This window comes from Trinickia symbiotica (assembly GCF_003028655.1).
GTDB lineage: Bacteria > Pseudomonadota > Gammaproteobacteria > Burkholderiales > Burkholderiaceae > Trinickia > Trinickia symbiotica_A.
This window is the reverse complement of sequence record NZ_PYUC01000001.1, coordinates 1-230,686: the sequence shown is the minus strand read 5'-3', so window position 1 is coordinate 230,686 and position 230,686 is coordinate 1. Positions and strand designations below refer to the sequence as shown.

General features: G+C 63.5%; 193 protein-coding genes and 5 pseudogenes (1 of these 198 cut by a window edge). 104 read left to right on the top strand and 94 right to left on the bottom strand.

Annotated features, from left to right (window positions below):
• The 6 genes from C9I57_RS00995 to C9I57_RS00970 form a co-directional block, all read right to left on the bottom strand.
• Positions 1–314, bottom strand: the 5' portion of a protein-coding gene (locus C9I57_RS00995) for a nucleotidyltransferase family protein (protein WP_107149221.1). It extends 271 nt beyond the left edge of the window; the window shows 314 of its 585 coding nt (coding positions 1–314); its start codon is at positions 312–314; its stop codon lies off the left edge, out of view.
• Between the two features lie 136 nt (positions 315–450).
• The gene (locus C9I57_RS00990; RefSeq protein WP_107148787.1) at positions 451–2,673 is read right to left on the bottom strand and encodes a xanthine dehydrogenase family protein molybdopterin-binding subunit; all 2,223 of its coding nucleotides are present in this window, start codon (positions 2,671–2,673) and stop codon (positions 451–453) included.
• Positions 2,670–3,689 (bottom strand): FAD binding domain-containing protein, encoded by a 1,020-nt coding sequence (locus C9I57_RS00985; protein ID WP_107148786.1) that lies wholly within the window; start codon positions 3,687–3,689, stop codon positions 2,670–2,672. Before C9I57_RS00985 ends, C9I57_RS00990 begins: the two co-directional genes overlap by 4 nt.
• Before the next feature lie 51 nt (positions 3,690–3,740).
• A complete protein-coding gene (locus C9I57_RS00980) occupies positions 3,741–4,469 on the bottom strand; it encodes a 2Fe-2S iron-sulfur cluster-binding protein (protein ID WP_107148785.1) in 729 nt (242 codons plus the stop codon).
• Between the two features lie 189 nt (positions 4,470–4,658).
• On the bottom strand, positions 4,659–5,951 hold the full coding sequence (locus tag C9I57_RS00975; protein ID WP_107148784.1) for an aspartate carbamoyltransferase: 1,293 nt from the start codon (positions 5,949–5,951) through the stop codon (positions 4,659–4,661).
• 124 nt (positions 5,952–6,075) lie between these two features.
• Positions 6,076–6,294, bottom strand: coding sequence for a tautomerase family protein (locus C9I57_RS00970; RefSeq protein WP_107148783.1), 219 nt, complete (start codon positions 6,292–6,294; stop codon positions 6,076–6,078).
• Between the two features lie 271 nt (positions 6,295–6,565).
• Here C9I57_RS00970 and C9I57_RS32990 point away from each other — a divergent pair, with 271 nt between their 5' ends.
• Positions 6,566–6,739: a hypothetical protein gene (locus C9I57_RS32990; RefSeq protein WP_219909847.1), complete on the top strand. Its 174-nt coding sequence runs from the start codon at positions 6,566–6,568 to the stop codon at positions 6,737–6,739.
• 113 nt (positions 6,740–6,852) lie between these two features.
• Complete coding sequence (gene dapA, locus C9I57_RS00965; protein WP_107148782.1) at positions 6,853–7,761, top strand: 4-hydroxy-tetrahydrodipicolinate synthase; 909 nt, start codon at positions 6,853–6,855, stop codon at positions 7,759–7,761.
• Here the strand turns inward: dapA (C9I57_RS00965) and C9I57_RS00960 are convergent.
• From C9I57_RS00960 to C9I57_RS00940, 5 genes are all read right to left on the bottom strand, one after another.
• On the bottom strand, positions 7,683–9,431 hold the full coding sequence (locus tag C9I57_RS00960; protein WP_107148781.1) for a tetratricopeptide repeat protein: 1,749 nt from the start codon (positions 9,429–9,431) through the stop codon (positions 7,683–7,685). The two genes, dapA (C9I57_RS00965) and C9I57_RS00960, sit on opposite strands and share 79 nt — an antisense overlap.
• Before the next feature lie 121 nt (positions 9,432–9,552).
• Positions 9,553–9,864 (bottom strand): high-potential iron-sulfur protein, encoded by a 312-nt coding sequence (locus C9I57_RS00955; protein WP_107148780.1) that lies wholly within the window; start codon positions 9,862–9,864, stop codon positions 9,553–9,555.
• A gap of 106 nt (positions 9,865–9,970) precedes the next feature.
• Positions 9,971–10,732, bottom strand: coding sequence for an SDR family oxidoreductase (locus C9I57_RS00950; protein WP_107149220.1), 762 nt, complete (start codon positions 10,730–10,732; stop codon positions 9,971–9,973).
• A gap of 182 nt (positions 10,733–10,914) precedes the next feature.
• Complete coding sequence (locus tag C9I57_RS00945; RefSeq protein WP_107148779.1) at positions 10,915–11,976, bottom strand: alkene reductase; 1,062 nt, start codon at positions 11,974–11,976, stop codon at positions 10,915–10,917.
• 114 nt (positions 11,977–12,090) lie between these two features.
• Positions 12,091–12,393 (bottom strand): ArsR/SmtB family transcription factor, encoded by a 303-nt coding sequence (locus C9I57_RS00940; RefSeq protein ID WP_107148778.1) that lies wholly within the window; start codon positions 12,391–12,393, stop codon positions 12,091–12,093.
• 756 nt (positions 12,394–13,149) lie between these two features.
• Here C9I57_RS00940 and C9I57_RS00935 point away from each other — a divergent pair.
• Both C9I57_RS00935 and C9I57_RS00930 read left to right on the top strand, forming a co-directional pair.
• Entirely contained in the window at positions 13,150–14,007 is an 858-nt protein-coding gene (locus C9I57_RS00935; RefSeq protein WP_107148777.1) for a DUF3800 domain-containing protein, read from the top strand.
• Positions 14,008–14,400: 393 nt separating this feature from the next.
• On the top strand, positions 14,401–14,643 hold the full coding sequence (locus tag C9I57_RS00930) for a helix-turn-helix domain-containing protein (RefSeq protein ID WP_107148776.1): 243 nt from the start codon (positions 14,401–14,403) through the stop codon (positions 14,641–14,643).
• A gap of 233 nt (positions 14,644–14,876) precedes the next feature.
• Here C9I57_RS00930 and C9I57_RS00925 read toward each other — a convergent pair whose 3' ends face one another.
• The 3 genes from C9I57_RS00925 to C9I57_RS00910 all read right to left on the bottom strand — a co-directional run bounded on the left by C9I57_RS00925 (position 14,877) and on the right by C9I57_RS00910 (position 17,387).
• Positions 14,877–15,425 carry a serine/threonine protein kinase gene (locus C9I57_RS00925; protein WP_107148775.1) on the bottom strand — a complete coding sequence of 183 codons (549 nt, stop codon included), beginning with the start codon at positions 15,423–15,425 and terminating at the stop codon, positions 14,877–14,879.
• A gap of 528 nt (positions 15,426–15,953) precedes the next feature.
• Positions 15,954–16,787 carry a helix-turn-helix domain-containing protein gene (locus C9I57_RS00915; protein WP_107148773.1) on the bottom strand — a complete coding sequence of 278 codons (834 nt, stop codon included), beginning with the start codon at positions 16,785–16,787 and terminating at the stop codon, positions 15,954–15,956.
• 42 nt (positions 16,788–16,829) lie between these two features.
• Positions 16,830–17,387, bottom strand: a complete 558-nt coding sequence (locus C9I57_RS00910; RefSeq protein ID WP_107148772.1) for a carboxymuconolactone decarboxylase family protein — start codon at positions 17,385–17,387, stop codon at positions 16,830–16,832.
• A gap of 252 nt (positions 17,388–17,639) precedes the next feature.
• On the opposite strand from C9I57_RS00910, the gene C9I57_RS00905 reads away from it, so the two are divergent.
• On the top strand, positions 17,640–18,158 hold the full coding sequence (locus C9I57_RS00905) for a class IV adenylate cyclase (protein WP_107148771.1): 519 nt from the start codon (positions 17,640–17,642) through the stop codon (positions 18,156–18,158).
• 102 nt (positions 18,159–18,260) lie between these two features.
• Here C9I57_RS00905 and C9I57_RS00900 read toward each other — a convergent pair whose 3' ends face one another.
• Positions 18,261–18,962 (bottom strand): FadR/GntR family transcriptional regulator, encoded by a 702-nt coding sequence (locus C9I57_RS00900; RefSeq protein WP_107148770.1) that lies wholly within the window; start codon positions 18,960–18,962, stop codon positions 18,261–18,263.
• Between the two features lie 298 nt (positions 18,963–19,260).
• Here C9I57_RS00900 and C9I57_RS00895 point away from each other — a divergent pair, with 298 nt between their 5' ends.
• The 12 genes from C9I57_RS00895 (at position 19,261) to C9I57_RS33580 (ending at position 34,468) form a co-directional block, all read left to right on the top strand.
• Positions 19,261–20,814: a sugar ABC transporter ATP-binding protein gene (locus tag C9I57_RS00895; RefSeq protein ID WP_440130164.1), complete on the top strand. Its 1,554-nt coding sequence runs from the start codon at positions 19,261–19,263 to the stop codon at positions 20,812–20,814.
• Positions 20,807–21,838, top strand: coding sequence for an ABC transporter permease (locus C9I57_RS00890; protein ID WP_107149218.1), 1,032 nt, complete (start codon positions 20,807–20,809; stop codon positions 21,836–21,838). Before C9I57_RS00895 ends, C9I57_RS00890 begins: the two co-directional genes overlap by 8 nt.
• A 37-nt stretch (positions 21,839–21,875) precedes the next feature.
• The gene (locus C9I57_RS00885; protein ID WP_107148769.1) at positions 21,876–22,823 is read left to right on the top strand and encodes an ABC transporter substrate-binding protein; all 948 of its coding nucleotides are present in this window, start codon (positions 21,876–21,878) and stop codon (positions 22,821–22,823) included.
• Positions 22,824–23,054: 231 nt separating this feature from the next.
• Complete coding sequence (locus C9I57_RS00880; RefSeq protein ID WP_107148768.1) at positions 23,055–24,413, top strand: MFS transporter; 1,359 nt, start codon at positions 23,055–23,057, stop codon at positions 24,411–24,413.
• A gap of 21 nt (positions 24,414–24,434) precedes the next feature.
• Positions 24,435–24,755 carry a hypothetical protein gene (locus C9I57_RS00875; RefSeq protein ID WP_107149217.1) on the top strand — a complete coding sequence of 107 codons (321 nt, stop codon included), beginning with the start codon at positions 24,435–24,437 and terminating at the stop codon, positions 24,753–24,755.
• 255 nt (positions 24,756–25,010) lie between these two features.
• On the top strand, positions 25,011–27,599 hold the full coding sequence (gene mprF / locus C9I57_RS00870) for a bifunctional lysylphosphatidylglycerol flippase/synthetase MprF (RefSeq protein ID WP_107148767.1): 2,589 nt from the start codon (positions 25,011–25,013) through the stop codon (positions 27,597–27,599).
• Positions 27,600–27,610: 11 nt separating this feature from the next.
• Positions 27,611–29,044 (top strand): virulence factor family protein, encoded by a 1,434-nt coding sequence (locus tag C9I57_RS00865; RefSeq protein WP_258187471.1) that lies wholly within the window; start codon positions 27,611–27,613, stop codon positions 29,042–29,044.
• Positions 29,045–29,323: 279 nt separating this feature from the next.
• Complete coding sequence (hmgA, locus tag C9I57_RS00860; protein WP_107148765.1) at positions 29,324–30,658, top strand: homogentisate 1,2-dioxygenase; 1,335 nt, start codon at positions 29,324–29,326, stop codon at positions 30,656–30,658.
• Positions 30,659–30,835: 177 nt separating this feature from the next.
• A complete protein-coding gene (locus C9I57_RS00855) occupies positions 30,836–31,348 on the top strand; it encodes a (2Fe-2S)-binding protein (RefSeq protein WP_107148764.1) in 513 nt (170 codons plus the stop codon).
• Positions 31,345–32,352, top strand: a complete 1,008-nt coding sequence (locus C9I57_RS00850; protein WP_107148763.1) for an FAD binding domain-containing protein — start codon at positions 31,345–31,347, stop codon at positions 32,350–32,352. Before C9I57_RS00855 ends, C9I57_RS00850 begins: the two co-directional genes overlap by 4 nt.
• Positions 32,349–33,665, top strand: a complete 1,317-nt coding sequence (locus tag C9I57_RS33585) for a xanthine dehydrogenase family protein molybdopterin-binding subunit (RefSeq protein WP_308835226.1) — start codon at positions 32,349–32,351, stop codon at positions 33,663–33,665. Before C9I57_RS00850 ends, C9I57_RS33585 begins: the two co-directional genes overlap by 4 nt.
• Positions 33,608–34,468 carry a xanthine dehydrogenase family protein molybdopterin-binding subunit gene (locus tag C9I57_RS33580; RefSeq protein ID WP_308835223.1) on the top strand — a complete coding sequence of 287 codons (861 nt, stop codon included), beginning with the start codon at positions 33,608–33,610 and terminating at the stop codon, positions 34,466–34,468. The genes C9I57_RS33585 and C9I57_RS33580 overlap by 58 nt, the downstream gene beginning before the upstream one ends.
• Here the strand turns inward: C9I57_RS33580 and C9I57_RS00840 are convergent.
• Entirely contained in the window at positions 34,440–35,216 is a 777-nt protein-coding gene (locus C9I57_RS00840; RefSeq protein ID WP_107148762.1) for a DeoR/GlpR family DNA-binding transcription regulator, read from the bottom strand. The two genes, C9I57_RS33580 and C9I57_RS00840, sit on opposite strands and share 29 nt — an antisense overlap.
• A gap of 274 nt (positions 35,217–35,490) precedes the next feature.
• Between C9I57_RS00840 and C9I57_RS00835 the strand changes: the two genes are divergently transcribed.
• The 9 genes from C9I57_RS00835 to C9I57_RS00795 all read left to right on the top strand — a co-directional run bounded on the left by C9I57_RS00835 (position 35,491) and on the right by C9I57_RS00795 (position 45,739).
• Positions 35,491–36,330: a transketolase gene (locus C9I57_RS00835; protein ID WP_107148761.1), complete on the top strand. Its 840-nt coding sequence runs from the start codon at positions 35,491–35,493 to the stop codon at positions 36,328–36,330.
• A complete protein-coding gene (locus tag C9I57_RS00830) occupies positions 36,323–37,303 on the top strand; it encodes a transketolase family protein (RefSeq protein ID WP_107148760.1) in 981 nt (326 codons plus the stop codon). Before C9I57_RS00835 ends, C9I57_RS00830 begins: the two co-directional genes overlap by 8 nt.
• 44 nt (positions 37,304–37,347) lie before the next feature.
• Positions 37,348–38,145: a GolD/DthD family dehydrogenase gene (locus C9I57_RS00825; protein WP_107148759.1), complete on the top strand. Its 798-nt coding sequence runs from the start codon at positions 37,348–37,350 to the stop codon at positions 38,143–38,145.
• A gap of 71 nt (positions 38,146–38,216) precedes the next feature.
• On the top strand, positions 38,217–39,248 hold the full coding sequence (locus C9I57_RS00820; protein WP_219909846.1) for an ABC transporter permease: 1,032 nt from the start codon (positions 38,217–38,219) through the stop codon (positions 39,246–39,248).
• 118 nt (positions 39,249–39,366) lie between these two features.
• Positions 39,367–40,308, top strand: a complete 942-nt coding sequence (locus tag C9I57_RS00815; protein ID WP_107148758.1) for a sugar ABC transporter substrate-binding protein — start codon at positions 39,367–39,369, stop codon at positions 40,306–40,308.
• Between the two features lie 86 nt (positions 40,309–40,394).
• On the top strand, positions 40,395–41,930 hold the full coding sequence (locus C9I57_RS00810) for a sugar ABC transporter ATP-binding protein (RefSeq protein WP_107148757.1): 1,536 nt from the start codon (positions 40,395–40,397) through the stop codon (positions 41,928–41,930).
• An 82-nt stretch (positions 41,931–42,012) separates the two neighbouring features.
• Positions 42,013–43,482, top strand: coding sequence for an FGGY family carbohydrate kinase (locus C9I57_RS00805; protein WP_107148756.1), 1,470 nt, complete (start codon positions 42,013–42,015; stop codon positions 43,480–43,482).
• 31 nt (positions 43,483–43,513) lie between these two features.
• Positions 43,514–44,308: a glucose 1-dehydrogenase gene (locus tag C9I57_RS00800; protein ID WP_219909845.1), complete on the top strand. Its 795-nt coding sequence runs from the start codon at positions 43,514–43,516 to the stop codon at positions 44,306–44,308.
• 237 nt (positions 44,309–44,545) lie between these two features.
• Positions 44,546–45,739, top strand: a complete 1,194-nt coding sequence (locus tag C9I57_RS00795) for a glycosyltransferase family 4 protein (protein ID WP_107148755.1) — start codon at positions 44,546–44,548, stop codon at positions 45,737–45,739.
• A gap of 33 nt (positions 45,740–45,772) precedes the next feature.
• Here C9I57_RS00795 and C9I57_RS00790 read toward each other — a convergent pair whose 3' ends face one another.
• Positions 45,773–46,798, bottom strand: coding sequence for a GNAT family N-acetyltransferase (locus C9I57_RS00790; RefSeq protein ID WP_107148754.1), 1,026 nt, complete (start codon positions 46,796–46,798; stop codon positions 45,773–45,775).
• A gap of 120 nt (positions 46,799–46,918) precedes the next feature.
• On the opposite strand from C9I57_RS00790, the gene C9I57_RS00785 reads away from it, so the two are divergent.
• The 22 genes from C9I57_RS00785 to C9I57_RS00680 all read left to right on the top strand — a co-directional run bounded on the left by C9I57_RS00785 (position 46,919) and on the right by C9I57_RS00680 (position 80,463).
• Complete coding sequence (locus C9I57_RS00785) at positions 46,919–48,091, top strand: GNAT family N-acetyltransferase (protein ID WP_258187432.1); 1,173 nt, start codon at positions 46,919–46,921, stop codon at positions 48,089–48,091.
• A gap of 503 nt (positions 48,092–48,594) precedes the next feature.
• A complete protein-coding gene (wecB, locus tag C9I57_RS00780; RefSeq protein WP_107148753.1) occupies positions 48,595–49,815 on the top strand; it encodes a non-hydrolyzing UDP-N-acetylglucosamine 2-epimerase in 1,221 nt (406 codons plus the stop codon).
• A gap of 62 nt (positions 49,816–49,877) precedes the next feature.
• Positions 49,878–52,175 carry a cellulose biosynthesis cyclic di-GMP-binding regulatory protein BcsB gene (locus C9I57_RS00775; RefSeq protein ID WP_258187431.1) on the top strand — a complete coding sequence of 766 codons (2,298 nt, stop codon included), beginning with the start codon at positions 49,878–49,880 and terminating at the stop codon, positions 52,173–52,175.
• Between the two features lie 11 nt (positions 52,176–52,186).
• Positions 52,187–54,361: a glycosyl transferase family protein gene (locus C9I57_RS00770; protein ID WP_107148751.1), complete on the top strand. Its 2,175-nt coding sequence runs from the start codon at positions 52,187–52,189 to the stop codon at positions 54,359–54,361.
• A complete protein-coding gene (locus tag C9I57_RS00765; protein WP_107148750.1) occupies positions 54,358–57,117 on the top strand; it encodes an NfrA family protein in 2,760 nt (919 codons plus the stop codon). Before C9I57_RS00770 ends, C9I57_RS00765 begins: the two co-directional genes overlap by 4 nt.
• Positions 57,118–57,175: 58 nt before the next feature.
• The gene (locus tag C9I57_RS00760) at positions 57,176–57,940 is read left to right on the top strand and encodes an alginate O-acetyltransferase AlgF (RefSeq protein WP_181321679.1); all 765 of its coding nucleotides are present in this window, start codon (positions 57,176–57,178) and stop codon (positions 57,938–57,940) included.
• A 48-nt stretch (positions 57,941–57,988) separates the two neighbouring features.
• Positions 57,989–59,032, top strand: coding sequence for an alginate O-acetyltransferase AlgX-related protein (locus C9I57_RS00755; RefSeq protein WP_107148748.1), 1,044 nt, complete (start codon positions 57,989–57,991; stop codon positions 59,030–59,032).
• Positions 59,032–60,234, top strand: a complete 1,203-nt coding sequence (locus C9I57_RS00750) for an alginate O-acetyltransferase AlgX-related protein (RefSeq protein ID WP_107148747.1) — start codon at positions 59,032–59,034, stop codon at positions 60,232–60,234. The genes C9I57_RS00755 and C9I57_RS00750 overlap by 1 nt, the downstream gene beginning before the upstream one ends.
• Positions 60,235–60,243: 9 nt before the next feature.
• The gene (locus tag C9I57_RS00745; protein ID WP_107148746.1) at positions 60,244–61,881 is read left to right on the top strand and encodes an MBOAT family O-acyltransferase; all 1,638 of its coding nucleotides are present in this window, start codon (positions 60,244–60,246) and stop codon (positions 61,879–61,881) included.
• Between the two features lie 13 nt (positions 61,882–61,894).
• Positions 61,895–62,131 carry an acyl carrier protein gene (locus C9I57_RS00740; protein WP_107148745.1) on the top strand — a complete coding sequence of 79 codons (237 nt, stop codon included), beginning with the start codon at positions 61,895–61,897 and terminating at the stop codon, positions 62,129–62,131.
• 10 nt (positions 62,132–62,141) lie between these two features.
• Complete coding sequence (locus C9I57_RS00735; protein ID WP_107148744.1) at positions 62,142–63,659, top strand: D-alanine--poly(phosphoribitol) ligase; 1,518 nt, start codon at positions 62,142–62,144, stop codon at positions 63,657–63,659.
• Positions 63,659–64,582, top strand: a complete 924-nt coding sequence (locus C9I57_RS00730; RefSeq protein ID WP_107148743.1) for a hypothetical protein — start codon at positions 63,659–63,661, stop codon at positions 64,580–64,582. Before C9I57_RS00735 ends, C9I57_RS00730 begins: the two co-directional genes overlap by 1 nt.
• Before the next feature lie 1,246 nt (positions 64,583–65,828).
• On the top strand, positions 65,829–70,325 hold the full coding sequence (locus tag C9I57_RS00725; protein ID WP_219909843.1) for a YadA-like family protein: 4,497 nt from the start codon (positions 65,829–65,831) through the stop codon (positions 70,323–70,325).
• Between the two features lie 107 nt (positions 70,326–70,432).
• The gene (locus tag C9I57_RS00720; protein WP_107148741.1) at positions 70,433–70,873 is read left to right on the top strand and encodes an outer membrane protein assembly factor BamE; all 441 of its coding nucleotides are present in this window, start codon (positions 70,433–70,435) and stop codon (positions 70,871–70,873) included.
• Positions 70,874–70,910: 37 nt separating this feature from the next.
• Complete coding sequence (locus C9I57_RS00715; RefSeq protein ID WP_258187430.1) at positions 70,911–71,642, top strand: DUF4019 domain-containing protein; 732 nt, start codon at positions 70,911–70,913, stop codon at positions 71,640–71,642.
• 76 nt (positions 71,643–71,718) lie between these two features.
• The gene (locus C9I57_RS00710) at positions 71,719–73,509 is read left to right on the top strand and encodes a tetratricopeptide repeat protein (RefSeq protein ID WP_107148739.1); all 1,791 of its coding nucleotides are present in this window, start codon (positions 71,719–71,721) and stop codon (positions 73,507–73,509) included.
• Positions 73,510–73,581: 72 nt separating this feature from the next.
• Positions 73,582–74,832, top strand: coding sequence for a DNA topoisomerase IB (locus C9I57_RS00705; RefSeq protein ID WP_107148738.1), 1,251 nt, complete (start codon positions 73,582–73,584; stop codon positions 74,830–74,832).
• A gap of 231 nt (positions 74,833–75,063) precedes the next feature.
• Positions 75,064–76,110, top strand: a complete 1,047-nt coding sequence (locus C9I57_RS00700; RefSeq protein WP_107148737.1) for a 4-hydroxythreonine-4-phosphate dehydrogenase PdxA — start codon at positions 75,064–75,066, stop codon at positions 76,108–76,110.
• A gap of 79 nt (positions 76,111–76,189) precedes the next feature.
• Positions 76,190–77,122 (top strand): dihydrodipicolinate synthase family protein, encoded by a 933-nt coding sequence (locus tag C9I57_RS00695; protein ID WP_107148736.1) that lies wholly within the window; start codon positions 76,190–76,192, stop codon positions 77,120–77,122.
• Positions 77,123–77,170: 48 nt separating this feature from the next.
• Entirely contained in the window at positions 77,171–78,103 is a 933-nt protein-coding gene (locus tag C9I57_RS00690) for a YncE family protein (protein ID WP_107148735.1), read from the top strand.
• Positions 78,104–78,176: 73 nt separating this feature from the next.
• Positions 78,177–79,469: an MFS transporter gene (locus C9I57_RS00685; RefSeq protein WP_107149213.1), complete on the top strand. Its 1,293-nt coding sequence runs from the start codon at positions 78,177–78,179 to the stop codon at positions 79,467–79,469.
• Positions 79,470–79,482: 13 nt separating this feature from the next.
• Positions 79,483–80,463, top strand: a complete 981-nt coding sequence (locus tag C9I57_RS00680) for an amidohydrolase family protein (RefSeq protein WP_258187429.1) — start codon at positions 79,483–79,485, stop codon at positions 80,461–80,463.
• A gap of 14 nt (positions 80,464–80,477) precedes the next feature.
• Here C9I57_RS00680 and C9I57_RS00675 read toward each other — a convergent pair whose 3' ends face one another.
• The 3 genes from C9I57_RS00675 to C9I57_RS00665 are packed head-to-tail and all read right to left on the bottom strand — an operon-like array spanning position 80,478 to position 84,008.
• Entirely contained in the window at positions 80,478–81,632 is a 1,155-nt protein-coding gene (locus C9I57_RS00675) for a porin (RefSeq protein ID WP_107148733.1), read from the bottom strand.
• Between the two features lie 34 nt (positions 81,633–81,666).
• Positions 81,667–82,638, bottom strand: coding sequence for an aliphatic sulfonate ABC transporter substrate-binding protein (locus tag C9I57_RS00670; protein ID WP_107148732.1), 972 nt, complete (start codon positions 82,636–82,638; stop codon positions 81,667–81,669).
• 47 nt (positions 82,639–82,685) lie between these two features.
• Complete coding sequence (locus C9I57_RS00665) at positions 82,686–84,008, bottom strand: LLM class flavin-dependent oxidoreductase (protein WP_107148731.1); 1,323 nt, start codon at positions 84,006–84,008, stop codon at positions 82,686–82,688.
• Between the two features lie 141 nt (positions 84,009–84,149).
• Between C9I57_RS00665 and C9I57_RS00660 the strand changes: the two genes are divergently transcribed.
• Positions 84,150–85,202, top strand: coding sequence for a LacI family DNA-binding transcriptional regulator (locus C9I57_RS00660; protein WP_107148730.1), 1,053 nt, complete (start codon positions 84,150–84,152; stop codon positions 85,200–85,202).
• Positions 85,203–85,217: 15 nt separating this feature from the next.
• Here the strand turns inward: C9I57_RS00660 and C9I57_RS00655 are convergent, their stop codons facing one another.
• Together C9I57_RS00655 and C9I57_RS00650 are read right to left on the bottom strand one after the other, a co-directional pair.
• On the bottom strand, positions 85,218–86,483 hold the full coding sequence (locus C9I57_RS00655) for an MFS transporter (RefSeq protein WP_107149212.1): 1,266 nt from the start codon (positions 86,481–86,483) through the stop codon (positions 85,218–85,220).
• 200 nt (positions 86,484–86,683) lie between these two features.
• Positions 86,684–87,622, bottom strand: coding sequence for a LysR family transcriptional regulator (locus C9I57_RS00650; RefSeq protein ID WP_107148729.1), 939 nt, complete (start codon positions 87,620–87,622; stop codon positions 86,684–86,686).
• Positions 87,623–87,774: 152 nt separating this feature from the next.
• Here C9I57_RS00650 and C9I57_RS00645 point away from each other — a divergent pair, with 152 nt between their 5' ends.
• Positions 87,775–88,947 carry an L-rhamnonate dehydratase gene (locus C9I57_RS00645; protein ID WP_107148728.1) on the top strand — a complete coding sequence of 391 codons (1,173 nt, stop codon included), beginning with the start codon at positions 87,775–87,777 and terminating at the stop codon, positions 88,945–88,947.
• Between the two features lie 37 nt (positions 88,948–88,984).
• Here the strand turns inward: C9I57_RS00645 and C9I57_RS00640 are convergent, their stop codons facing one another.
• Positions 88,985–89,959, bottom strand: coding sequence for a threo-3-hydroxy-L-aspartate ammonia-lyase (locus tag C9I57_RS00640; RefSeq protein ID WP_107148727.1), 975 nt, complete (start codon positions 89,957–89,959; stop codon positions 88,985–88,987).
• 179 nt (positions 89,960–90,138) lie between these two features.
• On the opposite strand from C9I57_RS00640, the gene C9I57_RS00635 reads away from it, so the two are divergent.
• Positions 90,139–90,531 carry a hypothetical protein gene (locus C9I57_RS00635; RefSeq protein WP_107148726.1) on the top strand — a complete coding sequence of 131 codons (393 nt, stop codon included), beginning with the start codon at positions 90,139–90,141 and terminating at the stop codon, positions 90,529–90,531.
• A gap of 201 nt (positions 90,532–90,732) precedes the next feature.
• Here C9I57_RS00635 and C9I57_RS00630 read toward each other — a convergent pair whose 3' ends face one another.
• The 11 genes from C9I57_RS00630 to C9I57_RS00580 all read right to left on the bottom strand — a co-directional run bounded on the left by C9I57_RS00630 (position 90,733) and on the right by C9I57_RS00580 (position 103,382).
• Positions 90,733–91,413, bottom strand: coding sequence for an SDR family NAD(P)-dependent oxidoreductase (locus C9I57_RS00630; RefSeq protein ID WP_107148725.1), 681 nt, complete (start codon positions 91,411–91,413; stop codon positions 90,733–90,735).
• Positions 91,414–91,454: 41 nt separating this feature from the next.
• Positions 91,455–92,246, bottom strand: coding sequence for a DeoR/GlpR family DNA-binding transcription regulator (locus C9I57_RS00625; RefSeq protein ID WP_107148724.1), 792 nt, complete (start codon positions 92,244–92,246; stop codon positions 91,455–91,457).
• 139 nt (positions 92,247–92,385) lie between these two features.
• Positions 92,386–93,591 (bottom strand): sialidase family protein, encoded by a 1,206-nt coding sequence (locus tag C9I57_RS00620; protein WP_107148723.1) that lies wholly within the window; start codon positions 93,589–93,591, stop codon positions 92,386–92,388.
• A gap of 72 nt (positions 93,592–93,663) precedes the next feature.
• On the bottom strand, positions 93,664–95,091 hold the full coding sequence (locus tag C9I57_RS00615) for a sodium:solute symporter family protein (protein ID WP_107148722.1): 1,428 nt from the start codon (positions 95,089–95,091) through the stop codon (positions 93,664–93,666).
• A 96-nt stretch (positions 95,092–95,187) separates the two neighbouring features.
• Positions 95,188–97,518: a 4-hydroxythreonine-4-phosphate dehydrogenase PdxA gene (gene pdxA / locus C9I57_RS00610; RefSeq protein WP_107148721.1), complete on the bottom strand. Its 2,331-nt coding sequence runs from the start codon at positions 97,516–97,518 to the stop codon at positions 95,188–95,190.
• Positions 97,515–98,684 carry an iron-containing alcohol dehydrogenase gene (locus tag C9I57_RS00605; RefSeq protein WP_107148720.1) on the bottom strand — a complete coding sequence of 390 codons (1,170 nt, stop codon included), beginning with the start codon at positions 98,682–98,684 and terminating at the stop codon, positions 97,515–97,517. The genes pdxA and C9I57_RS00605 overlap by 4 nt, the downstream gene beginning before the upstream one ends.
• 57 nt (positions 98,685–98,741) lie before the next feature.
• Complete coding sequence (dapA, locus tag C9I57_RS00600; RefSeq protein ID WP_107148719.1) at positions 98,742–99,629, bottom strand: 4-hydroxy-tetrahydrodipicolinate synthase; 888 nt, start codon at positions 99,627–99,629, stop codon at positions 98,742–98,744.
• A 230-nt stretch (positions 99,630–99,859) separates the two neighbouring features.
• The gene (locus C9I57_RS00595) at positions 99,860–101,206 is read right to left on the bottom strand and encodes a type II toxin-antitoxin system HipA family toxin (protein WP_107148718.1); all 1,347 of its coding nucleotides are present in this window, start codon (positions 101,204–101,206) and stop codon (positions 99,860–99,862) included.
• A 5-nt stretch (positions 101,207–101,211) separates the two neighbouring features.
• Positions 101,212–101,472: a helix-turn-helix domain-containing protein gene (locus tag C9I57_RS00590; protein WP_107148717.1), complete on the bottom strand. Its 261-nt coding sequence runs from the start codon at positions 101,470–101,472 to the stop codon at positions 101,212–101,214.
• Positions 101,473–101,582: 110 nt separating this feature from the next.
• The gene (locus C9I57_RS00585) at positions 101,583–102,845 is read right to left on the bottom strand and encodes a multidrug effflux MFS transporter (protein ID WP_107148716.1); all 1,263 of its coding nucleotides are present in this window, start codon (positions 102,843–102,845) and stop codon (positions 101,583–101,585) included.
• A gap of 30 nt (positions 102,846–102,875) precedes the next feature.
• A complete protein-coding gene (locus tag C9I57_RS00580) occupies positions 102,876–103,382 on the bottom strand; it encodes a DUF1993 domain-containing protein (protein ID WP_107148715.1) in 507 nt (168 codons plus the stop codon).
• Between the two features lie 327 nt (positions 103,383–103,709).
• Between C9I57_RS00580 and C9I57_RS00575 the strand changes: the two genes are divergently transcribed.
• Together C9I57_RS00575 and C9I57_RS00570 are read left to right on the top strand one after the other, a co-directional pair.
• Entirely contained in the window at positions 103,710–105,338 is a 1,629-nt protein-coding gene (locus tag C9I57_RS00575; protein WP_107148714.1) for a S53 family peptidase, read from the top strand.
• A 150-nt stretch (positions 105,339–105,488) separates the two neighbouring features.
• Entirely contained in the window at positions 105,489–107,159 is a 1,671-nt protein-coding gene (locus C9I57_RS00570; protein ID WP_258187428.1) for a S10 family peptidase, read from the top strand.
• Between the two features lie 15 nt (positions 107,160–107,174).
• Here C9I57_RS00570 and C9I57_RS00565 read toward each other — a convergent pair whose 3' ends face one another.
• Positions 107,175–108,743, bottom strand: a complete 1,569-nt coding sequence (locus C9I57_RS00565) for an ABC1 kinase family protein (RefSeq protein WP_107149211.1) — start codon at positions 108,741–108,743, stop codon at positions 107,175–107,177.
• A 255-nt stretch (positions 108,744–108,998) separates the two neighbouring features.
• On the opposite strand from C9I57_RS00565, the gene C9I57_RS00560 reads away from it, so the two are divergent.
• The 4 genes from C9I57_RS00560 to C9I57_RS00545 all read left to right on the top strand — a co-directional run bounded on the left by C9I57_RS00560 (position 108,999) and on the right by C9I57_RS00545 (position 114,494).
• Positions 108,999–110,030: a rod shape-determining protein gene (locus tag C9I57_RS00560; protein ID WP_181321705.1), complete on the top strand. Its 1,032-nt coding sequence runs from the start codon at positions 108,999–109,001 to the stop codon at positions 110,028–110,030.
• 230 nt (positions 110,031–110,260) lie between these two features.
• Positions 110,261–111,130: an MOSC domain-containing protein gene (locus C9I57_RS00555; protein WP_107148711.1), complete on the top strand. Its 870-nt coding sequence runs from the start codon at positions 110,261–110,263 to the stop codon at positions 111,128–111,130.
• Between the two features lie 95 nt (positions 111,131–111,225).
• The gene (locus C9I57_RS00550) at positions 111,226–112,017 is read left to right on the top strand and encodes an alpha/beta fold hydrolase (RefSeq protein WP_107149210.1); all 792 of its coding nucleotides are present in this window, start codon (positions 111,226–111,228) and stop codon (positions 112,015–112,017) included.
• A gap of 185 nt (positions 112,018–112,202) precedes the next feature.
• Complete coding sequence (locus tag C9I57_RS00545) at positions 112,203–114,494, top strand: amylo-alpha-1,6-glucosidase (RefSeq protein WP_107148710.1); 2,292 nt, start codon at positions 112,203–112,205, stop codon at positions 114,492–114,494.
• A 91-nt stretch (positions 114,495–114,585) separates the two neighbouring features.
• On the opposite strand, the gene mdeB is transcribed toward C9I57_RS00545, so the two are convergent.
• Complete coding sequence (mdeB, locus tag C9I57_RS00540; protein ID WP_107148709.1) at positions 114,586–117,318, bottom strand: alpha-ketoglutarate dehydrogenase; 2,733 nt, start codon at positions 117,316–117,318, stop codon at positions 114,586–114,588.
• Positions 117,319–117,469: 151 nt separating this feature from the next.
• Here mdeB and C9I57_RS00535 point away from each other — a divergent pair, with 151 nt between their 5' ends.
• Together C9I57_RS00535 and C9I57_RS00530 are read left to right on the top strand one after the other, a co-directional pair.
• The gene (locus C9I57_RS00535; RefSeq protein ID WP_107148708.1) at positions 117,470–117,991 is read left to right on the top strand and encodes an Lrp/AsnC family transcriptional regulator; all 522 of its coding nucleotides are present in this window, start codon (positions 117,470–117,472) and stop codon (positions 117,989–117,991) included.
• Positions 117,992–118,048: 57 nt separating this feature from the next.
• Positions 118,049–118,258: a hypothetical protein gene (locus C9I57_RS00530; RefSeq protein WP_440130163.1), complete on the top strand. Its 210-nt coding sequence runs from the start codon at positions 118,049–118,051 to the stop codon at positions 118,256–118,258.
• Between the two features lie 5 nt (positions 118,259–118,263).
• Here the strand turns inward: C9I57_RS00530 and C9I57_RS00525 are convergent, their stop codons facing one another.
• Together C9I57_RS00525 and C9I57_RS00520 are read right to left on the bottom strand one after the other, a co-directional pair.
• The gene (locus C9I57_RS00525; protein ID WP_107148706.1) at positions 118,264–119,505 is read right to left on the bottom strand and encodes an NAD(P)/FAD-dependent oxidoreductase; all 1,242 of its coding nucleotides are present in this window, start codon (positions 119,503–119,505) and stop codon (positions 118,264–118,266) included.
• Positions 119,506–119,535: 30 nt separating this feature from the next.
• Positions 119,536–120,318, bottom strand: a complete 783-nt coding sequence (locus C9I57_RS00520; protein ID WP_107148705.1) for an ABC transporter substrate-binding protein — start codon at positions 120,316–120,318, stop codon at positions 119,536–119,538.
• Between the two features lie 356 nt (positions 120,319–120,674).
• Between C9I57_RS00520 and C9I57_RS00515 the strand changes: the two genes are divergently transcribed.
• The gene (locus tag C9I57_RS00515) at positions 120,675–121,319 is read left to right on the top strand and encodes a helix-turn-helix transcriptional regulator (protein WP_107148704.1); all 645 of its coding nucleotides are present in this window, start codon (positions 120,675–120,677) and stop codon (positions 121,317–121,319) included.
• Positions 121,320–121,413: 94 nt separating this feature from the next.
• Here the strand turns inward: C9I57_RS00515 and petA are convergent, their stop codons facing one another.
• The 5 genes from petA to C9I57_RS00490 all read right to left on the bottom strand — a co-directional run bounded on the left by petA (position 121,414) and on the right by C9I57_RS00490 (position 125,052).
• Positions 121,414–122,016: a ubiquinol-cytochrome c reductase iron-sulfur subunit gene (gene petA, locus C9I57_RS00510; RefSeq protein WP_107148703.1), complete on the bottom strand. Its 603-nt coding sequence runs from the start codon at positions 122,014–122,016 to the stop codon at positions 121,414–121,416.
• Between the two features lie 120 nt (positions 122,017–122,136).
• On the bottom strand, positions 122,137–122,439 hold the full coding sequence (locus tag C9I57_RS00505; protein WP_107148702.1) for a hypothetical protein: 303 nt from the start codon (positions 122,437–122,439) through the stop codon (positions 122,137–122,139).
• 169 nt (positions 122,440–122,608) lie between these two features.
• Positions 122,609–123,037, bottom strand: a complete 429-nt coding sequence (locus tag C9I57_RS00500) for a carboxypeptidase-like regulatory domain-containing protein (protein WP_258187427.1) — start codon at positions 123,035–123,037, stop codon at positions 122,609–122,611.
• 173 nt (positions 123,038–123,210) lie between these two features.
• The gene (locus tag C9I57_RS00495; protein WP_107148700.1) at positions 123,211–124,230 is read right to left on the bottom strand and encodes a DUF2891 domain-containing protein; all 1,020 of its coding nucleotides are present in this window, start codon (positions 124,228–124,230) and stop codon (positions 123,211–123,213) included.
• 84 nt (positions 124,231–124,314) lie between these two features.
• Positions 124,315–125,052 (bottom strand): TetR/AcrR family transcriptional regulator, encoded by a 738-nt coding sequence (locus tag C9I57_RS00490; RefSeq protein ID WP_107148699.1) that lies wholly within the window; start codon positions 125,050–125,052, stop codon positions 124,315–124,317.
• A 224-nt stretch (positions 125,053–125,276) separates the two neighbouring features.
• Between C9I57_RS00490 and C9I57_RS00485 the strand changes: the two genes are divergently transcribed.
• From C9I57_RS00485 to C9I57_RS00470, 4 genes are all read left to right on the top strand, one after another.
• On the top strand, positions 125,277–126,461 hold the full coding sequence (locus tag C9I57_RS00485) for an isovaleryl-CoA dehydrogenase (RefSeq protein WP_107148698.1): 1,185 nt from the start codon (positions 125,277–125,279) through the stop codon (positions 126,459–126,461).
• Positions 126,462–126,551: 90 nt separating this feature from the next.
• Positions 126,552–128,159: a carboxyl transferase domain-containing protein gene (locus C9I57_RS00480; protein WP_107148697.1), complete on the top strand. Its 1,608-nt coding sequence runs from the start codon at positions 126,552–126,554 to the stop codon at positions 128,157–128,159.
• A gap of 91 nt (positions 128,160–128,250) precedes the next feature.
• Positions 128,251–129,036: an enoyl-CoA hydratase/isomerase family protein gene (locus tag C9I57_RS00475; RefSeq protein ID WP_107148696.1), complete on the top strand. Its 786-nt coding sequence runs from the start codon at positions 128,251–128,253 to the stop codon at positions 129,034–129,036.
• A 13-nt stretch (positions 129,037–129,049) separates the two neighbouring features.
• Positions 129,050–131,059 (top strand): acetyl/propionyl/methylcrotonyl-CoA carboxylase subunit alpha, encoded by a 2,010-nt coding sequence (locus C9I57_RS00470; RefSeq protein ID WP_107148695.1) that lies wholly within the window; start codon positions 129,050–129,052, stop codon positions 131,057–131,059.
• A gap of 205 nt (positions 131,060–131,264) precedes the next feature.
• On the opposite strand, the gene C9I57_RS00465 is transcribed toward C9I57_RS00470, so the two are convergent.
• On the bottom strand, positions 131,265–132,239 hold the full coding sequence (locus C9I57_RS00465) for a cysteine synthase A (protein WP_107148694.1): 975 nt from the start codon (positions 132,237–132,239) through the stop codon (positions 131,265–131,267).
• Between the two features lie 58 nt (positions 132,240–132,297).
• Positions 132,298–132,435: a hypothetical protein gene (locus tag C9I57_RS32590; RefSeq protein WP_181321678.1), complete on the bottom strand. Its 138-nt coding sequence runs from the start codon at positions 132,433–132,435 to the stop codon at positions 132,298–132,300.
• An 87-nt stretch (positions 132,436–132,522) separates the two neighbouring features.
• Here C9I57_RS32590 and hmpA point away from each other — a divergent pair, with 87 nt between their 5' ends.
• Entirely contained in the window at positions 132,523–133,734 is a 1,212-nt protein-coding gene (hmpA, locus tag C9I57_RS00460; protein WP_107148693.1) for an NO-inducible flavohemoprotein, read from the top strand.
• A 72-nt stretch (positions 133,735–133,806) separates the two neighbouring features.
• Here hmpA and C9I57_RS00455 read toward each other — a convergent pair whose 3' ends face one another.
• Positions 133,807–134,196: a hypothetical protein gene (locus tag C9I57_RS00455; RefSeq protein ID WP_018442000.1), complete on the bottom strand. Its 390-nt coding sequence runs from the start codon at positions 134,194–134,196 to the stop codon at positions 133,807–133,809.
• A gap of 354 nt (positions 134,197–134,550) precedes the next feature.
• Here C9I57_RS00455 and C9I57_RS00445 point away from each other — a divergent pair, with 354 nt between their 5' ends.
• Positions 134,551–135,264 (top strand): DUF4396 domain-containing protein, encoded by a 714-nt coding sequence (locus C9I57_RS00445; protein ID WP_107148691.1) that lies wholly within the window; start codon positions 134,551–134,553, stop codon positions 135,262–135,264.
• A gap of 65 nt (positions 135,265–135,329) precedes the next feature.
• On the opposite strand, the gene C9I57_RS33095 is transcribed toward C9I57_RS00445, so the two are convergent.
• A complete protein-coding gene (locus tag C9I57_RS33095) occupies positions 135,330–135,464 on the bottom strand; it encodes a hypothetical protein (protein ID WP_258187426.1) in 135 nt (44 codons plus the stop codon).
• Positions 135,465–135,995: 531 nt separating this feature from the next.
• Here C9I57_RS33095 and C9I57_RS00435 point away from each other — a divergent pair.
• The gene (locus C9I57_RS00435; RefSeq protein WP_107148689.1) at positions 135,996–137,159 is read left to right on the top strand and encodes an AAA family ATPase; all 1,164 of its coding nucleotides are present in this window, start codon (positions 135,996–135,998) and stop codon (positions 137,157–137,159) included.
• A gap of 19 nt (positions 137,160–137,178) precedes the next feature.
• Here C9I57_RS00435 and C9I57_RS00430 read toward each other — a convergent pair whose 3' ends face one another.
• Positions 137,179–137,961 carry a CDP-diacylglycerol diphosphatase gene (locus tag C9I57_RS00430; RefSeq protein ID WP_107148688.1) on the bottom strand — a complete coding sequence of 261 codons (783 nt, stop codon included), beginning with the start codon at positions 137,959–137,961 and terminating at the stop codon, positions 137,179–137,181.
• A gap of 1 nt (position 137,962) precedes the next feature.
• Positions 137,963–138,862, bottom strand: coding sequence for an aminomethyltransferase (locus C9I57_RS00425; protein WP_107148687.1), 900 nt, complete (start codon positions 138,860–138,862; stop codon positions 137,963–137,965).
• 250 nt (positions 138,863–139,112) lie between these two features.
• Here C9I57_RS00425 and C9I57_RS00420 point away from each other — a divergent pair.
• The 3 genes and pseudogenes from C9I57_RS00420 to C9I57_RS00410 form a co-directional block, all read left to right on the top strand.
• Positions 139,113–140,408: pseudogene (locus C9I57_RS00420) on the top strand (quaternary amine ABC transporter ATP-binding protein); the annotation flags it as partial.
• Entirely contained in the window at positions 140,401–141,306 is a 906-nt protein-coding gene (choW, locus tag C9I57_RS00415; protein ID WP_018441988.1) for a choline ABC transporter permease subunit, read from the top strand. The pseudogene C9I57_RS00420 and the gene choW, both read left to right, overlap by 8 nt.
• Before the next feature lie 23 nt (positions 141,307–141,329).
• Complete coding sequence (locus C9I57_RS00410; RefSeq protein WP_258187425.1) at positions 141,330–142,346, top strand: GlxA family transcriptional regulator; 1,017 nt, start codon at positions 141,330–141,332, stop codon at positions 142,344–142,346.
• A gap of 42 nt (positions 142,347–142,388) precedes the next feature.
• Here C9I57_RS00410 and C9I57_RS00405 read toward each other — a convergent pair whose 3' ends face one another.
• Positions 142,389–143,477, bottom strand: coding sequence for a GlxA family transcriptional regulator (locus tag C9I57_RS00405; RefSeq protein ID WP_107149208.1), 1,089 nt, complete (start codon positions 143,475–143,477; stop codon positions 142,389–142,391).
• A 320-nt stretch (positions 143,478–143,797) separates the two neighbouring features.
• Between C9I57_RS00405 and C9I57_RS00400 the strand changes: the two genes are divergently transcribed.
• From C9I57_RS00400 to C9I57_RS00375, 6 genes and pseudogenes are all read left to right on the top strand, one after another.
• Positions 143,798–145,183 (top strand): L-serine ammonia-lyase, encoded by a 1,386-nt coding sequence (locus C9I57_RS00400; RefSeq protein WP_107148685.1) that lies wholly within the window; start codon positions 143,798–143,800, stop codon positions 145,181–145,183.
• A gap of 87 nt (positions 145,184–145,270) precedes the next feature.
• On the top strand, positions 145,271–146,515 hold the full coding sequence (locus C9I57_RS00395) for a sarcosine oxidase subunit beta family protein (protein WP_107148684.1): 1,245 nt from the start codon (positions 145,271–145,273) through the stop codon (positions 146,513–146,515).
• 17 nt (positions 146,516–146,532) lie between these two features.
• Positions 146,533–146,832 (top strand): sarcosine oxidase subunit delta, encoded by a 300-nt coding sequence (locus tag C9I57_RS00390; RefSeq protein ID WP_181321677.1) that lies wholly within the window; start codon positions 146,533–146,535, stop codon positions 146,830–146,832.
• Positions 146,829–149,852: a sarcosine oxidase subunit alpha family protein gene (locus C9I57_RS00385; RefSeq protein WP_107148683.1), complete on the top strand. Its 3,024-nt coding sequence runs from the start codon at positions 146,829–146,831 to the stop codon at positions 149,850–149,852. Before C9I57_RS00390 ends, C9I57_RS00385 begins: the two co-directional genes overlap by 4 nt.
• Positions 149,842–150,465 carry a sarcosine oxidase subunit gamma gene (locus C9I57_RS00380; protein WP_107148682.1) on the top strand — a complete coding sequence of 208 codons (624 nt, stop codon included), beginning with the start codon at positions 149,842–149,844 and terminating at the stop codon, positions 150,463–150,465. The genes C9I57_RS00385 and C9I57_RS00380 overlap by 11 nt, the downstream gene beginning before the upstream one ends.
• A 109-nt stretch (positions 150,466–150,574) precedes the next feature.
• Positions 150,575–151,563, top strand: a pseudogene (locus C9I57_RS00375) (aldo/keto reductase).
• A gap of 54 nt (positions 151,564–151,617) precedes the next feature.
• Here the strand turns inward: C9I57_RS00375 and C9I57_RS00370 are convergent.
• Complete coding sequence (locus tag C9I57_RS00370) at positions 151,618–152,589, bottom strand: AraC family transcriptional regulator (protein WP_107148681.1); 972 nt, start codon at positions 152,587–152,589, stop codon at positions 151,618–151,620.
• Positions 152,590–152,765: 176 nt separating this feature from the next.
• Here C9I57_RS00370 and C9I57_RS00365 point away from each other — a divergent pair, with 176 nt between their 5' ends.
• The 5 genes from C9I57_RS00365 (at position 152,766) to C9I57_RS00345 (ending at position 157,377) form a co-directional block, all read left to right on the top strand.
• Positions 152,766–153,818 carry an NAD(P)-dependent alcohol dehydrogenase gene (locus tag C9I57_RS00365; protein WP_107148680.1) on the top strand — a complete coding sequence of 351 codons (1,053 nt, stop codon included), beginning with the start codon at positions 152,766–152,768 and terminating at the stop codon, positions 153,816–153,818.
• 14 nt (positions 153,819–153,832) lie between these two features.
• Positions 153,833–154,291 (top strand): (2Fe-2S)-binding protein, encoded by a 459-nt coding sequence (locus tag C9I57_RS00360; protein WP_018441977.1) that lies wholly within the window; start codon positions 153,833–153,835, stop codon positions 154,289–154,291.
• 1 nt (position 154,292) lies between these two features.
• Positions 154,293–156,584, top strand: a complete 2,292-nt coding sequence (locus tag C9I57_RS00355) for a xanthine dehydrogenase family protein molybdopterin-binding subunit (protein WP_258187424.1) — start codon at positions 154,293–154,295, stop codon at positions 156,582–156,584.
• A gap of 153 nt (positions 156,585–156,737) precedes the next feature.
• On the top strand, positions 156,738–156,971 hold the full coding sequence (locus C9I57_RS00350; RefSeq protein ID WP_026229908.1) for a FitA-like ribbon-helix-helix domain-containing protein: 234 nt from the start codon (positions 156,738–156,740) through the stop codon (positions 156,969–156,971).
• A complete protein-coding gene (locus tag C9I57_RS00345) occupies positions 156,958–157,377 on the top strand; it encodes a type II toxin-antitoxin system VapC family toxin (RefSeq protein ID WP_107148679.1) in 420 nt (139 codons plus the stop codon). The genes C9I57_RS00350 and C9I57_RS00345 overlap by 14 nt, the downstream gene beginning before the upstream one ends.
• A 113-nt stretch (positions 157,378–157,490) precedes the next feature.
• Here C9I57_RS00345 and C9I57_RS00340 read toward each other — a convergent pair whose 3' ends face one another.
• The 8 genes and pseudogenes from C9I57_RS00340 to C9I57_RS00305 form a co-directional block, all read right to left on the bottom strand.
• A complete protein-coding gene (locus tag C9I57_RS00340) occupies positions 157,491–159,023 on the bottom strand; it encodes an outer membrane protein assembly factor BamB family protein (RefSeq protein ID WP_107148678.1) in 1,533 nt (510 codons plus the stop codon).
• Between the two features lie 206 nt (positions 159,024–159,229).
• Complete coding sequence (locus C9I57_RS00335; protein ID WP_107148677.1) at positions 159,230–159,871, bottom strand: DsbA family oxidoreductase; 642 nt, start codon at positions 159,869–159,871, stop codon at positions 159,230–159,232.
• A 17-nt stretch (positions 159,872–159,888) separates the two neighbouring features.
• Positions 159,889–160,890, bottom strand: a complete 1,002-nt coding sequence (locus tag C9I57_RS00330) for an LLM class flavin-dependent oxidoreductase (RefSeq protein ID WP_107149205.1) — start codon at positions 160,888–160,890, stop codon at positions 159,889–159,891.
• A gap of 253 nt (positions 160,891–161,143) precedes the next feature.
• On the bottom strand, positions 161,144–162,031 hold the full coding sequence (locus tag C9I57_RS00325; protein WP_107149204.1) for an MBL fold metallo-hydrolase: 888 nt from the start codon (positions 162,029–162,031) through the stop codon (positions 161,144–161,146).
• Positions 162,032–162,066: 35 nt separating this feature from the next.
• The gene (locus C9I57_RS00320) at positions 162,067–163,434 is read right to left on the bottom strand and encodes an MFS transporter (protein ID WP_107148676.1); all 1,368 of its coding nucleotides are present in this window, start codon (positions 163,432–163,434) and stop codon (positions 162,067–162,069) included.
• A gap of 61 nt (positions 163,435–163,495) precedes the next feature.
• Positions 163,496–164,513, bottom strand: a pseudogene (locus C9I57_RS00315) (succinylglutamate desuccinylase/aspartoacylase family protein).
• Between the two features lie 159 nt (positions 164,514–164,672).
• A complete protein-coding gene (locus C9I57_RS00310; protein WP_107148675.1) occupies positions 164,673–165,548 on the bottom strand; it encodes a LysR family transcriptional regulator in 876 nt (291 codons plus the stop codon).
• A gap of 361 nt (positions 165,549–165,909) precedes the next feature.
• The gene (locus C9I57_RS00305) at positions 165,910–166,602 is read right to left on the bottom strand and encodes an alpha/beta hydrolase family protein (RefSeq protein WP_107148674.1); all 693 of its coding nucleotides are present in this window, start codon (positions 166,600–166,602) and stop codon (positions 165,910–165,912) included.
• Between the two features lie 335 nt (positions 166,603–166,937).
• On the opposite strand from C9I57_RS00305, the gene C9I57_RS32585 reads away from it, so the two are divergent.
• Complete coding sequence (locus C9I57_RS32585) at positions 166,938–167,093, top strand: hypothetical protein (protein ID WP_181321676.1); 156 nt, start codon at positions 166,938–166,940, stop codon at positions 167,091–167,093.
• A gap of 177 nt (positions 167,094–167,270) precedes the next feature.
• On the opposite strand, the pseudogene C9I57_RS00300 reads toward C9I57_RS32585, so the two are convergent.
• A pseudogene (locus C9I57_RS00300) lies at positions 167,271–167,611 on the bottom strand (zinc-binding dehydrogenase); the annotation flags it as partial.
• 101 nt (positions 167,612–167,712) lie between these two features.
• Between C9I57_RS00300 and C9I57_RS33780 the strand changes: the two are divergent.
• Positions 167,713–167,978 (top strand): annotated as a pseudogene (locus C9I57_RS33780) (short-chain dehydrogenase/reductase); the annotation flags it as partial.
• 216 nt (positions 167,979–168,194) lie between these two features.
• Here C9I57_RS33780 and C9I57_RS00290 read toward each other — a convergent pair.
• Together C9I57_RS00290 and C9I57_RS00285 are read right to left on the bottom strand one after the other, a co-directional pair.
• Positions 168,195–169,118 (bottom strand): DMT family transporter, encoded by a 924-nt coding sequence (locus C9I57_RS00290; protein WP_107148673.1) that lies wholly within the window; start codon positions 169,116–169,118, stop codon positions 168,195–168,197.
• 93 nt (positions 169,119–169,211) lie between these two features.
• Positions 169,212–169,442: a hypothetical protein gene (locus C9I57_RS00285; RefSeq protein WP_107148672.1), complete on the bottom strand. Its 231-nt coding sequence runs from the start codon at positions 169,440–169,442 to the stop codon at positions 169,212–169,214.
• Positions 169,443–169,518: 76 nt separating this feature from the next.
• Between C9I57_RS00285 and C9I57_RS00280 the strand changes: the two genes are divergently transcribed.
• A complete protein-coding gene (locus C9I57_RS00280) occupies positions 169,519–170,142 on the top strand; it encodes a TetR/AcrR family transcriptional regulator (protein ID WP_107148671.1) in 624 nt (207 codons plus the stop codon).
• 83 nt (positions 170,143–170,225) lie between these two features.
• Positions 170,226–171,200 (top strand): DMT family transporter, encoded by a 975-nt coding sequence (locus C9I57_RS00275; protein ID WP_107148670.1) that lies wholly within the window; start codon positions 170,226–170,228, stop codon positions 171,198–171,200.
• Between the two features lie 144 nt (positions 171,201–171,344).
• Here the strand turns inward: C9I57_RS00275 and C9I57_RS00270 are convergent, their stop codons facing one another.
• The 5 genes from C9I57_RS00270 to senB all read right to left on the bottom strand — a co-directional run bounded on the left by C9I57_RS00270 (position 171,345) and on the right by senB (position 176,573).
• Positions 171,345–171,824, bottom strand: coding sequence for a RidA family protein (locus tag C9I57_RS00270; RefSeq protein WP_107148669.1), 480 nt, complete (start codon positions 171,822–171,824; stop codon positions 171,345–171,347).
• Between the two features lie 125 nt (positions 171,825–171,949).
• A complete protein-coding gene (locus C9I57_RS00265) occupies positions 171,950–173,320 on the bottom strand; it encodes an MFS transporter (RefSeq protein ID WP_107148668.1) in 1,371 nt (456 codons plus the stop codon).
• Between the two features lie 175 nt (positions 173,321–173,495).
• Positions 173,496–174,341 carry an S-formylglutathione hydrolase gene (gene fghA / locus C9I57_RS00260; protein ID WP_107148667.1) on the bottom strand — a complete coding sequence of 282 codons (846 nt, stop codon included), beginning with the start codon at positions 174,339–174,341 and terminating at the stop codon, positions 173,496–173,498.
• 21 nt (positions 174,342–174,362) lie between these two features.
• On the bottom strand, positions 174,363–175,469 hold the full coding sequence (locus tag C9I57_RS00255; RefSeq protein ID WP_107148666.1) for an S-(hydroxymethyl)glutathione dehydrogenase/class III alcohol dehydrogenase: 1,107 nt from the start codon (positions 175,467–175,469) through the stop codon (positions 174,363–174,365).
• An 87-nt stretch (positions 175,470–175,556) separates the two neighbouring features.
• Entirely contained in the window at positions 175,557–176,573 is a 1,017-nt protein-coding gene (gene senB / locus C9I57_RS00250; protein WP_107148665.1) for a selenoneine biosynthesis selenosugar synthase SenB, read from the bottom strand.
• On the opposite strand from senB, the gene senA reads away from it, so the two are divergent.
• The gene (senA, locus tag C9I57_RS00245) at positions 176,572–177,783 is read left to right on the top strand and encodes a selenoneine synthase SenA (RefSeq protein ID WP_107148664.1); all 1,212 of its coding nucleotides are present in this window, start codon (positions 176,572–176,574) and stop codon (positions 177,781–177,783) included. The genes senB and senA overlap by 2 nt on opposite strands.
• 77 nt (positions 177,784–177,860) lie before the next feature.
• Here the strand turns inward: senA and C9I57_RS00240 are convergent, their stop codons facing one another.
• The 7 genes from C9I57_RS00240 to C9I57_RS00210 are packed head-to-tail and all read right to left on the bottom strand — an operon-like array spanning position 177,861 to position 185,395.
• Positions 177,861–178,904 (bottom strand): aromatic ring-hydroxylating oxygenase subunit alpha, encoded by a 1,044-nt coding sequence (locus C9I57_RS00240; protein WP_107148663.1) that lies wholly within the window; start codon positions 178,902–178,904, stop codon positions 177,861–177,863.
• A 3-nt stretch (positions 178,905–178,907) separates the two neighbouring features.
• Entirely contained in the window at positions 178,908–180,023 is a 1,116-nt protein-coding gene (locus C9I57_RS00235) for a GNAT family N-acetyltransferase (RefSeq protein ID WP_181321675.1), read from the bottom strand.
• Positions 180,020–181,180, bottom strand: a complete 1,161-nt coding sequence (locus C9I57_RS00230) for an ATP-grasp domain-containing protein (RefSeq protein WP_107148661.1) — start codon at positions 181,178–181,180, stop codon at positions 180,020–180,022. The genes C9I57_RS00235 and C9I57_RS00230 overlap by 4 nt, the downstream gene beginning before the upstream one ends.
• Positions 181,181–181,187: 7 nt before the next feature.
• Complete coding sequence (locus C9I57_RS00225; RefSeq protein ID WP_107148660.1) at positions 181,188–182,540, bottom strand: F390 synthetase-related protein; 1,353 nt, start codon at positions 182,538–182,540, stop codon at positions 181,188–181,190.
• Complete coding sequence (locus C9I57_RS00220; RefSeq protein ID WP_181321674.1) at positions 182,527–183,375, bottom strand: MBL fold metallo-hydrolase; 849 nt, start codon at positions 183,373–183,375, stop codon at positions 182,527–182,529. The genes C9I57_RS00225 and C9I57_RS00220 overlap by 14 nt, the downstream gene beginning before the upstream one ends.
• Entirely contained in the window at positions 183,372–184,388 is a 1,017-nt protein-coding gene (locus C9I57_RS00215; RefSeq protein WP_107148658.1) for an NAD-dependent epimerase/dehydratase family protein, read from the bottom strand. The genes C9I57_RS00220 and C9I57_RS00215 overlap by 4 nt, the downstream gene beginning before the upstream one ends.
• Positions 184,389–184,390: 2 nt before the next feature.
• Positions 184,391–185,395, bottom strand: coding sequence for a 3-oxoacyl-[acyl-carrier-protein] synthase III C-terminal domain-containing protein (locus C9I57_RS00210; RefSeq protein ID WP_107148657.1), 1,005 nt, complete (start codon positions 185,393–185,395; stop codon positions 184,391–184,393).
• Between the two features lie 189 nt (positions 185,396–185,584).
• On the opposite strand from C9I57_RS00210, the gene C9I57_RS00205 reads away from it, so the two are divergent.
• Positions 185,585–185,806 (top strand): dodecin family protein, encoded by a 222-nt coding sequence (locus tag C9I57_RS00205; protein ID WP_107148656.1) that lies wholly within the window; start codon positions 185,585–185,587, stop codon positions 185,804–185,806.
• A 103-nt stretch (positions 185,807–185,909) separates the two neighbouring features.
• Here C9I57_RS00205 and C9I57_RS00200 read toward each other — a convergent pair whose 3' ends face one another.
• The 8 genes from C9I57_RS00200 to C9I57_RS00165 form a co-directional block, all read right to left on the bottom strand.
• Complete coding sequence (locus tag C9I57_RS00200; RefSeq protein ID WP_107148655.1) at positions 185,910–186,107, bottom strand: CsbD family protein; 198 nt, start codon at positions 186,105–186,107, stop codon at positions 185,910–185,912.
• Positions 186,108–186,175: 68 nt separating this feature from the next.
• Positions 186,176–187,426, bottom strand: a complete 1,251-nt coding sequence (locus C9I57_RS00195; protein WP_107148654.1) for an MFS transporter — start codon at positions 187,424–187,426, stop codon at positions 186,176–186,178.
• A complete protein-coding gene (locus C9I57_RS00190; protein WP_258187422.1) occupies positions 187,423–189,357 on the bottom strand; it encodes an IucA/IucC family protein in 1,935 nt (644 codons plus the stop codon). Before C9I57_RS00190 ends, C9I57_RS00195 begins: the two co-directional genes overlap by 4 nt.
• An 11-nt stretch (positions 189,358–189,368) precedes the next feature.
• A complete protein-coding gene (locus C9I57_RS00185; protein WP_107148653.1) occupies positions 189,369–190,541 on the bottom strand; it encodes an NAD/NADP-dependent octopine/nopaline dehydrogenase family protein in 1,173 nt (390 codons plus the stop codon).
• Positions 190,538–191,578, bottom strand: a complete 1,041-nt coding sequence (locus tag C9I57_RS00180) for a PLP-dependent cysteine synthase family protein (RefSeq protein WP_107148652.1) — start codon at positions 191,576–191,578, stop codon at positions 190,538–190,540. The genes C9I57_RS00185 and C9I57_RS00180 overlap by 4 nt, the downstream gene beginning before the upstream one ends.
• The gene (locus tag C9I57_RS00175; RefSeq protein WP_258187421.1) at positions 191,575–193,032 is read right to left on the bottom strand and encodes a Y4yA family PLP-dependent enzyme; all 1,458 of its coding nucleotides are present in this window, start codon (positions 193,030–193,032) and stop codon (positions 191,575–191,577) included. Before C9I57_RS00175 ends, C9I57_RS00180 begins: the two co-directional genes overlap by 4 nt.
• A gap of 14 nt (positions 193,033–193,046) precedes the next feature.
• Positions 193,047–195,305 (bottom strand): TonB-dependent receptor, encoded by a 2,259-nt coding sequence (locus C9I57_RS00170; protein ID WP_107148650.1) that lies wholly within the window; start codon positions 195,303–195,305, stop codon positions 193,047–193,049.
• Positions 195,306–195,683: 378 nt separating this feature from the next.
• Positions 195,684–196,703, bottom strand: a complete 1,020-nt coding sequence (locus C9I57_RS00165) for a GlxA family transcriptional regulator (protein ID WP_107148649.1) — start codon at positions 196,701–196,703, stop codon at positions 195,684–195,686.
• 367 nt (positions 196,704–197,070) lie between these two features.
• Between C9I57_RS00165 and C9I57_RS00155 the strand changes: the two genes are divergently transcribed.
• The 11 genes from C9I57_RS00155 (at position 197,071) to C9I57_RS00105 (ending at position 210,485) form a co-directional block, all read left to right on the top strand.
• Positions 197,071–198,357, top strand: coding sequence for a serine hydroxymethyltransferase (locus C9I57_RS00155; RefSeq protein ID WP_107148647.1), 1,287 nt, complete (start codon positions 197,071–197,073; stop codon positions 198,355–198,357).
• A gap of 15 nt (positions 198,358–198,372) precedes the next feature.
• On the top strand, positions 198,373–199,344 hold the full coding sequence (locus C9I57_RS00150) for a dipeptidase (protein ID WP_107148646.1): 972 nt from the start codon (positions 198,373–198,375) through the stop codon (positions 199,342–199,344).
• Positions 199,345–199,391: 47 nt separating this feature from the next.
• The gene (locus C9I57_RS00145; RefSeq protein ID WP_107149202.1) at positions 199,392–199,919 is read left to right on the top strand and encodes a DUF5943 domain-containing protein; all 528 of its coding nucleotides are present in this window, start codon (positions 199,392–199,394) and stop codon (positions 199,917–199,919) included.
• 90 nt (positions 199,920–200,009) lie between these two features.
• Positions 200,010–202,073, top strand: coding sequence for an NADH:flavin oxidoreductase (locus tag C9I57_RS00140; protein ID WP_107148645.1), 2,064 nt, complete (start codon positions 200,010–200,012; stop codon positions 202,071–202,073).
• Positions 202,074–202,075: 2 nt separating this feature from the next.
• On the top strand, positions 202,076–203,986 hold the full coding sequence (locus C9I57_RS00135; protein ID WP_107148644.1) for a (Fe-S)-binding protein: 1,911 nt from the start codon (positions 202,076–202,078) through the stop codon (positions 203,984–203,986).
• 5 nt (positions 203,987–203,991) lie between these two features.
• A complete protein-coding gene (locus tag C9I57_RS00130) occupies positions 203,992–205,188 on the top strand; it encodes an electron transfer flavoprotein subunit alpha/FixB family protein (protein WP_107148643.1) in 1,197 nt (398 codons plus the stop codon).
• Complete coding sequence (locus tag C9I57_RS00125; RefSeq protein WP_107148642.1) at positions 205,185–205,970, top strand: drug:proton antiporter; 786 nt, start codon at positions 205,185–205,187, stop codon at positions 205,968–205,970. The genes C9I57_RS00130 and C9I57_RS00125 overlap by 4 nt, the downstream gene beginning before the upstream one ends.
• 71 nt (positions 205,971–206,041) lie before the next feature.
• Positions 206,042–207,283: an aromatic ring-hydroxylating oxygenase subunit alpha gene (locus C9I57_RS00120; RefSeq protein ID WP_107149200.1), complete on the top strand. Its 1,242-nt coding sequence runs from the start codon at positions 206,042–206,044 to the stop codon at positions 207,281–207,283.
• Between the two features lie 47 nt (positions 207,284–207,330).
• A complete protein-coding gene (locus tag C9I57_RS00115) occupies positions 207,331–208,497 on the top strand; it encodes a hybrid-cluster NAD(P)-dependent oxidoreductase (protein ID WP_107149201.1) in 1,167 nt (388 codons plus the stop codon).
• A gap of 169 nt (positions 208,498–208,666) precedes the next feature.
• Positions 208,667–209,521: a glycine betaine ABC transporter substrate-binding protein gene (locus tag C9I57_RS00110; RefSeq protein ID WP_440130171.1), complete on the top strand. Its 855-nt coding sequence runs from the start codon at positions 208,667–208,669 to the stop codon at positions 209,519–209,521.
• 160 nt (positions 209,522–209,681) lie between these two features.
• Positions 209,682–210,485: a COG4705 family protein gene (locus tag C9I57_RS00105; RefSeq protein WP_107148640.1), complete on the top strand. Its 804-nt coding sequence runs from the start codon at positions 209,682–209,684 to the stop codon at positions 210,483–210,485.
• Between the two features lie 6 nt (positions 210,486–210,491).
• Here C9I57_RS00105 and C9I57_RS00100 read toward each other — a convergent pair whose 3' ends face one another.
• The 4 genes from C9I57_RS00100 to C9I57_RS00085 all read right to left on the bottom strand — a co-directional run bounded on the left by C9I57_RS00100 (position 210,492) and on the right by C9I57_RS00085 (position 212,922).
• Positions 210,492–210,692 carry a hypothetical protein gene (locus tag C9I57_RS00100; protein WP_107148639.1) on the bottom strand — a complete coding sequence of 67 codons (201 nt, stop codon included), beginning with the start codon at positions 210,690–210,692 and terminating at the stop codon, positions 210,492–210,494.
• A gap of 459 nt (positions 210,693–211,151) precedes the next feature.
• A complete protein-coding gene (locus C9I57_RS00095) occupies positions 211,152–211,484 on the bottom strand; it encodes a DUF4148 domain-containing protein (RefSeq protein ID WP_107148638.1) in 333 nt (110 codons plus the stop codon).
• A gap of 225 nt (positions 211,485–211,709) precedes the next feature.
• Entirely contained in the window at positions 211,710–211,994 is a 285-nt protein-coding gene (locus C9I57_RS00090) for a DUF3331 domain-containing protein (protein WP_107148637.1), read from the bottom strand.
• A 307-nt stretch (positions 211,995–212,301) separates the two neighbouring features.
• Positions 212,302–212,922 (bottom strand): LysE family translocator, encoded by a 621-nt coding sequence (locus tag C9I57_RS00085; RefSeq protein ID WP_107148636.1) that lies wholly within the window; start codon positions 212,920–212,922, stop codon positions 212,302–212,304.
• 412 nt (positions 212,923–213,334) lie between these two features.
• Between C9I57_RS00085 and C9I57_RS00080 the strand changes: the two genes are divergently transcribed.
• Positions 213,335–215,545: a glycoside hydrolase family 3 C-terminal domain-containing protein gene (locus tag C9I57_RS00080; RefSeq protein WP_107148635.1), complete on the top strand. Its 2,211-nt coding sequence runs from the start codon at positions 213,335–213,337 to the stop codon at positions 215,543–215,545.
• 148 nt (positions 215,546–215,693) lie between these two features.
• On the opposite strand, the gene C9I57_RS00075 is transcribed toward C9I57_RS00080, so the two are convergent.
• Complete coding sequence (locus tag C9I57_RS00075; RefSeq protein WP_107148634.1) at positions 215,694–217,181, bottom strand: DHA2 family efflux MFS transporter permease subunit; 1,488 nt, start codon at positions 217,179–217,181, stop codon at positions 215,694–215,696.
• Between the two features lie 241 nt (positions 217,182–217,422).
• Here C9I57_RS00075 and C9I57_RS00070 point away from each other — a divergent pair, with 241 nt between their 5' ends.
• Entirely contained in the window at positions 217,423–217,872 is a 450-nt protein-coding gene (locus C9I57_RS00070) for a MarR family winged helix-turn-helix transcriptional regulator (protein ID WP_107148633.1), read from the top strand.
• A gap of 113 nt (positions 217,873–217,985) precedes the next feature.
• Here C9I57_RS00070 and C9I57_RS00065 read toward each other — a convergent pair whose 3' ends face one another.
• Positions 217,986–218,954, bottom strand: a complete 969-nt coding sequence (locus C9I57_RS00065) for a LacI family DNA-binding transcriptional regulator (RefSeq protein WP_107149199.1) — start codon at positions 218,952–218,954, stop codon at positions 217,986–217,988.
• A 243-nt stretch (positions 218,955–219,197) separates the two neighbouring features.
• On the opposite strand from C9I57_RS00065, the gene C9I57_RS00060 reads away from it, so the two are divergent.
• From C9I57_RS00060 to hpaI, 3 genes are all read left to right on the top strand, one after another.
• Positions 219,198–220,745, top strand: coding sequence for a UxaA family hydrolase (locus C9I57_RS00060; protein WP_107148632.1), 1,548 nt, complete (start codon positions 219,198–219,200; stop codon positions 220,743–220,745).
• An 85-nt stretch (positions 220,746–220,830) separates the two neighbouring features.
• Entirely contained in the window at positions 220,831–222,171 is a 1,341-nt protein-coding gene (locus C9I57_RS00055; protein ID WP_107148631.1) for an MFS transporter, read from the top strand.
• A complete protein-coding gene (hpaI, locus tag C9I57_RS00050; RefSeq protein ID WP_107149198.1) occupies positions 222,158–222,958 on the top strand; it encodes a 4-hydroxy-2-oxoheptanedioate aldolase in 801 nt (266 codons plus the stop codon). Before C9I57_RS00055 ends, hpaI begins: the two co-directional genes overlap by 14 nt.
• Positions 222,959–223,001: 43 nt before the next feature.
• Here hpaI and C9I57_RS00045 read toward each other — a convergent pair whose 3' ends face one another.
• Positions 223,002–223,301 carry a 2Fe-2S iron-sulfur cluster-binding protein gene (locus tag C9I57_RS00045; RefSeq protein WP_107149197.1) on the bottom strand — a complete coding sequence of 100 codons (300 nt, stop codon included), beginning with the start codon at positions 223,299–223,301 and terminating at the stop codon, positions 223,002–223,004.
• A 305-nt stretch (positions 223,302–223,606) separates the two neighbouring features.
• Here C9I57_RS00045 and C9I57_RS00040 point away from each other — a divergent pair, with 305 nt between their 5' ends.
• Complete coding sequence (locus tag C9I57_RS00040; protein ID WP_107148630.1) at positions 223,607–223,897, top strand: DUF1488 domain-containing protein; 291 nt, start codon at positions 223,607–223,609, stop codon at positions 223,895–223,897.
• A 105-nt stretch (positions 223,898–224,002) separates the two neighbouring features.
• Here the strand turns inward: C9I57_RS00040 and C9I57_RS00035 are convergent, their stop codons facing one another.
• The 5 genes from C9I57_RS00035 to C9I57_RS00015 all read right to left on the bottom strand — a co-directional run bounded on the left by C9I57_RS00035 (position 224,003) and on the right by C9I57_RS00015 (position 230,073).
• Positions 224,003–225,331, bottom strand: a complete 1,329-nt coding sequence (locus C9I57_RS00035) for an NCS2 family permease (protein ID WP_107148629.1) — start codon at positions 225,329–225,331, stop codon at positions 224,003–224,005.
• A gap of 182 nt (positions 225,332–225,513) precedes the next feature.
• A complete protein-coding gene (locus C9I57_RS00030; RefSeq protein ID WP_018442194.1) occupies positions 225,514–226,269 on the bottom strand; it encodes a slipin family protein in 756 nt (251 codons plus the stop codon).
• Positions 226,266–227,714, bottom strand: a complete 1,449-nt coding sequence (locus C9I57_RS00025) for an NfeD family protein (RefSeq protein WP_258187420.1) — start codon at positions 227,712–227,714, stop codon at positions 226,266–226,268. The genes C9I57_RS00030 and C9I57_RS00025 overlap by 4 nt, the downstream gene beginning before the upstream one ends.
• A 268-nt stretch (positions 227,715–227,982) precedes the next feature.
• Positions 227,983–228,918 carry a cation diffusion facilitator family transporter gene (locus tag C9I57_RS00020; RefSeq protein ID WP_107148628.1) on the bottom strand — a complete coding sequence of 312 codons (936 nt, stop codon included), beginning with the start codon at positions 228,916–228,918 and terminating at the stop codon, positions 227,983–227,985.
• A 240-nt stretch (positions 228,919–229,158) separates the two neighbouring features.
• A complete protein-coding gene (locus tag C9I57_RS00015; protein ID WP_107148627.1) occupies positions 229,159–230,073 on the bottom strand; it encodes a glutaminase in 915 nt (304 codons plus the stop codon).
• Positions 230,074–230,686 lie beyond the last annotated feature (613 nt).

Here is a 230,686-nt window from a genome sequence, read left to right as displayed (position 1 = left end):
ACGACCCATCCATCGGCGTCAGCGCTCGCGTGGACCCCGGCGGCCAGGCTCGCGCCCATGCCGCGCTCCGCCTCGCTCGAAAAGATCACATCGCAGCCCGCGTCATTGAGCAAATGGGCGAGCGCTTCGTCGCCTGTTCTCACGACAGCGACGACGCGCGCAACGCTGGCAACCAGCCGATGCGCCGCGGCACGCGCGACGGGCGTGCCATCGGGAAGCGGTGCGAGGAGCTTGTTTTGCTGACCGGTCGGATCGAATCGTGTGCCGCGTCCCGCGGCGAGGAGCAGACCGGTGGCGAGGGAGGCATAGGTCATCGGGGCATCCGGTTGTTCGGCGATGGAGGGCGGTGCCGCCGATCCCGCATGGCGCCGCCCGCCGCCGCAAGCATACCGCATGTACCGATGTGCATAGTGTGTGAGTTCCGATTCCTAAGCAGAACTAAACAAGACGTCAGGCCGTCATCTGCATCATGACTTTATCGAGGGTAATTGGCAGATCGCGTACGCGCACCCCCGTCGCATGATAGACGCCGTTGGCGACGGCTGCGACGATCCCGGTGATGCCGATCTCGCCGATGCCACGCGCGCCGAGCGGGTTGAAGTTCGTATCGGGAACGTCGAGCACCATCACGTCGATCGTGCCGATGTCGCCATTGACGGGCACGTGGTACTCGGCGAGGTTGCCGTTGACAAAGCGCCCATAGCGCGGATCGAGCGCGCTCTCTTCTTCGAGCGCGGCGCCGATGCCCCAGACGAGTCCGCCCATGAGCTGGCTCTTGCCCGTCTTCTCGTTCAGCAGCCGGCCGACATCGTAGACGGCGACGACGCGCGGCACGCGGATCACCCCCAGTGCCGCATCGACGTGGATCTCGGTGAAGATCGCGCCGAACGAATGCGATTCGAAACGTTTGCTGTCATCGCCGCTCTTTGCGGTGGCCGCGGCCTCGATCGGGCGTGAGCCGGCACGCGCGATGATCGCGGCTGCCGGATCGCGCTTCGTCGGCTGCGATCGGCTCACCACCCAGCCGTCGACGACCGTCACGTCTTCGACGGCGAGACCGTGCAGCGGCGACGCTTCGTCGGCGCGTGCCAGCGCAATCAACTGCGCGCGCGCCGCGCTCGCGGCCTCGTGTACCGCGGGGGAAACGCTTGCCGCCGATTGCGAGCCGCCCGAGATCGGCGCGCGCGGCAGCGACGAATCGCCGAGCCCGAAGCTCACGCGATTGACCGGAAAGCCGAGCGCATCCGCGGCAACTTGCGTCATGATCGTGTAGGTTCCGGTGCCGATATCCTGCGTGCCCGAGACGACGACCGCGGTGCCGTCGGGCATGATGCGCGCGATCGCCGACGCCTCGCTGCGGTGGGCCGGGTAGGTGGCCGTCGCCATACCCATGCCGATCAGCGTATCGCCGTCTCGCAGCGAGCGCACCGCTTGCGGGCGCTTCGACCAGCCAAAGCGCTCGGCGCCGACGCGATAGCACTCGCGAAGATGCTTGCTGGACCAGGGCTTGCCTTCCTGCGGCGAGACTTCGGCATAGTTTTTCAGGCGCAGCTCCACCGGATCCATCTTCAGCGCGTAAGCGAGTTCGTCGAGGGCCGATTCGAGTGCGTACGTCCCTGTGGTCTCGCCCGGTGCACGCATGAAGGTCGGGACGCCGACGTTCATCGGGACGAGACGATGTGTCGTGTCGAGATTGGGCGTGGCGTAAAGCATGCGCGTGACGACGCCCGAGGTCTCCGTCCAATCTTCGAGCACCGACGTGCTCGCGAACGTATCGTGCCGCAACCCGGTGATCGTGCCGTCGTTGCGCGCGGCGACGGAGATATGCTGCTCCGTGTGCGGCCGCCCGCCGACGGGACCGAACATCTGGGGACGCGTCAGCGCGAGTCTGACCGGCCTGCCTGTCTGCCGGGACGCCATCGCGCAAAGCACGACATGCGACCAGACCGAGCCCTTGCAGCCGAACCCGCCGCCGACGAACGGCGAAATGACATGGACGTCTTCCTGCGCGATGCCAAGCGTCGTCGCTACCGCTTGCTGCGAGCTCGCGACGCCTTGCGTCGTGTCATAGAGCGTCAGGCGGGGCCCGTCCCACAACGCGAGAACAGCATGCGGCTCCATTGGATTGTGGGTCTCCATCGGCGTGGTGTACACCGCATCGATGCGCACCGGCCCTTCGCGCAGCCCGCTTTCGACATTGCCTCGCTTCGCGTCGGGCGGGCCGCCGAACATCGAAGGAGGCGGATGTGCGTTGGCCTTAGCCGCTTTGAAATCGAGCGCCGGTGCGGCCTGCCGATATGAAACGCGCAGCGCATCGGCCGCGTGGGTGGCCTGCTCGAACGTCTCCGCCACTACGACGGCAATGGGTTCATTGTTGTAATGCACCTCGTCGTCCTGCAGCAACGAAAGCCGCCTCAGCGAGGGCGGGGTTAGCTTCGGCCGACCGTTGTTTGGCAGACGTGGCGCGTTGCGATAGGTCATCACGAGGATCACGCCGGGCAGGCTTTCCGCGACGCTCGTATCGATCGAAGCGATGTTGCCGCGCGCGATGGTGCTCGTGACGAGCACGCCGTGCGCAAGCTTGCCCGCCGGAAACTCCCCGCCGTATTGAGCCTGGCCGGTGACCTTGAGCACACCGTCGGTGCGATTGAGCGGTTGACCGATCATGTTCATGCGACTACTCCGGTAATGCCCGGGCTGCTGCGTCCCGCGGCTACGTTGACGGCACGTACGATGGCCCGCTCGGCAAGCGTGACCTTGAAACGGTTGCCCGCAAGCGGCTTAGCATCACGCAATTCGGCCGCCGCCGCTTCGCGCAATCGCTCGTCGTTGAGCGGCCCGCCGCTCAACATGCGCTCGGCGACGGTCGCGCGCCACGGCTTGTGCGCGACGCCGCCCAACGCGATGCGCACGTCCGAAACGTTGCCTCCCTGCAGTTGCAGTGCCGCGGCGACGGACACGAGCGCGAACGCGTAGCTCGCGCGATCGCGCACCTTCAGGTAATAGGCATGCTCGGGGAAGGCGGGCGGCGGCAAATCGACGAACGTGATGAGCTCGCCAGGACGCAGCGTCGTATCGCGTTCAGGGTGATCGCCCGGCAGACGGTGAAAATCCGCGAACGGAATGGCTCGCTCGCCGTCGGCGCCCGTCACGCGTACCGTTGCGTCGAGGGCGGCAAGCGCAACGCTCATATCGGATGGATTCACCGCGATGCACTGCGAGCTGGCGCCGAGAATCGCCTGAGTGCGTTGATATCCGTCGATGGCGCCGCAGCCGCTGCCGGGCATGCGCTTGTTGCACTCGGCGAACGCCGTGTCGTAGAAATAGGGGCAGCGCGTGCGCTGAAGGAGATTGCCGCCTACCGTCGCCATGTTGCGCAACTGTGCGGAGGCACCCGAGACGAACGCCTGCGAGAGCAGCGGATACTGCTGGCGGACGAGCGCGTGATCGGCCGCGTCGCTGTTACGCACGAGCGCGCCGATGCGCAGGCCGCCATTGGGCAATCGGTCGATCGCGTCGAGTCCGCTGCCGAGATGGGTGATGTCGACGAGCTTGACGGGCCGTGCCACGCCGCCCTTCATCAGATCGAGGAGATTCGTGCCACCGCCGATGAACATCGTGCCGGGCTCGCGCGCCGCGCGTATGGCGCCCGCGACATCGGACGCACGTTCGTAGGAAATCGCTTCCATCAGAATTCCTTCGTTGTCCTATCGTTCAGCATCGACCGCGGGGGCCGAGCGTCATGCCGTACGTTGACGTCGATAGACGTCGATCACCGCAGCCACGATGTTGGGGTAGGCCCCGCAACGGCAGACGTTGCCGCTCATTCGCTCGCGAATTTCCGCTTCTGTGAGCTCGGTCGGCTTCGCGCGGACGTCTCGCGTGGCCGCGCTCGCGGCGCCGGCCCGAAACTCTTCGATGAGCGCCGTCGCGGAGCAGAGCTGGCCCGGCGTGCAGTAACCGCATTGAAAGGCATCGCGTTCGATGAACGCCTGTTGAACCGGGCTCAGCGTGCCGGCTTGCGCAAGCCCTTCGACAGTCGTGATCGATTCGCCCTCGTGCATGACGGCGAGTGTCAGGCAGGAATTGATGCGGCGGCCGTCGGCCAGCACGGTACAGGCGCCGCACTGTCCGCGGTCGCATCCTTTTTTCGTGCCCATGAGGCCGACGTATTCGCGCAGTGCGTCGAGCAGCGTGACGCGGGGCTCGAGCTGCAGCTGATGAAGGCGGCCGTTGATCGTCAGCTTGACCGGCATGACCGGCGAGCGGACCGTTGCCGTTGCGCCGGTTGGCGCTGGCGCGGAAGCATCGTTCATCTGGGATTCCTTGGCGTGCAAGTGAGGCGCCGCGCCGACAGTGGCGGCCGCGGCGGCCGATTGCAAAAAACGGCGGCGCGCCAGGTCAGGGTGGCGTTCGGTCTGGCTTACGGCCTTGGCGTCGTCGGAGGGGGGGAGAGGCGGCTTGGACATGGCGGTCGGCTCGCTCCATTGGGCGTCGATGCGATGAAGCACGGCGGAAATGGACGCTGAGTTTGCGTCCCAACGAGTCGGAGTTGCAGCAAGTCAGATGCCCGGACCGCTCGCGCTTGGGCGCGCGCATGCGCCGCGCTGGATACCATGCCAGCGCGGTCAGCGGTGCTTACCAAGCGATTATTTCAATCAATCGATACCATGAAACACGGCGTCGTCAGGACCGATATACGCGGGCGGCCGCCACGTCGCGTCGCGCATCGAGTGCTGCACCTGGTTTTCAACGCCGAGCAGCACCGCGAAGATTGCCATGCGGATCGGAATGCCATTGTCGGTCTGGCGAAAGATGGCGAGCCGCGGATCGTGATTGAGATCGGTGCTCAGGTCGTTCGCGCCGGGCCGGCTGTCGCGCGGCAGCGGGTGCATGATCAGGGTGTCGCGCCCGCAGACGGTTTCGACGAGCGCTTCATTGATCTGGAAGTCGGGCGTGTAACCTTCGAACGATTCGTCGGCGAAGCGCTCTTTCTGGATTCGTGTGGCGTAGACTACATCGGCGCCGCGCAAGCCCGACGCCAGCTCGTTCGTCTGCTCGACGACATGCCCGTTGCGCGAGATCTGATCGACGATGTAGGCGGGCATCTCCAGCGTCGGCGGAGAAATCAGCGTGAATTTGATGTCGCGATAAAGCGCGAGCAGCTTGACGAGCGAGTGCACGGTCCGGCCGTATTTGAGGTCGCCGACGAGCGCGATATGCGCGCCGTCGACGATCTTGCCGAGCCGCGAGAATTCGCGCTGGATCGTGTAGAGGTCGAGCAATGCCTGACTCGGGTGCTCGCCCGGGCCGTCGCCGCCATTGATGACGGGCAGATTCGTCGCGCGCGCGAATTCGGCCACGGAGCCCTGCTCGGGGTGACGCACGACGAGTGCGTCGACGTAGCCGCTCATGACGCGGCTCGTATCGTAGATCGACTCGCCCTTGGCCATCGAAGAGAAAGTGAAGCCCGTCGTATCGCAGACGGAGCCGCCGAGCCGGCAGAACGCGGCGCCGAACGATACGCGCGTGCGCGTGCTCGCCTCGAAGAACAGGTTGCCGAGCACGGCCCCTTCGAGCACGCGCGAGATCTTCTGGCGGCGCGCGATCGGCTGCATGATGTCGGCGACATGGAACAGCGACTCGACGGCGTCACGCGAGAACTGATCGACCGATAGCAGCTGTGGTTTCCCCTCGAAGAGAATTTTGCTCGCGAGTGACGCAGAGTCTACGCTTTGCGTATAGTTTTCGTCGCGCTCGATGTTGCCGACGATTTCGGACACGAATCGCCCGACGATTTCCGGCATCGATCTCGATTCCTGCGAATCGTCGGGCAGCAGCCACGTATCGAGCGCTCGACGGCTCACGCCGATGCGGTTCGCGAATGCCTCGCGCGTCATATTCATGCGTCGCATGGCGTCGCGAAGGAATGCCTGCTGGGGAACGCTCATGGGTGGCCTCGCCGTCGTGATTGTACGCGCTGCGTATATTACGTCGGCGTTGGCGGAAGTCAAGAACGGGTGGCGGATGTTCGCTGGTGCGCCCCGGCATCGAGGGTCACCCGCGTTTCGACGATTATTTCGATTTCGCCGGCAGTCCCATTTTCTCCAGCGTCAACGTTTCGTCGGCGCGGCCCCAGCCGCCGTCGGCGACTTCCTCGACGAGCACCATCGAATAGGGGCGGACGCCTTCGCCGAAGTATTCGACGAACATCGCCGTCGTGCGATGGATGATCTCCTCTTTGCGCGCGTGATCGAGGATGCCTTCAGGGAACTTGTAATTTGCAAATGGCATGGGTTGCTCCAATTTGGGTGGTGCCAGGATAACGAGGCATGGGCGCGCATCGCCTGACGATGAGCCTTATCGGGCGATACCGCTTGCCTGCGTGTCGTCTGCGAGAGCGTCGACGAAGCATTGTTGCCGTTGCGTCTTGGCCGATAAAGGGATTGCGATGGGTAACTCCATTCAACGCGCGTCAATAATTCGCGTGCCGCGTGTTGCGTGCCGCGTCGGAGCGGCGGCTCACTGGAAACGAATTGATGCGCGTCTGACACGGAAATTAAATTTGCACTGGATCAACCGTGGCGCACCAGATAAACTGCGCCGAATGGAACCCGCATACCCGCTTCTCCTCGTGATCGCCATGCCGCAGATGCTCGCCGTGCCCGGCGCAGCAGGCGTCGCGTCGCGTGCGATCGCGCTTGCGGTTTCCAAAGCCAAAAAACAGCTGCTCGTCTGACCGGCGCGCTGTTGCCGTCGGACTTACGACGGGACAGCGACAAACCGGCTTTCACCCCGCGCCTTCCCCTCACTGTTCGACGGATTCCTTCGGTCATCTTTCGAGGTGAAGACATGTCGATTTTTTCCGGTATCTGGATCCCGCTCGTTACGCCGTTCTCGCGCGGCGCCGTTGATCACGTCGCGCTGGCGGCGCTCGTCGATCGCTATCGCAAGGCCGGCGTAGCGGGCTTTGCCGCGTTGGGCACCACCGGCGAGCCCGCGGCGCTTTCGCTCGACGAGCAGGATGCGGTGCTAGAAACGATCTTGCAGGAGGCGGAAGGCGTGCCCGTCATTGCCGGCCTCGCCGGAAATCAGACGGCACAACTGCAGAACCGCGTGCGGCGCATGAACGAACGGCCCATCTCAGGCCTTCTCATCAGCGCGCCTTACTACGTTCGTCCTTCGCAGGCGGGGCTCGTCGAACATTTCGAACGACTGGCCGATCTGAGCACGAAGCCGATCGTCCTTTACGACATTCCGTACCGGACCGGCGTGCGCCTCGAACTCGATACGTTGCTGACGCTTGCCGCGCACCCGCGCATCGTGGCGATCAAGGATTGCTCGGGCTCTGTCGATACGACGCTCGCGCTGATCCGCGACGGGCGCTTGCAAGTGTTGGCCGGCAACGACGACGCGATCTTCAACACGCTTTGCATGGGCGGCAACGGAGCGATCGCGGCGAGCGCGCATCTGCGGACCGAGCACTTCGTGGCGATGCATCGCGCGCTCGCCGAGGGGCGGCTGGCGGATGGCCGCGCGATCTTTCACGAGCTCGCGCCCCTCGTGCGTGCGCTCATGTCCGAACCGAACCCCGCTCCCGTGAAGGCGGCGCTTGCGGCGCTTGGGCTGATCGACAATGAGTTGCGCGCGCCTATGACGCCGGCGAGCGAGGCGTTGACCGATCAGCTTGCGCGGCTCTTGAGTGCCAAGGCTTCGGCCACCGCATCGATGACGCTCGCCCAATCGCCGAGCGCGGGCTGACGAAAGAGACGGGCGCTCGGATACCACGGGCTGTCCGAGCGCTCGAGCATCCAGCGCCAGCAGGTGTCGAGCCGGTTCATGATCCAGACCGGCTTGCCCATCGCGCCGGCGAGGTGAGCCGTCGACGTATCGACGGAAATGACGAGATCGAGGTTGTCGACCAATGCGGCCGTGCCGGCGAAATCGCTGAGCTCGCCGGTCCAGTCGACGATCGGCTGGCTTGTTTCGCGGCCTGCACGCGCGGCTTCGAGCTGAGACGCGGGTGGCCCCTTCTGCAGGCTGAAGAAGCGGACGCCAGGCACATCGATGATCGGGCCGAGCTGCTCGAACGAGAGCGAGCGCCGCGAGTCGTTTCTCCGCAGCTCCGGGACATGCGGCCGGCTGCCTCCTGCCCAGACGAGCCCGACGTTGAGCTTCGCATCGTTTCCGGCTCCGTTTTCGGCTTCATCGCCGATTTCGGCAATGCGGGCGCGAAATCGTTCGGACTCCTTCGGATCGGCAACGAGATAGGGCGTCTTTGCCGGGATCGTCGATAAGTCAGTATGCAACGCAAGCGGCAGGCTCAGAAGGGGGCAGTGGCAGTCGAAGGAGGGCAGCGTCTGCCCCGCTTCGACGAGCTGTGCGACACCTTCGAGTCCCGTGAGCAGCCGCATGAGTTCGGGCTGCACTTCCAGAATGACCTGAGCGCCTTGCCGTGCAACGAGAGCCGCATATCGGCAAAACTGCAGTGTGTCGCCAAGGCCTTGCTCCGCATGCAGGAGAATCGTCTTGCCGTCGAGCGGCGCATCGCCGAGCCACAGCGGTGCATTGAATGCGCGCTTGCCCGCCTTGATGCGCTTGCGTTCCCAACGCCATTCGTACTCGGCCCAGCCCGCGTCGAACCGGCCCATCTGCAGCAGACAAAGCGCGCGATTCCAATGTGTTTCGACGGCATCCGGCCCGAGGGCGAGTGCACGGTCATAGCAGGCGAGCGCGTCCTCATGTCGGTTCATGTCGATGAACGTCAGGCCGAGGTTGTTCCATGCGTCGGCGAATTTCGCGGACGCCGCGAGCGCGCGTTCGTAACTCGCTTGCGCGTCCGTCGGCCGGTTCATGTCGCTCAATGCGTTGCCGCGGTTGCTCCAGGCCTCGGCATAGTCGGGGCGCAGCGCAAGCGCCTGCTCGCAGCTCGCGACGGCATCGGCGGGCCGTCCGAGATCGCGCAGCGCGCAGCTGCGGTTGCTCCACGCCTCGGGAAAATCGGGCCTTCCCGCGATCGCTTTCTCGAAGCTCGCGAGCGCATCGAGCGGACGCTCAAGGGCCGCGAGCGCCATGCCGCGATTGTTGAGCGCATCGGGAAAGCCCGGCTTCAGCGATAGCGCGCGATTGGCGGCTGCGAGCGCTTCCTCGTGCCGCCCGAGCGAATTCAGCGCAAACGAGAGATTGGAATAGAGGGGCGCCTGCGTCCCATTGATCGAGAGAGCCTGCTTCAGGAGTTCCGCGCCTTCCTCGATGCGGCCGGTTTGCAACGACAGTGCGCCGAGCAACTGCAATGCATCGAAATGGCGCGGACGTTCGGCGAGGATTTCGCGATAGAGCTCCTCCGCATCAGCGAATGCGCCGTTTTGCTGAAGCGCGACGGCTTGCTCCAGCAGTTTGTCGAGATGCCGCTGTTTGCTGGGCTTGCTCATGAACCGGGAGCCCCGTGGACTTCTGTGAAGGACATACCTAATAGTAGTTTTTGAATGTGAGCCGGATCGTTGAGGCGACGATCATGGGCTGGGCGGAACGCGAGCGATCTCTAATAGCACATTAGGAGTTCGTATAGGCGTTACACCAACCGGCGGCTGCCACCTGCTTGTTGCCGAAAATAATGCAGCCTCCGTAGGGATCGCCAGACTGGCCCTGAAAGAGCGAGCAGTTGGCGCAAGTCTGTCCGGGCTTGTACGCCGGAGACGTCGCGACATCGACCTTCGTCGCATCCAGCTTGTAACTGTACTGCTTGGCCTGCGGATCGCTTTCATCAAGCTTGGGCGCGGTATCGGCGAGGGCTTGGCGTTGCCAAGTCAGTGCGGAAACGGCGGCGACGCTGCCGATGAGAAACGTGCGACGCGATGCTTTCATAGTGGTAACCCCGCTTATGTGGTCGCTTATGTGGGTGGTTGTCAGGCTCAACAAAAACACATGAAAGGCGCCGCGCTCGATGGGGGCAAGGCGGGGCCTAACCGCGTCATTGCGCCGGCAACGATCGCAAATCGACCGTCGGCGTCTGGCCGTAGGCATCGCTGAGCAGATAATCGACGAACTTCGTCGCCGCCTGCTCCGGCGACGTCAGCTGTCCCGAACGCTTGAGATCGACAAATTTTTTGCGCGAGGGAAAGTGCGCTTCGTCGACATTGCGAATTTCGGCTTGCATATCCGTATCGACGACACCGGGTGCAATCGTCGCAATGCGCAGCGCCGGTTCGGCGTCGAGTGCGATGCTTCGCGCATGATGGTCCAGGGCCGCCTTCGTCGCGCAATAGATGCTCCACCCGGCGTATGCGTTGCGCGCCGCGCCGCTCGAGACGTGGGCGATGCGACGATCGGGCGCGCCTGCGGTTGCCGCGGCGAATGCACTTGAAAGCATGAGCGGCGCCGCGACGTTCAGCACGACGGCGCGTCCCACGTCCGAGGGCGATTGCGCGCTGCATGGGCCGATCGGCTGTGCGGTGCCGGCGTTATTGACGAGAAGCGCCAACCTGGCGCCTTGCAAGAATCGCTGCACGCTTCCATCGGCGAGCCATCTTTCGACGTCTTGCGCATCGGAGAGATCGACTTCGACTTCCTCGAATGCGTCCGGAAATCGTGCGGCAAGCGCGGGATGCCGCTTGCGAGCAGCACCGAGCACGGCGAAGCCGCGGGCTAAAAGGACTTCGGAGAGCGCGGCGCCTAGTCCGCGCGTATGGCCCGTGACGATGGCCTTGTAGGCAAACGAGGTGGGGGAGGTCATGGCGAAACGCTGCATCCGCGAATTTGTCGAGAACAAAAGGATAACTGTTCCGATGGGCGGATGTGGCGCAATGTGCATGCAACCCGCGGCTGCTTGAACGGCAACGGGCTCCGCCGGCCTCCTCCGTTATGGAAGGAAGACGCCGGCGGAACCGGGTGCAGACTAAGATGCTATGTGCCTGCTCAGGCAGCTACCGCCAGCGACGGATAGTCGATATAGCCGACCGGGCCTTCCGCGTAGAAGGTATCAGGATTCGGCGTGTTCAACTCGGCATCGAGCTTGAAGCGCTCCGGCAGATCGGGGTTTGCGATAAAGAGCTTGCCCCAGGCCACCGCGTCGGCTTCTCCGGCATCGAGTACCTTCTGCGCCGTTTCTTTCGTGAACCCTTCGTTCGCGATATAAACGCCGCCGAATTCTTCCTTCAGGAACGGCCCCAGACGATCGTCGCCGAGCGATTCGCGTGCGCAGATGAACGCGATGCCCCGCTTGCCGAGTTGGCGCGCGACATAGCCGAACGTTTCGCGCGGGGTCGAGTCGCCCATCGAATGAATGTCGCGGCGCGGCGCGAGGTGAACGCCGACGCGTTGTGCACCCCAGACGGCGATACATTCGTCCACGACCTCGAGCAGGAGGCGCGCGCGGTTCTCGATCGGGCCGCCGTAAAGGTCGGTGCGACGATTCGTGCTGTCTTGCAGAAACTGATCCAGCAAGTAGCCGTTCGCGCCGTGAATCTCGACGCCGTCGAAGCCCGCGGCTTTCGCGTTTTCCGCGCCTTTGCGGAAGGCGGCGACGACGTCGCGAATCTCATGCAGCTCGAGCGCGCGTGGTGTCACGAACGGGCGTTTCGGGCGCACGAGGCTCACGTGCCCTTCAGGCGCGATAGCCGTCGGCGCGACCGGCAGCTCGCCATTCAGGAACATCGGATCCGAAATGCGGCCGACGTGCCAAAGCTGCAGAAAGATGCGTCCGCCCGCGGCATGCACGGCATCGGTCACGACCTTCCAGCCTTCGACCTGCTCGTCGGACCAGATGCCGGGCGTCGCGGCGTAGCCGACGCCTTGAGGCGTGACGGAGGTTGCCTCGCTGAGAATGAGCCCCGCCGATGCGCGCTCAGCGTAGTACTTCGCCATCAGCGCATTGGGCAGGCGCTCGTCGCCTGCGCGCTGACGCGTGAGCGGGGCCATGATGATGCGATTCGGCAAGGTCAGGTCGCCGACGACTAGCGGATCGAAAAGTGTTGGCATAGCAATATCACCTCGTTGCGGACTGTACGCCCGCCGTATGACGTCGAATTACGTCGATGGAACGATGACGAACAACCGACACGCGACGAAAGGACTCAAGGCCGGAGGACGGCCTTACAAATCCGATCGCAGCGAGTCGAGAAACGCTTGAATGACGGCCTCGTTGCGCTTGAAGAAGCACCACTGGCCGATGCGCTTCACCGTCACGAGGCCGGCGCTTTGGAGCGTGGCCATGTGTCCGGAGCAAGTCGATTGCGAAAGGCCGACGCGCGCGTTGATCTGTCCCGCGCAAACGCCCTGGTCGAGCGGAAGCTCCTGGGTCGGAAAGTTCGCCTCCGGGTCCTTGAGCCACGCGAGAATCTCCCGACGCACGGGGTTCGCAAGCGCCTTGTGAATGGCATCGATGTCTATCTTCATATCAAGCGAAGAACTACAAGCCCAGCGGGGACTGCATCGCTGTTGGCAGAAGTATATATCGGAAATGTCCGATATGCTTTGGGGGCATTCGAGGGGCGGCCGGAGTTTGTGTGAGCGCACAAAAAAGGCCGTAGTTTCACCGAGAAAGAGAAATTTTGAGTCGCCGGTGCGCATCGAGGTATCGAGTGCGGTGTCTCGTAAGTGCAAATGACGACTGCAGGGCTAAGTGTCCGCACTCGGCCCCGAACCGGCCTCCAAGCCCGCTTGACAAGTGCGGCTTCTGGGGCGCAACGGCCGTTGAGCTGCCAGCCCCTGGATGGGAACACCCTTAGGAAGGACTAGGTCGCGGGTTCTTTTTTCCGGCAAGCGTTGAAAAAAAACAAAGGGAACCTCGACCCCAAATAGTAGTCTGAGCGCAAGCGCTATCCAGCGCCTCGCCACTGAGGCGGCATGCCCACAGACCTTCCGTGGGCATGCCGCCTCAGTGAAGCGCGGGCTTTTCCCCTATCGATGGCGAGGGGCGTTCGGCGGGTGAGCGATCCTAATCATCGCCGCTGCGGCTGCCCGGCAGGAATCGGACGGGTCAGCCCGTGCCCATACGAATGAAGCGAATCTGGATTGCACAATCCAGCGGTCATGTTTATGATTCTGATCGTAGTCGGGAGCGCTGAGACATCGGTGCGATGGACGATTGTTCCACCCGGCTTCCCAATTCGACGGACCGCAAAGCGGTCCGTTTTCTTTTAAGGGCCAGAAATGCACCTTCTCTACCTTGACGAGTCTGGCCATTCACATGACCCAAGCTCAGCCTTCTTCGTCCTGGCTGGGTTCAGCATATTTGAGCGACAGACTCATTGGCTTGAAAACCAGCTCGATCGAATCGGTGCCCGCGTCGATCCCGCCCGCCCCCACGCGGCCGAGTTCCATGGCAGTGTGATGTACGGCGGCCGCGATGAGTGGAAAGGGGTGGCCCCGGCGACGCGAGCCCAAGCCGTCGTCGATATTCTTTCGCTTCTATCCGATCGCCAACTGAACTTGAAGGTGTTCGCCTCGGTCATCGAAAAATCGCTGATGGCCCCGGACGCAATCTTGCGGCAAAGCTTCGAAAATGTCGCGGCTGCGTTCGATCGCTACCTGTACTCGCTTTACCGAAAAAAGGACCCGCAGCGCGGTCTTGTGATCTTCGACAAAAGCAGCTACGAACAGCAGCTGCAGGACCTGTCGCAGGTTTTCAAGCGTGATGGCCACCAGAAAGGGAAGCTATACAACTTCGCCGAAGTGCCGCTTTTTTTGGACTCCAAAGCATCAAGACTGATTCAAATGGCAGACATCATAGCCTATTGGATCTTCCGTTATTTCCAGTCGGGCGATAACCGTGGGTACAACCTTATTGCGCCACGCTTCTGCCATCACAGCGGGGCCTTTCAGGGACTCGTCGCAAACGTTTCGACAGAGACAGGCGCGAGGCTTCAGCAGCTGGAACCTCACAAGTATCCGTTCCCGGCTCCTACGCCGATCGCTGCCGCCAAAAAGGTGCCGGAACCAACGGTCACTGTGTCGGGGGTGACCGTCACCAAGATCGACGCGTTCTATGCGCCGAACCCGCGCGCATAGTCGACCGGTGATGCGGATACCATTGGAGTTCATCAGGACTCGTTCTTTGAAGTCGGCGCATGTCACGACTCCGCGACCCGCAGGTATCTTGACACATTCGTTTGCGCTCGTTCGCGCGCCCGGTTCCTCGCATCCCTCCATTCCTCGGCTGGCCACGTCCCAGCGGCATAACTGTCGAAATCGGTGAATAACGGCGCCGCTAAGGCCGTCTGGCCGGATAATTGATGATATCTCTGAATTATTTGGCGTCGCCGGCGCGAACCGACCTCATTGCTAAGTTCTCTGGACAAGGTCGGAAGCTCGTCTCGTCAAGCTTGTAATTGAGGATCTTTCTGTACTATGCCCAGAACCTTACCGCGTCCGCATGACTCGTTAAGCCCACTGGCGGGCGATATGGCCGCCTTGGGGCGCATCGTGCGAAACCAGCGCGCGCGTTCCCAACTGCGCATCGACGATGCGTCGGATCTGGTCGGCGTGACGCACAACGTGCTGTCGAAAATCGAGAACGGGCAATCGGTCGGGCTCGCTAAGCTATTCAAGGTCCTCAACGGCTTGGGCCTGAAGCTGCTCGTTGTTACGCCAACCGAGGCGGAGGACGCCCTGGACGTTCTGCGTCAGGATGCGGAGTCCGCCTGATGAGCACTCTCAAGGCCAAGTCGCGCAGCCCGAACACGCCCTTCATGGTGGCCCGCAATGCGGCTGCCCGCGGCCACGGTAGAAGAGTCGACGCATTCGTGAGCCTATTCTGATCATCGAGCGGTGCGACCGTATACCGCGGCGCGCCGCGGACGACCCGACGCGCATCGTCGGGGCTAGCGCCTACACGCCATCGACAGTTGCCAGGCGCTCGACGTCCCGTCTCGCTACGGCTAGATGTGTTGGTGTACGACCTTGATGCGATGGCCGAGTACTTTGCCGAGTTCCTCCGCAAGGCGCGGCTCTATCACCCAATTATTAAATCCGAAGCCGAGATTGCCGAACCCCCAATCGAGTTCGAAGAAAGTCCAGTCGACGATGCTGGCCGCATTCACGCACGCGGGACACGTCAGCGTGTCATCGGACTGGCTTGCGCACCATCGATCCACCGCTTCGTCCCACGGTACGCTATCCAGCGAGTGCGATACGCCGCAGTGGGGGCAGCGTATTCCATCCGCGCCTGAGTCTCCTGTATGGAACACCGTCCGGTCCACCGATATTTCGAGGCCGCACTGCAGTAAATCGCTGGCGACTAGCTCTGACCATGCTGCTGCTTTCGGTCCGGGGCGATAGAGATCGAGGTCGGCCAGCGAGCGCTCGACGTCAGGAAATGGCTGAACGATGGACTGTTGGATGAGCCATTCAAGGCCTCGCTGCGCAAAGATTGGTGCTTCTTCAAGGGTTACGTCCAAGTCGACTACCCAGGTGATGTGGTCGCTCATAGGTTGGCTTACGGTAAATAGACAAGTGGGAAGGCCTAGCTCCCATTGCACGCGCCGGTCAACGACACAAGGAAAATGATCGTTCCATCGATGTTGAAAACGGCGAATGCAACGCTACTGCGGTGGAGCATCGATGATTCTTATGGTGGGAGGGCTGGACGCGTGCCATTCGACGAAAAATCGGACCAACGGAAGCGGAATTCGCGCGGCTTGGTGGCGTCCGGCGTGGCCTTCCTCCAGCGGATCATCGCTTAGTCGCCTGCAATCGCGTTCGCGGCGGGGCATTAAAGCCGGCCACGAACCGCCGGAGGGCGAATGCGGGTGTTCTGTTGCGTGCGGTCAGGTCGCCGTCGACGCGCCAAAATAGCCGCCAAAATAGTCGCCAAGTCTCGCTGCGGATGTCTGTACGCCATTGAAAATGAACGACTTTATGGCGTAGAGATGCTGCATCTTCGCGCAAAAAATAGTCGCCACGCAACGCGCCATCCCTCGCGGTGCGCACAGCCGACAGGCTGCTCGCCGACCTCTTTAAGATCGTGCGAGCAGCTGCCTATGACGCACTTCGGTTTCATCATCGGCGGGAAACATGCATTCCATGCGCAGTTCCTGTGCCGCAACGTTCTGGGGGGCGCCAACGGTCGTGACCATCGAGAAATATCGAAGCACGACTCCCTCACTGGCGAGGCTCACCGGAATGACGGGCGTCATGGACGCGGTGGGCGATCCACGATGCGTCTTCCAGTCGCGCGGCACGTCGGGATAGGCAAGCAGTTCATCGAGCAGACGTCGGGTGCCGTCGTCGATCATGTGACCGACCGACTCTCGATGCACGCGCTGCAGCAAGCTTCGCGACACCGTCTCCCAGTCGGCCACGAACGGACGCAGGCCCCGCGGATCGAAGATCAGATGCAGCATGTTGCGCGGACCTTCGCGCGAGGCCATGTCGACGAAACAGCCGAAGAAGCGCGGCGCCGCGTCGTTGGTCATCAGAACGTTCCAGTATCGATCCATCACGATCGCCGGAAACGGCTCATGCTGTCGAACGACGCGCTCGAGCGCGCGGATCACGCCATGCATCTCCTCTGCGTTCCAAGGCGCCGCTGAATACACGGGCGCGTAGCCGGCGGCGAGGAGTAGGTCATTGCGTTCGCGCAGCGGCACATCAAGCGCGTGCGCGAGTGTCAGCAGCGTATCGCGGCCAGGCACGCTGCGCCCGCTTTCGATGAAGCTGATCTGGCGCTGGGAAATGCCAGCCTCGAGCGACAGATCGAGTTGACTCACGCCACGCACGTCGCGCCAGTAACGCAGCAAGTCACCGAGTTCGCTCGGCGGCGCTTCGAGATCGAAACGGGAGACGTTCATCGGATTTCCGTGCGTGGTTCAAGTGGAGTTGAGAGAGACGCCTCAGGATGCAGGCGCATGCCAGGCGAACTCCTCGAACTGCGCTTCGAGCGGTGGCTCGGTTACGCCGCTGGTGAAGTTCGTGATCGTCGATGCCGCCACCACCGCGATGACCTCTAGTATCTGCTCTGCACTGAATCCCGCTTCAAGAAAGCGCCTCTGGTCCGATTCGGCGAGGCGGCCGCGCTTTTCTATCAGCGTGCGTGCCAACGCCGACAGCGCGGCCAGTTTGGCATCATCAGGCAACAGGCCGTGCCGGATCGCATCGACATCGGCGCGATGCACGCCCTCCTTCAACGCGAGCGCGGTATGAAACGCGACCGGCCACTCGCTGGCGTTCGTGACGGCATTCGTCAGCAACAGCGTTTGGATCTGCGGTTCCGTCAGACTGCTCGCGTGCACGCGCTCGAACAAGCCGATGAAACCGTTGATCAGCACGGGCGATTCAGCCATCTTCGCCGCGATGTTCGGGATCTGGCCGAACGCCTGTTGCAGTTGATTGAGCACTGGCTTGGATTGCGCAGGAGCGGATTCGATCGTATGTACGGGATAGCGGGACATGGTATCTCCTTGGCCGTGAGCGCTGCCGGAATGGCGGCGCGACAGCCGAAGAGTAGAAGCGGCCGTTCCGTTCGCCAATTACATCGCATGTAATCAGAACTTGCCGGCGAACTCGGTAAAGTACTGACCGATCGCGGCAACGCGATCCGAGGCTGTCAAGCGGGAGCCTCTCTCGCGCAGCCTCGTGGTGCTCTACCCAAACAGCCGCTCGTCAGATCAGGATGAGCGGTCGCATCAAATTGGACTGCAACAATGGCTAGGAACGTAGAAATAAAAGCTCGCATCGAAAGCGTTGCGGGTCTGGCTCGCAGAGTCGCACCGATGGCGACTGAAGAGCCGACGGTCATCAATCAGGACGACACTTTCTTCCACTGTGCCAATGGGCGCCTCAAGCTCCGCCAATTTGACGACGGCACGGGGCAATTGATTTTCTATAAGCGCCCCGACCAGCATGGGCCAAAGGAGTCGTTCTACGTCCTCTCCGCGACAAGTTCGCCGGATTCGCTGCGCGATGCCCTGGCGCTTGCCTATGGAGTGCTCGGTCGAGTCAGGAAGCAACGCCTGCTGTATATGGTCGGTCGCACCCGGGTTCACCTCGACAAAGTCGAAGGGCTCGGTGAATTCATGGAGCTAGAAGTCGTCTTGGAGGAGGATGAATCGACCGATGACGGCAATCGGGAAGCGGCTTCGTTGATGGAGCAACTCGAGATCGAAGACAGCCAGCTTATCGACGGCGCATACCTCGACCTATTGAAGCAGATCACCGGCTAGACGAGCGCCCGGCCCGAAGGTGCGGTGGCCACGAGACACTGCCCAGGAGGGAGGTCCCCACGGAGACTTCCTCTCGGGGCCGTGTGAGGTTGCCCCGCTTCCTCAGCCATCCGCCGATTTCAGCACCCCGCTGATCCATCGCTCTTCCGACGCACTCAGGTGTGCGCGCATCATCGTCTGCGCGGCGATAGGATCGCCCGATTGCAACGCCTTCAAGATCCTCTCGTGCTCGTCCGCCGCCGCGGTCCACGTTTGTGCGCTCTCGGCATGTCCGCGAATGGCGACCGCGAGCGGGTCGTGACGACTGTCGAAAAGCTCTGCCACGAATCGGCTCAGCACTGAATTGCCGGCGCATTCCGCGATAAGCATATGAAACTGCCGATCGGCCTCGATCGGCGATTTGCCCGCGTTGGCCAGCCGGCGCATCCGCTCGATCGTGCGGCGCAGACGGTCGAGCGTGGCCGCGGTCATATGCGCGGTGGCAAGCACGACGACGCTTCCCTCGATCGCGGCGCGCGCCTGCATCAGCTCGGATGGACTGTCGCCGAGCGCACCCATCACCCCTTCGTCTCTCGCGCCTCCGTCCAGCACGTAGACACCCGAGCTCATGCGGATTTCGATCTGACCGCCGATCTCGAGCGCGACCAGCGCCTCGCGTAGCGACGGACGCGACACCCCCAGCCTCTGTGCAAGCTCGCGCTCCGGCGGCAGCCGTTCCCCGACCGGAAGTTCACCCTGGCGGATCAGCGCGAGGATTTGAGCGGCCACGGATTGGTAAAGCCGCTTTGGCTCTGTCGTCTTCATTTTGCAGATCGTAATCGGTTGGCGAGCAGTGCGGAGGAGTGCGGAAAGAGTCTAGCACAGCGGCTCGAACCCCTTATGAGAAGCGGCTCTCCGCGACTCACAGGGGTTTACCCGTCTTGGTCAGGACAGTTCGATGAAATATATATCGGCTTGACCAAATCGACGGGTTGCTGCTTTAATCTTCGCAATTGGACTGACCAGTGCATCGCGCCAAGGTCGGCCGCTAACCGCTGACGGATTGGACCGGGCGCGAAAGCGCCAACGAGAGCCGAACCTCAGCCTGGGACCAGGAGACGGAATGACGATGCCGCACGGTCTGTCCGACCAGCACCACGACGGACCCGACAAGCTTCCAGGGAGTGAAATCCTGCGCTTGCAGGGCGTCGGCAAACGCTTCCCGGGCGTGGTCGCGCTCGATGGCATCCACCTCGACCTGCGGCGCGGCGAGGTCCACGCCATCTGCGGTGAAAACGGCGCGGGCAAGTCCACGCTGATGAAGATCATCAGCGGTCAATATCAAGCGGATGAAGGCAGCATCGTCTATCGCGGCGAGCCGGTTCGGTTCGCCTCTTCCTCCGAAGCACAGGCGGCCGGAATCGCGATCATTCACCAGGAACTCAATCTCGTTCCGCACCTTTCCGTCGCCGAGAATCTTTTTCTTGCTCGCGAGCCGAAGCGCGGGCCGTTCGTCGATTACCGCAGGCTCAATGCCGATGCGCAGCGCGCGCTGGCTCGAATTGGTCTGACCGTCGCCCCCACGACGCTCGTCGGCGCCTTGTCGATCGCTCAGCAGCAGATGGTGGAAATCGCGAAAGCGCTCACGTTCAGCGCGGAAGTGCTGATCATGGACGAGCCGACTTCGTCGCTGACCGAGTCCGAGACGGCCCAGCTCTTTCGCATCATCAAGGAGCTGCGCGCCGAAGGCGTCGCCATTCTCTATATCTCTCATCGTCTCGACGAGATGGCCGAAATCGTGGACCGCGTCACGGTATTGCGGGACGGCCGCTACATCGCGACGGACGACTTCGCCTCCACGACGGTCAGCGAGATCATCGCGCGAATGGTGGGGCGCTCGCTCGACGACGTCTATCCGCCGAGACAATCGGTGCCGACCGGCGAGATCATGCTGCGCGCTGAAGGATTGCGGCGCGCCGGCACGTTCGGCCCCGTGTCGTTCGAGTTGCGCAAGGGCGAAATCCTCGGTTTCGCGGGCCTGATGGGAGCGGGGCGGACTGAGGTGGCCCGGGCCATCTTCGGCGCCGATCGGCTCGACGCCGGCACGATCGAGCTCGCCGGCAAGGAGGTCGTGATCCGCTCGCCGCGCGAGGCGATCCGCCACGGTATCGCGTATTTGTCCGAGGACCGGAAGAAAGACGGGCTGGCACTTGCGATGCCGGTCGCGCCGAACGTCACGCTCGCCAATGTTCGCGCGATTTCCTCGCGCGCCGGGTTTCTGCGGTTTTCCGAGGAAGTTGCGGTCGCGGAGCGCTACACCCGAGAGCTCGGCATTCGCACGCCGTCGGTCAACCAAATCGCACGCAACCTGTCCGGCGGCAATCAGCAGAAGGTCGTCGTCAGCAAGTGGCTCTATCGCGGCACGAAGATCCTGTTCTTCGACGAACCGACTCGCGGCATCGATGTCGGCGCCAAGTTCGCCATCTACGGATTGATGGACCGGCTCGCCGCGGACGGCGTCGGGGTGATTCTGATCAGCTCCGAGCTACCGGAAATACTCGGGATGACCGACCGGATCGCCGTATTCCACGAAGGTCGCGTCGCCGCCGTACTCGAAACGAAGCACACCAGTCAGGAGGAGATCATGCATTATGCGTCGGGGCGGGCCCATGCTTGAAATGACATCGAATCGCAGCGAAGCCGTCGAGAAAACGGCGCGCCAACGGCGCCGCGACCTCATCCAGAAGTTTGCCGCGCTCGGTAGCTTGGTCCTGCTCGTGATCGTGTTCTCGGTGACGAGCCAGGCGTTCTTCTCCGTCGGAAATCTGATGACGGTCTGCCTGCAGGTGACCTCGATTGCCTACCTGGGCGTCGCCGCCACCTGCGTGATCATCACCGGGGGCATCGATCTGTCGGTGGGCTCCGTCCTCGCGCTGGCCGGCGTCGTCGCGGCGCTATTGGTGAAGGCGGGGACGCCGGTTCCGCTGGCGATGTGCGGCGGTGTCCTCGTAGGCGGCCTATGTGGGCTCGTCAACGGCATCTGCGTGACGCGCATGGGCCTGCCCCCGTTCATCGCGACGCTCGGCATGATGCTCGTCGCGCGCGGCATCGCATTGCAGATCACGGGCGCGCGTCCGGTATCGGATCTGGGCGACGCGTTCGGCGCGCTCGGCAACGGTGCGCTTTTTCGCGTCTCGCACATCGGGGCAGATGGATTTCCCGATACGACGTTTCCGGGAATCCCCTATCCCGTCGTGATCATGATCGTGCTCTTCGTCGTAGCGGCTGTATTGCTCGCGCGCACGGCCCTCGGTCGCCACATTTACGCGACGGGCTCGAACGCGGAAGCGGCCCGGCTCTCCGGCGTCAACGTGCGAGGCGTGACGCTCTTCACCTACGTCCTGTCCGGCGTGCTCGCGGGCGTGACCGGTTGCGTGCTGATGTCGCGGCTCGTCACGGGACAGCCGAACGAAGGCGTGATGTACGAGCTCGATGCGATAGCAAGCGCGGTGATCGGCGGAACGTCGTTGATGGGCGGCGTCGGCACCATTTCGGGCACCGCGATCGGCGCGTTCGTGATCGGAGTGCTGCGCAACGGGCTCAACATGAACGGCGTATCGAGCTTCATCCAGCAGATCATCATCGGCCTCGTGATTCTCGGCACCGTTTGGATCGATCAGCTCAGGAACCGCAGGTCGTAAGGCAGAAGAAGTGCAACCAAAACCACAGGAGTGAGACATGAAGAAGTTTTCCATGCTGGCGGTATCGGCATTGCTGCTGACGTTGTTCAACACGGGCGCGCAGGCGGCGGGCGGCGAGATCGCCGTGATCGTCAAGACGGTCAACTCGAATTACTGGCAGAACGTGCAGAAGGGCGCGACGGCAGCGCTCGAGAAAGAGAAGGGCTACACGATGACGTTTCAGGGCCCGGCCGCCGAATCCGACATTGCCGATGAAGTCAATATGGTCGAGAACGCGGTCAATCGCCATGTCGCCGGCATCGTGCTCGCGCCGTCCGATCCTGATGCGTTGGTGCCGGCTGTGAAGAAGGCGTGGGAAGCGCATATCCCGGTTGTGCTGATCGATTCGATGCTCTCGGATTCGGGCAAGCAGTATTACCAGTCGTTCCTGTCGACGGACAACAAAAAGGCGGGCGAACTGTGCGCGAAGGCGATGATCGACCGGGTCGGGCAGACGGGCAAGATCGCGATCATGTCCTATGTGCCGGGCGCGGGATCCGAGATCGGCCGCGTAGGTGGCTTCCGCGAGTACATCGCCGCGCACTCGAAGCTGCAGGTCGTCGGGCCTTTCTATTCGCAGTCGCAAATGGCGACCGCGCTCAATCAGACGACCGATACACTTTCGGCGAATCCCGATCTGAAAGGGATCTTCGGCGCGAACGAGCCGACCGCTGTGGGGATGGGGCGCGCGCTGAAGCAAACGGGCAAGGGAGGCAAGATCGTCGCGATCGGCTTCGACGGTAACCAGGATCTGCAAAGCTTCGTGCGTGACGGAACGATTCAGGCGATTGCCGTGCAGGGCTCGTACCAGATGGGCTACAAGGGCATCGAGACGGTGGTGAGTGTCATCGAGCACAAGTCGGTGCCGAAGATGGTCGATACGGGTGTCGTTGTCGTCGATAAGCAGAACCTCGATTCATCCGAAGCGAAGAACGTTCTCTACTGATGCTGCGGCGAGACGTGGATGTAATAAGAGCTCTGCCTGCGCTCGGACCACTATCGCCGTAGCACATAAAGACTATCTGTAGAATCGCATTGCCGTATATTGGGTGACCTTCGACAATCGCTGGCAGCGGCGTAGCCGCTAGGCCGAGACGTAGATAGATCCGCCGTTCGTGGCGTACCATGAGCGGCGGATAAGATCAGAACTAAAGCGATCAACAGGAGGAGACACCCCATGAACGGGAAACCGATCGTCAACATCCAGACGTTCATCGACGAGAGGCCATTCGGCGGTTTTCAATGGCTGATCTTCTGCATGTGCTTCGTGATCGTCTTGCTGGACGGCTTCGACACGGCATCGATCGGCTTCATTGCTCCATCGGTGCTGACCGAATGGCATTTGACCAAGCCCGACCTCGCTCCCGTGCTGAGCGCGGCGTTGTTCGGGCTCGCTTGCGGCGCGCTCACCTCGGGGCCGCTGTCCGATCGCGTCGGGCGACGCGCCGTTTTGCTCACGTCGGTCTTTCTGTTCGGCATCGCCTGCCTGGCGTCGGCATTCTCGTCGAGTATCGGCCAATTGACCGCGCTGCGCTTCGTCACCGGTGTCGGTCTCGGCGCGGCGATGCCGAACGCGGTCACGATGATGGGGGAGTTTTGTCCTAACCGCCGCCGTTCGACGGTGATCAATCTGATGTTTTGCGGATTTCCGCTCGGCGCGGCGCTGGGAGGCTTTCTCGCCGCGTGGCTGATTCCCAATTTCGGCTGGCGCAGCGTGCTCATGCTCGGCGGCGTCACGCCGTTGCTGCTCGGTATCGCGCTGATCTTCAAGATGCCCGAATCAGTGCGCTTCATGGTCGCAAATGGACATCCGGTCGAGAGAATTCGCGCCGCGCTCGCGCGTATTTCGAACGACGCGATGAATGCCGGCTCGTTCACGATGACCGAGACCGCGCCGCAAGCGCACGGCAAAGGCGTCAGCGTTGTCCTCTCGCGCGCGTACATCGTCGGCTCCGTGATGCTGTGGGTGGCCTATTTCATGGGCCTCGTGATTTTTTACGCGTCGATCAACTGGATGCCGATCCTGTTGAAAGATGCCGGACTGAACGCGAAGACCGCAACGTTGATTTCGGCGCTGTTCCCGCTCGGCGGAGTCGGCGCGGTGGTCTGCGGCGCGCTGATGGACCGGTTCAACGCGAACCGAGTCATCGCCGTAAGCTACGCGCTCACCGCGGTCAGCGTCTATTGGATCGGGCAGGCGGTCGGCAACGTCGGCATGTTGGTGCTTGCCGTATTCGTCGCGGGTGTGCTGATGAATACGGCGCAATCGTCGATGCCGGCGCTCGCCGCCGCGTTCTACCCGACGTCGGGGCGCGGTACGGGGGTCGCCTGGATGCTCGGCGTCGGCCGCTTCGGCGGCATTGCGGGCTCGTTCCTCGTTGCGGAGCTGACGCGCCGGCATTTTTCGTTTGCGGGCGTCTTCACGACGATTGCCATCGCGGGTCTCGTCGCCTGCGTCGCTTTGTTGATCAAACAGATCGCGCGGCCCCATGCGTTCGAGGCGTCACCGAGTAAGATGGAATCGCTCGGTCACTGAGCTCATCAGGGAGGGATGGCCATGTTCAAGCGATTGATTGCCGTGGCAACGGTGAGTCTGCTCGCCGCAACCACGGGTATTGCGTACGGACAAACGCAGGCATTGTCGGGCGGCGCTTCGATGGCGCCTGGGACGGGCGCCGCCAACTGCGACACGCAGGCGGTGGGCAAGGATGGAAAGCCGCTTACCGGCGCGGCGAAGAACTCTTTCATGAAGAAGTGCATGAGGACGGCCGCCGCCAAGCAATGCGAAGCAAACGCGGTTGGCTCGAACGGCAAGCCGCTCGCGGGCGCGGCCAAGAACTCTTTCGTCAAGAAGTGCGTGGACTCGGCTGTCAAATAAGAACGATTCGCAAATGCGAGCGCCGCTAGCCGCAGCGAGCGGCGCTCGACTTGATCTGCATCGGTGTCTGAGCAGCCCACCGCTACGTTGGCCAGAATTCCGTGTCAACCGATTCGGCTTTGTAACGTTAATGAAATGTCACAATTTGCTATATCGGTTGATTCGCGGGTGTGACCGCTCTCCTCATGAGTCGACGATTGGCGCCGGTGCCGTCGTGGGCCGGGCGGTTCGCGCGCGTGGCCAACCGCTCGAGACATGCAGAGAAGTCAGGAGGATCGCTGCGCGAGGGTCGTTGCCGCCTTGCGCAGTACTTGGAGGCGCGTCGACTACAAGCGTCTGGTGTCGCCCGCGTTCGCACTTGGCATCTGCGTACTGCTGCTGCTCGCGCTACAGCACATCTCGCGCGATATCAACTATCACTCGATATGCCGGCAGCTTTTCAACTTCGATTCCGCTAGCTGGATCGCTGCCCTAGGCGTCACCGCGCTGAGCTTTGCCGCACTCGTCGCACGCGATGCGATCGGACTGCGTCATGTCGATGCGAAAGTGCCGCGCACGCTGCTCCTGATCGGCGCAACGGCTGCTTCGGCCCTCGGCAATGTCGCGGGCTTCGGCGCGTTGACGGGCGGCGCCGTGCGTTGCCGCGTGTACGGCGCGGCAGGCGTTACCCCATCGCAGGTCGGACGCCTCACTGTTTTCACGAGCGTTTCGTTGGCGTTCGCGTTGGTGCTCGTCAGCGCGACCGGTGCGCTATGGGATGCGGCCCCCCTGGCGGCGATGCTGCGTGTTTCGCCTGACATCCTGCGCTCAGGCAGTGCGCTTCTGCTCGTGGCGTCCGCCTTCATCATCGGTTGCTGTGGTGCTCGCACGAAAACGATACGCACACGCTGGCAACGGTTGACAATCGACGTTCCCGCAAGGGCGGATTGGCTCAGCCAGCTGGCATTCGGCGTCGTCGACATCGCCGGAGCCGGGGCTGCGCTCTGGTGCTTCCTTCCTCATGGGAACGTGAGCTTCGTCACGTTTCTCGCCGTCTATTCCGCCTCGCTGTTGCTCGGTATCGCGGGCCATACGCCGGGCGGCGTCGGCGTATTCGAGTCGGCGATGGTCTTCGCGTTGCGCGGGGACGTGACGGCGCCATCCCTGGTCGCCGGTATCCTGGCTTATCGCGTCGTCTATTTCGGTTTGCCGCTGATGCTGTCGGCAGGCTTGCTCGCGGGCTTCGAGGGTCGAGCGCTGCGCGATCGGTTGCCATTGCGGCGTGTGGCCGGCCTTGCGGAGTCCGCGCCACTCTTTCTTTGCCTGATCACCTTCGTCGTCGGATCGATGCTGATCGTGTCGGCTGCCACGCCCGCATTTGCGCGACGGCTCGCCGTTCTGCGCGACGTCGTTCCGCTCTGGGCACTCGAGAGCTCTCAACTCGTGAGCGGTGTGCTGGGCGTGCTGCTGCTCTTCGTCGCACGCGGCTTGCTGCGCCGGTTGGACGCCGCCTGGTGGATGACCGTAGCGCTTGCGTCGGCTTCTTTGGTTCTGTCGGTCATCAAGGGCTTGGCATTCGTGGAAGCCGGGGTGCTGGCTTCGTTGCTCCTGCTGCTCGTATCGACACGTCGCCGGTTCAACGTGCATGCCGCGCTTTTCGCCGAGCGTTTCACCGCGGGCTGGTTCGTGTCGGTGGCGATCGTGCTCATCTGTGCGGCATGGGTGATGTTCTTCGCTTATCGCAACGTGCCCTACGATAACCAGCTCTGGTGGCACTTCGCGTTCGACGAGCGTGCGTCGCGCTCGTTGAGAGCCATGCTGGCTTCTGGCCTCTTTGCGGCCGCGTTCGCGCTGTGGCACCTGTTGCGGCCGGCAGCGGGACGCTTCGTTCGTCCGAGCTCGGAAGATCTCGGCGATGCGATGCGGATCATCCGGGCTCAGGAGCGCAGCGACGCCGGGCTCGCCATGATGGGCGACAAGAGTTTCCTGTTTTCCGATTCGCGCGAGTCGTTCCTCATGTATGCCAAACATGGGCGCACCTGGGCTGCGCTGCACGATCCAGTCGGGCCACGCCGCGAGTGGGCGGAACTCATCGGCAAGTTCGTCGATCTCGCGGTGAAACACGGTGGCCGGGCAGCCTTCTACCAGGTTCGCGCCGACTCCCTGCCGCTCTATCTGGATTCGGGCCTGACGCTGATGAAGCTCGGCGAGGAGGCACGGCTGACGCTCGACGGTTTCGACCTCAACGGGCCCCAGCGCGCGGGCTTGCGCTACGCGACGCGGCGCGCCGAGCGCGACGGCTGCACGGTGGAGGTCATCGACGCAAGCGATGTCGTGCAGCATGTCGATGTGCTGCGGGCCATCTCCGACGGATGGCTCGAAAGCCGACGCGAGAAAAGTTTCTCGGTGGCTGCATTCAGCGAGCCTTATCTGGCGGCGCAATCGGTCCTGCTCGTCCGCCAGAACGGGGCGCCGGTGGCATTCACGACGTTCATGACGACCGACCTGAATGTCGAAGCGACAGTCGGGGTGATGCGCCATCTGCCGGAAGCCTCGCCTTATGTCATGGATTATCTGTTCGTGCAGCTGGCCATGCATCTGAAACGCCGTGGCTATCGTTCTCTGAGCCTCGGCGTCGCGCCGTTTTCCGGCGTGCAGCCGGCACCGCTCGGCTCGCCGCTCCATCGGATCGGCGCGATGGTCTGGCGCTTCGGCGGGCGCTTTTATAACTTCCAGGGGCTGCGTGCCTTCAAAGGCAAGTTTCAGCCGTGCTGGGAGCCGCGCTATCTCGCGGTTTCCGGTTGGGCGGGCGCGCTCGTCGCACTGGTCGATCTTTCAATTTTGGCGGGGGGGCGCCGTTCGTGATCATTCGTTCCATGTTGCAGAAATTCCGATGGCTTGCCGTGCTCGCGGGCCTCGCCGTGTGCGGCGTTACATATGCCGCCGAGTCACAAGTCTCGGGGGGACGATATGGCGACGTCACCGTCGCATGGCCCGAAGGCGAGATACGCGGCTTCGTCATTCTCTTTTCGGCGGGCAAGGGCTGGAGCCCTGCCGACGCGCAAGCGGCTCGCGCATTGGCGCATGAAGGCGCCTTGACGGTCGGGGTCGACACGGGGCGTTACGCCGCGAATCTTGCCGCGACCGGGCAAGCGTGCCGGCATCTCGACGGGGACGCCGAGGCGATCAGTCATCAGCTCGAGCGTCAGTTGAAGTCGAGCCGATATTTCGCGCCGATCGTCGCCGGGGCGGGCCAAGGCGGAACGCTTGCTTTGCATGTTCTGGCGCAGGCGCCCGCGAATACGATCGCCGGCGCCGTAGCGCTCGATGCTGAAGGAACGCTCGATAAGCGTTTCGAACCTTGTGCGCCCGATCCGACGGTAAGCCGGGGGAGCGTATTGCCAGGTTTCGTCGAGACCGGTGTGACGACGCAGACTGCAATCAAGGCGTCGCAACAGGCGGAACGTTCAGCGGTGAAGGAAGGGGCCGATTCGCCGGGCTTTCAATACGGCAAGAACGTAACGAGTCTGATGGCTCCGCTATTGGCGAAACGGCCGCGCGTGTTTGGCGCGACGGCGACTCGGGCAGACCAGCTCGTTGCGTTGATCGGGCCGCGTCTGCTGTCGGAGACGGGCGGGGAGCAAGATGTTTCTGACTTGCCGCTGATCGAACTGCCCGCCGCTCACCCGAAAGGGATGCTGGCCGTCATCATGTCGGGCGATGGCGGCTGGCGCGATCTCGACAAGACGATCGGCGAGGAATTTCAGAAGGACGGGGTATCGGTCATCGGTTGGGACAGCTTGCGGTATTTCTGGAGCGAGAAGACGCCGGAGCAGGTTAGCCGCGACCTGACGCGCGCTCTGCGTGTCTATGGCGCGCGCTGGCATGCGGACTCGTTCGCGTTGATCGGTTACTCGTTCGGCGCGGATGTGATGCCGTTCGCGTACAACAGACTGCCGGCATCGTTGCGAGACAGGATTGCCATCGTTTCGCTGCTCGGATTCGCCAAGGCGGCCGATTTCCAGGTCCGCGTGACTGGGTGGCTCGGTTTGCCGCCGAGCGCTAAGGCGTTGCCGGCCAGACCCGAGGTCGATCGCATGCCTGCCGGTGTCATCCAATGCTTCTATGGGGAAGACGAGGAGGATACGTTGTGTCCCGCCCTCGCTCCGACGCGCGAGGTGGTGCGCACGCCGGGCGGGCATCACTTCGGCCGCGGATACGGTGTGCTGGAAGATCAGATCCTAGCGGGGTGGGAGAAGAGAATGCGCGGCGAGAATAGTGCTCTTGTCCATACGGGATCTACTCCGTAGACCTGCGTCCGTGCGCGGCTTGCGTCTGAGCGCCGAACCTCTGGTTATGCTCAGCGATCAGAGGATCCCTTTGCGGTTTTCAATCGGTAGCCTGCACGGACCTTGCATCTCGCCACGACAGTAGCTTGTCGGTTGGTTCCGCGACGTCATCGTGAGAGATGATGACCAGTATCGATGACCGTGAGTCCGACCCGGGGGAGGGCAGGCCAAGGTTAGGCGAACTATCACGTATGATTTGCGAGTTGTATACCTCGTAAATCAGCGCGGAGGAGCCCAGACATGACGCTCGATCTGTCCAAACCGTCGACGGCCGGCTACCAGAGCGGCTTCGCCAACGAGTTCGCGACCGAGGCCCTGCCGGGCGCGTTGCCGCACGGCCGCAATTCGCCGCAACGTGCGCCATTTGGCCTTTATGCGGAGCAGCTGTCCGGCACCGCGTTCACCGCGCCTCGCGCTCACAACCGCCGCTCGTGGCTCTACCGGATCCGTCCGGCCGCGGTGCACCGCCCGTTCGAGCGATTCGAGGGGCCGCAACGGCTCGTGTCGAACTTTGGGGATTCGGTGGATGTGCCGCCGACGCCGCCGAACCAATTGCGTTGGGATCCGTTGCCGATGCCGGTCGAGCCGACCGATTTCGTCGAAGGCTGGGTCACGATGGCGGGCAACGGCTCGGCCGCCGCGATGAACGGGTGCGCGATCCACCTGTACGCGGCGAACCGCTCGATGCTCGACCGCTTCTTCTACAGCGCCGACGGCGAGCTGCTGATCGTCCCGCAATCAGGACGCCTTCATATCGCAACGGAGCTCGGCCGCCTCGACGTCGAACCGTTCGAGATCGCGGTGATTCCGCGCGGCGTGCGATTCACCGTCACGCTGCCGGACGGTCACGCGCGCGGCTACATCTGCGAGAACTTCGGCGCGCTGCTGCGGTTGCCCGACCTCGGCCCGATCGGCTCGAACGGTCTCGCCAATCCGCGCGACTTTCTCACGCCGCAGGCGGCCTACGAGGATCGCGAGGGTGACTTCGAACTCGTCGCGAAGCTGAATGGCCTGCTCTGGCGTGCCGATATCGATCACTCTCCGCTCGATGTGGTCGCGTGGCACGGCAACTATGCGCCGTACAAGTACGACCTGCGTCTTTTCAACACGATCGGCTCGATTAGCTACGATCATCCGGACCCGTCGATCTTTCTCGTATTGCAGGCGCAAAGCGATACGCCGGGTGTCGACACGATCGACTTCGTGATCTTCCCGCCGCGCTGGCTCGCGGCCGAGAATACGTTCCGGCCGCCCTGGTTCCACCGCAATGTCGCGAGCGAATTCATGGGCCTCGTTCACGGCGTCTACGATGCGAAGGCCGAAGGCTTCGTACCCGGCGGCGCGAGCCTGCACAACTGCATGTCGGGCCACGGCCCGGACGCCGACACATACGAGAAGGCATCGGCAATCGATACGACGAAGCCGCAAAAGGTCGCCGACACGTTGGCGTTCATGTTCGAGACACGCACGCTGATCCGGCCGACGCGCTTTGCGCTCGATACCGCGCAGTTGCAGGCGAACTACTTCGAATGCTGGCAGGGCATCAAGAAGCATTTCGATCCGGACCGACGATGAGCAGGATTTCCGACTGACGCGCGACGCGACTCGCAAGAGCTCGGTTGCGACTCGCTCGTGACTTCGATTCATCAGTCGAAATTCGCCACTTTCCCGACATGATGGGCGCGGTTCTTCCCCTCGCGCTTTTGTCTCCTATACTTCGAGCCGTTGCTCTCCTTCGAAGCGAGGCAGCCAATGGCCGATTATTCCACGGGTGTGCAATCGAGGCAGCGTGCCACTGTCGCGCTCCGCGTCAACAAGCAGCCGTACACCGCCACTGTCCACCCGCGCGTCACGCTGCTCGACTGGCTACGCGAAGAAGCGGGTCTCACCGGCACGAAGAAAGGCTGTAACGAAGGCGCGTGCGGAACGTGTACGGTGCTGATCGACGGCAAGCGCATGAATAGCTGTCTGACGCTCGTCGTGCAGTGCGAAGGCGCCGATATAACGACTGTCGAAGGCATCGCCGGCGCGGACGGCCGTCTGCATCCCGTGCAGGAAGCGTTCATCGATCACGACGCCTTTCAGTGCGGTTACTGCACGCCGGGGCAGATCGTTTCGGCTGTTGCATGTATCGCCGAAGGTCATGCCGTCGATGAAGCGACGGTGCGCGAATGGATGAGCGGTAACCTTTGCCGCTGCTCGTGCTATCCGCAGATTACGGCCGCCGTTCTCGATGCAGCCAGACGCATGGAGAACGCAGAATGAACGACTTCGGTTACGAGCGTGGTGTAACCGTCGAGGATTGTCTCGCGACGATCGCCGCGAAGGGTGCGGCCATCATCGCGGGCGGAACCGAACTGCTGAACTGGATGCGCCTCGGGATCGCGGCGCCGCCGCAACTCGTCGACATTGGTGGCATCCGAGATCTCGACACCATTGCGATCGAATCCGATCACCTGATCATCGGCGCCCTCGCGAACCTCAATGCGATCGGCGAGAGTTCACTCGTTGCGACTCATGCCAATACACTCGCGCAAGCCTGCCTTCAGGCGGCCTCACCGCAAGTGCGCAACCGGGCCACGCTGGGCGGGAACGTGTTGCAGAAAACGCGCTGCGCCTATTTTCGCGCCGAAACACCGCTGCCATGGCCGTGCAACAAGCGCGAGCCGAACACAGGGTGCGCCGCGCGCAACGGTGTCAACGATCGGCAGGCCATTTTCGGCTGGACTGACGAGTGCGTGGCCGTTCAACCCTCGGATCCGGCCGTAGCTCTTGCCTGCCTCGATGCGCAAGTGGAGATCGCCGGCACGAACGGGTCGCGATCATTGGCCATGACCGAGTTCCACCTTACCCAGGCGGAGGCGGCGGCCCTCGGCGACGCGGCGCGCCATGAGACGCGTCTCGCCGACGACGAAATGATCGTCGCTTTTCGAATCCCGCTCCATGCCGGCAGTCGCTCCGCTTACATCAAGGTACGCGAACGAGCCAGTTACGAATACGCGCTCGTGTCTGCCGCGGCCGTGATCAAGATGAGCGGCGACGTCATCGAGCGCGTCTCGATCGCATTGGGCAGCGTGGCGCAACGCCCGTGGCGGCTTCCCGCCGCCGAGGGCGCGCTCGTCGGCCAATCGCTCGACGAAAAGACGCTCGCCAGTGCGATCGACGCGGCAATGAAAGACGCACGGCCACTGGCGGAAAACGGCTTCAAGGTGAAGCTCGCGCGCAACGCCGCGGTCCGGGCCATTCTCACGGCTGCAGGTAAATCATGACCATCGGAACTCCCGTATCTCGCGTCGAAGGCATCGCCAAAGTCACGGGGCGAGCGAAATACGCCGCCGATCACACGCCGAAGGGCACGCTGCACGCAGCGATCGTCGGCGCCCCGATCGCGGCCGGCCGGGTTGCCGGGATCGACGTGGATACCGCCCTTGCCGTTCCTGGCGTCGTGCGTGTCCTCACGGCGAAAGACATGCCGCGCTTTGGCGAAATCGCCCCGCCGGCGGCCGTCCTCAGCATGCCGATGCAACACGACGAGATTCGCTTTCAGGGCGAGCCCGTTGCGATCGTGCTGGCGGAATCGATCGACGCCGCCGAAGAAGCGCGAGCCGCGGTCAAGGTCCGATGCGCGCCGCAACCGCCAATCGGCCTCGGCGCGGGCAAGAACGAAGCGGCACCCTCGCCGCGCATGCTTGGCGAAGACCTCGACATGGGCCATGTCGACCAAAGTCTCGCGGAGTCGAAGTTCGTAGTGAGGCAATCGTACGAACAGCCTGACCGACACCACAATGCAATGGAAACTTCCGGGACGGTCGCTCAATTCGAGGACGGTAAGCTGACGCTCTGGGACGCGGTGCAGGCCGGCGCGAACGTACCGCCGGTCGTGGCGGCGGCGTTGGGGATCGATGCCGCCGATATCCGCGTCATCGCGCCGCACACGGGCGGCGGCTTCGGCTCCAAGGGATACGTCTGGCCGCATCAAATTCTGGCCGCGGCCTGCGCGCGTATCGCCGGCCGGCCCGTGAAGCTGCACTTGCGCCGCCAAGACCAATATGCATGCGTCGGCTATCAGCCGTGGATGCTCCAGCACGTGAGTCTCGGCGCGCGCGACGATGGCGCGTTGACCGCCATCGATCATGAGATCGTCAACTCATCGGCGATCGCCGATACACATGTCGAACCGTCGAGCGAAGGCAGCAAGTCGCTTTATGCTTGTCCCGCCATTCGTACAAGACAGCTCCTCAAGCGCATTCACATCAATGTGCCGACGCCCATGCGGGCGCCCGTCGAAGGGCCGGGTCTCTGGGCGCTAGAAAGCGCGATGAACGAGTTGGCGGAGCAAATCGGCATCGACCCGCTCGACCTTCGGCTCAAGAACTATGCCGAAGTCGATCCGCTCACGGGCAAACCGTGGTCATCGAAAAAGCTGCGCGAAGCGTACGACGCGGGGGCGCGCCTCTACGGTTGGCGTACGCGCCATCAACGGCCGCGCGAGGATGGCCCCGCCCATGGCGTATCGGTCATGGCATGGCCACCTGTTCGATGGGCAATTATCGCTTTCCTGGCGGCGCCCTCGTTCGGCTGAAAGCCGACGGCTCGGCGATCATCGAGGCCAATACGCACGATATCGGCACGGGCACGCAGACCGTGTTCTGCCAGATCGCGGCGAGCGAACTCGGCTTGCCCGTGGAGCGGGTTTCGATCGTATGGGGCGATACGCGGCTGCATCCGGGCGGGCCGGTTTATGGATCGAGCGCCACAGTCGGCACGGGCAGCGCCGTCGCGCTCGCATGCCGCGAGATCAAGACCAAGCTCGCGGCGCTGGGGGCGGGCGACGATCCGGGTGCGCTCTTGCGCGCTGCCGGGCTCGAAGAGATGTCGGCATCGGGGCAATTTACTTTGCCCGGCGGCGCGCCGTTCAACGCAGACGGCGCGGATACGCCCCACGCGATGCGAACGTGGGGGGCAATCTTCGTCGAAGTCGGTGTGGATCCCGATCTCGGTCTCGTGCGCCTGCGCCGCGCCGTCGGCGCCTATTCGGTGGGACGAATCATCAATCCGAAGACGGCTCGAAGCCAAATGACGGGCGCGATCATCTGGGGCTGGGGCAAAGCGACGATGGAGGCAAGCACTCAGGAGCCGAACCACGGCGGCTGGCTTGCAAAGAATCTTTCGAATGTCGTGATACCGGTCAACGCGGACATTCCAACCGATTTCACGATCCACTTTGTCGACGAATACGACCCGCATGCGAGCGCCATCGGCGCGCGCGGCATTGGCGAGCTCGGCGCGACGGGCGTCGATGCTGCCGTCGCCGCGGCCGTTTATGACGCGGTGGGCGTGCGCGTGAGGAAGCTGCCTATTCGCTTGGAGCCTCTGCAAAGATGACTTCGATGCCGAGGCCGCGAAGCCACTCGCGATATTCGGGCGCGAGCCCGCGATCGGTCACCACCGTGTGCACACGCTCCATCGCACCGAACGTCGCGAATTCGCGGCGGCCGAACTTCTCGGAATCGGCGAGCAGATAGACGTGCCGCGCGGCGCCGATCATGCCGCTCTTCACGTGCAGGTCGATAAAGTCCGGATACGAGATTCCGCCTTCCTTCGACACGCCGCCGGCCGCAAGGAAGAGCTTGTCGACGAACATGCCTTCGAAGAACGCCGATGCTTTTTCTCCGGAAACGGCCAACGTCTCCGGCATGAATTGACCGCCCGTCAGCATCACGCGGTTCGACGGCTCGTTGCCCAGCAACATCGCAATGTTGAGCGCGTTCGTGACGATGCGCAGGTGCTGGCGGCCGACCAGGTTCTTCGCCATCTCCGTCGTCGTCGCGCCGCAATCGAGAATCATCGAGTCGCCGTTGGCGACGAGCGTCGCCGCTTTCGCGCCGATCCACACTTTCGCGGCGGTCGGCTGCAAATGACTCATTCCCGTGCCGTCGAACATGTACGACAGCGTCTTGAGACGCACGAGCCCATGCACGCGCTCGACGAGTCCGTCGCGCTCAAGGGCATCGACATCCTTGCGGATCGTCGGCATCGATACGTTGAAACTTCGCGCGAGGTCCGACAGCTTGACTGCCTTCATGTCGCGCACGCTCGCGTAAATATTTTCCCAGCGGGTCTTCTGGTCCATCTCTTGGTTTCCGATCTAGCTCGTGTCCCTGCTTCGTTCCCCGGCCGCCCTCGCAAGGCCAGCTTGCGCATGGTTTCCATCAATTATAGCTCGACTTTCTTTTTGGAAAGTCTTCGCCGGTGCGATAGCCGGCAGGTATATGGCATGGGAAGGCGGGGGACCGCCTTCGGCCTGCCTACGGGTATTCCCTGGCCAAAAAACCGCGATAAGTCGTTGACTTCCGTTCGCTCGCGGAAGAAACTAAAAACAACTCAAGAGAAACTAAGAGAAAGTGATGGAAAATCCCTTCCTCCTCGCCGAGCCTGACCTCAAGGCACGCGCCCGCGCGATCCGCAAGCGCATCTGCGTCATGAACGCGATGGCAAAGAGCGGTCACACGGGCGGCGACATGTCGGAGGTCGACATTCTCGTTGCGCTCTATTTCCGTGTGATGCGATACCGCGCGAGTCCGCTCGTCTGGCACGACCAGTTCGTGTTGAGCAAAGGGCATGGCGTGGGTGGCCTCTACTGCTGCTTCGCCGAACTCGGCTGGCTGCGGGAAGAGGAGCTCTCCGGCTATCTGCGCGACCATTCGCGCCTGCCGGGGCATCCGGTCCGCGAAAAGCTTCCCGAGTACGTGACGGTGAATACCGGCGCGCTTGGCCACGGCATGTCGATCTCGGCTGGACTTGCGCTCGCGAAACGCCGCCGGACGCAACAAGGCGAAGCCGGCCGCGTGTTCGTGCTGACGGGCGACGGCGAGTTGGAAGAGGGCTCGAATTGGGAAGCCGCGATGGCGGCGAGCCATTTCCGGCTCGACAACCTCGTCGTGATCGTCGACCGCAACCACCTTCAATTGGCCGATGCGACAAAGAACATCATGGACATCGAGCCGCTCCACGAAAAGTTCGCGGCTTTCGGCATGGAGGTTCACGAGACCGACGGCAACGATCCGCTCGGCTTGGCGAAACTCATGGAAAGCTTCGATTTCGAAAACGGAAAGCCGAAGGCCGTGATCGCGCAGACGATCAAGGGGCGCGGCGTCTCGTTCATGGAGAACGTTGCGGCGTGGCACCACAAGTACCCGAATGAAGACGAGCTCGCGCTCGCCTTGAAGGAACTCGATCATGCATGAACCGGCAGACTTGCGCGACGGCGTCGTCGGTGCGCTCACTGAGCTCGCCGACGGCGGGACCGATCTGATCGTCATGGTCAGCGATTCGACCTCGACTTCGAAGATCGCCTCGTTCCAGCAACGCTATGAAGACCGTGTCATCAACGTCGGCATTGCCGAGCAAAACATGGTCGGCATGGCCGCGGGCCTTGCACTCGGAGGGCATGTGGTCTTCACGGCGAATGCGGCTCCGTTTCTCGTCGCACGTGCGAACGAGCAGGTCAAGAACGATGTCTGCTACAGCCGGACCAACGTCAAAATGCTCGGCTTGAATGCGGGTGTCGCGTATGGACCGCTCGCGTCGACGCACCATGCGATCGACGACGTCTCGATCATGAGCGGCCTCGGCAATGTCCAGATCTTGGCGCCGTGCGACGCACTCGAGGCTGCGCAGATGGTGCGCTATGCCGCGAGCGTCGATGGCCCGGTCTACATCCGGCTCGACAACGCAAAGTTTCCGATCTTGCACGAGCCCGACCATGTCTTCGAAGCCGGCAAGCCCGACGTGTTGCTGCGAGGGCGCGCGAGCGAAGAGTCTGGCGGCCGGCGCGTGGCCATCGTCGCGCTGGGATCCGTCGTCGGTGAGGCGTTTGCCGCCTGCGAAGCGCTCGACGCCAGAGGAATCGCGCCGACGCTCGTGAACCTCTCATCGATCCGGCCGCTCGACACGAATCTGCTGACCGACATCTTGAGCGAGCACGACGACATCGTGACGGTCGAGGAGCACTCGCTGCATGGCGGCATCGGCGCACTGATCGCCGTGCAGCTGGCCAAGCGCGGCATCGCGCGGCGTCTGCGAATGCTCGGCGTGACCGAAGGCGAATTTGCGCACTACGGCACGCGCGCCGGCATTCGCCGCCACTATGGTATCGATGCGCAAGGTATCGAGCGCGCGGTGGCCGAAATGATCGGCATGCCGATCGCGACGGCATAAATACGCGCAACGCAGATACCGACACAAGATTCAGGAGACGAAATATGGCAACCCAGTACGACATGACGTTGCGCCACGGCGTCGATTTCGATTTTCGGCTCGACGGCAAGGTCGTCGTCATCACCGGCGGCCTCGGCGGCATTGCGATGGCGACGAACGAGGCGTTGATCGGCAAAGGCGCGCGCATCGCCATTCTCTATCCCCGCTTCGAGGAAGGCAGGGTGGCCGATGCGATCGAGACGCTCGGTCCCGCGCATGCGGCAGCCTTTCCGTGCGACGTCGGAAACGAGGCCGACGTCGCCGCGGCGATCGACGCGGCGGCCGCGCACTTCGGCGACCTGCATCTGCTCGTCAACGCGGCCGGCACGATCACGCTGACGCCGGCCGAGGACATCACGATCGAAGAATGGCGCAGACAGATCGACGTCAATTTGACGGGTCCGTTCCTTTGCTCCAAGCACTTCGCGCGACATGTCTTCGCGCGCGGCCACCGCGCCAAGATCATCAACATCGCATCGCAGGCCGCGACGGTTGCGATCGATCAGCATTGCGCCTACACGTCGGCGAAGGCCGGCCTGATCGGCATGACGAAAGTACTGGCCAAGGAATGGAGTCGCCGAGGCATTACCGTCAACACCGTTTCGCCGACCGTCGTCCTGACGCCCATGGGCGCGGCCGCCTGGGAAGGAGAGAAGGGCGAGCGCATGAAAGATCTGATTCCGGCGGGACGCTTTGCCTATACGGACGAGATCGCCGCGGCCATCCTGTTTCTCGCATCGAATGGCGCCGACATGATCACGGGCGCGGACCTGATGATCGACGGGGGATACACGATCTGCTGAGGCAGAGCGTCGTTCCCCACCGGGCATGCGCGAGTCGGGCATGCGCAATACGGAAGACGAGGAGGCGATTCGTGAGCAAGTCCATTGAAAACAGCGTTGAATTGCCGAACGGGCAATCGGCGCGTTCCGACGCCACCGCCGCGGCGGCGAGCTTCGCGCGCCGCGCATGGCTCAGCGTGCTGCTCGAGCAGGGGCCGTTGATCAGTCTCATCCTGCTTTGCGTGGCGATCTCTCTGATGACGCCGTCGTTTTTGTCGCTGCGCAATTTGCTGAACGTGCTCGATCAGATCACGGTGCTCGGCATCATGGCGCTCGGGATGACCGCGGTCATCATCATCGGCGGTATCGACCTGTCGGTCGGCTCGGTGCTCGCGCTCGGCATGATGGTGATGGGCTGGCTCTCCAACAACGCCGGTTTGCCATTCGCCGTCGCGATTCCCGCGAGCATTGCCGTGGCCGCGCTATGCGGACTCGCGTCGGGGCTTCTCATCATCGTCTTGCGGTTGCCCGCGTTCATCGCGACGCTCGCCATGATGTCGGTCGCGCGAGGACTCGCGAATCTCATCACGAATGGCGAGCAGATCGTCGGCTATCCGGACTGGTTCACCGCGTTGTCGATCGTGCGTCACTTCGGTTTTCTGTCGGCGACGGTCGGGCTCTTCGTCGCGCTCATGATCCTCGGCTTCGTCATCCTGAAATACCGCGCGGCGGGACGCAGCCTTTATGCGATCGGCGGCAGCGCCGAAGTGGCGCGCCTTGCCGGTATCAAGGTGCGTGCAACGACGCTCGCGGTCTATACGCTTTGCGGCGCGCTTGCCGGCCTCGCGGCGGTCGTGCTCGCGAGCCGCCTCGATTCGTCGCAGCCGAGCGCGGGAACCGGCTACGAGCTCGACACCATCGCCGCCGTCGTCATCGGCGGAGCGAGCCTCGCCGGCGGCACGGGGACGGTCGTCGGCACGGCGGTCGGCGTGCTGACGATCGGCGTCTTGCGCAATGGACTCAATCTGATCGGCGTCTCGCCGTTCGTTCAGCAGATCGTGATCGGCATGGTGATCGTGCTGGCGGTCGGCGCCGATACGCTGCGCCGTCGCAACGCGTCTTGATGCACGAGTACCGATCACGAAGCGAAGAAAACCCACCACGCGCCGTTGCCGCAACGCGCACCTGGCTCTAATTCCACGCGGCTCTCGACACCATAGGCACTATAACCAGGAGACACTCATGAATCGACGTTTTGCCTGTTCCTCGCTGCTCGCCATCGCGGCTTCACTCGGGTTCGCGTTCGCCACGCCGAATGCTTCCGCCGCGGGCACGGTCACGATCGGTCTTGCCGTCGCCAACCTGCAGGCCGATTTCTTCAATCAGATCAAGCAGTCGGTCGAATCGTACGGAAAGCAGAAGGGCGTCAATGTCATTACGGTCGATGCCAAGGGCGATGCGGCGACCCAGGTCAATCAGATCCAAGATTTGCTGACGCGCAAGATCGATGCGCTCATCTACATCCCCGCTGGGGCGACGGCCGCGGGCGTGCCCGTGCGCGCGGCGAAGGCGGCCGGCATTCCCGTGATCGCGGTGGACCGCAATCCGCCCGATGCGCCGGGCGATACCTTCATTGCCACGGACAGCGAAGCCGCGGCACAAGCGCTCGGCGAATGGATCATCAAGCAGACGAAGGGCCATGCGAACATCGCGGAGTTGCAGGGACAACTCGGCACGACGCCTGAGCTCGCGCGTGAAAAGGGCTTCACGAAGGCGATCTCCACGGATCCCGGCGCGAAGGTCGTGACGCGTCAACCCGCCGACTGGGCCCAGGACAAGGGCTTCGCGGTCGCGCAGGACATGCTGCAGCGGACTCCCGATATCGACGTCATCTTCGGCCATGCCGACGCCATGGCGCTCGGCGCGGCGCAAGCCGTCAAGGTCTCGAACGTCGGTCACAAGGTGCTGATCGCGGGCTTCGACGGGGACGTGGCCGGTTTGAAGGCGGTGCGCGATGGCGTGATCGACGTGACGATGACGCAGCAGACGCAACGGATGGGACGCATGGCCGTCGACTCGGCGCTTGCCCTCATCGCGAAGAAGCCTGTACCGGCGCAGCAACTGCTGCCTGCCACGCTGACGACAAAAGCGAACGTCGCGCCGTTCATTGCTCAGCACCCCTGACTCGAAAACGAAGCGCGCAGCCGAACGAGACACGGGACGACAACCGGCGAGCGCGCCGAGTCCGTCCCGCCGACACGGAGCCAGACATGACCTCCCGCGAGCCGACAGCCGGAGCAACCGGCAACGAAGCGCAAGCGCCCGCGCATGACGGCCTGATTGTGCGCGGCATCGGCAAGACGTTCAATCGCAACGTCGTGTTGGGCGGCGTGGATCTCGACGTGCGCCCGGGCACCGTCGTCGCGTTGCTCGGGGAAAACGGCGCGGGCAAATCGACGCTCTCATCCATCATCGCGGGTGCGCTGCAGCCTGATCCGGGTGGACGCATGTTCTGGGGCGCAAAGCCATACGCGCCGCAGTCGCCTCGTGATGCATTGGCCAGCGGCATCGGGCTCATTCACCAGGAAACGCGTCTGCTGCCCGATCTTTCAATCGCGGAGAACGTCTTTGTCGGTCGCCTGCCGATGAAGCACGGCAAGATCGACCGCGCCGAAATGGCGCGCCGCGCGCAAGAACAACTGCACCGCCTGGGCCTCGACGTGCCGACGAGCCGCCTCGTGCGGACGTTGAGAGTGGCCGCGCAGCAGCAGGTGGAAATCGCCAAGGCGCTCACGCTCGATGCGCGCTTGCTGATTCTCGACGAACCGACAGCCGCGCTCGGCGGTGCCGAGACGGACCGTCTCTTCGAGCAGATCGCGAAATTGCGCGCGCAGGGCGTATCGTTCATTTATATCAGCCATCGTCTCGAGGAAATTGCGCGAATTGCGGACCGAATCGTCGTCTTGCGCGACGGCCAGATGATCGCGACGCACGAGAACGGAAGCGTCCCGCTCAAGACGCTGATCGAGCAGATGGTTGGACGCAACGTCGAGCGCATTTTTCCGCGGTTCGCCGAGCCGCGCGAACGGGCGATGCTGGAGGTTCGCTCGCTGTCTTCGGCGCAAGGCGCGTTTCGCGACATCTCGTTCTCGGTGCGCGCGGGCGAGGTCTTCGGCATTGCCGGCATCGTCGGTGCCGGCCGTACCGAGCTGGTGAGGGCGATCGCGGGCGCCGATCCCGTGTCGAGCGGCAGCGTAATAGTGGATGGCGAGCCGCTCGACCTCAAGAGCCCGGCGCACGCGATCCGCGCAGGCGTGGTGCTCGTACCGGAAGACCGGAAGGCGCAGGGTGTCGTGCTCGATCATTCGATCGAGGACAATCTGGCCTACGGCAGCCTCGATCGGTTGGGCGCGCACGGCTGGATGCAGCCGCGCGAGGTGCGCGAATTCGCCAATAGGCTGATCGCGCGTCTCGGCGTGAAGGGGCGGCCCCAACAGCGCGCGGGCAATCTCTCGGGCGGCAATCAGCAAAAGGTCGTGCTGGCGAAATGGCTGGCCCGCGAACCGAAGGTCGTGATTCTCGACGAGCCGACGCGCGGCATCGATGTCGGAGCGCGTGCCGCGATCTATGAAGTGATCGCAAAGCTGGCCGCGAGCGGTGTCGCCGTCGTCGTCGTCAGTTCGGATCTCGACGAAGTGCTCGGCTTGTCTCATCGCGTCATGGTTCTCGCGCGCGGCAACTGCACGGGCGTGCTCGCCCGTTCCGAGGCCAGCGACGTGCGCGTGATGGAGCTTGCGACGGCCTGATTCGGGCGCCATGATTTTGACGGCACCGACTCGATCAGCGCCAGGCGTTGGCCCACGATCTCCACTCTACGGACTCCTCAATATGCGATACGTGCTGGCAATCGATCAGGGTACGAGCGGCACCAAAGCGCTGGTGTTCGATGCGCAGGGCAATGTCCGCTCGAGGGGATTCACGGCCGTTAGCACGGTGCATCCCCATGCAGGTTTTGTCGAACAGGATCCACGCGAGCTCTATCTTTCCGTGCTCAGCGCGGCAGCGCAGTGCCTTGCGAATTTCGACGGAGATCCGTCGCAAATCGCCGGTGTGGCGATTTCGAACCAGCGCGAAACGGCCCTGCTGTGGGACGCCTCGGGTGAGCCTCTCGCGCCGGCCGTATCGTGGCAGTGCCAGCGTTCGCTCGGCATTTGCGAGCAACTGCGCGGCGACGGCATGACCGCTCGAATCGCGGATCGCACAGGGCTCCTAATCGACCCGTACTTCTCGGCCTCGAAGCTCATCTGGCTGTACGCAAACGACGCGCGTGCGCGCCATTCGATCGATTCGGGGCAGGCGCGCTTCGGAACCGTCGATAGCTGGCTGCTCTATAAGTTGACGCGCGGCGCTTCATATCTGACCGATTACACGAACGCGTCGCGCACGATGCTCTTCAACCTGCGCACGCTTGATTGGGACCGTGAGCTCATCGCCGAATTCGGTCTGTCCGCACTGAGGTTGCCGGAACTCCGCCCATCCGCTGCCGATTTCGGCTCGACGGATCTGGAGGGCGTATTGCCGAGGGCCGTTCCCGTGGTCGCGATGATCGGCGATTCCCATGCCGCCGCGGTGGGCGAAGGCTGCCTCTCTCCAGGACTCGCGAAGGCGACGATGGGCACCGGGTCGTCCATCATGATGAACGTCGGAGCGCGCCCCGGAGCGCCTGTCGACGGGCTGGTCTCGACGCTTTGCTTCGCGACTGGCGGCCGCGTCGATTACGCACTCGAAGGAATTGTGATCAGTGCCGGATCGACGCCCGCGTGGTTGAAGGAAAAGCTGGGTCTTTTCGACGATTTCGCGGCGGCCGAACAGGCATTTTGCGAGTTCGATAATGGCGGCGTCTATCTGATTCCGGCGTTTTCCGGCATCGGCTGCCCGCACTGGAAGTATCCGGGCGGCGCGCAAATCGTGGGGCTCAATTTCTCGACTTCATGGCAACACGTGGTGCGGGCCGCATACGAATCGATCGTCTATCAGATCAAGGACGTGATTACGGTCATGGAGCGCGCGGCGCAACTGACGTTGCAAGAGCTCGTGCTCGATGGCGGGCTCGTGCAGAGGCCTTTTTTGCTGCAGTACCTGGCCGATACCCTCGATCGCCCTGTCAGCACGCTCGAGTTGACCGAAGTATCGGCGGCGGGCGCCGCAGCTCTTGGTTTGTGCCAGCTCGGCGTGATCGACGAGCCGGGCGCCAACCGCGCCATGCGCAAAGTGATGCGCCGTGTCGAGCCTGGAAGCGGCCGCGCGCAGGCGGCGCGCAATCACGCGCAGTGGATGAACTGGATCGGGCGTTTATGAACGATGAGACTACGAGGAGGATAGAGCGAGCATGGCTATCGAATTGAAGCGTTTTGAGGGCAAGGTGGTCGTCGTCACGGGCGGAAGTCGCGGCATCGGTCTTGGCATTGCGGAACGCTTCGCCCGGGAAGGCGCGAAGGTGTGTATCTCCGCTAACGAAAAGACGGTGCTCGACGCGGCGGCGCTGCTGCGCGAGGCGGGTTTCGATGCGATCGGCGTCGAGGCGGACGTGACCGACAAAACACAGGTAACAGCCCTCTATGACGAAGTGGCATCGAAGCTCGGGGAAATCGACATATCGGTGCAGAACGCGGGTGTCATCACGATCGCGAAGCTACAGGATCTAACGGAAGCGGAGTGGGACAAGGTGCTCGCGGTCAACACCAAAGGCGTTTTCCTATGCTGCCAGGAAGCGGCGACGCGCATGCTGGCCGCGGGCAAACAAGGACGGCTCATCAACACGGCATCGGGGCAGGCGCGGCAGGGATTCGTCTACACGCCGCACTATGCAGCCAGCAAGTTCGGTGTCGTCGGAATCACGCAGAGTCTCGCCAAGGAGCTCGCGCCGGCCGGCATCACCGTCAACGCGTTTTGCCCCGGCATCATCACGACGGACATGTGGTCGTACAACGACGAAGCGTGGGGTAAGCTGCTCGGCGACTACAAGCCGGGCGAACTGATGGCGGAATGGATCGAAGGCATTCCGATGAAAAGAGCCGGCACCGGCGCCGACGTCGCGGGACTGGTGGTGTTTCTCGCGTCGGACGATGCTTCGTACATCACAGGCCAGACGGTCAATGTCGACGGCGGTATGTTCATGTCGTAACCGCATGTCGTGAGCTCACGTGCTGCTCAGGTCATAAGCGCGATCGGCGCAGCGCAGGCGGCGTGGTTGAGCGGGCGCTTCGGATCGGGCAGGCAGGATGTTTGCTCTGCAGTGGTGAGGCTGGCATTTTGCGCCAGGAGGGTGGCGGTCGCCGATCGCTCCCTCGCCGCGCATGACGTCGAAACGTCACCTCATCGACGCGCCCGCCACCATCCAACTCCGATTTCTTGCGCACCGATGCGACTCCTATTTGTCATCGGCAATCTGAGCGACTATCACGTGCCTCGTTATGAAGCACTGGCTGAACTCGCGACCGCTCGCGGCCATGAGGTGTCGCTCGTCGAGGTGTTCGGCCGCTCGAGTGTTTATCGCTTTCCGCAGAATCGGCGCGCCGCCTTCTTCGATAGCGCACCGTCGAACGTCCTCACCTTGATCGAAGATGCCGGCGATGACGACGGGCGCTGGCCGCTCGTGAGTGCGAGATTGCTTGCTGCGTTGCGGCGTTTCGCACCGGATGTCGTCGTGACGCTCGGCTACAACACCAGCTATTCGCTGCTGTTGTTGGCATTGAAGCTCATGCGCAAGCGGTTCTCTTTGATCTATATGTCGGATTCGAAGGCCGATGACGGCCGGCGGTTCGCTATCAAGGAACGTCTGAAGCGCTCGCTGGTATCGAAGTTCGACGCCGCATTGGTTGCCGGCGAGAAGCACCGCCGCTACGCGCAATCGCTCGGCATCCCCATGACACGATCGCGAATCGGATTCGACGTCATCGACGTCGATTACTTTGCGCAGGCGGCCCGCGCCGCACTGACGAGCGAACCGGAGATACGCGACAAGTTCGCGCTTCCCGCGCGCTACATCGTTTGCGTCAGCCGCTTTGTGCAACGCAAGAACCTGCATTTGCTCATCGACGCCTACTGTCAGTCGTGCGTGCACAAGTCGGGGCTGTCGCTCTTGCTCGTCGGGCAGGGTCCAGACGAGCATGCAATTCGCGAACACATCGATCGTCGCGGGATGAAGGACCGGATCGCAATTGTCAATTCGGTCACCAACGCGGATATGCCCGGCCTCTATGCGCTGGCGGAATTCGTCGTGCTCGCGAGCACATTCGATCAGTGGGGTCTGTGCATCAGCGAGGCATTCGCGGCCGGCAAGCCCGCCATCGTGACGCGAACCTGCGGCGTGGCCGACGAGCTCGTCGTGGACGGCGTGAACGGCTTCGTCGTCGAGCCTGGCGATACGCATGCGCTAAGCGAAAGGATGGTGCGGCTCGCGACGAACGCTCAGCTGCGCACGCGCTTGGCGCAGGCGGCTCAGGCGTCGGTCCGCCGCTGGACGCCCGCCCTCTTTGCGAAGAATGTCATCGAACTGGCGGAGCAACTGACGGGGGCGACCGTCCGTCCTCGCGCGGCGGCCATCGAAAGCTAGTGCCCGCGGCTCGCGCGGCCTCGCGTGGCAATTTCAAAGGTTCGGCGCAAAGGTTTGATTGGTTTTCGTCAGGACGCCGCGCTTGAGCGTGCGAACGACGGCGTATGCCGTGCTCATCCGTTCGACGCGCAGCCGTTGCTTGAGCGCCGCACCGAAGCCGTTGAGAAAGTGAAAGGTGGACGCGTTGCCGAAACCGTCGAAGTCGAAAGTCAGCTCGCGACGGATCGCTTCCTGAACGGCCGTCCAGAGCAAGAGGCTGATCGTTCCGCTATGGGCGCCAGGGCTTCGCGTCGAAATCAGGTAGTACATCGTGTGCCTGTCCCAAACGAGGCCGATTGCACCGACGAGTCGCGCACGCTCGTACGCACCGAGCAGGCATCCGGCGCGGCGCTCGACGAACTCGTTGACGAGCGCGCCCATGATCGCGCTGCCGTAGGCGTTGCGCCGCGACCGCGAGGCGAGGTTCGATTCGTAAAAGCGCAGAAATTCGCTCGTATCGTCGATGGGCACGACCTCGAGCGTCTTGCGCGCGCTGCGGATCCCGTTGCGCGTCTTGCAATCCATGCGCGTCCATACATCGCTCGCCCTGCAAAGCGGTGAGATCTGCAATGTGTAGCGTGCGGATACGGTAAAACCGTGCAGCGCGAATGCCAGTGCATCCTTCACGTGATAGTCGAACAACTGCGAAAAACTCTCCACGCTGGGCAGTTGCTCGATGAGCCGCGACGTCACCTGCAAGCGGTAGCGCTGTTCGTGAGCGGCATCGAGCCCCATTGGCAGGATTGCCGGGCCTAACGTTCGGGTGAGGGGCGGCAGGCCGCAGACGCGCCATATGCCCTTGCGCGTGACGTGATAAGGCAATTCGCCCAGCACTTGATTGCCATGGACGACGCGTGCCGATTTCCACTGTCCGTCGGTCGCGATATCGAGCCACCACGGTTCATGGAAAATCGACAGGGCCGACGAAGCGTCGAGCGGGGGGGAACCGCCCGCGATAGCAGACGCTATGTCGGGAACCCCGCGAAGTCGCAGCGCGCTTCCATCATAGGTGAACGTCACTTGGGTCTCCTCCCCACTGCTTTTCCTCGCGACGCAAGAGCCATACCAAGCCTGCCGAGTGCGCCAACCGGGCAAGCTACATGCTTGCGGTTGGTATGGCGTTGAACAGGGTGGGACGACATGCTGGCCAGGGTTGCAACATTGCCGTATCCGGTCCGCGCGGCTGCAGGGGCTGCGCTTTCGCGCGAAGTGCGCAAGATTCGTTCGAAGGAGGAGTTCGCCGCATTACGTAATTCGTGGGAGGCGCTTGCCGCCAATGTCCCGGACTGCCCCGGACACATGACCTTCGACTACTGCGAGCTCGCGGCCGAGCGCGTATTGACGAGGGGCGGATCGGTCAGCGTGGCGATGGTGTTCGGCGGTTCGACTCTACTCGCCTTGTGGCCTCTCGCAATCGTCACGAAGGGCTTCGTGCGCATCGCAAAAGGGCTCACGTGTGGAACCGGCGACGAATACGGCGGGCCGCTCGTCGATGGGCGCGCGAATACCGCGGTCTATGCAGCGGCGGTCGCCGCGGTACGCCAAGTGGATGCCGATGTGCTCGAAGTCGCGCTCGTCCGGAACGGAAGCCCGCTGCAGCGTGCGCTCGATCAGGGTTTGCGGCAATCGTGGGTGCGCTCGCTGCTGCCGCAGCGGTGGCGAGGACTGCCTGGATTCACTGCGTCGTTGCGCGACTTCCCGCGTTGGGACGATTACGTCTCGACTCGATCCAAGTCGCTTCGCAGCACGCTGCGGTACCGGCACAAGCGGCTCGATGCGCAAGGTCGTGCCGAATTCGGATGGTGCCGAACCGTCAACGACGCCGCGTTCGTGCTGAGATGGCTGCTCGAAAACAAGCGAAGGTGGGCTCGTGCGCATGGCGCCGACGTCCCCTATCTGCGTGACGATGGCGTGAGGGATTTCTTTATCGCACTCGCTCGGAGAACGGATCTGCGGACAATGCCGATCGTTTCCTATGTGCGCGTGGACGGCGTACCCGTTGCGGCCTCGATCAATCTCGTCGGAACCCGGACCGTCGAGGGGCTCGTCACGACTTATGACGAGAGGTTCGCCGCATGCTCGGTCGGTGCCTTGCTTGCGGAATTCCTCATCAAATGGGCGCATTCCACGCATCGAAATTTTGACTTTCGACCGCTTTACGCCAACTACAAGGAAAGCTGGGCAAACTGCCGGACCTGGCACGAAACGAGGGTCGCCGTCATTCAGCCGAGGGGACGTCTCATCGAGCTTTCGCAACTCGTCGTTCTGCTCGGCCGTGCCAAGAGAAAGCTGCTCGGCGAGCGCGTGACGTGAGCCGATTCGGCCGTTGCCAATGCTGGCGGCAAACCGGCTGAATGCGCTAGCGACGGGTACCCGTTGCTAGCGATCGACTGGTGTACGCAGGCTTCCGGCATGCGCAGCACAGCGTCGGCGGCGACTACCGGCGACCTGTGCGCGGACAGCGGGGGTATCGGTTCAGCTGATAAAAGAATGGCACTCGAACGCGGCAAATAAGGCAAACGTTTGCGAATTGACGGCGCAAACGATTAACGAATTGAGCACCATTTTTTTCAAGGTCAAATTGACAAAATTTGACTATGCGGCGGATCAATCTGTTTATAATGCGGTCCGCTCGGGGAAGCGCTGCCACAACAGGCGCGCCTTCAGGAGACCATTCCAGCGGCATCGACCGTCGAGGCACCTGTCGAAGCTGTCCGCATCGGGCATTCGTCTAGCGTCAAAGCGTTTTATCGTTTCTGCGGGGCTTTGCCTTGGAGGCGAAAAAGCGTTAACGGAACGTTAACAAAACCAAGATTATGGCCGCTCGAATTTTGTCGATATTTGGTACACGCCCGGAAGCCATCAAAATGGCTCCGCTCGTCATGCAGCTGGAACTGGAAACGGGGATCGAATCGATCGTCTGCGTGACGGGGCAACACGGCTCGATGCTCAGTCAGGTGCTCGACCTCTTCGGTCTCGTGCCGAGCTACGACCTTGCGCTGATGAAAGCGGACCAGACGCTCAACGGCCTGACTTCCCGCCTCGTCGCCGCGCTCGACGAAGTACTCGTCGCCGAAAATCCCGATCGTGTACTCGTCCACGGCGACACGACGACAGCCGCTGCCGCCGCGCTCGCGGCTTTCCATCGCGGCATTCCGGTCGGACATGTCGAAGCCGGGTTGCGCACGGGCAATATGCGGCAGCCCTGGCCCGAGGAAATGAATCGCCGCGTCGTGGACGTCATGAGCGACCTGATGTTTGCCCCGACCGCACGCTCGAAGGCGAACCTCGCGGCCGAGCGGCTGCAAGGCAAGATCATCGTGACGGGAAACACGGTGATCGACGCGCTGCTGGCGACCGCTGCGCGCATCGACGGCGATGCGGCGCTGCGCGGCCGACTCGATGCTGAATTGCCGACGCTCGACGATACGTTGCCTTTGCTGTTGGTCACGGGGCACCGCCGGGAGAGCTTCGGTGACGGCTTTGCCCGCATCTGCGAAGCGCTCAACGACCTGGCCCGTACCAGGCGCGTGCAGATCGTCTACCCCGTCCACCTCAATCCGAACGTGCGCGGCCCGGTGCAAGAGACGCTCGGCGGCGTGCCCAACGTCCACCTCATCGAACCGCTCGATTATCTCGGCTTCGTCAGGCTCATGCAGCGCGCAGCCATCATCCTGACCGACTCGGGCGGCGTGCAGGAGGAGGCGCCGGCTCTCGGCAAGCCGGTGCTCGTGATGCGCGACGTGACCGAGCGCCCGGAGGCGGTGGAGGCCGGCACTGTGCGCCTCGTCGGCACCAGTCGTCGTGGCATCCATGACGCGGTGCTGGCCTGCGTCGAACAGCTCGGCGATTCGCGCGCCGCGTTGCCGCGCAATCCGTATGGCGATGGCCGGGCATCCGAGCGGATCGCGGCCGTGCTGGCCGGCCGACCCTACGACGAGTTCGGGAGCGACGCCATGCCAGTGGTAGCTGCGGCCGTGTGCGCGCAATCCGCGCGCTCCGAGCTCGCCGCGCACGCCGACGCCGAATTGCCCTGAACACGCCGCCGCGCGCACCCGTGCGCGCTCGGTCCCGTTGCCCTTTTCGACACCAGACCATCGTGAATCCAGCTCTCGCATCGTGCGCCGATCGTGCGCCAGGTATACGCCGTTACCCGGTTTCCCGTCGCCTGACCGTCGCCGCTTCGTGGCTGCTAGGCTGCTCGCTCGCGGCTGTGGGCAGCGGCGCGGCGGCGCAACCGGCCACACCCGCGGCGGCCTCCGCCGTCGAGGCGCCCGCGCGCATGGGAGACTTCGCGCAGGCGCTCGCCAACCCGGGCAACAGCGTGACAACGCGCACCGTCGTGTTGAGCCGCCTCGGCGTGCGCGACACGGTCCTGCTCGACGCGCCGCAATCGATCCGCGAATACTATTTGCCGGTCCCCGCCGGCGTGCCGCTCGACGGCGCCGAATTGCACGTCGATGCCGACTATCTCCGCGCCGACGGCGGTCGAACGACGATGCTGGTCTCGCTCGACGGCACGCCCGTGCTCGCCCGCGGCTTCACGCAGCCGAGCGGCGACGCGGCCGCCGCGCTCGGCGTGAGCGGCGATCCGCGTGCGAGCGGATTTGTCCGCGTCGCGTTCACGTGGTCGTCGGTGATCGATAACGCGGTATGCGCGGACCAGACCGCGATCGGCAATGTGCTGCGCGTCGCGCCTACCACGCGCCTCACGTATCGCTACGACACGAACGATGTGAAAGATCTGCGCACGGCGTTGACGGCGTTGCCGCAAACGCCGTCGATCGTCATCGCGGCGCAGCGCGTGGGTGCGCCGAGCTACGATGCCGCTTGGCGCGCCGCCGCGCTGATGCAGCGCGACGGGCGCGAAGTCTCGATCCATGCCTGGCCGAAGGTCGGCGACACGATCGACCTCGGCACGCTCAACGTGCCTGCCGCGCTGCGCGTATTGCCCGCTTTCGCCGCGCTCGCGGCAGGCGGAAACCACCGGCTCGCGAGCGATGCGGAAATCGGCGCCTTGATCGCACTCGCGCCCGAGCGCGTATGGTCCGCCAACCTGATCGTCGCCGACGATGCGCTGCGCGCGGCGCTCAACGCATCGCTCGATGCATTGCAAGCGCAGGCCCAAAGCGTCTCTCGCGAGGATGCCGACGCGCTCGACGCGTGGCGCAAGCGAGCGCTGGCGCCGCTTGCGACGCCGCTGGCGGCGGGGGAAACGCGGCTCGTGCATTTCGGCGGGCAGGCGGCGATCGTCGTAAGCGACAGCAAGGCGATCGACGTGCTCGCGCAAGCATGGCGTCCGGTCGATGTGTCGGACCAGCTCGTCGTGCACGATATCGAGAGCGGGGCGAACGGCAAGGCCGACGTCGTGGCGCTCGCGGCGCTGGGCGGCGAGCCGCGCTCGGTCGACGTTCGAGGCGAGGCGTCGTGGAGCGCGGCCTTCGATACGGGCGCCGTTGCGAGCGCCGGACGTTTGCCCAAGGACGTCGTGCTCGATCTGGCCGCCGCGCCGAACAGCTCCGGCAATCGACCGGTCGCATCCATCTATTTCAACGACGTGCTGATCGGCGCGAAGCTGCTCGATGCGAACGGCCGCACGCAACGCGTCGTAGCCGCCATTCCGCCCTACGCGCTGGCCGCGCGCAACGTGCTGCGCGTGACGTTCAAGCGTCCGCCCGACGGCGGCTGCACGACCCGGCTCGGGTACCCGGTCGCCGTGCTGCCGAGCAGCCATCTGACGCTCGCGCGCGGCGACGGCGACGACAGTTTCACCGGCATGGTGGCGCGCTTCGCGCAGAGCGCCAACATCATGGTGCCCGCGTCGTATCTCGCCGACGCGCCCGCGACACTGCGGCGGGTCGCGCGCCTCGCGGACGCGGTCGGTGTCGCCCCGCAGCGCGCCGTGCTCACCGTGACGCCCGACGGCCAGGATGCGACGCCGGCCGGACCCTTCTTCGCGATCGACGTGCCGCTTGCCGGTGCCAAGTCGCACGTGCGCGTCGCCAACGATGGGCTCTCGATCCTCGGTCCCGACGAGGCGCCGCTTTACGACGTCGGCGGTGTCGCGAAGCTGACGGGCATCGGCGTTCTCGATGTGGAACATGCGGGCGGCACGGCGGGCGTGGTTTATCGCAGCGTCGGCACGCATGCCCCGGTTCTGCCGACCTCGTTTCAGCTTGCGCGCGGCGACGTCGCGGTGATCGACAGCAGCGGCGTGCTGCGGCAGCTCGATACCGTGCACGCGGGCTCGCTGCCCGAAGGCAGCGCCGCGACCCCGTGGACGCAGCAGTGGCTCATGTGGGTCGTGCCGGCCGCGATCGTAGCCGCCTTCGCCGTATTGCTCCTGCTGGCTTCGTTCGTGCGCCGGAGCAAGGAGCGCAACCGGGCGGGCGAGTGAGCTTGGACGCCATGGATCTCTACGCCGGCTACTACGCTGCGCAGTACTACGACTGGCTGCGTTCGTGCGCCTGCTTCGTTGCGGTGCTGATCCTGCTTTCGAGCGCCGACGATCTCTTCGTGGACCTGTGGTACTGGGTCCGCGAAGCGTGGCGCACGGCGACGATCAAGCGCGTGTATCGGCCGCTGACGGTCGAGCAGCTCCATGCGCGCGCGGAACAGCCGGTGGCGATCATGGTGCCCGCCTGGCTCGAGTACGACGTCATCGCGGCGATGATCGAGGATATGGTGCGCGTGCTCGACTATCGCAACTACATCGTGTTCGTCGGCACGTACCGCAACGATGCGCGCACGATCGCGGAAGTGGAGCGCATGCGGCGCCGCTACCGTCAGTTGCGTCGCGTCGAGGTGCCGCACGACGGCCCCACCTGCAAGGCCGATTGCCTGAACTGGGTGATTCAAGCGATCTTCAAATACGAGCGTGAAGCAGGGATCGAGTTCGCGGGGGTCGTCCTTCACGACAGCGAAGACGTGCTGCATCCGCTCGAGTTGAAGTTTTTCAACTACCTGCTGCCGCGCAAGGACATGATCCAGCTGCCGGTGGCATCGCTCGAGCGGCATTGGTACGAACTCGTGGCCGGCACCTACATGGACGAGTTCGCCGAATGGCATGCGAAGGATCTCGTCGTGCGCGAGAGTCTCGCGGGCGCCGTGCCCTCGGCGGGCGTCGGCACCTGTTTTTCGCGGCGCGCGCTGCTGGCGCTCGCCGCCGCGACGCAAAACCAGCCATTCAATACGGACAGCCTCACGGAGGATTACGACATCGGCGCGCGCCTGCGCAAACTCGGCATGCAGTCGATCTTCGCGCGCTTTCCGGTGCAGTTCCGCTCGCGCCGCACGACGTGGTTCGGGCTCGGCAAGTCGCGCGAGGTGACGATCACCATGCCGCTTTGCGTCCGCGAATTCTTTCCCGACACATTGCGCACTTCATATCGGCAGCGCGCCCGCTGGGCGCTGGGCATCGGCCTTCAAGGCTGGAAGCTCACGGGCTGGTCCGGTTCGCTCGCGAACCGCTATCTGCTGTTCCGCGATCGCAAGGGAATCGTGGCCGCGTTCGTCAGCATCGCCGCGTACGTGTTGTTGATTCAGTTTCTGATCTTCATGGCCGCGGGCGCGATGGGACTGGCGCCCGATCTGCCGCGCTCGCCGTTCGTCGATTCCCGATGGATGCAGACCGTGCTCTGGCTCAACGGCGTCGCGGTGATCCTGCGTGTGGTCCAGCGCGTCTACTTCGTCACGCGGCTCTACGGCTGGGAGCACGGCTTGATGTCGATCCCGCGCATGGTGGTCGCCAATTTCATCAACTTCCTCGCGGTATCCCGTGCCTGGCGGCTCTTTCTCTCGCACCTCGTTACCGGCAAGCGGCTCGCCTGGGACAAGACGATGCACGACTTTCCGTCGGCGGACGGCCTGACGGGCGGCCGCCGTCAGCGGCTCGGGGAATTGCTGCTGTCGTGGCAGGCGATCGACTCCGAGCGGCTCGAGCAGGCACTCGGCGAAAGCCACGCGCGCGAAGCACCCCTTGGGCGCGTGCTGATGGCCAAGGGCTGGCTCGACGAAGAAACGCTCGCCGAAGCGATTGCGTTTCAGGCCGACTTACCTCGCGGCAGACTGAACATCGCGCGGTTGTCGCTCGATGCCGAGCGTTTGCCGCTCGATACGATCGTGCGCCATCGTGTGTTGCCGCAAGCCGATGAGTCGGACCCGTCGGGGGAACATACGGTGCTCTTGACTGCAAGCCCTATCGCCGAGGCCGTACTCATGGAAATCGGCGCAAGCGTCCGGGGCAGCGTCACGCAACACATCGTCCGCGAAGGGGAGATTGCAGCAGGATTGCGTGCGCTGCGCGGCGTCGCCACGATGGCGCCCGTGTCCGACGGGACGGCCGGAGACGATGGCGTCGCGCCGGTGCCGACGCGCGGCGTGCCGCTCCTCGGCGATCTGCTCATCGAGCACGGCCATGTGAGTCGTGAGGCTTTCGAAACCGCCATGCAGCACTACCGTCCCGAAGAGCACGGTCGCATCGGCGACTACATGGTGGCGTGCGACGTGATCTCGCGCGACGCGCTCGAGAACGTCATCCAGGAACAGCGCCGTCTGCAGAGCGCATTGGCGGCATCCCAATGATCGAATCGATTCTCAAACGACGCACGGGGCTGACGCGCTCGATCGCGGCAAACACTGGCCGAGTGTTGCGCGCGGGCGACCCGGCGTTCCCGTTCCGGCGAAACACCCATCCGTCGTCGATGCCCAGCGGGACCGTCACGCGAGCGGCGCTGGCCTTCGCGTTGGCAGCGGGCCTGTCGTGCGCGAGTGGTGCGGCGCTCGCGCAACCTGCCACCCATGCGCCGCAAGCGGTGGGCGTCGAGCGCATCACGTTGCCGCTCGAAGGCGCCGCCTACCGTGTTGCGCAGCAAGCCTATACCGCCTATGGGCGAGGCGACTACAAGCTCGCGCTTGCACGCGCGCGCGAAGCGATCCGCCAGCGGCCCGATGTCGTATCGCTGCGCCTCTTGCTTGCCAACGTGCTTGCCGCGCAGCGCCGCTATGGCGAAGCAAGCCGGTCGCTGCGCGAGGCCATCGCGCAACTTGGCGCGGACCGCGCGCTCGTGTCGCGACGCCGGCAGATCGACGCGCTCAGCGTATCGACGCGCGCCGTCGCGCGTGCAGGTAATGCGAAGCAAGCGACCGATCCCGACCGATTGAGCGGCGCCGCCTATAGCGCCGCGCAGCAGGCCTACAAGGCGTACAACGCTAAGGACTTCCCCAGCGCGGTCAAGTATGCGCAAGAGGCAATCGCGCTGCGTCCCGATGTGCTGCGCCTGCGTCTGCTGCTGATCGACGCGGCCGGCGCCGCCGGCGACGATAAGCTCGCGTGGGACGCCAACGTCGACGCGGTAAAGCACCTCGGCGACAACGAAGATCTGCGGCTGCGGCGTCTGTTCGTCGGTTCGCGGCTTTCGCTGAAGGCGTCCGTCGATGCGTACGACGCGCGGGAAAAGGGTGACTTTGCGCTCGCGGAGCGCGCGGCGCGCGATGCGGTCGACTATGCGCCCGACGCGATCGATTATCGGATCGAGCTCTTCGACGTGCTCGCGGCCCAGCGCGAGTGGCCGGCGCTCGAGGCGGCGGCGAGCGACGCCATCGTCTACGACAACACCGAATTGATGCCGTATGTCTTCCGCGCATACGCACGAGCAGCGCAGCAGCGGTTCGACGCGGCCGAGCCGGACCTCGACCAAGTCTTCCACGATAGCGACGCCACGCACGCGAGTCAGAACGCCGCGCGCGCGATCGCGGCCGACATCTGGATCGAGGAGGGCCGTCCGCAGCGCGCGCTCGAGAAGCTCACGGCCCTGCGCCCGACCGGGGACGATAGCGATGCGCTGATCGTCGAGCGGATCGATCGCGCGCGGCGGCGTATCGCCGCGGCCGGACGCACGTCGGCGGGTGCCGCGGCATCGGGACCGGCGGCTGCTTCGACGGCCTCGGACGCTTCGGCTGCTTCGATCACGGCGGGCGCTTCTGCTGCTTCGCACGTTACTTCTGCTTCCACTGCTTCGCCGGCGAGCCCGGTCGATGCGCAAACGCTCGCCGCGCAGGTGGCCGCGAATGCGCGCCCGTCCGTCGAATGCGATGTCGACGAGTTCGGTGCCGGCTGCGATCCGTCGCCGGCGGATCCGGGATTCGCGGCGGCACGCGCGTCCGAGCGGGCTGCCGAGCGCGGCGACAAGAAGGGCGCCGTGCGCTTTGCGCGGGAAGCAGTCGCGGCCGCGCCGACGAGCGCGTTGCATCGCATGGAGCTCGTCGATGCGCTCGACGATGCAGGCGAGACGAAGGAGGCCAGTGCCGAGGCGCGCGCGATGGTCCGCGACGGCATGCTCGACGCGCTTACGCCGATTTCGGCCGCCTACGTTGCGCTGCGCGCCGGCGACGACAAGCGCGCCGTGCGCGATTTCCGACGCGCGGCGACCGGCGGCAAGCTGTCGGCCGACGAGTTCGCCGACGCGGGCTACGCCGGCCTCGCGGCGGACCGCGATGCCGACGCGGCGCGCTATTTCGAGCGTGCGATCGACGCGTCGTCGGGCGCGAAGACGAGTTCGCCGGCGGCGCGCCAGCAAGTCGAGGATCTGCGCAGCGCGCACGCGGAGGCGACGCGCAAGTGGGGCTTCGAAGCATCGCTCGGCTACCGTAGCGCCGGGCTGCAGTCCGGTTTCACGGCGACGCCGTCGCCGACGATCTCGAACAACTGGCAGGCGGGTGTCGAGGCATACTGGCGGCCGTTCGGCAGTCTCGGCGACCGGCTTTTCGAAGTCTATGCGCGCGGCGACGAAAGCTTCGGCGTGAAGGGCGGGGATGCGAGCGGCGCGAGCACGCTCGAGGCGGCGTTCGGCGCCCGTGCGAAGCCGTTCGCGGATCTCGATGCGATCGTCGCATTCGAGCGGATCGTCGCGATCGGCTCGCGGGCGCAGGGCGACTGGCTTGCGCGGATCGGCTACTCGGGCGGCATCGGCACCGAGCGGCGCATCGACGTGCCGTCCTGGTGGACGGTCCAGGGCTACGCCGAAGCGGGGCACTTCGTCAACGCGGGCTCGACGTACGCGACGGCGAGCCTCGAAGCAGGGCGCACGTTCCGGATCGACCGCGTCACGCCACGCTGGACGGTGTTCCCCTATGCCGTGATCGGCGCCGACTACGACTCGAGCATCGACCGCAGCATCCCGCTCGGCGCAGGGCTCGGCGTGTCGACGCGCTATGTATTCCGCGACAGCAAGTACGATGCGCCGCGCTCGTATGTCGATCTCTCGCTGCAATACCGGCTCAGGTTGGCAGGTGACGATCGTGCGCGCGGGGTGTTTTTCGAAACGGTGTTTTCTTACTGATGGGTGGGCGACGGTGCGTGCGGCGCCGCGTGGTCCGCCTATGCAGTACGACGAAGCAATGACGAACGAACGCAAGATGAAGATGAAGCAATCGAATTTGAGCCTGAGCCTCGCATGTTGCGCGGCTGCCATCGCGCTTGGCGCGATCGTCGCGCCGAACGCGGCGCGTGCCGCCGCACAAGACGTGGCGAATCTCTACGGTCCGCAGCCGCCAGCCGATGCCACCTATCTGCGCGTCGTCAACCTGTCGGGGCAGGCGGTGCGCGTCGCGCTGCCGGGCAGCGCGCGCGCTGGCGTCCTCGCAGCGGGCGCGGCGACGAAGCTGAGCGTCGTCACGGCGGGTACGCCGTTGCGCGTGGCCGTCGACGGCAAGGACTTCGCGCCCGAGCCGAGCGCCAAGGCGCCGGCCGATGCGCCCGCGGCGACGAACGCGACGGCCGGGATCGTCATCACGGTTGCGCTCACGCGCGACGCCGACGGCTGGCACACGCAGCGGATCGCGATGCCCTACGCACGTACCGACGCATTGCGTGCGACGTTGCGCGTCCTCAACTTCGCGGGCGGGTGCGACGGCAAAGTGATCGTCGACGGCAGCCATGCGGCCGTGTTCGCGAACGTCCCCGCCACCGAGGCGGCGGAGCGCACGATCAACCCTGTCACCGCGAATCTCGTCGGGCAATGCGGTCCGGCGTCGACGGCGGCGTTCGCACTGCCGAAACTCGCGGCGGGCGACAGCTACACGCTGATCCTCTCGGGCTCCGCGGCGAAGCCGGTACTGAGCGGCACTCGCGACGAGCTGGCCTGGCCCGCGCCCGCGAATTGACGCACGCCGCACACATGGCGCCGCCCCGGCGGGCCACCCGAATTTCGAATGCAGACTAACGCCACCATCGACATGAAACCGACGACGATACGTCAACCCGGCACCCTCGATAGCACTCATGACGCGCGGCGGCGCCGTCTCTTGCTCGCGTTCGCGGCCCTGCCGCTCGCGAGCCTGCCGCTCATGCCGCGCACGGCGCGCGCGGCGCAGCAGGCCGTCATCGAAGGCCGCGATCGATGGCTCTTTCCGGGCTGGGAGAGCTTCGTCGAAGACGAGACGCCCGCTTGCCTGCGCATCGTCGACCTGATCGGCAAGGTGGCCGACAAAATGGCCGCGCGCGGGATCCATTGCACGGCGGTGATCGCGCCGCTCAAGGCGCGTGCGAGCGCCGACAAGCTGCCTGACGGACAGGCCGTATCCGATGCGGTCATGAAGCGCTACGCGGCGCTCTTTGCTCATGCGGCGGAAATCAAGCTCGACATGGTGGACGGCGAGGCGGCGCTCAAGGCCGTGGACACAAGTGCGGACAGCACGTACATCCGTGCCGACTACCACTGGTCCGCCCATACGTCGGAGGCCTTCGCCGATGCGACAGCCGAGCGCCTGCGCGCGAGCAAGGCGCTCGATGGCGCGCACGGCGACGGCACGCCGCTCGGCGATTGGACCGAAGAGGTCAATTACGGCGACCTCGCCACGCTTCTGCCGCCGGAGCGCAAGCGCGCGATCGGCAAGGACCGGTTCATCGTTCGCCAGGAGCAGGCCGAGGGCGGACTGCTCGCGGGCGCGGCGCCCATCGTGCACGTGGTCGGCAACAGCATGGTGCAGCCGTATCTGGGCTTTCCGCAGAAGCTCTCGAACGTGCTCGCGCTGCCGGTCGGACTCACTTGGACGTTCGGCGATACAGGACCGTGGAAGACGCTCGTCGATTACCTCGAGTCGGCCGACTTCAAGCAAAACACGCCGAAGGCGATAGTCTGGCAGTTCAACGAGGGGCAAATGATGTTTGGCCCTGGCGCGACGGGCCAATGGGATGCGAAGTCGATCCAGCCCGACGGCGACTGGCTTGCACGCGTCGAGAAGGCGCTCGCCTGATGAGCACCACGCTCGATCGCGCGGCACCGGCCGATCAGCGCCCCGCCCAGGCGGCGCCCGCCGATCGGTCCGGGGCCGGGGGCAGTGGCCCCTCCGGCGAGGCGCGCGCGCACCGGCGCATGGCCTGGTGCGTGGTCGCGTTGCTCGTGGCCGGGCTCGCGCTGGCCGTCGCATCGCTCGCGCGGCTGACGCGCGACGATCCGGCCTTCGATCTTGCGTCACGCGCCGCCTGGCGTGACGGCGGCGTCCTGCACCGGATCGATCGCGCGATCGACGTGCCCTATGCACCTTGGCTGCGACGATGGCAGGCCGCGATGCGCTACCGGTTGCTCGGCGATCTCGGATCGCAGGTGCGCGAGGGTTGTCCCGGCTGGCTCTTTTATGCTGATGGGTTACGCCCGCCGGCCGCCACCGCGAACGTCGAGCCCGTCGATGCGGCGCTGAGCGCGCGCGTGGCTACGCTGCACCGTTATGCCGAGGTGCTGCGCCACGACGGCATCGCGCTCGTCGTCGTGACGGTGCCGGACAAGGCGCGCGTCGAGACGGCAGCACTCTGCGGCCTGCGGCAAGACCCGCGGATGACGATGCGTTTCGACGCGTGGCGCAATGCGCTCGCGGCGGCCGGCGTCGCGCACGTCGATCTGCTCGACGCACTGCGCGCGGCCCGGCCCGCGTTCTATCGGACCGACGTCCATTGGAATGCCGCGGGTGCGCAAGCGGCCGCCGATGCGGTCGGCGCCAAAGTGCTGCCCATTTTAGGCGCGCGCGGCGACGTGCGTTTCACGACCGAGCGCGCACGCACGGCGGCGCCGCGCGTCGGCGATCTGCTGAAGCTGGCCGGGCTCGGCGACGTGCCCGACGGCTGGCGTCCGACGCCCGATCTCGAGGTGCCCGAAACGATGCACGCACAAACGAGCGGCGGCCTGCTCGACGATGGCCCGCCACCCGAGGTGCTGTTGGCGGGCAGCTCGTTCTCGCGTCGCAGCGCCTTTGCCGAGCGGCTCGGCGCGGCACTCGGACGCGAGGTCTGGAACACCAGCCTCGACGATGGCCAATTCGATCGCGCGCTGGCGGCGCAATGGATGCAGCGTGCGAGCTGGCCGAAGAGCCTGCGTGTCGTCGTCTGGGAGATGTCTGAAGACGCGCTCTCGATGCCGCCGGACGCACGTGTTGCCGACGCGCCCCGCGACCAAAAGAACTGAAGTCCGACGATGCTATTCAACTCGTTCCTGTTCCTCACGCTGTTCCTGCCGATCGCGCTGGCGGGCTACTACACCGCCGGTGCGAGGCGTCCGCGCGCCGCGGCTCTCTGGCTCTGCGCGGCGTCGATCGTCTTTTACGGTGCGTGGAACCCCGCGTTCGTCGGCTTGCTCGCGATCTCGATCGCGTTCAACTATGCGATGAGCCGGGCGATCATGGCCGCCGCCCCGAACTCGCGCGCGCGACGCGCATGGCTCGCGTTCGCGATCGCGATCGATCTCGGCGTGCTGGTTCGATACAAGTACCTCGCGCTGCTCGCGGGCACCCTGATCGAATGGACCGGCATCGTGCCGCACGGTGCGCTCGCGCTTGCGGCGCAAAGCGTGGCGTTGCCGCTCGGCGTGTCGTTCTTCACCTTCACGCAGATCGGCTACCTGCTCGACTGCAATGCGCGCATCGTGAAGACGCCCGATGCGCTCGGCTTCGTGCAGTTCGTCACGTTCTTTCCGCACTTGATCGCGGGACCGATCCTGCATCACAAAGAGATGATGACGCAGTTCGCGCAGCCAGAAACATACCGGTGGCGCGCCGAAAACTTTTCGGTCGGCGCGACGGTGTTCGCGATGGGGCTCGCGAAGAAGCTGCTGCTCGCCGATCCGATCGCACCGTTCGCCGACGCGGGCTTCGCGGCGCCCGGCTCGTTGCAGACGCTGGCTGCGTGGGGCACGTGCCTCGCCTATGCCATGCAGCTCTACTTCGATTTCTCAGGCTACTCCGATATGGCCGTGGGGCTGGCCAAGCTATTCGGCGTGCGTTTTCCGCTCAACTTCAATTCGCCGTTCAAGGCCACGAGCATCATTGACTTCTGGCAGCGCTGGCATATGACGCTCACGCGCTATCTGAGCGCCTACCTCTACTACCCGCTCGCGATGCGCATCAACCGGCGCCGTGCCGCGCGCGGTCAAACGACGGGGCGCGCGGCCCAGCAGTCGGTCCCGGGTTTCGCTACGACCGTCGCGGTGCCGACGTTCTACACGATGGGTCTCGCCGGCATTTGGCATGGCGCCGGCTTGCAGTATCTGATCTACGGGCTGCTCCACGCGGGCTATCTGACCATCAACCATGCGTACCGGGCCTGGCGCGCCGAGCCGCCGGCCGCAACCGCGGCATCCGGGGCTCGCGCCGTGCCTCGCACGGGCTTCTCAGCGCGGCTGCGCCACGTCGCGAACGTCCTCGTCACGTTCGTCGCGGTGCTCGTCGCCTTCGTGTTCTTCCGCGCGCACGGCATCGACGACGCGTGGGCGCTGTTGAAGGGGATGCTCGGCTTGCGCGGTATCGAGTCGATCGATGCATGGCCGATCAGGCATGCATCGATCGACATCGGCGCGCTCGAATTGCTGCGGCTGACGGTGGGCCGAATGCTGCCCGCGCTGCAGATCGCTGCACTGCTCGCGATCGCCTGGTTCGCGCCGAATTCCCATCAGCTCATGGGCCGCTTTTCGCCGGCGCTCGATCGCGCCGCGCTCGACGTGCCCGCGTGGCTCGCGTGGCGTCCGTCGTGGCGCTGGGCAGTCGTGACGTTCGCGCTGCTCTTCGTCTGCGCGGCGCAGTTGCACGGCGAAGTGCGCTTTCTTTATTTCCAGTTCTAGAAGGGGATACCCCATGCGTTCAACATCTGAACTGCTCGCCGAAGTGAAAGAGATCGTCGAATCGGTCGTGCTGCGCGCGGTCGAGGTCGATACGCCGCTCATCGAGTCCGGGCTCGTCGATTCGGTGTTGGCCGTCGAAATCGTGCTGCGCGTCGAGGTCGTGCTCGGCGTGCATGTGCCGCCGACCGAAATCGCCGAGCACCTTGCGACCGTGCAGGCGCTCGCGTCGTTCGTGGCTGAGAACCGGTAGAGCAGCGGCCATGCGTTTCGATCTGGCTACGAGTCGTTTCGTCGATACATCGCTGCGCCCGGACGCGGCGGCCGTCGTCGGCGCGGACCGCACGTTGAGCTGGCGCGAGCTCGAGGCCGAGGCCTCGGCGTGGCGCGACGCGGCGGTTGCCGCAGGCTATGGTGCCGACACACCCGTGATCGTGCACGGACACAAGGAAGCGGCGTTCTTCGTCGCGATGACGGGCGCGCTGCTGCTCGGCGCGCCGTTCGTACCGCTCGATACCATTTATCCCGACGAGCGCATGCATCGCATCGCGCGTACGCTCGATGCTCACGCGTACTTCGATGCGCGCAGCGGCGCCTTCGAGTCGTTCGACGCAAGCCGGTCAACGCGCACGCCGGCGCTGCGCGAGACCTCGCTCGCCTACGTGCTCTTCACCTCGGGCACGACCGGGGAGCCGAAGGGCGTGCAGATCGGGCGCGAGAGCGTCGAGGCGCTCGTCGATTGGATGGCGGCCGACTTCGGTCTCGGCGCGAATCCGGTATTCCTGAATCAGGCGCCGTTCAGCTTCGATCTTTCGATGTACGAAGTATTCGCCACGCTCGCCCTCGGCGGAACGATCGTGCTTGCCGAGCGCACCGTGGCCGTGCCAGGCCCCGCGTTTGTCGAGTTGCTCGCGAGGGAGCATGTCGATACGTGGGTCTCCACACCGTCGTTCGCGCAACAGCAGTTGCTCCATCCGCGATTCACGCAGGAGGCGCTGCCGGCGCTACGCAGCTTTCTCTTCTGCGGGGAAGTCCTGCCGGTTCCGCTTGCTCGGCGGCTGCGCGAGCGTTTTCCGGACGCGCGCATCATCAACACCTACGGACCGACCGAGGCCACGGTCGCGACGACATGGATCGTTGTCGACGACGCCGTGCTGGCCGCGCATCCTGAGCGTCTGCCGATTGGATACGCGCGCCGCTCGGGTGCGGTGTTCGTCGATGGCGGCGAGCTTTGCATTGCCGGGCCGCACGTCATGCGCGGCTATCTGAACCGCGCCGATCTGAACGCCACGCGCATGTTCACGCATGATGGCATGCGCGCTTTCAGGACCGGCGACCTCGGCAGCGTCGAGAGCGACGGACTGCTCTTTTGCCACGGGCGCATCGACGATCAAGTCAAAGTCGGCGGTTACCGCATCGAGCTCATGGAGATCGACGCGGCGCTGCGCGCGCTGGACGGTGTCGCGAGCGCGGCAGCCGTCGCGCTGCGCAGGCCCGACGGCACCGTCGCACGCATCGTCGCGTTCATCGCCACCGGCAGGGACGACGGCGTATTGCCGGAAGCGCTGCGCGATTGGAAAACGCAGCTCGCGACGCATCTGCCGCCTTATATGATTCCTTCGGAGCTGCTTGCGTGCGAGTCGTTGCCCGTGTCGGTCAACTTCAAGACGGATCGTGCAAGGCTCGCTCTGGAATACCAGAGTCGTAGCAGTGTCCGGCCTGCGAGCAACGAGCGAGGTGAGCATAGCGGTCATCGCCTATCCGGTTCGGCGGCAAGCTGATGCCTGATTCGACGATCGTTTCGGAAACACGCTCGGAATTGGGGTCGCCGCGCCGCCGCGCGCTGATCGCCGCAGGCCTCTGCGCCGCATTGCCGATAGGTTGCGCGTCCAGGCCGCTCGGCCAGCCGGAAGCGCTGGCGCAGGGCATCGTTTGGCAAGTTGACGACGACCATCTCGATCCGCGTGGCGACTGGGACCGGCTGGGCGTGACGGACTTGCTCGTGCAGTGGACGGCCGTCGACGATCTCTCGTTTTTGCCGGGCACGGCGACACACCGTAAGAGCCGGTTGGCCGGTCTCGCAACGTCGGAACATCTGCCGGACTGGACACGCATTGCCGGCGAGCCGTGGGCGCGCAATATCATCGTCGGTCTCGCGGGGCGCTTCGACGAGACGACGGCGCGCGCGCGAGTCGCGCGATTGATCGCGCAGTCGAAGCAACTCGCGACGGTGTTGCCGCCTGGTCATATCGACGGGTACTACTTCCCGGTCGAAGTCGATCCGTCATGGGCCGGCGCTCGCGCGCTCGGGCCGCTGCTCGAGCAGTTGCCGCGGCCGCTTTGGATCAGCGTGTACGAGAACTCGAACATCGGCGGGCCGGCGCTCGCCGACTGGCTGACGCGCTGGCTGCCGCCCGACGTCGGCATATTCCTGCAGGACGGTTGCGGCGTCGGCGTGCGAGGGCCCGCGACGGCGCGCATCTATGCCGACGCGCTGGCGGCGCGGCGCGGCAAGGAGCGCACGCGGATCATCGCCGAAGCGTTCCGCCCCGCGCAAAAAGGCGCGTTCCGGCCTGCTACCGCGGCCGAGCTGGCGCCGCAACTGCTCGCGTATCGCGGCTACCGCGTCTACCTGTTCGACGGCCCACATTACGTGTCCGCGCAACTCGTACGGGATCTGCTGGAAGAGGCAGCGCGGCGCTGAAGCACGCGTGCGGCGGGGACATTGCGCGCGAGGCTGGCAATTCTAAAAAATTGCAAACTCGCTCGCTGGCTCGAGGTTTTGTGTAGACAAAAGTTCCGGCTTCGAGCAAAGTTCGGGTAAGCACTTACTCGAATTCGCATCGAGCGAGCAGGATGAACGCCGCGAGCCGACGTGGTTGACGCAAACGTTTGCGGGCAAAAGCAAGTGAGACGGGGCGCTTCGGCGAAACTTGTAGTCCTCGAGGCAGTGGCCTAATTGTTGATGCAACGGGGGCAATGGCGGTCGACATCTTTAGTACACCTAAATAACTATCGAGTGCATGGTCAGCGTGAGAGGCGTGGCTGTTTTGATGAGGTGTCAACTGCAATAGCGTCAAAACAATGCACCCCCTCGCGGTTCGCGGTTCGTGCGCAGGGGTAAGGATTTTCCTAAAGGCGTGTAGTCAGATTGGCCGTGCTTTGTGAAGGATTGCAAAATCACGGTTTGTTCCTGGCGCGTCGTCTGGACAAAAGATGTCGCATATTGCAAAGTGAATTTGAGCGCTTAAACCAGCGGCGTTCGGCGCAGAGGAAGCGTTTGGGGGTGTTTGGCAGCGGGGAAGTGGTGGCGGATCCGCGGCCAGGTTGTCAATAAAAATAAGGCAGTTTAGCGACGTGCATCGCATGATGCCGCGCACGGGGCAATCGTCACCGCAGTACTACTGAGGGCACGATAACTATGAGCGTTATCAGCGGAAAACATTGGGGCGAAAGTCTAGAACGAGAAGAAGCGGATTCTTCCCACCGAACCATTCATCTTGGGGTCGCTTCCGCGACCCATGCTTGTCAAAACGCTCCGCCATAAGCCGGCAGCGGCCCGTCGTGCGGGCCAGGCGTCGAGCGATTGAAAACCCGGTTTTGTCCGTCCGCCGTCTCCTTGCAATCTGATTTCGAGGACGCTTCCCACGCGAGAGGGTGGGTGCACTCGCATTGAGGTTGCCTGGGCGTTTGGGGGCGGCGCGTCGCGCGCTATGTCATGCCGCGCGACCATTGATTTCGGTTTTTGGTTAATCGACATAAAAAATTAGTAGTCCTAATTGACCGGGCCAGGCCGCGTGCATGGAAGCCCGTGGGCTCGCTCGTCCTATCGAAGGCGGAGCGGCTCGCTGACACGCTGCACGTCGTTGCGATTCACGGTCGGTTCTCTTCGTGCTCCGTCGCTCTCGTCAATGCGACATGAAGCGCAAGCAAAACAAGGTGGAACAAAGATGAACAAGTCATTCAAGACGATATGGAACGAGGCGCTCGGCGCCTGGGTCGCCGCATCGGAGTTGGACAAGTCGTGCGGCAAGGGGAAGACGGGAGCCGGAGCCGCCGTGTGCGGCGGGCGAAGCGATCAGACTGGCGAGCACGACACTACTATTCAGCGCGGTTCCAATCTACGCGCGCTGGCCATGCTGTTGTTGACAGGCTTAGGCGGATGGAGCGCGCAATCGCAGGCCCAACTGGTCTGCTCGTCCGCCCCCTACAATTTCTATAGTGGCAGCACTTCGTGCGTGGGCTACATGTCCACGGCCTCTGGAGGCGGAGCCACCGCGGTAGGTTATGGCGCCAACGCTACGGGAATCAACCCCACGGCCGTCGGCTTTCAAGCCATCGCCACTGCTACTAACGCGATTTACCTGGGTGCGCGCAGTGCTCCCGGTACAGGTGCGACCGCCGAATCGGCGATTGCCATCGGTACGGATGTCCAAGCTAACGGAACCAGCGCCATCGGCATGGGCGTGGACTCCGTTTCAAGTGGCACTAGCTCGACGGCGGTCGGGGCATCGTCTAAGGCAACGGGAAACAACAGCGTTGCAATCGCAAGCGGCGCCACCGCCGCCGGGCAGCAGGCGGCAGCGTATGGCTACTTATCCCAGGCCAGTGGTGCTTTCTCCGTCGCGCTCGGCAATCAAGCGACCGCGAGCGATTCCGGTACGGTGGCCATCGGCAACCAGGCAACGAGCGCTGTTGCGGCAGGCGTCGCAGTCGGGAGCGGCGCTTTGGTCAACGCATCGTCCGGTGTCGCGATCGGCGTCAACAGCGGCGCGAAGGGGGTGGCCGCGATCGCAATCGGCGCGGGCGGGACAGCCGGCGTTCCCGGCTCCGGAACGCAAGCTTCGGGAACACAGTCCATCGCGCTTGGATTCAACACGACGGCCAGCGGAACGTATGCCGCTGCGCTAGGCCAGCTCTCGACTGCCTCGGGCACGAGCTCGATGGCCCTCGGCAACAACTCGACTGCGTCGAATCTGTTCGCTGTCGCGTTGGGTAATTCCGCGCAAGCCGGCGGCACATCGTCGACGGCGTTGGGTGCGGGAGCGACCGCTTCGACGACCGGTACAGTGGCGGTCGGCATCAATGCAGCGGGCACTGCGGGGGACGCGATCGCGGTCGGAGCGAGTTCTCAGTCATCGGCCACCATGGCGATCGCTATCGGACCCGTCAGTACGGCGAGCGGCATCAATGCCATCGCGCTGGGACATTCTTCCACGTCCAGTGCGCAAGCCGCGGAGGCGCTCGGCTTTTCCGCCGTTGCCTCCGGGACGGCATCGACGGCAATCGGCAACACGTCGCAGGCGTTGGCTGCATCGACGGTCGCCATCGGGGACACGAATACGGTAGCCGCCGCGGCAGGAACCGGCTCTATCGCAGGCGGCCACAATTCGCGAGTCACGAGCGGTACGGGCGCCGTGGCCCTCGGCGAGGGTCAGACCGCAAGCGGCAACGGCGCGGTATCGATCGGCGATCCGGGCTCGGCCATCGGCACGGGCGCCGTCCAGTTGGGCTCGAACAATACGGCAAATGGCAACGGCGCTGTCGCGATCGGCAACAGCAACAACGCGCAAGGCCAAGGTTCCATCGCGCTTGGCAACACATCCAACGCCGCTGGCGCAGGCGGCGTCGCGCTCGGGTCCAGCGCCGTCGCGAGCAATACGAATGGCGTCGCTCTCGGTTCCGGCGCCGTGGCCACGAACAGCAACGATGTCGCGCTCGGCGCCGGTTCGACGACCGCCGGGCCGAACCCGACGCCGACGGGCAGTATCGCCGGGACGACGGTCACCTTCGCGGGCGGCAATCCCACGAGCGTCGTAAGCGTCGGCACGGCCACCGCGCCGAGGCAGGTGACGAACGTCGCCGCCGGGCAGATCACGAGTTCGAGCTTGGACGCGATCAACGGGTCGCAGCTCTTCCAGACCAACCAGGCGGTCACGAACATTTCGACGTCGCTGACCGGGTTGATCACGTCGTTCAACACACTCAATAACGAAGCCGTCAAGTACGATACGACCGGCGGCGTCACGAACTTCAACAGCATTACGCTGAATCCCGGCGGTACGTCGACGCAAATCCATAACGTCGCAGCCGGCACATCGGCCACCGATGCGGTCAACGTTTCGCAGTTGACATCAGCCGTGGCCGCGAGCGCGACGCACTACTACAGCGTCAATGACGGCGGCACCCAGCAAGGCAACTTTTCGAATAACGGCGCCACGGGCACCGATTCGATCGCGGCCGGCCCGAATGCAACGGCTTCTGGGGCAAATGGGGTAGCGTTGGGCTCGGGCGCGACATCGAGCAGCGCGAATGCCGTCGCGCTCGGCAACAACGCGCAAGCGACGGCGGCCAATTCGGTCGCACTCGGTTCGAACGCGACGACAACCGCGAACCTCGGTCAGGCGGCCTACAACCCGGGCACAGGCGTCTTGGCGGGTACGGCACCGATCGGCGAAGTCTCCGTCGGCTCCGCGGGCAATGAGCGCCGCATCACGAACGTGGCGGCAGGCTCCGCGGCGACCGACGCCGTCAACGTGAGCCAGCTGCAATCGGTCGAATCCCAAGTGACGCAGACGCAAAACAACGCCCTGCAGTGGGACCCGACGGCCAACGGCGGCACCGGCGCCTATAACGCCGATCACGGTGGAACCGGGCCGAACGTCATTACCAACGTCGCGCCCGGCGCGCTGAGCTCCGGGAGCACCGACGCGGTCAACGGCTCTCAGCTCTACACGACGAATCAGAACCTGTCGACGCTCTCGACCACGGTCAACAACATCCAGAATGGCGCGGGCATCAAGTACTTCCACGCGAATTCGACCGCGGTCGATAGTCAGGCGGTCGGCACCGACAGTGTCGCGATCGGTCCGCTCGCGGTCGCGACCGGAAACGACAGCCTCGCCGCGGGCAACGGGGCTCAGGCACAGTTTTCCAATGCGCTCGCGCTAGGCTCTCTGTCGACTGTTTCCGTTGCGGACGGCGTTGCGATCGGTTCGGGCTCCGTGTCGAACCGCACCGTTCCTGTGGGCAGCGGCACGATTGCGGCCGGAAGCCATGTGGTCAGCTACAACACCACAGACGAGAATCTGCTGGGCGCCGTTTCGTTCGGCGTGAATGGGAGCACCTATCGCCAATTGACCAACGTCGCTGACGGCAGCCAGCAAAACGATGCGGTGACTGTCAGACAGCTTACCGGCGCACTTGCATCGTTCGCAGTGACGCCGACGAAGTACTTCCATGCCAACTCCACGTTGGCCGACTCGCTGGCGGTGGGTTCTCAGTCTATCGCCGTCGGGCCGACGACTGTTGTCAATGGCGATAACGGTATCGGCATCGGCAATGGCGCGATCGTCAGCCAGGTCGCGCCAGGGGGTGTCGCAATCGGTGAAGCCGCGAATTCGGGACAGCCGGATGCCATCGCACTGGGCAGCGGCTCGACCGCGAATGGCGCGCAATCGATCGCCCAAGGCGCGAATTCGAACGCGGGATTCACCGGCGGTATCGCTCTTGGCTCCGGTGCGACCAGCAGTGCCGTCGACGCCGTTGCCCTGGGTGCCGGCGCGCAATCCACGTTCGCGAACAGCGTCGCATTGGGCGCTGGTTCGGTAACGACGATCGGGGCGCTTTCAAATTACATCGGATATGGCTTGAGCAGCCCCACTTCGTCGGTGGGTGAAGTCAACGTCGGATTCCGCCAGATTACCGGTCTCGCACCGGGCAAGGCGGCCACCGATGCGGTCAACGTTTCGCAGTTGCAGGCGGTTCAGCAACAGTTGACGACGCTGATCAACAACGGCGGAAGCTTCTCGTCGACATCACCGAGCGGCAGCAGCAGCGGTACGACTTCCGCGACACCGACGGGCCCGAACTCGTCCGCAGGCGGCTCCGGTGCGGTCGCCTCCGGTTCCAGCAGTACGGCGGTCGGTAACAACTCGCAGGCGTCCGGAAGCGGCACGACAGCGGTGGGTATGGGCGCAACGGCCACCGGCAATAGTTCGACTGCGATCGGCGCGGGCAGTAACGACGGAGGCCGTTCGGACGTCGTAGCCGTGGGCTCGAGCACCTCGACGCGTCAAGTCATCAACGTCGCGGCCGGTACAGCGCCGAACGACGCGGTCAACGTCCAGCAGTTGAGCAATGCACTATCGCAAGCCAACAGCTACACGGACAACCAGATCGCAGGATTGCGCAACAGCCTCGACTCGTATCGGCGCGATGCCGATGGAGGCGTCGCGACGGCGATGGCTGTCGCCGGCTTGCCGCAGCCGACGGGGCCGGGCAAGAGCATGGTCGCGATCGCGGGCAGTGTGTACCGCGGCCAATCGGGGCAGGCGCTCGGCATTTCGACGATCTCCGAGAACAACCACTGGATCTACAAGGCGGCCGTATCGACGAATACGCGCAGTACCTATGGCGCGGTGGTCGGCGCGGGGTATCAATGGTGAGCGGGCTGTAGTTGTCGCTAGACGCGGGGAGGGGGAGGCGGTATGAGCATCGGCGCTTCTATCACCCCGCATACCGCAACGTGATTCATTTCGGATTCCTATCGATCATGAACAAGAAATCTTTTTCAGCGACCCAGCTCCTTGCCGCGCTCTCGTGCCTGCTCGGCCTCGCCGCATGCGTCGGCCCGACGACCGACACTTCGTTCCCGAAGCCGGATCTGGCTACGACGCCTGACGGCACTTTTCCGAACCTCGAGAACCTGCGAATGGTCGATCTCGGCATGACGAAGAACCAGCTTTACGAATTGGTGGGGCCGCCGCACTTTCATGAGAGCGTTTTTCATGTGCGCGTCTGGAACTACCTGTTCCATTTCCGTACTGCAGAAAAGACGATCACATGTGAATATCAGATTCAGTTCGACAAGGACAGCCGAGTGAGCCAGACGCGGTGGAAAGATCAGGAGTGCGAACAATTCGCGCCTGCCAAGGTCGCGAGCAACGAAAGCGCGGCAGCCCCCGAGCCCGCGCAGGCTACCCCGGTGCAGTAGGCCGGAAGGCGGCTTCCGACGCTGAGTCGAAATGTTCGTGAAGACAGACACCGAAGGTAGGGGACCACGGCCGTGCGGCGCGCTTGCGCTGTGCGACCATGGTGCCGACGCTCGGCGAGGATTTCACGATAGCGCGCATCGCTGTTCCCCCGGGGTTCCCTCGTACCTCAGCGACGGGACCCTTTTAGCCGGCTCGTCCGGCTTTTTTTGCTATGGCGCCAATGTATTGGCAAAATCGCGAAACGACGTGTTCGCGGTAAAAAATGGAGAAGTGGTAATGAGAGGTATCACCGGGATATCGAGGGTTGTCGGAGCGTGCATGTTCGCTGCCCTCTCCACGATCGCTCATGGCGCCGAAGCGGGTGCCTCCGCCGATGAACTGCTCGGCGACGCGACGCTTTTGCTTCAGCAGATCGACGCGGGCCAGTACGCGACGGTCTGGCAGGAAACTGCCACGTTCGTACGGGCAAAATTTACGGCCGATGGATTTGCAAACGGGCTGTCTCAATCGCGAAAAGCCGTCGGCGCGGTCGATCATCGCGGTTGGGCGTCGGTGACCCGCCTCATCTTTTCCCACGACAAGGCGATCCCGGATGGCTTATATGCGAACGTCGACTACGCGACTTGGCTGACTGACGGACGCGTCGTCTATGAAATGGTGAGCTTCCAGCTAGGCAGCGATGGTCGCTGGTATTTCACCGGTTATGCGCCGCGGCTGAATCAGGGCGCTGCGCCGCAGGCACGCGTCGATCAGAAATCAGCGCAATGAGCCATTTGCGAAGCAATCCCATGCATGATGAATCCACAAGGGCGCGCCTTCACGGCAGCGCGGCGGAACGTCTGCAATGATCGATTCGAATACACGGTTGTCGAAGGTCCAGCAGCTTTTCGAGGCGGGCGAACTGATCGAGGCATCGGAGCATATTGCCGATTGGTTGGCACTCGAGCAGGACGACCTCGATGCCGCGATCGTGCAAGCTCAATTGCTGCGGCTCTGCGGACGTTATCAGGAAGCGCACGGGTGGCTCGATCGTCCGTTGACGGCGGCACCGGAATACGGCCCGGCATGCGTTGAAGCGGCACGTCTTTCAGCTCAGACCGGCGATCTGGACCGCGCGCTCGATTGGTTCCACCGCGCTCATTGCGTGATGCCGGACGCTAAAGACTGGCTGGGGGAATGGGCTGCTGTCGCCCATGAGAAGCAGCGATCGGATATCGGCATCGCCGTGGCGAAGTTGTGGAGTGAAGCCGCGCCCGAAGCCGCGGATGCCTGGTTCATGCTGGGGCTCCTGCATCAGCAGGCAGGCGCGTACGACGCATCGCTCGTGGCATATCGACGAGCGATGGCGATCAACCCGGATTTTCCGATGCTTCGCAACAACCTCTCCGCGCTGCATTACAACCGGGAGGAATTCGAGGCCGCGTTGAGCATCGGTAAGGAGGCCATCCGAGCCGAACCAACGCACCATCTCGCTTGGACAAATCTTGCCAATACGTGGCTTCGGTTGCGCGAGCCGGCGAAGGCCTTACTCGCCGGACGGCGGGCCGCAACGCTTGCGCCCAACTACGGGCTGGCTCAGCTGGCGTTGAGCAACGCGGCCAGGGAATCGCAGCAATGGGACGAAGCGTTCGACGCCATCGTGCGCGCGGCGACCGTCTCGGGCGCCGATCCGCAAATTCAATTCTCGGTGGCGACGCTGCAGCTGATGCGCGGCGATTTCCATAATGGCTGGATCAACTTCGAGGCGCGCTGGCATGGTTCGCCGGAGCTGAAGGGCTCGCCCGGGTTTTGTCCGGAGCGGCGCTGGCGCGGCGAGGCGCTCTCGGGCAAGACGCTGCTTGTATGGGGCGAGCAGGGCCACGGAGACGCCATCCAATTCATTCGCTTCTTGCCGTTGCTCGTGAAGCAAGCGCGCGACGTGGGCGGCGCGGTGGTCTGTTGCTGCTTTCCACCGCTCTTCGAGCTCTTCGAGCGGAGCCTGGCCGGCCATGACGTTACGGTCTTGCGGAGCGACGTGCCGCAGCTCCCCGCGTTCGACTATCAAATCCCGCTTGCCAGCTTGCCGCTCGCGCTCGGCATTACGCTGGAGTCGCTTCCCGCACCGGCGTCTTATCTCTCGGCGGATGCGGCGCGCGTCGCGCACTGGCGCGATCGAATGTCGGCGCACAACACGTTGAAAGTCGGCCTCGTCTGGACCGGCAGCCGTACCCATCAGCGCAATCCGCTTCGCGCGGTCGCTCCAGAGCTTTATGCCGAGACGTTTTCCGGATTGCCGGGAATCGAGTTCTACAGCCTGCAGGTCGGAGCGGCTCAGGATGTGGCGCGGATGGCCGGCGCGGGATTGGATGTCATCGATCGAACAAGCGAATTGCGGACGTTCGACGACACGGCCGCACTCATTTGCAATCTCGACCTCGTGATAACTGTCTGCACGTCTGTCGCGCATCTGGCTGCGGCGTTGGGCCGTCCGACGTGGCTGCTGCTCGACGTCAATCCGCATTGGGTGTGGATGACTGAGCGCCGGGACAGTCCGTGGTATCCGTCGGTAAGGCTTTATCGCCAGCGCAGCTATCGAGACTGGACGGCACCCTTGAATGAAATCCGCGCCGACCTCATGCGAGAGTTGGACGATTGAGGGCTGGCATGCGCGTTGCACAGATCGGGTCGAGCGTTGCCCAACTTAGTCCCGTCCGATTCGACGCATGCCATGAACTCGCGCATTTCCAAAAGCAGCAGCGCCGCGACGGCGGCCGAGGAGATGCCGCCCGGCCTGCGCCATAGCGACGACAAGCAGCCCGGCTTCACACGCAAAGCCGTAGACGGCGGCTTCGCCTACTTCGATCTTCGAGGCAAACGGATCACCGATCCGGAGGAAATCCGGCGCATCAATGCGTTGGCAATTCCGCCTGCCTACACGGACGTGTGGATTTGCCCCGATGCCCGGGGGCACTTGCAGGCAACCGGCCGCGACGCACGCGGGCGCAAGCAGTACCGCTATCACCCGCTTTGGCGCGAGGTGCGCGACGCGGACAAGTACCAGCGCATGGCGGCATTCGGCCGGGCCTTGCCGCGCATTCGCGCGCGCGTGACGCGTGACCTCAAACGACCTGGTATGCCGCGCGAGAAAGTCGTGGCTGCGATCGTCAAGCTGCTCGACGCCACCCTCATTCGCGTGGGCAGCGAGGAATACGCGCGCGAAAACGGATCGTATGGCTTGACGACGTTGCGCAAGAAGCACGTGAAAGTGGGGCCCGGGCAAGTGCGCTTCCGCTTTCGCGGAAAGAGCGGCATCGAGCATGACGTCCCGATCGACGATATGCGCGTGAAGCGAATCGTCCGTCGCTGCGCCGAACTGCCCGGTCACGACCTGTTCCAGTACCTCGACGAAACGGGCGACCGTCACTCTGTCGGCTCGGCCGACGTCAACGATTATCTGCGCGAGGCCAGCGGAGCCGACTTCACGGCAAAGGACTATCGCACGTGGGCGGGGAGCGTCTATGCGCTCGCATCGCTGCGCAGGCTGAGCGTGTCGAGCACTGCGCAGGCGCATCGTCACCTCGTCGAGACGGTAAAGGAAGTGGCGACGCTTCTGCGCAATACGCCTGCGGTATGCCGCCGGTGCTATCTCCATCCGGCGGTGGTCGCCGCGTTCGAGGCGGGGGAGTTGGCGGCGCTCGACGCGGCATCCGCGCGGCGAGGGCTGCGACTTCACGAGGCGGAGCTTTGCCAACTACTGGAGCAGGCGGACAAGCGCGCGGCAAAGTTGGCGCGTCAATCGGCACGAAAACGTGCTTCGCGAAACGGCACGGCCGAGCCGAACGCCGATGCGTCATTGGCTCAACTGCTCGGCAAATCGAGAGCGCTGCACAAGACCCGCCGCAAGAAGAGCCGCGCCGCTGATCATTCGGCGCCCTCCGTTGTCACCGATTCGACGTCGATTCATAGCGAGTCCGTCTGACCATACGAATTCGATCGCGGCATCCAGCTTTCGACGACAGTAGTTCGGCAAACTCCTGGCGCCAACGGGCAGCGGGCTTGGCTTACCGCGTTCGCTGGCGTGAAGGCCGCCGCATCACCCCAGGTTATCGCTGGTTCAAATTATTTCACTAGGCGGTTATCGGTCCCCCCTCTACCATAGCGTCAATCGGAACCCGCTTCCGAGGCCACAAGAACGAGTCGGAGACACACCATGACCTGCTCCCCCCAACCCGTTGTCGCACTCACGTTGGGCGATCCCGCTGGGATCGGTCCTGAGCTGATCGCGAAGCTGCTCGCCAGGCCGGCCGCGACGGAGCGCGCCAATATTGTCGTCGTGGGTGACCGCTGGCTATGGGCAGACGGTCAGCGCGTGGCCGGCACAGTCGTCGACACGGTCGACGTCAATTCATTCGGCGAAGTCCGCAGCCGGCCCGATACGTCGCGCCCGGCGTTTCTGGCAATCGATAGCGTCGCCGCCGGCGATGTTCATCGGGGCCGCGCCGAGGCGCCCGGCGGTCGATCGGTCCTGCGGATCCTGAACCTCTGCATGGATGCGACGCTCGACGGCGAAATCGATGCGATTTGTTTCGCACCCCTGAACAAGCAGGCGATGAAACTCGGCGGCTTGCGCCATGAGGACGAACTGCATCACTTCGCGGATTACCTCGGCGTAACCGGCTATTTCTGCGAGTTCAACACGCTCGGCACGCTGTGGACCTCGCGCATCTCTTCGCATATCCCGCTGAAGGACGCGGCGAGCTACCTGAGCGTGGAGCGCATCGAGCAGGCCGCGGAACTCATCTATCGTTCGCTGCTCGCCAACGGCGTCACGGCCCCGAAGATCGCCGTGGCAGCGTTCAATCCGCACGGCGGCGATGGTGGAACGTGCGGCCGCGAGGAGATCGACATTATCGAGCCGGCGGTCCGTGCACTGCAGGCCCGTGAGTGGCCGACCGAATCGCCATTCCACGGACCATTCCCCGCCGACACGATTTTTCTGAAGGCGCAGGCCGGCGAATATCAGGCGATCGTCACCATGTACCACGATCAAGGTCAAATCGCGATCAAGCTGATGGGTTTCTCTCGCGGTGTGACGGTGCAAGGCGGTTTGCCGATCCCGATCACGACGCCGGCCCACGGCACGGCCTATGACATCGCCGGCCTCGGCAAAGCCAATGTCGAAGCGACCTGGCAGGCCTTCGAGATCGCATGCCGGATGGGCGCGTCGTACCGCGCCGCTACGCGCACGACCGCTTGATCAACGATTGGCCTTGACCGGACTGCGCGCTCTCGGCGCAGTGGATAGTCATCGCTGACATTTCATTCGACGTTAGCCCATGACCTCTCGCACGAACCCGCCGCGCTTTCAGGGAATCTTCCCTGTCGCCCCCACCACGTTCCACCCGTCGGGTGAGCTCGATCTCGAAGGCCAGAAGCGCTGCATGGACTTCATGATCGATTCCGGCGCGGACGGCATTTGCATTCTCGCGAACTTCTCCGAGCAGTTCGCATTGTCGGACGATGAGCGCGATTTGCTCACGCGCACCGTTCTCGAGCACGTGGCTGGGCGCGTTCCCGTTATCGTGACGACGACGCACTACAGCTCGGCCGTTTGCGCCGCGCGCAGCCGCCGCGCGCGGGAATTGGGCGCCGCGATGCTCATGGTGATGCCGCCATATCACGGGGCGACCTTTCGCGTGCCCGAAGCGGGGATCTACGAGTTTTTCGCGGCCCTCTCGGACGCGGTCGACATTCCGATCATGATCCAGGACGCACCGGCCGCCGGCACGCCGATGTCCGCCGCGTTTCTTGCTCGCATGGCTCGGGAGATTGAGCATGTCGCGTACTTCAAGATCGAAACGGCGGGCGCGGCCACGAAGCTGCGCGAACTGATCCGTCTGGGCGGCGAGGCGGTGGAAGGGCCGTGGGACGGCGAGGAGGGCATCACGCTGCTCCCCGATCTCGACGCGGGGGCCACTGGCTCGATGACGGGCGGTGCTTACGCGGACGGCATTCGCCCGATCATCGAAGCGCACCGGTCCGGAGATCGTGAAAAAGCATTTGCGTTATACCAGCGCTGGCTGCCGCTGATCAACTACGAAAACCGGCAGAGCGGCATCTTGAGCGCGAAGGTGCTGATGAAAGAGGGCGGCGTGATCGCCTGCGATGCCCCGCGACATCCGATGCCGCCGCTGCCGCCGGAGATGCGTGCCGGCCTGCTCGATACCGCTCGCCGCCTCGACCCGCTCGTGCTGCGCTGGGGGCATTAGTGCACTAGCGTCCGCGACTCATTCGCCCGCTTTCAATCAGGAACAGCCATGACATCCCGACTCAAAGCCGTTCTCGTCGAGAAATTCAGCAACAGCTTCAGCGGCTATGACCTCGATACCGGCGAGCTGGCGTTGCGTGCGCAGCTGCCTGCCTATCCGCATGAATTCGTCGTCGATTCGCGCGGCGCGTTTGCCTACGTCGGGCACTACGGCGTGCAGACCTTCGCGCACGAGGGCGAGGGCGGACACGAGGTTTTCATCGTCGATCTGGCCAGCGGCGAGCACGTCGCCTCGCTCGATTGCGCGCCGCATGGGCGTATCCACGGCATTCAGATCGATCGGCGCGATCGTGTCTACGCGCTCTCAGAGCAGGACAACGTGCTGCTCGTCTTCGATGAGCCGACGCAACGCCGGACGCCTGCGCGCGTCGTTCCGTCGGGGGGTGTGAAGAGCCACTTGTTCGTCGTGAGCAAAGACGGCGAGAGCGCTTATATCACGCATTTGCAATCGCACACGGTCACGCTCGTCCACCCGTACGCGCCCGATCGAGAGCCGCTGGCGGCCCGTATCGGCGGACGTCCGGAAGGCTGCTGTCTGAGCCGCGACGAGACGATCCTTTACGCGGCGAGCCGGGACGATGCGACGCTCTCGATGCTCGACGCGCGCACGATGGAAGTCCTCAAAACCGTGGCGACGGGCGAGGACCCGACGCGCATCTATCTGGCGCGCGACAACCGCTTGTTCGTGACGAACTACGGCGAGCGCAGCATCGGCGTCTACGACGCGCAAACGCTGCAAGAACTGCAGCGAGTCCCGACGGTGCACAAGCCGATCGCGCTGGCTTTTCACCCCGAGGCGCCGCTTGCATACATCCCGCTCAACGACAACAGCGTGGCCCGGCTCGATCTCGAGAGCCTGACGTTGTCTCACGCATTCGCAACCGGCAAGGAGCCCGATGGGCTCGTGGTACTGGCCGGATGACGCATCGCCGTTAAGCGGCCAGACCGAAACATATCAATACAACGCGCGAATTCCGCGCGCATGGAGACGAAACATGACGACGTTCGAAGGTGTCGGCGCCGCGAGTGCCGCAGGCGATATCGCCGTACCGCGCAGCCGCTGGCTCCGAGTCATACCGCCGATCCTGCTGACCTGCATCATTTCCTACATGGATCGGGTGAACATCGCATTCGGGATGCCGGGCGGCATGAGTGCCGATCTTGCGCTCGCCGCGAGTACGGTGGGGCTGGCCGGGGGCATCTTCTTTATCGGCTATCTGTTTCTGCAGATCCCAGGCGGGCGGCTGGCGGCGCTGGGGAGCGGCAAGCGCTTCATTGCGTGGTCGCTTGTTGCGTGGGCTCTGATTTCAGCGTTGACCGGCCTCGTCACGGAGGCGTGGCAGCTCTTGACGCTGCGCTTCGCACTCGGCGTTGCCGAGGGCGGGATGCTGCCCGTCGTGCTGACGATGGTCAGCCACTGGTTTCCCGATCATGAGCGTGGACGCGCCAATGCTGCCGTCATCATGTTCGTCCCGCTTGCCGGCATGATCACGGCGCCGTTATCGGGCGCGGTCCTGGCGGCATTCAACTGGCACTACCTCTTCTTTACCACCGCGCTGTTGTCGGTGCTCGCGCTGGTGTTTTGGCTGGCATTCGCGAGCGATGGCCCCGAAACGGCGCAGTGGCTGTCGGAGGCCGAGCGCGACTACATTCTGAATTCCAGGCTGGCCGAGCAAGAAGCGGCGCGCGGCAAGCACGGAGTTTCGGCCTCGTTCGCCGCGGTGCTCGGCGATCCGGCCATCTGGCGTCTGATCGCGCTCAACTTCTTCTATCAAATGGGTATCTATGGGTATACGCTCTGGCTGCCCACTATCCTGAAGAACCTGACGCATGGCGGCATGGGGCAGGTCGGCGCGCTCGCGATCCTTCCGTATCTGGGCACGATGGCCGGCATGTGGACGACTTCGCATCTGTCCGACCGGTTGGGCAAGCGCCGGGCCTTCGTAATCGGGCCGCTGCTGGGATTTGCGCTCTGTCTTTTCTTGTCCGTGCGCTTTCAGGCCAGTATCGGCTTGTCCTATGCGTTCCTGGTCGGCTGCGGCTTTTTCCTGCAGGCGGCGGCGGGCGTGTTCTGGACGATTCCGCCGAAGCTCTGCAACGCCGAGCAAGCGGGCGGCGCGCGTGGCCTCATCAACGCCCTCGGGAATCTCGGCGGCTTTTGTGGTCCGTATGCCGTCGGCGTGCTCATCCAGCACTACAGCGCCAACGTGGGGGTCTACTGCCTTGCCGTTGCGCTCGTCGTAGCGGCGACAATCGCGACCACGCTGCCTGCGCGCTGCGAGCATTGAACATGATGATGCCGTGACAAGCAACGTATCCAATGACGAAACGGAGCGCATCGACATCGTCGATGCGCATCACCATCTCTGGGATCTGTCGCGCGGCCATTACCCCTGGCTGCAGGAACACTACGATCCCGATGCATTCTTTCTAGGCGGGTATCAGTCGATTCGCCGCGATTTCCTTCCCGAAGACTATTGTGCTGCCGCGCGCGGTTGCCGCGTGGTAGCGACTGTCCACGTCGAGGCCGAGCGTGCGCGCGACCAACAGGTCGCCGAGACTGCCTGGCTACAGGCGATGTATGAAAAGCACGGCTTTCCGAATGCGGTCGTGGCGCACGTTTGGTTCGATCGCCCGGATACCGAGGAGCGCTTGCTCGAGCATCTCCGATACCAGCTCGTACGCGGAATACGCAGCAAGCCGGTGACGGCCTCTTCGCCGTCGAACATCGACAGCGTACGCGGGCGACCTGGATCGATGCAGGACGAGGCCTGGTTGCGCGGCTTCTCGCTGCTGGGCCGCCATGGTCTCAGCTGGGACCTCCGCGTTCCGGCATGGCATTTGCCGGAAGCGGCCGAGGTCGCACGCCTTTTTCCCGAGGTGCCCATCGTCCTCAATCATCATGGATTCGCCTGGGATCGCAGCGAAGAAGGGCTCGCGCGCTGGCGTGGCTGGATGGAAACGCTCGCACGTGAGCCGAACGTTCACGTCAAGCTATCGGAATTCGGATTGCGCGACCAAGCGTGGGACTGGCAGGCGAACGCCCGAATCGTGCGCGATACGATTGCGATCTTCGGGTGGGAGCGCTGCATGTTCGCCAGCAACTTCCCGGTTGCTGGCTTGCGTATCGGCTACCAACAGCTCGTCGACGGCATGCTGCGCATGCTTGCCGATTTGACGCCGTCGCAGCGCAGCGCGGTGATGGCCAAGAACGCATTGCGCTTCTACAGGATCGATCTTGCGCCCTTCCCGGATCCGATTGTCGGGATCGGCGACGCCTGAAATCCACTCTTCGCTCAGAACGAGGTCCGCAGTCCCGCCGTCATCGCCCACGGATCGAAGCCAGGTGTGACCTTCGCGGCGGTACTGTTGAGCAGCGCGAAGCCTTGCGTCGAATGGTTGTTGTTCAGAATCGTTGTCGCGAAGCTGTACAGTTGCGTGCGTTTCGACAGGTAGTACACGTAACCCACGTCGCATCCGATCGCGCGCGCATCGCCGTTCTCGATACGCCGCGACACGCCGACGTTGATGTCGCCATACCCGACGCGCACGCGCGCGTTGAGCAGCGCGGCGGATGCAAACCACCCGGTGCCGTCGGCACGCTTCGAATACACGAAATTCCCGCCCACCACCACGCGGCCGAAATCGTATGAGGCGGCTAGCACGTGCGTGAGCTGCTCAGATGCGTCGGATGCTGCCGCGCTCGCGTAATACTGATAGCGGTTGAAACCGTAGCCGACCAGCACGCCGTTCTTCGCATACTGGACGTTTGCGCCGACGTTGCGGCCGTTCAAGGTCTGCCCCGCTGGGTCCTGCGCGCCGAACGAATAACCGATCTCGCTCGACCAGCCGCCGAGCGTTTCCGGCGTCCGATAGCGCACCGCGTTCCGGTAGAACCCTCCCGTGCCGCTCGAGCCAAGCGTCGTCGTGTGTTCGAGCGACATGATCGCGGCCGGATTCGCGAGCCCGTATGTGCCGACGTCGGATGCGAGAAACACCCAGTAGATCGGCAGGTACAGATAGCCGGCGTCGACGCTGCCGAACGGCCCCGACAGCCCAACCGATGCGCCGCGATTGAACTCAGTCGCACCGCCGCCCACCCCGGTATAGATATTGAAGCCCGTTTCGAGCCGGAAGTTCGCGCGATAGCCGCCGCCGAGATCTTCCTTGCCGAGCAGCCCGAAGCGCGATGCCTGCAGGTTGCCGCTTGCCGCCGATGCCGTCGCGGCATTCGTGCTGTTGAAGCGGCCGTATTGCACGGCTGCATCGACGATGCCGTACATCGCCACCGTCGACTGCGCATGTGCGGTGTGGCCGGCGCAGGCGAGCGCGACGGCACCCGCCGTACGCAGGCCGGTTCTCAGACGGGGCGTGCAGCGAACGCGCCAACGCAATGCAAAGGCGCGGCGAACGGGGCGGATGGCGGCAGGACGGGAAGCGAGTCGGTTCATGACGGCGTTTCTGCGAGGCGAACGGAGTATGGGGTCAGCGGGTGAAGGAAACCGGGTGCGCAATGTCGGCGACCTGGATCGCGCGCGGAATGACGTTTGCTTGCCGGAACGTGTCGGCAACGCGTTGCTGCGCACCGAGTACGGTCGAATTGAGCGGCAAAAGACCGAACGCGGAACGGGCGAGATAGCGCTCGACGATGGGTTGCGGCACGCCGATCTCGCGAGCAATCAACTGCGCGGCGTCACCGCGATGACTGGTTGTCCATGCGTCGCCACGCGCGACCTGCGATAAAACGTCCGACAGCACCTCGGGGTGAGCCTTCGCGAAGTCCGGCGCACCGAGAAAGAAGCTGTACGGCTGAACGATGCCCGACGCATAGTCGGCGATCGTGCGCACGTCGAGCGTCTGCTGGACGACCGCGAGATACGGATCCCAAATGGCCCATGCGTCGACTTTGCCGCTTTCGAAGGCCGCACGTGCATCGGCCGGCGACAGGAACGCGGGCTTGATGTCCGCATAGGTCAGCCCCGCTTTTTCTAGCGCCGCGACGATCAGGTAGTTCGAACTCGACCCGCGAGCGAATGCAACCGTCCGCCCTTTCAGGTCGGCGACCGATTTCAGCGGCGAGCCGTCGAGCACAATGATGGCCTCATTGTGCGGGCCGGCCGGTTCGGCCGCCAGGTAGACGATCCGGCTGCCCGCCGCTTGCGCGAAGATCGGCGGCGGCGACCCCGTATAGCCAAGATCGATCGAGCCCGCATTCATTGCCTCGAGCAGCGGCGGCCCGGCCGGAAATTCGATCCAGGCGATGCCGAAGCCGCGTGCGGCGAGCGGCTTGTCGAGCGAGCGCTGCGCCTTCAGCAGCGTGAGCGGCGTGCCCTTCTGGTAGCCGATGTGCAGCGTGCGGCTGGTGTCAGCATGCGCTGCACCGGAAAACGGCGCGGCGAACGCGGCCACGGCGGCGGCCTGTGCACCGCGGAGAAAAGAACGGCGGGAGAACGTCATGATCGAAGTTTCCTTGTCAGATCGAATCAGTTGAGCGAACGCGAGCGCTACGCACGCACCGGCCGCTGCAGCCCAAGATGTTCGCGCAACGTGCGGCCGGTATAGGCGGTGCGGAACAGCCCGCGCCGCTGCAATTCGGGCACGACAAGCGAACAGAAAGCGTCGAGACCGCCCGGCAGTTCGGCCGGCATTACGTTGAAGCCGTCGGCCGCGTCGCTCTCGAACCACGTCTGCATCAGGTCCGCCACGGTTGTCGCGCTGCCGACCACCGTTACGTGCCCGCGCCCAGCCGCGATGCGCAGCACCAGTTCGCGAATCGTCAGGCGTTCGTCGCCAGCCAGCGCGGTGAGGAGTGCCTGACGGCTGCGCTGGCCGCTGTCCGTAAGTGGCAACTCGGGCAATGGGCCGTCGAGCGGATAGCCGGACAGGTCGAAGTTTCCGAGCATTCGCGCAAGCATCGCCACGCCCGCGACAGGATCGACGAGCGCCTGCAGCGCGTCGAAGCGCTCGCGCGCCTCGTCGTCGGTGCGCGCGACGACGACCGACAGGCCAGGCATGATCTTCAGGTCCCCGGGCGCACGGCCCGCAGCGACCGCTCGCGCCCTCATGTCGCGATAGAAAGCCTGAGCGGAGTCCAGTCGCGCGTGCGCGGTGAACACGACGTCGGCCGTTTGCGCGGCGAGGTCGCGCCCCGCGTCCGACGCGCCCGCCTGTACGACGACCGGCCATCCCTGCACCGGGCGCGGCACGTTGAGCGGCCCCGCGACCGAGAAATGTGGGCCGTCGTGATTGAGCACGCGCAGCGTCGCCACGTCGTAGTACGCGCCGCTCGCTTTGTCGCGCACGAAGCTGTCGTCGGCCCAGCTATCCCATAGGCCCGTCACGACCCGATGGAACTCCCGCGCGCGCGCATAGCGTTCGGCATGGCCGACGTGTTCGGTGCGGCCGAAGTTGCGTGCTTCGGCCGCGTTGTCGGACGTCACGAGATTCCAGCCGGCCCGCCCGCCGCTGATGTGGTCGAGCGACGCGAATTTGCGCGCTAGGTGATACGGCTCGTTGTAGGTCGTCGTGGCCGTCGCGATGAGGCCGATGCGTGCCGTGACCGCCGCGAGCGCGGGCAGCAGCGTTAGCGGATCGAGCCGATCCGAACGGGCCGCGCGCGCCGCGCTGTCGTCGACGTTCGCGGCGACGCTGTCCGCGAGGAAGATCGTGTCGAAGCACGCGCGCTCAGCCATGCTCGCCAGTGCCGCATACGCACGGAAATCCGTGCCGGCGTCGGCCTGCACGTCCGGATGCCGCCACGCGGCCACATGGTGTCCGGTCTCCATTAGAAAGGCCCCGAGGTGCATGAGGCGGGCAGCTGTCGTCATCCGATATCCTGTCGCGAAAGCGGCGCTGTTCCACTGAGCCGCATCGATTCACTGCTGGCGGCCTGGCATGGTTAGCGCTAACATGGCGAGCAGTTTCTCGTGGCGAAGTTATCGCGTCAAATGACGAAATCTGCGGAACTTATGTCCGATTCCACTAAAAGCGAGGCGCGGCCACGCCGTACCTCGGGCCGCCTGACATTGCGCGACGTGGCCGAGCACGTCGGCGTGTCGCAGATCAGCGTGTCGCGCTATTTCCAGGATCCCACGCGGCTGTCCGAGCCGTTGCGCGAGCGGATCGCCCGGGCGGTCGCCGAACTCGGCTACGTGCCGAATCTCGTCGCCGGCGGGCTCGCCTCGGCACGCAGCCGCGTCATTGGCATGGTCATTCCTAACATCTCGGGGCCGATCTTCGCGAACACGATCCAGAGCTTCAGCGACGCAGTCACCGCGCACGGTTACCAGCTGCTGCTCGCGTCGAGCTATTTCTCGACAGATCTCGAGGAGCATGCAGTGCGAGGACTGCTTGGCTGGTCGCCTGCGGCCCTCGTACTGACCTCGCATTTCCATTCGCCTGGTACGGAGGCGTTGATCGCGCAATCGCAGGTCCCGGTGATCGAGACATGGGACTTCCAGCCGCAGCGCAAGCCCCTGCAGATCGGCTTTTCGCACCAGGAAGCCGGACGCATCGCGGCACGTCATTTGATCGAGCGCGGCTACCAACACATCGCGTTCGTGCTGAACAGCGTTGCGGGCGATACGAGCGCGCTGGAGCGAGGCGATGGCTACGCGGCGACAATGCGCGAGCACGGCCGGAAACCGATCGTATTTTCGCCAAAGGAGGTCTCGCCGACGCACGCCGGGCGCGAAGCGCTGCTCGCGCTCCTGTCGGCACGCATCCCGGTCGATGCGATTGTTTTCGCGAACGACAATCTCGCCTTCGGCGCATTGCTTGCGGCACCGCGTGTCGGTATCCGTGTGCCGCAGCAATGCGCGATCGTGGGCTTCGGCGACTATCCATTGGCGGATATGGTAATGCCGAGCCTGACTACTGTGCGGCCGCCAGCACGGGAAATGGGCGAACTAGCCGCTGCAAGGATTTTTGCGCTGCAGGGTGACGATCCGCCGTCGATCGCAACGCTACGTCGCCGGCAGAAACCACTGTCCTGCGAGATCGTCGTACGTGAAAGCAGCTAGACCGTACTTCCCCATTCAGCGACCTCGCGGCGCGAGCCCCTCGAGTGGCGTCGCGACCGCGTCGGTAACCAAGGGCCGCTCAGGGTGAATGCGCAACACAGCGACGATTCCGATCAGCAGCATCGCGACGGAGCCCGCGAATGGGAGAGTCCAGCTTCCGGTCCGGTCCACGAGGAAGCCGAACAGGATCGGTGAGAGGATGCCTGCGACGGCTGAGCCTGCGTTCATCATGCCGCTCGCGATGCCGGCATGCGTGCGCGTGATGTCGCTCGGTACGGCCCAGATCGGTCCGATCGTCAACTCCAGAAACAGGAACGACCCGGACAAGCACAGCGCCACGCTGAATGTGGAATGGACGAACGCGAGCGGCACGAGAAACAGCAGCGCGCCGATGAAGCTCAGCACGATGACGCCCTGCCGGGCGAGGGCGAGGCGTCCCGTCCTGCGGTAGATTTGATCGCTCAACCAGCCGCCCAGCGTGTCTCCGACGACGCCGGCGAAAAAGACGCCGGATGCGAACAGCGCCGACGACTTGAGGTCGAGCCCTTTGCCGTGCAGAAAGAAGGTCGGCAGCCAGGTGAAGAAGAGCCACGCCGTCCAGCCATAGCAGAAGTAGACGAAGATGGTCGGCGCCATGCGCTTGACGAGCGGACCCCAAGGCGTCGGGCCTGACGGCGAGGCATCGTCGACGAGGGCCGTCGTCGACGCGTCCTGCGGATGCTCGCGAAACGAGAGACACCACCAGACAAGCCACACGGCCGTCACGGCGCCGAGCACATAGAAGGCCGCGCGCCACGAAAGCCATGCCATCAGCGCGGCGACGATCGGCGGCGTGATGGCGTTGCCGAGTCGGGAAAACGAATGCGTGAACCCCTGCACGATGCCGCGCTGTTCGCGCGAAAACCAGCGCGTCACCGCGCGGGCCTGGGCAGGCAGCGTCGCGCCCTCGCCGATACCGAGCAGCAGGCGCACCGCGAAGAGCAGACCCAGCGTGTGGACGAGGCCCGTAGCGAATGTCGAGATGACCCAGATCAGGCCGCAGCCGATCAGCGTCTTGCGCGCACCGAACCGGTCGGCGATCCATCCGCCCGCGACCTGACAGATGGCGTACGAGTAGGCGAACGCCGAGAACGCAACGCCGAGCCCGGTATTGCTCAAACCGAGCTCAGCCTTGATGGCGCCCGCGGCAGTCGCGAGATTGACGCGGTCCACGTAGAGGATGAACGAAAGCGCACAGAGTAGCAGCAGTGTGTGGCGCCGTTGTCGGCGATCGGTCGGCATGTCTCGCTCCATTGTTTTGCGGCGCCCCGTGACGTCGCTCTTTTTGTCCACATGAGTGTCTCGGGTCTCGGCTTCGCTCGATCGGCGAAAAGCGCGAAATCGAGGAGCCGCGACCCAAGCGCTAGCGTCGCGCGATGACGGAGCCGGTGTCTATTGAATCTTTTGGATAGGGCGATAACTTGCGCTTTTCACGTGACGCCTTAAGCCAGCCCTTCGGCCGCCGCCGCTCGCAACGTGTCGAACAGTAACGACATCGACGCCGACAGCGCGCGCCCGCGCCGCGTGACGATGCCGTAGGGACCGAGTTCGCGCGGCAGCCGCACGGGAAGTACCTTCAAGACGTCGAGCTGCGCGTAATACCCGGCGACTGAGGAGGGCAGCACGGCGATGAGGTCGCTCCCCGGCAACAGCGACGTGGTCATCAGGACGGCCGCTGTCTCTATCGTGCTCGGCGGCGGTGCGAGGCCCGCGTCGGCGAACGAGAGATCGACGAGCGTGCGCATCGGGCTCGGCCGCGGTTGCAAGATCCATGGAAACGCCACCAACTCCTCGAGCGACAGTTTGCGGCGCTTCAAGAGCGGATGATCGTGGCCCACCACGATGGCAAGCCCTTCGTCGCTGAGATGCTCGAATTCGAGCAGGCTGTTGTCCCACCCCTCCGGCACGCGGCCGAGAACGACGTCGACCTGATCGCGCTCGAGCATCGGCACCAGCACGTCGCTCGTATCGACCTGAACGCTGACGTCGAGCAGCGGATGATCGCGCTTGAGGCGGCGGATCACCTCGGCGAGCAGGACCGGCGTCGGAGCCATCACCGCACCGACCCTGACCTTGCCGACCTTGCCCGATTCGAGCGCGGCCAACTCGTCGCGAAGGCCCGCCATGTCCGAGAAGACGAGCTTGGCATAGCGCGTGGCGGCCGCGCCGAAGCGCGTCGGGCGCAAGCCGCGCACGTGGCGTTCGAACAAGGTCACGCCGAGCAGCGTTTCCATGTCGCGCAGCATCTTCGTGACGGCGGGCTGGGTCAGCGCCAGCACGTCGGCGGCCTGGCGCAGCGAGCCGCGTTCTTCGACCGCGATCAGCAGCCGGAGATGCTGCATTCTGAGGCGCCCTTGCAAGGTGCTGAATGGAGGAATCATGAGGTTCGAGCGGAGGGAGGCGCCAAAATGTAGGTATGAGAAAGAGTTATCGATAGATAGAAAAACGTCAATAGATTTGATCGCCTAGCTCACCCTATATTTCAACCGGCAATCACGAATCCACTCTGACGATTCCGAGGAGACATCCGATCATGAAGATCACCAAAGTGCGCGCACGCGTTTTCGAATGGAAGGGCAAGACGGTGCCGCCGCAGGCGCACTTTTGCTCCAATGCGATGGATCAGCTCTACGATCGCGGCGATTCGATGGGCACGTTCCGCTTTCACGGCTGGACCGTCGTGGAAGTCGAGACCGATACCGGGCTGGTCGGCCTCGGTAACGTCGCGCTCGCTCCGCGCATCGCGAAGGCGATCGTCGATCAATATCTCGCTCCGCTCGTCATCGGCCAAGACCCGTTCGACTACGAATACCTTTGGCAGCGCATGTATCGGTCGACGTTGGCGTGGGGCCGCAAGGGCATCGGCATGGCGGCCATCTCGGGCGTCGACATCGCGCTATGGGACTTGATGGGCAAGGCGACCGGCAAGCCCGTATTCAAGCTGCTCGGCGGGCGGACCAAGGAAAAGATTCCTTGCTATGCGTCGAAGCTCTACCGCACCGATCTCGGCGAAATGCAAAAGGAAGCCGCGAGCTATCTGGAGCAGGGCTTCAAGGCGTTCAAGATGCGCTTCGGCTACGGCCCGCGCGACGGCGTTGCAGGCGTGCGTGAAAACTTGAAGTCGGTGGAGGCCATTCGCGAGGTTGTAGGCTACGAGAATGACCTGATGCTCGAATGCTATATGGGCTGGAACCTCGAATACGCGAAGCGGATTCTGCCGAAGCTCGAAAAGTTCGAGCCGCGCTGGCTCGAAGAGCCGGTCATCGCCGACGATATCGACGGCTACGCCGAACTGAACCAGCTCACCTCGATTCCGATTTCGGGCGGCGAGCACGAATTCACGCTGCACGGCTTCAAGCAGTTGCTCGACAAGAAAGCCGTCAGCGTCGTTCAATACGACACGAACCGTGTGGGCGGAATCACGGCGGCACACAAGATCAATGCGTTGTGCGAAGCGTACAGCGTGCCTGTCATTCCGCATGCGGGGCAGATGCACAACTATCACCTGACGATGTCGACCCTCGCCTCCCCGATGTCGGAATACTTCCCGGTCCATGATGTCGAGGTCGGCAACGAGCTGTTCTACTACATCTTCAAGGGTGATCCACAACCGCAGAACGGCTTCCTCGATCTCGACGACAACTTACCGGGACTGGGGCTTTCCATCGACGACCGCTATCTCGATCAGTTTCAGATCATCGAATAGGGGCGTCTCGGGAATAGGGCGGGCGCGCCGCGGCGCCCTATCCGTTGATCGTCACGAGCTCGGCAAACTTTTGAATGTCGACGTTGCCGCCGCTGACGAGCACGCCTACCCGCTTGCCCTTGAGCGCGGCTCCCATGCGGCGGGCCGCGGCCAACCCCAGACATCCGGTAGGCTCGACGACGAGCTTCATGCGCGAGGCGAAAAAGCGCATGCATTCGACGAGCTCGGCGTCGCTTGCCGTCAGCACATCGTCGACATCGCGCCGGATGATCGGGAAGGTATGTTCGCCCAGATGCTGAGTCTGCGCTCCGTCGGCAATGGTCTTGGGTGTATCGATGTGGACGATCTTCCCGGACCGGAACGACTGCTGTCCGTCATCGCCTGCTTCGGGCTCGACGCCATAGAGCGTGCAATCGGGTGAAAGCGCGCGTGTCGAGAGCGCCGACCCGGACAGCAGGCCGCCGCCGCCCAGCGGTACGAAGAACGCATCGAGCGGCCCGACTTCTTCGAACAACTCCTTCGCAGCCGTGCCCTGACCGGCGATGACGTCCGGATGGTCGTAAGGCGGAATCAGCGTGAGGCCGTGCTTGTCCGCCAGCTCGCGACCGATCTGCTCTCTGTCGTCCTTGTAACGATCGTAGATCACCACATTGCCGCCATAGCCCTTCGTCGCCGCGACTTTGACGGCTGGGGCGTCGTGAGGCATGACGATCGTCGCGGGCATGCCGAGCAGTCGGGCCGAGAGGGCGACGGCCTGCGCGTGATTGCCCGAGGAAAACGCGACAACGCCGCGGCGACGCTGGCCTTCGTCGAATTTGGAGAGCGCGTTGAATGCGCCGCGGAACTTGAACGCCCCCATGCGTTGCAGGTTTTCGCACTTGAAGAATAGTTGCGCGCCGAGTTCCTCATTGATCGTTCGCGAGGTCAAGACCGGGGTGCGATGAGCAAAACCTTCGATTCGCTTGGCGGCGGCGACGACGTCGTCGAAGGCGGGCAGGGAAAGCGTGGTCATGGCAAGTTTTGTGTCCTGATCGGAAAGCGGAATTGCGCGCGGAGGAGCCGCGCATCATTCTAGCCCTTCGTCACACTCCTTACGCTTTGTCACCAGTTCGAGGTCAACACGTGTCTTCGGACACGCGTTAAACCGGCAGCGCTGAACTTCTTCAGCCGCCCAAAGAAAAGGAGTCACTCATGAAGACGATTTTCGCTGCTCTCGCTTCCGCATTGCTCGTGTCGACCGCTTTCGCGCAGACCGCCGCACCCGCACCGTCGACAGCTGCAAGCGCCGCTACTCAAGCCGGTCAGACAGACACGAAGGCCAGCACCGAAGTGCAAGCGGGTACCACGAAGACCGATGCGTCGAGCAATGAAGCCGGCACCGCGCCGAAGAAGGCGATTCACGGCGTGCACAGCAAGAAGAAGTCGGCCGAGCATGGCGCGAAGACGCAAGGGCACAAGCTGCAAAAGAAGGAGCAAAGCGCTGATAACGGCGCCGACAAGGCAAAGTCCGACGCCGGCAAGGAAACCGGCACGGCGCCCGTGAAGGCCGACGTCAAGACCGATGCTGCTGTAAAAGCGCAATAACATCGTTGGCCTTCGGCACGAACCAGCCCCTTGGCCACAAGAGCTGGGCGTGCTCCGTTCAGGGCGAGTCCGGGGACTCGCCCTTTTTCGCCATTGACCATCAACGTGAGTGAGCAACAAAGTAGGAGAAATGGCGTTTGGACTGCTTTACAGCTCAGGCCGGCCGCCTCGGTCCCTTCATTGATATGCGAGGGCGGCGACTCAAGCCAGCGAACTACCGCCGCAAACCATGATCTGCTGCCCGGTAATGGCGCCGGCATCGTCCCGAACTAAGAACGCCACGAGCGCAGCGACTTCTTCCGGCCGAACATATCGGCCGATAGGCGGCATCTTCGGAGCGCTCGACGCCCGTTGCGGGTCGTTGAGCATCGGCGTTTCCGTTGCCCCGGGCGATACCACGTTGACGGTAATTCTGCGCGGTGCGAGTTCGATGGCCCACGAGCGCGCCATTCCCACCAGCCCCGCTTTGGCCGCGGCGTATTGGCTGCGGCCCGCCGCCCCGCCCGAGACACGGCTGCCGATCAACACGATACGTCCGCCATCGCGCATCGAGGGCACGAGTACGTTCGCAAGCGCGGACGCCGCGCCGACGTGGAGACGCCACATCGCTTCGCCGCTCTCTAAATCCAATTCACCGAGCTTCGCCGTTTTCATGAAGCCGGCCGCGTGAACGAGACCGTAGACGTTCCCTAGTCGTCGCAGTTCGGCCGCAATCGCCTGGACATCGTTCAAGTCCGCGCAAATGTGGCTAAACCGGTCATCCGCGATGTCGGGCTTGGTTCGACTCAGCCCGATGACCTCGTGACCGTCCTTCAATAGCCGCAACGCAATGGCGAGCCCGATGCCGGAACTCGCGCCGGTTACGACAGTTCGCTTGATCATGACTATTCCGGTAGTTTCGGCTCAGTGCGCATCGGATGCTGTCACTCCATTTCGTCCGCTTCCCCACCCGGCAGCGATACGCTCTCGATCGTCACGCCGGCGATGCCGTCGAAGGCCTGCAATCCCGCGTCGGGCGACGAAGCGTCGGTAATGAGCGTCCATGGCTTTTCGATGGGTGCCCAGTGCTGCTGGCTGTCGCGATTCAGCTTGTCGGAGGTGGCCAGCACGTAGACAACCGCTGCCTGCCGCATCACACATTCCTTCAGATAGGCCTGATCCGCCGTCGCTTCGCAAAGGCCACGGCCCGGCACGACACCGTCCGCGCCGAGAAACGCCTTGTCGACGGTGATGCGTGTCAGCGCGAGCTGCGAGATCGCGCCAAACGTGCTCATGCTCGACGCTCGCACTTCGCCGCCGAGCAACGTGAGTTGCACCTTGCTGCCCGCCAGTATCTGAGCGGCGAGCAGATTGTTCGTCACGACGTGAATGTCTTGCCTGCTCGCCAGTGCGCGCGCCAGCGCCGCAGTCGTCGTGCCGCTATCGAGAAAGATCGTATCGCCCTCGACGACATGCGTCGCGGCCGCCCGGCCTATTGCATCCTTCTCAGCCTGAAAGCTCTGCGCGCGCTGCTCGAGCGGCTCTTCCGGCGCGTGCATGCTGACCGATGCCGCGCCTCCGTAGGTGCGCAGAATCAAGCCCTCGTCCGCCAATGCGCGCAGATCGCGGCGGACAGTGGCTTCGGACATGCCGAAGTGTTCGCACAACTCGGCGACTTCCGTCATACCAGACAGGACTGCCTTGAGCATGGCCTCGCGGCGGCGGGCTACTTTCATTGAGTAATCGGTAACGGGTTCCGGGCGCGGCCGCGCGACGGCGGGCTGCGGCGCCGAGTGGGCGGCGCGGGCGTAGTTTATCGATTTCCCGCTCGCGATGTCTCAGAGCCCGGGACGGACGCGCATCTTCCGCGCCCATTCACGCTGCCGCTTGCTGCTTTGCCGATGCCCAGTCTTCGGTGACGCTGACGTACTTGATGCGCTGCCGGAAGTACGTGTACGCGATGTGCAGCCTGCCGTCCGGCGATTGCGCGATCGACGGATAGGAAAACTCGCGGTTCAGCTTCTCGGCGGAATTGTTCGTCATGCAATAGCCGTCACCCGTTTCGAGGTTGCGCGCGATCGGCCAGGTGCGCCCGCCATCGGTCGAAATGGCCAGCGTCATCGGCGCGCGTGGCGCTCCCCAGAATGCCGTACCGCGCGACGACGCCGCCTGGGCGATGAGCGTGCCGCTATCTTCCGCATCCTCGATGTCGTCATAGAGCGACGCGCGGCGTTCAACGCTGTCTTTCGCGCTGCTGTTGTTGAAAACGAGCCCGAGATGTCCGTTCGCCAACGCGACGAATTGGATCGACGAATTGTTGTTCGGCAGATCCAGCGGCTCCGGTACGCTCCAGCCACGGCCATCCTTCGAGCGGCTGACGTAGATGTGGTCAGCCCAGCGGCTGCGGAACAGCGCGATCAACGATCCGTCGGCGAGCGGCTGAATGTTCATGTGCACACAGCCGACGCTGCCTGGCACTTCGTGCGCCGCCCAACTCGCGCCGTCGTCGGTCGAGCGCATGACGACGCTGATGTCGTCGTTGCCCGACCAACGCTCGCCTGGCGCGACGCGACACCTGAAGACAGGACACAACCATGCTCCATCGGCCGCGATGACGATCGGTTGACGCACGAAGGTGCCCGGCTCGTCGAAGAGCGTGTCGATCGGCCCCCACGTACGGCCGCGGTCGCTGGAGATGCGGCGACGCACGATCGATGTGTTCTGGTGTCCGGACAATTGCGCCGTGTAGAGCAACCAGAGCTTGCCGTCGGGCGCTTGAAAGAGCACGGGATTCTGTTCGGAGCGGGTAGGATCGTCCGAGAGACGGACCGGCTCGCTCCAGACCGAACTGCCTTTGGCGAGTCTCGATAAGTAGACCGAAATGTCGGGGACACCCTCCTGGGTGCCGCCGAACCACGCGCAGAGCAGGTCGCCGTTGTCGAGTACGGCGAGATTCGCGGCGTGGTTTTGCACGGTTGCCGTTGGCAAATACGCGTCGGTGCGAGAGGCATCATCGCTGGCCGCATGCAATCGGCCCGGCATCGTCGTGGCGGGAGAGGGCAAGGTGGACTGACTGGTCATGGTGAAATCGTGAAGCGTCGATGCTCGAGGGCGGGTCTATACGGTTTTCTATACGGTCAAGCTGCGTAGGCATCACGAATCGGTGTTGTGCGCGATGCCTCGCCGCTCGGCTTGCCGGCCGTTGCTGCCGGCCGGACGGAACAGCAGTCTTTCGACCAACATGACGATCGCCGGCGTCACGAGCGCGACGTACATGTTGTCGATGCCGAGCGGATTGCCGAACAGATACCAGACAGTCGTCGCGATGGTCGCAACCACGAGTGCCGAAATCACACCGCGATTGCTGTTGAAAAAGGGCAGGTAGATGCCGATCAACGCGACGACGGTCACCGTCAGCCGCAACGCGCGAGTAAAGAACGACAGGGCGAGGATCTGCGGCACGAACAGCACGAAGATGAGCGGCACGAAGCCGACGACGAACGAAATCGTACGCGTCGCGCGCAGCTCTTGTTCCGGGGACGGCCGATATCGCGGAACATAGAAATCCTTGACGATCAGCGACGCGATCGCGAGGGCCACCGTACTGACGCTGACGAAGATCGAAGCGACGAGCGATACGGTCACCACCCCTGACAGCAGCGGATTCATGTGCTGCAGGAAGATCGGCAGCGCGTAAAGACTTTTGATTCCGGGAAACAGATACTTCGCGGCGACGCCGAGAAACCCGAGCGCGAGCGCGATCGGCACGCAGAGCACCGCGGCAATTAGCGTCGCGTTGCGCGCTTCGTTCGCGGACTTCGCGCCCGAGATCGCCTGGATGATGAACTGTGTTGAAAAAATAGCGCCCGCCGTCCCGATGATCCATGCACCGATGGTGCTGCCGCTCAATGCGCCGTTCCAGGTGAAGTATTTTGCCGGCATGCTCTGCATCATCGGCGCGATGCCGCCCGTCATCGAAAACGCGATCCAAACCAGGATGCCGATGCCGAGCAGTTTCACGGCGCTATGCAGAATCGTGACATACGCGACGCTCTTCAGGCCGCCCCACGCGAAGTAGACCGTGCTGACGATGGCGGTGATGAACGCGGCCGTCGGCAGGTTGACACGCAAGACGGTCGAGATCGCCGCCGCGCCGCTGATGTAGTTGCCGACGTTCACGATAAAAAGCGCGTAGATCATGATGGCCGACACAACGAGCTTGGCGGTCTTGCCATACTTCTGCGCAATGAAGCCGGAGATCGTGAACTCGCCGGACTTGTAGAGGCGCTTCGCCATGAAGAGGCCGAACAGGACGAAGCCGATCGATGCCGAGATCACGGACCACGACGCGGCGATACCGGCGTTGAAGGCTTCTTGCGAGGTGCCGATCGTCGATTTCGCGCCGATGTATTCCGACATCAGCAAAATGGCGATGACGACCGCCGGCGCAGAACGGCCCGCCACCATGAATTGTTCGGTCGTCTTGCTTCGCAGGCGGATGCTGATCCACGCCGTGACGACGATATAGACGACGACCATCGCGACGATGATGGCGCTGTCCCATACGGTGAAGTGATTCATAGCTGTCTCCAATGTTGTTCGCTGCGGGCGAGCTTTTTGTCTGCCGCCTCGTCATGCAAGCCGGGCGCGAACCCGGGCACGCGAAAGTGAAACGGCTCAGGCGGCCTCGACGGCGCGCCGCGTCGCCAGGTCCTGTGCCTGCTTGAGCGCTTCCAGCAAGCTGCGCTCATCGGCGATTCCCTTGCCGGCGATGTCGAACGCCGTGCCGTGATCGACCGATGTACGGATCACCGGCAAGCCGACCGTCACGTTGACACCGGCTTCGAGGCCCATCACCTTGACGGGGCCGTGGCCCTGGTCGTGATACATCGCCACGACGACATCGAAGTCGCCCCGGCCCGCGCGGAAAAACAGCGTGTCGGCGGGCAGCGGTCCTTCCACGTCCCAGCCGCGTTCGCGCAGCGCCTCGACGGCCGGCACGATCTTTTCCTCTTCCTCGCCATAACCGAACAGGCCGTTTTCACCCGCGTGCGGATTGATCCCGCAAACGCCGATGCGCGGTTGCTCGATGCCGGCGCGGATCAGCGTTTCGTGCGCGCGTTCGATCGTGCGCTGCACGAGGCCCGGTTCGATTCGGCGAATCGCATCGATGAGGCCGATATGCGTGGTGACGTGAATGACGCGCAGCCTCGGCGCGACCAGCATCATCGAGACTTCCGGAATCCCAGTGAGGTGCGCGAGCAATTCCGTATGACCCGGAAAGATATGCCCGCCTGCATGCAACGCTTCTTTGTTGAGTGGTGCGGTGCATATCGCGTCGAGCTCGCCCGCCGACGTCAGCTCCACCGTGCGCGCGATGTACTGATACGCGGCGTCGCCGGCGATAGCGGACAGCTTGCCGTACGGCAGATCGGCCGGAATCAGGCCGAGGTCGATGCAATCGACTTCGCCGTAGCGAAAGCATGCATCGGCGGGCGCGGCGATAGGACGGACCGTCAGCGTGACGCCGGCGCGCCGGCCCGCGTCGGCGAGGCGCTTCGCGTCGCCGATGACGAGCGGACGGCAGCCGTCGTACACCGATTCATGCGCGAGGCTTTTCATGATGATTTCCGGCCCCACGCCGGCGGCATCGCCCATCGTGATTCCGATTACGGGTCGATATGTCATTGCTTCCCCTTCCGAAGGCTGGCGCGGTGTTGGCGCATCCGCTGGTTGAGCGGCGGCGAGCCGCCGCCACGCGCGATACAGTGTTTCCGATTGCCCGAAGCCACCCGCTTTGGTGACGACGGGCATGATCCGTCCGTCGAACGGGGAGGTGAGCAACGGAACGCCGCGTTCGATTTCCTCGACGACCGTGAGCGCCGTGACGCCCATCGAGGACAACAGCGCGCGCGCCGTTTCTCCCCCCGTCGCGATCAGCGCCGCGGCGTGCCGAGCCGCGGGGGCGAGCTTGTCTGCAAGCAGTCGCGCAAGCAGCGGGCCATCGGCGACTTTCATCCGTTCGGCCTGACTCAATGCGACGACCACGTGGCGGCCACGCATCAGCGCATTCGTCACGCGGGTGGACAACGTGAGGGTGGCCTGGCCAACCGGGTCGAGCAGCGCTCGCGTGTCCAGTTCAAACAGATCTAGCGAGTCACCCGCTTTGGCTCGCAGCGCGGCGACTTGATCGTGCGAGACGCTCGACATGCTGCCGACCACTACCAGGACCCCGCGCGGATGCGGTGCGCCTGCCGTCGATGGCAGTTGTGCGTTCAAACGGGCGGGCGTCGATTTCGTCGGAGCATTTGCGACGAACGCTGCGATCTGCGGCGCGGCCAGTCCCGCCGAGCCGACCCAGAACACGCGCTCCATCGTTGCTGATGCCTGGGCGATGATCGCGAGGTCGTCATCGGTTTCGCTATCGCAGACGACCGCTTCCGATTGTTCGCGCTCGCAGGCGACGAGCCGTGCATGCAGCGCGGCCACGCCTTCGCGAATCTCGTCCAGGCCGATGTGCGCCACTCGCAGCCCTTCGCCGGCAAGCATCGAACGAATATCGGCTCGACCGGAAATGCGTTCGTTACGCCAGAGCTCGGATTGTTCGACCGGTACGCCGAACACGAACTGATGAGCGTCTCGCGTCGTTCTGCCGGCTTGCGGAAATGCCGGTGCGACGATGGCCATGCCCGCGAAGCGCGCGAGCGCCGCAACTTCCGCCGCGAAGTTTCCGCGCAGCGTCGAGTCGATTTTCTTGTAGATGAGGCGGCCGGTGGCATGCGCGCGCCATACCTGCTCGTTGATTCGCGCGGCATCGGCGGCGGCGAGTCGACGCGTGTCGGCATCGATGGCGAGCACGTCGACATTGCGCTCCATGGCTTGCGCGGCGTCGAGACTGACGATGCTCGCGAGCCCGTGGTGCGTGCAAGTCACGGCGCAGTCAGCGGTGCCCGACAGGTCGTCGCCGATGATCAACACACGAATGCGGTTTGCCGATGAGGAGTTCATGGCAGGAGCCGTTGGTAGATCGCCTTGATGTCGTCAAGACTCAGCGGCTTCGGATTGTTGCTGAGCAGGCGCTTTACTTTTGATGCCGCGATGGCGAGCGCGTCCAGATGCGCTTCGGAGACACCGAACGCACGCAGATCCTGTGGGATCGCGAGTGCCTGCGTCCATTCACGAAGACGATCCAGCAGCTTGTTCGCTGCCGCGGCGTCGTTATCATCGTGCCGTGCGATACCGAGCGCGAATGCGACGTTCGCGAGACGGCCGACCGTCGCATCGAGATTGAACGCCATCACGTGCGGCAGCAGCATCGAATTCGCAACGCCATGGGTGATATTGAACATTCCACCGAGCGGATAGGCGAGCGCATGAACGGCCGCGGTCCCGGCGGCCGTCAACGCCAGCCCCCCATACATCGAGCCGAGCAGCATCGCCTCGCGTGCCTTCAGCGAGTGGCCGTTTTCGTATGCCTCGAGCAGGTTCGCTCCGATGAGCCGCATCGATTCCATCGCGAACATGTCGCTGATCGGATTCGCTTTCGTCGAGATATACGACTCGAGCGCGTGGATGAATGCATCCATGCCCGTCGCGGCCGTGATCGGTTTGGGCAGATCGAGCGTCAGCGTGGCATCGAGAATCACAAGCTGCGGCAGCAGATGGCGGCTCACGATGCCGACTTTCAGCTGCTCGTCGGGCAGCGTCACGATTGCGTTGGGGGTCACTTCCGAACCCGTGCCCGAGGTCGTCGGGACGAGAATCAGCGGTACGCCGGGCGATGCGATCAGATCGATGCCGAGCCATTCGCGCAGCGGCTGCCGATTGGTGAGGCGCGCCGCGAATAGCTTCGCCGCATCGAGCACGCTGCCTCCGCCGATCGAAAGAACGGCGTCGGGCGCAAACGGCTCGATCTGCTCGCGATAGACGGTTTCGACGTTTTCGATGGTCGGCTCCGGCTGTACGTCGCGGACGATCAGCGCCTGAATGTCCCGCTGTTCGAGCGCGGCGACGACACGGCCCGCCACGCCGTTGAGTTCCATCACTTCCTGCGTGATGAAGGCGATGCGACGGATTGGGCGATCGAGCAGTGCGAGTTTTTCCGGCAACTGATCGAGGCTGTTGGCGCCATGCACGACGTGCTTGACGGTCTGGAAGTGGTAAACGGAGCTCATATCGGAGTCGGAATCTGTCGGCCGAAGCGTTGTACTGATACAGATATCGCGTAGCGGTCAGCTCACACGCGGATAGAGGGCGAGCGCTTTCGCGAGACGTTCGCGCGCGGCGTCATCGAGCGGTTGCGCCGGCGCGCGCGCGGGGCCGGCAGGCATGCCGAGCATCGCGGCCGCGGTTTTCAGCACGACGGGCATCGTGCCGAGGGCGAATGCGTCGCGCAGTGCACGCAGCGATTCTTGCGCGCGCCGGGCCGCATCGATTTCACCGGCTTGGAAGTGATTCCAGATCGACATGACGACACTGGGTACCGCGTTGGTCGTTGCCGCGACGGCGCCGTCGCCGCCCGCGATCAACGTCCAGAGGATCATCGAATCGGTGCCCGTAAACACGGCAAAATCGTCGCGACGCAAGTTGATCAGTTGCAGCAATCGATCGAAATCGCCACCGCTATCCTTGATGCCGCGAATGTTCGGTATCTCGGCGAGTCGCCGCACGGTGTCGATGTTCAGCGTAACCCCCGCTTTGGCGGGGATCGTATAGAGCATGACGGGCAGCGACGTGCCGCGTGCGATGCGTTCATAGTGGACGAATAATTCCTGTTGCGTCGCTCCGTTGAAGTACGGCGTGATCACCGAAACAGCGTCGACGCCTACATCCTTCATTTTTTGATTCAACTCGATGACATCGCGCGTGGCGTAGGCGCCCGTTCCCGCGATGACGGGGACACGCGAGCGGGCCTGATCGACGGCGATGCGCGCGATGCGCAGCTTTTCGGCCTCCGACAACGCGATGAATTCACCATTCGTGCCAAGCACGAAGAGACCGTGGACGCCCGCATCGATGAGACGGTCGACGAGCGAGCGCAAACCGCCTTCGTCGACCTCTTCGTCTGCGGTCATCGGGGTGATGAGGGCGGGGATGATTCCCTTGAACGTGATTGACACTCGCAAGTCTCCACAAAGCCTGTCGAACGGCTAGGAGCCGGTCGGTTACTTCATAGTTTGATTGGATCGATCATTTCCGGCGGAGGTTTCGCCTGGCAGCTTAGTCAGCGCCTCGTGAAATGACCGTTTCAGGCATTGTATGTGATCGATTTGATCGAATCAACCACGTGTAAACCCGCCGTTTGATCGGAACGAGCATTTTGTGGCGTCCCCTTCCCCACGCGTCCGCGTTATGGCGAAGTCGTAGCTTCCATCGCCTCAAGTTTCGCGGCCGACTCGCTCAGTCCTTTGAAGATGCGAGCCGCCACCCGCTCCGGGAAGCCGCGCGGCAGCGAGGAAGATACGGAGTGGATGACCCCCGGAGTCTGGTCAAGAATGCTCGCAATGAGCGGTTCAGCGTCCCGTCCGTAATGACATAGCTGGGCAGTAACGTTGAAATGGCTTCGCTTGATGTCTCGCATCCGGTAGTGCCGGCTGCGCCCCCACAACGCCATCGCCAGTGACGCCTTGTGCCACGACCACTGGTTGCCTCCGTCGCCTTCCACGGGCCAGATCGACATGACATCGTAGAGGGGCGTCATGTGAAACTGACCGCCTGCGAGCAGCCTGATGCTGAAGTTCTTGGCATGACCGTCCGGTGCTGCCAGCAGCCAGAAGATAATTTGAGCGCGCATGAAGTTCGCGATGTCCTCGTTCGCACGCTGCGACTGTCGCAAGATACCGGCGATTTCTTTCACGCCCGGCCCGCCATGCGCCTCGTACTTGAGATGCGGGGAGACGCCGAGCGCTTGGCAAAAGTCCTCCTGCGGGAGGCGCAGCAGTGACCCGCTGCGCGAGTAGGCGCGATCGAACCGCTCGACGCAAAGCGCTTTCTGGCCGCCGAACGTGATGATTTCGGCATTCGGGACCGGCAAGCCATACGCGCGGAGGATGGCCAAGCATAGCCATTCGTTTTCGACGGATGTGTGGAAGTCGACCTTCTTCTGTCCGATCAGTCCGAGCGGCAATTTCAGAATGTGCGAAGTAGGCGTGGCGCCGTGCGGGAGCAGCCACTGATCGCCGACGCGCAGCAACGCTGTTTTCTCCTGGGCACCGGCAAGCGAAATGCGGAATGTGTCTTCGTCGTCATCTGGCCAGACAGGCTCAGCGCCCAGCATCCGTTGCAGCATAAGCTCGACGTCTCCTTCGGAGAGCGCCGTGCCTTCGATCCTGTCGGCGCTTGCGGGCGTCTCGTCTTCACCGAGCAACTGGACGGCGCCGATACAGTCGCGTCCGATGGCTTGCAACAGGTCGAAGGCGTCGGTGGTCTTGGTCTTGAAGCGAGTTGCGAGCCGCTTGCGAATCTGGGCGCTGTCCGGGAGCAAATTGTCGAAGAAGTTTTCGACACGTGCGCCCCTTAGAGGCAGATTGCCTATGCCAAATGGCAAAGACAATGACAGCGGGCGGCCCGCGGGCGATTGTTTCCAGCTCTCGGCGTAGCGCAACTCCGCGTCGCCGGTCGACGGGATGATCCAGGTGCCGATGCGTTCGCCATTGCCCCAGATAGATAACGCGCGCGAGTGCGATCTGCGGCCCATGCTGACTACCACTCCGGCTGTTCGGACGAGGCACCCGACGGCTTGGCATCCCGCGATTGCACGCACAGATCGAGGTCGTACAGCGCGAGGAGCGCCAGGATCTGATCGAGGGAGATACTGCCTGTGGCCACCGTTTCAAGCGCAGACAGCCTGGGCTGCCCGGTGCCGAGCCGCGCCGCCGCTTCGGCCTGTGTGAGGCCCTTGCTCTTCCTGGCGGACAGCAGGATCTCCGCCATCTGCGCCGCGGTCTTCACGATGATCTTCATGGATATTCCTCACGCGAATAAACGCAGTTTATGCCTATCAGGCATAAACTGCAAATATCACTAATAGGAATAAACGTCCGGTATTCGTTACGGAGATAAGGCAGCGGCGCCTACACCGCCTCGCCGCTGCGGCCCGTGACGCGTTCACGTTCCAATTGCGCCAGATGCCGCAGCAGCTTCGTCACCATCGCGACAACGGTGAGCGCGAGAACCACGAAGAACACCGCGAGCGGAGTGAGGATATGCACGGACACGAATCCCGCGAGCCCCATCATGGCCGACGACACGAGCAGCAGCGCACACCCGAGGATCGCGCTCGTCAGGCCGGCGATGTGCGGGAACAGTGAATTGCCCTTGGCCATCAGCGTCGGATACATCGCGCCGGCACAGAAGCCCATGACGAGCACCGGCGCCGACAGCGTCCAGACGCGCAGGCCGACGGTCAACGCAAGCACCAGCATCGCAATCGACGCGGCCGTCATCACGCGTACACCGATATGCAGCCGCTGCTCCGCGCTCGGCAGGCGTGGCCCGTGCACGCGATTCGACAGCCCGCCCAGGAAGTACATCATCCCGATGCCGAGCGCGAGGTAGCCGAAAAAGGTTGGCGGCTTTCTCAGCGTGTTCTGCACCATGAACGGTCCGACGATGTTGAACACGAGCAGGATGCTGTAGCAAAGCCCCTGCGCGAGGAAGCAGCTTTGGAACACGGGGCTCGAGAGCACTTTGCGCGTGTTCCTCGCCAGCGTGCGCAGTTCCAGGTGCACCGGTCGAGGCAGCGTCTCGCGATAGCGCCACACGATCGCCCACATGACGAGCGAATAGACGAGCAGAAAGACGAGGCAGGCCTGCCAGCCAAACCACGTTTGCAGGTGTGCGCCGATCACGGGCGCGATGATCGGTGCAAGCCCCCACGCGATCCCCATGTAGGTGAACGCGTGCATCAATGCCTGTCCGGAAAACGAATCGGTGATGATCGCCTTCGCGAGCAGATTCGTCGCGGCGATGCCGAAGCCTTGCAGGCAGCGGGCGAGGACGAACGTTTCCAGATTGGGGGCGGCCAGCGACAACAGGCAGCCCAGCGTAAAGATGACGAGCCCGAATGCGAGCACGCGCTTGCGTCCGTACGCATCGGCGACGGGCCCGAAGACGAGCTGGCCGAACGCGTAAGCCGCCATATAGCCGGACACGCTCGACTGGATCGCCTGGGGCGAGGTCGCGAAAAAACGCGCCATTGCGGGTAGCGCCGGCACATAGATGTCGATTGCGAGCTGCCCGGCGGAGGCGAACAGGCAGATCATGAAGAGAAGAAAGCCCGGCGAGTTCGGTGTGCGCAAGGCTGTGACGGAGCAATCGGCGTTGTTTTGGCTCATGACGGCGTCTAAGGCTGTGATCCCGATCGGTCAGATCCCGCCGAGATAGTCGAGCTTGCCGAGCTCGACGCCGTTATGCCGGAGGATGGCGTACGCAGTCGTCACATGGAAAAAGAAGTTCGGCAGCGCGAAATGGAGCAGGTAGGACTGTCCGTCGAACTCGATCGAGCGGCTTGGCGTTTTGATCGTAACGGTGCGTTCTTCGCTGCCGTCGATATTCGACGCGTCGGCCTCTTTAAGGTAAGCGATCGTTTTATCGATGCGCGCCACCAGCTCGTCGAACGTCGTTTCAGTGTCCTCGAACCTCGGCGGCTCGACGCCGGCAAGGCGTGCCGTGCAGAATTTCGCGGCGTCGGACGCGGACTGCACCTGGCGCGTCAAAGGAAACATGTCCGGGTAAAGCCTGCTCGACAGCAGGACGGCCAAGTCGATTTTCCGGGCTTCCGCGTGATCGCGGCCTTTGTGCAGAACCGCTCGAAGGTTCGTCAACCCGCGCAAGAACACGGGTACTGACGCCTGATACATAGAGAGAGACATGTTCGGTTCCTTTGTCGTCCCGAAGGGCAGTTCCCGTCGGGGAGGGTTATTTTCTCGGTAGCGGCAACGGCGCTGCTGCGAAGAGCGCGCGCCGAAACGTGAATGATATGCCGCTTGCTTGCCGCTTGCCGGCGGCTGCTCCTGGCGCGGGATTGCCACCCATGTCGGGCCGGCGGGGCATGGACTACACTTTGTCAGTCATCCGACGATTGCCTCGTCGCCAACGGTCCTATGCGCCATGCAGATCGGCCAAAAGGCCAGGCGCAAGGAACTGCGCGAGGGCGGTTCTGTCGGAACTTCGACGTAATCCTCAGACGGGAGCGTCACATGACTAAAGCAAGAGAGCGGTTGGCAGGCAGCGATCGCGAGCCGGTAAAGGATGCCAGGCGCGTCGGGCCGACCGATCCGGGCGAAACGCTGCGCGTTGTCGTGACGCTGCGCCGGCCTTCCCAACAGGCGATCGACGAAGCCGTGCAAAAGATCGCTCGCGGCGAGCCGGCCGAGCCGCTCACGCGCGAAGCTTTCGCCGCCCGTTTTTCCGCCACCCCCGAGGATCTCGCCAAGGTCGAGGCGTTCGCGAAGGAATACGACCTCAGTGTGCTGCGTACCGACGCGGCGGCATGCACGGTGATGCTCGGGGGCACGGTCGAGCATTTTCAGCAAGCGTTCGGCGTCGAGCTTTCGCATTATGAGCATCCGAAGCTCGGCCGATTCAGAGGCCGCACCGGTTGCATTTTGATTCCTCAGGAACTCGTCGGCATCGTGACATCCGTGCTCGGGCTCGACGATCGCCCGCAGGCGCGGCCGCATTTCCGCATCCGCTCCGGCTATGAGCCGCGCCGCGCGACGTCTGCGACGGAAACGTTTACGCCTGTACAAATCGCGTCGCTCTACGATTTCCCCCCTGGCGACGGCAGCGGTCAATGCATCGGCATCGTCGAGCTCGGCGGTGGGTATACCGAATCGGATCTTCGGCAATATTTCAGCGAACTCGGCATTGCCGAGCCGCGGGTCGTCGCCGTCGGCGTCGACGGCGGCTCGAACGCGCCGAGCGGCAACCCGAGCGGGGCGGACGGGGAAGTCACGCTCGATATCGAGATCGCCGGCGCCGTCGCTCCCGGCGCGACGATCGCGGTCTACTTCGCGCCCAACAGCGACGCGGGCTTCGTCGACGCGGTCAAGCAAGCCGTGCACGACAGCACGAACAAGCCATCCGTCATTTCGATCAGCTGGGGGGCGCCCGAATCGTCATGGACGGCTCAGGCACTGACGGCATTCAATCAAGCGCTGCAGGAGGCCGCGACGCTCGGCGTCACCGTATGCGCGGCGGCGGGGGACAGCGGCTCGAACGACAGCTCGGCCGGTGGAGACTCGGTCGACTTCCCGGCATCGAGCCCGTATGCGCTCGCATGCGGCGGCACGCGCGTCACGGCATCGGGGTCGGCGTCTTCGCTCTCGATCCAAAGCGAAGTGGTCTGGAACGACGGCGCTTCCGGCGGCGCGACGGGGGGCGGCGTCAGCGCCCAGTTCGGCTTGCCACAGTGGCAGGAGGGGCTGAAGGCGACTTACGCCGACGGCACGACCGAGGCGTTGACGAAGCGCGGTGTGCCGGACGTGGCCGCCGACGCGTCGCCCGCCTCGGGCTATGAAGTGCTCGTCGGCGGCCAACTGACGGCGGTGGGGGGCACGAGCGCGGTCGCGCCGTTGTTCGCGGGGCTGATCGCGCGAATCAACGCCACGCAGGGTAAGCCGTTGGGCTTCGTCAACGCGAAACTCTATGCGGCGGCGGGCGCCTTTCGCGACATCACGCAGGGCAACAATGGCAGCTTCGCCGCGGCGCCCGGCTGGGATGCCTGTACCGGGCTTGGAAGCCCCGACGGGCGCAAGATCGCCACGGCCCTCGGCGAAGGTACGCAGGGTTCGTCCGCTTCACGCAGTATCGCCGGCGGCACATAGTTGCGGCGATGGTTTCTCGCTTCGATCGGCGCGAAACGCGCGGCGAAGAGCGAGCAGGTGCTAGTCAGCAGCAGTTCGTCAGAGTTCGTCAACACAGTCGGCGCATGGCGCGGGTGCGCCGCGCCGACCCACCGACATGGAGCGATCACGATGAGCCACGATATCGGTTCCGGCAATCCGCAATCGTCGCACCACAATTCGCAGGCGCATACGCCCGGGAGGGCGTCGATGCCGCGATCTCTCGCCGCGGCAGGGGAGAACGGCGACGAGCCGTACTTCGATCCCGTCGCCTACGGCAATGGCCCGGGCGATTCGGTCTCGGACACGACCGAGGCAGCCGCCGTCACGCACCACTCGATCACGATCGGCGGGCGCGAGATCGCCTACACGGCGACGGCCGGGCATCTCGTCACGGTCGACGAGAGCACGTCGCAGCCGAACGCGAAGATGTTCTACGTCGCCTTCACCGAGGACGGTCAGTCGGAAGAGTCGCGGCCCGTCACGTTCTTCTATAACGGCGGCCCCGGATCGTCGTCGGTCTTCGTGCTGCTCGGCTCGTTCGCGCCGAAGCGAATCAAGACGTCGATGCCGAACTTCACGCCGCCGGCTCCCTATCAGATCGAGGACAACCCGGACAGCCTGCTCGACAAGAGCGACCTCGTTTTCATCAATCCGGTCGGCACCGGCTATTCGGCCGCCGTGGCACCGCATACGAACCAGGAGTTCTGGGGCGTCGACCAGGATGCGCGCTCAATCAAGCAGTTCATCAAGCGCTTTCTGACCAAGAATCAGCGCTGGAACTCGCCGAAGTATCTGTTCGGCGAATCGTATGGAACGGCGCGCAGCTGCGTGCTGGCTTATCTGCTCCATGAGGACGGCATCGACCTGAACGGGATCACGCTCCAATCGTCGATTCTCGACTACGGCCAGGCCGGCAATCCGGTCGGCGCGTTGCCGACGGCGGCGGCCGATGCCTGGTACCACAAGCGCCTCGGCGTGACGCCGACGCCGACGAATCTCATCGATTTCCTCGACGAAGTCGCAAGCTTCGCCCGTACCGACTATCTCGCCGCCTTGCGCAAGTTTCCGCAGACCGACGACGCGACCGTCGAAAAGCTCTCGCAGTACACGGGCATCGACAAGACGACGCTGCTTGCCTGGGGGCTCGATGTGGCCGGCTACGACAGCCGCGGCAATTCGCTGTTCCTGACGGCGCTGCTGAAGTCGAAAGGCTTGGCGCTCGGCGCCTATGACGGACGCGTGACGGCGATCGACACGGGCATTGCCGGGCAGATCGATCCGAACTCGGGAGGCAACGATCCGACGATGACGGCGGTCTCCGGCGTCTATACGACGATGTGGAACACCTATCTCAACGAGCAGTTGAAGTACACGTCGAACTCGTCGTTCACCGATCTCAACGATCAGACGTTCAAGAACTGGGATTTCCATCACACCGATCCGACGGGCGCGCAAAAGGGCATCGACGACAAAGGCAACGTCATCCTCTATACGGCCGGCGACCTCGCGGCGGTAATGGCGCTCAACATCGACCTGAAGGTGCTGTCGGCGAACGGGCTTTACGATTTCGTGACGCCGTTCTATCAGACCGTCATCGACTTGCAGAGGATGCCGCTCGTCGAGCAGAAGGTGCGCGAGAATCTGTCGGCGAAGTTTTATCCGTCCGGGCACATGGTCTATCTCGACGGTGGATCGCGTACCGCGCTGAAGGCCGACCTCGCAACGATGTATGACGCGACGACCGCCGACAAGCCGGCTCTCGCGCGCATCCGCAGCTTGCAGGAGCTGCACCGGGTTTGATCGGGGCGGCGTGCGTCAGTGCGCAAGGAGCGTCATCGCGGCGCCGAGCAGCGTGCCGACGATGGCGCACGCCCAGAGGAGCTGCCGCGTGCGCCGCTGCTCGCGTTGCAGCTCCCGCAGCAGGACGGCCGAATCGAAGCCCTCGCGCCGCTGCTGGATCCGTTGCAGCCGCTGGACGAAGAGCAGCGGCAAGCGCGGGGCAATGGGCGCCAGGTGCGGTAGCTCCCGCGCGAGACGCTTGATGAAGCCGCGATGGTCGAGGTCCTTGCGCGCGAGCCCCGCGAACGACGCTTCGACGATTCGCCAGGTGTCGAGCCGCGGCGCGAGTGCGCGGGCGAGCGATTCGGCGCGCGCGAGCGACTCGCGCGCCAGCACGAGGGCTCTAGGGATGGCGCCGCCGAACGGCTGCACGGCTTCGGTGAGATGGACGAGCAGCGCGCCCGCTCTTCGCTCGCTGCTCGGTGACGCAAAATGGGCCTCACTGCGACGGCGCAGCTCCGCCTCGAGCATTTCGGGACGCGTGCCGGGCGCGACATGGCCGACCTCATGGTGCATGTCCGCCAGCCTGCCGTAGTTCTGCCCAAAGAGCGCCGTCGCGCCGTGGACGAAGAATTCGCGTTCGGGCTCGGTCAGGCTCGACATCACGGCGCAGTCGGCAAGCACCAGGCACCCGAGCGTATCCGCGTCGATGCTGACGCGCACCCGCCGTGCGTCGAGCGCGGCATGAAAGAATCCATGCTCGAAGGCCTGTTCGACGAACACCTCCACGACGTGCACCGCGAGGCGCTCGACGTCGACGCCATGCCGGCGCAGCCCCTCGATGTCCGTGAGCGACAGCGTCTCGATGCGCTCGGCGACGAGCGCGTGGTCGGTCGAGAAATCCCAGATGACGGCGGGTACGACGACCCGAGCGTTAGCGGAGAAGTGGCGGCCCGTTTGCGAAAGATTGGCCGCTTCGGTGCGCAGATCGAAGCGGTGCCGAAGCTCGGCGGCGAACGATTCGGCCTGGCCGCGCAGCCCGAGCTCGCGCGCGGCCGGGAAAGCGTGCTCGAGCAGCTTGGCGAGCCAGAGCAGCATGGCGATGTCGTCCTCGATTCGCTGGACCTGTCGCACGCGCAAAAGCTTGACCGTGACATCGACGCGCCCGCTCTCCTCGATTCGCAGCCTCGCCGCGTGGACCTGCTCGGCGATGCCGTTTTCGAGCGGCGTCGGATCGACCCAGGCGAATACCTCCTCCGGCGGGCGGCCGAGCGCGGCGCGCAGCGCGGGGGCGAGTTCCGGCGCGTCGAGCGGCTTCGTGAGCGCGGTTTCGGCGCGACCGAGCGCGTCGAGAACGTCGTGCAGCGTATGCCCCGCATGGTCCGGGTCGGTCGCCAGCGCCTCCCCGAACGCGCTGGCCAGCGGGCCGAGCTGGGGCAGCGCGCGATGCAATGCCGTGCGCGTGTTGGGCGCCGAATGCAGACGCGCGATCAATGCCGCGATCCAGCGAGCTCGGTCATGGCGAGGCGCGGCTTGCCAAAGCAGCCGGGCACCGTAACGAAGCACGCAGAGGAGGAGCAATAGTCGGCGAATCGTGGTGCGCATGAGCGATGCGGCGAACGGGGGCTTTTTGAATCCCGACAAGGATGCCATGCCATTCGCCGCATGGGGACTGTTGCGAGCGCTTTGCTCTCGGGAAGGCAACTTTGGCCGGTTGGTGCACTGCACAACGAAAAAACTGCCGATCGGCGCTAAAGTTCGCGAACGTCCTGCCGTCAATCGGTTATCGGGCCGACCGACCTTTCCCCATGCGCTGTCACCGGCCGCGAATCGTTGTCGCCGTCCATGAGAGAGCCCATGATGTCGCATCAACTCTTGAGCCGCCTGTTGTCGCGCAGCGTCGCCGTCGATCTCGGTACGGCGAACACCCTCATCTACATGCGCGACAAGGGGATCGTGCTCAATCAGCCCTCGGTGGTCTGCTTTCAGAAAAACGGCGACACCGGCGCGGCGCGCGTCGCGGCCGTCGGCGAGGAGGCCAGGCAACTGCTCGGCCGCTCGCCGGCGAATCTGCGCACCGTTCGTCCGATGCGGCACGGCGTCATCGCCGATTTCTCGGCCGCCGAGCGCATGTTTCGCGAATTCGTCGATATGGCCCGCCTGAGGTCGCTGTTCGGCCGCCGCGCGGAGTTCACGATCTGTGTCCCTTGCGCGGCAACCGAAGTCGAGCGGCGCGCGATCCGCGAAGCCGCGCTTGCGGCGGGCGCCGCGAAGGTCAACCTCATCGGCGAATCGCTCGCCGCGGCCATTGGCGCCGGGTTGCCGGTCGGTGAAGCGCGCGGGTCGATGGTCGTCGACATCGGTGGCGGAACGACCGAAGTCGGCGTCGTTTCGCTCGGCGGGATCGCTTACCAGGGCCTCGTGCGTGTCGGCGGCGACCAGTTCGATGCCGCGATCGTCAGCCACGTTCGCAACCTTTACGGCGTGGTGCTCGGCGATCAGACGGCCGAGCATGTGAAAAAGACGATCGGTACGGCCACGCCGAATGTGCCCGCCGAGCGGATCTGCGCCGTCGGGCGCAGCCTGGGCGACGGCCTGCCGCGCACGATCGAGCTCACCAATCATGACGTCGCCGATGCGCTTTCCGTGCCGCTTCGGACCGTCATCGACGCGATCAAGGCCGCGCTCGAGTCGGCGCCGCCCGAGCTCGTCACTGACATTGCCGATAGCGGCATCGTGCTGACGGGCGGCGGCGCGTTGCTCGCCAACCTCGACAAACGCATTGCCGAGGAAACCGGTCTCGCGGTGCGTATTGCCGACGAGCCGCTGACCTGCGCCGTGCGCGGCGCCGGGGCAGCGGCGGGGTGCGTCGGCGCGGCCGCGTTCAGCTGACTCTAAGGCCGATACGCGCCGGGCGGCCGGCGTTCGTCGCGCGCGGCATCGCGACCTTCGGCCCCTTGTGATGATCGGTGCGATCCTCGCCGTCGAATGCGGGACGCTGTCGGTGTCCTCGGTGCTGTCGGTGCGGGCAGGGTGAACGGCGAGGTCTGTCCGACGCGCCCATCATGCGGCGGTGTTACCATCGCCGGTTTCCAACCGGCCCCACCCACCGCTCTCAAGTCATGGCCACGATCAGCCAGCTCAACGTCTATCCGATCAAGTCGTGCGCGGGCATCGCGCTCGACTCGGCGCGTCTTTTCTCTCACGGGCTGGCGTATGACCGGCACTGGATGCTCGTCGACGGCGACGGCGGCTTCGTCACGCAGCGGCAATTGCCGCGGCTCGCCCTCGTGACGACGGAGCTCGCCGGCGACGCACTGATCGTGCGCGCGCCCGGCCGTGCCGCGCTTCGGACGCCGCTCGATGCGGCCGCCCTCGACGGCGCCAGGCGCGTGCAGGCCACCGTCTGGAGAGACACGGTGACAGCGCTCGATACGGGCGACGAAGCCGCGCAGTGGTTCTCCGATTTCGTCGGCGTGCCGCTGCGGCTCGTCCGCTTCGATCCGGCGGCCGAGCGCATCTCGAACCGCCAGTGGACCGGCGAAACGATCGCGCCGATGCGTTTCGCGGACGGCTACCCCGTACTCATCATCGGCGAAGCGTCGCTCGACGACCTCAATGGACGGCTCGCGAGCAAGGGTGTCGAGGCGATTCCGATGAATCGCTTTCGCCCGAACCTCGTGCTTGCGGGGCTCGAACCCTATGAAGAAGACTTTGTCGACACCGTGCGTATCGAGGCCGACGGCGGCGACGTCTTGCTGCGAGTGGTGAAACCGTGCGCGCGCTGCCCGATTCCGACGATCGATCAGGCGACGGGCGCTCCCGATCCTCGCTGGCCGAACGAGCCGACCGATACGCTCGCCGCCTATCGGGCCGACCGTCGCCTCGACGGCGCCTTGACGTTCGGGCAGAACGCCGTCGTCGTGGCCGGGGCGGACAGCCTGCTGACTGTCGGCCGCGAAGTCGAAGTCGAGCTGCGTTTCGAAGATTGAGTCGAGGGACCATGCCAAGCTCCCCCCGACCGTTCTCGGGCGAAGCGGGCGGTGCGCCCGACCTGCGTTTCATCGAGCTCGCGAGCGGCTTGCGGATGCCTTACGTCGAGCGCGGCAGCGGGCCGCTGCTCGTGTTCGTGCATGGTTCGCTTTGCGATTATCGGTACTGGCAGCCGCAACTCGACGGCTTGTCGGCTCATTACCGCTGCATCGCGCTGAGCCTGACCCATTACTGGCCGAGCGCCGGATTGGCGCGTACAGTGCCGTTCAGCTGGAGCCGCCACGCGGACGAGCTCGCCGAATTCGTCGACAAGCTCGGGCACGGCCCAGCTCATGTGGTCGGCCATTCGCGCGGGGGATGTGTCGCCTATCACTTCGCGCTACGGCACCGCGAACGCGTGCACACGTTGACGCTCGCCGACCCCGGCGGCCCAGTCGAAATGCCGGGGCAAACCCTGCACGTACTGCCCGAGACAGTCAATGCATTGCGCGCCCGGGCCGCGGGGCTCATCGAAGAAGGCGAAGTGGACGCGGGTCTGGAGCTCTTCGTCGATTCGGTGAGCCGCGTCGGCTCATGGGCGAAGAGCACGGCGGCGTTCCGCACGATGGCGATCGACAATGCCGACACGTTGCCGCGCCAGTTCGCCGATCCGTTGCCGGCGTACAAGCACGATGATGCGCGGCGGATTGCATGCCCCGTCCTCTTGATCGATGGCGAGAAGAGTCCCGACATCTTTCGGCGCTGCGTCGCGGCGCTCGCGGATTGGGTTCCCGATGCCCGGCGCCACACGATCCGCGGCGCATCGCATGGAATGAACCTCGCACACCCTACCGCGTTCAATCGACATATCGATGAATTCGTTCGAGCGACGAACGTCGAAAGCTGATCGATACTGAATCACGCCAGGTCGTCGGCGGACCGCTTCCGTGCCCATGCGGGCACCGGTCTTGCGGTTTCGGTGCCTGATGCCGCGCGCCTGAGCGCCTTTTTTCGCGGATTTCCTTTTCCTTCTCGGATCGATATCTACAATCGAGGGAAGCCAACGCCAACGCTAGGAGCAGGAGCGACACGATGCTGGATACCGACACACTCGGTGCACGAACGCGGGCCGACGAACCGGAAGATCGCGAACCCGACGAAGTCTTCATCGCGCCCGAGAATCCCTATATCGCCCGTTCGAGCCAATATGTGCTGAAGTCGGGCGATACGTTCGTCGTCAACGATCCGCTCGGCGACATCATCGGGCATGACGACGGACTCTTCGTCAACGATACGCGCACGCTCTCGCAGCTGCGCCTGACATTCGGCGGCCGCGCGCCATCGCTGCTTTCGGGCAACGTCAGCAACGACAACGCCGCGTTCACGGCCCACCTGACGAATCACCCGCTGCCGCCCGTCGGCGGTGAAGGAACGCCGCAAGGGGTCATCCACGTCGAGCGCATGCGCGTGCTCTCGGGTACGGTCCTTTACGAAGCGATCACACTGACGAACTACGGCTCGAACGATGCTGTCGTACCGCTATCGATCTCGTTCGCTTGCGATTTCAAGGACATGTTCGAGGTGCGCGGCCTGAGCCGGCCGAAGCGCGGCATGCTCGAGCCGCCCACCGTCGGCAAATGCGACGTGCAATTGCGCTATACGGGCCTCGATCGGATTCAGCGCGACGTGCGAATCGCCTTTGCTCCCGAGCCGGACCACCTGGACTCCGGCCGCGCCGATTACTCGATCGAGCTTTCGGCGCAGGCCTGCGTGTCGATCTACCTTTCGGTCGCCGTCGAGGCGCGCGCGCTCGCGCTTGCCGCGGGGGACGTCGAAGCGCCCGGCGCGCAGGTCGCGCAGCCGCCGCACAGTACGCACCCGGCCCATATCACGCAAGTGGACACCGTGCGCCCGCGCGTGGGCCGCGCGGCGGTCCGCACGGCGCTGGCGAGCGCGCACCTCGCGATGCGCGAGCGCCGCCGCGTGACGGCGCGTATCCGCACGAGCAATCCGCTTTTCAATGCGTGGCTCGAGCGTTCGTTCGCCGATCTCGGCCTGCTGACGACCGATCTTTCGACGGGGCCGTATCCGTATGCCGGCATCCCGTGGTTCTCGACGCCGTTCGGCCGCGATGCCGTCGTGACTTCGCTGCAGACGTTGTGGCTGCAGCCGTGGCTCGCGCGCGGCGTGCTGCGCTTTCTCGCCGACCATCAGGCACGCGAGGATTCGGCTTTCCGCGACGCATCGGCGGGCAAGATCATGCACGAGATGCGCAAGAGCGAGATGGCGGGGACCGGTGAGGTGCCGTTCGCGCTCTACTACGGCGGGGTCGATACGACGCCGCTCTTCATCGTGCTGGCGGGCGCTTATTTCACGAGGACGGGCGACGAGGCGCTGATCTCCGAGCTTTGGCCCGCGCTGGAGCGAGCCGCGCAGTGGGTGGCGGGCGTCTGCGACAAAAACCCGCACGGGTTCGTCGACTACCAGTGCGCGTCGGAGCGAGGTCTTGCCAATCAGGGCTGGAAGGACAGCCACGACTCGGTCTTCCATGCCGATGGCCGCATGCCCGATGGACCGATCGCGCTCGTCGAAGTGCAGGCTTATGCGAGCGCCGCATTCGATGCGATGGCGCATTTCGCGGCGCGCCGAGGCCTCGCCGACGACGCCGCGCGCTATGCGGCGCGATCGCAGTCGTTGCGCGAACGCGTCGAAGATTTGTTCTGGATGCCGGATCTCGACTTTTATGGGATCGCGCTCGACGGGCACGGCGACCTCTGCCGCGTGCTCGCCTCGAACGCGGGGCATCTGCTCGCGTTCGGGCTGCCGTCGCGCGAGCGCGGCGAAGCCGTGGCGCGCAAGCTCGAGTCCACGCTCTTTCACACGGGCTGGGGCGTGCGCACGCTCGGCGCCAATCAGCCGCGCTTCAATCCGATGTCGTACCACAACGGGTCGGTCTGGCCGCACGATACGGCGCTTTGCGCGCGAGGTCTCGCCCGCTACGGCGACAAGGAGGCAGCCGTCGCGTTGTTGCAGGCACTCTTCGAAGCAGCCGTCAACTTCGATATGCGATTGCCCGAGCTGTTTTGCGGCTTCATGCGCCAGCGCGGCGAGCCGCCGACGGCCTATCCCGTCGCCTGCCTGCCGCAGGCCTGGGCGGCGGGCTCCCCGTTCATGATCCTCGAGGCTTGCCTGGGCATCAAGATCGATGCAGCCCGCGAGGAAGTCCTGATCGAGCAGCCCGCGCTGCCCGAAGGTATCGACTGGCTCGAGGTGCGCAACCTGCGAATCGGCGCCAAAACCGTATCGATCGTGTTCAGTCGCGTCGGCGGCAAGGTCGTGGCATCGGCCGACAATCGGGACGTGCGCGTGGCGACCGTGCTCTAACGGCCGCGGCCATCGCCGGATTTCACCGCGTTTCGCGGCCGCCAGGCAGCCCGTGCAGCCAGTGCGGACCTGGCGGCCTTCGCGATCGACATCAGCGTTGCCAAGGCGCCGCATCGCCCGACAGGTGTCTCTTGTATTTGTCGAGCGCGGCGCGAACGATGCCGCGCTCGATGGCGCCATCGTCCGCGAGCGCCTTCAATGCGGCGATGACGATGGACGCGCGATCGACCTCGAAAAACTCGCGCAACGCGCGGCGTGTGTCGCTGCGGCCGAACCCGTCCGTCCCGAGTGTGACATAGCGGCGGGGCACGAATGCGCGAATCAACTCGGGCACCGCGCGCACGTAATCCGTCGCGGCGACGATGGGCCCTTGCGATTCACGCAGCATCGTCTCCACATAGGAACGAGCGGACCCCTCATCCCGATCGAAGCGGGCCTTGCGCTCGGCCGCCGTTCCATCACGATGGAGTTCCGAGAAACTCGTCACGCTCCAGATGGCCGCCTCGACGTTCCAGTCGTCCTCGAGCATTTGCGCCGCGGCGATCACTTCGCCGAGGATCGCGCCGGAGCCGAGCAACTGAACTTGCGCCGACGGCAGAACGCGAGGCGTCAGCGAATACATTCCCTTCACGATGCCTTCTCGCAATGCGGCGACAGCGGCCATGTCCGTTGGGTCCGCAACCGGCATCGATGGCTGAGGATAATTCTCGTTCGTGACAGTGAGGTAATGGAACGTATCGTTTTGCCGCTCGAGCATCTCGCGCATCCCCTCGTCGAGAATCACGGCGATCTCGTAGGCGAATGCGGGATCCCATGCGCGGCAGTTCGGAATCGTCGAGGCGACGAGGTGGCTCGTGCCGTCCTGGTGCTGAAGGCCTTCACCGCCGAGCGTCGTCTTGCCCGATGTCGCGCCGATGAGAAAGCCGCGTGCGCGCTGATCGGCCGCGGCCCAGATGAGATCGCCGATCCGTTGAAAGCCGAACATCGAGTAATAGATGTAAAACGGCAGCATCGGCAGATCGTGCGTGCTGTATGACGTCGCCGCGGCGATCCACGACGAGATCGCACCGGCTTCCGAAATGCCTTCCTCGAGTATCTGCCCACCCGTCTCTTCGCGGTAATAGAGCATCGAGCCGAGGTCTTCCGGCTCATATTGCTGACCGAGCGGCGAATAGATGCCGACCTGACGGAACAGATTCGCCATCCCGAACGTGCGCGCCTCGTCGGCCACGACCGGCACCACGCGCGAGCCGAGCGTGGCGTCCTTCATCAGGTTGCCGAACATGCGGACGATGGCCGTCGTAGTCGACATTTCGCGGCCCTCCGTCTGCAACGCAAATTGCCCCCAGGATGACAACGCTGGCACGGTAGGCGCCTTCGTCGCCGCTCTCCGCCTTCTGGGCAGATAGCCTCCCAGGGCAGCTCGGCGCGCATGCAGGTATCGCATTTCCGGGCTGTCTTGCGCAGGTTTGTAGAACTCGAGACGTTCCACCGCTTCGTCCGACAACGGCAGGCGAAAGCGATCGCGAAACGCCTTCAGGTGTTCGAGGTCAAGCTTCTTTTGCTGATGCGTCGTCATGCGCCCTTGGCCTGCGGCGCCCATGCCGAAGCCTTTCATCGTCTTGGCGAGGATCACCGTGGGCTGGCCTCTGTGCTGCAGGGCGCGGGCGTAGGCCGCATGCAATTTGCGCACGTCGTGACCGCCGCGGCGCAAGCGGTCGATGTCGTCGTTCGCGAGATGCGCGACAAGCGCCGCGAGCTCCGCGTTCTGGCCGAAGAACCGATCGCGGTTATAGGCGCCGTCATTGGCCGAGAACGTCTGGAATTGGCCGTCGACTGTCTGTGCGAATGCGCGCGGCAGGGCGCCCGCCCGGTCGCGCGCGAAGAGTTCGTCCCAGCTCGAGCCCCAGAGCACTTTGATGACGTTCCAGCCCGCACCGGTGAATTGCGCTTCGAGCTCGTCGATGATGCGGCCGTTGCCGCGCACCGGGCCGTCGAGCCGTTGCAGATTGCAGTTGATGACGAACACGAGATTGTCGAGCTTCTCGCGCGCCGCGAGCGAGAGCGCGCCGATCGATTCGGGCTCGTCCATTTCGCCGTCGCCGAAAAAGCCCCATACCTTGCGGCCTTCCGTCGGAAGCAGCCCGCGGTGATGCAGATAGCGCATGAAGCGCGCTTGGTAGATCGCGTTGATGGGACCGATGCCCATCGAGCCCGTCGGAAACTGCCAGAAGTCCGGCATCAACCAAGGGTGAGGGTACGAGCAGAGGCCGGGCCCGGCGATCTCGCGCCGGTAATGCTCGAGCTGCGTCTCGGCGAGGAAGCCTTCGAGAAACGCGCGGGCGTACACGCCGGGAGATGAATGCGGCTGGAAATAGACGAGGTCGCCGCCGTGATCCCCGTTGGCCGCGCGGAAGAAGTGGTTGAAGCCGACTTCGAACAGATCGGCTGCCGATGCATAGCTCGCGATATGGCCGCCGAGCTCGCCGTAGGCTTGGTTGGCGCGCACGACCATCGCGAGAGCGTTCCAGCGCAACGCGGCCGCGAGCTTCTCCTCGATCTCGATATCGCCGGGATACGGCGGTTGTCCCTCGACGGGAATGGTATTGACGTAAGGCGTGACGCGCGCGCGTGCCGAGCCGATGCCGTGTTTCGCGGCATGCTCCGCGAGACGCTCGAACAAGTACTGCGCGCGCTGGTTGCCAACGTGCTCGACGACGGCATCGAGCGCCTGGAGCCATTCGGCCGTTTCCGCCGGGTCGCTGTCCTCGCGCCGATCCGCGAGGGCCCGCATCCATTGAGTACCGTTCGATAAATCGGTCATAGCTCGTCCACGAAAGAGGGAGAGTAAAGCTGCGATTCGCCCTCAAGATTACCCAGCGGAGTCCGGAATGTGCGTCTGTTTTTCGTCGAGTTTGCGCACAAGACAGTAGCTTCTATACTGCCACTATCTACAACGGCAGAATTTTTACACTATGGATCGTCTCCCTCGCAAACTGGACCGGATCGACGTCGCGATTCTCAACCAGTTGCAGCAGAATGCGCGGATCACGAACGCCGAGCTCGCACGCGCCGTCAACCTCTCGACGACGCCGTGCTTCAACCGCGTGCGGGCACTGGAGAAGCTTGGCCTGATCAAGCAACAGGTCACGCTGCTCAATCCGGAACCGTTGGGTCTTCGAATCAACGTCTTCATCCAGGTGAGCCTCGAGAAACAGGTGACCGAGGCACTGCGGCGGTTCGAAGAGGCGATCGACAAGCGGCCCGAAGTCATGGAGTGCTACTTGATGTCGGGCGATGCGGACTATTTGCTGCGCGTCGTGGTGCCCAACATGCACAGTCTCGAGCGCTTCATCCTCGAGCAGTTGACGACGATTCCGGGCGTCTCGAACATTCGCTCGAGCTTCGCGCTGAAGCAGGTTCGCTATCGGACTGCGCTGCCGTTGCCGGCGGGAGGCCTGACGCTCAGCGATGAAGACGATGAGGCGCGCCAGTGACCGCGGGGAACGGGCATTGCTAGTTCTCCTGAGTCGTTGCACTTAGGAGAGGCAATCATGAAACCCATGTTTCGCCCCGGTCAGCGAGTGGAGCAGTCGGGTATTTATCGCGTCGTCTACGACGACGGGTCGGGCGAATATTTCGAGGTGACGAGCGTCGAAGGAGAGCGCTTTCCGCCCACGCGCAACGGAATAGGCGCGCGCTACGAACTCGTGCGTGCCGCGGCGCATGCGACGGAGCACGAGAAGTTGCAACCGTGCCAGTGACGCGGTTACCTGAATCGCTCCGCGCGGAACGGCCGCGCATCGGCAAAGGTCGGCGCGCCTGTCATCATTTCAGCGAGTAGCCGGCCCGTGACCGGTCCGAGCGTGAGCCCGTGATGCGCATGCCCGAATGCGAACCACATCCCGCGATGACGCGGCGCCGGCCCGATGACGGGCCGCATGTCGGGCGTGCACGGGCGCATGCCGAGCCACGGCGCCGGATCGAGCCGCTCGCCCAGGCCGAACAACGGTTTGGCGAAACGCTCGGCGCGCTCGAGTTGCACTCCGGTGGGCGGTGTGTCGCGCGTGGCGATTTCCACGCCGGTGGTGAGCCTGAGGCCCGCCTGCATCGGGGCCACCACATAGCCCTGTTCGATATCGACGACAGGCACCGATACCGGCGTGCGCTGCGCACGATAGTGCATGTGATAGCCGCGCTTCGCCCGCAGCGGGATCCGATAGCCGAGCGGTGCGAAGACTGTGTCTGACCAGGGGCCTAGCGCAACGACTACATCCTTCGCGCTGATCGAGCCTTGCGCGGTCTCGACGGTCCACGCGTCGTGCAGTTTGCGCACAGTGGCCGCGTCGCCTCTGAGCAGTGTGCCGCCTTCCGATTCGAAGAGCCGCGCGTAACCCTTCGTCAATGCGCCGGGATTCACGACGCTTTTCGGATCGAGCCAGTGCAGCGCGCCGCAAAAGCCGTCGCCGATGCCCGGTTCCTGCGCACGCAGCGCAGCCGCGTCGAGCGGTGCGAGCCGCAGCCCATGCTCGCGCGCGATAACCCGGGCCGTGGCCGCTTCGCGCTCGAACGCCTCGGGCGTGCGATAGCCTTCGATCCATCCGCCTTCCTTGACGAGATCGCTCACGCCCGCGCGCGCGATCAATGCATCGTGCTCGCTCACGCAGCGCTCGACGAGCGGCAGCATGTCGCGCGATGCCGCCGCAACCCGCGCCGGCGCGGATTCCCACCAGAACCGCGCGAGCCAGCCGGCATAGGACGGCAATGCCTTGTATTGCCAGTACAAGTCGGTCGAGCGATTGCACGCGTAGCGCATGAGCGTGCCGAGCTCGCGCGGGAACGCGTACGGCATGATCGCCGAGCGCTCGATCAGCCCCGCGTTCCCGAAGCTGGTTTCCTCGCCGGGACCGCGACGGTCGACCAGGGCGACGCGCCGTCCGCGATCCTGCAGATGCAGTGCCGAGCAAACGCCGACGATGCCGGCTCCGAGAACGATGACGTCGAAATCCATAGGCGCGGGGCGAACCAGTTGCGAAGCAGGTTACTTCGCGATGATGTCGCGTTTGAAATATTTGAGCGAAAGTGCGCTCAGCGTACCATCCTTCTTCAGCTCGGAGAGTGCGGCATCCACCTTCTCCGCGAGGGCTTTGTCGCCCTTGCGCATGCCGAAGCCCGTGCCTTCACCGAGTGTGGCCGTATCCTTGAGCGGCTCGCCGACGAATGCGAAGCCGTGCCCTGCAGGCTTGTCGAGGAAGCCGTCCTGCGCCGTCTGCGCTTCCTGCACGGCGGCATCGAGCCGCGCCGCCACCAGATCGGCCCATACCTGGTCCTGATCCTGGTACGAGACGACCTCGACGCCCGCGTTTGCCCAGTGCGCCTTCAGGAAGTCTTCCTGCGACGATCCTTGCAGCACGCCCACGCGCTTGCCATGCAGGCTCTTCACGTCGGGCAGGAGGCCCGAGTCGCGCTTGGCCACCATCACGATCGGCACGATATAGATCGGCGGCGTGAAGTCGATGCTTTGCTTGCGCTTCGCCGTGATGTTCATGGCCGAGTTGATCACGTCGAACTTGCGGGCCTGCAGCGCCGGAATGAGTCCGTCGAACGCGTTTTCGACCCACACGCATTTCACTTTCATCTTTGCGCAGACGGCATTGCCGACGTCAATATCGAAGCCTTGCAATTGACCCGCGGGCGTCTTGCTTTCGAACGGAGGGTAGGACGCTTCGATGCCGAAACGAAGCGTGCCCGACGACTGCGCGTGCGCGGCGCCAGCCAGTGCCGTCATGGCAGCGGCGATACAGAGTGAGAGCTTGAGATTCATGTGCGGATCCTGTGCAAATAGAAATGGCTCGGGTGAGGCTGATTCGTTGCGCAGGTGGAATATAGACGAGATGTCTATCTCGTAATATAGGGTTAATGCTCATCCGTCGACGGCCTCTCAATCTGACGAATGACACCGAAAACGCTCGGAACTGGGGCGCTGTACCATGCCGAGCCCCATGTGGAAAGGATTCCAGTGTCCGTGAGTCTCACGCTGATCATGAGGGCGCGAGGTCGCCGCGGACATTTTCCGCAAGTTCCCGTCGCATTGGATGAAGTTCAAAGTAGACTGTAAATCTACGATGGACTCCACCCGCGCACCTCTTCCGATGGCGCTGGGTTTCCCATGACACTGCCATGCGCAAGAAAAACGTCTCGCTCGTGAAGAACTTGCTGCTCACGCGCTACGCGCCCATTGCGGACGGTATCGCGACGCTCTTCTTTCCGTACGCCGAAGTCGTGATTCACGATATGCACGACCAGACGGTGCTGTATCTCGCGAACAATCTGTCGAAGCGCGAGATCGGTGACGACTCGGCGCTCGAGGAGATCGACCACTCCGCGCGCGAACGCGTGATCGGCCCGTACGAGAAGCTCAACTGGGACGGGCGAAAGATGCGCTGCGTCAGCAATGTTCTGTTCGACGACCGCGGGCAGCCGGCGGGCATGATGTGCATCAATTTCAACATCGCCGCGTTCGAGGACGTGCGCTCCGCGCTGGACCTCTTCATCAAGGGCGCAGGGGTGGTGGCCCAGCCCGATGAGCTCTTTCGCGACGACTGGCAAGAGCGCATCAATACCTTTTTGCATGGCTGGATGCGCGAGCGGCAGGTCGCGCTCAATGCGCTCACGCGCGATCACCGCCGCGAGCTCGTCGAGGCGCTGTACGCGGAAGGCGCGTTTCGCGGCAAGAGCTCGGCGAACTACGTCGCCAAAGTGCTAGGCATGGGCCGTGCCACGGTCTACAAACACCTCAAGCAGTTGAAAGAGGGGGCGAGCTGAGGTGCCGCCGCTGCAGGTTCCGACCGACGATGCCGAAAAAGGCGCGCAGCGCCTGCCCGAATTCGCAAACGTCGCCACTCGCCCGCACTCAGGTTCAGGTCGCTTCCCCGTTTTCGTCCGCGCCGATCACGAGTTGCGTGGGCGAGGACTCGAACATGAACGGCGGCACGTCGAGATTTTGCGGCGCGGGCTTGTCCTTGAACACGCGGCCCGCAAGATCGTAGGTCGAGCCGTGACACGGGCAGAGAAAGCCGCCGGGCCAGTCGCTCGGCAGATTCGGCTGCGGCCCCGGTTGGAAACGCTGCGTCGGCGTGCAGCCGAGATGCGTGCAGACGGCGACAACCACGAGCAGCCCCGGGTTCTCTTTTCGCGAGCGATAGGCGTTCTCGCAATACTTCGGCAGCGGCATCGAGAACGGATGCTTCGTGTCGGGGTCCGCGACCATCGGCGTCGCTTTGTCGACCTCCTTCAGCATTGGCGGCGTGCGATTGACGAGGAACACGGGCTTGCCTCGCCAGGCGACCGTCATCATCGTGCCGGGGTCGAGCTTCGACACGTCCGCGCGCACGGGCGCGCCGGCCGCTCTTGCGCTTGCGGGCGGATTGAGCGAATCGACGAAAGGCACTAGCGTTGCTATCGCGCCGAGCCCTCCGATCGCCGAAGTGGCGATCAGCCACGTCCGGCGTTCCGGGTCCATGGGCTTTGGCAGCGATTCCGGAGCGGGCCCCGGTATGTTGGTTGCGTTGTCCACGCTTTCCCTTCCTTTCGGAGTCATTCCGCTCCGATATCAAGCAGTCCTCACCATCAGCCGTTCGATTCAGCGAAACCGAAAGCGTTCGCCTTCGAGGCGCGGCGTCGAGAAATCGTTCGAGAGGTCTTTCGCTTTCCAATCGGGTATGGCGTTCGGCCCGAAGAGAGCGGGTGAGATCTTCGAGCCGCCGTCACGCGCGACGAGGCCCGATTTCACCCGCAGCATCGAATAGCCGTCGTGCCCGGACTGCGACGAGGCGGCAAACGGATTGGGCATCGCGAGCGATCCGTCGTCCGCCGCCTGAGCAGCGAGCGGAAGCGCGCACGCGACACATGCGACGGTCATGACGCTGATCAAGGTATGAGTCATAGCAGCACCTCACTGTCCTGAAGCGCCGGTGCCTTCCCGCGTTCACAACAACCGAACGAGCAGGCCGAAAATGCCGAGCGTTATCACCAGCACGGCCACCGTAACGGGCAGCACCAGCGCGATCGTAATGACGGGGCGCAACCACGTGGGCGCCCGGTTCTTTATTCCTTCACATCGTCCAGACGAACATTTCATGCGCGTGCGTACCGTTGCCGATATCGACGGTCCGGCGCTCCATCTTCCCGTCGTGGCTGGCTGTCACGACGTAGCGACCTTTCGGTAGCGAAAGCAGCATGAAAGGTCCTTGCGCGTTCGTGCTCAACATCGTCTCGCCGTGCGTACCGGTTACCTTGACGGGAACGTCAGCCAGATACTCATTGCCATTGCTCTTCGTCTTGCCGACGAATTCGAGCGCGAGCGGGTAGTCGTGCATCGCCTGCTTCATGGCTGCGGCCTGGTCGCTGCCGACACCGCCCGATAAGTAAGTGATGTCGCCCTGGTGACGGGCCGGTGGAAGCGCGGTCGTGGCCGCCGTCGCGGATTGCCAGATGCCGGCGGCAAAGAGAGCCGCCATCGCCGATAACGCAAGTCGTTTCATTGCAGTCTCCGAATGAAAAAAACCCTGATGGGAGACCAACGCGCCTGCCGCCGTGATGTGACGCCCTGCCGGCCGGCAGCGCATTGAGTGCAAATCAACAGTAGGAACGCCAGCTTAAAAGTCGCTTAAAAGCGGGCGTGATCGGCGTTCCGCTGCCCGCGGCGCTACACACTCTACGCCTCTAGCGCGAGCAGAGCAAAACTCGCGAGCCAGTGCTCGCCCATGTAGTCGCCGGCCACGTGCGCGAGCGCCGTCCGGAGGTGCAGCTCGGCAGCATCGGTGAGCGGCGCCTTGCGCGCGTCGTGCGCGGGCAACGCTCGCGCAAGCGAACGCTGGCACCAGGCCCGGCTCAAGTTGAGGCCGTCGAGGTGAGCGATCTTGCCGTCGGTGCGATCGGTCACCGTCGCGGGGACGAACAGCGTCGCGGGCTCTCGCCGCGCAAGCCGCGGAAGAAATCGGTCGAGCCAGCCGGCGAACTCGGCCGCCGAAAGCACGCGCCGCATCAGCTCCGCTTCCATCAGCGACGGCGACAGGAACTCGTCGCCCGACGGCTCCCATGCTTGGCAGTCCTGATCATCGAGATACCAGCGGCGGGCGGTGACGGCAATCAGGTCGGCGAGGCCGGTGCGCGCCGTCGCGCGCGCGAATTGCAACGCGAGCGATAGCGCGAACGCCGTGTTGAAATGCGTGCCGACGCGCAACGGGTAGGTCGCCTTGGGCAGGAATTCCTCGAATCGCTCGACGAAGAGCTCGGTCAACGGCGCTATCGCGCGCGCCCAGCGCGCTGCATTTGTCGCATCGGCCGCCGCCATAGCGTGTAGCTGGCCGGAGAGGGCAAGCAACCATGCCCAACCGTACGGACGTTCGAAATTGCGGTTCTGCGGCCGCCTCAGATACGCGAGCTCACCTTCGACGCTCGTTTCCGTGAAGTGCTCGTCGACGACCGCGACGATCCGCGCCGCTTCGGGCAGCTCGGGATAGCGCTCGAGAAGGCGCAGCACGAGCCAGTAGCCGTGGACACATGAATGCCAGTCGTAGCTGCCGTAGAAGATCGGGTGCAGTTCTCGCGGAGAACGCACGTCCTCGGGGCCGGCGAGCGCATGGGTCAGCTTGTTCGGATACTCTCGCGTCAAATGCGAAAGGGCGAGCGCGGCGAACTTCGACGCGAGCGCGGGTGTGAGTCGGATCGTCATCGTCAAACTAGCCTCGGTTTGAAACCGCGCCCTTCAGGGCGGCGAGCCGGGCCCCCGGCCTGAACGCCGGTTCTGGGCAGTTGCTCAGATCGGTATAGCACTTTTCTTTGCTCGCGCCGCCGCCTCGTAGCGCCGCATCGCATCGCCCATGTCGTCCTTCAACTGTGCCAGCGCCGCGACGTCAGGGGCCGGCGGTTGCAACGCCGCCCACAGCAACTCGACGAGCTGCTCCGCCGTGACCTCGATATCGGTGCTGCGATGCGCGAGCGCCGCTTCCCAGAGCACGTGCTCCATCGGCCCGAATACCATCGAGCGCATGAGCCGCAGCGGCACGTCGGTACGAACTTGCCCCGTCTGCTGGCCGTGCGCGAGAACGCGCATCAGCGGCGCCGTGTAGCGCCGCTGCAAGGCCGTCAGTTCGTCGCCGAGCGCGTGCTGCTTCGTGCGGCCCTCCGATAGCACGAGGGAGCAAAGCCCCGTGCCGTGGATGAGCATCAATCGCAGGTGCATTCGAACGATGAACGCGAATTGATGGCGAACGCTGCCGTCGCGCGGCAGGCCGTCTTCGATCGCGGCGATGATTTCGTCGTACCAATCGCTGATGACGCGCGCGCATAGCTCGCGCTTGCCGCGAAAGTAGCTGAAGACGGTGGCTTCCGAGACGCCGACGCGTTGCGCGATTTCGGCCGTGGTGGCGCGTTCGTAGCCCTTTTCGGCGAACACGTCGCGGCCGGCCTGAAGGATGTCCTTCACGCGCTGCTGTGACTTGGGGCCCGCGGGATGGCGACGCGTTCCGTTCGCTTCCGCCTTCAGTTCGTCCATTTATTGAGTGACGTTCAAGTTTCGCCGGGATGCCGGCTATCACTGCCGATATTAGCACTGTGAGACGGGGAATGTGAGCGAGACAAAAGTTGAGCGATACTCAAAAAAACCTATTGACGCTTACGTAAATGTGGCGTGAAATGCGCGGTGACCGAACATGCGGCGTCGCGCGCCTGACCGAGGCGCGGCGGCGGGCCGCCTTCCGAATCCGAGGAGATGGAGACATGACGAGCAACGTGCCTGGACTGCAGTTCGCGCTCGGCGAAGATATCGACATGCTGCGCGATACGTTGGGCAACTTCGCGTCGAAGGAGATCGCGCCGCGCGCAGCCGAAATCGACCGCACCGATCAGTTTCCGATGGACCTCTGGCGCAAGTTCGGCGAGCTCGGCGTGCTCGGCATGACCGTCGCCGAGGAATACGGCGGCGCGGACATGGGTTACACCGCACATATGGTCGCGATGGAGGAGATTTCGCGCGCATCGGCTTCCGTCGGCCTCTCGTACGGCGCGCATTCGAATCTCTGCGTCAACCAGATTCATCGCAACGGCACCGAGGCGCAGAAGCGCCAATATCTGCCGAAGCTCGTCTCGGGCGAGCACGTCGGCGCCTTGGCGATGAGCGAGCCCAACGCCGGCTCGGACGTCGTCAGCATGAGGCTTCGCGCCGACAAGCGCGGCGACCGTTACGTGCTGAACGGCACGAAGATGTGGATCACGAACGGGCCCGATTGCGACACGCTGGTCGTCTATGCGAAGACCGACCCCGAGGCCGGCCCGCGCGGCATGACGGCATTCATCGTCGAAAAGGGCATGAAGGGCTTTTCCGTCGCGCAAAAGCTCGACAAGCTCGGCATGCGCGGCTCGCATACGGGCGAACTCGTCTTCGAGGATGCCGAAGTGCCGGAAGAAAACATCCTCGGCAAGCTGAACGGCGGAGTGAACGTGTTGATGAGCGGGCTCGATTACGAGCGCGCCGTTCTCGCGGGCGGGCCGACGGGCATCATGCTCGCTTGCATGGACGCCGTCGTTCCGTATATCCACGATCGCAAGCAGTTCGGCCAGTCGATCGGCGAATTCCAGCTTATCCAGGGCAAGGTGGCGGACATGTACACGACGCTGCAGGCTTGCCGCGCCTATCTCTATGCGGTGGGCCGCCAGCTCGATACATTGGGCCGCGAGCATGTGCGCCAGGTGCGCAAGGACTGCGCGGGCGTCATTCTCTATACAGCCGAAAAGGCCACGTGGATGGCCGGCGAGGCAATCCAGATTCTCGGCGGCAATGGCTATATCAACGAATTCCCTGTCGGCCGCCTGTGGCGCGACGCGAAGCTCTACGAAATCGGCGCCGGCACGAGCGAAATCCGCCGCATGCTGATCGGCCGGGAGCTGTTCGCGGAAACGGCGTAAGCCGGTGCGTCGTCCCGCACCGGTTTACTCAGTACAACGAACGTTCGGCCGTGGCTCCGGTCGCGGCCGCAAGCGGAAGCAGTCGATCCTATGCCGATCATCGAAAGCAAGCTCAATCCGCGCTCGGATGAATTCCGGGCCAATGCGGCCGCGCTCGAGGCGCTCGTCGCCGACCTGCGCACGAAAGTCGCGCATCTCGCGTTGGGTGGCGGGCAAGCGGCGCGCGACAAGCACGTCTCGCGCGGCAAGCTGCTGCCGCGCGATCGCATCGCGCAATTGCTGGACCCAGGCACGCCGTTTCTCGAGCTTTCGCAATTGGCGGCCTTCGGCATGTACCACGACGCCGCGCCCGGGGCCGGCATCATCACCGGCATCGGCCGTATTGCCGGGCAGGAGTGCGTGATCGTATGCAACGACGCGACGGTCAAGGGCGGCACCTACTATCCCGTGACGGTGAAAAAGCACGTGCGCGCTCAGGAGATCGCCGCGGAGAACCGCTTGCCGTGCGTCTATCTCGTCGATTCGGGCGGAGCCAATCTGCCCAATCAGGACGACGTGTTCCCCGATCGGGACCACTTCGGGCGGATCTTCTATAACCAGGCGAACTTGTCCGCGGCCGGCATCGCGCAGATCGCCGTCGTCATGGGCTCGTGCACGGCCGGCGGTGCCTATGTGCCCGCAATGAGCGACGAATCGATCATCGTCAAGAACCAGGGCACGATTTTTCTTGGTGGTCCGCCGCTCGTCAAGGCGGCGACAGGCGAAGAGGTCAGTGCCGAGGATCTCGGCGGAGGGGATGTGCATACCCGGCTCTCCGGCGTCGCCGACCATCTCGCGCAAAACGACGCCCATGCACTCGCGATCGCGCGCAGCATCGTCTCGAAGCTCAATCGCGTCAAACAAATGCCCGTGGCGGTCCGGGAGCCGAAACCGCCGCGTTACGATGCGCAAAGCCTCTACGGCGTGATCCCCGTCGATACGCGCAAGCCGTTCGACGTCCGCGAAGTCATTGCCCGCCTCGTCGACGACTCGGAATTTGACGAGTTCAAGGCGCGCTATGGCACCACGCTCGTGACGGGCTTCGCGCACATCTGGGGCTATCCCGTCGGCATCGTCGCGAACAACGGAATTTTGTTCTCGGAATCGGCTGTCAAGGGCGCACATTTCATCGAGCTCTGCTGTCAGCGCAAGATTCCGCTCGTCTTTTTGCAGAACATCACCGGCTTCATGGTGGGCCGCAAGTACGAGAACGAAGGCATCGCGCGCCACGGCGCGAAGATGGTCACGGCTGTCGCGACGGCGAAGGTGCCGAAGTTCACGGTCATCATCGGCGGCTCGTTCGGCGCCGGCAATTACGGCATGTGCGGCCGCGCCTACTCGCCGCGGTTTCTCTGGATGTGGCCGAACGCGCGCATTTCGGTGATGGGCGGCGAGCAGGCCGCATCGGTGCTCGCCACCGTCAAGCGCGACGGCATTGAGGCGAAAGGTGGCACGTGGAGTGCCGAGGACGAGGAAGCGTTCAAGAAGCCGATCCGGGATCAATACGAGCATCAGGGACACCCCTATTACGCGAGCGCGCGGCTCTGGGACGATGGGGTCATCGATCCGGCCCATACGCGCGACGTGCTCGGACTCGGTTTATCGGCTGCGATGAATGCGCCCATCGAGGAGACGCGCTTCGGCGTATTCAGAATGTGATGCCCGCGGCGCCTGGACAATACAGATGCAGTGAAGACGGCATTCGAACGACAGGACGTCAACGGCTGACGAATTCGGCAGGAGAGAATCGATGCAGTACGCCATGCTGGAAGTCGCGCTTTCCGAGCGCGTAGCGACGGTAACGCTCAATCGCCCCGACGTGCGCAACGCATTCAACGAGGCGATGATTGCGGAACTGACCGACGCATTCAGGCAACTCGACGCGCGCGACGACGTGCGTGCCATCGTGCTGGCGGCAAACGGCGCGGCCTTTTGCGCGGGCGCCGATCTCAATTGGATGAAGAAGATGGCGACATTCTCCGATGAGGAGAATCGCGCCGATGCGAGGCGGCTCGCCGACATGCTCGCTGTCATCTATCGCTCGTCGAAGCCGGTGATTGCGCGGGTATCGGGAGACGCGTATGCAGGCGGCGTTGGCCTCATTGCCGCGAGCGACATCGTGGTTGCCGTGGATAGCGCACGGTTTTGCCTTTCCGAGGCAAGGCTCGGTCTCATTGCGGCGACGATTGCACCCTACGTCGTTCGCGCTCTCGGTGAGCGCGCATCACGTCGCTATTTCACGACGGCGGAGCAGTTCGATTGCGCGACGGCGCTTCGCTTAGGCCTCGTTCACGAAGCCGCCACGACGGAGACGCTCGATGCAACGGTGCGAAAAATCGCCGCGACGCTTTGCGCGAACGGCCCACAGGCGGTGCGCGAATCGAAGCGGCTCGTGCAGGACATCGCGGGTCATGCGCTCGACGAAGCGCTGATCGACGAGACGGCCGGACGCATCGCGCGCATCCGTGCGAGCGCGGAGGGGCGGGAAGGCGTGGCCTCGTTTTTGGAAAAACGCGCGCCTTCATGGCGCGATTGATCCGAGACATTTCATGTTCAACAAGATCCTGATCGCGAACCGCGGGGAAATCGCCTGCCGCGTTGCCGCAACCTGCAAACGGCTCGGTATCGCGAGCGTCGCCGTCTATTCCGACGCCGATGCGAATGCCAAGCATGTCGCCGCCTGCGATGAAGCGGTCCATATCGGCGGCTCGGCGGCCGCGGACAGCTATTTGCGCATCGAACGCATCATCGAGGCCGCGTTGCGGACCGGCGCGCAAGCGGTCCATCCCGGCTACGGCTTTCTTTCGGAGAACGAAGATTTCGCGCATGCGTGCGAAACGGCGGGGCTCGTCTTCATCGGGCCGCCCGTTTCGGCGATCGCCGCGATGGGGTCGAAGGCCGCGGCGAAGGCCTTGATGCACGCGGCGGCGGTACCGCTCGTGCCCGGCTACCACGGCGACGATCAGGATGCCGAACTATTGCGGGACGAGGCCGACGAGATCGGCTATCCGGTGCTGCTGAAGGCGAGCGCGGGCGGCGGGGGAAAGGGGATGCGCGTCGTCGAGCGCGGTCAGGATTTCGCGGCGGCGCTGGCTTCGTGCAAGCGCGAAGCGGCAAGCAGTTTCGGCAACGACCGTGTGCTCATCGAAAAGTATCTGACGCGTCCGCGCCACGTCGAGGTGCAGGTATTCGCCGACACGCATGGCGGCGCGGTGTACTTGTTCGACCGCGACTGTTCGGTGCAGCGCCGCCATCAGAAGGTGCTCGAGGAGGCGCCGGCGCCGGGCTTGTCGGACGAACTGCGCCGCGCGATGGGCGAGGCCGCGGTGGCGGCGGCGCGCGCCGTCGAGTACGTGGGAGCGGGCACCGTCGAATTCATCATGGCGGACGGCCAGTTCTACTTCATGGAGATGAATACGCGGCTGCAGGTCGAGCATCCGGTCACCGAGATGATCACCGGGCAGGACCTCGTCGAGTGGCAGTTGCGCGTTGCGGCAGGCGAGCCGCTGCCTTTGAACCAGGACGAGCTCAGGATCCGAGGCCATGCGATCGAGGCGCGCATCTACGCGGAGAACCCATCGCGCGGCTTTTTGCCGTCCACGGGTACGCTCAAGTATCTGCGGATGCCGGAAGCCGTCGAGTTCACGATCGGCACGCCGACGCGAGCACCGGTGCGGATCGATAGCGGCGTGCGCGAAGGCGACACGATCACGCCGTTCTACGATCCGATGATTGCCAAGCTCATCGTGCATGGCGCGGACCGGGACGAAGCGCTCGCGCGTCTCGCGCATGCGCTCAAGGATTGCGAGGTGGTCGGTCCGCAGACGAACGTCGAGTTCTTGCGGCGCGTCGTGGCAAGCGAGCCGTTCGCCTGCGCGGACCTCGATACGGGCCTCATCGAGCGGCATCGAGACGCGCTTTTTGCGCCCGCGTCGAGGCCGTTCAAGGAGGCGCTCGCGCTGGCGTGCGCCGCGTTGCTGACGCGCGAGGGCGGTCTGGCTCATGGCGCATCGCCGTGGGATGCGTTGTCGCATTGGCGGCTCAATGGTCCGTACCGACAATCGATCGACTGGCGCGATGTCGAGCGCGACGAGGCGTTTGGTGTGGTCTACGTGCGCGACGGCGATGCTCGGTCGATCGAGCATGCGCAATGGACCGAGCCGTTCGATTGGTGGCGCGGCAGCGAGCCGCACGCGTTCGGCGCGCATATTGGCGAAAGTCGCGTGACAGGGCGCGTATTTGTCGATCATGACGTGTTTCATGTGTTTTGCCAGGGCACATCGCTCGCGTTCGAATGGACGAATCTGCTCGCGCATGCGGCCGATGCGGAGCACGGCGAGGGGCGCCTGACCGCTCCGATGCCGGGCAAGGTGATCGCGGTGCTCGTCGAGCCTGGCGCTGTAGTGGAGAAGGGCGCGCCGCTCATCGTCATGGAAGCGATGAAGATGGAGCATACGATCGGCGCGCCGGCCGCCGGCAAGATCGCGGAAGTGCTCTTCGCGGTAGGCGATCAGGTTGCCGATGGTGCGCAGTTGCTCGTCATGGAGATGGGCGAGTGAGTATCGAAATTAATCGCTGGCCGGCTGCTTCATCGAGGGCACGCCCCGCTTTGGCGATGTAGTCCTTAGCGCTCATGCTCATACGGGAATCCCTTCCCGAAGAATGTTCTTGATGACAGCCGGGTTGCTGAAAAGGTCGGGGTGATCCATCTCGTCTTCCCAAAGCGGCAGCGCTTAAAGCTACGGGCCGCGGCGCCGCAACCGGTCACCCCGCCACCAACCCGCGCTTTTCCAGCCATTCGCGATTGAACAACCGCGCAAAGTAAAGGCTCCCCCGGTCGCACAGCAACGTGACGATCGTATGCCCGGGGCCCATTTCGCGGGCAAGTTCGACCGCCGCGGCGACGTTGATGCCCGTGGATCCCCCCATGTACAACCCTTCTTCGCGCAGGAGGCGATAGACCATCGTCACGCAGGTCTGATCGTCCACGCGAATCGCGTCGTCGATCGGCGTGCCCTCGAGGTTCGCGGTGATTCGACTCGAGCCGATGCCCTCTGTGATCGAGTTCCCTTCCACCTTGATCTCGCCGGTCTTGACGAAGCTATAGAGCCCGCTGCCGTGCGGATCGGCAAGCACCGTCCTGATCGCCGCGTTTTGCTCCTTGAGGAACCGAGCGACGCCCGCGAGCGTGCCGCCAGTCCCCGTTGCGCAAACGAAGGCGTCTACCTTTCCGCCCGTGTCGCGCCATATCTCCGGTCCCGTCGTGTCGTAGTGCGCCTGACGGTTGACCACGTTATCGAACTGATTGGCCCAAATCGCGTTTTCCGTTTCGTCGGCCAAGCGACCCGCAATCTTCTGGTAATTGTTCGGATCTTTATAGGGCACCGCGGGCACGGGACGCACTTCAGCGCCAAGCACGCGAAGCAGGTCCATCTTCTCTTGCGATTGCGTTTCGGGAATGACGATGATGCACCGATAGCCACGTGCCGCGCAGATGTGAGCGAGGCCGATCCCGGTGTTGCCGGCAGTACCCTCGATGACGGTGCCGCCCGGCTTCAGCGTGCCGCGACGCTCGGCATCTTCAATGATGAAGCGCGCCGCACGATCCTTGACCGAGCCGCCCGGGTTCATGAATTCGGCCTTGCCGAGGATCTCGCAGCCTGTTTCGGCGCTCAATTTCGAGAGGCGGATCAGCGGCGTATTGCCGATGGCGCCAATAAACCCATCGAGTACTGGCATGTGCGCTCTCCTTCCTTGAAGCCGATGAGGACCCTTCCAGAATAGGCCGGCTCCGGCGTCATTTGTAATGCTGCAAAAGCACGCCCAACGCCGCGAGCACGGCGAGAATCACGATGATGACCGGCGTGTTCAGCCGGCCCGCGACGAATGGCGCGGCGTGCCTGCGAATCGCTTTTGCACTGACGGGAATGCTCACGATAGCCTCCGATTACCGACGGGTGGGTGCGCTACCTGCTAGGCAAAAACCTCGTATGTCCCATCGCCCCATCTAAGGAGCCCCACTATGCTGACACAGAAGACGAAAGATATCGTCAAGTCCACTGCACCGGTGCTTGCCGAGCATGGCTATCCGATCATCCAGCGATTCTACGAGCGTCTGTTCGAGGCCCATCCCGAACTGAAGAACGTGTTCAACATGGCGCATCAGGAACAAGGGCAGCAACAGCAGGCGCTCGCTCGCGCCGTGTATGCCTACGCCGAAAATATCGAGGACGCGAGCAGTCTTACCGCCGTGCTGAAAAACATTGCAAACAAGCACGCAAGCCTCGGGGTGCGGCCCGAGCACTACCCGATCGTCGGCGAGCATTTGCTCGGGGCGATCAAGGACGTCTTGGCGAATGCCGCAACGGACGAAATCATTTCGGCGTGGGCGCAGGCGTACGGCAATCTCGCCGACATCCTGATGGGCATGGAAGCGGAGCTCTACGAGCGCTCCGGAACGCAAGTTGGCGGCTGGACCGGCTGGCGCACATTCGTCGTGCGCGAGAAGCGCCCGGAGAGCACTGTGATTACATCGTTCGTGCTCGAGCCTTCCGACGACGGCCCGGTGACGAATTTCGAGCCTGGGCAGTACATCAGCGTCGCTGTCGACGTTCCTTCGCTGGGGCTCCAGCAGATACGTCAGTACAGCCTTTCGGATATGCCCAACGGCCACACCTATCGCATTTCCGTGAAGCGGGAAAGCGGCGGCTCGAAGCCGCCGGGCTACGTGTCGAACCTATTGCACGACCATGTCAACGTCGGCGACAAAATCAAGCTGGCCGCGCCGTATGGCAACTTCCATATCGATGTGGACGCGCAAACCCCCATCGTGCTGATCAGCGGCGGCGTCGGATTGACTCCGATGATCAGCATGCTGAAGAGGGCGATACAGGATCCTCATCGCCAGGTCGTCTTCGTCCACGGCGCGCGAAACAGCGGTGTCCACGCGATGCGCGACCGGCTGCGGGACACAGCGAGGACCTACAGCAACTTCAGCTTGATCGTGTTCTATGACGATCCGTTGCCGCAGGACGTCCAGGGAAAGGATTACGACTGGCCGGGGCTCGTGAACGTCGATTCGATCAAGAACGCGATCCTGCTGCCCGATGCGGACTACTACGTTTGCGGCCCGATTCCGTTCATGCGGATGCAGCACGATGCGCTCAAGGGATTGAACGTCCCGGAGGCTCGCATCCACTACGAAGTCTTCGGGCCGGATCTCTTCGCCGAGTAGAAGTTTTCAGCGATTGCACAGGACCAGCCAGTTGGTGCCGACAATCGAGCTCGCCGGCCGGTCCTGCGACGCTCAGCCGAGCCTTTCCTTCAGGAACGCGACCAGGTACGGCGTCGCGGCTGCCGCTACCGTCGAAGCGGTGGACGGGTCTATCCCCATCCTTTCCGCCAGGGACTCGGCGACACGCCCGGTGAGGACACCTTCTCCGCCCTCCATCAGGGACTTGAAAACGCCGTCGCCGCGGACGAGGCCCGCCGCAAATGCCGCGAAAAAGCTCTTGCCCGCATGCTCGCCCATCAATCCGCCGCTTTGCTCTTCGACGTGAGCGTGCGCCGTTTCCGCCGCTTGACTGAGCATTTGCTGCGCATCGTCGGCGTTGATACCCTGCGCCGTCAGCGCCTGGGTCGCCTGGCTTCCGTGCTCGGAAGAAAGAAACTCGGAAATCAGCTGCTGTGCGTCCATGGATCGCTCTCCTTTTGAATTCGGCTTTAGGGCAGTGTCCGTGTTTGGGCAGCGGACAAGCGCAAGTATGCTACCAGCCGCGCGTGAATCAGCACAGCTGGCGGGACCCGGCCTAACAAAAATTGACGATTTCCCAGCGTCTAGGCTGTCACAGACCGATGAAGTAGACCTGCACGTCGACATCGCCGGCCCATGCCCGAACGCCCTAGTCAAGGGCGCCGCCGACAAATCCCAGTCTGATGGAACGAACGAACGCGAGACAGGAACGCGGACTGCTACCGCTCGCATCGGTGAGTGGTTTTTCGTCATCGTCGGCGAGACGGGCATGCATCAACGGCAGAATGCAATGAGACCATGAGTTACGGAACGTTTCCGCACTGGCTATTTGGCCTTTCAATCGCGTCCGTCGTGCTCGGTACGGCTTGTGCCATGGTCATCGTGGTCGACGAATGTAAGCGTCCACAGAAAATGTGGATCATGAACGTCGTTTGGCCGCTGACCGCGCTGTTCGGCAGCGTCGTGTGGCTGGCGGCCTATTACGCCTGGGGGCGCAACGTATCGAGGCGCAACCAGGGAAGTGCCAAGCCGCCCTTTCCGGCCATGGTACTGAAGGGAACCAGCCACTGTGGCGCCGGCTGCACACTTGGGGACATCATTGCCGAATGGGCCGCTTTTCTGTTTCCAGTGCTGGCGGTCTGGTTAGGCTGGCACAGCGTATTTGCGGAAAAGATGTTCGCAGTATGGATCGCCGACTTCATCGTCGCGTTTCTGCTTGGCGTCCTTTTTCAGTACTTCACTATTCAGCCGATGCGCAATCTATCTCCGTGGCAGGGGCTGCTTGCCGCTCTGAAGGCGGACATTGCGTCGATTACGGCATGGCAACTCGGTATGTACGGATTGATGGCGATCATCCAGCTCTTATGGTTCATACCGAGCTATGGCGGCATCGCCAAAGTCGCGAGCCCTGAATTCTGGTTCGCGATGCAGCTTGCCATGCTGGCCGGGTTCGCCACCAGTTATCCCGTGAACTGGTGGTTGATCCGCTCGGGCGTGAAGGAAAAGATGTGAGTCATAGCGCGCCCTCGAGCGCGCGGCGCGATACCTCAATGCAGTGAACCCGGCCTCTCGGTTGCTCAAGAAGCGGCGTCCAACAGCGCTCGCACGACGCGAACCACTCCGTCGACGACCTGCTCGGCGTCGAGACCCATTTGATAGCCGATCACGACTACTGGAGTGATCAATATCAAAGCGACGAGAAACTCTTTCATCGCTGCGCTCCGGTTTAGCGCGTACGCCCGCCTGAAAAGCGGGTGGTGCGCTAATGAGAAAAAAGCAGCTTTACCCATCGCGAGATCGAGTGAATCCCGCGAATCCGAAATTCAAGTGACGTGTGAGAATGGCGTTTCAGCCGATGTCGCTACGCACGACCGCGATCGATTCTTTCGATCAGAACTCCTTAAAGCCTGGCCGTAAAATCGCATGAACCGTGCCATCGGTCCGGGATCGAGGCGCGGTCGACATGGGTCGCGATCTTGCGGCACGGCTGCAAGCGCTGCGCATCGAAGACGCTTCTGTTTTGAAACGTACAGACCGGTGCTTCGAGTCGAGACTTTTGATCGGCTTGCCGCAGCGTGCTCCGGCAGGAGCATCAAAGCGGCGATGCCAGCAAAACGTATCGAACCTGAAACGAACATCCTTGGCCGGTTTTTCTAAAAGCATGCGCGCCACATTCTGCCTACGGTATAAATTATCGGCTTTGCGACCAGCGCCACTCGCGAAGGTTTTGATCCGAAAACGTCATGCTGACCACGCTTGCAATTGCCAACTACCGTTCGCTGCTCGATTTGATCGTGCCGCTCGGCGCACTCAATGTCATTACCGGGCCCAACGGCAGCGGAAAGTCGAACGTCTACCGGGCACTGCGTCTTCTGGCGCTGACGGCCAAAGGCGGACTCATCCCGTCACTCGCGCGCGAGGGTGGACTGCCGTCGACACTGTGGGCCGGGCCCGAGCGGTTTTCACGCGCCATGCTCGCCGGCGAGCAGCCGGTACAGGGGACGCGCCGCAAGGACGCCGTCAGTTTGCGCCTAGGGTTCGCGGGGGCTTCGTTCGGCTACGCAGTCGATCTCGGCTTGCCGATGCCCAGCGGTTCTCAGTTCTCGCTGGACCCCGTCATCAAACGGGAGTGCATCTGGAGCGGACCGATCTTACGCCCATCGACAATGCTCGTGGACAGGCAAGGCGCGATGATCCGTACGCGCGACCAAAGCGGAGAATGGTTCACGGTTCCTCAGCCAGTCGCCAGCTTCGACAGCATGATGACCGAGTTCATGGACCCGAAGACCGCGCCAGAGATGATTGCCGTGCGCGAGCAGATCCGGTCGTGGCGCTTTTACGATCACTTCCGTACCGACGAGCAAGCCCCTACGCGTTTGCCTCAGATTGGCACCCATACCCCCGTACTTGGCGACGACGGCTCGGACCTCGCGGCCGCCCTGCAGACGATTCGCGAGATCGGCGATGGCGCCGCGCTCGATGCATCCATCGACGATGCGTTCCCGGGCGCGCGCGTCGGGGTGACCAGCCACGACGGCCGCTTCGAAATAACGATGCATCAGCATGGGCTTTTGCGCGAGCTGAGAGGCGCTGAGCTTTCGGACGGCACGCTGCGCTATTTGCTGCTCGTCGCCGCGTTGCTGACGCCCCGGCCGCCGACGCTGCTCGTGTTGAACGAACCGGAAACGAGCCTCCACCCCGATCTCCTTCCGGCGTTGGCGCGCCTTATCGCGCAGGCGTCGGCACGGTCTCAGGTGCTGGTCGTTTCGCACGCCACGCGGCTCGTAGCCGCGCTCGAGCGCGAAAGCGAGTGCAACTCGATCGTGCTCGAAAAAGAGCTCGGCGCCACGCGCATCGTCGATCTCGACGCGTTCGACTTGCCGCCATGGAAGTGGCCGTCGCGATAAGCGGCGCGAACCGCGTGCGTTACGGCTCGTTCTCGGCCACCTTGCACTGATGATCGAGCAGCACTTCGGCGGAGCCCGTGCCACCGTCGACATCGGTGCCGCTATTCACGATCAGCCATCCGTCGTCCCGCGCCGACGGTCCGGCGCCCGTTACGAGAATGGTCTGCGCGGCCATCGCATCGGGCCCTTGCTTGTCGCGCGCGACGATGTCGAACGGGTTCACGTCGAACATCGGTCCGCCGACTCGCATGATGCGATAACGCGCACCGTCGAGCGTGTCCCAGGCCCATCGATTCGGCGCATCGTTGCGATGACGCTGCAACGCCTCGATCGCGCTCGCACGCATGCAATCGATGTGAATGTGCAATTGTTCCTGCGAGCGCCGAGAAGCGGAATTGATTTCGAGGCCGAGTTGATCGTCCGCGAGCGTTGCCCGATGAGCCGCTGTCAGCGACGCTTCGACGAAGCCGCGGGACTTCCATGCGTCGGCCCAGTAGTTCGGCGCGTCCGGCGCGAGCACGAGCGGACTTTCCACGCCGGATATGCGATCGGTCGGTATCAGCAAATGTTGCGCGATGCCGTTCCGATCCTTGAGGATCGCATAGCGATGGCTGAGATCGACGCGCGAGCAGACGCCGGTCTTGTCCGTCGTTCGGGCGGCCGGCGCGCAATCGAAATGAACGATCTGCCAAAGCGCGTTGGGGTCCGCCGCGGCAAGCGTCTCGCAGCCCGCAATCAGCAACGTCGCACATATCGCCAAGCGGCCGGCGCATGCGCGCACCCGTTCGTGTAAGCCGCGCATACTATTTCTTCAGGAAACGCAGTGCGAACTTCGCGAGGCGCGGCACGAACGTCGGGCGAAGCAGCCGCGCGTCATAGCCGCTCATGCGTCGTTCGTTTTCTTCGAGGCAGAGCTCGATGAGCTTGCGGGGGGTGATGGCTTCGCCCACCGCCGCCGCGCCCGTCGCCGCGAAATTGGCGTCGTGCGCGACGCCGTCGGCGTCGATGCCTTTCGCGATCGCCACGCGCTCCCAGACGAGCAGAAACCAGACGCCGATGACGCGAGCGAAGAACCAGGGCCGCTTCCACCAGGGCAGGTTGCGCCGATGCCAGGTAACCCAGTTCACGAAGAAGAGGATGTGCCGCGCCTCTTCCTGAATGACGGGCTCGAACGTCTCGACGAGCGCATCGGGGAAAAAACCCGAAAGCTGCGCGGACCGGAACAGTCCGAACGCGAAAAAGCTGTCGATGCATTCGCTGAAGCCTGTCACCATCCAGGCCCACTCCGCGTCGCGCGGGGCGGGATATTCGGGTTCCGGGGCGAGCTCAATGCCGTAAGCCCCGACGAGCTTCGACAACACGACCTTGTGACGCGCCTCTTCGGCGCCATCGAGTTCAAGCGCTACGCGCAAAAGCGGATCGCGCACGCTTGCCGCGTAGGTGGCAACGCGGATAGAGGCGCGGCCCTCGGTTTGGACCGCGATGTCCCAGATCGGCAGCGACGTGACGCGCGTCAGCGCGTCGGGCGGGAGTTCCGGCCAGGCGATCACGGCAGGCTTGTAAGGATTGTGCGTCTCGAGCAGCATGCGGCAAAACATCCGCTTGTGGGCCTCCGAGCCCAGCTTGATGGGTACCTTGTCGCCGACGTTCCAGTGGCGCATCGCATAGTCGGCTGCTTCTTGTTGCTCGAGCGTGTCAGACATGGTTTTCGCGGAATGACAAGTGGCAAAAACGCGGCCATTTTGTCATAGAACGACTCTCGACGCCGCCCAGGCGGGCTCCCGCACTGGCGCCCGTGAAGCCGCCGGAACGGCACGCGGCGCCTGCCGCCGCGCGGAACGGACGCGAATTTGTCGAATCGCGACAAAGACGCGCCAGGCGCCAGACGTCGCAAAACGCGAGTAAAGCCGTAAAGCCTTGGCGGGCGGTGCTCCCAGCCAGTCGACGACGACCACGCTTGTCCGGACGTGTCGCATTTTCGCAAGCGTGCGTCGGAATTCGTCGGCTAAGTGGGGATTTTTCTAGCAACTATGTATGCACACTTTGCAGGTTCGCGCCTGCCGCAAGGAGACGGTAAAGATGAGTTCACCCAAGGTGCTGGTCGAAGGCCTCTTCAAGGTGTTCGGCAACAACCCGGGAGCCGCCCTGGACATGCTCAGCCAAGGTGCGACGAAGGATGAAATCTTCGCGCGCACGGGTCAGGTCGTCGGCGTTCACAACGTGTCGTTCGAGGTTCAGGAGGGCGAGATCTTCGTCCTGATGGGCCTGTCCGGTTCCGGCAAGTCGACGCTGATTCGCCTGATCAATCGGCTCGTCGATCCCACGGCCGGAAAGATTGTCATCGACGGGCGCGATATCGCGGCCGTGCGGCGTTCCGAGCTCACTGCGCTGCGCCGCAGGGATATGAGCATGGTGTTCCAGTCCTTCGCGCTGATGCCGCAGCGCACCGTGCTCTCCAACGCCGCGTTCGGGCTCGAGGTGGCCGGCGTCGGGCGTAAGGAGCGCGAGGCGAAAGCGATGGCGGTGCTCGAGCAGGTCGGTCTCGCCCCGTTCGCGCACAAGCTCCCGGCCGAGCTGTCGGGCGGCATGCAGCAGCGTGTCGGGCTTGCGCGCGCGCTCGCCGTCAACCCGTCGCTGATGATCATGGACGAAGCGTTCTCGGCGCTCGATCCGTTGAAGCGCAAGGAAATGCAGAACGTCCTGCTGCAACTGCAGAAGGACCAGCGCCGCACGATCATGTTCGTCTCGCACGATCTCGAAGAGGCGTTCAGGATCGGCAACCGCATCGCGATCATGGAGGGCGGCAGGCTCGTGCAGCTCGGAACGCCCCAAGAAATCGTCAGTAGTCCTGCCGATGACTACGTCCGCGCGTTCTTCGAGGGCGTCGATACGAGCCGCTACCTGACGGCGGGCGACCTGATGCAGACGGACGCCGTGCCGCTCGTGCGGCAGCTCGATACCGCCAGCGTGGCGGCATCGATGAACGGCAGCGCCGACTATGCGTTCGTGCTCGATGGCGAACGCAAGATTCGCGGCTTCGTGACGCGCGATGCGCTCGCCACGGCGGCGCCGAGCCTCGCGCAGATCGAAAGCATCCCGCGCGCCGCATCGCTCGAGCAGGTCGTCTCGCGCGTGATGGCCTATCCGCGCGCGCTGCCCGTCGTCGACGACGACGGTTGTTATTGCGGCTCGGTCGATCGTGCCGTCGTTCTTCAAGCGCTGACGCGCATGCGAGGTTCCCATGTCTGAACTGATTCCGCTCGGCAGCTGGGTCGATCAGTCTGTCCACTATCTGCTCGATCATGACAGCCGCGTCTTCGACGCGGTCGGCCGCGGCATCGACGGCCTCGCGGCGCTCGTCGAGCATGGCTTGCAGGCGATTCCGATGCCTGCGCTGATGGCGATTTTCATCGCTGTGGCGCTATGGCGCGTAGGCTGGCGCTTCGCGATCTTCACGACGCTTTCGCTGTTGCTGATTTTTGCTACCGGGTTCTGGGATCAGACCGTCGTGACGCTCGGACTGACGCTCTCGTCGACCATCATCAGTCTCGTGCTCGGCATTCCGCTCGGCATCTGGACGGCGAAGAGCAAGCATGTGGCGCTCATCGTACGGCCGATCCTCGATCTCATGCAGACGATGCCGGCCTTCGTTTACCTGATTCCGGCCGCCATGCTGTTCGGGCTCGGCCGCGTGCCCGGCATCATTTCGACGGTCGTGTTCGCGATGCCGCCGGCTGTGCGCCTCACGAGCCTCGGCATCAGGCATGTGAACCGCGAGATCGTAGAGGCAGGGCAGGCCTTCGGCTGCACGCCGTGGCAGCTGCTCTACAAGGTGCAGGTTCCCAATGCATTGCCGTCGATCATGCAGGGCGTCAACCAGACGATCATGATGGCGCTCTCGATGGTCATCATCGCATCGATGGTCGGCGCGGGCGGGCTTGGCAACGACGTGCTCGCGAGTATTCAGCGGCTCGACATCGGTCTCGGGTTTGAAAGCGGCTTGTCGGTGGTGCTGCTCGCGATCATTCTCGACCGTATTACCGAGAGCTTCGGCCGCACGCCCGGCACGGCGCCCGCGCCTCGCTTCAAGGGATTGCGCAGCGTGATGCGCCTGCGCCCCGCGCAATCGCAACAGCCCGCGGCCTGAGCCCGAGCACGGACGGAGCAAGCATGACGCCGGAGAACTTCATCGCGGACGAAGCCGAAGCGCAAGCCGAAGCCCAAGCCCAGGCGGCGAAGCCGGCCACCGTGCATTTCGGTTTTCTGACGCTGCCGAGCTTCTCGATGATCGCTTTCACGAGCGCCGTCGAAGTGCTCAGGATGACTAACTATGTCAGCCGGCGGACGCACTACCGCTGGTCCGTCATCTCGCCCGACGGCGTGCCCGTCTCGGCGAGCAACGGGGTGACGGTGACGCCGACGCAGACGCTCGAGCAAGCGGGCGTTCCCGACGTGCTGATCGTATGCGGCGGCACGCAGATCCGGCAGTCGGTGGATCAGCGCGTGCGCAGCCTGCTCGCGTATCTTGCGGCGCGTGAGGTTCCGCTCGGCGCGATCTGTACCGGTGCCTATGCGCTGCTGAGCGCCGGATTGCTCGACGGCTATCGCTGCACCGTTCATTGGGAGGACATGTCGGCGCTGCACGCCGAGTTTCCGAAGGTGAAGTTCAGCGACGAGCTGTTCGTGATCGACCGCGATCGCTTGACCTGCACCGGCGGCACGGCGCCGCTCGACCTCATGCTCCATCTGGTCGGCCAGCGGCTCGGCCAGAATCTCGCCGCGCAAGTCTCGGCCCAATTCATCCTCGAGCGGATTCGCAGCGCGTCCGATCACCAGCCGATTCCGGTCGATGCGCGCATCGGCTTCTCGCGCGCGGAGCTGATCGAAGTCGTACGGCTGATGGAGGCGAACATCGAAGAGCCGCTGTCGCTCGAGGAGCTCGCTCGCCTCGTGCAGCTCTCGCAGCGCCATCTGCAGCGAATGTTCAAGCTCTATCTCGACGTTTCACCGACGCATTACTACCTGTCGCTGCGGCTGCGTCGCGCGCGCGATCTGTTGCGGACGACGGATGCTTCGATCGCCGAGGTCACGAGCGTCTGTGGTTTTCAATCGGCGTGCCATTTCAGCAAGGCCTACCGCGCCCAGTTCGGCCATGCGCCGAGCCGCGAGCGCCGGCAGGAGCATTGAGGCCCGATGGCCGCTGCGACGCGTCGGATGAGATGACGAGGGCTATTGCGGGATCGCGTCGGCCGCGGCGTCGTCCAATCCCGCCTCCGTAAGCCCTTCGGCATCGCCAATCGCGACGCCGGCACGTTGCTCGCGATACATCACGGGCGGCATCCCGAACTGCTTGCGGAATTCACGTCCAAGGTGAGAGGCGTCGGAAAAGCCGCAACTCGACGCGATGTCGGCCACCGTGCGATCCGAACTCGTCAATAGCCAGGCTGCCGTCCGCAGCCGGATATGCTTGGCAAACGTCTGAGGACTCTTTCCCGTTTCCGCCTTGAAAAGACGCTCGAGCTGTCGCGGCGAAAGATCGAGCTTGGATGCCAGCTCGTCGAGCGGCAGCGCGCGCCCGACATACTGTTCCATGAGCAGGATCGCGCGCTTGACCTTAGGGTGCGTGGCGGGTGCGATGCCGGGCGGGTGGGGCTGCGGCGCGTTGCCCTTTTGCATCTCGCCGACGAGCAGAATGCGCAGCGCCTTTTGCACAGTGGCGTGATCCATGTGCCGCAGCAGAATCGCGGCCGCGACGTCGATCGACGCGCGCCCGCCCGAGCAAGTTATCCGCCGCCGATCGATCACGAAAAGCCGATCGGCGACGAGCGCATCGGCATCGGCGTTCGGGAAGCGCTCGATGAAATCCCAGTAGTGAAACCAGCTCACGCAGACTCGGTGACCGTCGAGCACGCCGGCCCGCATCAGCGCAAAGACGCCGGTGCAGATGCCGACGATCGTCGTGTTGCCGCGCGCGGCGCGACGGATGAATTCGAGCGTTTCGTCGTCGGCTTGCGGCACCGAATGCAGGAGGCCGCCCACGACGACGACGTAGTCGAACGGCTCCGCTTCGTCGTACGTTTCCCACGGCGTCACCTGGATCCCGCAGCTCGCGCGCACGGGCGCGAGCGTCTTGCCGACCACGCTCCAGGCACAGCGAACGGGCTTGCTGAAATCGCTGTCGTCGGCGGACAGCCGCAACATGTCGACGAAACCCGAAAACGCAGTCAACGTGAAATTCGGCATCAAGACGATGCCGAAGCGAATGCGCGCCTTCGGGACAGCGGAGGAAATCGTCGGTGACGGATCGACAGCGTTCATGTGATGCAAAAAAATTCGGGCGGTAGGTGTGCCGTGGGGATGAGCGTCGCCGATCGCGTTTCCCCTGATTTGCGGTTTTCCGTCGCGGATCATAGCGAAAGCGGCCGCGATCGGCCATTGGCAATGCTCTTGGCGACGGCATCCCACGGCGATGCCGTTTTTGTTCTATCTGGCCATTCTACGCTTTGGTGTACTTGAGTCCATCGGTGATGGCGATGGCGGCCGAGACGGAAGAAGGCCCCTTCGATCGTCCGAGCCGGCAGCGGCCGTCACCCCCTTCAATGACCGTGCGTCAAGTACGTCAAGAGAGGCAGTCCCCCATGAACGTCAGCGTTTTCGACCTCTTCAAGATCGGCATCGGGCCGTCGAGCTCGCATACGGTCGGGCCGATGATCGCCGCGTGCCGCTTCGTCTCGCACGTCGAGGATGCGAATCTGCTCGGTTATGTGCGCCGCGTCAAGGCGGAACTCTACGGATCGCTGGGCGCCACCGGCAAAGGTCACGGCACGGACAAGGCCGTCCTGCTCGGGCTCGAAGGCCATTTGCCCGATGCGATCGATCCGGACCTGATCGAGCCGCGCCTCGCCGAAATCCGTCGGAGCAAATCGCTTCGCCTGCTGAACCGCGTGGATATCCGCTTCGACGAGAAGGAGGACGTCGCGTTCTACCGGCGCCTGATGGGCGGCACGAACGTCGTTCACTCGAATGGCATGCGGTTTCAGGCCTTCGACGAGCACGGTCAACTGCTCGTCGAGAAAGAGTATTACTCGATCGGCGGCGGGTTCGTCGTCAATCGGGACGGCGATCGCGTCAATGGTGTGCGCGCCGCGGCGGAGTCGCCGTACCCGTTCCGGACGGGCGACGATCTGATGCGTGCCTGCCGCGAAAGCGGATTGTCGATCGCGCAGGTCACGCTGAGAAACGAGTGCGCGACGCGCACGCCGGCCGAAGTCCGCGAAGGCTTGCTGACGATCTGGCGCACGATGGCGCGCTGCGTCGAGCGCGGCTGCCAGATCGAGGGCGAGTTGCCGGGGCCCATGCGTGTCAAGCGCCGCGCGGCCGAGCTCGCGAAGCATCTGCGCGCGCGCACCGAGGAATCGTTGCGCGATCCGCTGTCGATGCTTGACTGGGTCAACCTCTACGCAATGGCCGTCAACGAGGAAAACGCCGCGGGCGGGCGCGTCGTCACGGCGCCGACCAACGGTGCGGCGGGTGTCATTCCGGCTGTCTTGCACTACTACGTGAAGTTCGTGCCGGGTGCGAACGAGGACGGCATCGTCGAGTTTCTGCTGACGGCCGCGGCGATCGGGATCATCTACAAGGAGACGGCGTCGATATCGGGTGCCGAAGTCGGCTGCCAGGGCGAAGTCGGCGTGGCCTGTTCGATGGCCGCGGCGGCGCTCGCGGCCGTCATGGGCGGCACGCCGCAGCAAGTCGAGAATGCCGCCGAAATCGGCATGGAGCACAACCTCGGCATGACCTGCGATCCCGTCGGCGGCCTCGTGCAGATTCCCTGCATCGAGCGCAATGCGATGGGGGCGATCAAGGCGCTCAACGCATCGCGGATGGCGTTGAAGGGCGACGGCCATCACTATGTCTCGCTCGATTCCGTCATCAAGACGATGCGCGAGACGGGAGCCGATATGAAAACCAAATACAAAGAGACGTCGCGCGGCGGGCTCGCCGTCAACGTCATCGAATGCTGAGCAGTGCTTAGGACCTGAGAGAAACGAATCACACACGCAACGACGAAACGTCGCTGTATCGACACAAGGACGAACGGAACCATCGCCATGAGCCGCTTTTCGATATTCAGCCTGGTGCGCAACGGCTTGTCATACCACGAGAACTGGGATCGCCAATGGCGCAGCCCGGAGCCGAAGCGCGAATACGACGTGGTGATCGTCGGCGGCGGCGGGCATGGGCTCGCGACCGCCTACTACCTCGCCAAGGAACATGGTCTGCGCAACGTCGCCGTCCTCGAGAAAGGGTGGCTCGGCGGCGGCAATACGGCTCGCAATACCACGATCATTCGCTCGAACTACCTATGGGACGAATCGGCCGCGCTCTACGAAAAGGCGATGAAGCTCTGGGAAGGCCTCTCCCAGGACCTCAACTACAACGTGATGTTCAGCCAGCGCGGCGTGATGAACCTCGCGCATACCCTGCAGGACGTGCGCGATACGCAACGGCGCATCAACGCGAACCGGCTCAACGGCGTCGACGCGGAGTGGCTCACGCCCGCGCAGATCAAGGAAATCGAGCCGACCATCAACCTGAATAGCCGCTACCCCGTACTCGGCGCATCGTTCCAGCGGCGCGGCGGCGTCGCGCGTCACGATGCGGTGGCATGGGGCTTCGCGCGCGGCGCCGATGCGCGCGGCGTCGACATCATTCAGAACTGCCAGGTCACGGGCATTCGACGAGAAGGCGGCGCGGTCGTCGGCGTCGATACGGTCAAGGGCTTCATCAAGGCGAAGAAGGTCGCCGTAGTGGCGGCCGGCAACACGACGACGCTCGCCGATATGGCCGGCATTCGCCTGCCGATCGAAAGTCATCCGCTGCAGGCACTCGTGTCGGAGCCGATCAAGCCCGTCGTGAATACGGTCGTGATGTCGAACGCGGTGCACGCGTACATCAGCCAATCCGACAAGGGCGATCTCGTCATCGGCGCCGGCATCGACCAATATACGGGCTTCGGCCAGCGCGGCAGCTTCCACATCATCGAAGGCACGTTGGAGGCCATCGTCGAGATGTTCCCCGTCTTCTCGCGCGTGCGGATGAACCGGCAGTGGGGCGGCATCGTCGATGTTTCGCCCGATGCCTGCCCGATCATCAGCAAGACGGACGTGAAGGGGCTTTACTTCAACTGCGGATGGGGAACCGGCGGCTTCAAGGCGACGCCGGGCTCGGGCTGGGCCTTCGCCCACACGATCGCGAACGATGCGCCGCATCCGCTCAATGCGCCGTTCGCGCTGGACCGGTTCTACACGGGCCACCTTATCGACGAGCACGGCGCAGCCGCCGTCGCTCACTGATGCACTAGGAGACCGAAATGTTGCTGATCGAATGTCCGTGGTGCGGTCCCCGTGCCGAATCCGAGTTTTCATGCGGCGGTGAAGCCGATATCGTGCGTCCGGCCGAGCCCGACAAGCTCTCCGATCGCGAGTGGGGCGATTACCTGTTCATGCGCAAGAATCCGCGCGGCGTGCACCGTGAGCAATGGATGCACGCGCAAGGATGTCGCCGCTGGTTCATGGTCACGCGCGATACGGTCACCTACGCGTTCCAGGGATATGAGACGTTCGGCGGCGCGAGCGCCGGGCACGCCGCAAAAGAGGGCAAGCAATCATGAGCAGTCAGAAAGACCGCCTCGGCGCCGGCGGCCGAATCAATCGCGCCATCCCGCTGACGTTCACGTTCAACGGCCGCACTTACCAGGGTTATCAGGGCGATACGCTCGCGTCCGCGCTGCTCGCGAACGGCGTTCACTTCGTCGCGCGGAGCTGGAAGTATCACCGGCCGCGCGGCATCGTGACGGCCGGGGTCGAAGAGCCGAATGCGATCGTGCAGCTCGAGCGCGGTGCCTACACGGTACCGAACGCACGCGCGACGGAGGTCGAGCTCTATCAGGGGCTCGTGGCCACGACGGTCAATGCGGAGCCCTCGCTCGAGAACGACCGCATGGCGGTCAATCAGAAGTTCGCGCGATTCATTCCCGCGGGCTTCTACTACAAGACATTCATGTGGCCGCGCAAATGGTGGCCGAAGTACGAGGAAAAGATCCGCGCCGCGGCAGGTCTCGGCAAAGCGCCTGACACGCTCGACGCCGATCGCTACGATAAGTGCTTCGCGCATTGCGACGTGCTCGTGGTGGGCGGCGGGCCGACGGGCCTCGCGGCGGCGCACGCGGCGGGTCTTTCCGGCGCGCGCGTCATTCTCGTCGACGACCAGCGCGAGCTCGGCGCAAGCCTGCTGTCGTGCCGCGCGCAGATCGACGGCAAGCCGGCGACGCAATGGGTCGAGAAAATCGAGGCCGCGCTCGCGCAGATGCCCGACGTGAAGGTGCTTTCGCGCGCCACGGCGTTCGGCTACCAGGACCACAACCTCGTCACGGTCGTGCAGCGCCTGACCGACCATCTGCCCGTATCGATGCGCAAGGGCACGCGGGAGTTGGTCTGGAAGATCCGGGCCAAGCGCGTGATTCTGGCCACGGGCGCCCATGAGAGGCCGCTCGTTTTCGGCAACAACGACTTGCCCGGCATCATGCTGGCCTCGGCCGTGTCGACCTATATCCATCGATATGGCGTGATGCCGGGGCGCGAAGCCGTCGTCTTCACGAACAACGACGACGGCTATCAAAGCGCGCTCGACCTGGCGGCCAGCGGGGCGAAGGTGACGGTCGTCGATCCTCGCGCGAAAACCGACGGCTCGCTGCCGGCGACGGCACGGCGTCACGGCCTGAAGGTCATGAGCGGTGCCGTCGTCGTTGCCGCGCATGGGAATCGGCGCGTGGCGTCGGTCGATGTCGCTTCGTTTGCCAACGGCACGGCCGGCGCCCAGGTGGCCACGCTCGCATGCGATCTCGTTGCCGTGTCGGGCGGATGGAGCCCGGTGCTTCACCTTTTCGCGCAATCGGGCGGCAAGGCTCACTGGAACGACGAGAAGGCGTGCTTTGTGCCGGGACGCGGCGTTCAGGCGCAGGTCAGCGTGGGCGCCGCGGCGGGCGAGTTCAGCCTCGCACGCGGTCTGCGCTTCGCGATCGACGCGGGCATCGAAGCCGTGCAATCGCTCGGATTCAAGAGCGCGCGCCCCGCGGCGCCGCAGATTGCGGAGATCAAGGAGACGCCAATATTGCCGCTTTGGCTCGTCGGCAATCGCGCACAGGCGACGCGCGGTCCGAAGCAGTTCGTCGATTTTCAGAACGACGTTTCGGCGGCCGACATTCTGCTCGCCGTGCGTGAGGGCTTCGAATCGGTCGAGCATGTGAAGCGCTATACGGCGATGGGCTTCGGCACCGACCAGGGCAAGCTCGGCAACATCAACGGCATGGCCATCCTCGCGAGCGCACTCGGAAAGACGATTCCGGAGACGGGCACGACGACGTTCCGCCCGAACTACACCCCCGTCACCTTCGGCGCGATCGCGGGCCGCGAGATCGGCGACTTCATCGATCCGATCCGCAAGACCTGCATTCACGAATGGCACGTCGAGCATGGCGCGGCGTTCGAGGACGTCGGCAACTGGAAGCGGCCCTGGTATTACCCGCAGGCCGGCGAAGACCTGCACGCGGCCGTGGCGCGCGAATGCCTTGCTGTGCGTAACGGCGTCGGCATCCTCGACGCGTCGACGCTCGGCAAGATCGACATCCAGGGACCGGACGCGGCGAAGCTGCTGAACTGGGTCTATACGAATCCGTGGTCGAAGCTGGAAGTCGGCAAGTGCCGCTATGGCCTCATGCTCGACGAAAACGGCATGGTGTTCGACGATGGCGTGACGGTGCGCCTCGGCGAGCAGCATTACATGATGACGACGACGACGGGCGGCGCCGCGCGCGTGCTGACGTGGCTCGAGCGCTGGCTACAGACGGAATGGCCCGACATGAAGGTGCGGCTGGCATCGGTGACCGACCATTGGGCGACCTTCGCCGTCGTCGGGCCCAAGAGCCGCAAGGTGCTGAAGAAGGTCTGTCAGGACATCGACTTCGCGAACGAGGCGTTCCCGTTCATGAGCTACCGCGACGGCACAGTCGCGGGCGTGAAGGCGCGTGTCATGCGCATCAGCTTCTCGGGCGAGCTCGCCTACGAAGTGAACGTGCCGGCCAACGCGGGCCGTGGCGTGTGGGAAGCGTTGATGAGCGCGGGCGAGGAGTTCGGCATCACGCCTTACGGCACCGAGACGATGCACGTGTTGCGCGCCGAGAAGGGGTACATCATCGTCGGCCAGGATACGGACGGCTCGATCACGCCGTTCGATCTCGGCATGGGCGGGCTCGTCGCGAAGTCGAAGGACTGTCTCGGCAAGCGCTCGCTCACGCGTTCGGATACCGTCCGCGACGACCGCAAACAACTCGTAGGACTCCTGACCGATGACGCTTCGTGCGTGCTGCCCGAAGGCGGCCAGATCGTGGCGGCGGGCGTGAGGACGCCGCCGGCGGGACAGGTGGCGCATGAGCCGGTGCCGATGCTCGGTCACGTCACGTCGAGTTACCACAGCCCGATCCTCAAGCGTTCGATCGCGCTCGCGGTCGTGAAGGGAGGGCTGGGCAAAATCGGGCAGAAGGTGTCGATCGATCTGAACGGCAAGACCGTCGAGGCGACGATTTCGAGCCCCGTGTTTTACGACACCGAAGGAGTGCGTCAGCATGTGGAATGAGAACCGAAACGATGCGGTCGCGCTCGAAGGGCGCACCCGGCTCGAGTCGCCGCTCGTGGGCGCACAGGATCTGCTCGCCGCGCATCAGGCGCTTAAATCGAAAGCGTTTCGTCTGCGTGAGCGGCCGTTTCTCGAGCTCGTGAACGTGCGCGGGGACGCGGGCGACGCTGCGTTCGCAAGCGCCGTCGAGAAGGTGATCGGTACGCGCTTGCCGGTGAAGCCCAACACGGTGGCGCAGGCGAGCGACTACGACGTCATCTGGCTCGGCCCCGACGAATGGCTCGTGCGCTCGAGCGAGCCGCGCGCGTCCGATCTCGAGGCCAGGCTCGAGGCCGCGTTCGTCGGTACATTCGCGACGGCCGTCGACGTCGGCAGCGGCTATACGGTCCTCGAAGCGAGCGGTGAGCGCGTGCGCGACATCATCTCGCGCGGATGCCCGCTCGATCTGCACCCGCGTGTGCTCGCGCGCGGCCAGTGCGCGCAGAGCCACTATTTCAAGGCGTCGATCGTGCTCGTGCCGACGGCGGATGACACGTTCGAGATCGTCGTGCGCCGCAGCTTCGCCGATTACTTCTGCCGCATCGTGCTCGACGCCGCGCAGCCGCTGCTTTAATCAAGACGGCGCGACCCGTCCATCGTTGCGGACTCCGAAGCACGCGCGCGAGATGACGATTATCCTTTGAGATTCAGCCCGACGAGGGCTGCATCTCGGAGGAGTCGTCATGGAATATTGCAAGCTCGGCCGCACTGGCCTGACTGTTTCGCGCCTGTGTCTCGGCACGATGACCTTCGGCTTTCAAGTCGAAGAGGAGATGGCCGGCCGAATCATGCAGACGGCCGCCGACGCGGGCGTGACATTCTTCGACACGGCCGATGTCTATCCGCTCGGCGGCGGCGAGTCGCGCGTCGGCGCGACCGAACAGGTCGTCGGGCGCTGGCTGAAAGGAAAGCGTCATCGCTTCATCCTGGCCACGAAAGCGGTCGGCGCAATGGGGCCATCCCCTTGGGACAAAGGCGCGTCGCGCAAGCATCTGCTCGATGCGATCGACGCGTCGTTGCAGCGGCTCGGCACCGATTACGTCGATCTCTACCAACTCCATTCCGACGATCGCGACACGCCGCTCGACGAGACGCTCGAAGCGCTCGATACGATCGTGCGCTCGGGCCGCGCCCGCTATATCGGCGTATCGAACTTTCTGGCGTACCGGCTCGCATTGGCGCTCGGACGCGCCGACACGCTGCGGCTCGCGCGCTTCGTTTCGGTGCAGCCGCGCTACAACCTGCTCTTTCGGCAGATCGAGCGCGAATTGCTGCCGCTCGCCCAGGAGGAAGGGCTCGGCGTCATTCCTTACAACCCGCTTGCGGGCGGCCTGCTGACGGGCAAGCACAAGCGCGAGGGCGCACCGCCCGAAGGCCGGTTTACGCTCGGCACCGCCGGAAAGCTCTATCAAGAGCGTTATTGGCACGAGCGCGAGTTCGCGACGGTCGAGGCTTTTCAGCAGGCGGCGCGCGAGGCGAGCGTCTCTCCGGTAACAGCCGCCGTGTCGTGGGTTTGTCGAACCCCGCGATCACATCAGCCATCATCGGAGCGAGCCGGCCCGAACAATTGGGCGATTCGCTCGCGGCGGCCGATCATAAACTCGATCCGGCGTTCAAGGAGAAGCTCGACGAGCTTTCGCACGAATATCGCTTTGGGGACGCATTGCGTTGAACGCATCGCGTGCCGATGGGCGAGCGGCGCGGCGCGGGTGCCGCGCACGCTCACTCACTCGGCGGTGACGTACTGCTGTCTGCGTTCGGTTGAATCGGGCCGCGGCGTTTCAGCCGCCACCGACCGCATGCGCCGCGCCTCATCGATCGGGCTCAAGCCGAAGAAGCGCTTGAACTCGCGGCTGAACTGCGAGGCGCTTTCATATCCCACGTGCGCCGCCGCGGTACTGACATTGAGACCATCTTGCGCCATCAGAAGGCGCGCGTGGTGGAGCCGGGTCGTCTTCAGATACTGCATCGGCGAGGTCGCCGTCACGGCCTTGAACTGCGCATGAAACACGGCAAGGCTCATGCCGGCTTCGCGCGCCAGGGTCTCGACGTCGAGATCGTTGCGGTAATCCGAATGAATGCGCCGCAACGCTTTCGCGATGCGCCCAAAATGATTCTGCTGCGTAAGCGCGATCCGAATCACGTCGCCTTGCGGGCCCGTCAGCACGCGATAACAAATCTCGCGCAGGATCGAGGGGCCGAGAATGCGCCCATCCGACGGTGAAGCGAGCGCTTCGAGCAATCGGAGGACGGCATCGCCGAGCGGCGGGTCGATCGGCGTAGCGTAGAAGGCGCGCGGCTCGCCGTGCAGCGGACCGCGCATATCGTTGAGCGCGATCAGCAATTCCGCGACGACGGTCAAATCGATCTTGATCGAGATTCCGAGCAGCGGCTCCGCTTCGCTTGCCTCCGTTTCGCATTCGAATGGCAGCGGCACCGCCATGACGAGGTAATGCCGCGCATCGTATACGAACGTCTGTTCGCCAACGAATCCGCGTTTGCGGCCCTGGCAGATGATGACGATGCACGGGTCGTACATCACGGGGTTGCGCGCAAGGGGATGGTTCACGCGCATGAACCTCACGCCGTCGAGATCCGATTGCGTGAAGCCCTCGGCCGGCGCCAGCTTGCCGAGCAGTTCGATCACGCGGGGTTGAGCCATATCGACGAGAGCCGTGTCAGAAGAGGAATGGTTCATGTCCGGCAGCCTGCCTTACAAGAGGATCAGGCTCGAAATCTAGCACCAAACGCATGGCCATGCAGAAAGGGCAGAGAAACAGGCAAGCCTTCGATAGGTTCGGGTATTCCCGAGGCGGGGTCGGCTTGCCTAGCATGGGAGTTCTTTTGCTGAACCCTTCATTCCGAGGACTGATCATGTACAAGACCCATGGATACGCCGCCAGCGACGCCCGCTCGCCGCTCGCTCCGTTCGAATTCGAGCGCCGCGCGCTGCGCGAATACGACGTGCAGATCGACGTGATGTATTGCGGCGTTTGCCACTCCGATCTCCATCAGGCGCGCAACGAATGGAGCAATTCCATTTATCCGGTCGTGCCAGGCCATGAGATCGTCGGCCGCGTGAAGGAGGTCGGCCCCGGCGTCACGCGCTACAAGGTCGGCGACCTCGTCGGTGTAGGCTGTCTCGTCGACTCGTGTCGCACCTGCGCGAGCTGTGCCGAAGGATTGGAGCAGTATTGCGAGAACGGTTGGGTGGGCACTTACAACGGGGCCGACCGCGTCACGGGCGAAATCACGTACGGCGGCTATTCCACGAAGATCGTCGTCGATGAGGCGTTCGTGCTGCGCATCCCCGACAATCTCGACCCGGCCGCTGCCGCACCACTCCTGTGCGCGGGCATCACCACGTACTCACCGCTGCGCACATGGGGCGCCGGGCCCGGCAAGAAGGTAGGCGTGATCGGCCTCGGCGGGCTCGGTCATATGGGCGTGAAGCTCGCCAGCGCGATGGGTGCGCACGTGGTACTGTTCACGACGTCGCCGTCGAAGATCGAGGATGCGAAGCGTCTCGGCGCGCATGAAGTGGTGATCTCGAAGGATCCCGAGCAAATGCGCGCGCATCTGAACAGCTTCGATTTCCTGCTGAATACCGTCGCCGCGCAGCACGATCTGAATCCGTTCATCGAGCTGCTCAAACGTGACGGCACCATGACGCTCGTCGGCGCGCCGGAGCACGATCATCCGTCGCCGCAGGTGTTCGGCCTCATCATGAAGCGCCGGCGGATCGCGGGCTCGTTGATCGGCGGCATCGCCGAGACGCAGGAAATGCTCGATTTTTGCGGTAAGCACGGAATCACTTCGGACATCGAAACGATTCCTATGCAGAAGATCAATGAGGCGTACGGCCGCATGTTGAAGAGCGACGTCAAGTATCGCTTCGTGATCGACCTCGATTCGTTACGACAATAAGGCAGGAAAAACGCATGGCGACATTGAACATCAACGGCCAGGTTCACAAGCTCGAGGTGCCGGACGACATGCCGCTGCTGTGGGTGCTCCGAGACGTCGTCGGGCTCACGGGCACGAAGTTCGGCTGCGGTATCGCCCAGTGCGGCGCGTGCACCGTTCATCTCGACGGCACCGCGGTGCGCTCGTGCGTGCTGCCCGTATCGGCCGTCGCGGGCAAGAAGGTCACGACGATCGAAGCCGTCGGCGCGACGCCCGCGGGCCGGAAGATCCAGGCGGCCTGGCGTGAACTCGATGTCGTCCAATGCGGTTATTGCCAGTCGGGGCAAGTGATGTCGGCTGCATCGCTGCTCGCGCAAAATCCGAAGCCGAGCGATGCGGATATCGACACGGCCATGTCAGGCAACATCTGCCGCTGCGGCACGTACCCCCGGATTCGAGCCGCCATCAAGCATGCGGCGCAGGAGGAGGTCTGACATGTCTCGAGGATTGCTCGAAGCGTTCAATTCGAACCTCGCTAGTCCGGAGGCAGGTCAGGAAGGCGAGGCGCCCCCACTGCATAGAGAGACGGGCGTTTCGCGCCGTTCGTTTCTGAAGTTCGGCATGACGATAAGCGCAGCCGCGGGCGGCGGAATGCTGTTGGGTTTCAGTCTTCCCGCGGTCGCGGCCGAAGCGAACGCGGCCTGGGCGCGGAAGTCGGTGATCGGCGGCGACGCGTCCGACGAGCCGAAAGGCGGCGTCTTCGCGCCCAATGCGTTCATTCGCATCGATCGCAACGGGATGGTGACGCTCGTCATGCCGAAGGCCGATATGGGGCAGGGCGTCTATACCTCCATACCTATGCTGCTCGCCGAAGAGCTCGAGGTCCCGCTTTCGAGCGTGACGCTCGACCATGCGCCGCCCGACGACAAGCTCTATGGCGACCCGCTGCTCGGCGGCGGGCAGATTACGGGCGGCTCGACGTCGATACGCTATGCATGGCAACCGATGAGGCAGGCTGGGGCGACAGCGCGCGTTCTGCTGGTCGCGGCCGCGGCCGAACGTTGGCGCGTCGATCCCGCGTCGTGCCACGCGCAGGCCGGCGAGGTCGTGCATACGGCGACGGGCCGCCGCATCGGCTACGGCAAGCTCGTGGATGCGGCCGCGAAGCTGCCGCCGCCGCACGACGTGCCGCTCAAGAAGCCGGAGGCGTTCACGCTCGTCGGGAAGCCGACCGACCGGCTCGATTCGGCCGAGAAGGTGGACGGTGTCGCGCGTTTCGGTTTCGACACGCGCTTGCCGGGCATGCGATACGCCGTGATCGTCAACAGTCCCGTGTTCGGCGGTACGCTCGAAAGCGTCGACGATACGCGCGCGAGGAAGGTACCGGGCGTGCAATACGTCGTGAAGATCGACAACGCTGTCGCTGTCGTCGGCGTGCATACGTGGGCCGGCAAACAAGGCGCGGCGGCGCTCGACATCAAGTGGAACGACGGGCCGGCCGCCAAGCTCTCGACGCAGCAGATCGCGAGCGATCTTGCCGAAGCGGCGAAGCGCGATGGCGCGGTGGCCCGCAAGGAAGGCGATGCCGGCAAGGCGTTCGCTTCGGCGGCGACGCGCGTCGATGCCGTCTATGAGCAGCCCCTTCTCGCCCATGCGACGATGGAGCCGATCAATTGCACGGTCCATGTGCGGCCCGACGGCTGCGACGTCTGGGTCGGCACGCAGGTGCCGACGATCGCGCGTGCCGCGGCGGCCAAGGTCACAGGACTGCCGCCGGAGAAGATCGCGATCCACAATCACTTCCTCGGCGGCGGATTCGGCCGCCGGCTCGAAGTCGATGCGATCGTTCAAGCGCTCAAGATCGGGAAGCAGGTCGACGCGCCGGTGAAAGTCATCTGGACGCGCGAGGAAGACATTCAGCACGACATGTATCGGCCATGCTACTACGACAAGATTTCGGCCGGGCTCGACGCGAACGGCAAGCCGATTGCATGGCAGCATCGCATCGTCGGCTCGTCGATCCTCTCGCGCTTCGCGCCCGCCGTGATCAAGAACGGCGTCGATCCGGACGCGGTCGAAGTGGCCGCTGACTTGCCGTATGACCTGCCGAACCAACTCGTCGACTATGTGCGGCAGGAGCCAGGCACCGTGCCGACGGCATTCTGGCGCGGTGTTGGCGCGACGCGCGGGACGTTCGTCGTCGAAAGTTTTGTCGACGAGTTGGCGGCGCACGCGAAGGTCGATCCGGTCGAATATCGGCGCGCGTTGCTCACACACTCCCCGCGCGCGGCAAATGTGCTCGACGTTGCCACGCGTGCGGCGGGATGGGGGAACCCACTGCCGCCGGGGCAGGGCCGCGGCGTATCGGTGATGCATGCTTTCGGCAGTTACTTGAGCACGGTGGCGGAGGTCACCGTCAACAAGGACGGTGAGGTCACGGTCAATCGCGTCGTTTGCGCCGTCGATTGCGGGATGGCCGTGAACCCGAAAACGATCGAAGCGCAAATGGAGGGCGGCGTGGTATTCGGCATCACGGGCGTGCTCTGGGGTGAGATCACGATCAAGGATGGCCGCGTCCAGCAGAACAATTTCACGGACTACCGGATGCTGCGCATCAACGAGACGCCGAAGATCGAAGTGCATCTCGTGCAAAGCACGGAGCCGCCTGGCGGTATCGGCGAAACGGGCACCGCCGTGTTGTTCCCGGCAATTACGAATGCGATTTTTGCCGCGACCGGCAAGCGTGTACGTAAGCTCCCGGTCGGCACGCAATTGAAGACTGCGTGAGCGCGGATCGAGGGAAGTGCATGGCTGGACTCTGTGACGCGACTTTCCGGCGCGCGCCAGCGCTTGATGGCGTGCCGTCCTGGTTTGCTATCAATGCTTGCATTCTACGCACCGTGTGCTATCATTGATAGCATCTGGAGCGTGGAGTAGATGATGGCAAATCTTCTAGTGAGAAACGTGGACGACGGACTTGTCCAAAGCTTGCGCGAGCGCGCAGCAGCACACGGTCGCAGCGCGGAAGCGGAACATCGCGAAATTCTGGCAAAGGCATTGCGTGCGCCGCGGCGCAAGACGTTCGCCGAGGTGTTGATGAGCATCCCGAATGTCGGCGCCGATGCCGATTTTGCACGTGTGGATGATGGAGACGCGGCGAATGTATTTGGTTGACACCAACGTCATCAGCGAAGTTCGGAAGCGAGAGCGAGCGGACAAGGGCGTAATGGCCTTCTTCCGCGAGGCGGCAAAGGATGACGTCGATCTCTATCTCTCTGTGGTGACGATTGGTGAACTGCGCAGAGGAGTGGAGATCATTCGGCACCGCGGCGACAAGGCGCAGGCAACGCGGCTCGAAAATTGGCTCGATGGCGTGCTTCGTGAGTTTGACCAGAACATTCTGACTGTGGACGAGGAAATCGGGCAGCTGTGGGGTCGCTTGCGTGTCCCTCACCCGCAGCACGCGCTGGACAAGTTGATCGCCGCAACTTCCTTGATTCACGACTTGACCGTGGTGACGCGGAACGTCGATGATTTCGCTGGCACGGGTGCCCGAGTCCTGAATCCGTTCGCAGCGTAGAACCGATTCGGAGCGGGCGCGAGCATCTCGGACATGAATGCACCGTTTGCACGGCCGTTCACGCAGTTGTACGCAGGCCAGCGCGGACGCGCTTTCTTCGCTCTTCGAGTCGTCTACCGTCCGGCGACAAATGCGTAGACCCTGCCGTCTCCGGCGATATAGAGCCGCCCATCCGCGGCGATAGGCGTCGCGAAGTGCCGTACGTTCGGGATGCGGTCCTGCGGACCCCCGCCCGTAAAGACCGGCTGCCCGTTGTCGCCGCGGAATCCGTGTAGCTGGTCATCGCCATCCGCGCCCGCGATCCATACGATTCGATCGGCTTTGCCATCGCTCGTCGTGCTGATCGGGCTGCCGGCGCCGTTCAGTGACGCGCACCAGGCGGTACTCATCCCGCCGCGAGAGGCATTGGCGACTCGTAGCGCGATTAGGCCGGTTCCCCGCCGGTCGCGGGGGCAAACCGCGCCATTGCCGTGAAACGCAAGATAGACGCCATCCGGCTCGGTATACGAGGTAGGCGCGTTGAGAATCAACTCTTTCGATACTTTCAGCACATCGAGCGCACCACCAACGCCGCCGAGATTCTCGCGATCGAGCAGGTAGGCTTTGCCGTCCTTGCCGAGCGCGACGATCAAATGCTTTCCGCCAACCTCGATCGGCATGGGATTGACGCCGCCGAGGTCGAGATCTTCGTCATCCAGTTGCTGCCAGTCCGCAGGCGCGAACGAATCCCGCGGACTCGTCGAGCGCTTCAGATCGGGCGCGAGACGGATGATCGCCTCGCCGTCGGCCCAACTCCGACTGCCCTCCGTATTGCCGGTCGCGACGAAGAGCGCCCCGTCCGCGGCTGCAATGCCGCCCGGCGTCCAGATACCGCCTTTGCTTCCGCGCGTTTCCCAGGCAGCGAATACGCTGGGCTTATCCAACTGCAGTCCGACGACCATGCCGTGGTAGTCGCCGCAGTCGCCAAAATAACCGCCGTACGGCACGAAGAGGTGGCCGTCGAGAAGGACCAGCGCGCCTCGCTCGCCCTGAAAGCGCGAGTTGAATGCCATGCCTCTATCGCGCAAGCTCGCGCCGATATCGACGGGCCAGCCCGGCAGCACCGCGCCATCGCGCAGCGAAAGCCCGTACACGAAATGCCGCGGCTCGCCATTGCGCGTCACCATGGCATCGAGGTAGAGCGCCCCTGCCGCCGGGTTGATCACAGGGGTGCCCGTGATGCCCACCGGATCGATATTGCCGCATTGCAGCGCCGAGCGTGAGACCGGTGCGCCAAGCGCGGCGCGCCAGACTGGGTGACCGGTCATTGCGTCGAGCGCATAGACGGAGTTGGATTCGGTCGCCACGATGAGCAGACCGTGTGCGGCGCCGGGCGGATGCCAGAAGAGCGGCTGCGCATAGACGTGTCCCTCGACAGCGCCGTCGAAGCCGGCGTCACGATGCAAGTGCTGGGCACTTTGCCAGGTCAGTCCCGGAACGACGTACTGCCCGCTTCGGTTATCGGCGTGGTGGTAGCCGAGGACGTTGTCTGCCTGCTGCGACCATGCCGTACCGCAGTAGACGTATGCTGCGAACAGCACCAGGACGCGCAAGGAGAGCGTAAGGTGCCTTCTATGGCGATATGCTTTCGATCGACAGAGCGTCATGAAGGACTCCTCCGTATCAATGCCTACCTCACCACCAGGCCCCTGGTAATACTGCGCTACGTTTCCATCCCTCTCAAGGGCGCAAATTGGGCCAGCAAGATGAGATGCGACACGGCATCGACCTTTTGCGAAGACAGGACTTCCCGCCTATCGATGGCTGGGCCGAACGACTTCAGAAAATGATCGAAATGTCGATCCATGCGGCGCTAGCCCTCGGCCAGGATCTGTCGAATAGCTTGCTCGAACGCGTCCGCCGGTTGTCCGCCCGTCAAGAGATAGCGACGATTGAAGATGATCGACGGTACCGACTGAATACCCATTGCTCGAAACTCTTCCTCTTCGGCGCGGACTTCATCGGCATAGTCCCCGCCTTCGAGTACCTCGCGCGCCTTCGTCGGATCGAGCCCCACGGCTTGCGCCGCGTCGACGAGGACATTGTGATCGCTCGGGTCCTTGCCGTCGCCGTGATAGGCCTGCAACAGCGCTTGTTTCAACGGCAATTGCTTGCCTTCGATGCCCGCCCAATGCAGGAGACGATGCCCGTCGAACGTGTTATAGACGCGATGGCGCTCGCCGAACTTAAAGCCGACGCTTGCACCGCGTTCACGAATCATCGCTTGCGTCTCCGCTATCTGTTCGGGCGTGCGCCCGTATTTCTTCCCGAGATAATCGACGATGGCTTCGCCGCCTGGCGCCATGTCAGGATTCAACTCGAACGGATGCATGACGATTTCGGCATCGACGGCGTCGCCGAGACGCGAGAGCGCGAGCCGAAGCGATGACAGGCCGATCGCGCACCACGGGCACGCGATGTCGGAGACGAAGTCGATTCTGAGCGGTTCGTTCATTCGATTTCCCTTGCGGTTCAATCAGCGGCAGCCGCGGCCATCGCGTCGCGGACCGCTGCGCCGATTTCGAAAGAGTGTAACCGCGCGGCGTGATCGTAGATTTGTGCGGTGAGGATCAGCTCGTCGGCCTGCGTTTGCGCGATGATCGATTCGAGTCTGGCGCGAACTGTTTCCGGGTTCCCGATCGCCGCGCAGGACAGCGAGTGTTTGACGCCGGCAAGTTCGAGCTCCGAGGCCTCGAGGCGATCGACGGGCGGCGGCAACTGCCCGGGCGTACCCCTTCGCAACGCGATGAACTGCTGCTGCAACGAAGTGAAGAGCCGTGCCGCCTCGGCGTAGGTATCGGCGGCGAACAGATTCACGCCGACTATTGCGTAGGGCTTGGCGAGCGTCGCCGAAGGCCGAAACTGCGAGCGGTAGACCTCGAGCGCGCTCATCAGATAGTCGGGTGCGAAGTGCGACGCAAACGCAAACGGCAAGCCGAGTGCCGCGGCGAGCTGAGCGGAAAAGAGCGACGACCCCAGCAACCAGATCGGCACGTTGAGTCCGGCGCCGGGTACCGCGCGCACGCGCTGCCCCGCGACGGGCTCGGCAAAGTACCGCTGCAGTTCGACGACATCGTCAGGGAACCGCTCGGCGCTCCCGTGCAGATCGCGGCGCAGCGCATGCGCGGTCGTCTGGTCCGTGCCCGGTGCGCGGCCGAGGCCCAAATCGATACGATCCGGATAGAGCGAGGCGAGCGTGCCGAACTGCTCCGCGATGACGAGCGGTGCGTGGTTCGGCAGCATGATGCCGCCCGAGCCGACGCGGATCGTTTTCGTGCCGCCCGCGACGTGCCCGATCACGACCGCGGTTGCCGCGCTCGCAATGCCGGGCATATTGTGATGCTCGGCCAGCCAAAAGCGGCGATAGCCCCAGCGCTCGACGTGCTGGGCGAGATCGAGTGTCTGGCGGAAGGCGTCGGCCGCGGTTTTGCCGACGGGCACGGGGGAAAGGTCGAGTACCGAGAACGGGATCATCGTTTTGGGCGCGCCACGGACGGTCCATGCAAGCGGCAGTGATGGAACGCCGTGGCGGGCGATGGGAAGAGGAAAGAAGGCATTGTGCCAAGGCATCCGCGCGGCCGCTGGCGGGGGAACAGAAGCCCTGCGAATGATGGGGGCTTTCTGCGGTGTCAGACATGGCACCGCGATGCGTTACTCTACAAAAACGCGGAAAAAGCACAGTAAGAAGGCTCGGAGCCCGAGGTCGCAGCATTTCCTCAAGCGCTTTTCATTTCGCGCCCTTCAAGTAGCGCCATTCAAAGCCGCGTGGACCCTCGTGCACGGTACCGCAAGATGTTTCCGGAAAGTGCGCGGGGAATACGATCGCACCCGTTCTCGCCGCACGTTCGAGCAGCCATTGCCTTGATGCTCGCGCCTGTGGTTGATCGAGGCAGAAGGTCGAATTCCACTGAGGCCGATAGACCTGCAGCGGGCTATGCATAACGTCCCCAGAGAACAACGCTGACTGTCCCCGCGAGCGCATTTCGATGGCCATGTGCCCAATGCTGTGGCCCGGCGTCGGCAAAAAGCGAATACCGTCGACAATTTCCTCGCCTTGATCCGCCACGACTCGGGCCTGTTGGGCCTCGATGACGGGAAGTATGCTGTCCTCGAATACCATGCGCCGCGGTTCTCCTTCCGGTGCCGCGAAATAGTCCTGTTCGCGCTGCCCGAATACATAGGTGGCGTTCGGAAATACGGGTGTCCAGCGGCCGTTTTGCCAATGCGTGTTCCATCCGACGTGGTCGACGTGCAAATGTGTGAGCAACACGTAGTCGACTTGATCACGCCGGAAGCCTGCCGCTTCGAAGCGCTCGAGCACGGGGTTGTCGAGTTTATCGAAGAGCGCACTAAATGGCCGTGTCTTCCCGTTGCCGATCCCGGTATCGACGACGATAGTCAGGCCGCTGATTTCCACCACCCATAGATGGGTTTTCAGGGTGACGCGTCGATTCGTGAGATCGAGGCTCGCGGTCGAACAGTGTTCTTCAAGGGCCTGGCCGCTTGTGGCATCCCAGTCAGGGAACAAGACATCGGGCGCGAGTGCGAAGGCCGTTTCATCGACCCGGGTGATAGTCGCCTCGCCCACGAGGTGGGTATTCAGAGCGTTTTTCATGGCGATGTTCGGTTTTTCGTCAGTCATGGAATCCCTCAGGTTGCTACGGCCAGCGTATGCGCGACTGGCACGCGCCGCATGGCTATTACGTAAAGCACGCTGCCGATCAGTGCGGACAACCCGCCGGTCAAGGCCAGCGCCACGCCCAGGCTATTGTCGGTGTGCCTGAGGTGCTCGTTCAAGTAGCCGACCGCCAGCGGACCGACGCCTCCGCTGACCGCGTTGGTCATGAATACGAGCAAGGCCAATGAACGACCACGCATGCGGTTCGGCACGGCGATCTGCAGCGGCACGGGGGCGAGACCCATCGCAATGCTCGCGGCGAACGCGCAGGTGCCATACAGCACGACCGCGACGGTGCTGTCGGCGACGAGTGGCATCGCAATCGCGGCCGGCACCAGCGTAGCAACGGCGCCGGCAGAGAAGCCCAGCACCCTGCGCAAGGTACTTTCGTCAGTGACGCACGTCGCGAGCATGCCAGCGCACGCGATACCGAGTGTTCCGCCGATCATGTAAGCGGGTGCGGCCATCTGGCCCACCGCCCTCGGCTCGAGATGAAAATGCCGCATCAGCAAAGTCGGAAACCACGCCGAGTGAGAGTAGAACACCGCAATCAACGCGACGTAGGCCGCGAAGTAGGGCAGACAGAAGCGATTGCGCACGAAAAGTTCGAGGATCACATCCCTCAGGGACGGCACGACATCCTCCGCTTTTGTCTCATGATCGAGCGTCTCCAAGCGGACGGGTTCGCGCACCGTGAATGCCACCAGCGTAGCCAACAAGAGTCCGGGCAGTCCGACCGCGATGAACACCGCTTGCCACGGTTCAATGCCATGCGCCGCGAGCCACGCACTGTTGCCGCTATGCGCGGCGGACAACAGCATTCCGCCGCCGAATAATGCAACGCCGCCTCCTACGTAGGGCCCGAGCATGAAAACGCTGCTCGCGCGCGCCACGCGGCGCGGTGTGAAAATGTCGCTGAAGATCGACAGTGCGGCGGGGCTCAGTGCCGCCTCGGCGATCGCCGTCCCTGCGCGGGCGGCGAGCAGTTCGGAAAAGCTCGAAGCGAATCCGCATGCCGTTGTTGAGATCGCCCAGATCGCAATGCAAGCGGCGATGAGCTTGGCCCGGTTGGTTCGATCGACGAGCCGCGCGACGAAGACGCCTGCCGTCGCATAGCACATCGTGAAGGAAAGACCTTGCAGCAGTCCGATTTGCGTATCGGTGAGCGCGAGCGACTGCTTGATCGGCTGGACGAGAATGCTGACGATCTGCCGGTCCAGATACGAGAACGCGAAGCAGATGAAGAACAGCAGCACGATGTAGACCGGATATCGCATATCGCTGGAGGTAGGTCCGGCTGCTCGTTCGTCCGGCTGGGTCAAAGAGGAATACGCGCTCATACACTGTCTCCGGAGATGAATCGGAAAATCGTCAGTCGAAGTCGTTTTTATTGTTCTCTGCTTAATTGACCACGGTGTCTGCGGCCAGCAATGCGATGCAGTCGCCCGGTTCCACTCGCGCGAAAGTACGGACGCACATCACCGTGGCGTCCGCACGGAAGCGGATCTCCAGCGGCGATTGCCAAGGCCGGTGCGGATCGAAGAGACGTCCCGCGAGCTGACCTTCACTCACGCGATCGCCGAGTGCGAAGGTGGGTTCGAACACGCCCGCAATCGGCGAGTACACATAGTGGCGTGCGCCCTCCACGCGAAGAAATCGAGTCTCGCCCGCAGGCGATGGATGCGCTTCAGGCGTCATGCCGAGTCGGTGCAGGACACGGCCGAGGCCGCTCTCGACGATAGCGAGATTGGCCGCGTCGCATCCAGCGTGGCCGCCGAATTCGCCGCACAGGAAGAGCTTTCCGTGGCGTTCGGCGGCCGCCGCGAAAGTGCGATCTTCGCCAAGAAGATCCATGATCATCGTGTTCGGTGCACCAAACGCGCGCACGAGATCGAGATAGAGCTCGCGCCGCTCTCCCTCGGCAGGCGGCGACGCTAGGAGTGTGGGGGCATGTTCGAACGATGCGCCGCCGGCGTGCAGGTCGATCACGATGTCGCTGCGGGGAAGCAACTCCGTTTCGACGTAATGCGCGATCATCTCGGTCGGCTGCCCATTGCGCGCGCCGGGGAACAGCCGGTTCAGATTGCCGCGGTCGATCGGGGATGTGCGCGAGCCGTTGATGAAGGCTGGGAAATTCAGCGCGGGGATCACGATGAGGCGGCCGCGTATCGTCATCGACGGTAGCCGCTGCAATAGCTTGATCAGCGCGATGGGGCCTTCGTATTCGTCGCCATGGTTGCCGCCGGTGAGTAGAACCGTCGGCCCTGTTCCGGCGCCAGCGTTGAGCACGGCGAGCGGGATCGGTATATGCCCCGTATGCCGAGCGGTCGTGCGACCAGGGCAGTCTGAGCGTGCCCGTCTGGAAGCCCGTGCGCTCAAAATCGACGTCAGTGGCGATAAGCGATGGAAGATTGGACATGGCGATCAGTAAGCAGTGAGGCGGCGCCCCGTTGTCTTTACTATCGCCGACGATAAAACGCCTGACTAATGCCGTTTTCTGCTCGGGCGATGCCTTGGAGGCATCACCGGCTAAGCCTGGCTACGCTTTCGTCCCGCGGCGTGTGACGGCAGGGCGTCGCTACCTCAGATGATCGATGAACCGACCCAGAGCCACATTTGCTCCATTTGCGGCGTAGCAGAATTCGAGTGGCAACGGCACCGACAAATCGTTCAGATCGACGAAGCGCACGCGTGCCGGAGGACGATCGCGATTCGCCGCGTTGACAATCGCGGCCCCCATGCCCGCGGACACCAGCGAAAGAATGGCCGTTTCAGTGCTGGCCTCCTGCCGGATGTCGAGCGTGAGGCCGCGCTCGGCGCAGGCGGACAGCAGTCGGTCGTAGTACGCGGGGTAGACGCGTCGGGGAAAGGCGATAAATGGGATTTCCCGGAGGTCCGTCGTCGAAACGGCCCCCGCCTTGCCGATCGGCCACGCGTCGGGCACGGCCAGCACCACATTCTGTTCGAGCACGGGCACGCTCGCGATGCCTTCTGGGAGCACGCCGACCCGATAGCAGAAACCGCCGTCGAGCCGTCCCGCCGCGATCGCCTCGAGTTGATCGGGCGAGTTCATCGGCTGCAGTTCGAGCGCCACTTGCGGCACTGCCTGTTCGAATTCGCGCAACGCGCGCGAGACAATGCCACTCCATGCTGCGTTTTCCACGAAACCGACACGCAAATGACCACGCAAGCCGGAAGCGATCTGGCGGGCGAGGCGGTTGGCGGAATCGACGCGGGCCAGAATCTCTCGCGCTTCGCATAGGTAGGCCTCGCCCGCAGCAGTGAGCGTGAGCCCGCGTGGCGTTCGGTCGAACAGCGTCGCGCCGATGGCCTCTTCGAGGTCCTGGATTTGTCGGGATATCGCCGGCTGCGTCACGTGCAGTTGTTCGGAAGCCGAGCGCACACTGCGCAATTCTGCGACAGCGATGAAATAGCGGAGATGCCGGAGTTCCATGCTGTTATAGGACCAGGACGTTGGTGTGCCATCGTAAATCATTGGCATGGGTTGAATGGCAACCATCCGGGACCCATTCGCTGCGTGCGCGACATGGACGTAACACAGCGGTGTTCCGAATCTTCGTCTCGCAAACGCGAGCAAAGACGACCCCCGGACCAGGGCGGCTGATTCGCTGCTCAGCGAAAATTGACTGCTACCGAATATTCGGCAGAATCGCATTATTCGCTGAACAGGGAATAGTGCATCATGACCGAACCTTCGGCGCGAGGGAACGCTATGATCGAGCAACTCCTGGGCGCGTCAGGACCGAACTGGCGGGTAGCCGTCCCGACTCTGCTACTAGCATTCCTGCATTTGCTCAGGTAACTGGCACGAACTCTCCTTCGGCGAAGAACCACGCCGACATCGTCCGTGCCAGTTCGAGCACGACCTCCGCGTCGGTCCGGCCGGAGGACGCGCGCACGTGGAACGAATGATCTGCGTCGTCCACCACATGCAGCGTGGCGCGTGGCCCCAGCGTCTCGACGACCGACCTCAGCAAGTGAAGCTCGGCCAGCTTGTCGCGCGTGCCCTGCAGGAAGAGCATCGGCACCGTGACGTCCGTCAGGTGCCGTGCCCGCTCCACGCTGGGCGCGCCCGCCGGGTGCAGCGGGAATGCGACGAAAGCGAGGCCACGCACGCCGTCGAGCGGGGAGATGGCTTGGGCCTGAGACGTCATGCGGCCGCCGAACGACCTGCCGCCCGCGAAGAGCGGCAGGGCTGGCAGCCGCCGGCGGGCCTCTGCGACTGCTGCCTGCACGGCAGCATGTGCCACGGCCGGCGAGTCCACCCGCTTGGAGCGCCGCTCCATGTACGGAAACTGGTAGCGCAATGTGGCGACATCGGCCGCCGCAAGCGCGTCGGCCAATGACGACATGCCGGCATGCTGCATGCCCGCCCCGGCACCGTGCGCGAAGACATACAGGGCTCGCGCGTCCTCCGGCACTCGGAGGAGCGCAGAGACCTTAGTTCCGTCGGGCAGTGCCAGGGAAAGCGATTCTGGGTCGTCCATCGTATTCAGGTCGTGTCGTTGTGGCCATTGCGCCGATTTTGCATCAATGAGGCATCGGGAGCGTTTATGGCGGCGTCCGGCAAGGCATTGCGCGGGCGGAGTTTGCCAGCAAGAATTAAGCAGCTACTGGCGACCTGATGTCGCACTGCACACACGGGTAAAACCTTTATAGTGGCAGGGTTTGGGTCGCCCCTCTTTTTGCAGTGCGGTCCAGATCGCCAGGCGCGATCAGACCCCGTGTGCGGCCTTGCCGGCTGTCGACAGCCATGGCGCCGAAGTATTCGGCCCCCTGTCAGCTTCGCCAGTTTCTGCCTACACCTCGAAAGGAAGTCCTTGTGAAATACATTCCCCGCATCGCCGCATCTGCCGCCCTCGTCCTCGTCGCTTTCGCTGTTGTCACGTTCGCCCAGATCAAGTTCGCGCCCCAGTCCGCAGATAACAACCCGGTCGCACAGATCATCCTCAACGTCGAGTCGCAACTGAACGGCTGATCCCCGCCGTTAAAGACAGGCGTCGTCGTCCTCGGCGCTCTCCGCCAGTCGCCACCCGTCCCGCAGCACCACGCGCACTGCTGGCAGGCAGTGCCAAATTAATTCGGAGGCCGTGGCGCTGAGCGCGTTACGAATGAATAATCGGCCGCGAGCGAGGCTCCTTCGTCAAGGTGCATCTCACGCGATGTCCACCACGATTTTTCCGCGTGCGGTGGCGTCCGTCATCGCGTCATAGGCGAGTTCCGCGGACCCCAGATCGAACCGGCGAGGATCGAGATTCGGCGTGAGCTCTTGCCGGCTTCCGTCAGCCGTGTGGCTTCGCGCAGCATCTCTCTGTGGTGTGCGCGATGCTTGCCCGTCAGGAGCGGATAAAGGGTGAACCCGCCTGAGTACGTCGCTTCGCGACACGAAAGCGGAGCGAGCGCATGCGTACCCCAACCCAGCGCGCTGACCACATGACCAAAATGCTTGACGGCGGCAAACGAAGCATCGAGCGTTGGGCCGCCAACGTTGACTACACAACTAGCCATATCCCCTCGCTGTTTGGCCACGTTACGGTGATTGCACCGCACGAAGCTCCGACGGATCGAGGAAGAAATTCCGGTTGTCGGCCATGTGTGCGGTTCGTCGCAAAGCCGTGCAAATGAAGCACAACCACCCCGGGGATCGGAAGAAGCTCGCGGCCGCGATGATTAGTCTCGTGGATGCGCAGACTCCGCCATTGGGCCTTCCGCTCGAAATTGACACGCTGGCCGCTATCGCTGCGAAAAATGCCTATGTGACGTAGAAAACAGAGGCATGGAGGAGTTGCCGGCATCGACTGACTTCGCAGCCGGAGCGAAGAAGAGCGGCGGCTCGGCCTTCGCAGCGCCGCTGTCCGCGTGAATGGCCGTCGTAGCCTGGAAGTCGTCGTTTGGTACACGGCGGTGCCAAGGGCCGCAAGGGGTCGGTTTCGGCCGACCACATTTGGCCGCACTCGGCCAATTTGAGACGTCCGAGGTATCCACCTGGATCGTTGACAATCTGCGGCCAAGATCCCAGCACTGAAGCATATCGACCGCCCAGCTCCAATTCCGCGGGTGGCCCGTTCTGTCGGCGGGTTTAAGGGCGAGCCGTAGTGGCGCGAACCGATTGCTCCGTTTCGCGCACGGCGCGTTTTCGTCCGATCTGCAGCAGCGCGATACTTGCCAGAATCAGGGCAATAGCCGCTACTTCCAGTACGCCAACTCGTTCACCGGCAGCCCAGCCTATCAGCAGCGCGACGGTGGGTGTAATGTAGGTCGAGCCCGAAGCCGCTACCGCACCGAGCTCCTGCAGCAAATAGTAATAAATCAAGAACGCGACTCCGGTGCCTAGAATGCCGAGGCCAACCACGACACCGGTGGCTGCTCGCCAATCCTGAAGGATGCGCGCCATCCCTGAAAAGTTCGTCGACGCCGCTAGAATGAGCAGGGCCAATCCCATCTGCCACGTGACCAACGCCAAGGGCGGAAGATTGAACGGCGACAGGAAACGGCGGACATAAACGTACGACAGCCCGAGGATGATCGCACCTGCCAACATCCAGAAAACGCCGGCGAGATCGATAGGATTGTCGGCCCCTTCCCAGGGCCGAGCAATCAGAACAATGCCGGCAAAACCGAGAACCACGCCGACCACCATCAATCGATTCACTTTTTCAGTTCGTAAGAGCAGTAACGAGAAGATAGCGGTGAATATAGCGATAGAACCGCCAAGAACGCCCGCGATGCCCGATGGGAGTAAAGCAGTCCCTTTCACAATGGCAACATAGTAGAAAGCTGTCGCCACAGCCGCCATGACAAAAAAATGTGGTAGATGACGAATCTGGCTACGCTGGATTACTTTCTGATGCCATTCGGCAAACGCCAGTGGCAGGAAGCCGAAAAATACCCGCAATAAGGCGATCTGCATTGGGCTGATCAACGCCGAGGCCCACTTCATGTAGATAAAATTTGATCCCCAGATTAATCCGAGAAGGACGAAAGCAGCCTTGATAAGTTTCATAGCGCATACCTTGCCAGTCGACGACGTTGGTCCTCAGTAAATCAAAGCTCAGAATCTGCTGATAGAACAAGAACGGCGTCGCCGTAGGACAGATTAGCCGTGATTGGCGACTGCATCGGCTGCGGAAATTCGCAGCGGGCTGCCGGCCACGCGCTTGATGACCGCGTCCGGTTCACTGACGGGGATCCACTCGCACCGTGAGATCGATCCGATGTTCCACCATGTCTCGCGCGAAGTGGCGAGATCGAGAGTCTGGCGAAAGGCGTCGGTCGCGGTTTTGCCGACGGGGACGGGGGAAAGGTCGAGTACCAAAAACGGAATCATTGTTCATGGTCGCACCAAGGACGCTCCATGTCATGAGACGTTGATTTTGAGACTGAATAGTCCTAATATCGCTTACATGAACACGACTGATACCCCCGGCAGAAGTCGGGCCGTCGAACGTGGACGACCGCGAGAATTTGACGTCGACCATGCGATCGAGGCCGCTGCGCGAGTATTTTGGGAACACGGCTACCACGCGACTCCCGTCGATGCGCTATGCGAAGCGACCGGAGTCTTTCGCGGCAGCCTGTATAGAACGTTTGGCGATAAACATGGATTGCTCGTCGCGGCGTTCGATCGCTATGCAGAAGGGGCCGTTGCGCGACTGAAGGAGAGGTTGACTGCCGACTTACCTCCACGACAGGCACTGCGCGAAGCGCTTCTGCACTATACGAAGGTGAGCTCGAACCTGTCCGCGCGGCATGGTTGTTTTATTACGAATGCGGTGATCGAGCTCATGCCAAGCGATCATGTGCTGCGGTCACATATTGAATCGACTTTACAGCGTATCGCGACGCAATTCAGTCTCGCGATAGCAAGAGGTCAGCAAGCAGGCGAATACGATCGTCGTCTCGACGCAGAGGAGGTCGGGCGCTTCCTACTGTGCATGGTTCAGGGGATGCGCGTGCTCGGCAAGGTCGACATGAACGAGGCTGCACTCGCGTCGATCGTCGACATGGCGTTGCGCGCACTGACGTAAGCATATCCGAGTGCTGTAGCTCGGTCGGCGGCATCCGCGAAAAGTGGGTGCCGAATTTTTAATGATTTTGAGAATGATCATTCATGAATTCATCGACCGCTTTGGCATCAAAGTCTGCCGTCTATTGGAAAGGGATTGCTACGTGCCTGGTCGCAACAGTCCTGTTTGGTGTGATGTTTCCCGTCATGACTGATGCGCTGCGTTACATCGACCCTTTTACCTTTACTTCGCTCCGGTACCTGATCGCAGGCGTGGGCTTTGTATTCCTATTGCTGCAACGGGAAGGAGTCGGTGCGTTACTAGCGGATGGCAAGTCGCTGCTGATCGCGTGGTTGCTTGGTTCGATTGGCTTCTGCGGGTTCGGATCGTTTGTCTTTCTGGGGCAGCAGTTAGCCGGAAAACAAGGCGCACTTACCGCGTCAATCATGATGGCCACTCAGCCGATGATGGGGTTGCTCCTCAATGCGCTGGTGCGGAGATCCCCGCCCTCGCTTCCTTCATTTTTGTTCGTTGTTGTCTCGTTCACGGGTGTCGCCCTCGTCATCACGCGGGGCGATCTGCGGGCTGTATTGCTCGCGCCACAACACTACTGGGCAAGCGGCCTCATCGTTCTGGGTGCACTCTGTTGGGTTGTCTACACCTTCGGCTCCGCGCACTTCGCGCGATGGTCAGCGCTGAAATACACGACAATTACGACGTGGCTGGGCTTGATCACGATTGTCATCGTGAACGTCGTGCTCATCGTGACGCACGCAATAGTCGCCCCCACGCGCGCGGCACTTTGGACAATCACACCGCATCTGATTTACATGGGCCCGATCGCGGGCTTTGCAGCGATTCTCTGCTGGATTTCTGGTAACAGAATTCTCGGGCCAATGAATGGCGTGCTGTTTATGGACGTCGTACCGGTTACTACATTTACCGTGTCGGCATTGACAGGCATTGTTCCGGGCGGAGCACAAGTACTCGGCGCCGTGATGACTGCCTCTGCACTGGTTCTCAACAACCTGTATTTGCGGAGGCGCACTCGACGAATGGCAGTATCCACGTCGACCTGACTCGCCAACGGACGCCGCCTCCTACCGGATCCGTACGAGCGGTGACCGGCCGCTTAGTCTTCGTCAACAGCCATCGAAATGCGGAACGGTTGAAAGTCGCTTGTGGGACGGTTCGCGCCTGCCACAATGACCGGCCATTGTTGATCAATCGACCACCGCCTCGCAATCGATTTCGAGCAAGAAGTCTGGGTTGGGCAGCGAGGCCACGATTGCCGTGGTACGCGCCGGATATTTGCCGGGCGCGAAATGCGTCGCGTAGATGCGATTCATCTCTTTGAAATCGTCACGCCGCACGAGCAGTACGGTCACCTTGACGACGCGATCCCATCCCACTCCGGCCGCCTTCAGTACGCCGGTAATGTTCTCCATGACCTGGTTCATCTGCGCGGTGAAGTCGTTGGCAGCGACTTTCCCGTCTTTGTCCAAAGCCGGGGTACCCGCCACGAACAACAGATGGCCAGCCTTAACCGCCGGCGAGTACGGCACCGGGTTGGCGAATTGTCCTTCCGGACGGATGTATTGGATCGATGCGCGGGCGTCCCCCGCCTCTTGCTGTGCTTTCGCCTCGCCGCTGAGCATCAAACTGGATACCAATAGGCCCCACAAAATGTGCTGGACTCGCATGGCGGTCTCCTTGCGTCGTTATTGGTCCCTGTATTCGCGCCCGCGTTAGTCGGGATGAGGCTAACCAAAGAGGCTTCTTCCCTGACATTGAATGCGTACTGCAACACCCTCGGGCTCCGGAAGGATCACCCGGCATGCCGGATGTGACCTCTACGGTGCATCCGATGCAACTGATCGTAATCGCCGGAGATATCCTTGTTCGTGTAGTCGCCCATCAGCCAAGCCGCGACCAGGCTGAATATCGCGCAGATGAGGATATAGCCCGCGATCGCGTAACCCGAATGCGAGTAGGCGAAGATCGCGGTCGCGATGAGCGGCGCCGGGCCGCCCGCGATGACCGATGCCAGTTGATAACCCATCGACGCACCGCTGTACCGCAGACGCCCCGTGAAGGACTCGGCGATCAATGCCGCTTGCGGACCATACATCATCGAGTGCGGTACGAGCGACAACACGATGGCGAGGAAGATCCAGCCGGGGCTTTTTGTCCCCATCAGCGCGAAGTAAATGAAGCCGAATATGCCCACAGCGGCCGCGCCGATCATGTACATGCGGCGCCGCCCGATCACGTCGGATGCATGACCGAAGAACGGTATCGTGAAAAACTCCACGACCGAGGCGGTCAGCACCGCGGTCAGCAGCAGATTGCGCGATGCACCAAGCGTCGAGATGCCGTACGTGAAGACAAAGGCCGTATAGATATAGAAGGGCGCCTGCTCGGCCATGCGAGCGAAGGCCGAAAGCAGCACATCCCTCGGTTGGCGCCGCAAGACCTCGAGCATCGGTGTCTTCTCGATGCGCTGCTCAGCCAGCAGCCGCCTGAAGACCGGCGTTTCCAGGATATTGAGCCGTATGTAAAGGCCGATGGCGACGAGCACGATGCTGAGAAGGAACGGCACTCTCCAGCCCCAGGTGACGAAGCTTTTTCCCGAAATCGTACTGACGACGAGGACGGCGAGATTAGCCAGGAACAGCCCCGCCGGCACGCCGAATTGAGGCCAGGAGGCGGCGAAACCGCGATGCGCGCTGGTGCGCGTCCATTCCATCGACATCAATACGGAGCCGCCCCATTCGCCGCCGACGCCGACACCTTGAATGAAGCGCAGAGCCGTGAGGATGACGGCGCCCCAGATGCCGATGGAGGCGTAAGTCGGGACGAACGCCACGGCGAAGGTGGCGAGGCCCATCAATAGCAGCGTGACGATCAGCGTGGCCTTGCGGCCGATGCGATCGCCGTAGTGTCCGAAGATCGCCGCTCCGACCGGCCGTGCCACGAAGCCGACCGCATAGATCAGAAATGCCTCCAATGTCCCGACGAGCGGGTCCGATTTCGGAAAATAGAGCTTTGCGAAAATGAGGCCGGTGACCGTGCTGTAGAGAAAAAAGTCATACCACTCGATGGTGGTGCCGACGGTGCTGGCGATGACGGCGCGGCGCAATTGACGCCGGGCGTCGTCATCGGAAAGGGGCGCGCCCCCAGGTTGCGAGGTAGCCATATTGAATCTCCGACGACGATTGTCGTAAATCCAATATAGGCGATTTGCATAGTGACGACTGGCGCTGGCGCCGTCGAGGGATGCCGGCGTCACCGAGCGCTCGCCCAAGTGACGACCGTATTGTCTGACCAAAACCACGGGAGCTCGGTGCTCCCCTGCCGAACGTTCGATTGAATTACCCGCGCAGCACGCGCGCATGATGCGCGATGTGATCCGCAATGAACGTCTGGATGAAGAAGTACCCGTGATCGTAGCCCTCGTGACGACGCAGCGTGAGCGGCTGTCCTGCTGCGCCGCAGGCTGCTTCGAATACCTCCGGATAGAGCTCGCGTTCGAGAAACGGGTCCGCCAGCCCCTGATCGACGAGGATCCCCTCATCGAAGCGCCGCGACGCGTGCGCGACAAGCTCGCTCGCGTCGTACGCTTTCCATGCTTCGCGGTCAGCGCCGAGATAGCCGCTGAACGCCTTTTCGCCCCAGGGGCAGCGCATCGGCGCGGCGATTGGCGCGAACGCCGATACCGATCGATAGAGGTCAGGATTGCGCAGCGCGAGCATCAGCGCCCCGTGTCCACCCATCGAGTGGCCGAAGATGCCGAGCCGTGCTCCGTCGATGGGCAGGCTCGACGTGACCGCGTCGCGCAGTTCGTCGCGCACGTACGTGTACATCCGATAGTGCTTCGACCACGGCGCCTGCGTCGCATCGACATAGAAGCCGGCGCCCACCCCGAAATCCCACGAATCGGTTTCGCCCGGCAGGCCGGCGCCGCGCGGGCTCGTGTCCGGCGAGATGAGCGCGAGCCCGAGCTCGGCGGCGAAGCGTTGCGCGCCGGCCTTGATCGGAAACGTCTCATCGGTGCACGTGAGACCCGCCAGGTAGAACAATCCGGGCACGCGTCCTGCGTTAGCCTGCGGCGGCAGGAACACGGAGAAGCGCATCGGCAGGCCGATCGCCGCCGATTGGTGCCGGTACATCCGCTGCACGCCGCCGTGGCACGCATGTTCCTCAACGAGATCCAACATCGCTTGCCTCCTTCGCCAGCTTCAATAGAGCACCACGGAACGGATCGATTCGCCTTGCTTCATGAGGTCGAAGCCTTCGTTGATCTTCTCGAGCGGCAGCGTGTGCGTGATGAGGTCGTCGATGTTGATCTTGCCTTCCATATACCAGTCGACGATCTTCGGCACATCGGTGCGGCCGCGCGCGCCACCGAATGCCGAGCCTTTCCACTGCCGGCCCGTCACGAGCTGGAAGGGCCGCGTGCTGATCTCTTCGCCGGCCGCCGCGACGCCGATGATGAACGACTGGCCCCAGCCCTTGTGCGTGCACTCGAGCGCCTGGCGCATCACCTTCGTGTTGCCGATGCATTCGAACGAGTAGTCCGCGCCGCCGTCGGTCAGCTGAACGATATGGTCAACGATGTTCTCGACCTCGTTCGGATTGATGAAATGCGTCATGCCGAACTTCTTCGCAAGCTCGACGCGCTTCGGGTTGATGTCGACGCCGATGATCTTGTCCGCGCCGATCATTTTCGCGCCCTGGATCACATTGAGCCCGATGCCGCCGAGGCCGAAGACGACGACGTTCGAGCCGGCCTCGACCTTCGCCGAGTAGACGACGGCGCCCACGCCCGTCGTGACGCCGCAGCCGATGTAGCAGACCTTGTCAAAGGGCGCATCCTCGCGGATCTTCGCGACCGCGATCTCCGGCACGACGATGTAGTTCGAGAACGTCGAGGTGCCCATATAGTGGAAGAGCGGTTTGCCGTCGAGCGAGAAACGCGAAGTCGCATCGGGCATCAGGCCTTTGCCCTGAGTCGCGCGGATCGCCTGACAGAGGTTCGTCTTGCGCGAGAGGCAGAACTTGCACTGGCGGCACTCGGGCGTATAAAGGGGAATGACGTGGTCGCCTTTTTTCAGCGTGCCGACGCCCGGCCCGACATCGACGACGATGCCCGCGCCTTCGTGGCCGAGAATCGCCGGGAAAAGGCCTTCCGGATCAGCGCCCGATAGCGTGTAGTAGTCGGTGTGGCAAATGCCCGTTGCCTTGACCTCGATCAGCACTTCCCCGGCGCGCGGGCCTTCGAGCTCGACTTCCTCGATCGTCAGCGGAGCGCCCGCCTTCCATGCGACGGCTGCTTTCGTCTTCATCCTTTATATCCTCGATTGATCGGTTGTCAGGCCCCCTCGAGGGGGGCGATTACGATAACTGATTTACTGTCGGTTGCCAAAGTTTCGTCAATGGGGTGTCACGGCGGTCAGCGCATCATCGACGAGCTTGACGACGGCCGCTTGTTCCCTTTCCGGCGCGAATAGGGGCGCTCGCTCGGCACATTGTCGTTCCAGCTCTGTCAGAAACGCTCGATCGCGGCTCGCTCGATCGAGCAGGCGCGCCAGTTCTTCGTGATCGCCCAGCGCGAAGTACCCGCTGTAATCGCGGCCGAGCATGCCGACGTTGCCTGCAATGCGGCTCGCGAGTACGGGCACGCCCGCATTCACGGCCTCGATGATCACGTTGGCGCCGCCTTCCATGACGCTGGCGACGACCAGCGCCTGCGCGGCGGCGATATGCCGTAGCGTCGCGCCGTGAGGCTGCTCGTCGAGCCAGACGTATCGCGGCGTCCCGGGCCAGGCCCGCGCTTGCAATGCCTCGGCCGCGAGCCGATACTCGTCGGCGAGCGCGCGGCCGATCTGAATCAGCCGCACGGACGAATCATCGGGCAGGCAGTCCAGCGCCCGCATGGGCGTCAGCGGATCTTTCTCGGCGCGCATATGGCCTACCATGACGACGTCGAACGTCCGGCGTTTGCGCGCCGCTGGCGGACGTGTCTTCGGCGCGGGCGCGGACTGATAGATGACGCGGCACTTGACTCGATGAGGCGCGGCAAGCTCGGCCAAGCCTTCTTCCTGCAGCACGACCAGATGCGTGGCAAGATCGAGCGAGCGGCGGGCCGATTCGTCGGAGCGAATGTCGCGGTAAAGATCGGTGCCTGTCAGCACGATGACGAGCGGACGATCCGGGCAGGCCTCGGCGAATGCGGCGATGGAGGGGGCCGAGCGCCGCGCATGCAAGGCGATCAGACAGTCGGGCGGCGCTTTGTGACCGTGCTCGTTCGGCGGCCATTCCGCCGTGAGCGAAATTCGATAAGCAGCGCACAGAAACTTCGACCATCGGTGCGCCGTCTGCCAGTTGCCGTTGTTGGCACTGCGCAACGCTGGGCTGACGATGGCGACTTCGGCGACTGGAGAACTCATGACTTTGCGAGTCGATGGCATCGCGGCAAGGAACCTGAACAAATCGCAACTGGACGCGGCGTTCGTTGACGCTCACCGGTCGACCTGGGCCATCCTGCAGGATCTTACGCCCGCGCAGCTGCAGGTTCCCTACGACCGCGGCATCAACCCGCCACTATGGGAGTATGCGCATATTGCCTGGTTCACGGAACATTGGGTACTGCGCGATCCCCGGCGCGGCCCGGACGGCCGGTTCTCGGCCACCCGTCCGTCCATACTCGAGCATGCCGACCGCTGGTACGACTCGATGCGCGTTGCGCATCGCGACCGCTGGGACCTGGACCTGCCGTCGCAGGCGGAGGTTCTCGAGTATGCGGATACGGTGCTCGAGCGTGTGCGAGCCGCGCTCGCCGCGGCCGCGGAGACAGACGAGGTTCTCTATTATTTCAGGCTTGCCCTGTACCACGAGGACATGCACGCGGAAGCCCTGACCTATATGCGGCAGACGCTCGACTATGCGCCGCATAAGCCTCTAGCACTGGCGCCGCTCGATGATGACGTCGGCGCGGGCACGCGCGAGGTTGCCATCGGCGGCGGGGTGTTCGAAATGGGCGGTGTGAGCGAGGAAGGGTTCGTCTTCGATAACGAAAAATGGCGGCATCCCGTCGAGATCGCGCCGGCGCATATCGATCGTCAATGCGTGAGCAACGCCGAATTCGCCGAGTTCGTCGAGGCAAACGGCTATCGCGACGAGCGCTGGTGGTCCGAAGACGGCAAGGCGTGGCTGAAGGACATTGGGCTCGACCGGCCGCTGCGATGGCGCGAATCGCAAGGCGACGGTAGCGGGCATTGGGAGCACCGTTGGTTCGGGCAATGGGAGCCGCTTCCGCTTTCGCTCCCGGTCTGCCACGTCAACGCGTACGAAGCGGAAGCCTTTTGCCGCTGGCGCGGCCGCCGGCTGCCCACCGAAGCGGAATGGGAGTATGCCGCCTGCCATGGAGCCATCGAGTGGGGCGAGTCCGTCTGGGAATGGATGGCCGACAGCTTCGAGCCGTATGCGGGCTTTTCGGCGGATCCGTACGACGCGTATTCGGAACCTTGGTTTCATACGCATCGCAGCGCACGCGGCGCGTCGTTCGCCACACGCGATCGGATGCGCCATCCTCGCTATCGAAATTTCTATCTGCCGCACCGCAATGACATTTTTGTAGGATTCCGGTCTTGTCGTTGAACGACGACTGATGGCTCGAGTCGCGAGATTCGGGTTGGCTTAACGCTGGCGCGCAACGGGTGAAGCGTGTCGCTTCCTCAGAGCAGCATTCGCACTTGCCGCACGCACTCGTGATCGTCGCTGAGGCGGGAGGTGCGGGAGGTCCACACCGCGTCGAGCGCAGGCCTGACGAGATCGAGTTCGGTCGATATCCCTTCCTCGCGTCGAAAGCGTTGACGGTTTTTTGCCTGCGCTTCGACGATCGCCTGGTCTTGTCGCAGAACGCGACGCAAAAACGGCCACGCGAAGAGGCTGATACCCCAACGCGGCGCCCATCTGTTCTCGACGTGAAGCGTTCCGTGAACGCGCGTCAGCGATTCGCCGATCGGTGAGAAGTGAAGGGTGAAGTACAACGCGCTGCCGTTGCGGTATCGATATTCGAGCTGCGCCGTGCCTGCGGCGGCCGCATCGAAATAGGCGCGCTCGATTTCGCGAGGCGATTCGAATAGCCGATAGAGCAGACCGCTCTGATCGGCATGGCCGTGATAGTCGACTTGCAGCGAGCCCCCCGAACGCGAGACTGTCGCCTCGGCCGTGCGGCGGTGACGGGGGCTGCGCACCAGACCCCGGTGCACGAAATGGGTATGTTGCGCATCGAGGAAATTTTCGAGCGCATCGACAGCGCGACCCTTCCACGTCGATTGCCAGACGAAACGCTGTGCCTGTGCCGCGGAACGATGCATGAACGCGGGCAGGAAATTCGATTGGATTTCCTTCGGGCCTTCGCCATCGAGCCTCACCCAGACCAGACTATCGAACTCCATCACACTGGCTGAGCCAACTCTCGCGAGCGGCAAGGGCGTCTGAGGCGCAAGGCCCGGGACGGCTACGCACCTGCCATCGGCGTCGAAGGTCCAACCGTGATAGGCGCATTGCAAACCGCTTGCGGTGAGGCAGCCGGCCGAGAGCGGGACGTGGCGATGCGGGCAGCAATCGTCGAGCGCGAATAGCCTGCCTTTTGTCGTGCGTGCGATGACGAGCGGCCGGTCGAGCAGCTTGACCGCGAGTGGTTTTCCCCGGACTTGCCGCGAGCGGGCAACAACGAACCAACTGCTTTCGAGTGAGGTCGGCCAATGGTTCATAGATCAAAGCTCAAAGCGCCGCATGATCGGTACGCCGATTCGTGTCGTCAGGGCTCTTAGCGCGCCGAGCGCTCGGCGCATAGGTTGCGGAAGATGCTCCGCAAGAACCGCACTATATTCGATCGCCGGCTTGCCGCCTCGCAGGCGCTTGAAGTGCGCGGCGCCCGCGCTCAGATTCAACGTGCCGCTCCGATGCATCGTGGTTTCCAGCACATGGGCCATGAGCAGACGATAGAGTCCTGCCGATCGAGGCCAGGCCGTGTCGTATCCGACGATGGGTGCGGTCAAAAGCGGCCCCTGCGCGAAAATGCCGATCACGGCGAGCAAACGATCGGAACGGTCCCGGAATCCGGTCAGCTCGAGCAGCCCTGCACGATGCCATGCGCTGAGGAACGCAGCGGTATAACGAGGATTGAGTTTCGAATACTTGTCGATGTAAAGCTGGGCGTAGAGCTTTTCGCTTGCGGCGAAGTCGGCGTCGCGAAACGCGCTGCCGTCGACTCGCTCGAGAGGCGTCGAGCGTAGCAGTTTCAGGTCCCGCCGCAAGTTCTCGTGATCGGCTGCGCATCGCTCGATGTCATCGAACAAATACACTTGACGTGAAGGCACGAGCTCGAATCCGGCCGCGACGAGCGCATGCAGCCAGTCGGCGTGCTGCACGAAATTGAGCGAGCGGAACCAGATCGCGCGATGCGGCCATCGCGCTTTCAACGATTCGCGGGCCGCGGAGAAGTCGATGCCGTCGGTCGACGGATAAAGATTCGTGCTGAGAAGCCAGTTGTTGATCGAGACGGCCCGATCGAACCCGTTTGCGCGCAACCAACGATCGGCCAAACTGATGACGCCCGAGAGCGGCCACGCCAGCCACTTCGGCAACAGGCGCCGCGCTTCTTCGAGGGCGTAGCGGCTGTAGGTAGTAAGCGGTGACGCGACCCAGGCATTCTCTTCATCGACATGGTTGACGACGGCTGGGAACGGCAGGTCGGCGAGTTGGATCGTCTCGACCTTCGCATCGATATTGACGACGTAGTCCTGCGTCGGCACGCCGGTGTGAAGCGCGGCAAAAGCCTCGGCCGACGCAAGGAAGCGCTCGCGCGGAACGTAACGGCATTCGCTCATGGCTCGGGCAGCACCTCGCCGTCCCATTCGATGTCTTGCGTTGCAGCTTCACGCATGTTGCAACGCTGCGCGAGCGCAAGCCGCGCATACGATGCGAGGTCGAGCAGCGCACCGCCGATCGGTCGACGATCGTGCGCGATGCCGATGACATCGAGCCCGCTTCGATAGTCATGAACCCAGCGGCGCAGCTCGTGCTGCTTCAACGCATCGATGAGCCCTGCCGTCAGCATGACGGCGCTTACCATTCTCGGTGTTGGCGACGAAGGTTCGATGCGGGCATCGAGCGTACCGTCGAGCGCGGCGGGCAGGGGATCATCGAGCGAGAACAGATGACAGCCGCTCGTCGCACGCGGGTTGCATTCGAGCACGCTCAGTTTGCCGTCGATATGCTGGATCCAGTCGAACGACAATTGGCCCGTGAAATCGAGTTTTCTTGCGAACGATGCGACGAAGCCGCGGATTGCCTCGATGCTAGCCGGCTCGAAATAGAAGCTCGAACTCGTTTGCATCCGCCATTTGGGGCGATAAAGACTGTGGGCGACGAGCCGCCCTTTGTCGGCGACGCTGTAGGAGCAGTACTCCGTGCCGGTCAGATACGTCTGAGCGACCCATCGGCCCAGTGGGGCGAGCTCGGGTGCGTCGTCGGGAATCCCATTCCGATAGAGCCGTACGTGAACGCCGAATCGCGAGAACTCCGGCTTCAATACGACGGGTCTCGTCCCGGCCCAGGCGCGCGCTTCACCGATCGATGTCACCGTCGATGACCGCGGGACTTCGACGCCGCACCCTTGCGCGAGCGAAAGGAAACGCCACTTGCTATGGACATCGCGCAACTTGTCGAAATCGTCCGCGAGCACTCGCACCTTTTGCGGCAAGCTTTGTCGGTAGCGCGAGACGAAAAATACTTCCTCGCAGGTGGGGACGACCAGCTCGATGGCATGGCTGCTGCAGGCGCGCGCAAGATCGGCGGCGAATCGCGCCGGCTCGTGACGGGGCGACGCGATGCGCAGTGTCGTCTTTACCGCCCGCGAAGCTCCGCTGATCGAGCAGGAAACGCTGTCCGCGACGGTGACGGTCCAACCTTGATGCGCGAAGCGACGCGCGTGGTCCAGCGCGACCGGTGCTCGCCCTCCGAGTATCAGAACGTTGCGCGTCATGGCGTTCCTATGTCGAATGCATCCTGTCGAACTGACTCGCCGATGGTCGCGTCACGCAAACGATCCGTCTGCGTTTGGCGGCGTTCGCGCGCGCTTCGAGAGTCGCGCGCCGCCAGGCGGGCGGCGTCATGCCCTGCATGCCGATCAATTCGTCGATCGCCCGGCGCACCGACGCGAACACGGCCTCTTCACCGTGTACGGCCAGATGCAGCGTCGCGTCGTGCTGCGCGAGAGTGTAATCGAGGACATGATCGCCGTGTCGTGCTATCGCATGCCGAACGGCGTCGGGAAAGAGGGGCATCAGGCGCCCGGTGGAGCGCGAGGGGAGCCAGAGCACGTCATCGACGCGGCCATCGATGGCGGCGAGCGCGCGCGTGACGCGCCCGCATCGGCATGGCTCGCCGCGCAACCGCAAAATATCGTCGAGACGATAGCGGACGATCAGCTGCGTCCGCCGCGTGAAGTCCGTGATGATCGGGACGAATCGCGTTCGCGTCTCGTCGAGCCATTCGGGCTCGATATGAACGAACTCTTCATTCAGATGCAACGATCCATGCTCGCATGTGTAAGCGAGAAAACCTTCCGTGCACTGATATAACTGGTGCACCGGCTTGCCATAGGCTGCGCGGATTTGCCGCTCGTCGTCGGGCTCGAGCACCTCCGCGACGGAGATGAGTTTGCGCGGCTGCAGCGGCAAGCGGCCGTCGAGCGATTCGCTCGCAAGCCACGCCAGAACACTGGCCGGCGCGACGAGGACGTCCGGATCGAATTTGACCAATGCCCCCGCATGAGTATGCGCACCCGATTGCAGATCGAAAAAACGAAAGTCGATGAGCCGACTTCTGAGCGTCGTATAAAGCGTGCTGTTCGCTCGCAGGAAAAGCGCGACACGCAAACGAGCCATTCGTCGCACGAGGCATCCGAGCAGATCGCGGTCCAGCGTCCGTGCGAGCAGGATGCCTGCCCATGTCGCGCGCTCGTCGCCGCTCGCGAGGAAGACGCCGGGGCGTCCTTGGGTGCCGCTCGACAATCCCGCCGTGAGCGACGGATCGAAGCCAGTCGGCGGCGGTTGCCCGGTTTCGGCGGCGCGCGCCGCCGCGAGCGCGTTTTCGAGTTCGATGCCGCGCGTGTTGAATCCGGAAAAATGTTCGAGCATCGTTTGCTTGTCGACAATGGGCAGCGATGTCAACTCGCTGACGCGCGCCTCTCGATAGAAGGCCGCCTGTTTCAAGGTTGTCGAGAGAAAGGCATCGAGCCGGCGGCGTTGCCATTGCTCGAGCGAAGCGCGATCGCGGAATCGCAAGCCATATCGCGTGCGGATGAAGGCCCGCACCATGCGCACGAACTCAGCGGGCCTCATCGCTCAGTTGCTTCCATGTCGATTCGCAATGCGATGGCACCATCATGAGGCTCTCTTGTCGCGCCAGGACTTGCCGAAGGGCAGCGAACGTCGAGAGATATTCCCGCTTGTCGGCAAAAAGCTGCGACGCGATCCAGGTCGGCGCGCGGTCATGCCTCAGCGCATCGAGCGACCAGCATGCGTCCGCGACGAGAAACACGGTGCGTGCTTCGGTGGTTTTGAAGAGCAGCCCGAGTTGGCCCGCCGTATGACCGGGCAATGGCACGCCGGTCAGACTCCCGTCACCGAGCAGGTCGAAGCCGTATCTGAACGGGCGCATCGAATCGGGCAACGCGACTCGCGGGCAATCGTCCACATAGGTCAACGACATATCGAACCGATCGGGAAGCAGCATACGAAGATAACCGCGACGCAATCCGCCCATGCGCGACGCCCGGCGCATGGCTTCGACTTCGGCTCTCATGACGAAGATCTTCGCCCGCGGATAATCGCCGATTCCCGCAATATGGTCCGCATGCAGATGCGAGACGAACAGATGCTTGATATCGTCCGGCGCAAAGCCGTGAAGTCCGAGCTGCATTGTGAGCGATTCGCCGGGGTTGAGCGACACCGGCGTGACGAGACGGTACAGACGCTCCGGAAAGCGCTGGGTCGCGGCAAAGAAGGCATCGCTGTACCCCGTATCGAACAGCATCGGGCCGTGCCGCGGATGGATCAGCAGGCACGCTAACGCGGGAAACGGAACGGCGGTGAATCGACCGCCTCGCTGAGCGATGCACTCGGGATGCGAGCAATGTCCGACCTTGAGGAGGCGAAATCCGATCTCCGTGCTCATCGATCGTCCTTGTGGCGCGCGGCAGCGGCGAACCATGCGGCCGTACGCGCGATGCCGACGTCGAGCGGGACGCGCGGCACGTAGCCTAGCAATGTGTGCGCACGCGTCAGATCGAGCGTTTGCGAAAACGCCAGCAGTCCCGCCGAATAACGCGTGATGGGAGGCTCCCAGTCCGGCCGGAGCCGCGCGGCCCGTTCGAGAAGCGCGGCGATCGCATCGACGAGCGGATAGGGAACGCGGCGCACGCGCAGTTCCAATCCGAAGGCTTGCCCGAGCTTCGCGAACATGTCGCGCACTGTCATCGGATCGCCATTGCTGATGTTGACGACGGCACGTTCGATGTCGGCTCCGAGCGCGAGCATGACCGCATCGACGACGTTGTCGATATAGGTCAGATCGATCAATGCGTTCCCGCCTCTCATCAGCGGCAGTCGCGATACTTTGGCGACACGGAAGATGCGCGGAAGCAGCGTGGCATCCCAAGGACCGAAGATCGCTCGCGGGCGCAGCACGATAACGGAATCGATTTGCGCGCGCGCGACGAGGTGTTCCGCGATTCCCTTGGTCCTCGCATATTCGTTGACGGGGGGCGGCAGCGGCTCGTCTTCCCGAATGCCCAGGCGATCACGAAAATCGAAGTAGAGGCTCGGCGTGGAGATATGGACGAGACGGGAGATGCGCCGGGCTTCGCATGCGCCGACTACCTCGCTCGTGGACGCAACGTTGGCGCGCTCGAACGCTTCGCGCCGGCCCCAAGGCGACGACAGCGCGGCACAGTGGATGACCGCATCCACATCGCCTGCCGCTTCCGCCAGCAAAGTCGCGCTTTTCGGGTCGCCATGCTCGAGCATGATGAAACGAGTGTCCAGGTCGCGCTGCGCCGTGCCGGCCAGCACATCGGCTGCGTGCTTCGAATCTCGCCCCGTGAAGACAACACGATGGCCCGAAGCGTTCAGTCGCCACACGATATGGCGTCCGAGGAAGCCCGTTCCACCCGTTACGAGCACGCGCATCTTCAGTACACCATGACCATGCCGCCCATCGTCACGCCGGCGCCCGAGCCCAGCAGCATGAACGGCTCTCCGCGCTGCAGCCGGTTGTCGGCGATTGCATGATGCAAGGCGCAGGGCAGGGAGGCCCCGACTTGGTTGCCGAAGTCGGCGAGGATATCGACGATTCGTGTTGCATCGATGCGCAACCGCTTGGCGAGATGATCGAGCGCGAGGCGGCTCGCCTGATGCGGGACGACGAGACGAACCTGATCCAGCTCGATCATTGCGCCGTCGAGCAGATCCGACATCAGCCGTGGGAGTTCGCGAGAGACTATCCGAAAGAGGCGGGGCCCGTCCATATGGAACAGGGTGAGAGGCATGAAGTCGACGCCTGGGCGTGCGGGATGGTAGCGCGAGCCGCCTGCTTTGATATGGCAATGGCTCGCGCTTTCGGCGTGTGTTTCGATGCACGACGCGAGGATGCACGATGCCTCGTCGGGCCAGCTTTTGCGGACGATGGCGGCTGCGGCGCCGTCGCCGAAGATGGCGGATTCACCGAGCGTCGACCAATCGAGCGAGAACGTCGCGATATCCGCCGATACGATCATCACGTTGCGATAGCGGCCGCAGTCGACGAGATAGCTGATCGTATCGAGCGCAACGAGGAACGACAGGCAGCTGGCGCCGATATCGAATGCGGCGATATGCCGTGCGCGATGGCCCAGTTCGCTGAGAATCAGCGCGGCGTTATAAGGCAACGCCTGATCCATTGTTGCCGATGCCGCAACGAGGCAATCGATGTCGCGCCATTCGAGACCGGCGCGAGCCAGTGCGTCGGCGCAGGCTTTCGCCGCGAGCGAGGCGGCGCTTTCGTGTTTGGCATAGTGGCGCGCACGCACACCGTAGCGCTCGAAGACCGTGCCGATCGGCAACCCGAAACGCCGATCGATTTCTTCGCTCGTCAGCACGCTTTCGGGAACCGCGACGCCCGTGCCGCAAATGCGAATATGACGTCGTGAGTCGTTCAAATGGTCTCCTTTCCATCGATGCCATTTTCAATGCCGCGAGCGTGTCTACTCCCATTGGAGATACGCGGGTCAGGCCGCCGGTCGCCTTGCGTCCGTCCCGGTCATGAGCGCACATTCTAGCGCGTCCGCCGAAGCTGGCACGCGGTCTGCTGACCTGAAAGATCGCACATGTCATCCCGGAGAAAGATCATGTCCACCAGCACGGAACCGAGCGTTTATAAGGTCACCGAGATCATCGGCACGAGCCCGACGTCCTGGGAGGATGCGGCGAAAAACGCCGTCGAAACCGCCGCCAACTCGCTGCGCGACCTGAGAATCGCCGAAGTTTGCAAGCTCGACATGAAGGTCGATAACGGCAAGATCGTCGAATATCGCGCCAGAGTATCCCTGTCGTTCAAGTACGAGACGTAAGAGGATCGTGCAAGCGGCGGGGTTCATCAGCTCGGCCGACGTTGCATCGCCGAGCCCATGGCTCGCTGCACGCGCGCCGTTGCCAGCGGCGCGCGTGCCCGGGTCATAGCGTGCTGTCGAAGTCGCGCAACTGTCGCTCGGCCTCGTCCCGCGCGATCCCGTAGCGCTCCTGGATTCTACCGACGAGATACTCGCTGTCGCCGTCGGCCACTGCGAGGTCGTCATCGGTCAGCTTGCCCCACTGGGCCTTCAGCTTGCCGGACAGCTGTTTCCACTGGCCCTTTATCTTGTCTTCGTTCATCGTCTGCTCCTTGAGTCGAGATGAGGCCAAAATCAGACAGCAACTCCCGTGCCGCCGATTGTCGCTAATCACCTCCGAGAGGCGATGGCCGACTGTGCCGCGATATGGTGTTCGCGCGTAACGAGGACTGCCACGGCGAGCGCCGCCGCATAGGCGATCGACACCAGAAAGTACGTGTGCTGCAGGCCGACGGCTTGGCTCAACCAACCGCCGAGCGCAATGCCCGTGATCGACGAAAACTGTGTGGTGCTCTGTGCGATGCCGATGAGATGCCCTTGGCCGCGGCTTCCGGCAGCATGCGAAATTAGCGACATCAAGACGGGTGTCGTTGCCGCGAGAAGCACACCCCATACGAAATAAAGGGTGGCGAAAACGCGAACGTCCCGGGTTATTCCGGCGGCGATCGTGACGATGGCGCATGCGGCGGCGACGTAGACGATTTTCCGCAACGCATCGGGAAGCGCCTTCTTTTCGAAGTACCGCGCCCAAAGCGATGCCGATACGGCAAAACCGAGAGACATGAGTGCGTAGCAGAGCCCCGTGACCCAATTGCCGGCATGGAATACCGAATGAACATAGAGCGAAAACGGGGACTGCGTCATCGTGCGGCTGGCTAGCAACATGCCCATGATGGCGAGCAATCCGCCGATCGGTCCCGCTTGCCAGAGTCGGAGCGGGCGATGCGTGCGCGGCGGCGCGCTTTTCGTCTCGCTCGAGGACGAGGTCTGCGGTGCGCGTACGTCGGGAACGGCGAGCACGACAGCGAGCGTGCAGGCGGCGCAAAGCAGAGCCGCGACGATATTGATCCAAAAGAACGTTGCATGATCCAGGATCACACCACCGCAGATCGCGCCGACGATCGATCCAACGTTCGTCGACACTTGCAGATATGCGAAGAGCCGCGTGCGGCGCGAGGGATCGACTACCGTCACGCCATAGGCTTGCGCGGGTGCCGTGTAGCCCGCGCACGCGCCCTGGATCACGCGCAAGGCGAGAATGGCCCATACGTTCTCCGCAAAGGCGAGCGCTGCCTGCGTCAGCGCAAGCGCAAGCAGCGCGCGGCACATCATCAGCTTATGGCCGGTTCGATCGCCGATGCGGCCCCAGCGCGCGCCCATCAGCATCATCCCGAGCATTGGGCCGACGTACACCGCGACCGCCGCGAACCCGAACTCGAAGCTCGATGTGGCGAGCGCTTTTAAGTGGACCGGCCAGAAAGGGCCGCTCATCTCCATGGCGCTGATGGAGACGAGCTGCACGGTGAACAGCAGGTGGACGAGCCTTGATGCTGGCGCCGGCAAGACGGTATCGCGTCTCATCGATCGGCTCTCGCGTAGTCGGGTTTTGCCGGCACGAGAGGATTCGATAGCCTGTGCTCGATCCGATAGTCCGAATACTTGAGCAGATGCATTCTCAGCACGGATCGGCTCGGCCACGGCTGCTCGAGGAACGCGGCACGTTCGGTTCTCCAAAGCGTGCTGTCGACATCCGAGGCAAAGAGATCGAACGTCCGAGCCGTCTCATCGCGGAGAATGTCCCATAGGCGGGGCGATGCGAGACCGTACTCCTGCGTCAGCAGCAGTGCGAGCTCGTGAAGATGGCAGACAAAGCACGCATGGAGCACGCATGAGCGCACGGGTTCGATGTCGTCGTCGAAGACGGTCGGCAAAATGCCCGGATGAACGTACGGCTTCAATTCGTACCCACGTGCATCGAGCAGTGGTGCGAAAGTCCGCCCGTCGCCGAAATCGCGCATCGCAAGCCGACGAGGCGCGCCATCGCGGGCAAACAAGACGGACGCGTTTTGCTGATGCGCTTCGAGCGCGATGCCGTAACGGAGATAGATGCCGATGACGGGATATGTGACGGTTCTCACGTATGCACGGAAGTATTCCTCGACCTGATTCGCCGTGGCGCGCTGGCCGTCGCGCTCGATCAGCTCGGACACAAGTGGACGGCGGTTTGCCGGCGAGCGCGTCGAAAGTGCGGCGACGGTGACGGGTAGGAGATCGTCGGACCGCTCGAAGGCACCCGCGCTTGCCCGATAGGCGACCGAAAGGTAGCGTCCCGGACCGTCCTCCTGCTTCACCGCATGTTTATAGTGGAACGCCACTTCCTCCGGAAAGATTTCGAGGGTTCCGGCAAGGCGAGCGTCGGCGGCGAGGATGCGCTCGATCACGCTGCTGATGCGCGGGCCCATATGGATCGACTTCGCTTGCAGGCTGCGTTGCTCGCTCGTGAGCCAGAGCGCAATGGGCAGCTTGATGAACGGCACGGGCCCCGGCAGCCGCGGCATCATCGTGCGAAACGACATCGTTGGCAGCGTATAGATGTCCGGCCCATCCACGATGAGAAGGCCTTCCCCGATCTCGGCCGCATATTGTTTGCAAACGAAATGCTCGAGATGCCAACTGTGGATCGGCAACGGAAGCCACTCGCGCTCGTGCAGCTCACGTTCGTTCAGACTCGCTTTCCATCGTGCCCAGACTTGTGGAAACTGACTTGCGAACCAGTCGTGGTAACTGCCGACGCGCGGCATGCATTCCATATAGGCCATGTCCGCGCGCAATGCCGCGATACGCACGCGGACGCAGGCGTTGAATTCGGGCGAGAGGGCCGCTACCTGGTTCCCGTCGAGATCCGGTTTGCTTTTCCACGTCGGATAGTACGGGTGCCCTTCGAGCGAGCCCCATCGATCGAGCAGCACCGCGGCATCGCGCACGGAATAGTGGCTGCGCAAATAGTCGATCAGTCCGGTCGCGCTTGCTGCCTGCATCTTCGCTCGGAGATCGGCCTCCCATGTCACGCGATGTACTCGCGCGAGCACATCGTTTTCGATGCTGTTTTCGACGTCGTGCGCGAGTCTTTCCACGCCGTCGTCAGGAGCGGGAAAGTCGAACGCCGGCCGCAGTATGTCGATCAGCTGGTCAGGGCTCTCGACGGCAGTACGTGCGCCGTTCGCGCCGATGAGCACGATGTCGCCTCGGTTGACGAACGTATCGCCCGGCGCCGCCCAGAGGTCGGAGAAGTGGAGAACGGCGTGGCGATGCCAGAGCGGCAGATAAGCACTCGTTCCTTCGGGAGCAAAGACAAGGGTCGCGCTATCGACGATTCGCTCGGCGAAGACGCATCGCACCATGCGCCGCAGCGCATTGCGACGCGACGCGAAGCGAACGGCCTGGTGCTTTTCTAGCGCGGGCGAGGCACTGTCATCGCGCTCGTCCGAGGGTAGACATTTTATGTGTTCCATAGGACTCCTGATCAAGACGGCCAGGTTCGAGGGAAGTAATCGAGCGCGGAGCCGCGCGATTCCCCCATGTAGGAGACGTTCCAGCGATAAATCTCATCGATGTACGGCAACCGGACGTTCAGGCGCCTTCCCATTTCAACGAGCAGCGCGAGGCCGTATGCCACGTCCTCCTGGAACGCGCGGCTTTCACGGTCGATCAGATAACCCGTGCCGCTGGGCGAGGGGACGAGCGGGGCCAAGATTCCGTCGTAGGCGCGATTCGTTCTGAGGACCGACAGCATGGTTCCGCTATCGGCGATCTGATCGCCGTAGGCCTCGACGATTTCCTGCTTGAGCGGCTTCACCGAAGAGAGATCGATGCCGAACTCGCGCTCGAGCGCCGTGCGCAATCGCTGATTGTCTTCGTCGCAGCGCTCGATGAAGTAGGCGCCGAGCTCCGGGCAATCATTCCACCAGCGGATCGGTTGCGAGAACGGCCGCCGGTGCCATTGGCCGTAAGGCCCGATGAGCCCGTAGATGACGGAGCCGTGCATGATCGGGTTGCCCGGCGTCAGGGTGATCTCCAGATAGTTGTTGAGCAGTTCGACACGTGCGTCGTAAAGCCGCTCCAAGTGCGCGAGCAAATTTCGTCTGGTTGCCGTGCTTTCGCGCACGTGCGTCGCGACATGCAGGGTCATCTTCGCGCCGCCCATCCGGACGGACACGCCGGGGTCGAGATCGGAAGCGATATGCGCGACGTCCTTCATGCCCCAGATGACGACATTCGGCAGCGTGCCGAGCAATCGTTCCGCGAGCCAGTCGTAGCCGCAAAATCCCGGGATCGCGCCCACGAAAACCGGCTTCTCGGTGGGCAGCGATTGAGTGATTCGGTGGAGCAGCGCGGCGCGCACCTGCGCCGGCACCGTTACGATGACGACGTCGGCGTTGTGAAGCGCTTCGGCTGCATCGCAGGTGACGCGGTCGAGTCGCACGGTTTGCTTCGTGCCGTCGGGCATGATCGCGCTCATGCGCTGCCCAGCGCCGAGGTAGCGATCGACGACCTCCTGGCGGCCGGTCAGCAATGAGACGCGGACGCCGGGGCGCGCTTTGAAGAGCACCGCGGCGAGATGACCCGTGCGCCCCCCGCCGCATACCGTGACGTTGAGCGGCGCCAGGCCGTCGTTTTCAGCATCGAGCGCGTTCATGCCACATACAGCCGTGGCGTCTCGCGCGGCTTGTCGATCGAGTGGTCGTTGCCGAGCCATTCGTCGAGCTGCTGCCAGACGCGCGGATCGAGCAGGTCGCGCTCGCGCAACCAGTCTTCGCTGAAGACGGTATGCAGGTACTTCTCGCCGCCGTCCGCGACGGCGACGAGCACGTTCCCGCCGATGATGCCGCTATGGGTCAACTCGAGCGCTTTGTAGATGACGCCGCCGGTCGAGCCTCCGACGAGCAGCCCCGTTTTGCGCGCGACGTAGCGGGCCGTTTCGAAGGCCTGGGCATCGGTAACCTGTACGCCCATGTCGATGCAGCTATAGTCGAGCACGAGACCTACCGTATCGCCAGCCGGCGTTCCGGTGCCCGACTGATAGTAGGCGTGCCCAGGCTGGCCGAACACGATCGAGCCGTCCGGCTCGACGGCGATCGTTTTCGTCTCCGCGTTGTGAACTTTCAACCCGTGCGCGATGCCGGTCATCGAGCCGCCCGTGCCGACGCAGCCCACATAGGCGTCGATGTGCTCCGCTTCCGCAATGGCTTCGCGCACGAAATCCGCATAACCGCCCGCATTGGCGGCGTTGTCCGACTGGTTCATGAAGACGGCGCCGCGGATCTCGCCGGCCAGCTCGGCTGCCATTCTCTGGCGCTCGACGACGGCGACTTCGTCCTCGCGATAATCGCCTTCCACATAACGGATCTCGGCGCCGAGCGCACGCATGACGGCGATCTTGTCGGGGGCGGCATGATGATCGACGACAGCGATGAAGCGCATCCCGAACTCGACGGCGGCGATCGCAAGCCCGATGCCGGTATTGCCCGACGAGGACTCGACGATGACGCCGCCGGGCTTGAGCCTGCCCGATTTCAGCGCGGCGAGGACCATGTTGCGCGCCATGCGGTCCTTGATGCTTCCGCCCGGATTGTTCTTTTCGACCTTCAGCAGCAGCCTGGCCTGCCTTCCCGGAACGGAGAGACTAAGAATCGGCGTATTGCCGATCAGATCGGTGACTTTGTTCAAGATCATGCCGATGCCTCCAGTGAAACGTCAGGTGAGATTGCCATGCGGCCCGCGGCGTCGAAGCTTGCGACGACGCGGCACGGCATGGGATGGCGATGAAACTCGTTTTCGAGCAGGTCCATCTGGTAGCCGGCCGTGTTGGCGTAAACGAGCAGGTCTCCCGCTTTGGGCCGCTTCGGAAAATGGACGTAGCGATTCGTGATCACATCTTCGTCGAGGCAACTGTGCCCGGCGATGTAGGCGGGCACGGTTGCGCGCGACATGCCGCGGTGCCGCGCGTAATCGTCGGCTTTGTCGTCTTCGTCGGCGGCGATGAGGATCGGATCGACGAGAAACTCCGAGGCAAACCACGTTTCACAGGCGCTGAAGCTGCTGCCTTCCGCGAAGACGGCCAGCGTGCCGTTCGCAAGCGACTTGACGCGCGTGATGCGGAACACGGAAAGCGCGGCCTGATCGACAAGGCTGCGTCCGGGCTCGAGCGCGAGGGTCAGCTTTTCGCGGTTCAGATACCGCGCGACCGACAAGCCCGGGGCACACGACGATCCCAGGAGTCGGCCGAGCCATTCGGTCGCGCCCAAGTTGCCGCCGTAGGGATAGAGCGAGGACGGAACGCGCGAATTTCGATAGTCGGATTCACGCTGATTCAGCAAAAACGCGTTGTAGAGCGCGCTATCGACATATCGAACCGGCATCCCGCCGCCGATGTCGAGCAATCGCGGCGAGACGCCAAGCGCACGCGCGGCGTCGATGAGCGGCACCAGTTCGGTGATTGCCTCGACGCGCGATTCGTATCGATAGCCGGATAGATGGAAATGAAACCCCTCGAACTGAAGCATCTCGGGTACGGCGGCAAGACGGCGCAGGCAGACGAGCAGGTCGGCCGCCGTCATTCCGAAGCGGCTCGCACGATAAGCATTAGGCTGATAGCGCAGCAGGATTCGCGTGGGACGTTCCGCGGCGATTTCACGCGCGAGCGAAAAGAGATCGTCAAACTCCTCGCGTGAATCGATCGCGATGAGCGCACCGGCGCCGATCAGCGCCGCGTGGAACACGCGTGTTTTCGCGGGGCCGGTCGCGCAGAGCCGGCTACCGTCAGCGCCGCAGCGGAGCGCATCTCTGAGTTCGTAGAGGCTCGACACGTCCACGCCGATCCCCGATTCCACTGCGGCGCGCACCAACGCGTTCGATTTGTTGACCTTGGCGCCATAGAACATCTCGAACGGCAGATCGTGCTTATGGAGCACGGCGCGCAACGCATCGACGTTCTCGACGAGCACGTTCGGCAAGACGATGTGGAGCGGGGAGCCGAACTGTGAGAGGAGCGATCGGATCCGCTCGGGCCATTCGTCGACGAGTCGCGCCACGTAGCGATGAACGAGCGGCGCAAGCGTCTTACCTTCGATGACGAGACTGCGCGACGAGATGCCCGGAACCGGCGGTGAAAAGCTGGCGGGATTCATGATCGCCGATGTCGTCAAAAGTCCACGGAGGCGGACATGAAGACCGTTCTCGGCGCGCCGAGCGAAATCGTGCCGAACGATGCAACGCCTGCCCAGTATCGGCGATCGAACGCATTGAGCACGCCGGCGCGCCATGTGGTCGACTTGCCATAAATCTTCGTCTTGTAGCGCGCGCCGAAGTCGAATGTCGTCCACGCGGGGACGGACTGCGTATTGGCTTGATCGATGTACTCGCGGCCCGTAAGGTTGACGGCGCTCGTCAGCGTCAGGCCGCTGATCCAGGGGGTATCCCATTCGGCGCCCGCGTTGGCCATCCAACCCGGAACGCCGACGGGGCGGTTTCCGACCGTTGCCGGATTGTTCGTTTTCGTGAGCGAGGCATCGATCCAGGTTATGCCGCCGAGCAGCCGCACGCCGTTGATGGGCTCGCCCGAGACGTTCAGCTCGATGCCCTGGTTGCGCTGTTCGCTGTCCACAGCGAACGTCGTGCCGAACAACTGTCCGCTCGGCTTCGTGATCCTGAACGCCGCGAGCGTTGCGAGAACGCCGCCGAACTCGGCCTTGACACCGACTTCCTGCTGTTGCGTCTTGTACGGTGCGAACACCTGTCCGGCATTCGAAGCCGTAACCGGTGCGATATCGCCTTTGCTCAGGCCTTCGATGTAATTCGCGTAGAGCGAGATGTTCCGCCAAGGTTTCACGACGATGCCGGCGAGCGGCGTGACGGCACTGTCGTTATACGATGAGGAGCGAGCCCCCGTCGTCGCGTTGAAGTTGTCCGATTGCACATGCTGCTGCCGCACGCCGAGCGTCAATTGGACGCGTTCGTCGAATGCGCTCAATGTGTCCGCGAGCGCGAGGCCGGTCAATGTGGACGCCGATATCTTCGGCACACGCGTTGGCGCGGCCACGTTCGGCTCGGCGCTCGCAACCGGCGAATAGATGTTCGAAAGGATGGCACGGCCCGTGTTGTTCGCGCTCGCGACGCGGTCCTGATAGGCGCTGGCTTGGAACACGACGGCATGCTTGACGGGCCCCGTATCGAAGCGGGCGCGTACACCCGTATCCGCGGTTGACCGGTTGACTTGGAAGTTGGCATTGAACGGAGTCGACGACGTGTTGCCCAGTGCATCGAGGATCGTCGGCGTCTGGTCCGAGAAGCGCGCGACATCGGTTTTCGCGCCGCCTGCGTCGGCGAACACCGTCATAGCATCGTTGACGTCGTATTCGGCATGCAGCAGCGTCGACATTTCGTTGGCTTTCCACCAACCCCATGGCTGACTGACGTTGCGGCGGCCATCGGGCGCGTCCGGCACCGGGACACCCGGCGCGACGAGGAACGGCCGCGTGGGCGCATCGACCCACTGGTATTGCTCGATCAGGTCGAGCGACGCGCGCAAGCGTTCGCCTTGATAATCGAGCGACAAGTGGCCGACTTCCGCTCGCGACTTTTGATTGTCGAGGGCCGTGTCGCCTTGTCGATGCAAGCCGTTGAAACGAATGCCGAACTGCCGGTCGCTGCCGAACCGGCGGCTCAGGTCGACGGATTCGCCTATTTGGGACTCCGAAGCATAGTCGAGCGTGACGCGCGTCAAGTCCTTGTTGAGCGGGCGTTTGGGGACGACGTTGACCACGCCGCCGACGCCGCTCCCCGGCGACATCCCGTACAAGAGCGCCCCCGGCCCTTTGAGTATTTCGACGCGCTCGAGGTATTCGGTGAAGAGGTGGTAGTTGGGCGAAACGCCATAGACACCGTCGAATGCGATCTCGCTGATGTTCCCTTCGTTGATCGGAAAACCGCGGATGTAGAACGAATCGGTCACGCCGCCGATCTGCCCGGTGAAGCGGCTTGAAGGGTCTTTGCCGACGACTTCCGCAAGCGTGGTGGCGTTCTCGTCTTCCATCGTTTGCGACGTATAGTTCGTCACGCTGAACGGCGTATCGGCGACGCGCTTATTGCCAAGGAGTCCTAACTGTCCGCCTTGCGCGAGCTGGCCGCCCGGCAATGCGGGCGGCAATTCCGTCGATGCCTGGGCACGAACGACGACCGCCGGCAATGCATGCTCGGTCTGTATCTTCTTCGTCGCGCCCGCCTCCTCGGTGGCTTCCGCAGCGGTTTGGGCATAGCTTTGCGCGAAGCCGGCGGCGAGAGCCCCGGCGAACAGAAGGCGAACGGCCGTCGAGAGCCGCGATGGAATCGGCGAAGGCGAGGCCGCCGACGAAGATGCTGGCCAACCTATGGCGCTGGCCCTGGCGCTGCGATGCCACTGCATGACGATGGATTTCCTCTTCTTGGTGATCGATGCGGACGTTTGCGGGTCTGCACACGTCTCGGTGAAGACGGGTGAACAGTAATCGAAATAGGAATCATTAGCAATAGCATTCGTAAGAATTTTAAAAGGCGTTGGCTTGATACGGGGCGAGCAGTCGGGTTCGCCGAGGCGGCGCGCTTGGGCGCAGGTTGAGGTCGGAAAGGCGCTACGCCGATTGCGGATTTGCGACCGGGAAGCGGAACCTACGCGCGGGAAGTCTGGGTGGGCGAGCGAGCGGGCCGTTCAACGGTCCGCCCTTGCGGTGACACTTATGCGAGGGTCTCTTTTTGCGTTGCCGACAGGCGCCAGGCCGTACGTTGCGAGAGACGCGCGATAGCCTCAGGCGTGGAATGCGAGGCCCTTGTCGATCGCCACGCCGCCGGTCGCGAGCGGCGCGACTTGCTTGCGGCGCTCGCGCGTCGGCGCGGTTCCGAACGCGTCGCGATAGCTCTTGCTGAAATGACAAGCCGACTGAAACCCGCAAGCCATCGTGATATGCATGATCGACATGTCGGTCTGCAGCAGCAGCTCGCGCGCGCGCCGCAACCGTAGCGTCAAGTAGTAGTGAGTCGGCGTCATCCCGAGATGCTCGCGGAAAAGCCGTTGTAGTTGCCGCTGCGACATATTCGCCAGCCTCGCGAGCTCCTCGCGCGAGAGCGGCTCTTCGATGTTGCTCTCCATCAGCGAGATCACTTCGAAGAGCGACTTGTTCGCCGAGCCGAGCCGCGCCACGAGCGGCATGCGTTGCTGCGCCTTCGGATCGCGCACGTGTTCGACGATGAACTGCTCCGCGATTTGGGTCACGCGCGCCGTGCCCACACGCGGCGCGATCAGATGCAGCATCATGTCGAGCGGGGCGACGCCTCCCGTGCAGGTCACGCGATCGCGATCGATGACGAAAAGCTCCTTCAAGAACCGCGTTCCAGGGAACTCTTCTTTCAGCGCGGACATGTTCTCCCAGTGGATCGCGCAAGCATAGCCGTCGAGCAGCCCGGCCCGCGCGAGCGCATACGTGCCGGTGCAGAGGCTGCCCAGCACGACGCCCGAGCGCGCGAAGCGGCGCAGCTCCGAAAGGTGCGCCGGCGTCGTCGAATGCTGAACGTCGATGCCGCCACAGACGAACACGACGTCGGGAACTTGCTCGAGCGAGCTGACCGGGACCGTCTCGACCGAAAGCCCGTTGCTGGCGGTGACCGGCCCACCGTCGGGGCTGACGACCGACCAGCGATAAAGCGTCTCTCCGCTCAGATAGTTCGCCATCCTGAGCACTTCGATCGCGTTCGAGAACGCGATCATCGTGAAGTTCGGCAGAGCCATAAACGCGAACTTCGCGAGCGACGCGGTACGGTCGGTTGACATGGGGCGTTCCTTCGATCCTCGGTGTTGCCGCCGATGTGGGGATTCGGCTCTTGCATTGTCCGATTCGTGGCAACAAGCATGCCATACGGCTTAACCCTAACCGGCATAAGGGCCGGAGCCGCATGCTGCACTGCCATCGTGCGCGAGGCGCTTCGGCTGGGCGCATGAGCGGCGCCGCCGTGGTGCGTGGCGGCGACTTGTCCAAAACGGACGTATGTGTCGTAAAAGGCAAAGAACGCGTCTGAATTCATCAATCCCCGCCAAAGGCGAACGACAAGAATAGAGCCGTCGTCAACGAAAGCCGGCGGCGCCCCAAGTCAAGCCAAGCCTGGCGCGGCGCTGCGCAGGACCCCACTACGGAAACGTCATGTCGAACACACAGTCGTTTTTCACGCAGACTCTCGCCGAGCGCGACTCGCGCGTCCGCGGCGCCATCCTGAAGGAACTCGAGCGCCAGCAATCGCAGGTCGAGCTGATCGCCTCGGAAAATATCGTTTCTCACGCGGTGCTCGAAGCGCAAGGCTCCGTACTGACCAATAAATACGCCGAAGGCTATCCGGGCAAACGCTACTACGGCGGCTGCGAGTTCGTCGACGAAGTCGAAGCGCTCGCCATCGAGCGCGTCAAGAAGCTCTTCAACGCCGGCTATGCGAACGTGCAGCCTCATTCGGGCGCGCAAGCGAACGGCTCGGTCATGCTCGCGCTCGCGAAGCCGGGCGATACGATTCTCGGCATGTCGCTCGATGCGGGCGGCCACCTCACGCACGGCGCGAAGCCCGCGTTGTCGGGCAAATGGTTCAACGCCGTCCAGTACGGCGTCGATCGCGAGACGATGCGCATCGACTACGACAGGATCGAGGAGCTCGCCCGCGAGCACAAGCCGAGCCTCATCATCGCCGGCTTCTCGGCCTACCCGCGCGTACTCGACTTCGCGCGCTTTCGTGCCATCGCGGACAGCGTCGGCGCGAAGCTGATGGTCGACATGGCCCACATCGCGGGCGTGATCGCGGCCGGCCGTCATCCGAATCCGATCGAGCATGCCCACGTCGTGACATCGACCACGCACAAGACGCTGCGCGGCCCTCGCGGCGGGTTCGTGCTGACGAACGACGAAGACATCGCGAAGAAGATCAACTCGGCGGTGTTCCCCGGCCTGCAAGGCGGACCGCTGATGCACGTGATCGCCGGCAAGGCCGTCGCGTTCGGCGAGGCGCTCGAGCCGAGCTTCAAGCAGTACATCGACAGCGTGCTCGCAAACGCACAGGCGCTCGGCGCCGTGTTGCGCGAGGGCGGCGTCGATCTCGTCACGGGCGGCACCGACAATCACCTCCTGCTCGTCGATTTGCGTCCCAAGGGACTGAAGGGCACGCAAGTCGAAGTCGCGCTCGAGCGGGCCGGCATCACCTGCAACAAGAACGGCATTCCGTTCGACACGGAAAAGCCGACCGTGACATCGGGCGTTCGCCTCGGCACGCCGGCCGGTACTTCGCGCGGATTCGGCGTGGCGGAGTTCGGTCAGATCGGCCGCCTCATTCTCGAGGTACTCGATGCGCTGACGCATCACCCGGACGGCCATGCCGAAACGGAGCAGCGCGTGCGCCGCGAGATATTCGCGCTTTGCGAGCGCTTCCCGATCTATCCCTCACGCGTCTAAGAACCGGAGCAAGCGATGTCCACTCTGCACGAGAACAGCATCATCATCGACGGCCTCAATATCTCGAAGTTCGATCAGTCCGTCTTCGAGGACATGCGTAAAGGCGGCATCACGGCCGCGAACTGCACCGTGTCCGTCTGGGAGAGCTTCGCGAAGACGGTCGACAACATTGCGCAGATGAAGCAACAGATTCGCGCGCACAGCGAAATTCTGACGCTCGTGCGCACGACGGACGACATCGCGCGAGCCAAGCGAGAGAACAAGACGGGCATCATCCTCGGTTTTCAGAACGCCCATGCGTTCGAGGACAACCTCGGCTACATCGAGGCGTTCGCGGATATGGGCGTTCGCGTCGTCCAGCTCTGCTACAACACGCAGAACCTCGTCGGCACCGGCTGCTACGAGCGTGACGGCGGGCTTTCGGACTTCGGGCGTGAAGTCATCACCGAGATGAATCGCGTCGGGATCATGGTCGATCTGTCGCATGTCGGCGGCAATACGTCGTCCGAGGCCATCGCGTTCTCGAAGAAGCCCGTCTGCTATTCGCACTGCCTGCCATCCGGGCTCAAGGAGCATCCGCGCAATAAGAGCGATGCTCAGCTGAAGGAGATCGCGGATGCCGGCGGTTTCGTCGGCGTGACGATGTTCGCGCCGTTCCTGAAGCGCGGCATCGACGCGACGATCGACGATTACATCGAGGCAATCGATTACGTCGTCAATGTCGTGGGCGAGGACGCGGTCGGTATCGGCACAGACTTCACGCAGGGCTATAGCGTCGATTTCTTCGACTGGCTCACGCACGACAAGGGCCGCTATCGCCGCCTGACCAACTTCGGCAAAGTCGTCAACCCGGAAGGCATTCGCACGATCGGCGAGTTCCCGAACCTGACCGCCGCGATGGAGCGCGCGGGCTGGAGCGAGGGGCGCATCCGCAAGATCATGGGCGAGAACTGGGTGCGCGTCTTCCGCGAAGTGTGGGGCGCCTGACGCCGCATCGCACGTTTCCCGATTCGTTTTCTCAACAAGGCCACTTCATGCAACCGCAACTGCCGATCGACGTCAATCCCGAGACGGGCGTCTGGACTACCGACGCGCTGCCGATGCTTTACGTGCCGCGTCACTTCTTCACGAACAACCACGTTGCCGTCGAGGAGGCGCTGGGCCGAGAAACCTATGCGGAAATCCTCTATCGCGCGGGCTACAAGTCGGCCTATCACTGGTGCGACAAGGAAGCGAAGCAGCATGGCCTCGCGGGCATGGCGGTCTTCGAGCACTACCTGAAGCGCCTGTCGCAACGCGGATGGGGGCTCTTCAAGGTCATCGAAGCCGATCCGTCGCGCGCCCATGCACGAATCGAGTTGCGGCACTCTTCGTTCGTGCTCGCGCAACCCGACAAGCGCGGCAAGCTTTGCTACATGTTTGCCGGTTGGTTCGCGGGCGCCATGGACTGGGTCAACGATACGAGCGCCGGCGCGCGCGGACCGCGTTCGCAATCGAAGGAAACGCAATGCGCGGGCGAGGGCCACGATCATTGCGTGTTCGAGGTCTCGCCGCTCGCCTGAGCCAAGCGCGGGAATAGCTGTTGAGCTAGCTGTAAAGCGCGTAGAGCGCCACGACACGGCGCCTGGAAATTGCATTAGAGGTCGATCGAGATGCGCTACCCCAATCTGTTCAAGCCGCTGACGTTAAACACGCTCACGCTGCGCAACCGTATCGTCAGCACGGCGCACGCGGAGGTCTATGCGGAGCCGGGCGGGCTGCCCGGCGATCGCTATATCCGCTACTACGAGGAAAAGGCGAAGGGCGGCGTAGGCCTCGCGGTGTGCGGCGGCTCGAGCCCCGTCTCGATCGATAGCCCGCAGGGCTGGTGGAAATCGGTCAATCTCTCGACCGACAAGATCATCGATCCGCTATCGCGCCTCGCCGAAGCGATGCATCGTCACGGCGCGAAGATCATGATCCAGGCGACGCACATGGGCCGCCGCTCCGCATTTCATGGCGAGCATTGGCCCCACCTGATGTCGCCGTCGGGCGTGCGCGAGCCCGTGCACCGCGGCAACGCGAAGATCATCGAGGTCGAGGAGATCCGCCGCATCATCGGCGACTTCGCCGCGGCAGCCAAGCGCGTGCAGCAAGCCGGCATGGACGGTATCGAGATCTCGGCCGCGCACCAGCATTTGATCGACCAGTTCTGGAGCCCGCGCACGAACTTCCGCACGGACGAGTGGGGCGGCAGTCTGCAAAACCGGCTGCGCTTCGGCGTCGAGGTGCTGCAGGCGGTGCGCGAGGCCGTCGGCAAGGACTTCGTCGTGGGCTTACGCATGTGCGGCGACGAGTTCCATGAAGACGGTCTCGATCACGATCAGTTGAAGGAGATCGCGCAAGCGATGTCCGAAACGGGACTCATCGATTACCTCGGCGTCATTGGTTCCGGCGCCGACACGCACAATACGCTCGCGAACTGCATGCCGCCGATGGCACTGCCGCCCGAGCCGTTCGTGCATCTGGCGGCGGGCATCAAGTCCGTCGTCAAGGTTCCCGTGATGCATGCGCAGAGCATCCGCGACGCGGGGCAGGCCGAGCGGCTGCTCGCAAGCGGCATGATCGACCTCGTCGGCATGACGCGCGCTCAGATCGCCGATCCGCACATGGTCATCAAGATCCGCGACGGCCGTGAAGACGAGATCAAGCAGTGCGTCGGCGCGAACTACTGCATCGACCGCCAGTACAACGGGCTCGACGTGCTCTGCGTGCAAAACGCCGCGACTTCGCGCGAGGCGACGATGCCGCACGTCATCGAGAAATCGCGCGGGCCGAAGCGCAAAGTCGTCGTCGTCGGCGCGGGCCCCGCGGGTCTCGAAGCGGCGCGCGTCGCGCGTTCGCGCGGCCACGACGTCGTCCTCTTCGAAAAGAGCACGGAAGTCGGGGGGCAGATCATGCTCGCCTCGAAGGCACCGCAGCGCGAGCAAATGGCGGGCATCGTGCGCTGGTTCGATATGGAAACGAAACGCCTTGGCGTCGATCGGCGTCTCGGCGTGGAAGCCGACGACAAGACGATCATGGCCGAGAAGCCGGACATCATCGTGCTCGCCACCGGCGGCCGTGCATTCTCCGATCAGGTGCCCGCATGGGGTGTCGCCGACGGGCTCGCGGTCAGCTCATGGGACGTGCTGTCGGGCCGCGTCGAACTCAAGCAGAACGTGCTCGTCTACGACGGCGTCAGCACCCACGCGGGCGCGGGCGTAGCCGACTTTATCGCGAGCCGCGGCTCCAAGGTCGAGATCGTGACGCCCGACGTGAAGGTGGCGGACGACTGCGGCGGTACGACCTTCCCGATCTTCTACCGGCGCCTCTATGCGCAAGGCGTGATCCATACACCGAACTACTGGCTCGACCGCGTGTACGAGGAAGACGGCAAAAAGATCGCGGTGCTGCGCAACGAGTATACGGAAGAACTGGAGGAGCGCGCCGTCGATCAGGTCGTGATCGAGAACGGCTCGACGCCGAACGACGCGCTCTACTGGAAGCTCAAGGCGGAATCGTTGAATCGCGGCCAGGTCGATGTTCACAAGCTGTTCGCGGCCGAACCGCAGCCGTGCCTTGCCGAAACGCTTGGCAACGGCCGCTTCCTGCTCTTCCGTGTCGGCGATTGCATCTCGATGCACAACATCCACGGCGCGATCTACGACTCGCTTCGTCTTTGTAAGGACTTCTAATCATGAGCCCGGCGTTCATGATCACGGGGCTGCTCTGGCTGTCGATGGCAGGCCTCGCTTACGCACTCGCGCGCCGCGCGTCGTACTGGCGTCTCGGACGCGCCACGCCGGCCGGCATGTACGGCTGGACCGACTTGTTGAGGATACCTAAACGATATTTCGTCGACCTTCACCATGTCGTGGCGCGTGATCCGTATATCGCCCGCACGCACGTGGCGACGGCCGGCGGCGCAATCGCCGCACTCGCGCTCGTCTTCGTCAACTATGGGCTGGCGATCTATTCGCCGTGGCTCGACAGGCTGATCGCCGTCGCCGCACTGGCGATGCTGGTCGGCGTCGTGTTCGTCTGGCGCCGCCGGCGCGATGCGAGCGCGATTCCGGCGAGGCTCTCGCGCGGCCCGTGGAATACGCTTCCCTGGTTGCTCGGCTCGTTCGCCATCGGCCTGGCGCTGCTGACCTTGTTGCCGGCAGCGGCGATGTCGGGTGCGCTCGCCGTCGTCATCGCTCTGCTGATCGCGACGGGCGCATTCGCCATGACGTTCGGCGCGGCGCGAGGCGGCCCGATGAAGCACGCGCTCGCTGGGCTGATGCATCTCGCTTTCCACCCGCGGCGCGAGCGTTTCGGCGCGGGCGATGCCGAGGCGTTCCCGCCGACGGCACTGAAGACGCCCGATCTGCAGGCGCGCGAATACGGCGTCGCGACGCCGGCCACGTTCCGCTGGAATCAGCTGCTGAGCTTCGACGCCTGCGTGCAATGCGGCAAGTGCGAGGCGGCATGCCCCGCGTTCGCCGCGGGCCAACCGCTGAACCCCAAGAAGCTGATCCAGGACCTCGTGACCGGGATGGTCGGCGGCACCGATGCCCAGTACGCCGGCAGCCCGAGCCCCGGCATTCCGCTCGGCAAGCACGGCGGCAAGCCGGACCTGCCGATCGTCTCGGCGTTGATCGAAGCCGATACGCTCTGGTCGTGCACGACTTGCCGCGCTTGCGTGCAGGAGTGCCCGATGCTGATCGAGCACGTCGATGCGATCGTCGATATGCGCCGCAACCGCACGCTGACGGAGGGCGACTTGCCCGGCAAAGCGCCCGAAGTGCTCGCGAATCTGCGCGAGACGGGCAGCGCCGGTGGATACGACATTGCCGCGCGCTATGACTGGGCCGTCGACCTGAACGCGCGTGTCGCCGCGCCGGGGCAGACGGTAGAGATCCTGCTCGTTGCCGGCGAAGGCGCGTTCGATATGCGCTATCAGCGCACGCTGCGAGCGCTCGTCAAGATCCTCAACGAGGCCGGCGTCGACTATGCGGTGCTGGGCGGGCGCGAGACCGATACGGGCGACGTGGCGCGGCGTCTCGGCGACGAAGCGACGTTCCAGCGCATGGCGAAGCGCCTGATCTCGACGCTCGACACGCTGAGCTTCAAGCGGATCGTGACGGCCGATCCTCACGTGATGCACAGCTTGCGCAACGAATACCGCGCGCTCGGCAGGCAATACACCGTGCAGCACCATACTTCGCTCATCGCCGAGCTCGTCGAGAAAGGCAAGCTTTCGGCGAAGGCATCGGCCGCGCTGGCGGATAAGCGCATCACCTATCACGATCCCTGCTACCTGGGCCGCTACAACGGCGAAACGGAAGCGCCGCGGCGCGCGTTGAAGTCGATCGGCATCAAGGTCGTCGAAATGGAGCGCCACGGCATGCGCGGGCGCTGCTGCGGCGGCGGTGGCGGCGCGCCGTTGACGGACATCCCGGGCAAGGCGCGGATTCCCGATATCCGCATGGCCGACGCGCGGGCGATCGGTGCCGAAGTCGTCGCGGTCGGCTGCCCGAACTGTACCGCGATGCTCGAAGGCGTCGTCGGGCCGAGGCCTGAAGTACTCGATGTCGCCGAGCTCGTGGCGGCCGCACTGGAGTAAGCGCGATGAATACGATCAAGCGAATCGACCCGCGCCGGCCCTTCACGATCACCCGCTCGGGACTCAAGCGGATCACGCTCGGCGAGGCATTCGTCGCGGGGGCAGCGGTCGACGGCGCGCTGCCGCTGCCGATCCACGGGCAGGCGCAGGCGAAGCCGCGCCGTGCAATCGTCAATCCAGAGCGCGTCTTGCTCGTCGCGGCCCATAGTGATCGCGGCGCGCTCGACGAGCCTGCACGGCAGGCCGTCGCCGCGGCGGCGATCGTCGCCGACGCGCGCACCGAAGTCGTACTCGTGGTTTTCGGCGAGCTGAACGACGACGCCGCAGAGCTCGGCGCGGACAAGCTGATCGAGTTCCGCTCGCTCGGACGCCCGGCGTTCGCGCCCGATCGTGAGCTTGAAGCACTCGATCGTTGCGTTGCCCATTGCAAGCCGGCGCATATCCTCATGCCCGACAACGCGACCGGCGATGGCGATCTGGGCCGCCGGTACGCGGCGCTCAAGCGCGCGAGTATCGCAACCCACGTTGTCGAGATCGATGCCGAGCATGTCGGCACCTACGTCGACGCGGGCAGGAAATACGCGACGCGGGCATGGCCCGATGTCATCCTTCTCGCGCCTGATGCCGTATCGGCCAAGCTGCCGTTCACAGGCGCGGGCCAACCGATCGATGTCTCGGACGCGAAGGAAGCCGGTTCGGCCGACGGGCGCATCGATTCGAAGCCGTATGGAGATCTGGGCACGAGTCAGCTGGATGCCGCCGACGTCGCGCTCGAGGAAGCGGATTTCATCGTCTCGGCCGGCAACGGCGTCACCGATATTGCGGCGTTCGAGGGCTTGGCGCGCACGCTCGGCGCCGCGATCGGCGCGAGCCGCGTCGCCGTCGACAACGGACATTTCACGCGCGACAAGCAAGTCGGCGCGACCGGGAAGACCGTCAATGCAAGTGTCTATATCGCCTTCGGCATTTCGGGCGCTGTTCAGCACCTGCAAGGGATCAAGGATTGCCGCCATGTCATAGCGGTCAATCTCGACGCGAGCGCACCGATCGCGAAGCGCGCGAATCTGACGATCGTCGGCGACGCGCGCGAGACGATTGCGGCGCTGACCGAAGCGGTGTCCTCCGCCCGTGCGGCGGGCGTCTCCGGGGGCGAACCGCTCGCACACGGTAGCAAGAAACTGACGGAAGGAGTCGCGGCATGAGCGCAACCGAAAGGCTCGGACGAATCGCGGTACTGGTTTCGATCGGGAAACACCGCGTCAGTGCGGCGTCGTGCTACAGCCGCAACGACGCGCTCGCGCTCGAAATCGGACGGCGGCTCGCGCGTGCGCACGACGCCGCACTCGACGTGTTGCACGCAGGCGACGCTGCGGATCCGGCGCTTCAAGACTATCTGGCGCTCGGCGCCGAGCGCATCGACGTGCTCGAGTGCCGCGAGGGCGACGATGCGTCGGAAGCGCTGGCAAGACGCCTGCGTGGAACATCGCTCGTTCTCACCGGCACGCGCGCGGAAGGCGCCTACGATTCGGGGATGCTCCCCTATCGCCTCGCGGCGGAACTCGGCTATGCGTTGATCGATTCGGCTCTCGATATCGCGGTCGAAGGCGAGCGCGCCACCGTTACGCAGTTCATGCCGAAGGGCGTGCGCCGGCGTGTCCAGGCCGCGTTGCCCGCGGTCGTCGCTGTGCACCCGCAGGCGAGCACGCAGCCTCGCTACGCCTATGCGCGGATACCCGACGGTGCCATTGTCCCCGAGGCCAAGCCCGTGCGCCGCGATATGGAGGCCGCCGAATGGCGCGTCGCGCCCGCGCAACGCAAGCCGATCAAACTGGTGGCGGCGGAGAAGCGCTCGGGTCATGCGCGGATGCTGATGGCAACGACAACCGAGAGCCGCGGCGGAAACGTCGTAATTGAAGGAACTTCGGTCGAAAAAGCGCAAGTCATCCTCGACTATTTGCGCGAGCATCGACTCGTCGACTACTGATGCCGAGGCCCCAGGGCCGGCACGTCGAGCACTCGAATTTGAACCAGGGACGTTACGAGGTCGGAGCAGAAATGAACGTATCCGCAGACATTCGCCAACTTGTCGAGCGGCGCAAAGAGGGCTACAGCCTCGAGGCGCCCTTCTATGCGAGCGAGGAGATCTTCGCGCTCGACATCGATGCGATCTTCCGCAAGCACTGGATCCAGGTGGCCGTCGAGCCGGACCTTCCCGAGCCCGGCGACTACGTGACGGTCGAAGTGGCGGGCGAATCCGTGCTCATCGTGCGCGATGACGACATGGCGATTCGCGCGTTCCACAACGTCTGCCGCCATCGCGGGGCGCGTCTTTGCAACGAGGAGAAGGGCACCGTCGGCAACATCGTGTGCCCTTACCACAGCTGGACCTATAACCTCAACGGCGCGTTGATGTTCGCCGAGCACATGGGCGAGAAGTTCGATCGCTGCAAGCACAGCCTAAAGCCCGTGCACCTGCAGAACCTCGCCGGACTCATCTTCATCTGCCTCGCGGAAGAGCCGCCGGCCGACTTCGACGTGATGCGTGCCGCGATGGAGCCGTATTTGCTTCCGCACGATTTGCCCAATTGCAAAGTCGCGGCGCAGGTCGACATCATCGAGGAGGGTAACTGGAAGCTCACGATGGAGAACAATCGCGAGTGTTACCACTGCGTCGCGAACCACCCCGAGCTGACGATCTCGCTCTATGAGTATGGCTTCGGCTACCAGCCGTCCCCGTCGAACGCGGAGGGGATGGCCGCCTTCGAGCGCGCCTGCGTCGAACGTGCCGCGGAATGGGAAGCGATGAGCCTTCCGTCCGTCGAAGTCGAACGCCTTTCGGACGTGACCGGTTTTCGGACGCAGCGCCTGCCGCTCGATCGCGGCGGCGAATCGCAGACGCTCGATGCAAAGGTTGCCTCGAAAAAGCTGCTCGGCGAGTTCAAGCGGGCGGACCTCGGCGGACTCTCGTTCTGGACGCAGCCGAACTCGTGGAATCACTTCATGAGCGATCACATCGTGGCGTTTTCGGTGATTCCGTTGTCGGCCGGAAAAACGCTCGTCCGCACGAAGTGGCTCGTGCACAAGGATGCCGTGGAAGGCGTCGATTACGACGTGGAGAACCTGACCGCCGTCTGGAATGCGACGAACGATCAGGACCGTACGCTCGTCGAATTCTCGCAGCGCGGCATCGGGAGCAGCGCTTATGAGCCGGGGCCCTATTCGCCCTTTACCGAAGGGCTCGTCGAAAAGTTTTGCGATTGGTACATCAGGCGGCTCGGCGCTCATATCGGCGTATGACGGCCATCGGCAACGGTAACGGTAACGGTATTCAAGAGGTAACTTCGATGATGCGAGACGCGCAAACCTTGGAGCCCGGAGAGAGCCGGCTCACGCGGCCCGCGTTCTGGAGCCGGCTTGGCGAGCGCTGGACGAGCGACGCCGAGGAGACGCTCGTCTGTTGCCAGGTCCGGCAGGAGACGCACGATGTGAAGAGCTTTTTCTTCATGTCGCGAGAAGGGCGCTCGTTCGCATTCGAGCCAGGACAGTTCGTTACGCTCGAGCTCGACATCGAGGGCGAGACGATCAACCGCTGCTATACGATCTCGTCGGCGCCCACGCGCCCGCACACGATTTCCATCACGGTCAAGCGCGTGCCCGGCGGCAAGGTGTCGAACTGGCTGCACGACAATCTGCGCCCGGGCGATACCGTCCGGATGCTCGGGCCCGCGGGCGAGTTCACCTGCGCGCGGCGCCCCGCCGGCAAGTACCTGTTCCTCTCCGCGGGCTCCGGGATTACGCCGCTGATGTCGATGAGCCGAGCGTTTCACGAGCTCGGCGAGGACCGCGATATCGTCTTCGTCCACAGCGCTAGAACGCCGGACGACATCATCTTCGCGCGCGAGCTCGACCTGATCGCGGCCAACCAACAACGGTTTCGCACCTCGTTCGTCTGCGAACGGATAGGACAACGAACGAACTGGCATGGCGTGACCGGGTTCTTGAACCTGGCGCTGCTGAAACTCGTTGCGCCCGACTTCATGGAGCGCGAGGTGTTCACGTGCGGACCCGCGCCGTATATGAAGGCCGTGCGCGATATGCTGGCCGAAGCGGGTTTCGACAACGCGCATTATCACGAAGAGAGTTTCACGTTCGGCGCACCGCCGGAGCCGGTCGCGGGCGATGCAATCTCGCCACCGCAGTCGTCGCCGGCGCAACCGGAGGAGACGAACACCGGGGCGACGTCAGCCGAGCGCTATGCCGTCTCGTTCGCGAAGAGCCGGCGCGACATCGAGTGCGCGGCCGACCAGCACGTCCTCGACGCGGCGCGCCAAGCCGGGCTACGCCTGCCGGCCTCGTGCACGCAGGGCATGTGCGGCACGTGCAAGGTGAAGCTCGTGTCCGGGCAGGTCGACATGAAGCACAACGGCGGCATCCGTCAACGTGAGATCGATCAAGGCATGGTCCTGCTGTGCTGCAGTAAGCCGCTCAGCGACCTCGTGATCGAGAAATAGCAACGCAACGTTTCCTCTAGCAAAGCCCGCCCGGTCAGACAGCTTTCCTTTGCGCGCATCGCACAAGTCGTTTACAGGCAAGCGCGTGTCGCAAAGCGAACTCTTTCAAAATTATTGGCCGCTCAATGTAGACACTCCAGTATCGTTAGGAGACCTGATCATGAAACTGATGCAGAAATTGATGCTCACCCTTGCCGCCGGCGCGGCGCTCGTGAGCGCACTACCCGTTGCGGCCGATACGAAACCGACGATCAAGATCGGCTACGTCGAAGGCTGGGACGACAGCGTGGCGACGTCGAACGTGGCCGGCCAGATCATCGAGAAGCGCCTGGGCTATCCGGTCAAGCTCGTGCCCGTGGCGGCGGGCGTGATGTGGGGCGGCGTCGCGCGCGGCGACCTCGATGCGACGCTTTCCGCGTGGCTGCCTGCCACGCATGGCGCGTACATGGCGCAATACAAGGACAAAGTCGTCGATCTCGGCGCGAACTTCACGAATGCCAAGATTGGCCTCGTCGTGCCCGCCAACGTGAAGGCGGCGACGATTGCGGACCTCGAGTCGGAAAAGGATGAGTTCGGCGGACGTATCGTCGGCATCGATGCGGGCGCGGGCGTCATGATGAAGACGGCTGATGCGATCAAGGCCTACAAGCTCGACTACCAGCTCATGCCGAGTTCGGGTAGCGCCATGACGGCCGAGCTCGCGCGCGACATGCATGCGAACAAGCCCATCGTCGTCACCGGCTGGGCGCCGCACTGGATGCTCGCGAAGTGGAAACTCAAGTTCCTCGACGATCCCAAGAAGATCTTCGGCGATTCGGAGCACGTCGACAACGTGATCAATCCCGAACTCGAGAAGAAGGCCCCCGCGGTCGTGGCATTCCTCAAGAAGTTCCAATGGCAGCCGGGGCAGATCGAGAGCGTGATGCTGGAGACGGAGAACGGCGCGAAGCCGGACGCGGCCGCGAGCAAGTGGATCGCGGCGCATGGCGACGAGGTCAATGGCTGGCTTGCCGACGCGAAGTAACGCCGCGGCGGAGGGTGGCCGGTCGGACGGCCCGTGGGAGGTGTGCACCGAATTGGGGCGCACCTCCCTTTTTGTATGGGAGGAGATAAGGAAGCCTTAATGTCATTTCGGCAAAATAGCGGGTATTGACGTCTACCTGCAATTTCAAAGGAGAACACTAATGGCCGAACAGACATCGATAGTTGCTCAAGAGGCAGCGGAATGGGCTAGTAAGGTCCCTCAGGCGACGGCCGTATTCTGGCTCGTCAAGATCCTGGCGACGACGGTCGGCGAGACCGGCGGCGATGCGTTGTCGATGACGCTGAACCTTGGCTATGCCACCGCGACGCTCGTTTTTCTTGCGTTTTTCGTCGTCACGCTTGGCTTGCAGATTCGCGCCAAGCAATATCATCCGGCTATCTACTGGGCGGTCGTCATTGCCACGACGACGGTCGGTACGACGACGTCGGATTTCTTCGATCGGACAGCGGGTTTTGGGTATGTCCTGTCTTCGGCGATCCTTCTGGTGGCCGTGCTGGCGATCCTCGCGGTCTGGCGCCTGACGGCTGGGCGGATCGAATATCAGCATATTCTGCGCCCTCGCGATGAAGTGTTCTATTGGGTCACGATTCTCGTATCGAACACGCTGGGTACCGCGCTGGGCGACTTCACGGCGACGAGCCTCGGGCTCGGTTTCGAGCGAGGCGCGCTCGTGTTCGGGGGACTGCTCGTGATCGTTGCGCTGACATGGGGGCTCTCGAAGCGCATCCCGACCGCTGTGCTCTTTTGGGCGGCGTACGTGCTGACGCGGCCACTCGGCGCAACGTTGGGCGATACGCTCACGAAGCCGCATGCCGAGGGCGGGCTCTCGCTCGATCGCATATCCGCATCGCTTGCCATTCTGGCCGCGATGGCCGTCGTCGTCGTGATCCAGCATTTCACGCGTGACGGCGCGAAGCGCGTCGCTTCAGCCTCGTCAGAATGATCGTCGCTAGGGCGATTCGAGCTGCGCTCGCTCGATCTCTTGCGGATGCAGGCAGCGATAAGCGTCGAAGAGTTGTGAGCAAAGCGCTGCGAGCGCCTCGAGATTCACGGCCTGTTCGGCGTGCTCGATCTCCTGCGCGTTGAGCACGTCGTCGAGGATCGGAGCGAGGCGGCGCAGTTGCCGGAAGGTGGCGGAATCAAGTTTCATGTTCGGGGTTCCGTCGCCGGACCGCGGAGCAGTCCTGGTTCGAGTCCGTCGCAACGCATGACAGGCGCTCGAACGCAAAACACTGCGCACGCGATGCGAGCGAGTCTCTCGTCTGGCGGTGCATGGGGAGCCAGCATAACGCGGACCGATCGGTAGACGACTTATGTATTGTTATAGGTTGTTAGCGCAAAGCGCTGGCGTTACGAGCCGTTACATCATCCACACTACCGTTTCACCTACCGGACGTATCGCGGCCTAGCATTGACTTCGTCACTCGAAGACAGCTGCAATCGAAAAGACGACAGGCAACAGGGAGCGATACGAACGAGATGCAGCGAAACGTCGCCGGGTGTCGCGATCAGGCGCACTGGGAGTTCGCCCATCGCAGTGCTGAGCGGCGAGCACGCCGGCGCGCTTGACCGTGAGGTTCGCCGCTCGAGGGAAGTGTTCGGCTACATGCTACTGACCGCCCAACGGTTCCGGCCATTGCGCCGCGGGCCTGGCCGGTCTTTCCGTCGGCATCGGCATAGCTTGATTGCCCGACTGCGTTGCACCGGGCGCCGCGCCGCCGATTCCGGTATTGGTCTGCGCCGCGCGACTCTCGGCGGCCTGAATGTCGTTCGGATATTGCGGGTCTTCGCCCGTCGCGGGGTTGTAACCCGCTTGCTCGAGACGTTGCAGGTCGTCGCGTACTTGTGCACGGGTGGCGGGTCCGTTCGATTGCTGAGCAAACGTGACGACAGGTGCGATAAGCGCTGCGCAAATGATGCCGGTTCGAATAGCGATATTCATGATCGTGCCTCCAGGTCGCTGATGCGACTGCTCACGGCAATGAGCAGCGGTGACAAAAAGGATAGTGCAGCAACCTTAAGGCCCAATTACGATCTGGCGGATTCGATTAGGATCGTTTTACGGATCGTTACGATGCTGGAAAGCGATGTCAGTTTCCGTCAACCAGTCGAAAGCATGAACGACGGACGAAGGGAGTCGGGCGACCCAATCGATCGAACGGTGCGCTTACTTCTTCGGCAATCCCTCGAATGCCTCGACGGAAATCATGGCTGCCGCGTTGGCCGGTGCGGGACGCTCAGCGGGCCGGAAGACTGCATCTCCACGTCGAATCGCGCGACGTGAAACGATGCAGGTGCCCGAAGCATTGGCCGAGCGACGGCGCCAGCGCTGCTCACCGTAATGGCAGCGGCCCGGTTCTACCCAGCGAATGACGAGCGTGTTTTCAGACTGTTCGAGAATCTGGATCTGGACGCGACTAAGATCGGGAGCGGGGGATTTTTTGGTCCTCATTTCTGTTCCTTGAAACGAGCCCCCTTAATGTATTCGCCCCAAGCGGCAAGAACCATCGCCATATCGCGAGAAACACAATTTTGAATTTCGCAACAACGGCGGCTGCAGCGGGCCGATTTGTCCGATTGTTCGCAAACGTTGCCCAATTCCGCGGCATTTCGCCGGCATTGTCTGGTCGAACGTTGCGATCGATGTCGCCATGTAGGGCTAATTCGGCTTGACGGCGTCGCCCGGATGCGTCAGCGACACGTCGTCGCACTTCGTCAATACAGTGTTTCGCACACGCCCCGACCTCCGGGGCCGGCCGTTACAGCGAATGCAAGCCATGTTTGAGCGTGGGCAAGATCGACGCCACCAGCAACGCCGCCATTGTCCAGTTGAACGCGCGCAAAACCGCCGAGCTCGATAGCAGTCGCCGGACTGCGACGCCAAACGCGGCCCAGACGGAGACGCTCGGCAAGTTCACGATCGCAAAGGCAGTCGCCAGTGAGACTGCGTTGATCAGCAGATCGTCGTTGAGCCGAAACGCCGTCACGCCCGTCAGCGCCATCATCCAGGCCTTGGGGTTCACCCATTGAAACGCCGCGGCTTGAAGGAACGTCATCGGCCGCGGGTTGGCGTTCGAGATTGACAACGAGCGCGACGTCGCAATCTTCCACGCAAGATAAAGCAAGTAAGCGACGCTTGCCGCCTCGAGCGCGGTGTAGAGACCGGGCACGCGCTCGAATAGCTGGCCAAGCCCGAGCCCGATCGCGACCATCATCACGGTGCAGCCGAAAGTGATTCCGGCCATATGCGGCAATGTCCTGCGAAAGCCGAAGTTGACGCCGGACGCCAACAGCATCGTGTTGTTCGGGCCGGGGGTGATCGACATGACGAGCGCGAATGTCATTGCTGCGGGCAGGACGGCATAAACAGTGGGAGGCATCGGCGGCTCGTCCTTATCGATGATCGGGATGACCGCAGTCTATCCAGTCTGACCGGTACGGTACCGATACGGTTGCTCGCATAAATATCGGTACGGTCGCGCCGCTCCAGTGGCAAACCGTCTGGAAACCGCGCCAGGCATGGCCCTTGCGCAGCCAGCCGCCGTTTTGCACGTCATACCGTTCCTTACGGGTAAACACTGATCATGTAGCTGGATTACTTGCATAAGATAGGACGATATGAAATTTGGCTACATCGCTCGAGTCGTCGGCTGGTCGTCGAGGCCTCGCGAGTGAGGTTGCGATTCCCTGCATCAAGGTTGCCGGTGCCTGCCTGGCGTCCGAGGCGGTCAATCCGTTGCCAGCGAAATCCGGTGCTGTCCGTAAATCAGATCAACGCACATGGAGAGACACATGCAGGTCAATCGTTGGCCAATAGCGTTGCTGTTGGCGGCTGTCTGCGCTAGCGCCCATGCGGGCGAGAGCGACAATGCAGAACTTCCCTTCCCCCATTCGGCGGCATCGCCCGGTGCCGATTTCGCTGCTCACCGGCGCGCGGAGAAACTGCTCGAGCAGATGACGCTCGACGAAAAGCTGCAGATGATTCATTCGGAGTACGAAATGAGTCAGGTGCCGGGCGGCGGGGCGGGTTATATCCAGGGCGTCCCGCGCCTTGGCATTCCGAGCCTCGACATGGTGGATTCGGCAACGGGCTCGGGCAGCACCACGCAGCCGAGCACGACATTCCCGGCCACGATCGCGTTGGCGGCAAGCTGGGACCGTCCGCTCGCTTATCGGTTCGGTGCCGTGATCGCGGACGAGTTGCGCGCACAAGGATTCGCGATGGGGCTCGGCGGCGGCACCAATCTCGCGCGCGAGCCGCGCGGCGGCCGACTGTTCGAATACCTCGGCGAGGACCCGGTACTGGCCGGCGAGATCTTGACGGCGCGGACGTTCGGCACGCAAGACCACAAAGTCATTGCGACGATCAAGCACTACGTCGGCAACGAGCAGGAAACGGGGCGCATGGGCGGCAACAGTCAAATCGACGAGCGCACGCTGCGAGAACTCTATCTGCTGCCGTTCGAGATGGCGGCGCGAGTGGCGCGCCCCGGCAGCGTCATGTGCAGCTACAACCGCGTCAACGGAACGTACTCATGCGAGAACTCGCACGTGCTCAGCGAGATCCTCAAGCATGACTGGGGCTTTCAGGGGCAGGTGCAGTCCGACTGGGGCGCGACGCATAGCACGGCAAACGCTATCAATGCGGGCCTTGACGAGGAAGAGGATGTGGGTCCAACCGTCTATCTGACGCCAGCCCTCGTCAAAGACGCGCTTGCGAGCCACGCCGTTTCGCAGGCGCGGCTCGACGATATGGTGCGGCGCAAGCTCTATGTGATGATTCGCACGGGCGTGCTCGATGATCCGCCTGCCGGCGGTACGCCGATCGACTTTTCGAAGGCCAACGCATTGGCACAGGCCGCCGAGGAGCAATCGATCGTTCTCCTAAAGAACGACAACGGGCAATTGCCGCTCGTCGCGTCGGGGCTCGCGCGCATTGCCGTCATCGGCGGCCATGCCGATGCGGCGGTGCTCACGGGCGGAGGCTCCGGCGACACGCGGGACCCGGTGACAGGCTCGTTCGCCGGATGCGGCGGCTTGACGTTCGGTTCGTCGACAGGCTGCAATTGGTGGACGAATCCGTGGCTCAAGCTCGACGTGCCGATCGTGAGCGCGATCCAAGCCTTGGCACCGACGGCGCAAGTGAGCTTCGCCGGCAACAGCGATCAACAGTCGCCGTTCAGGGCATACACGCCGCAGGAGATCGCTCAGGCGGCCACGCTGGCGGGCCAGTCCGACGTCGCCATCGTCGCCGTCGCGCAACCGGCGGGCGAGGATTTCGGAGACTTGTCGAGCCTCGGTCTTGCCAACCCGACGAATCAGGATCAGTTGGTCGAGGCCGTCGCGAAGGCCAATCCGCATACGATCGTCATCGTCGAAAGCGGCAATCCCGTGTTGATGCCGTGGAAGGATCAGGTCTCCGCGATCGTCGAGGCATGGTATCCGGGCGAGGGCGGCGGGCGCGCGATCGCGAACGTGCTGTTCGGCAAGGTCAATCCGTCGGGCAAGTTGCCGGTCACGTTCCCCGCGCGCGATCAAGATACGCCGACCTGGGGCATCGACGGCACGTTCGCGACCGATCCCGTCTACTCCGAAAAGCTCGACATGGGGTACCGCTGGTATGACGCGAAGAACATCGCGCCGCTCTTCGAGTTCGGTTATGGCCTTTCGTACACGCACTTCAGCTATTCGAACCTTTCGGTCAGATCCGGGCTGGGGCACACCTTGACGGTAAGTTTCACCGTCAAGAACGATGGCCGTGTCGCCGGCGCGGAAGTGCCGCAGGTCTATCTCGGTGTCGATTACAGCGGTGAACCGCCGAAGCGGCTTGTCGGCTGGCAGAAGGTTTATCTGCAACCGGGTGAAGCAAGGGAAGTTCGAGTGACGATTCCGGAGCGGATGCAGAGTGTTTGGGACACGGCGAGCAACGGATGGAAGTACGTGCCCGGCAGCGCGGTTTATGTGGGCGCCTCGTCGCGAGATATCCGCCTGCAGAGCCGATGAACGATCGATAAGCGGCGGCGATTGACGTCGCGCGATTGGCAAGCGCCGGCCACTGCGCCGGCGCTCGCGATTGGAGCGCAGCCATTTCGGCTTCCGCAAAGCGCAGCGCGAGTGGTAGCTCAAACGGTCACCACGAAACGCAGCCCGATCAATCGATCGCCGCATGCGAGGCGATATCGGCCGAGTGCGTACCGGGCTTGCGAATCAGAATCAGCAATGGGATGGCGAGGAGCGTGGCGACGAACATCAGCTTGAAGTCGTCGAGGTACGCGATCATTGCAGCCTGCTGAGTAATTCCGCGGTCGAGCATGGCGATGTCGATTCTCGAGCCGGATGCGAGCAGCGGCTGAACCGCGGGGTTGAAGGCGGTGATGTTCGCCGCGAGATCGGCATGCGATACCTGCGTGTAACGCGTCATCAGTGTCTGGACGATGGAAATGCCGATACTGCTGCCGATGTTGCGCATCAGGCTATACGTGGCAGTGCCATCTGCACGAAGCTCGGCCGTCAGCGTCGAGAATGTCAGCGTGCTGAGCGGCACGAACACAAGGCCGAGCCCGAATCCTTGCACGACGCCGGGCCAAACGATGTCCGACTCCGAGAGCACAATGGTGTAGTGCATCATCTGCCACAACGCGAACGCCGAGATCAGCATGCCCGCGAGCAACATCAGCCTCGAATCGATCCGCTTGAGCAACTTCCCGGCAATCAGCATGGCGATCATCGTGCCCGCGCCGCTCGGGGCGGTAACGAGCCCGGCGGCGGCGACGGGATAGCTCATCAGATTTTGCAGCATCGGCGGAACCAGAGCACGCGTCGCATACAAGACAGCGCCGACGATAAAAATGAAGAAAGTGCCGACCGCGAAGTTCGGATCGCGCAGCAGTTCGCGCTTGAAGAACGAGACTTTGCCCGCCGTTGCGGTATGCGCGACGAAAAACGCAAAGCTGATCGACGCGATCAATGCCTCCGCGACGATTTCCTTCGAACCAAACCAGTCAAGTTGTTCGCCCCGGTCGAGCATCGCCTGCAGGGCGCCGATGGCGAGGGCAAGGGTAGCGAAGCCGAACGCGTCGAACGTGACCCCGCGCCGCGGCGCTCTCGCGGGCAAGAACGCCGCGATGCCGGCGAGCGCCATGATACCGATCGGCAAGTTGATGAAGAAGACCCAACGCCACGAATAGCTGTCGGTCAGCCAGCCGCCGAGCGTCGGGCCTAGAATGGGGCCGACCATCACGCCCATTCCCCAGATCGCCATAGCCTGCCCTTGCTTCTCGCGCGGATTGACGTCGAGCAGGATCGATTGCGAAAGCGGCACGAGCGCCGCCCCGAAGACGCCCTGCAGCAGTCGCGAGCAGACGATTTGCGCGAGCGTCTCGGACAAGCCGCAACACGCCGAGGCGATCGTGAAGCCGGCGACCGAAATCGTCAGCAGCCGCTTCACGCTCAGGCGGTCCGATAGCCACCCGGTGAGCGGCGTGGCTATCGCAGCGGCGACGATGTACGAAGTCAAGACCCAGGTGATCTCGTCCTGCGAGGCCGACAGGCTGCCCTGCATATGAGGCAGCGCGACGTTGGCGATCGTGCTATCCAGCGTCTGCATGAGCGTCGCCAGCATGATCGAGACCGTCAGCATGGGCCGATTCAGCGGGCGGGCCGCTTCAGTCGCGGACAACGTCTGTATCAATGAACTCTCCTGTCGGGCTCGCTGCGCCTGTGGACGCTCCGCGGAGCGGGCCCTTTCCGGGTCAGTCCGTATCCGCCACTAGCTAGCGGCGGCGATCCAATTCATAAGCATGCTTATTATATCCGAGCTCATCGATGACCGGAAAGTACTCCGAGCAAGCCGGTCTGACCCGTTCCCCTATAATCCGCGCATGGACAAAAGCTACGAGAGCCGGCTGGGCTTCCTGGTGACCGACGTCGGGCGCCTGTGCGGGCGCCTTTATGACAAACGTGCTAGGCGGCTCGGGCTTACGCGCGCGCAGAGCCGCGTGTTGGCCTATCTGTCTTGGAGGGGCGAGATGAACCAGGCGCGCCTCGCCGAACTACTCGAGATCACGCCGATTACATTGACTCGATTGCTCGACCGAATGGAAAGTTACGGGTGGATCGAGCGCGCGGCGAGCGAAGCCGATCGGCGTGCGTTCACGATTCGACTCACGCGTAAAGCGCGGAGCATCTTTCCGCGTGTCCTCGAGGTCGGCGACGAAGTTGCCGAGGAAGGGTTCAAAGGCATGTCGCCCGCTGAGAGGGACACCTTGATCCGTCTGTTACAGCAGGTGCGGAGGAATTTCGTCGAAAGCATCGGCGAAGGTGTCGAATAGGTAGCTAGCGAGCGATTTGGTCGGTTTTGGGGCCGCTCGCAGCCGGTATGAACCACTACCCGAATTCGTCGCGTGCGATGTTCACGCGTTCGGGCAGGGGCTCAGCCCCGCGCTCAGCAGGACCCCCGCTCGATCAACTCGAAGCCGACGTCGAACTTGCGCTGCCGTTGCGCGCGCCCCTCGATTTTGGCGATGAGCATGGATGCGGCGAGCTTGCCGATCTTCGTGCCGTCGATGCGGATCGTAGTCAGCGGTGGGTCGGTGTCGACGGCGAAAGTCTGATCGCCGTAGCCGACTACCTTCAATCGCCGGGGCACCGCGATGTCACGGTGACGCGCTTCGATCAAGACACCGAGCGCCATGATGTCCGCGCCACAGAATACGGCGTCTATCGACGGATGCTCGTCGAGCAGGCGGGTCAGCGCGCGGCGGCCGTCGCCGAGGGAGGCCGGCGAGGCGACCGATATGACAGGGATCGTCCAATCGCCATCGAACGCGCCGATGAACGCCTCGGCGCGCAATTGCGCGCGGCGGTCGCCCGGCGTGACGATTGCCGGGCGTTTTGCGCCGCGTTCGCTCAGATAGCGTGCCGCCGATTCGCCGACTTTTTGGTGCGAAAAGCCGATCAACATGTCGAGCGGCGCGCGCGTGATGTCCCACGTTTCGACCACCGGGATTCCAGAGACGCGTAGCTTTTGCCGCGACGCTTCCGAATGCACGACGCCGGTCAGCACGATGCCCGCGGGACGCCTGCCGATGATTGCCTCGAGCAGCGCTTCCTCGCGTGATTCGTCGTAGCCGCTCTGGCCGAGCAGCAATTGATAGCCTGCCGCGTCCAGCTCGGTGGTCAATGCGGTCACCGTTTCCTGGAAGACGCCCCCCGCCATCGCCGGGATCAATGCGACGATGAGCCGGCTGCGGTTGGACGCGAGCGAACCCGCGATCAGGTCGGGCGTGTAACCGGTCTGCCGCACCGCCTCGCGGATCCGCGCGAGTGTTTCGCTCGACACGAGCTCGGGGCTGTTGAGCGCCCGCGAAACCGTGACCTTCGTGACGCCGGTGAGCTTCGCCAGATCGCTCAGCGTGACGCGGCCAGTACCTTTGCGAGAGCGCCGCAGGGCGCTACTCGCGACGGGGACGGCGGTTTCGATCGAGGGTTTCGTCACGGAGGCGGTGGATCCTGTGCAAAAGATTGCTGGCAATTATCCCAGAAGCCTACTAACATCGCGCAGTGTTACCGGTTACATATACCGGTAACACTTCGTCGAATGAATACAGAGAGCCGTGCGCCGCCGTTCGACGCGGCCCGGTGGAGACATCCTGGCATGTGGCAGAACAAGACTGCTTTCGATGGGCCGTTCGTGAGGCTCAGTCCACGCGACAACGTCCTGATCGCGCGGGAGGCGCTCGGGATCGGGCATCGGCTAGTCATCGATGGCGAACCGGTGCGTTTGCGCGCGCAGATCGAGCCCGGTCACAAGATCGCGGCCGTTCGTTTATCCGCCGGCGAGGCGATCCGCAAATATGACACGGTGATCGGCGTGGCCGCGCGTGTCATCGAAGCCGGCGAGCACGTTCATACCCACAACGTCGCGCTGACTCATCTCGACTGCGACCCAGGCTTCGGACTCGACGTGAAGCCGGTGGATTACGTTCCGCAAGCGCAACGTGCGACTTTCGCCGGCATCGTACGGCCGGACGGGCGAGTTGCAACGCGTAACTTCATCGGGGTCATTGCGTCGGTCAACTGCTCGTCGACGGTCATCCACCAAATCGCCGCGTGGTTTACCGCTGAGCGACTGCGGCCCTATCCGAACGTCGATGGGGTAGTCGCGTTCGCGCAGACGAGCGGTTGCGGAATGTCCTCGCCTAGTGAGCACTTCGATGTTTTGCGTCGTACGCTCGCGGGCTACGCACGGCATCCGAATCTCGCCGGTGTGCTCATCGTGGGACTCGGCTGCGAGCGCAATCAGGTCGGCGACTTGCTCGACTCCCAAGGTTTGCGGATCGGCGCCACGACGCATGCGCTCGTCATGCAGAACGAAGGCGGCACGCGTGCGACGATCGCTGCCGGCATCGCGGCGGTCGAGAAAATGTTGCCCGCGGCTAACGATGTCGTCCGCAGCCAGGTGCCGGTCAGTCACTTGAAGATCGGGCTTGAATGCGGGGGCTCCGACGGCTTTTCCGGGATCACGGCGAACCCGGCGCTCGGCGCGGCGATGGATCTGCTCGTGCGCCACGGCGGGACGGCGATTCTTTCCGAAACGCCGGAGATTCATGGCGTCGAATTCATGTTGACGCGGCGGGCCGTAACCCCCGAGGTCGGGCAGAAGCTGCTCGATCGGCTTGCGTGGTGGGAGCGTTACACGCACGGTCACAACGGACAGTTCAACGGCGTCGTGGGACCTGGCAACCAGCGGGGCGGGCTTGCAAACATCTTCGAGAAGTCGCTTGGCTCCGCGATGAAGGCGGGCACCACGCCACTGCAAGCTGTCTACGAATACGCCGAGCCGATCGATCGCGCCGGGTTGGTATTCATGGATTCGCCCGGCTACGACCCGGTGGCCGTCACGGGGCAGATCGCGAGCGGCGCGAACCTCATTTGCTTCACGACGGGACGAGGCTCCATGTTCGGCTCCAAGCCCGCACCCACGCTGAAGCTCGCGAGCAACACCCCGATGTTCAGGCGGCTCGAAGACGACATGGATGTCAACTGCGGGCTCGTGCTCGACGGCGAGCGTTCGATTGCCGAAATGGGGCAGGAAATCTTCGAGCGCATCGTGCGTGCCGCGTCGGGCGAGCGTACGAAAAGCGAATTGCTGGGCCTCGGAGATCATGAGTTCGTGCCGTGGCACATGGGCATCGTGAGCTGATGCCACGAGCTGCCCCGAGCTGCCAGGGGCGACCACGAGAGCAGTGGAGCATCGCGATAGATCACAATAGAACAGGAGACACGAGATGCAGCAGACAGCACAACGGAGGCGCCCGTCGAGGGTGAGATGGTGGGTCGCTGGGCTGATGTGGGCCGCGATCGCGATCAATTACATCGATCGCACGGTGCTGTCGGCAGCCGCGCCGCGCATTCAGTCGGAGTTTCATCTAAGCGCGGTTGAAATGGGTGTCGTCATGTCCGCGTTTTTCTGGTCGTACGCGCTTTTGCAACTGCCGGCCGGCATGTTGGCGGATCGCTTCGGTCAGAAGAAGGTACTCGGCTTCGCAGTCCTCTGGTGGTCGCTCGCGACAGCCGCAACGGGCATCGCGAGCGGTTTCCGCTCGCTCGTTGCGCTGCGGGTGGCGCTCGGTATCGGCGAGGCCGGTGCCTATCCGAGCAACGCCGGCATTGCGACGCGCTGGTTTCCGCGCCAGGAGCGCGCGAGGGTGGCTGGCATCTTCGATAGCGGGTCCAAGCTCGGCGGTGCGGTCGCGTTGCCGCTCATCGCCGCGATGCTTGCCGCTTTCGACTGGAAGCTCACGTTCGTGCTGACGGGGCTGCTCGGGATCGTCTGGCTTGCGGTCTGGTTGATCACGTTTACCGATTCGCCAGCGGACAACAAGCGCGTCGACGCCGATGAACTCGCGCACATCGAGAGCGGGCAAAACGCACGGTCCGCGTGGCGTGCCGCGCCGTCGGACTGGCGCCGCCTGCTTGCACATCGGAACATTTGGGCGATGTGCATCGGCTTTTTCATGATCAACTACAACTCGTACTTCTTCATCACATGGTTGCCGACCTACTTGGTCAAGGCGCGCGGCCTTACGTTGATGGAGATGGGCTGGGTCGCATCGCTGCCTTTGCTGGCGTCGATCGTCGTCGAAGTCGCGGCCGGTTGGGCATCCGATCGCGTCTATGCGTCAGGCCGGCTCTCCCTGACCGCGACGCGCAAGCTCTTTCTCGTCATTGGCCTGGTGATGGCTTCGAGCATCGGGCTCGCCGCGTATGCGCATTCGGCCGTGGTGGCCGTCCTCCTGCTCATCGTCGCCAAGTCGGGAACGACGGTCGCGGCGTCGCAAGTATGGGCTTTGCCGGGGGACGTCGCACCGCCGAACGCCGTCTCGATGGTCGCGGGGCTGCAAAACATGGTGTCGAATCTCGGCGGCGTGATCGGGCCCATCGTGACGGGCGCGATCGTCGCCGCTACCGGTTCGTTCGTGCCGGCTCTCGTCGTTTCGTCGGCACTGATCGGGATTGCGATCCTCAACTATCTGTTCCTGCTCGGCAGGGTGGAGCCGATCCAAACCAGCGGCCATGCGACGAACTCTCTCAACCACGAGCAGCGAAATGCAGATGTCAGCTTCTAATCCCTTCAAGGCCGCGCTTGCCGCGCGCCGCAAGCAGATCGGCTTTTGGCTTTCGATGGCGGATTCGTACCTGGCCGAAGTCAGCGCGACCGCGGGCTTCGACTGGTTGCTCATCGATAACGAGCATGCGCCGAACGACTTGCGCGGCACGCTCGCGCAGTTGCAGGCGGTTGCGCCGTACGGAGCCGAGGCCGTCGTAAGGCCGGCGGCTGGCGATCCGGTATCGATCAAGCGGCTGCTCGACATTGGCGCACGCACTTTGCTCGTTCCCATGGTCAACACAGCGGATGAAGCGCGCGCGCTCGTCGCCGCCGTGCGCTATCCACCGCACGGCATACGCGGAGTAGGCAGCGCCGTGGGCCGGGCGTCGCGTTGGAACGCGCGAGCGGATTACCTCGACGTCGCCGACGATGAAGTCTGCCTGCTCGTGCAGGCCGAGACGATCGCCGCGCTCGATAACCTCGAAGCGATTTGCGGCGTCGACGGCGTCGACGGCGTATTCATCGGCCCCGCAGACTTGGCTGCTTCGATGGGCCAACGGGGCAAGGCCGGGCACCCCGATGTCCAGCGCGCAATCGACGCCGCGATTCGCACGATCGTCGCATCAGGAAAAGCCGCGGGCACGCTCACGTCCGACCCGGCGTTGGCGCGGCACTACCTCGAGCTCGGCTGCACGTTCGTGGCGACGGGCGTGGACATCCTGATGTTCGCGAATGCCGCGCGCAAGCTTGCACGTGATTTCATGGATGTTCGGGCGGGGCGGCGTGAAGACGCACCGTTCGGTTGAACGCGACAGTACTGAATCATCGGGCATGAGCTCACCCCTTGATTCACGTCGTTTCCGCATCTGGCACCACTAAAACCAGGTCCGTCTCGGCGACTGCCACGCAAGGCAGGACAAGGCCTTCCGCCTTTTCCTCCTTCGTGAGCCCCGGCCATTCGATCCGATAGGTGACGCGCCCGCTCACCAAGCGGCAGATACACGATCGACAGGTGCCATTACGGCATGACCTCGGCAAGCGAATCTCGGCAAACCCGGCAGCCTCGAGCAGGGACAAGTCGGCCGGCGCTTCGAACGTGCGGCCGAGTGGTTCGACGCGAACGAGCGGTGGGCGAGTGGGCGTGGGCATGAGGCGGTTGTGCGGCATCGCCGCCGCTAGCGAACGTTATGGCGCCGCAGCATACCCGAAACGGAATGGGAGATGGAGGTTTTGCCGGCATCGAGGGTTAGTCCGCCCTTGCATTCCCTGATTTCGCCAGCCGAATCCGACGTTGGCCGCCAAGCTTGCGTAAAACTTGCGTGTTGGCGCAAACGTCCTAAAGTGAATGCAACCGGCGGCGGGTCTAACGCGCTTTTCCGCCGTGCAGGCCGCGCTTTTTTTCACGAGGGCGGCAATTTCCGGGCGCGGCACTCGTCACGGCAAAGGCGAATCCGATGCAGATCACATTCCCGAAAGAGATCCCCGAGTATTCGGGGCGTGAGTTGACCCTGGCGTTTCCGGCGCTCGTCGATGGCGAGCGCGTGGAGTGCACGATTACGGCAGAAGCGCTCGAAGATCATTTCGGCGCCGCTTCGCCGCGATTCGAGGACATGCTCGGCGCATTCGACGCTCACCGCCCGCGTATCGAGGCCGCGGCGCGGCGCTTGTTGTCCGAGACGAACGCGCAATGCGTGGTGCTTCGGAGCGGCTACGTCAGGTTCTATGTGGCGAACGCACGCGTTTAGAAAGACACGCTGCGCTGCCACAACCAATCGCTCCGTCGCACGGGGCGCACCGTTGCAGTCCCGCAGGACCGCAACAGGCCGGGTAACGGCGCTCGCTCCGGCCATTCACTCCGAGCCAAGGTAGAAGAAGCGGAAGAGGAAGATCGCCGCGATGATCCAGACGATCGTCTTCACCTGCCGCGCGCGGCCAGTCAGCAGTTTCAACCCTGCATAAGTGATGAACCCGAAGGCCACGCCGTTTGCGATCGAGTAGGTGAACGGCATCAGGAGCGCGGTCAGGGCGGCGGGGACGGCTTCGGTCGCATCGTCCCACGGCAGCGCGGCGAGCTCGCGCAGCATCAGGCAGGAAACATAGAGCAGCGCGGGCGCCGTGGCGTAGCTGGGCACGACGCCAGCCAACGGCGCGATGAAAAGACAAGCGAGAAACAGGATGGCGACAGTGATCGCCGTCACGCCGGTGCGGCCGCCGGCCTGCACCCCGGAGGCGCTTTCGATATAGGCCGTGGTCGATGACGTGCCGAGCATCGAGCCTGCGACGATCGCCGTGCTATCGGCAAGCAGCGCCTTGTTGAGGCGATCCATCTTCCCTTCGACGAGCAGCCCCGCGCGATTGGCGACGCCCATCAGCGTGCCCGTTGCATCGAACAATTCGACGAGGAAGAAGACGAGAACGACGTTCAGAATGCCGGTGGACAGCGCGCCGCCAATATCCAGATGAAAAAGCGTCGCATCGATCGAAGGCGGCGGCGACACCACCCCATGAAATTGATTGCCGCCGAAGAAGAACGAGAGCACCGTCACGCCGAGAATCCCGATCAGAATCGCGCCGCGGACTTTGAGGAAATCGAGCGTCACAATGGCGAAGAAACCGATCGTCGCGAGGATGACCTCCGGCTTGTGCAAGTCGCCGAGCGTGACGAGCGTGGCCGGGTTGCCGACGACGATGCCTGCGGACTTCAGCGAAATGATCGCAAGGAAAAGCCCGATGCCGGCAGTAATCGAAATCCGTATCGAGTGCGGGATGCCGTTGACGATCATCTCTCGCACGCGAAAAAGCGTGACGCAGAGAAAGAGACACCCGGAGATAAAAACCGCGCCGAGCGCGGCTTGCCAGGTGAATCCCATGCCCTTCACGACTGTATAGGCGAAATAGGCGTTGAGGCCCATTCCCGGCGCACACGCGATCGGATAGTTCGCGTAGAGGCCCATGATCAGTGTCGCGAGCGCGGAGACGAGGCAGGTCGCGACGAACACCGAATCTTTGGGCATGCCGGCGTCGCCGAGAATCGCCGGGTTCACGAAGATGATGTAAGCCATCGTCAGAAACGTGGTTACACCGGCAAGCACCTCGGTGCGCAGATTGGTACCCGCTTCCTCGAGGCCGAAGTAACGCTTCGCCGCTTCGAGCGGGGAAAAGGCTTTCACTTGTTCCATGAGCGGTATGTCTCCTGATTCTGATAGCCGTTCGATCTTGTGCGGAAGAAACGTCGAGTCCGGTTGTGCCGTACTGTACACAGCCGTCGCGCGGAAACCAGCCGCCGACTGTAATAGCGACTATTTGGACGACGCTACGCTGCGCGCATCGGCCGTGCCGTGAAACTACGGCGGCACGGGCGTCAGCCGCGGTTCAGCACGGCGGTGAGGATATCGACAGGGAGCGGGAAAACGATAGTGGAGTTCTTGTCGGCGGCGATTGTAGTGAGCGTTTGCAGATAACGCAATTGCATCGCCTGCGGCTCCCGGGCGAGCGTCTGGGCCGCTTCGAGCAACTTCTGCGAAGCTTGCAGTTCGCCGTCGGCGTGGATGATCTTGGCCCGCCGCTCGCGCTCAGCCTCGGCTTGGCGCGCGATTGCGCGGATCATCGATTCGTTGATGTCGACGTGCTTGATTTCGACGTTCGAGACCTTGATGCCCCAGGCATCCGTTTGCATGTCGAGCGCCTTCTGGATATCAGCATTGAGCATTTCGCGCTCGGCGAGCAACGTATCGAGCTCGTGTTTGCCGAGCACGGCACGCAGCGTGGTCTGCGAAAGCTGGCTGGTCGCCTCGAAGAACCGTGCGACCTGGATGACGGCTTTTTCCGGATCGACGACGCGGAAGTAGACCACCGCGTTGACCTTGACCGATACGTTGTCGCGCGTAATCACGTCCTGTGGCGGCACGTCGAAGACGACCGTACGCAGATCGATGCGGACTACCTGCTGAATGATGGGCGCGATCAGGACGAGCCCTGGCCCCTTGACCTTCCAGAAGCGTCCGAGCGTAAACACGACGCCGCGCTCGTATTCGCGGAAGATGCGAATCGCCGAGGCGATGACGATGATCGCCAGCAGGATCAAAAGACTGCTGAAGCCGAAAGTGAAGCCGATCATGACGTTTCTCCTTCTTTTGGATCGACGATGGGGGCCACGGTTAGCGTCAGGCCGGAGCGCCCGATCACGCGTACGCGGCTTCCGGCGGGAAGCACGGCCGAGGCGCGCACGCGCCAGCGCTCGCCGCGCACGTGCGCCCAACCCGTCGCCTCCGCGCCCAACCCGCCGCCATCCGCGCTCGAAAGACCATCGTCGATGATCTCGCCGAGGCAGCCGACCATGGCTTCCGAGCCCGTTACGACGGGGCGTCGCCGTGCCCTTAGCGCAAAGCTCGAGACAATGAAGACGAAAAGGCCGGTCGCCACGGTCAGTGCGGCGATGACGGGGAGCGGGACGCCGTAGCCGGGCACGTCAGTGTTGACAAGCATCATCGCACCCGCCGCGAACGCGACGATACCGCCGAATCCAAGCGTGCCGAACGTCGGCAGGAAAGCTTCAGCGATCAGGAACGCAATGCCGAGGAAGATCAACGCGAGGCCGGTGTAGCTGATCGGCAGCAACTGCAGGGCGAACAGGCCGATCAGCAGCGCAATGGCGCCCGCGACGCCGGGCAGGACGAAGCCCGGATTCATGAACTCGAAAAAGAGACCGTACATGCCGATCGTGAGGAGAATCAGCGCGACGTTCGGGTCTGTAATGACGGAGAGCAGATGACTGCGCCAATCGGGTACGAGCGTGACGGTGCGCGCATTGGCCGTCGCGAGCCGGTGGCTGCCCGTCGCGGTTTCGATCGTGCGGCCGTCGAGTTGCCGGAGGAGGTCGGGTACGTCGCGCGCGCTCATGTCCACGACATGCTGCTCGACGGCTTCGCGCGCCGGCAGGCTCACCGCTTCGCGGACGGCGCGCTCGGCCCATTCGACATTGCGTCCGCGCATCTGCGCGAGACCTCGTATGTAGGCGACGGCGTCGCTGATGCGCTTGCGTGCTTCCGTCGATTGCGTGTCGACGGCGGCTGGGGCGGAGGCGGACTTGTCGCTGCTGGCGTTTTTGCCCGTATCGGCGGGCGGCGTGCCGGGACTGCCGCCGACGCCGAGCTCGATCGGTGTGGCCGCGCCGAGATTCGTGCCTGGCGCCATCGCGGCGATGTGGCTGGCGTAGATGATGTACGTTCCCGCGCTCGCCGCGCGTGCGCCGCTCGGCGCGATGAAGGTGGCCACGGGCACCGGAGAGGCGAGAATCGCCTTGATGATCTGACGCATCGACGTGTCGAGACCGCCCGGCGTGTCGAGCTCGATGACGGCGAGCTGCGCGTCGTCGTGCGCGGCGCGCTCCAGGCCACGCGAAATGAAATCGGCGCTGGCCGGGCCGATTGCACCGGCGACGGGAATGACGACGACCTCGAGCGAGGCGGCCGATGCGGCCATGCCCGCGAGAAGCAAAGCTAGCGCAGCCGCCGCGCGGGCCAGCCGCGCCAGCATCCCTGGCGCGTGGCGCCGATTGTGCATTGCAACCTCGGTTGACATCATGCACGGCAATAGGCGGGTTTCCATCGTTCTGAGCAGACGCTGCGAGAGCGTCGCCGCCGGCGGCAACAGGCCGCTTTGTCGCTTAAAGCTTAGGACGATTCGGGCGTGAGAGGGGAAACAGATGAAGCCGGCGCGCTCGGCCCACTCGACGCTGCGCCAGCGCATCTGTGCGAGACCGCGTTGTAGGCGATGCTTCGCTGATGCGCTCGCGCTTGTGCTTGCTAATTGCGATGACCGTCGAGGGGCATTACGGCCCGAGTCGCCCTTCGCCGGATGCTGCCGCGGCGATCTGCCGAGCTTCGATATAGATTCGCTTGATGTTCGGAAAGCGCGATTGAATGCTGCGTTCGATGCGCTCGATCGCCACCGCAATCTCCTTACCGGATGTGCCCGGCTTGAAGCTGACGTCGAGCGTCAGCAAGATGTCGTCTGGCCCGAAGTACATCGTCAGGGGTTGTGCGGCCGACGCTACCGCATAGTCTTCCTGGACCAGCTTCCGGATGGCACGCGCAATTTCGAGCTCGACGCCTTCGCCCAGCAGCAGGCTCCGCGTTTCGTACATGAGCAGGCCGGCCACGGCGGCCAGAACAAGGCCGATTGCGATCGACGCTGCTCCGTCGAGCGCTGGCATATTGAATCTATGACTGGCATAGACGCCGATCGCCGCCAGCAGCAATCCGAGAAGGTCGGCACTGTCTTCGGCGAGGACCGTTATGGTGCTGGGGTCCTTGCTCGAGTGCAACGCCTGCCAGAACGGCCTACTGCCTTTTTCCTGGAGCGTGGCACGCAAGGCGATCGTGAAGCTCGCGCCTTCGAATATCGCAGCGCAGCCAAGCACGATGTAGTTCCACATCGCATCTTCCAACGGGGCGGGATGCAATATATGCAGCAGTCCCTGATACGCCGATATGCCGCCCCCGACGCCGAAGATCATTACCGCGACGATCAAACTCCAGAAGTAGACTTCCTTGCCGTACCCGAAGGGATGCTCCGAGTCCGGCGGTCGCCGGCTGCGTTTCATTCCGAGGAGGAGCAAAAGGCCGTCGCCTGCGTCCACTACCGAATGGATCGCCTCTGACAGCATGGCTGAACTGCCGGTAATGCCGGCTACGATGAATTTCGTCGTGGCGACGGCAATGTTGCCGGCCATTCCGCCGTAGACCACGATGATCGATTCGGCCATCTTTGGCCTCTGCGTCGATTGATCCGGAACGTCTGCCGCCGTGGATGCGAGCCGCCGGCACAGACCCATACGGCAACTGCGCTGCGCGCACGCTGAGTGCTGTGTCTCGCCACTGCCTCGCATCGTGCCGCCGAACATGCCATCAACCAAGTATCGCGGCGGTCCGTGCCAGCAGGCCGGGCGACAGGCTTACGTTTGGCTTTCCCATCGCACTTGCATCGTCCGTGCCACCCGGCAACGTTAGAAAATCGACTGCCTGGTGAGTGTGGTCAACCATTCAAGCGACAAGGTGCCGGCGAGCGAGTTGCTGTTCGCATCGAGCCCCGGCGACCAGACGCAAACCGCCATTTCGCGCGGCAGCACGGCGACGATGCCGCCGCCTACGCCGCTTTTGGCTGGCAGGCCCACGCGATAGACGAAATCGCCCGCCGCGTCGTAGGTGCCGCAGGTCAGCATCAACGCGGAGAGCCGTTTCGCCGAGCTCGAATCGACGATGCGCTCGCCGGTGGCCGGCGCGATACCGCCGTTGGCGAGAAAGAGGGCGGCGCGAGCGAGCTCGATGCAATTCATCTCGATCGCGCATTGACGACAATAGGCATCGACGACAGCTTCGGGCGGCATGTCCAAATTCCCGAAGCTGGCGATGAAGTGGGCCATCGCGCGGTTGCGCTCCGCGTGGCGAAGTTCGGATTCCGCGACGCGTGCGTCGTAGTCGATATCGGAGACGCCGGACAGCCGGCGCACGAACTGGACGAGCGCGGTTTCGGCGCGCACGAAACGGCGACAAAGGACGTCGGTAACGACTAGTGCGCCAGCGTTGATGAAAGGATTGCGCGGTAATCCCCGTTCAGTCTCGAGCTGAACGAGCGAATTGAATGCTGTACCGGATGGCTCGCGTCCGACGCGTTGCCAAAGCGCGTCGCCGAGTAGTTGGAACGCCAACGTACAAGCGAACAGCTTCGAGATGCTCTGGATCGAGAATCTTTGCTGCGCGTCGCCAACGCTGAACACTTGGCCATCGAGCGTGACGACGGCCATGCCGAAACGCTCGGCCGGAATTTTCGCGAGTTCTGGAATGTAATTGGCGACGCGGCCGGTGTTGCGCCACGGTTCGATATCGCGGTAGATCTGCTCGAGGATCGGTTGATAGTTCACGACGAGTCTGCCAGGTTGATTGCGCTTCGCTGACCGCGCGTTTCCGGCGCGTGCGACGGACGGACCCGTATGGAACCGGCAAGCGGCACCGACGTCAAGCGTCGTGGCATTCGGATTGCGACTACTCGCGGGACGCGGCGGGGCGCTGCGACTGGTTCATTGCGGCCGGTTCGTTGCGATTGCTCCTGCGGTTATCGGCGCACTCGTTCGCGATGCATTTTCCGCTTGCGGCGCTTCGCGAAGCGGCCTAGAATCACGCCCTTTCGCGCGGTCGGTGACGGCGGCGCGAGAGAGGGAAGGGGAACGGCGAGCGGCGCGCATCGTGCAGTCAACGAGGCGCGCGGTCAGCGGTTGGCGGGTGAGTGATGTGACGCTGAGCAGTGTGCGACGCAATCAAAAAACTCGTTGACGACTGGCGGGTGACGCTGCATAATCTCGCTTCTCTGCTGCTGATGCAGCAACGCAAGACGGCGGTGCCGAAGGGTAGTGGTGGTAGCGGCGCCGAGGCGGTTGAGCGAACGATCTTTAACAATTCACAGCCGATAAGTGTGGGCGCTTGATGGCGAACGCGGCCGGTTCCTGGGCTTGTATCAGGAAGCGGTATAGCGCAAGT

What these genes read in the sequence shown, in the direction of transcription:
- C9I57_RS00730 (WP_107148743.1), top strand. Translation starts at nt 63,659, where the DNA reads ATGCCTGATTCGACGATCGTTTCGGAAACACGCTCGGAATTGGGGTCG.
- C9I57_RS00255 (WP_107148666.1), bottom strand. Translation starts at nt 175,469, where the DNA reads ATGAAGACGAAAGCAGCCGTCGCATGGAAGGCGGGCGCTCCGCTGACG.
- C9I57_RS00225 (WP_107148660.1), bottom strand. Translation starts at nt 182,540, where the DNA reads ATGAGGCCCGCTGAGTTCGTGCGCATGGTGCGGGCCTTCATCCGCACG.
- C9I57_RS00125 (WP_107148642.1), top strand. Translation starts at nt 205,185, where the DNA reads ATGAGCGCAACCGAAAGGCTCGGACGAATCGCGGTACTGGTTTCGATC.
- C9I57_RS00360 (WP_018441977.1), top strand. Translation starts at nt 153,833, where the DNA reads ATGGCGACATTGAACATCAACGGCCAGGTTCACAAGCTCGAGGTGCCG.
- C9I57_RS00640 (WP_107148727.1), bottom strand. Translation starts at nt 89,959, where the DNA reads ATGACCACGCTTTCCCTGCCCGCCTTCGACGACGTCGTCGCCGCCGCC.
- C9I57_RS00155 (WP_107148647.1), top strand. Translation starts at nt 197,071, where the DNA reads ATGTCGAACACACAGTCGTTTTTCACGCAGACTCTCGCCGAGCGCGAC.
- C9I57_RS00425 (WP_107148687.1), bottom strand. Translation starts at nt 138,862, where the DNA reads ATGTCTGACACGCTCGAGCAACAAGAAGCAGCCGACTATGCGATGCGC.
- C9I57_RS00330 (WP_107149205.1), bottom strand. Translation starts at nt 160,890, where the DNA reads ATGATCCCGTTCTCGGTACTCGACCTTTCCCCCGTGCCCGTCGGCAAA.
- C9I57_RS00185 (WP_107148653.1), bottom strand. Translation starts at nt 190,541, where the DNA reads ATGAACGCGCTCGATGCTGAAAACGACGGCCTGGCGCCGCTCAACGTC.
- C9I57_RS00685 (WP_107149213.1), top strand. Translation starts at nt 78,177, where the DNA reads ATGACGACGTTCGAAGGTGTCGGCGCCGCGAGTGCCGCAGGCGATATC.
- C9I57_RS00480 (WP_107148697.1), top strand. Translation starts at nt 126,552, where the DNA reads ATGCCGATCATCGAAAGCAAGCTCAATCCGCGCTCGGATGAATTCCGG.
- C9I57_RS00900 (WP_107148770.1), bottom strand. Translation starts at nt 18,962, where the DNA reads ATGAAGACGACAGAGCCAAAGCGGCTTTACCAATCCGTGGCCGCTCAA.
- C9I57_RS00435 (WP_107148689.1), top strand. Translation starts at nt 135,996, where the DNA reads ATGCTGACCACGCTTGCAATTGCCAACTACCGTTCGCTGCTCGATTTG.
- C9I57_RS00190 (WP_258187422.1), bottom strand. Translation starts at nt 189,357, where the DNA reads ATGGAACACATAAAATGTCTACCCTCGGACGAGCGCGATGACAGTGCC.
- C9I57_RS00175 (WP_258187421.1), bottom strand. Translation starts at nt 193,032, where the DNA reads ATGAATCCCGCCAGCTTTTCACCGCCGGTTCCGGGCATCTCGTCGCGC.
- C9I57_RS00620 (WP_107148723.1), bottom strand. Translation starts at nt 93,591, where the DNA reads ATGACCAGTCAGTCCACCTTGCCCTCTCCCGCCACGACGATGCCGGGC.
- C9I57_RS00865 (WP_258187471.1), top strand. Translation starts at nt 27,611, where the DNA reads ATGTTGCAGAAATTCCGATGGCTTGCCGTGCTCGCGGGCCTCGCCGTG.
- C9I57_RS00720 (WP_107148741.1), top strand. Translation starts at nt 70,433, where the DNA reads ATGAACAAGAAATCTTTTTCAGCGACCCAGCTCCTTGCCGCGCTCTCG.
- C9I57_RS00585 (WP_107148716.1), bottom strand. Translation starts at nt 102,845, where the DNA reads ATGAGCCAAAACAACGCCGATTGCTCCGTCACAGCCTTGCGCACACCG.
- C9I57_RS00885 (WP_107148769.1), top strand. Translation starts at nt 21,876, where the DNA reads ATGAAGAAGTTTTCCATGCTGGCGGTATCGGCATTGCTGCTGACGTTG.
- C9I57_RS00675 (WP_107148733.1), bottom strand. Translation starts at nt 81,632, where the DNA reads ATGAACCGACTCGCTTCCCGTCCTGCCGCCATCCGCCCCGTTCGCCGC.
- senB (WP_107148665.1), bottom strand. Translation starts at nt 176,573, where the DNA reads ATGAGTTCTCCAGTCGCCGAAGTCGCCATCGTCAGCCCAGCGTTGCGC.
- C9I57_RS00240 (WP_107148663.1), bottom strand. Translation starts at nt 178,904, where the DNA reads ATGAACCATTGGCCGACCTCACTCGAAAGCAGTTGGTTCGTTGTTGCC.
- C9I57_RS00590 (WP_107148717.1), bottom strand. Translation starts at nt 101,472, where the DNA reads ATGAAGATCATCGTGAAGACCGCGGCGCAGATGGCGGAGATCCTGCTG.
- C9I57_RS00020 (WP_107148628.1), bottom strand. Translation starts at nt 228,918, where the DNA reads ATGGCCGAATCGATCATCGTGGTCTACGGCGGAATGGCCGGCAACATT.
- C9I57_RS00800 (WP_219909845.1), top strand. Translation starts at nt 43,514, where the DNA reads ATGGCTATCGAATTGAAGCGTTTTGAGGGCAAGGTGGTCGTCGTCACG.
- C9I57_RS00100 (WP_107148639.1), bottom strand. Translation starts at nt 210,692, where the DNA reads ATGAAACTTGATTCCGCCACCTTCCGGCAACTGCGCCGCCTCGCTCCG.
- C9I57_RS00070 (WP_107148633.1), top strand. Translation starts at nt 217,423, where the DNA reads ATGGACAAAAGCTACGAGAGCCGGCTGGGCTTCCTGGTGACCGACGTC.
- C9I57_RS00670 (WP_107148732.1), bottom strand. Translation starts at nt 82,638, where the DNA reads ATGACGTTCTCCCGCCGTTCTTTTCTCCGCGGTGCACAGGCCGCCGCC.
- pdxA (WP_107148721.1), bottom strand. Translation starts at nt 97,518, where the DNA reads ATGAACTCCTCATCGGCAAACCGCATTCGTGTGTTGATCATCGGCGAC.
- C9I57_RS00615 (WP_107148722.1), bottom strand. Translation starts at nt 95,091, where the DNA reads ATGAATCACTTCACCGTATGGGACAGCGCCATCATCGTCGCGATGGTC.
- C9I57_RS00080 (WP_107148635.1), top strand. Translation starts at nt 213,335, where the DNA reads ATGCAGGTCAATCGTTGGCCAATAGCGTTGCTGTTGGCGGCTGTCTGC.
- petA (WP_107148703.1), bottom strand. Translation starts at nt 122,016, where the DNA reads ATGGACCCGGAACGCCGGACGTGGCTGATCGCCACTTCGGCGATCGGA.
- C9I57_RS00395 (WP_107148684.1), top strand. Translation starts at nt 145,271, where the DNA reads ATGAGCCGCTTTTCGATATTCAGCCTGGTGCGCAACGGCTTGTCATAC.
- C9I57_RS00455 (WP_018442000.1), bottom strand. Translation starts at nt 134,196, where the DNA reads ATGGACGCACAGCAGCTGATTTCCGAGTTTCTTTCTTCCGAGCACGGA.
- C9I57_RS00910 (WP_107148772.1), bottom strand. Translation starts at nt 17,387, where the DNA reads ATGTCCCGCTATCCCGTACATACGATCGAATCCGCTCCTGCGCAATCC.
- C9I57_RS00635 (WP_107148726.1), top strand. Translation starts at nt 90,139, where the DNA reads ATGAAGACGATTTTCGCTGCTCTCGCTTCCGCATTGCTCGTGTCGACC.
- C9I57_RS00030 (WP_018442194.1), bottom strand. Translation starts at nt 226,269, where the DNA reads ATGATCGGCTTCACTTTCGGCTTCAGCAGTCTTTTGATCCTGCTGGCG.
- C9I57_RS00825 (WP_107148759.1), top strand. Translation starts at nt 37,348, where the DNA reads ATGGCAACCCAGTACGACATGACGTTGCGCCACGGCGTCGATTTCGAT.
- choW (WP_018441988.1), top strand. Translation starts at nt 140,401, where the DNA reads ATGTCTGAACTGATTCCGCTCGGCAGCTGGGTCGATCAGTCTGTCCAC.
- C9I57_RS00605 (WP_107148720.1), bottom strand. Translation starts at nt 98,684, where the DNA reads ATGAGCTCCGTTTACCACTTCCAGACCGTCAAGCACGTCGTGCATGGC.
- C9I57_RS00500 (WP_258187427.1), bottom strand. Translation starts at nt 123,037, where the DNA reads ATGAAACGACTTGCGTTATCGGCGATGGCGGCTCTCTTTGCCGCCGGC.
- C9I57_RS00625 (WP_107148724.1), bottom strand. Translation starts at nt 92,246, where the DNA reads ATGAAAGTAGCCCGCCGCCGCGAGGCCATGCTCAAGGCAGTCCTGTCT.
- C9I57_RS00550 (WP_107149210.1), top strand. Translation starts at nt 111,226, where the DNA reads ATGCCTTACGTCGAGCGCGGCAGCGGGCCGCTGCTCGTGTTCGTGCAT.
- C9I57_RS00520 (WP_107148705.1), bottom strand. Translation starts at nt 120,318, where the DNA reads ATGAATCTCAAGCTCTCACTCTGTATCGCCGCTGCCATGACGGCACTG.
- C9I57_RS00785 (WP_258187432.1), top strand. Translation starts at nt 46,919, where the DNA reads ATGCTGGCCAGGGTTGCAACATTGCCGTATCCGGTCCGCGCGGCTGCA.
- C9I57_RS00570 (WP_258187428.1), top strand. Translation starts at nt 105,489, where the DNA reads ATGAGCCACGATATCGGTTCCGGCAATCCGCAATCGTCGCACCACAAT.
- C9I57_RS00370 (WP_107148681.1), bottom strand. Translation starts at nt 152,589, where the DNA reads ATGAACCATTCCTCTTCTGACACGGCTCTCGTCGATATGGCTCAACCC.
- C9I57_RS00815 (WP_107148758.1), top strand. Translation starts at nt 39,367, where the DNA reads ATGAATCGACGTTTTGCCTGTTCCTCGCTGCTCGCCATCGCGGCTTCA.
- C9I57_RS00205 (WP_107148656.1), top strand. Translation starts at nt 185,585, where the DNA reads ATGTCCACCAGCACGGAACCGAGCGTTTATAAGGTCACCGAGATCATC.
- C9I57_RS00130 (WP_107148643.1), top strand. Translation starts at nt 203,992, where the DNA reads ATGAATACGATCAAGCGAATCGACCCGCGCCGGCCCTTCACGATCACC.
- dapA (WP_107148782.1), top strand. Translation starts at nt 6,853, where the DNA reads ATGTCGATTTTTTCCGGTATCTGGATCCCGCTCGTTACGCCGTTCTCG.
- senA (WP_107148664.1), top strand. Translation starts at nt 176,572, where the DNA reads ATGACTTTGCGAGTCGATGGCATCGCGGCAAGGAACCTGAACAAATCG.
- mprF (WP_107148767.1), top strand. Translation starts at nt 25,011, where the DNA reads ATGCAGAGAAGTCAGGAGGATCGCTGCGCGAGGGTCGTTGCCGCCTTG.
- C9I57_RS00505 (WP_107148702.1), bottom strand. Translation starts at nt 122,439, where the DNA reads ATGACTCATACCTTGATCAGCGTCATGACCGTCGCATGTGTCGCGTGC.
- C9I57_RS00580 (WP_107148715.1), bottom strand. Translation starts at nt 103,382, where the DNA reads ATGTCTCTCTCTATGTATCAGGCGTCAGTACCCGTGTTCTTGCGCGGG.
- C9I57_RS00090 (WP_107148637.1), bottom strand. Translation starts at nt 211,994, where the DNA reads ATGAGGACCAAAAAATCCCCCGCTCCCGATCTTAGTCGCGTCCAGATC.
- C9I57_RS00555 (WP_107148711.1), top strand. Translation starts at nt 110,261, where the DNA reads ATGGCCACGATCAGCCAGCTCAACGTCTATCCGATCAAGTCGTGCGCG.
- C9I57_RS00180 (WP_107148652.1), bottom strand. Translation starts at nt 191,578, where the DNA reads ATGATCTTGAACAAAGTCACCGATCTGATCGGCAATACGCCGATTCTT.
- C9I57_RS00310 (WP_107148675.1), bottom strand. Translation starts at nt 165,548, where the DNA reads ATGGAACTCCGGCATCTCCGCTATTTCATCGCTGTCGCAGAATTGCGC.
- C9I57_RS00285 (WP_107148672.1), bottom strand. Translation starts at nt 169,442, where the DNA reads ATGATTCCGTTTTTGGTACTCGACCTTTCCCCCGTCCCCGTCGGCAAA.
- wecB (WP_107148753.1), top strand. Translation starts at nt 48,595, where the DNA reads ATGGCCGCTCGAATTTTGTCGATATTTGGTACACGCCCGGAAGCCATC.
- C9I57_RS00950 (WP_107149220.1), bottom strand. Translation starts at nt 10,732, where the DNA reads ATGACCTCCCCCACCTCGTTTGCCTACAAGGCCATCGTCACGGGCCAT.
- C9I57_RS00390 (WP_181321677.1), top strand. Translation starts at nt 146,533, where the DNA reads ATGTTGCTGATCGAATGTCCGTGGTGCGGTCCCCGTGCCGAATCCGAG.
- C9I57_RS00200 (WP_107148655.1), bottom strand. Translation starts at nt 186,107, where the DNA reads ATGAACGAAGACAAGATAAAGGGCCAGTGGAAACAGCTGTCCGGCAAG.
- C9I57_RS00770 (WP_107148751.1), top strand. Translation starts at nt 52,187, where the DNA reads ATGGATCTCTACGCCGGCTACTACGCTGCGCAGTACTACGACTGGCTG.
- C9I57_RS33585 (WP_308835226.1), top strand. Translation starts at nt 32,349, where the DNA reads ATGACCATCGGAACTCCCGTATCTCGCGTCGAAGGCATCGCCAAAGTC.
- C9I57_RS00270 (WP_107148669.1), bottom strand. Translation starts at nt 171,824, where the DNA reads ATGCGAGTCCAGCACATTTTGTGGGGCCTATTGGTATCCAGTTTGATG.
- C9I57_RS00075 (WP_107148634.1), bottom strand. Translation starts at nt 217,181, where the DNA reads ATGCTGACGGTCTCGATCATGCTGGCGACGCTCATGCAGACGCTGGAT.
- C9I57_RS00970 (WP_107148783.1), bottom strand. Translation starts at nt 6,294, where the DNA reads ATGCCATTTGCAAATTACAAGTTCCCTGAAGGCATCCTCGATCACGCG.
- C9I57_RS00115 (WP_107149201.1), top strand. Translation starts at nt 207,331, where the DNA reads ATGATGCGAGACGCGCAAACCTTGGAGCCCGGAGAGAGCCGGCTCACG.
- C9I57_RS00405 (WP_107149208.1), bottom strand. Translation starts at nt 143,477, where the DNA reads ATGAACGCTGTCGATCCGTCACCGACGATTTCCTCCGCTGTCCCGAAG.
- C9I57_RS00805 (WP_107148756.1), top strand. Translation starts at nt 42,013, where the DNA reads ATGCGATACGTGCTGGCAATCGATCAGGGTACGAGCGGCACCAAAGCG.
- C9I57_RS00935 (WP_107148777.1), top strand. Translation starts at nt 13,150, where the DNA reads ATGCACCTTCTCTACCTTGACGAGTCTGGCCATTCACATGACCCAAGC.
- C9I57_RS00895 (WP_440130164.1), top strand. Translation starts at nt 19,261, where the DNA reads ATGACGATGCCGCACGGTCTGTCCGACCAGCACCACGACGGACCCGAC.
- C9I57_RS00195 (WP_107148654.1), bottom strand. Translation starts at nt 187,426, where the DNA reads ATGAGACGCGATACCGTCTTGCCGGCGCCAGCATCAAGGCTCGTCCAC.
- C9I57_RS00165 (WP_107148649.1), bottom strand. Translation starts at nt 196,703, where the DNA reads ATGTCAACCGACCGTACCGCGTCGCTCGCGAAGTTCGCGTTTATGGCT.
- C9I57_RS00350 (WP_026229908.1), top strand. Translation starts at nt 156,738, where the DNA reads ATGGCAAATCTTCTAGTGAGAAACGTGGACGACGGACTTGTCCAAAGC.
- C9I57_RS00320 (WP_107148676.1), bottom strand. Translation starts at nt 163,434, where the DNA reads ATGAGCGCGTATTCCTCTTTGACCCAGCCGGACGAACGAGCAGCCGGA.
- C9I57_RS00475 (WP_107148696.1), top strand. Translation starts at nt 128,251, where the DNA reads ATGCAGTACGCCATGCTGGAAGTCGCGCTTTCCGAGCGCGTAGCGACG.
- C9I57_RS00595 (WP_107148718.1), bottom strand. Translation starts at nt 101,206, where the DNA reads ATGGGCCGCAGATCGCACTCGCGCGCGTTATCTATCTGGGGCAATGGC.
- C9I57_RS00380 (WP_107148682.1), top strand. Translation starts at nt 149,842, where the DNA reads ATGTGGAATGAGAACCGAAACGATGCGGTCGCGCTCGAAGGGCGCACC.
- C9I57_RS00305 (WP_107148674.1), bottom strand. Translation starts at nt 166,602, where the DNA reads ATGGACGACCCAGAATCGCTTTCCCTGGCACTGCCCGACGGAACTAAG.
- C9I57_RS00980 (WP_107148785.1), bottom strand. Translation starts at nt 4,469, where the DNA reads ATGTCCAAGCCGCCTCTCCCCCCCTCCGACGACGCCAAGGCCGTAAGC.
- C9I57_RS00170 (WP_107148650.1), bottom strand. Translation starts at nt 195,305, where the DNA reads ATGCAGTGGCATCGCAGCGCCAGGGCCAGCGCCATAGGTTGGCCAGCA.
- hpaI (WP_107149198.1), top strand. Translation starts at nt 222,158, where the DNA reads ATGTCAGCTTCTAATCCCTTCAAGGCCGCGCTTGCCGCGCGCCGCAAG.
- C9I57_RS00535 (WP_107148708.1), top strand. Translation starts at nt 117,470, where the DNA reads ATGGATCGTCTCCCTCGCAAACTGGACCGGATCGACGTCGCGATTCTC.
- C9I57_RS00530 (WP_440130163.1), top strand. Translation starts at nt 118,049, where the DNA reads ATGAAACCCATGTTTCGCCCCGGTCAGCGAGTGGAGCAGTCGGGTATT.
- C9I57_RS00465 (WP_107148694.1), bottom strand. Translation starts at nt 132,239, where the DNA reads ATGCCAGTACTCGATGGGTTTATTGGCGCCATCGGCAATACGCCGCTG.
- C9I57_RS00400 (WP_107148685.1), top strand. Translation starts at nt 143,798, where the DNA reads ATGAACGTCAGCGTTTTCGACCTCTTCAAGATCGGCATCGGGCCGTCG.
- C9I57_RS00525 (WP_107148706.1), bottom strand. Translation starts at nt 119,505, where the DNA reads ATGGATTTCGACGTCATCGTTCTCGGAGCCGGCATCGTCGGCGTTTGC.
- C9I57_RS00940 (WP_107148778.1), bottom strand. Translation starts at nt 12,393, where the DNA reads ATGAAGATAGACATCGATGCCATTCACAAGGCGCTTGCGAACCCCGTG.
- C9I57_RS00855 (WP_107148764.1), top strand. Translation starts at nt 30,836, where the DNA reads ATGGCCGATTATTCCACGGGTGTGCAATCGAGGCAGCGTGCCACTGTC.
- C9I57_RS00560 (WP_181321705.1), top strand. Translation starts at nt 108,999, where the DNA reads ATGTCGCATCAACTCTTGAGCCGCCTGTTGTCGCGCAGCGTCGCCGTC.
- C9I57_RS00695 (WP_107148736.1), top strand. Translation starts at nt 76,190, where the DNA reads ATGACCTCTCGCACGAACCCGCCGCGCTTTCAGGGAATCTTCCCTGTC.
- C9I57_RS00110 (WP_440130171.1), top strand. Translation starts at nt 208,667, where the DNA reads ATGCAGAAATTGATGCTCACCCTTGCCGCCGGCGCGGCGCTCGTGAGC.
- C9I57_RS00630 (WP_107148725.1), bottom strand. Translation starts at nt 91,413, where the DNA reads ATGATCAAGCGAACTGTCGTAACCGGCGCGAGTTCCGGCATCGGGCTC.
- C9I57_RS00235 (WP_181321675.1), bottom strand. Translation starts at nt 180,023, where the DNA reads ATGAGCGAATGCCGTTACGTTCCGCGCGAGCGCTTCCTTGCGTCGGCC.
- C9I57_RS00735 (WP_107148744.1), top strand. Translation starts at nt 62,142, where the DNA reads ATGCGTTTCGATCTGGCTACGAGTCGTTTCGTCGATACATCGCTGCGC.
- C9I57_RS00340 (WP_107148678.1), bottom strand. Translation starts at nt 159,023, where the DNA reads ATGACGCTCTGTCGATCGAAAGCATATCGCCATAGAAGGCACCTTACG.
- C9I57_RS00725 (WP_219909843.1), top strand. Translation starts at nt 65,829, where the DNA reads ATGAACAAGTCATTCAAGACGATATGGAACGAGGCGCTCGGCGCCTGG.
- C9I57_RS00470 (WP_107148695.1), top strand. Translation starts at nt 129,050, where the DNA reads ATGTTCAACAAGATCCTGATCGCGAACCGCGGGGAAATCGCCTGCCGC.
- C9I57_RS00120 (WP_107149200.1), top strand. Translation starts at nt 206,042, where the DNA reads ATGAACGTATCCGCAGACATTCGCCAACTTGTCGAGCGGCGCAAAGAG.
- C9I57_RS00545 (WP_107148710.1), top strand. Translation starts at nt 112,203, where the DNA reads ATGCTGGATACCGACACACTCGGTGCACGAACGCGGGCCGACGAACCG.
- C9I57_RS00230 (WP_107148661.1), bottom strand. Translation starts at nt 181,180, where the DNA reads ATGACGCGCAACGTTCTGATACTCGGAGGGCGAGCACCGGTCGCGCTG.
- C9I57_RS00925 (WP_107148775.1), bottom strand. Translation starts at nt 15,425, where the DNA reads ATGAGCGACCACATCACCTGGGTAGTCGACTTGGACGTAACCCTTGAA.
- C9I57_RS00745 (WP_107148746.1), top strand. Translation starts at nt 60,244, where the DNA reads ATGCTATTCAACTCGTTCCTGTTCCTCACGCTGTTCCTGCCGATCGCG.
- C9I57_RS00035 (WP_107148629.1), bottom strand. Translation starts at nt 225,331, where the DNA reads ATGGAACAAGTGAAAGCCTTTTCCCCGCTCGAAGCGGCGAAGCGTTAC.
- C9I57_RS00105 (WP_107148640.1), top strand. Translation starts at nt 209,682, where the DNA reads ATGGCCGAACAGACATCGATAGTTGCTCAAGAGGCAGCGGAATGGGCT.
- C9I57_RS00915 (WP_107148773.1), bottom strand. Translation starts at nt 16,787, where the DNA reads ATGAACGTCTCCCGTTTCGATCTCGAAGCGCCGCCGAGCGAACTCGGT.
- C9I57_RS00385 (WP_107148683.1), top strand. Translation starts at nt 146,829, where the DNA reads ATGAGCAGTCAGAAAGACCGCCTCGGCGCCGGCGGCCGAATCAATCGC.
- C9I57_RS00515 (WP_107148704.1), top strand. Translation starts at nt 120,675, where the DNA reads ATGCGCAAGAAAAACGTCTCGCTCGTGAAGAACTTGCTGCTCACGCGC.
- C9I57_RS00445 (WP_107148691.1), top strand. Translation starts at nt 134,551, where the DNA reads ATGAGTTACGGAACGTTTCCGCACTGGCTATTTGGCCTTTCAATCGCG.
- C9I57_RS00215 (WP_107148658.1), bottom strand. Translation starts at nt 184,388, where the DNA reads ATGCGCGTGCTCGTAACGGGTGGAACGGGCTTCCTCGGACGCCATATC.
- C9I57_RS00960 (WP_107148781.1), bottom strand. Translation starts at nt 9,431, where the DNA reads ATGAGCAAGCCCAGCAAACAGCGGCATCTCGACAAACTGCTGGAGCAA.
- C9I57_RS00495 (WP_107148700.1), bottom strand. Translation starts at nt 124,230, where the DNA reads ATGACGATCCGACTCACACCCGCGCTCGCGTCGAAGTTCGCCGCGCTC.
- C9I57_RS00850 (WP_107148763.1), top strand. Translation starts at nt 31,345, where the DNA reads ATGAACGACTTCGGTTACGAGCGTGGTGTAACCGTCGAGGATTGTCTC.
- fghA (WP_107148667.1), bottom strand. Translation starts at nt 174,341, where the DNA reads ATGTTGGATCTCGTTGAGGAACATGCGTGCCACGGCGGCGTGCAGCGG.
- C9I57_RS00705 (WP_107148738.1), top strand. Translation starts at nt 73,582, where the DNA reads ATGAACTCGCGCATTTCCAAAAGCAGCAGCGCCGCGACGGCGGCCGAG.
- mdeB (WP_107148709.1), bottom strand. Translation starts at nt 117,318, where the DNA reads ATGACCGATTTATCGAACGGTACTCAATGGATGCGGGCCCTCGCGGAT.
- C9I57_RS00740 (WP_107148745.1), top strand. Translation starts at nt 61,895, where the DNA reads ATGCGTTCAACATCTGAACTGCTCGCCGAAGTGAAAGAGATCGTCGAA.
- C9I57_RS00355 (WP_258187424.1), top strand. Translation starts at nt 154,293, where the DNA reads ATGTCTCGAGGATTGCTCGAAGCGTTCAATTCGAACCTCGCTAGTCCG.
- C9I57_RS00795 (WP_107148755.1), top strand. Translation starts at nt 44,546, where the DNA reads ATGCGACTCCTATTTGTCATCGGCAATCTGAGCGACTATCACGTGCCT.
- C9I57_RS00025 (WP_258187420.1), bottom strand. Translation starts at nt 227,714, where the DNA reads ATGCACAATCGGCGCCACGCGCCAGGGATGCTGGCGCGGCTGGCCCGC.
- C9I57_RS00265 (WP_107148668.1), bottom strand. Translation starts at nt 173,320, where the DNA reads ATGGCTACCTCGCAACCTGGGGGCGCGCCCCTTTCCGATGACGACGCC.
- C9I57_RS00945 (WP_107148779.1), bottom strand. Translation starts at nt 11,976, where the DNA reads ATGCCAACACTTTTCGATCCGCTAGTCGTCGGCGACCTGACCTTGCCG.
- C9I57_RS00645 (WP_107148728.1), top strand. Translation starts at nt 87,775, where the DNA reads ATGAAGATCACCAAAGTGCGCGCACGCGTTTTCGAATGGAAGGGCAAG.
- C9I57_RS00905 (WP_107148771.1), top strand. Translation starts at nt 17,640, where the DNA reads ATGGCTAGGAACGTAGAAATAAAAGCTCGCATCGAAAGCGTTGCGGGT.
- C9I57_RS00880 (WP_107148768.1), top strand. Translation starts at nt 23,055, where the DNA reads ATGAACGGGAAACCGATCGTCAACATCCAGACGTTCATCGACGAGAGG.
- C9I57_RS00040 (WP_107148630.1), top strand. Translation starts at nt 223,607, where the DNA reads ATGCAGATCACATTCCCGAAAGAGATCCCCGAGTATTCGGGGCGTGAG.
- C9I57_RS00650 (WP_107148729.1), bottom strand. Translation starts at nt 87,622, where the DNA reads ATGATTCCTCCATTCAGCACCTTGCAAGGGCGCCTCAGAATGCAGCAT.
- hmpA (WP_107148693.1), top strand. Translation starts at nt 132,523, where the DNA reads ATGCTGACACAGAAGACGAAAGATATCGTCAAGTCCACTGCACCGGTG.
- C9I57_RS00875 (WP_107149217.1), top strand. Translation starts at nt 24,435, where the DNA reads ATGTTCAAGCGATTGATTGCCGTGGCAACGGTGAGTCTGCTCGCCGCA.
- C9I57_RS00930 (WP_107148776.1), top strand. Translation starts at nt 14,401, where the DNA reads ATGGCCGCCTTGGGGCGCATCGTGCGAAACCAGCGCGCGCGTTCCCAA.
- C9I57_RS33580 (WP_308835223.1), top strand. Translation starts at nt 33,608, where the DNA reads ATGGCCACCTGTTCGATGGGCAATTATCGCTTTCCTGGCGGCGCCCTC.
- C9I57_RS00145 (WP_107149202.1), top strand. Translation starts at nt 199,392, where the DNA reads ATGCAACCGCAACTGCCGATCGACGTCAATCCCGAGACGGGCGTCTGG.
- C9I57_RS00690 (WP_107148735.1), top strand. Translation starts at nt 77,171, where the DNA reads ATGACATCCCGACTCAAAGCCGTTCTCGTCGAGAAATTCAGCAACAGC.
- C9I57_RS00135 (WP_107148644.1), top strand. Translation starts at nt 202,076, where the DNA reads ATGAGCCCGGCGTTCATGATCACGGGGCTGCTCTGGCTGTCGATGGCA.
- C9I57_RS00485 (WP_107148698.1), top strand. Translation starts at nt 125,277, where the DNA reads ATGACGAGCAACGTGCCTGGACTGCAGTTCGCGCTCGGCGAAGATATC.
- C9I57_RS00290 (WP_107148673.1), bottom strand. Translation starts at nt 169,118, where the DNA reads ATGAAACTTATCAAGGCTGCTTTCGTCCTTCTCGGATTAATCTGGGGA.
- C9I57_RS00810 (WP_107148757.1), top strand. Translation starts at nt 40,395, where the DNA reads ATGACCTCCCGCGAGCCGACAGCCGGAGCAACCGGCAACGAAGCGCAA.
- C9I57_RS00345 (WP_107148679.1), top strand. Translation starts at nt 156,958, where the DNA reads ATGTATTTGGTTGACACCAACGTCATCAGCGAAGTTCGGAAGCGAGAG.
- C9I57_RS00765 (WP_107148750.1), top strand. Translation starts at nt 54,358, where the DNA reads ATGATCGAATCGATTCTCAAACGACGCACGGGGCTGACGCGCTCGATC.
- C9I57_RS00325 (WP_107149204.1), bottom strand. Translation starts at nt 162,031, where the DNA reads ATGAAAAACGCTCTGAATACCCACCTCGTGGGCGAGGCGACTATCACC.
- C9I57_RS00830 (WP_107148760.1), top strand. Translation starts at nt 36,323, where the DNA reads ATGCATGAACCGGCAGACTTGCGCGACGGCGTCGTCGGTGCGCTCACT.
- C9I57_RS00410 (WP_258187425.1), top strand. Translation starts at nt 141,330, where the DNA reads ATGACGCCGGAGAACTTCATCGCGGACGAAGCCGAAGCGCAAGCCGAA.
- C9I57_RS00095 (WP_107148638.1), bottom strand. Translation starts at nt 211,484, where the DNA reads ATGAATATCGCTATTCGAACCGGCATCATTTGCGCAGCGCTTATCGCA.
- C9I57_RS00710 (WP_107148739.1), top strand. Translation starts at nt 71,719, where the DNA reads ATGATCGATTCGAATACACGGTTGTCGAAGGTCCAGCAGCTTTTCGAG.
- C9I57_RS00755 (WP_107148748.1), top strand. Translation starts at nt 57,989, where the DNA reads ATGCAGACTAACGCCACCATCGACATGAAACCGACGACGATACGTCAA.
- C9I57_RS00665 (WP_107148731.1), bottom strand. Translation starts at nt 84,008, where the DNA reads ATGACGACAGCTGCCCGCCTCATGCACCTCGGGGCCTTTCTAATGGAG.
- hmgA (WP_107148765.1), top strand. Translation starts at nt 29,324, where the DNA reads ATGACGCTCGATCTGTCCAAACCGTCGACGGCCGGCTACCAGAGCGGC.
- C9I57_RS00575 (WP_107148714.1), top strand. Translation starts at nt 103,710, where the DNA reads ATGACTAAAGCAAGAGAGCGGTTGGCAGGCAGCGATCGCGAGCCGGTA.
- C9I57_RS00760 (WP_181321679.1), top strand. Translation starts at nt 57,176, where the DNA reads ATGACGAACGAACGCAAGATGAAGATGAAGCAATCGAATTTGAGCCTG.
- C9I57_RS00055 (WP_107148631.1), top strand. Translation starts at nt 220,831, where the DNA reads ATGCAGCAGACAGCACAACGGAGGCGCCCGTCGAGGGTGAGATGGTGG.
- C9I57_RS00140 (WP_107148645.1), top strand. Translation starts at nt 200,010, where the DNA reads ATGCGCTACCCCAATCTGTTCAAGCCGCTGACGTTAAACACGCTCACG.
- C9I57_RS00060 (WP_107148632.1), top strand. Translation starts at nt 219,198, where the DNA reads ATGTGGCAGAACAAGACTGCTTTCGATGGGCCGTTCGTGAGGCTCAGT.
- C9I57_RS00835 (WP_107148761.1), top strand. Translation starts at nt 35,491, where the DNA reads ATGGAAAATCCCTTCCTCCTCGCCGAGCCTGACCTCAAGGCACGCGCC.
- C9I57_RS00275 (WP_107148670.1), top strand. Translation starts at nt 170,226, where the DNA reads ATGAATTCATCGACCGCTTTGGCATCAAAGTCTGCCGTCTATTGGAAA.
- C9I57_RS00985 (WP_107148786.1), bottom strand. Translation starts at nt 3,689, where the DNA reads ATGGAAGCGATTTCCTACGAACGTGCGTCCGATGTCGCGGGCGCCATA.
- C9I57_RS00280 (WP_107148671.1), top strand. Translation starts at nt 169,519, where the DNA reads ATGAACACGACTGATACCCCCGGCAGAAGTCGGGCCGTCGAACGTGGA.
- C9I57_RS00750 (WP_107148747.1), top strand. Translation starts at nt 59,032, where the DNA reads ATGAGCACCACGCTCGATCGCGCGGCACCGGCCGATCAGCGCCCCGCC.
- C9I57_RS00430 (WP_107148688.1), bottom strand. Translation starts at nt 137,961, where the DNA reads ATGCGCGGCTTACACGAACGGGTGCGCGCATGCGCCGGCCGCTTGGCG.
- C9I57_RS00990 (WP_107148787.1), bottom strand. Translation starts at nt 2,673, where the DNA reads ATGAACATGATCGGTCAACCGCTCAATCGCACCGACGGTGTGCTCAAG.
- C9I57_RS00655 (WP_107149212.1), bottom strand. Translation starts at nt 86,483, where the DNA reads ATGCCGACCGATCGCCGACAACGGCGCCACACACTGCTGCTACTCTGT.
- C9I57_RS00890 (WP_107149218.1), top strand. Translation starts at nt 20,807, where the DNA reads ATGCTTGAAATGACATCGAATCGCAGCGAAGCCGTCGAGAAAACGGCG.
- C9I57_RS00220 (WP_181321674.1), bottom strand. Translation starts at nt 183,375, where the DNA reads ATGAGCACGGAGATCGGATTTCGCCTCCTCAAGGTCGGACATTGCTCG.
- C9I57_RS00700 (WP_107148737.1), top strand. Translation starts at nt 75,064, where the DNA reads ATGACCTGCTCCCCCCAACCCGTTGTCGCACTCACGTTGGGCGATCCC.
- C9I57_RS00150 (WP_107148646.1), top strand. Translation starts at nt 198,373, where the DNA reads ATGTCCACTCTGCACGAGAACAGCATCATCATCGACGGCCTCAATATC.
- C9I57_RS00085 (WP_107148636.1), bottom strand. Translation starts at nt 212,922, where the DNA reads ATGCCTCCCACTGTTTATGCCGTCCTGCCCGCAGCAATGACATTCGCG.
- C9I57_RS00660 (WP_107148730.1), top strand. Translation starts at nt 84,150, where the DNA reads ATGTCCGATTCCACTAAAAGCGAGGCGCGGCCACGCCGTACCTCGGGC.
- C9I57_RS00955 (WP_107148780.1), bottom strand. Translation starts at nt 9,864, where the DNA reads ATGAAAGCATCGCGTCGCACGTTTCTCATCGGCAGCGTCGCCGCCGTT.
- C9I57_RS00840 (WP_107148762.1), bottom strand. Translation starts at nt 35,216, where the DNA reads ATGGACCAGAAGACCCGCTGGGAAAATATTTACGCGAGCGTGCGCGAC.
- C9I57_RS00490 (WP_107148699.1), bottom strand. Translation starts at nt 125,052, where the DNA reads ATGGACGAACTGAAGGCGGAAGCGAACGGAACGCGTCGCCATCCCGCG.
- C9I57_RS00975 (WP_107148784.1), bottom strand. Translation starts at nt 5,951, where the DNA reads ATGAGCGTTCCCCAGCAGGCATTCCTTCGCGACGCCATGCGACGCATG.
- C9I57_RS00565 (WP_107149211.1), bottom strand. Translation starts at nt 108,743, where the DNA reads ATGCGCACCACGATTCGCCGACTATTGCTCCTCCTCTGCGTGCTTCGT.
- C9I57_RS00045 (WP_107149197.1), bottom strand. Translation starts at nt 223,301, where the DNA reads ATGCCCACGCCCACTCGCCCACCGCTCGTTCGCGTCGAACCACTCGGC.
- C9I57_RS00335 (WP_107148677.1), bottom strand. Translation starts at nt 159,871, where the DNA reads ATGAACGAACCGCTCAGAATCGACTTCGTCTCCGACATCGCGTGCCCG.
- C9I57_RS33095 (WP_258187426.1), bottom strand. Translation starts at nt 135,464, where the DNA reads ATGAAAGAGTTTCTCGTCGCTTTGATATTGATCACTCCAGTAGTCGTG.
- C9I57_RS00365 (WP_107148680.1), top strand. Translation starts at nt 152,766, where the DNA reads ATGTACAAGACCCATGGATACGCCGCCAGCGACGCCCGCTCGCCGCTC.